162 protein-coding genes and 4 tRNA genes (2 of these 166 only partly in view) are annotated in these 230,686 nt (G+C 46.9%); 54 read left to right on the top strand and 112 right to left on the bottom strand.

The features are described from left to right. Positions 1–596, bottom strand: partial view of a PLP-dependent aminotransferase family protein gene (locus F3J22_RS21385; protein WP_167019967.1) — the beginning only. The gene continues 877 nt to the left of window position 1, outside the view; the window shows 596 of its 1,473 coding nt (coding positions 1–596); it begins with the start codon at positions 594–596; the stop codon falls past the left edge of the window. 92 nt (positions 597–688) lie between these two features. Between F3J22_RS21385 and F3J22_RS21380 the strand changes: the two genes are divergently transcribed. The 4 genes from F3J22_RS21380 (at position 689) to F3J22_RS21365 (ending at position 2,826) form a co-directional block, all read left to right on the top strand. Further along, positions 689–1,132, top strand: a complete 444-nt coding sequence (locus F3J22_RS21380; RefSeq protein WP_167019966.1) for a carboxymuconolactone decarboxylase family protein — start codon at positions 689–691, stop codon at positions 1,130–1,132. Positions 1,133–1,142: 10 nt separating this feature from the next. Beyond that, positions 1,143–1,592: a GNAT family N-acetyltransferase gene (locus F3J22_RS21375; protein ID WP_167019965.1), complete on the top strand. Its 450-nt coding sequence runs from the start codon at positions 1,143–1,145 to the stop codon at positions 1,590–1,592. A gap of 173 nt (positions 1,593–1,765) precedes the next feature. Next, entirely contained in the window at positions 1,766–2,515 is a 750-nt protein-coding gene (locus tag F3J22_RS21370) for a thioredoxin family protein (RefSeq protein WP_167019964.1), read from the top strand. Positions 2,516–2,526: 11 nt separating this feature from the next. Beyond that, entirely contained in the window at positions 2,527–2,826 is a 300-nt protein-coding gene (locus F3J22_RS21365) for a hypothetical protein (protein WP_167019963.1), read from the top strand. An 8-nt stretch (positions 2,827–2,834) separates the two neighbouring features. On the opposite strand, the gene F3J22_RS21360 is transcribed toward F3J22_RS21365, so the two are convergent. From F3J22_RS21360 to F3J22_RS21305, 12 genes are all read right to left on the bottom strand, one after another. After that, positions 2,835–4,823 (bottom strand): heparinase II/III family protein, encoded by a 1,989-nt coding sequence (locus F3J22_RS21360; protein ID WP_167019962.1) that lies wholly within the window; start codon positions 4,821–4,823, stop codon positions 2,835–2,837. Positions 4,824–4,938: 115 nt separating this feature from the next. Continuing rightward, positions 4,939–5,931, bottom strand: coding sequence for a DUF4466 family protein (locus tag F3J22_RS21355; protein ID WP_167019961.1), 993 nt, complete (start codon positions 5,929–5,931; stop codon positions 4,939–4,941). 11 nt (positions 5,932–5,942) lie between these two features. Further along, positions 5,943–6,353: a hypothetical protein gene (locus F3J22_RS21350; protein WP_167019960.1), complete on the bottom strand. Its 411-nt coding sequence runs from the start codon at positions 6,351–6,353 to the stop codon at positions 5,943–5,945. 24 nt (positions 6,354–6,377) lie between these two features. Next, the gene (locus tag F3J22_RS21345; protein WP_167019959.1) at positions 6,378–8,237 is read right to left on the bottom strand and encodes a RagB/SusD family nutrient uptake outer membrane protein; all 1,860 of its coding nucleotides are present in this window, start codon (positions 8,235–8,237) and stop codon (positions 6,378–6,380) included. Between the two features lie 11 nt (positions 8,238–8,248). Continuing rightward, positions 8,249–11,398 (bottom strand): TonB-dependent receptor, encoded by a 3,150-nt coding sequence (locus F3J22_RS21340; protein WP_167019958.1) that lies wholly within the window; start codon positions 11,396–11,398, stop codon positions 8,249–8,251. Positions 11,399–11,977: 579 nt separating this feature from the next. Further along, positions 11,978–13,105 (bottom strand): ABC transporter permease, encoded by a 1,128-nt coding sequence (locus F3J22_RS21335; protein WP_167019957.1) that lies wholly within the window; start codon positions 13,103–13,105, stop codon positions 11,978–11,980. After that, a complete protein-coding gene (locus F3J22_RS21330; protein WP_167019956.1) occupies positions 13,105–14,211 on the bottom strand; it encodes an ABC transporter permease in 1,107 nt (368 codons plus the stop codon). The genes F3J22_RS21335 and F3J22_RS21330 overlap by 1 nt, the downstream gene beginning before the upstream one ends. Before the next feature lie 6 nt (positions 14,212–14,217). After that, on the bottom strand, positions 14,218–14,961 hold the full coding sequence (locus tag F3J22_RS21325) for an ABC transporter ATP-binding protein (protein WP_167019955.1): 744 nt from the start codon (positions 14,959–14,961) through the stop codon (positions 14,218–14,220). 6 nt (positions 14,962–14,967) lie between these two features. Beyond that, a complete protein-coding gene (locus tag F3J22_RS21320; protein ID WP_167019954.1) occupies positions 14,968–15,888 on the bottom strand; it encodes an ABC transporter ATP-binding protein in 921 nt (306 codons plus the stop codon). A 12-nt stretch (positions 15,889–15,900) separates the two neighbouring features. Beyond that, positions 15,901–16,842: an HlyD family secretion protein gene (locus F3J22_RS21315; protein ID WP_167019953.1), complete on the bottom strand. Its 942-nt coding sequence runs from the start codon at positions 16,840–16,842 to the stop codon at positions 15,901–15,903. A gap of 10 nt (positions 16,843–16,852) precedes the next feature. Then, complete coding sequence (locus F3J22_RS21310) at positions 16,853–18,127, bottom strand: TolC family protein (protein WP_167019952.1); 1,275 nt, start codon at positions 18,125–18,127, stop codon at positions 16,853–16,855. Between the two features lie 35 nt (positions 18,128–18,162). Beyond that, positions 18,163–18,795, bottom strand: coding sequence for a TetR/AcrR family transcriptional regulator (locus F3J22_RS21305; RefSeq protein WP_167019951.1), 633 nt, complete (start codon positions 18,793–18,795; stop codon positions 18,163–18,165). Between the two features lie 120 nt (positions 18,796–18,915). On the opposite strand from F3J22_RS21305, the gene F3J22_RS21300 reads away from it, so the two are divergent. Beyond that, complete coding sequence (locus tag F3J22_RS21300; protein WP_167019950.1) at positions 18,916–20,373, top strand: DASS family sodium-coupled anion symporter; 1,458 nt, start codon at positions 18,916–18,918, stop codon at positions 20,371–20,373. Here the strand turns inward: F3J22_RS21300 and F3J22_RS21295 are convergent. From F3J22_RS21295 to F3J22_RS21280, 4 genes are all read right to left on the bottom strand, one after another. Continuing rightward, on the bottom strand, positions 20,351–20,896 hold the full coding sequence (locus F3J22_RS21295) for a GNAT family N-acetyltransferase (RefSeq protein ID WP_167019949.1): 546 nt from the start codon (positions 20,894–20,896) through the stop codon (positions 20,351–20,353). The genes F3J22_RS21300 and F3J22_RS21295 overlap by 23 nt on opposite strands. 74 nt (positions 20,897–20,970) lie before the next feature. Beyond that, complete coding sequence (locus tag F3J22_RS21290) at positions 20,971–22,695, bottom strand: RagB/SusD family nutrient uptake outer membrane protein (protein WP_167019948.1); 1,725 nt, start codon at positions 22,693–22,695, stop codon at positions 20,971–20,973. An 18-nt stretch (positions 22,696–22,713) separates the two neighbouring features. Continuing rightward, positions 22,714–25,737 (bottom strand): TonB-dependent receptor, encoded by a 3,024-nt coding sequence (locus F3J22_RS21285; protein WP_167019947.1) that lies wholly within the window; start codon positions 25,735–25,737, stop codon positions 22,714–22,716. A gap of 617 nt (positions 25,738–26,354) precedes the next feature. Further along, on the bottom strand, positions 26,355–26,837 hold the full coding sequence (locus F3J22_RS21280) for a VOC family protein (protein WP_167019946.1): 483 nt from the start codon (positions 26,835–26,837) through the stop codon (positions 26,355–26,357). A 145-nt stretch (positions 26,838–26,982) separates the two neighbouring features. On the opposite strand from F3J22_RS21280, the gene F3J22_RS21275 reads away from it, so the two are divergent. Next, a complete protein-coding gene (locus F3J22_RS21275; protein ID WP_167019945.1) occupies positions 26,983–27,567 on the top strand; it encodes a TlpA disulfide reductase family protein in 585 nt (194 codons plus the stop codon). Positions 27,568–27,617: 50 nt separating this feature from the next. Next, complete coding sequence (locus F3J22_RS21270; RefSeq protein ID WP_167019944.1) at positions 27,618–28,589, top strand: aldo/keto reductase; 972 nt, start codon at positions 27,618–27,620, stop codon at positions 28,587–28,589. A 102-nt stretch (positions 28,590–28,691) separates the two neighbouring features. Here the strand turns inward: F3J22_RS21270 and F3J22_RS21265 are convergent, their stop codons facing one another. Together F3J22_RS21265 and F3J22_RS21260 are read right to left on the bottom strand one after the other, a co-directional pair. Beyond that, positions 28,692–29,396: a hypothetical protein gene (locus F3J22_RS21265; protein ID WP_167019943.1), complete on the bottom strand. Its 705-nt coding sequence runs from the start codon at positions 29,394–29,396 to the stop codon at positions 28,692–28,694. Positions 29,397–29,582: 186 nt separating this feature from the next. Continuing rightward, positions 29,583–31,124, bottom strand: a complete 1,542-nt coding sequence (locus F3J22_RS21260) for a sulfatase-like hydrolase/transferase (protein ID WP_167019942.1) — start codon at positions 31,122–31,124, stop codon at positions 29,583–29,585. Positions 31,125–31,319: 195 nt separating this feature from the next. Here F3J22_RS21260 and F3J22_RS21255 point away from each other — a divergent pair, with 195 nt between their 5' ends. Further along, the gene (locus tag F3J22_RS21255) at positions 31,320–32,534 is read left to right on the top strand and encodes a gliding motility-associated C-terminal domain-containing protein (RefSeq protein WP_167019941.1); all 1,215 of its coding nucleotides are present in this window, start codon (positions 31,320–31,322) and stop codon (positions 32,532–32,534) included. A gap of 60 nt (positions 32,535–32,594) precedes the next feature. On the opposite strand, the gene F3J22_RS21250 is transcribed toward F3J22_RS21255, so the two are convergent. From F3J22_RS21250 to F3J22_RS21185, 14 genes are all read right to left on the bottom strand, one after another. Then, positions 32,595–33,038 (bottom strand): hypothetical protein, encoded by a 444-nt coding sequence (locus tag F3J22_RS21250; RefSeq protein ID WP_167019940.1) that lies wholly within the window; start codon positions 33,036–33,038, stop codon positions 32,595–32,597. Positions 33,039–33,227: 189 nt separating this feature from the next. Next, positions 33,228–38,210 carry a T9SS type A sorting domain-containing protein gene (locus tag F3J22_RS21245; protein ID WP_167019939.1) on the bottom strand — a complete coding sequence of 1,661 codons (4,983 nt, stop codon included), beginning with the start codon at positions 38,208–38,210 and terminating at the stop codon, positions 33,228–33,230. Positions 38,211–38,774: 564 nt separating this feature from the next. Then, positions 38,775–40,886 carry a hypothetical protein gene (locus F3J22_RS21240; protein WP_167019938.1) on the bottom strand — a complete coding sequence of 704 codons (2,112 nt, stop codon included), beginning with the start codon at positions 40,884–40,886 and terminating at the stop codon, positions 38,775–38,777. Positions 40,887–40,898: 12 nt separating this feature from the next. Further along, positions 40,899–45,356 carry a hypothetical protein gene (locus tag F3J22_RS21235; RefSeq protein ID WP_167019937.1) on the bottom strand — a complete coding sequence of 1,486 codons (4,458 nt, stop codon included), beginning with the start codon at positions 45,354–45,356 and terminating at the stop codon, positions 40,899–40,901. A gap of 24 nt (positions 45,357–45,380) precedes the next feature. Next, positions 45,381–45,920 (bottom strand): hypothetical protein, encoded by a 540-nt coding sequence (locus F3J22_RS21230; protein ID WP_167019936.1) that lies wholly within the window; start codon positions 45,918–45,920, stop codon positions 45,381–45,383. Further along, complete coding sequence (locus F3J22_RS21225; RefSeq protein ID WP_167019935.1) at positions 45,904–49,110, bottom strand: hypothetical protein; 3,207 nt, start codon at positions 49,108–49,110, stop codon at positions 45,904–45,906. The genes F3J22_RS21230 and F3J22_RS21225 overlap by 17 nt, the downstream gene beginning before the upstream one ends. Further along, entirely contained in the window at positions 49,107–51,416 is a 2,310-nt protein-coding gene (locus tag F3J22_RS21220; RefSeq protein ID WP_167019934.1) for a fibronectin type III domain-containing protein, read from the bottom strand. Before F3J22_RS21220 ends, F3J22_RS21225 begins: the two co-directional genes overlap by 4 nt. Positions 51,417–51,419: 3 nt before the next feature. After that, on the bottom strand, positions 51,420–53,162 hold the full coding sequence (locus F3J22_RS21215) for a hypothetical protein (protein ID WP_167019933.1): 1,743 nt from the start codon (positions 53,160–53,162) through the stop codon (positions 51,420–51,422). Positions 53,163–53,363: 201 nt separating this feature from the next. Continuing rightward, positions 53,364–53,819: an SRPBCC domain-containing protein gene (locus F3J22_RS21210; protein ID WP_167019932.1), complete on the bottom strand. Its 456-nt coding sequence runs from the start codon at positions 53,817–53,819 to the stop codon at positions 53,364–53,366. 172 nt (positions 53,820–53,991) lie between these two features. Next, entirely contained in the window at positions 53,992–55,158 is a 1,167-nt protein-coding gene (gene uxuA / locus F3J22_RS21205) for a mannonate dehydratase (protein WP_167019931.1), read from the bottom strand. A gap of 10 nt (positions 55,159–55,168) precedes the next feature. Next, complete coding sequence (locus F3J22_RS21200) at positions 55,169–57,502, bottom strand: glycoside hydrolase family 3 N-terminal domain-containing protein (RefSeq protein ID WP_167019930.1); 2,334 nt, start codon at positions 57,500–57,502, stop codon at positions 55,169–55,171. 6 nt (positions 57,503–57,508) lie between these two features. Beyond that, entirely contained in the window at positions 57,509–59,119 is a 1,611-nt protein-coding gene (locus F3J22_RS21195) for an endo-1,4-beta-xylanase (RefSeq protein ID WP_167019929.1), read from the bottom strand. Between the two features lie 30 nt (positions 59,120–59,149). Further along, positions 59,150–60,964 carry a RagB/SusD family nutrient uptake outer membrane protein gene (locus F3J22_RS21190; RefSeq protein ID WP_167019928.1) on the bottom strand — a complete coding sequence of 605 codons (1,815 nt, stop codon included), beginning with the start codon at positions 60,962–60,964 and terminating at the stop codon, positions 59,150–59,152. A gap of 19 nt (positions 60,965–60,983) precedes the next feature. Beyond that, complete coding sequence (locus tag F3J22_RS21185; protein WP_167019927.1) at positions 60,984–64,160, bottom strand: TonB-dependent receptor; 3,177 nt, start codon at positions 64,158–64,160, stop codon at positions 60,984–60,986. 84 nt (positions 64,161–64,244) lie between these two features. Here F3J22_RS21185 and F3J22_RS21180 point away from each other — a divergent pair, with 84 nt between their 5' ends. The 5 genes from F3J22_RS21180 to F3J22_RS21160 all read left to right on the top strand — a co-directional run bounded on the left by F3J22_RS21180 (position 64,245) and on the right by F3J22_RS21160 (position 70,529). Beyond that, positions 64,245–64,478: a hypothetical protein gene (locus F3J22_RS21180; protein ID WP_167019926.1), complete on the top strand. Its 234-nt coding sequence runs from the start codon at positions 64,245–64,247 to the stop codon at positions 64,476–64,478. A gap of 71 nt (positions 64,479–64,549) precedes the next feature. Further along, a complete protein-coding gene (locus F3J22_RS21175; protein WP_167019925.1) occupies positions 64,550–65,590 on the top strand; it encodes a LacI family DNA-binding transcriptional regulator in 1,041 nt (346 codons plus the stop codon). A 70-nt stretch (positions 65,591–65,660) separates the two neighbouring features. Next, a complete protein-coding gene (locus tag F3J22_RS21170; protein ID WP_167019924.1) occupies positions 65,661–67,805 on the top strand; it encodes an alpha-glucuronidase family glycosyl hydrolase in 2,145 nt (714 codons plus the stop codon). Between the two features lie 21 nt (positions 67,806–67,826). Then, positions 67,827–68,576 (top strand): SDR family NAD(P)-dependent oxidoreductase, encoded by a 750-nt coding sequence (locus F3J22_RS21165; protein ID WP_167019923.1) that lies wholly within the window; start codon positions 67,827–67,829, stop codon positions 68,574–68,576. A 12-nt stretch (positions 68,577–68,588) separates the two neighbouring features. Continuing rightward, positions 68,589–70,529 carry a sialate O-acetylesterase gene (locus F3J22_RS21160; protein WP_167019922.1) on the top strand — a complete coding sequence of 647 codons (1,941 nt, stop codon included), beginning with the start codon at positions 68,589–68,591 and terminating at the stop codon, positions 70,527–70,529. Positions 70,530–70,543: 14 nt separating this feature from the next. On the opposite strand, the gene F3J22_RS21155 is transcribed toward F3J22_RS21160, so the two are convergent. After that, positions 70,544–71,341, bottom strand: coding sequence for a bifunctional 2-polyprenyl-6-hydroxyphenol methylase/3-demethylubiquinol 3-O-methyltransferase UbiG (locus F3J22_RS21155; RefSeq protein WP_167019921.1), 798 nt, complete (start codon positions 71,339–71,341; stop codon positions 70,544–70,546). 596 nt (positions 71,342–71,937) lie between these two features. Here F3J22_RS21155 and F3J22_RS21150 point away from each other — a divergent pair. Next, complete coding sequence (locus F3J22_RS21150; RefSeq protein ID WP_167019920.1) at positions 71,938–72,693, top strand: DUF6348 family protein; 756 nt, start codon at positions 71,938–71,940, stop codon at positions 72,691–72,693. Positions 72,694–72,759: 66 nt separating this feature from the next. On the opposite strand, the gene F3J22_RS21145 is transcribed toward F3J22_RS21150, so the two are convergent. Together F3J22_RS21145 and F3J22_RS21140 are read right to left on the bottom strand one after the other, a co-directional pair. Continuing rightward, entirely contained in the window at positions 72,760–73,191 is a 432-nt protein-coding gene (locus tag F3J22_RS21145; RefSeq protein ID WP_167019919.1) for an Hsp20/alpha crystallin family protein, read from the bottom strand. A gap of 181 nt (positions 73,192–73,372) precedes the next feature. Then, positions 73,373–74,113, bottom strand: coding sequence for a protein phosphatase 2C domain-containing protein (locus tag F3J22_RS21140; protein WP_167019918.1), 741 nt, complete (start codon positions 74,111–74,113; stop codon positions 73,373–73,375). A 55-nt stretch (positions 74,114–74,168) separates the two neighbouring features. Here F3J22_RS21140 and F3J22_RS21135 point away from each other — a divergent pair, with 55 nt between their 5' ends. Continuing rightward, positions 74,169–74,747 (top strand): GrpB family protein, encoded by a 579-nt coding sequence (locus tag F3J22_RS21135; protein ID WP_167019917.1) that lies wholly within the window; start codon positions 74,169–74,171, stop codon positions 74,745–74,747. Between the two features lie 3 nt (positions 74,748–74,750). Here F3J22_RS21135 and F3J22_RS21130 read toward each other — a convergent pair whose 3' ends face one another. The 6 genes from F3J22_RS21130 to F3J22_RS21105 all read right to left on the bottom strand — a co-directional run bounded on the left by F3J22_RS21130 (position 74,751) and on the right by F3J22_RS21105 (position 78,390). After that, positions 74,751–75,338, bottom strand: a complete 588-nt coding sequence (locus tag F3J22_RS21130) for a hypothetical protein (protein WP_167019916.1) — start codon at positions 75,336–75,338, stop codon at positions 74,751–74,753. A gap of 91 nt (positions 75,339–75,429) precedes the next feature. Beyond that, positions 75,430–75,717: a putative quinol monooxygenase gene (locus F3J22_RS21125; protein WP_167019915.1), complete on the bottom strand. Its 288-nt coding sequence runs from the start codon at positions 75,715–75,717 to the stop codon at positions 75,430–75,432. 27 nt (positions 75,718–75,744) lie between these two features. Beyond that, positions 75,745–76,356 (bottom strand): NAD(P)H-dependent oxidoreductase, encoded by a 612-nt coding sequence (locus F3J22_RS21120; protein ID WP_167019914.1) that lies wholly within the window; start codon positions 76,354–76,356, stop codon positions 75,745–75,747. A gap of 86 nt (positions 76,357–76,442) precedes the next feature. Then, complete coding sequence (locus F3J22_RS21115) at positions 76,443–77,186, bottom strand: carboxypeptidase-like regulatory domain-containing protein (protein WP_167019913.1); 744 nt, start codon at positions 77,184–77,186, stop codon at positions 76,443–76,445. Positions 77,187–77,295: 109 nt separating this feature from the next. After that, the gene (locus tag F3J22_RS21110; protein WP_167019912.1) at positions 77,296–78,021 is read right to left on the bottom strand and encodes a hypothetical protein; all 726 of its coding nucleotides are present in this window, start codon (positions 78,019–78,021) and stop codon (positions 77,296–77,298) included. A gap of 63 nt (positions 78,022–78,084) precedes the next feature. Further along, positions 78,085–78,390 carry a DUF493 family protein gene (locus F3J22_RS21105; protein ID WP_167019911.1) on the bottom strand — a complete coding sequence of 102 codons (306 nt, stop codon included), beginning with the start codon at positions 78,388–78,390 and terminating at the stop codon, positions 78,085–78,087. A gap of 160 nt (positions 78,391–78,550) precedes the next feature. Here F3J22_RS21105 and ppk2 point away from each other — a divergent pair, with 160 nt between their 5' ends. After that, on the top strand, positions 78,551–79,297 hold the full coding sequence (gene ppk2, locus F3J22_RS21100) for a polyphosphate kinase 2 (RefSeq protein WP_167019910.1): 747 nt from the start codon (positions 78,551–78,553) through the stop codon (positions 79,295–79,297). 4 nt (positions 79,298–79,301) lie between these two features. On the opposite strand, the gene mgtA is transcribed toward ppk2, so the two are convergent. Then, positions 79,302–81,878 carry a magnesium-translocating P-type ATPase gene (gene mgtA, locus F3J22_RS21095; RefSeq protein WP_205195496.1) on the bottom strand — a complete coding sequence of 859 codons (2,577 nt, stop codon included), beginning with the start codon at positions 81,876–81,878 and terminating at the stop codon, positions 79,302–79,304. A gap of 176 nt (positions 81,879–82,054) precedes the next feature. After that, positions 82,055–83,158: an alkene reductase gene (locus F3J22_RS21090; RefSeq protein WP_167019909.1), complete on the bottom strand. Its 1,104-nt coding sequence runs from the start codon at positions 83,156–83,158 to the stop codon at positions 82,055–82,057. A gap of 26 nt (positions 83,159–83,184) precedes the next feature. On the opposite strand from F3J22_RS21090, the gene F3J22_RS21085 reads away from it, so the two are divergent. From F3J22_RS21085 to F3J22_RS21065, 5 genes are all read left to right on the top strand, one after another. Beyond that, positions 83,185–84,126 carry an AraC family transcriptional regulator gene (locus tag F3J22_RS21085; protein WP_167019908.1) on the top strand — a complete coding sequence of 314 codons (942 nt, stop codon included), beginning with the start codon at positions 83,185–83,187 and terminating at the stop codon, positions 84,124–84,126. A 368-nt stretch (positions 84,127–84,494) separates the two neighbouring features. Then, positions 84,495–85,031 (top strand): hypothetical protein, encoded by a 537-nt coding sequence (locus F3J22_RS21080; protein WP_167019907.1) that lies wholly within the window; start codon positions 84,495–84,497, stop codon positions 85,029–85,031. Between the two features lie 100 nt (positions 85,032–85,131). Continuing rightward, complete coding sequence (locus tag F3J22_RS21075) at positions 85,132–87,870, top strand: hypothetical protein (protein WP_167019906.1); 2,739 nt, start codon at positions 85,132–85,134, stop codon at positions 87,868–87,870. A gap of 196 nt (positions 87,871–88,066) precedes the next feature. Further along, positions 88,067–88,786, top strand: coding sequence for a Crp/Fnr family transcriptional regulator (locus F3J22_RS21070; protein ID WP_167019905.1), 720 nt, complete (start codon positions 88,067–88,069; stop codon positions 88,784–88,786). Between the two features lie 14 nt (positions 88,787–88,800). After that, positions 88,801–89,808, top strand: coding sequence for a hypothetical protein (locus tag F3J22_RS21065; protein WP_167019904.1), 1,008 nt, complete (start codon positions 88,801–88,803; stop codon positions 89,806–89,808). 129 nt (positions 89,809–89,937) lie between these two features. Here F3J22_RS21065 and F3J22_RS21060 read toward each other — a convergent pair whose 3' ends face one another. From F3J22_RS21060 to F3J22_RS21045, 4 genes are all read right to left on the bottom strand, one after another. Next, on the bottom strand, positions 89,938–92,358 hold the full coding sequence (locus F3J22_RS21060) for an ABC transporter permease (RefSeq protein ID WP_167019903.1): 2,421 nt from the start codon (positions 92,356–92,358) through the stop codon (positions 89,938–89,940). 154 nt (positions 92,359–92,512) lie between these two features. Continuing rightward, on the bottom strand, positions 92,513–93,238 hold the full coding sequence (locus tag F3J22_RS21055) for an AAA family ATPase (protein WP_167019902.1): 726 nt from the start codon (positions 93,236–93,238) through the stop codon (positions 92,513–92,515). Between the two features lie 2 nt (positions 93,239–93,240). Beyond that, positions 93,241–93,768: a GNAT family N-acetyltransferase gene (locus tag F3J22_RS21050; RefSeq protein ID WP_167019901.1), complete on the bottom strand. Its 528-nt coding sequence runs from the start codon at positions 93,766–93,768 to the stop codon at positions 93,241–93,243. Between the two features lie 65 nt (positions 93,769–93,833). Next, positions 93,834–94,742: a DUF72 domain-containing protein gene (locus tag F3J22_RS21045; protein ID WP_167019900.1), complete on the bottom strand. Its 909-nt coding sequence runs from the start codon at positions 94,740–94,742 to the stop codon at positions 93,834–93,836. Positions 94,743–94,875: 133 nt separating this feature from the next. Between F3J22_RS21045 and F3J22_RS21040 the strand changes: the two genes are divergently transcribed. Next, the gene (locus tag F3J22_RS21040; RefSeq protein WP_167019899.1) at positions 94,876–95,859 is read left to right on the top strand and encodes a glycoside hydrolase family 43 protein; all 984 of its coding nucleotides are present in this window, start codon (positions 94,876–94,878) and stop codon (positions 95,857–95,859) included. Positions 95,860–95,868: 9 nt separating this feature from the next. Here the strand turns inward: F3J22_RS21040 and F3J22_RS21035 are convergent, their stop codons facing one another. After that, complete coding sequence (locus F3J22_RS21035) at positions 95,869–96,201, bottom strand: hypothetical protein (protein WP_167019898.1); 333 nt, start codon at positions 96,199–96,201, stop codon at positions 95,869–95,871. Then, positions 96,188–96,721, bottom strand: a complete 534-nt coding sequence (locus F3J22_RS21030; protein WP_167019897.1) for a GNAT family N-acetyltransferase — start codon at positions 96,719–96,721, stop codon at positions 96,188–96,190. The genes F3J22_RS21035 and F3J22_RS21030 overlap by 14 nt, the downstream gene beginning before the upstream one ends. Positions 96,722–96,879: 158 nt before the next feature. Here F3J22_RS21030 and F3J22_RS21025 point away from each other — a divergent pair, with 158 nt between their 5' ends. The 3 genes from F3J22_RS21025 to F3J22_RS21015 all read left to right on the top strand — a co-directional run bounded on the left by F3J22_RS21025 (position 96,880) and on the right by F3J22_RS21015 (position 100,659). After that, entirely contained in the window at positions 96,880–98,178 is a 1,299-nt protein-coding gene (locus tag F3J22_RS21025; RefSeq protein WP_255492076.1) for a family 16 glycosylhydrolase, read from the top strand. A gap of 40 nt (positions 98,179–98,218) precedes the next feature. Then, complete coding sequence (locus F3J22_RS21020) at positions 98,219–98,893, top strand: Crp/Fnr family transcriptional regulator (protein WP_167019895.1); 675 nt, start codon at positions 98,219–98,221, stop codon at positions 98,891–98,893. Between the two features lie 71 nt (positions 98,894–98,964). Continuing rightward, positions 98,965–100,659, top strand: coding sequence for an alpha/beta hydrolase-fold protein (locus F3J22_RS21015; protein ID WP_167019894.1), 1,695 nt, complete (start codon positions 98,965–98,967; stop codon positions 100,657–100,659). 131 nt (positions 100,660–100,790) lie between these two features. On the opposite strand, the gene F3J22_RS21010 is transcribed toward F3J22_RS21015, so the two are convergent. The 12 genes from F3J22_RS21010 to F3J22_RS20955 form a co-directional block, all read right to left on the bottom strand. Further along, on the bottom strand, positions 100,791–101,819 hold the full coding sequence (locus tag F3J22_RS21010) for an exo-alpha-sialidase (RefSeq protein WP_167019893.1): 1,029 nt from the start codon (positions 101,817–101,819) through the stop codon (positions 100,791–100,793). 138 nt (positions 101,820–101,957) lie between these two features. Beyond that, positions 101,958–103,298 carry a YeiH family protein gene (locus tag F3J22_RS21005; RefSeq protein WP_167019892.1) on the bottom strand — a complete coding sequence of 447 codons (1,341 nt, stop codon included), beginning with the start codon at positions 103,296–103,298 and terminating at the stop codon, positions 101,958–101,960. Between the two features lie 40 nt (positions 103,299–103,338). Further along, positions 103,339–104,772 carry an NAD(P)/FAD-dependent oxidoreductase gene (locus F3J22_RS21000; RefSeq protein ID WP_167019891.1) on the bottom strand — a complete coding sequence of 478 codons (1,434 nt, stop codon included), beginning with the start codon at positions 104,770–104,772 and terminating at the stop codon, positions 103,339–103,341. Continuing rightward, a complete protein-coding gene (gene soxC, locus F3J22_RS20995) occupies positions 104,769–105,980 on the bottom strand; it encodes a sulfite dehydrogenase (protein WP_167019890.1) in 1,212 nt (403 codons plus the stop codon). Before soxC ends, F3J22_RS21000 begins: the two co-directional genes overlap by 4 nt. 16 nt (positions 105,981–105,996) lie before the next feature. Continuing rightward, the gene (locus F3J22_RS20990) at positions 105,997–106,530 is read right to left on the bottom strand and encodes a c-type cytochrome (RefSeq protein ID WP_167019889.1); all 534 of its coding nucleotides are present in this window, start codon (positions 106,528–106,530) and stop codon (positions 105,997–105,999) included. Positions 106,531–106,535: 5 nt separating this feature from the next. After that, a complete protein-coding gene (locus F3J22_RS20985; RefSeq protein ID WP_205195487.1) occupies positions 106,536–108,179 on the bottom strand; it encodes a hypothetical protein in 1,644 nt (547 codons plus the stop codon). Between the two features lie 18 nt (positions 108,180–108,197). Further along, entirely contained in the window at positions 108,198–109,544 is a 1,347-nt protein-coding gene (locus F3J22_RS20980) for a DoxX family protein (protein ID WP_167019888.1), read from the bottom strand. A gap of 19 nt (positions 109,545–109,563) precedes the next feature. Then, a complete protein-coding gene (locus tag F3J22_RS20975) occupies positions 109,564–110,916 on the bottom strand; it encodes a RagB/SusD family nutrient uptake outer membrane protein (RefSeq protein ID WP_167019887.1) in 1,353 nt (450 codons plus the stop codon). Between the two features lie 18 nt (positions 110,917–110,934). Beyond that, the gene (locus tag F3J22_RS20970; protein ID WP_240155138.1) at positions 110,935–114,054 is read right to left on the bottom strand and encodes a TonB-dependent receptor; all 3,120 of its coding nucleotides are present in this window, start codon (positions 114,052–114,054) and stop codon (positions 110,935–110,937) included. 499 nt (positions 114,055–114,553) lie between these two features. Then, the gene (locus tag F3J22_RS20965) at positions 114,554–115,522 is read right to left on the bottom strand and encodes a hypothetical protein (RefSeq protein ID WP_167019885.1); all 969 of its coding nucleotides are present in this window, start codon (positions 115,520–115,522) and stop codon (positions 114,554–114,556) included. Between the two features lie 92 nt (positions 115,523–115,614). Then, complete coding sequence (locus tag F3J22_RS20960) at positions 115,615–116,148, bottom strand: RNA polymerase sigma factor (RefSeq protein WP_167020763.1); 534 nt, start codon at positions 116,146–116,148, stop codon at positions 115,615–115,617. A 204-nt stretch (positions 116,149–116,352) separates the two neighbouring features. After that, positions 116,353–117,201, bottom strand: a complete 849-nt coding sequence (locus tag F3J22_RS20955) for a hypothetical protein (protein WP_167019884.1) — start codon at positions 117,199–117,201, stop codon at positions 116,353–116,355. A gap of 269 nt (positions 117,202–117,470) precedes the next feature. Here F3J22_RS20955 and F3J22_RS20950 point away from each other — a divergent pair, with 269 nt between their 5' ends. Next, positions 117,471–117,917 (top strand): lipocalin family protein, encoded by a 447-nt coding sequence (locus F3J22_RS20950; RefSeq protein ID WP_167019883.1) that lies wholly within the window; start codon positions 117,471–117,473, stop codon positions 117,915–117,917. 277 nt (positions 117,918–118,194) lie between these two features. Here F3J22_RS20950 and F3J22_RS20945 read toward each other — a convergent pair whose 3' ends face one another. After that, positions 118,195–120,696 (bottom strand): right-handed parallel beta-helix repeat-containing protein, encoded by a 2,502-nt coding sequence (locus tag F3J22_RS20945; RefSeq protein ID WP_167019882.1) that lies wholly within the window; start codon positions 120,694–120,696, stop codon positions 118,195–118,197. A gap of 470 nt (positions 120,697–121,166) precedes the next feature. Here F3J22_RS20945 and F3J22_RS20940 point away from each other — a divergent pair, with 470 nt between their 5' ends. The 3 genes from F3J22_RS20940 to F3J22_RS20930 all read left to right on the top strand — a co-directional run bounded on the left by F3J22_RS20940 (position 121,167) and on the right by F3J22_RS20930 (position 123,768). Next, positions 121,167–121,748, top strand: coding sequence for a hypothetical protein (locus F3J22_RS20940; RefSeq protein WP_167019881.1), 582 nt, complete (start codon positions 121,167–121,169; stop codon positions 121,746–121,748). 133 nt (positions 121,749–121,881) lie between these two features. Then, on the top strand, positions 121,882–122,667 hold the full coding sequence (locus tag F3J22_RS20935; protein ID WP_167019880.1) for a hypothetical protein: 786 nt from the start codon (positions 121,882–121,884) through the stop codon (positions 122,665–122,667). Between the two features lie 150 nt (positions 122,668–122,817). Continuing rightward, positions 122,818–123,768, top strand: coding sequence for an alpha/beta fold hydrolase (locus tag F3J22_RS20930; RefSeq protein ID WP_167019879.1), 951 nt, complete (start codon positions 122,818–122,820; stop codon positions 123,766–123,768). 22 nt (positions 123,769–123,790) lie between these two features. Here F3J22_RS20930 and F3J22_RS20925 read toward each other — a convergent pair whose 3' ends face one another. Beyond that, positions 123,791–125,371 (bottom strand): Na+/H+ antiporter, encoded by a 1,581-nt coding sequence (locus F3J22_RS20925; RefSeq protein WP_167019878.1) that lies wholly within the window; start codon positions 125,369–125,371, stop codon positions 123,791–123,793. A 369-nt stretch (positions 125,372–125,740) separates the two neighbouring features. Here F3J22_RS20925 and F3J22_RS20920 point away from each other — a divergent pair, with 369 nt between their 5' ends. Both F3J22_RS20920 and F3J22_RS20915 read left to right on the top strand, forming a co-directional pair. Further along, a complete protein-coding gene (locus F3J22_RS20920) occupies positions 125,741–126,490 on the top strand; it encodes a leucine-rich repeat domain-containing protein (RefSeq protein WP_167019877.1) in 750 nt (249 codons plus the stop codon). Positions 126,491–126,594: 104 nt separating this feature from the next. After that, entirely contained in the window at positions 126,595–126,927 is a 333-nt protein-coding gene (locus F3J22_RS20915) for a YegP family protein (protein WP_167019876.1), read from the top strand. 102 nt (positions 126,928–127,029) lie between these two features. On the opposite strand, the gene F3J22_RS20910 is transcribed toward F3J22_RS20915, so the two are convergent. The 5 genes from F3J22_RS20910 to F3J22_RS20890 form a co-directional block, all read right to left on the bottom strand. Further along, positions 127,030–128,727 (bottom strand): hypothetical protein, encoded by a 1,698-nt coding sequence (locus tag F3J22_RS20910; RefSeq protein WP_240155137.1) that lies wholly within the window; start codon positions 128,725–128,727, stop codon positions 127,030–127,032. A gap of 161 nt (positions 128,728–128,888) precedes the next feature. Beyond that, on the bottom strand, positions 128,889–132,164 hold the full coding sequence (locus tag F3J22_RS20905) for an efflux RND transporter permease subunit (RefSeq protein ID WP_167019875.1): 3,276 nt from the start codon (positions 132,162–132,164) through the stop codon (positions 128,889–128,891). After that, entirely contained in the window at positions 132,161–135,421 is a 3,261-nt protein-coding gene (locus tag F3J22_RS20900) for an efflux RND transporter permease subunit (protein ID WP_167019874.1), read from the bottom strand. Before F3J22_RS20900 ends, F3J22_RS20905 begins: the two co-directional genes overlap by 4 nt. Positions 135,422–135,448: 27 nt before the next feature. Then, positions 135,449–136,654, bottom strand: a complete 1,206-nt coding sequence (locus F3J22_RS20895; RefSeq protein ID WP_167019873.1) for an efflux RND transporter periplasmic adaptor subunit — start codon at positions 136,652–136,654, stop codon at positions 135,449–135,451. Positions 136,655–136,685: 31 nt separating this feature from the next. Beyond that, positions 136,686–138,074 carry a TolC family protein gene (locus F3J22_RS20890; RefSeq protein WP_167019872.1) on the bottom strand — a complete coding sequence of 463 codons (1,389 nt, stop codon included), beginning with the start codon at positions 138,072–138,074 and terminating at the stop codon, positions 136,686–136,688. Positions 138,075–138,575: 501 nt separating this feature from the next. Here F3J22_RS20890 and F3J22_RS20885 point away from each other — a divergent pair. Then, the gene (locus F3J22_RS20885; protein WP_167019871.1) at positions 138,576–144,578 is read left to right on the top strand and encodes an MBG domain-containing protein; all 6,003 of its coding nucleotides are present in this window, start codon (positions 138,576–138,578) and stop codon (positions 144,576–144,578) included. 121 nt (positions 144,579–144,699) lie between these two features. Here the strand turns inward: F3J22_RS20885 and F3J22_RS20880 are convergent, their stop codons facing one another. The 6 genes from F3J22_RS20880 to F3J22_RS20855 all read right to left on the bottom strand — a co-directional run bounded on the left by F3J22_RS20880 (position 144,700) and on the right by F3J22_RS20855 (position 148,884). After that, on the bottom strand, positions 144,700–145,416 hold the full coding sequence (locus tag F3J22_RS20880) for an anti-sigma factor (protein ID WP_167019870.1): 717 nt from the start codon (positions 145,414–145,416) through the stop codon (positions 144,700–144,702). A gap of 83 nt (positions 145,417–145,499) precedes the next feature. Further along, positions 145,500–146,009, bottom strand: coding sequence for a sigma-70 family RNA polymerase sigma factor (locus F3J22_RS20875; protein WP_240155136.1), 510 nt, complete (start codon positions 146,007–146,009; stop codon positions 145,500–145,502). A 163-nt stretch (positions 146,010–146,172) separates the two neighbouring features. Continuing rightward, positions 146,173–146,589: a hypothetical protein gene (locus F3J22_RS20870; RefSeq protein WP_205195485.1), complete on the bottom strand. Its 417-nt coding sequence runs from the start codon at positions 146,587–146,589 to the stop codon at positions 146,173–146,175. Between the two features lie 32 nt (positions 146,590–146,621). Next, positions 146,622–147,431 (bottom strand): ferritin-like domain-containing protein, encoded by an 810-nt coding sequence (locus F3J22_RS20865; protein WP_167019868.1) that lies wholly within the window; start codon positions 147,429–147,431, stop codon positions 146,622–146,624. Between the two features lie 44 nt (positions 147,432–147,475). Beyond that, complete coding sequence (locus tag F3J22_RS20860) at positions 147,476–148,168, bottom strand: ferritin-like domain-containing protein (protein ID WP_167019867.1); 693 nt, start codon at positions 148,166–148,168, stop codon at positions 147,476–147,478. Positions 148,169–148,368: 200 nt separating this feature from the next. Further along, complete coding sequence (locus F3J22_RS20855) at positions 148,369–148,884, bottom strand: hypothetical protein (protein ID WP_167019866.1); 516 nt, start codon at positions 148,882–148,884, stop codon at positions 148,369–148,371. 67 nt (positions 148,885–148,951) lie between these two features. On the opposite strand from F3J22_RS20855, the gene F3J22_RS20850 reads away from it, so the two are divergent. Next, complete coding sequence (locus F3J22_RS20850) at positions 148,952–149,428, top strand: hypothetical protein (RefSeq protein WP_167019865.1); 477 nt, start codon at positions 148,952–148,954, stop codon at positions 149,426–149,428. 72 nt (positions 149,429–149,500) lie between these two features. Here the strand turns inward: F3J22_RS20850 and F3J22_RS20845 are convergent, their stop codons facing one another. The 9 genes from F3J22_RS20845 to F3J22_RS20805 form a co-directional block, all read right to left on the bottom strand. After that, positions 149,501–153,109, bottom strand: coding sequence for a glycoside hydrolase family 2 TIM barrel-domain containing protein (locus F3J22_RS20845; RefSeq protein WP_167019864.1), 3,609 nt, complete (start codon positions 153,107–153,109; stop codon positions 149,501–149,503). A 14-nt stretch (positions 153,110–153,123) separates the two neighbouring features. Then, positions 153,124–154,230, bottom strand: a complete 1,107-nt coding sequence (locus F3J22_RS20840; RefSeq protein WP_167019863.1) for a glycoside hydrolase family 99-like domain-containing protein — start codon at positions 154,228–154,230, stop codon at positions 153,124–153,126. Between the two features lie 10 nt (positions 154,231–154,240). Further along, on the bottom strand, positions 154,241–156,022 hold the full coding sequence (locus F3J22_RS20835; protein WP_167019862.1) for a SusD/RagB family nutrient-binding outer membrane lipoprotein: 1,782 nt from the start codon (positions 156,020–156,022) through the stop codon (positions 154,241–154,243). A gap of 9 nt (positions 156,023–156,031) precedes the next feature. Continuing rightward, positions 156,032–159,280 carry a SusC/RagA family TonB-linked outer membrane protein gene (locus F3J22_RS20830; protein WP_167019861.1) on the bottom strand — a complete coding sequence of 1,083 codons (3,249 nt, stop codon included), beginning with the start codon at positions 159,278–159,280 and terminating at the stop codon, positions 156,032–156,034. A gap of 218 nt (positions 159,281–159,498) precedes the next feature. Continuing rightward, positions 159,499–162,024: a hypothetical protein gene (locus tag F3J22_RS20825; protein WP_167019860.1), complete on the bottom strand. Its 2,526-nt coding sequence runs from the start codon at positions 162,022–162,024 to the stop codon at positions 159,499–159,501. Positions 162,025–162,325: 301 nt separating this feature from the next. After that, positions 162,326–163,801, bottom strand: a complete 1,476-nt coding sequence (gene araA, locus F3J22_RS20820; protein WP_167019859.1) for an L-arabinose isomerase — start codon at positions 163,799–163,801, stop codon at positions 162,326–162,328. Positions 163,802–163,811: 10 nt separating this feature from the next. Next, a complete protein-coding gene (gene araD / locus F3J22_RS20815; protein ID WP_167019858.1) occupies positions 163,812–164,510 on the bottom strand; it encodes an L-ribulose-5-phosphate 4-epimerase AraD in 699 nt (232 codons plus the stop codon). Between the two features lie 5 nt (positions 164,511–164,515). Further along, positions 164,516–166,183: a ribulokinase gene (locus tag F3J22_RS20810; RefSeq protein WP_167019857.1), complete on the bottom strand. Its 1,668-nt coding sequence runs from the start codon at positions 166,181–166,183 to the stop codon at positions 164,516–164,518. A 126-nt stretch (positions 166,184–166,309) separates the two neighbouring features. Then, complete coding sequence (locus F3J22_RS20805; protein ID WP_167019856.1) at positions 166,310–167,839, bottom strand: alpha-N-arabinofuranosidase; 1,530 nt, start codon at positions 167,837–167,839, stop codon at positions 166,310–166,312. A 210-nt stretch (positions 167,840–168,049) separates the two neighbouring features. Between F3J22_RS20805 and F3J22_RS20800 the strand changes: the two genes are divergently transcribed. After that, positions 168,050–169,924, top strand: a complete 1,875-nt coding sequence (locus F3J22_RS20800) for a glycoside hydrolase family 127 protein (RefSeq protein WP_167019855.1) — start codon at positions 168,050–168,052, stop codon at positions 169,922–169,924. Positions 169,925–170,009: 85 nt separating this feature from the next. Here F3J22_RS20800 and hxlA read toward each other — a convergent pair whose 3' ends face one another. Together hxlA and hxlB are read right to left on the bottom strand one after the other, a co-directional pair. Next, a complete protein-coding gene (gene hxlA, locus F3J22_RS20795; protein ID WP_167019854.1) occupies positions 170,010–170,648 on the bottom strand; it encodes a 3-hexulose-6-phosphate synthase in 639 nt (212 codons plus the stop codon). A 27-nt stretch (positions 170,649–170,675) separates the two neighbouring features. Beyond that, entirely contained in the window at positions 170,676–171,245 is a 570-nt protein-coding gene (gene hxlB / locus F3J22_RS20790; protein WP_167019853.1) for a 6-phospho-3-hexuloisomerase, read from the bottom strand. A gap of 190 nt (positions 171,246–171,435) precedes the next feature. Here hxlB and F3J22_RS20785 point away from each other — a divergent pair, with 190 nt between their 5' ends. Next, entirely contained in the window at positions 171,436–172,296 is an 861-nt protein-coding gene (locus F3J22_RS20785; protein WP_167019852.1) for a helix-turn-helix domain-containing protein, read from the top strand. 90 nt (positions 172,297–172,386) lie between these two features. On the opposite strand, the gene F3J22_RS20780 is transcribed toward F3J22_RS20785, so the two are convergent. From F3J22_RS20780 to F3J22_RS20715, 14 genes are all read right to left on the bottom strand, one after another. After that, entirely contained in the window at positions 172,387–174,312 is a 1,926-nt protein-coding gene (locus F3J22_RS20780; protein WP_167019851.1) for a glycoside hydrolase family 97 protein, read from the bottom strand. A gap of 13 nt (positions 174,313–174,325) precedes the next feature. Next, positions 174,326–175,909, bottom strand: a complete 1,584-nt coding sequence (locus F3J22_RS20775) for a hypothetical protein (RefSeq protein ID WP_167019850.1) — start codon at positions 175,907–175,909, stop codon at positions 174,326–174,328. Positions 175,910–175,925: 16 nt separating this feature from the next. After that, entirely contained in the window at positions 175,926–177,200 is a 1,275-nt protein-coding gene (gene fucP / locus F3J22_RS20770; RefSeq protein ID WP_167019849.1) for an L-fucose:H+ symporter permease, read from the bottom strand. A gap of 102 nt (positions 177,201–177,302) precedes the next feature. Further along, complete coding sequence (locus F3J22_RS20765; RefSeq protein WP_167019848.1) at positions 177,303–179,285, bottom strand: alginate lyase family protein; 1,983 nt, start codon at positions 179,283–179,285, stop codon at positions 177,303–177,305. 12 nt (positions 179,286–179,297) lie between these two features. Further along, positions 179,298–181,124, bottom strand: coding sequence for a glycoside hydrolase family 97 protein (locus F3J22_RS20760; protein WP_167019847.1), 1,827 nt, complete (start codon positions 181,122–181,124; stop codon positions 179,298–179,300). Between the two features lie 97 nt (positions 181,125–181,221). Further along, positions 181,222–184,623, bottom strand: coding sequence for an alginate lyase family protein (locus F3J22_RS20755; protein WP_167019846.1), 3,402 nt, complete (start codon positions 184,621–184,623; stop codon positions 181,222–181,224). A gap of 36 nt (positions 184,624–184,659) precedes the next feature. Beyond that, complete coding sequence (locus F3J22_RS20750; RefSeq protein WP_167019845.1) at positions 184,660–186,048, bottom strand: glycosyl hydrolase family 28 protein; 1,389 nt, start codon at positions 186,046–186,048, stop codon at positions 184,660–184,662. Positions 186,049–186,184: 136 nt separating this feature from the next. Continuing rightward, the gene (locus F3J22_RS20745) at positions 186,185–187,186 is read right to left on the bottom strand and encodes an IPT/TIG domain-containing protein (protein WP_167019844.1); all 1,002 of its coding nucleotides are present in this window, start codon (positions 187,184–187,186) and stop codon (positions 186,185–186,187) included. 22 nt (positions 187,187–187,208) lie between these two features. Beyond that, complete coding sequence (locus tag F3J22_RS20740) at positions 187,209–188,981, bottom strand: RagB/SusD family nutrient uptake outer membrane protein (RefSeq protein ID WP_167019843.1); 1,773 nt, start codon at positions 188,979–188,981, stop codon at positions 187,209–187,211. 37 nt (positions 188,982–189,018) lie between these two features. After that, positions 189,019–192,183 (bottom strand): TonB-dependent receptor, encoded by a 3,165-nt coding sequence (locus F3J22_RS20735; protein WP_167019842.1) that lies wholly within the window; start codon positions 192,181–192,183, stop codon positions 189,019–189,021. Positions 192,184–192,449: 266 nt separating this feature from the next. Continuing rightward, entirely contained in the window at positions 192,450–196,547 is a 4,098-nt protein-coding gene (locus F3J22_RS20730; RefSeq protein WP_167019841.1) for a two-component regulator propeller domain-containing protein, read from the bottom strand. A gap of 212 nt (positions 196,548–196,759) precedes the next feature. Continuing rightward, the gene (locus F3J22_RS20725) at positions 196,760–198,742 is read right to left on the bottom strand and encodes an alpha-L-arabinofuranosidase C-terminal domain-containing protein (RefSeq protein WP_167019840.1); all 1,983 of its coding nucleotides are present in this window, start codon (positions 198,740–198,742) and stop codon (positions 196,760–196,762) included. A 144-nt stretch (positions 198,743–198,886) separates the two neighbouring features. Next, entirely contained in the window at positions 198,887–199,801 is a 915-nt protein-coding gene (locus F3J22_RS20720; protein WP_167019839.1) for an AraC family transcriptional regulator, read from the bottom strand. 63 nt (positions 199,802–199,864) lie between these two features. Next, entirely contained in the window at positions 199,865–200,869 is a 1,005-nt protein-coding gene (locus F3J22_RS20715; RefSeq protein ID WP_167019838.1) for an aldo/keto reductase, read from the bottom strand. A 246-nt stretch (positions 200,870–201,115) separates the two neighbouring features. Here F3J22_RS20715 and F3J22_RS20710 point away from each other — a divergent pair, with 246 nt between their 5' ends. The 12 genes from F3J22_RS20710 to F3J22_RS20655 all read left to right on the top strand — a co-directional run bounded on the left by F3J22_RS20710 (position 201,116) and on the right by F3J22_RS20655 (position 210,908). Continuing rightward, the gene (locus tag F3J22_RS20710; RefSeq protein WP_205195483.1) at positions 201,116–201,991 is read left to right on the top strand and encodes a pentapeptide repeat-containing protein; all 876 of its coding nucleotides are present in this window, start codon (positions 201,116–201,118) and stop codon (positions 201,989–201,991) included. Between the two features lie 10 nt (positions 201,992–202,001). Further along, positions 202,002–202,763 carry an ABC transporter ATP-binding protein gene (locus F3J22_RS20705; RefSeq protein ID WP_167019837.1) on the top strand — a complete coding sequence of 254 codons (762 nt, stop codon included), beginning with the start codon at positions 202,002–202,004 and terminating at the stop codon, positions 202,761–202,763. 5 nt (positions 202,764–202,768) lie between these two features. Further along, a complete protein-coding gene (locus F3J22_RS20700; protein ID WP_167019836.1) occupies positions 202,769–203,536 on the top strand; it encodes an ABC transporter permease in 768 nt (255 codons plus the stop codon). Positions 203,537–203,630: 94 nt separating this feature from the next. Continuing rightward, complete coding sequence (locus tag F3J22_RS20695) at positions 203,631–204,143, top strand: DUF4132 domain-containing protein (RefSeq protein ID WP_167020760.1); 513 nt, start codon at positions 203,631–203,633, stop codon at positions 204,141–204,143. 87 nt (positions 204,144–204,230) lie between these two features. Next, on the top strand, positions 204,231–204,596 hold the full coding sequence (locus F3J22_RS20690; protein WP_167019835.1) for a helix-turn-helix transcriptional regulator: 366 nt from the start codon (positions 204,231–204,233) through the stop codon (positions 204,594–204,596). 3 nt (positions 204,597–204,599) lie between these two features. Beyond that, positions 204,600–205,082 (top strand): SRPBCC domain-containing protein, encoded by a 483-nt coding sequence (locus F3J22_RS20685; RefSeq protein ID WP_167019834.1) that lies wholly within the window; start codon positions 204,600–204,602, stop codon positions 205,080–205,082. Positions 205,083–205,091: 9 nt separating this feature from the next. Further along, positions 205,092–205,937: an alpha/beta fold hydrolase gene (locus tag F3J22_RS20680; RefSeq protein WP_167019833.1), complete on the top strand. Its 846-nt coding sequence runs from the start codon at positions 205,092–205,094 to the stop codon at positions 205,935–205,937. 93 nt (positions 205,938–206,030) lie between these two features. Continuing rightward, positions 206,031–206,861 (top strand): SDR family NAD(P)-dependent oxidoreductase, encoded by an 831-nt coding sequence (locus tag F3J22_RS20675; RefSeq protein WP_167019832.1) that lies wholly within the window; start codon positions 206,031–206,033, stop codon positions 206,859–206,861. Between the two features lie 60 nt (positions 206,862–206,921). Beyond that, positions 206,922–207,839: an AraC family transcriptional regulator gene (locus tag F3J22_RS20670; RefSeq protein WP_167019831.1), complete on the top strand. Its 918-nt coding sequence runs from the start codon at positions 206,922–206,924 to the stop codon at positions 207,837–207,839. A 56-nt stretch (positions 207,840–207,895) separates the two neighbouring features. Then, positions 207,896–208,336 (top strand): group I intron-associated PD-(D/E)XK endonuclease, encoded by a 441-nt coding sequence (locus tag F3J22_RS20665; protein WP_167019830.1) that lies wholly within the window; start codon positions 207,896–207,898, stop codon positions 208,334–208,336. Between the two features lie 107 nt (positions 208,337–208,443). Next, positions 208,444–209,898, top strand: coding sequence for an SDR family NAD(P)-dependent oxidoreductase (locus F3J22_RS20660; RefSeq protein WP_167019829.1), 1,455 nt, complete (start codon positions 208,444–208,446; stop codon positions 209,896–209,898). Positions 209,899–209,930: 32 nt separating this feature from the next. Continuing rightward, positions 209,931–210,908: a ribonuclease inhibitor gene (locus F3J22_RS20655; RefSeq protein WP_167019828.1), complete on the top strand. Its 978-nt coding sequence runs from the start codon at positions 209,931–209,933 to the stop codon at positions 210,906–210,908. A 13-nt stretch (positions 210,909–210,921) separates the two neighbouring features. Here the strand turns inward: F3J22_RS20655 and F3J22_RS20650 are convergent. The 5 genes from F3J22_RS20650 to F3J22_RS20630 all read right to left on the bottom strand — a co-directional run bounded on the left by F3J22_RS20650 (position 210,922) and on the right by F3J22_RS20630 (position 212,306). Next, a tRNA-Gly gene (locus tag F3J22_RS20650) sits at positions 210,922–210,993 on the bottom strand. 93 nt (positions 210,994–211,086) lie between these two features. Then, a tRNA-Ala gene (locus tag F3J22_RS20645) sits at positions 211,087–211,158 on the bottom strand. Between the two features lie 104 nt (positions 211,159–211,262). Further along, a tRNA-Glu gene (locus F3J22_RS20640) sits at positions 211,263–211,334 on the bottom strand. A gap of 71 nt (positions 211,335–211,405) precedes the next feature. Continuing rightward, a tRNA-OTHER gene (locus tag F3J22_RS20635) sits at positions 211,406–211,476 on the bottom strand. 71 nt (positions 211,477–211,547) lie between these two features. Further along, positions 211,548–212,306, bottom strand: a complete 759-nt coding sequence (locus tag F3J22_RS20630; RefSeq protein WP_167019827.1) for a S1/P1 nuclease — start codon at positions 212,304–212,306, stop codon at positions 211,548–211,550. Positions 212,307–212,460: 154 nt separating this feature from the next. Between F3J22_RS20630 and F3J22_RS20625 the strand changes: the two genes are divergently transcribed. Next, positions 212,461–213,195: a bifunctional 2-polyprenyl-6-hydroxyphenol methylase/3-demethylubiquinol 3-O-methyltransferase UbiG gene (locus tag F3J22_RS20625; protein WP_167019826.1), complete on the top strand. Its 735-nt coding sequence runs from the start codon at positions 212,461–212,463 to the stop codon at positions 213,193–213,195. Positions 213,196–213,200: 5 nt separating this feature from the next. Here F3J22_RS20625 and F3J22_RS20620 read toward each other — a convergent pair whose 3' ends face one another. Beyond that, positions 213,201–214,076, bottom strand: a complete 876-nt coding sequence (locus F3J22_RS20620) for a LysR family transcriptional regulator (protein ID WP_167019825.1) — start codon at positions 214,074–214,076, stop codon at positions 213,201–213,203. An 87-nt stretch (positions 214,077–214,163) separates the two neighbouring features. Here F3J22_RS20620 and F3J22_RS20615 point away from each other — a divergent pair, with 87 nt between their 5' ends. After that, the gene (locus F3J22_RS20615) at positions 214,164–214,910 is read left to right on the top strand and encodes an MBL fold metallo-hydrolase (RefSeq protein ID WP_167019824.1); all 747 of its coding nucleotides are present in this window, start codon (positions 214,164–214,166) and stop codon (positions 214,908–214,910) included. A gap of 105 nt (positions 214,911–215,015) precedes the next feature. Here F3J22_RS20615 and F3J22_RS20610 read toward each other — a convergent pair whose 3' ends face one another. The 3 genes from F3J22_RS20610 to F3J22_RS20600 form a co-directional block, all read right to left on the bottom strand. Next, positions 215,016–215,558 (bottom strand): hypothetical protein, encoded by a 543-nt coding sequence (locus F3J22_RS20610; RefSeq protein WP_167019823.1) that lies wholly within the window; start codon positions 215,556–215,558, stop codon positions 215,016–215,018. Between the two features lie 112 nt (positions 215,559–215,670). Then, positions 215,671–215,901, bottom strand: coding sequence for a DUF4287 domain-containing protein (locus F3J22_RS20605; protein WP_167019822.1), 231 nt, complete (start codon positions 215,899–215,901; stop codon positions 215,671–215,673). 120 nt (positions 215,902–216,021) lie between these two features. After that, on the bottom strand, positions 216,022–219,072 hold the full coding sequence (locus F3J22_RS20600) for a DEAD/DEAH box helicase (protein WP_167019821.1): 3,051 nt from the start codon (positions 219,070–219,072) through the stop codon (positions 216,022–216,024). Between the two features lie 309 nt (positions 219,073–219,381). Here F3J22_RS20600 and F3J22_RS20595 point away from each other — a divergent pair, with 309 nt between their 5' ends. Beyond that, complete coding sequence (locus F3J22_RS20595; protein ID WP_167019820.1) at positions 219,382–222,513, top strand: AsmA-like C-terminal region-containing protein; 3,132 nt, start codon at positions 219,382–219,384, stop codon at positions 222,511–222,513. A 56-nt stretch (positions 222,514–222,569) separates the two neighbouring features. On the opposite strand, the gene F3J22_RS20590 is transcribed toward F3J22_RS20595, so the two are convergent. The 3 genes from F3J22_RS20590 to panB all read right to left on the bottom strand — a co-directional run bounded on the left by F3J22_RS20590 (position 222,570) and on the right by panB (position 226,023). Then, positions 222,570–224,741, bottom strand: a complete 2,172-nt coding sequence (locus tag F3J22_RS20590) for a TonB-dependent receptor domain-containing protein (RefSeq protein ID WP_167019819.1) — start codon at positions 224,739–224,741, stop codon at positions 222,570–222,572. Between the two features lie 76 nt (positions 224,742–224,817). After that, on the bottom strand, positions 224,818–225,141 hold the full coding sequence (locus F3J22_RS20585) for a hypothetical protein (RefSeq protein WP_167019818.1): 324 nt from the start codon (positions 225,139–225,141) through the stop codon (positions 224,818–224,820). 66 nt (positions 225,142–225,207) lie between these two features. After that, on the bottom strand, positions 225,208–226,023 hold the full coding sequence (gene panB, locus F3J22_RS20580) for a 3-methyl-2-oxobutanoate hydroxymethyltransferase (protein ID WP_167019817.1): 816 nt from the start codon (positions 226,021–226,023) through the stop codon (positions 225,208–225,210). 219 nt (positions 226,024–226,242) lie between these two features. On the opposite strand from panB, the gene F3J22_RS20575 reads away from it, so the two are divergent. The 4 genes from F3J22_RS20575 to F3J22_RS20560 form a co-directional block, all read left to right on the top strand. After that, positions 226,243–226,716, top strand: a complete 474-nt coding sequence (locus tag F3J22_RS20575) for a DUF4440 domain-containing protein (protein WP_167019816.1) — start codon at positions 226,243–226,245, stop codon at positions 226,714–226,716. 171 nt (positions 226,717–226,887) lie between these two features. Continuing rightward, entirely contained in the window at positions 226,888–227,037 is a 150-nt protein-coding gene (locus F3J22_RS20570) for a hypothetical protein (RefSeq protein ID WP_167019815.1), read from the top strand. Positions 227,038–227,248: 211 nt separating this feature from the next. Then, positions 227,249–230,371, top strand: a complete 3,123-nt coding sequence (locus F3J22_RS20565) for a SusC/RagA family TonB-linked outer membrane protein (protein ID WP_167019814.1) — start codon at positions 227,249–227,251, stop codon at positions 230,369–230,371. 24 nt (positions 230,372–230,395) lie between these two features. Continuing rightward, positions 230,396–230,686 carry the 5' end (the start) of a RagB/SusD family nutrient uptake outer membrane protein gene (locus F3J22_RS20560; protein ID WP_167019813.1) on the top strand. 1,419 nt of this gene lie beyond the right edge of the window, so 291 of the gene's 1,710 nt are visible here — the first part of the coding sequence; its start codon is at positions 230,396–230,398; its stop codon lies off the right edge, out of view.

Genomic DNA, 230,686 nt, shown 5'->3' with positions numbered 1-230,686 from the left:
TGGGCACCTCTGGTTACCATGATATTCGCTGTTTTGATGTTCAATCCCCGGCTGGCGGCCAGGTAATGCACCATTTCCTGCCGCAGGTTCAGGTTACCGAATGGAGGTGAAGTCACCATAATTTTCCGATGATAAGGTTGCCCGATGACCGACCTGCATTCCTTTATCCATTCATCCATTGGGGCCAGGCGGATGTCCGGAAACCCATCGTTAATAATGAGGCGCTTAGGACTTTTTTTTATAGAAGGGAGCGAGATGACCGGGATTTTTTTATAACCAAAACCAGGTTCTTCCCCGTATGCATCGTGCTGTGGCTGAAAGGTTCGTGGCTTGATTTCGGGGAGGTTTGTTGCCACCATCATTCCTTTTCTGGGAATGGCCATCAGCCAGTCCTGGCTCACCAGCTCTTCATAGGCAGCTACTATGGTTTTCCGGTGCAGTCCCAGCACATCCGCCATGATCCTGCTCCCCGGAAGATAAGTACCTGGCTGAAGATTTCCTTCCCTGATAAGGGCAATTATCCGGTTGGCTACCTGTAAATAGATGGCCTGCGGGGCATTTTTATCTAACAAAATCAATGTCTTGTAGGGGAGCATCTGGACTATTTAATAATTACAAAGTGGACTACAAAGATAGTCCAGATGGTTTATAATTTTGTGATCATCTCAACACAAAAAAACAACAGACCATGGAATCCAGATTTAATTTAACAGAGGTATTGCCAGAAGGGTACAAAGCTTTACGTGCATTGGAAGTATTTAATGCCACCAACAGCTCACTGACACATACGCAGCAGGAACTGATCAAGCTGCGAGCCTCACAGATCAACAAGTGCGCTTTTTGTCTGGCGATGCATGCCAGGGATGCCCGCAAATATGGAGAAACGGAGGAGCGTATTTACCTGTTGAATGCCTGGAGAGAGACCTCCATTTATACACCGGAAGAGCGTGCATTGCTGGCCATGACGGAAGAAGTAACGGATATCAGCCAGCACGGCCTTTCGACAGCCACCTATGATGAAGTAGTCAAGCACTTTGGTTTGGAAACTACGGCAGAGATATTACTCAATATTATTATGATCAACAGCTGGAATCGCCTGGCGATCTCCCTGCATTATCAGCCTGTCCTTTAAACGAAAAATGATGACACGTACTATCCATTACGCAGACACAGATGAAACTATACTTGCCTGCACAGACGCAATTGTAGCATTGCGTCCGCATTTGCAGGGAGTTGATTTTTTACCGCAGATAAAAGAGATGCAGGAAGAAGAAGGCTATATGCTGATCTATGTAACTGCAGACGAAAAACCCGATGAAGTAGCGGCCATTGCAGGTTTCAGGCGACTGAACAAACTATTGGGCGGTAAACACATCTATATCGATGACCTGTCTACGCTGCCAAAGCACCAGAAAAAAGGCTATGCCAGTGATTTACTGGAACATATCAGGGAGCTGGCAGAGAAGCAGGGACTGGGCAGTGTAAGGCTGACTTCCGGCCATACGCTGGCGCCTGCGCACCGGTTGTATATGAACCATGGCTTTTTTATCTCTGCGCATAGCTTTATGTTAAAGCTTACTGATAACTTTTAGTGTCTTATTTCTTCTTCCTATAACAGCCATGTCACCTTACAGGGATGTGGCTGATTTGTCGCAAACCACCCACAAAAGGCAAACTGTCGCATATACCCCTTTCTTTGACGTTTTCGCACAGCATAAAAGTTTGATTCCGATCAGATCTTTGTTAAAAGGAAAATCCATTTACTATGCAAACGACAAACAAAGTAGTATCAGCTGCAGAATGGGACCTCGCCCGCAAAGCGCTGTTGATGAAGGAAAAGGAGTTCACCCGCCAGCGCGACCAGCTTGCAGCAGCGCGCCAGGAAATGCCCTGGGTGCGGATCGATAAGCAATATACTTTTGAAGGCCCTGCAGGCAAAGAAACCCTTGCTGATCTTTTCGAAGGACGCAGTCAGTTAATTATTGTTCATTTTATGTTTGGGCCTGATTGGGAAGAAGGTTGTCCGGGCTGTTCCTTTAATGCAGACAGTATTGACGGAACGCTGCCACATCTCAACAATCATGATGTTTCGCTGGTAGTGGTTTCCAGGGCTCCATTGGAGAAGATCAGGAAATTTCAGCAACGTATGGGCTGGAAATTCAAATGGGTATCTTCCTATGGCAGTGATTTCAATTACGACTTCAATGTATCGTTTACCCCTGAACAGATTGCAGCCGGCGACACCTATTACAACTATCAGAAAGGAGTTGGCGCTGCAGATGAATTACCCGGCATGAGTTCCTTTTACAAGGACGACCAGGGCCATATCTATCATACCTATTCATCTTATGCAAGGGGCACGGAGATAATGGTTAATACGTATAATTATCTGGATATCGCACCATTGGGTAGAAATGAGCGTCACGACGGGCCTCATCCTATGAGCTGGATCCGACACCACGATAAATATGAGCCACAGCCTGCAAATACGGGCAAGAGCAGCTGTTGTCATTAAACCGTATTACCATGACTACCTCCTGTCCATGCAATCATGAAAAAAAAGAACGCCGGCGGCTATTCCGGCGTTTCTTTTCCTTTATCAGATGGGCCACTCCTGGCGTGGTACTGGCGCTTATACCCAAATGCCCGGTATGCCTCGCAGGTTATATTGCGGTGGCCACAGGCTTTGGCGTATCGATTACAACAGCGAAATACCTGCGTTGGGGGCTTATCCTGCTATGTTGTATATCCCTGATCTATTTCCTGGCAAAACGGCTGCCCGTCTTCCTATCTCCCCGGAAAAACAATACCGGGCCGCTCCCCTGACACAAAAATCAATCGTGGGATTCTTTAGGCGCATCTTTGTCTGCAACAGCTGCAACGGTTTTAGCACCCGGTGTTACTATGTACGTGTATTTTTCATTTGCCGCAGGGTGTACTGCTTTCAGGTTGATGCGATAGATATTATCGCCCCATTTCTGCCTGATTCCTTCATCTTCCATTTTTGTTAAAGTTACCTTTTCGATGGTTGCCGTCAGTTTATCTGCCGGAAAGGTCAGTTTATAATCCCTGCCTTCGCCATGAATGGTAATAACACCTGGTGCCGTTACCGCTGAAGGAAAGCAGGTCATCAGGTGCTGGGTAAGACTATCCCGTTTCTGAAGTTTCACCTCATCTTCCACGACTACCTTACTGCCACGTTTAAGTGTAACGCTGCGGTTCCAGCTGCTGATGCCCGCTTCCGGCGGATAAGCGGCTGCTATATTCTGCTTCATGATACCGGTGGCGGAGGTCAGGTTGCAGCTTACTGCCGATGCCTTGTATGCCGGGCCGGGGTTTTGCGTGTAGCCGTTAACGGTAGGAACGTTATGATAATCTGACCTGTTGAACCAGATATCATACCTGTTAGGTGAGAAAGTACGGGCAGTATAGGTTCCGCGGCCAACATCCACCAGTACCGGGAGTCCGTCGTAGTAAACAATGAAGTTACCGATATCGTTGTGGTTGTGGCTTTCGTCGTTGTTTCCACCTTTGGCAGCCACATAGAAACCCTGTGAGGAGCCGGCTTTATCGCGGGTAGCCATCACCTGTAGGTCGGGCCACCAAACGTTTTGCAGCAGCGGCAATCCTTTCTCTGCCTTTCTGAATTCATCCTGCATAAACAGGGAGAAGAGATTACGGTAATACATATACGTACCTCTCCAGATACTATGATTATCCCGGATATAGGCAGCACCAAAGCGCATCATATCCGGGTCGCCCACATCTTTACCGAATCGGTAAATCAGGGAGCCGCCCATGCCTGGCCTTGGGTCAGCATCTGCGAAGTCGAGGAAATAATCCTGGCTGATCTGCGCCTTATAGATAAACTGGGCCATATGCTTCACTTTTTCGTCTTTCAGCACATAGGCGAAAGCATTGTTGGTGGCCAGGTTGAGGAAGCAGATATTATCGTACAGGGAAGCTGCGGCACCACTCCAGTAGCCCGGACCTTCATCACAGCCGCCATCCTGCGGATATGGGTTAAGGAACTGGTCCAGCGTATGCAGAATTTTAGATACTGCAGCCGCACGCCTGGCCTCATCATGTTCTAACAATAAAGTAGCGCACAACCAGTTGGAAGATATCCATGGATTCCAGTTATTCGGGCGGCGGCCACTTCCGCTATCCCCCATCCAGCCATGGTATTTGGTCATCAATGGCACAAAAATGCGGCGGTTGGTTTCGTCGTATATGCGTTTACGTATTTGCGGAGAAACCTTGTCCAGTTTATCTCCCATAAAATAATCCACCCAGCCCAGCAGTTCCGCTGTTTCAGCGGAGAACAGCTCTACAAAAGGATTAGCAGCATCTGCGAGCCCGCTGATTTCTTTACTTTTAGGAAGATGGGCAGAGGCGCCCCAGAAAGTTTCTTCACAAACAGACCATATACCGTTGATGATATCATCTGTGAACCGGCCTTTATCTTCATACACTTCCGCCATCATGAGTGTGGCCAGTACCTCGCGTTTTTTATTGGCGATATCCTGGTAATCTCTCCTGTTACCTGTTCTGACGATCAGCAATGAAGTGGTGGCAGGGATACCCGGCCATTCGTAGTGCAGGTACCCTTCCGCAGCACGGATAGTGTTGGCAGCGAGGGCGGTATCGATGGTGGTCCATACCTGCCTGTTGCTTCTTTGCGGAAAGGGTTCCCACTTATCGCGGGGAATAATTTTAGCTGCCAGCTCAGTCGCTGAATAGTGGCCGCTTAGCAGGTTCTGTGAATGGGCTGCACTCGTGCCGATGCAGCAGCATAGGAATATCAGCAGTTTCTTTTTCATAACGTTGTGGTTAGTAGTTATGCAATGGTTGTCCGTGGGCAGAAATCTACCTGAAAAAAACAAAAAAAATAACGGGGACTATTTTCATAATCCCCGTTACATATAGGCTAAACAGTTATTTCATTGTATAGCGCTTGATACTGATGGTCATGCGCTTTTTGGCATCATCAACCACATTGCAGTAGATATATGCGCGGTATTTTCCATCGGCTGTTTCTACCCATGCTCCGCTACCATCCGTTTTGAGCTGGAAGATAGCGTTAGGAGCCGTGGTAAAGCTTTGCTGAACGAAGTCCACATCATCAATGAATACACCATACTGTGCTCTTGCCAGTTGCTGATCACGCAGGCCATATACTTTGATGATCTTAGTGGCATTGGTAACATTATTGGGAGGGAGGAAATCCTGGAGGTAATCCTTTGGAGCGCCAGGAGCGACCAGGCAATGGCCAATGACACCACCAGAGCGGAACATATAGATCAGATCGATCTTTGAAGGATCGCTAATCGCATCGCTTTTTCTGTAGACTTTCATATCCGCGATAGAGATATAGGTAGAATCCCCGTCGGTAACGCCAAGGTCCAGTTTCATATCCATTTTGGATACATTGAATGGTCCCATTTTAGCGGATACCGTTGCGCCATCGCTACTTTTGGCGCTGAAGGTAAAGGATACTGTTTTACCTCTTGCCTCTTCGGGCACTACGTAGTAGAAACGCAGGGTTACGGCATTGGTATCTTTGGTAAAAGTAGTGACTGTTGTCGTGTTGGTAGTTACAGATGGAGATGCTACCTGAATACCCACATCCTGCAGTGCGGTGACATCATAGTAGTAGGATTTGTTTTCCATCCAGGTACCGGTAGCACCGGCAATGGAAGCTTCCACTTGTGCAGAAACGAGTTTTCCCTTGGTTTGTGGCAATGCCATTGCATAGGCGAATTCTATCGTTCCGCCTACTATATTAGGACTGATCGTACGTTTGATTACTTCGTTCTGCAGTTCATTTTTTGCCGTAGGCACTTTATAGGAATCATCTTTGGAGCAGGAAGCAGCCATTAATGCGATACCCAGGAGCGCAGGCGTATATGATTTAAGTTTGAGTTTCATGCGCTAAAAATTTACTTTGATTGAACAGTAATAATCACGGTATAAGTTTTTCTCACTTTCCTGTTACCTGATACCACGGTGTATTTGCGTGGATTGGCGAGATCAGAGAAGTCGGTTACACCTGTGATTTTAGGATCGAGTTTACAATCCTGGGCCAGGGAGAACTGTGGCCAGAGATTTTTCAGATCGGTACCATAACGTACTGTTTGTTTAATAGTACCCGCAGCGGTATCGATCTCTGGTGCTATAGTTCTTACTGTCTGGAAGTCGGCGCCTAACAGTTCAAAGTTGGCAACGTAGCAATCGGTGCGGGTGGTGATCAGCAGTCCATCTTCATCCACCGGCTCATCTTTTTTGGAACAGCTGGCCATCATACCCATAATGAGCAGGAACAGACCACTGATGATAATATATTTCTTCATACTGATTTTTTTAGATTGATGTTATTATAACCAAGGTGTATTCTGCGTCAGATTAGGATTGCGATCTCTTTCACTTTGCGGGATTTTGAAGATATAGGATCTTGAGAAATCTCTGTCTGTTGCATTCTGGAAGTACATGGTACCCTGATTGATTTTACCCTGTGTATCTTTGGCGCCTACACCCGGGCCACCGATGCCACCCCATGTTTTTTCTACCTTTCTCCAGCGGCGAAGGTCAAATGCACGTTGTCCCTCCCCTACCAGTTCTACGATACGTTCCTGTTCTATCGCATCGAAGAAGCTGTTTTTATCGGCATATTTTGCACCGGCTAAAGGAGGCAGATTACCACGGTGACGGATTTTATTCACGAGGTTAACAGCATCCATTTGTGGGCCATTTACTTCGTTGGTAGCTTCTGCATACATCAGGTAAACATCTGCCAGTCGCATTACCGGCCAGTTAAAATCGCCCTCGCTGCGTCCCTGTCCCGGGTAATTGCGAATAAATTTACGGAACATGTATCCGGAATATGAATTACCCACATCCACACTATATGCAGTATAATTAATACCTCCGATATTAATAATGCCACTTACATTAAAAACAAAAGGTAACAGCCCTGTAGACTTGGATCCTGACTGCCCCATTATTTTTTCGTAATCCCACAGCATAGTAGATTTCATACGATAATCACGATTGGCGTAACTTTTTGGATTGAGGGCGGAGTTAGTGGCTGTTCTTGAAGTGCCACCCGGTGCCATAGGAATCAGCTTCGGACAGAAATCACCAGTAATGGTAGACTGGTAGCGATCTGCCAGTTCATACCTTGGTGTTATCCATGCCTGACTACTTTCAAAGCTACGTCCTGCGAATTCACGCACCAGTTCTTCACTTTGCATAGATCCAATACCACCGTGTGTAAATACCATGATCATTTCAGGATCGCCATTCGCAGTAGGCAGGAACAACTGGAAGTAGTTAGGCAGAATATCAGCACCACCAAGCGTATCAATATTGCCAGGATCACCACCTTTGTAAAGCGTCAGTCCAAAATCATTTATCACATGTCCAAAGTCATCTGCAGCACCTTTAAATGCAGCAGCGGCGGCGGCTCCATCCGGCTTAAACCCTTGCAACTCCGGCCAGCCGTTTTTATTCCAGGAGGCCCAGAATAATTGTAGTTTACCACGGAAGGCAAGTGCCGCTGGTTTAGCAGCCCGTCCTACCTGTGTAGCTTTAGCTGGCAGTTTATCATAAGCATAGGTAAAATCTGCCATGATAGAATCTTTCACCTGTGCGATCGGCATACGTGCCAGCGTTTGTACATCATCGTTAGAGGTAGCCACTTTGCTGAAGTAAGGTACATCCCCCCACATGGTGATCAGGCGGAAATAAGTCATACCACGCAACAAGCGTGCTTCTCCCACGATTTTTTCCAGGTTGGCTTTATTACCTACATTGCGGGCGATCATGTTATTTACATTTTCAATAACATAATTTGTTGAGTTTACCGCACCATACAAGCCTCTGAACATACTATCCAGTTTATCACCGAAACTCTGTGGCGCGAAGCCGCTACTGCTGGAAGGAACAAAGAATTTTGGAGAGGATGTAGATGAAGCCGGGCTAGTCGCTGAAACACCACGAACGCGCACATAATCACCCTGACCATCATAATAGTAATCTCTGTCGAAAACAATCCTGGTACTATTGTAAGCTCCCATCAATGCGTAGGTAGCATCATCTTCTGATTTCCAAAAAAAGCTGGAGCCTACATCAGTTGTTGGTTGCTGATCCAGCAGGTTTTTTGTACAGCTGCTGATCAGCATCATTATACCTGATGCGAGCAAAGCAGCTTTTATGATATTTGATAATTTCTTCATCGTTAAGTTTTTTAGAATCCTACATTCAGACCTACAGAATAAGATTTAATCAGCGGGTAAGCGGTGTTTCTATCGGCAGTTGACTCAGGGTCCAGGCCACGGTATCTTGTCCAGGTAGCCAGGTTTTCTGCAGAGCCATACACTCTTACGCTGTTAATTTTTGCCAGTTTCACGATGCGGGATGGAACGGTATACCCCAGTTGAATATTTTTCAGGCGGAGGTAAGACATGTTATCCAGCCAGAAGGTAGTTTCTTCGCGGTTGCCGCTACCACCGAGGCGAGGCCACAGACCATCGCGGTTATCGAGGCTCCATGGATTGTTCCAGTGATCAGCAGTTGCAGCGTATCTGGTAGCACCAAAGTTGACGTTGTTATAGTTGTTAATCCAATAGTCTTTTCTACCGGCAGCACCCTGGAACATAATTCCGAGGTCGATACCTTTCCAGCTAACACTGGCGGAGAGTGCGTAGTTGGTAGTAGGCCTGTCGCGCTGATAGTTACTTTGTGCTACCTTATCATTACCATCGATAATACCATCACCATTTACGTCTTTACGCAGGATATCACCCGGCGAGGCGCCTTGTGGTGTGTTATTATAGACATCCTGCCATGTTTGTGCGATGCCGTTATCCTGGTAGGTATAAACAAAGTGGTAAGGCATATCCAGGAAAGTATATCCACGACCCAGGTATTCATTCCATTTTTCCAGTCGGGTGTGGTTATAGGAAATATTACCATTAATAGTATAGGCGATACCGTGAGACAGTTTATCCTGCCAGTTCAGGTTCAGTTCCACACCGCGGTTGCGGAGGTTACCGATATTTTTACGTGGTGCAGTGTAAGCACCTGTGAGCAGGTAAGAAAGATCAGATGGACGGTTCATATTGGTCGTCAGACGATCATAGTAGTCCAGTTCTGCATTCAGTCTGCTGTTGAAGAAACCGAGATCCAGTCCGAGGTTAAACACAGAAGTTGTTTCCCATGTAAGATCCCTGTTCACCATTTTCTTATTTACAAAACCTTTGGCGATATCCTTATCCAGGTAGTAAGCTGCCATGGCCAATGTTTCCTGTTGTTCATATCTTCCTACCCCACTATTATTACCCAGTGTACCGTATGAAGCGCGGAATTTACCATTGCTCAGCCAATTGGAAGTATATCGTTTGATAAACTCTTCTTCCGCAAATCTCCAGCCCGCAGCTGCAGAAGGAAAGAATCCGAATTGGTGACCAGGAAGGAATTTCGAAGATCCGTCAGAACGGAAGTTCAATTCCAGCAGGTATTTATCATAAGCAGAATAGTTAATACGACCAATGTAAGAACGTAAGCCTTCTGCCGTTGAATTACCACCGTTAGATACCACACTGGTCAGTGCAGCATCCAGTTCATGGAGGTCAGTATAGATACGGTCGTTACGGCTGGCATTCAGCACGCGATCGAACCAGTATTCTTCACTATACACACCGAGGACGGTGAGATCATGGTTTTTATTGAAAGCCTTATGGTAGGTAAGACTACCGTTCAGCTGTGTTTTGTAACCATTGGTAGTATAGTTGGAAATACCCGAGTTAGGTGCGAAGTATACGCGGGCATTCGGAGATTGCGTCTGGAAATTCCATGATTGTGTAGGAATAGGTGCATTATAACGGAAGGTGTTATAATAAGCCAGGGAGTAGTCTATTCTACCAGTCAGGCCTTTCACCGGCGACCAGTCATAGTACATCGTCGCGTTGAGTTGCTGGCGTTGCTGATTGTTCTGGTTCTGCATATAGTTCATATATGGGTTGAATGCCTGACCATCTTCACCAAAAGCCATAGAACCACCGAACTTACCACTAACAGGATCGTATGGAGTGATACCCGCAATAGCATATTGCAGATCCAGGTTACCACCATCTCCGTCGGTGAAACCTTCCGACATACCATAGTTAAACTTAGACCATACACCAGCGAACTTCATCCCTACGTTCATGGTAGGACGCAGTTTATAATCGAAGTTGAAGCGTGCGTTATATCTTTTGTAGCTATTATTGATCTGCAAGCCTTTTTCATCCTGAACACCAACAGATACAAAGAAGTTGGAAACATCTGTACCACCCGAGGCAGAGAGGTTATAGTTCTGATTAGCGCCATTGCGCATGATCAGGCTCCACCAGTCTGTACTTGGATAGTTCAGCGGATCTACCATTGCCATGGCCATCCACTGATCAATGGTACCATCTTTGAAGTTGGTCTGACTACGCAATGTATTCACCATCTGGAGTCGCTGCGAGAGGGTGAGGGATTTTGCGTAATCGCTCATAAATTCGTACGACTTGGTAGGCTCAGTTACGCCATAGTAGCCGTTGAAGTTGAATTGTGTTTTTTTGTTCCCCTTACCTGATTTGGTAGTGATGAGGATAACGCCGTTGGCAGCGCGGGAGCCGTAAACCGAAGCCGAGGTAGCATCTTTCAATACAGAGATGCTTTCGATATCGTTCATATTTACCAGGTTGATATCTACATCCGGCATACCATCTACTACTACCAGTGGTTTTGCGTTGTTCACTGTACCGAGTCCGCGGATTACCAGGTCAGCACCGTTCTTACCCGCCATACCGCTGGATTGGGTAGCAGAGAGGCCTGGCACCAGGCCGGAGAGCGCAGAAGAAGCATTGGATACCGCACGGCCAGCCATTTTCTCATCTACTTTAATCGCGGAAACAGCACCCACCATATTTACCTTACGTTGGGTACCATAACCTACCACCACTACTTCACCGAGCGCTTTCTCGCTGGTAATCATCTGTTGATTAAGTGTTTTCTGGTTGGTATAGGGAACTTCTTTGGCGGTGAAACCCATAGAAGTAAACAGCAGTACCGGCGATGGCAGGTTGGCAGGAATGCGCAGGCTGTAAGCCCCTTTAACATCGGTTACAGTACCATGAGACGTACCTTTTACAGATACGGTAACACCTGGAACAGGTTGATTTTTGTCGTCAGTTACCACCCCGGTAATTACGCGTACCTGGGTTGGATCTTGCTGGAAGAAGGCTGCTGCGCTGCTCTTAGTCGCATGAACCGGCGAGGTATAGAGTAGCCCTGCTGCGGGTAAGAGAGTCAGCATCATCCAGTGTAAACTGCGTTTACCAGATGAAGAACGTGGTAAATAGTGAATCATTAGGTATTAATTTTTGAGCAATAAAAAGGCCTTACCGGGTTTGCCCGGTATGTAGCGGAATTTTTTACATGATCGAAATAAGCAATGGTGTGTACCAGGAGTCGTATAACGTGTATTAAACTGGCACCGCAAACGATTGCATAAAAGCTGGCAATTTTACTATGTCCCTAACCAGTAGCATTTCATACGTGGGAAGATTTTAGTTGTTTCGCAGAATGTTGATAATGGAATTTATTGTATCAGTATACTCTTTATTTAAACAGTACGCGATAAAAATACAAAAAGCAATCGATTGAAATAAATATTATTTTAACAAAAAAGCAATATTTGACTACATTTTTAACTGTTCTAAAAAAATCTATCAGGAATTGTTAAAATGATATAGGTCTGAAGATCCTTGCTGTACATATTGTTGGCTACTGCGATTAAATTTTGATTGTTATGCAAAAAACACGGCAAACGTTTCCGTAAAAATAATATCAACTTACCTAGTTGGTTTGGTAATGAGTTCAATTTAAGACAAAAAAAAGTACGCTGTATCACTACAACGTACCTATTTTTAAACATAATATGTTTGACTCAGGAAGTTTTACGGTAGTTCCAGACCGCCCAGCCATTCAGCACTATGGCGAAAATCACCAGGTACCCCAGTTGTAATTTTACATCTCCAAAGGTGCTGCCCTTCAAAATAATCATGCGTACCACGGTAACAAAATGTGTAACCGGTGTTAAGGAGGAGATCACCCTGGCCCAGGGCGGCATGCTCTCGGTAGCGGTAAACATACCACTCATCAGCATAAATATCATCATAAAGAAAAATGCCAGAAACATGGCCTGTACCTGATTTGAACTATAGGTAGATATCAGCAGACCAAACCCCAGCAACGCCACCAGGTAGACAGCCGCAAATAAATACAGTAACCATAACGACCCTACCGGTACAATACCATACATCAGCCTTGCCACTAATAACCCAATCGTAAAGATGATCATACCCACCACCCAGAACGGCACCAGCTTACCTGTGATGAATTCATATTTGCGGATAGGTGTCACATTAATTTGCTCAATAGTGCCGATCTCTTTTTCTTTTACAATATTTAAGGCGGACATAAACCCTCCTATCAGTGTAAGCAATAGTACAAAGATGGCTGGCACCATATAATACTTATATTCTTCATGCGGATTATACCAGGTGCTATAGGTCATGTTAATGACGGGAACATCTGCTGCACTCACCTGCTGCGCCTCCCTGATGAAATCCAGTTCCGTACTGTTACTGAAGTCATTGATAATACTATTCAGGTAAGCCCCTCCAATACCCGCCCTGGCACCATTGATCGCGTCAATTGATAACGCTACTTCCTCATGCCCTTCCCGTACGAGATCCCTTTCAAAATGCGCAGGAATCTCCACTACTACATCCGCACGATTCTCTTCTATATATTTTAATGCTGCCGGAAAAGAATTTTCTGCACCGACAATACGAAAATACCCGGAGGCCCCCAATTTGGATATCAGCCGCTGTACCATCGTACTATGGTCATTATCGACGATCACCAGCTTGATATCCTTCACTTCAAAATTGGCCGCCAGCGGCATGATGATCAGCTGAATGGTAGGCATAGCAAACATCATCACCAGGATCATCTTATCCCGGAAAATCTGCCTGAACTCTTTCTGTAATATAAAACTCAGCCTTTTCATTATTCCAACCTGGTTTTAAATTTAAGTAATGCAGCGGTCAGCAAAGCGGTGGTCATCCCCAATAAAACGAGTGTTTCTTTCCATACATAACTAAACCCAAGCCCTTTCAACATCACTGCTTTCACGATCAGGTAATACCATCTTGCTGGCACTATATTGGATATCAGCTGTAATGGCCAGGGCATATTTTCCAGCGGGTACATAAAACCTGTAAATAATAAAGTGGGCAACATCATACCCATCATCGATATCAACATGGCCCCCTGCTGTGAACTGGCAATATTGGAAATCAGTAACCCAACCGAGAGACAGGTAATAATAAATAGCGTACTCTCTGCGAATAAAAGCAGGATACTCCCTTTGATGGCAATACCAAGGAACCCGACACTCAACACCAATATGAAAATAAAATTCACCAGTGATAATACCAGGAAAGGAATTGCCTTTGCCAGTAGCACCATGATGGGGTGAAAAGGTGATACCAGCAAGACTTCCATCGTGCCCAGCTCTTTTTCCCGCACTACAGATACTGAAGTCAGGGTACTGCAAACGATCATAAATATCAGTGCGATTACACCGGGAATAAAGTTCAGCGAGCCATTACCTTCCGGGTTGTACAACATGCGTAACTGCGGTGTAATACCTACCGGTGTTGCATCTCCGGGCAGCAGGGTTAGCTGGTAATCTGCTATAAATGCGGTGAGATAATTAATAATTGTTTTTGCGGTATTGGGATCAGAGCCATCAGCGATGATCTGCACCGTTGCCTTGCCCGTATGCCGGAGATCTTCTCCGAATGAGGGCGGAAACAGCAGCACACATTTCACTTTACCCTTTTTAAACTCCTCATCAATGGCTTTATCTTCCAGGTGTTTCTCCTGTACAATAAAGTAGACAGATGATTTTATTTTGCTGATGATCTTTGCGGTATTGGGATCTTTGGACTGATCACTGATAATGATATCGGCATTTTTCACCTCGCTGGTCAGCGCATAACCAAACAGCAGGATCTGCGCCAGCGGCAGTCCAAACATGATCAGCAACGTACGCCGGTCGCGGAATACGTGGTAAAATTCTTTTCTGATGAATACAAGTAACTGCTTCATAATACGTCAGTCTGATGAACGTTTTGCACCTCTTGCCAGCTGATAAAAAACCTCTTCCATATTATCGGCATTGAACCGTGCTTTCAGCGCCTGCGGTGCATCGAGGGCTTCAATGCGGCCATCTACCATGATGGTGATGCGGTTACAATATTCTGCTTCATCCATATAGTGGGTGGTCACAAAAACGGTGATCCCATCTGCGGCGGCCTGATAGATCATGTCCCAGAACTGGCGCCTGGTAACGGGATCTACGCCTCCGGTCGGTTCATCGAGGAATACAATTCTTGGCCGGTGAAAGATGGCTACTGAAAAAGCCAGCTTCTGTTTCCAGCCCAGCGGCAGTCCTGCCACCAGCTTTTTTGCTTCCTTTTCCAATCCCAGGTGTCTGATCAGTTCATTGCTCCGTTCTTTGATCACGGGCCTTGTCAGGCCATATACGCCGCCATAGAATTCTATATTTTCCATAATGGTCAGGTTCTCATAGAGCGAGAATTTCTGACTCATATAACCGATGTTGCGCTTGATATTCTCCTGCTGCTTATATACATCAAAACCTGCTACGGCAGCTGTTCCGGAGGTGGGATAGGAAAGTCCGCACAGTATGCGCATGGCCGTCGTTTTACCGGCACCGTTAGCACCGAGGAAGCCGAATATCTCTCCTTTATTTACTTCAAAAGAGATTTTATTAACGGCGTAAAAGTCGCCGAAGCGCTTTGTCAGGTCTTTACATACGATTACCTTTTCCTCCATATACCTTTAATTATGATTACTTAACCGGATGAAGGTATCTTCAATACCCGGTGTAATTACTTTGATGTCGATACCCCCATGATGCTTTTCTGCCGCGTATTTCCGCAGATAGTCCAGGTCCCCTGGCTGGTCCTGCTTCATGGTCAGGTGCAGAAATTCACCGAAGGCGAAGCAGCTGTCTATCTTATCACTGGCACGCATATCCTGTAAGAGCTGAAAGATATTATCAGCTTTGGCGGCATATAATTTCACCGGATAGCTTTTAATAATGTTGTCCGGTGTATCTATCTGCAGGATACGGCCTTGCTGCATTAATGCAATGCGTTCACAAAGACTGGCTTCATCCATATAGGGTGTGGATACCAATATTGTAATGCCTTGTGCTTTAAGCCTGGCAAGGATATCCCAGAACTCCTTTCTCGATACCACATCCACACCGGTGGTAGGCTCATCGAGGAAAAGCACTACCGGCTTATGTATCAGTGCACAGCAGAGGGCCAGTTTCTGTTTCATACCACCGGAGAGTTTGCCTGCACGCCGGTCGTTAAAGGGTTTTATCTGATCATAGATATCTTTAATGATATCATAATTTTCTTTGATGGTGGTACCGAACAGGGTGGCAAAGAAGTTGAGGTTTTCTTTTACTGTCAGGTCCTGGTAGAGGGAGAACCTGCCCGGCATGTAACCTACGATGTTGCGAATGGCTTTATAGTCCTTTATTACGTCGTTGCCTTCTACGCTGGCATTACCTTTATCTGCCAGCAGCAGCGTGGTCAGTATGCGGAAAATAGATGTTTTGCCGGCGCCGTCAGGGCCGATCAGTCCGAATATTTCTCCTTTCTGTATTTCCAGCGAAACATTATCCACCGCCAGTATCTGGCCGGATTCATATGTTTTTGTGATGCTGTCCAAAATAACTGCACTCATACTCTTTCCGGTTTACTGTTGAGACCATAAGGCTTCGCCATACATGCCTATTTTCAGGAAGCCATCATTTTTGACGCGCACCTTGATGGCGTATACCAGGTTTGCCCTTTCGTTTTTCGTCTGAATAGTTTTAGGGGTAAACTCAGATTTATCAGATATCCAGCTGATGGTGCCGGTATAGTTTTTATAGGATTTCCTGCCCTGATCGATGCGAACGGTTACCTGTTGTCCTGTTTTGATCTGTGGCAGCTGTGTACCGTCTACGTATGCACGCAGATAGAGTGTGTCTGTGTTGGCGATCTTGTACAGCGGCTTTCCTATAGTGGCCAGTTCTCCCTGCAGGGCATACCTGGTAAGTACCATGCCGGTAATCGGGTTGATGATCTTACCTTTACGGATTTGTTCGGCATATTGTGCTGCCGACATTTCCAGCGGTGCTTTTTCACTGAGTACCGTTTTATTCTGGACACCGGTGGTATAGTCGTCCAGGTTCATTTGCTGCCTGGTGGCCGCAATTTGTTTGTGCATCTGGTCTACCTGGCTGTTGAGGTCATCGAGTTGCTTGCGGGTGGCAGCATCTTCCTTTACCAGGTTCTCCGTGCGTTTCTGTTCGCGTATCAGCTGTTCCAGCTGGGATTCCTGGACAGCCAGCTGTTTTCTCACCAGTTCATTTTTCTCTGCCGGAGAGCTGGTCTTTTGTTGCAGTGCAGCAATAGAGGCTTCTACCTGTGCCTTTTGCAGGGAAGGGATTTTTACGTCTATCTGTCCTACGCTGTCGCCTGCACGAAGTACAGTACCTTCCACCACGTTGAAGCTAAGCAGCTCGCCATTTTGCTGTGCAGATACGATTACTTCATCCGCTTCGAAATTCCCGGAGGCATCCTGCGATTGTTTTTTATCGCCGCAGGCGGTCATACTAATCAGTGCAATCGTGAAAACAATCAGTTGTTTCATGGAAATAATATTAGTTGCCAGAAGTATATTTATATTGATAACCTGCCTGCAGCAGCTGTAACTGGTGCAGGATCAGCGTTTGCCGGGCCTGATTCTCGGCATTCAGCTGGTTGATATAATCATGAACGGTGATGACACCATTCTCCAGCTGTGCTTTTGCAGACTGTTTTACAGAAGCCCGGAAGGTGATGGCTTCCTCATCTTCTGCGATCATCGCATGGTATTTCTTTAGCTCTTCCCTTTGCTGGATAAGAGAGAGGTTAGTATTATAGAGAAATGTTTCTTCTTCTACCGACACCGACTTGCGGTTATTTTCGATGATACGTTTGTTATTTTTCAGGCTGTACAGACTCCCCAGGTTCCAGCTCATGCGCAATCCCGTAAAGTACCACCAGCCGAACTCGTTGCTGAGGAAATTGAGCGTGGGCCTGCCATAGGCGCCCTGAAAGAAGGCGTTGAAGCGTGGCAGGTAGTCCGATTTCAGCTGTTGTTCCTGTACTTCCATTGTTTTGCGCCGGTATTCGTACCAGCTCAGTTCCGGGCGGTGAATATCTGATGCGACAGATTGTTCTTCCGGCATCGTCAGTTTGGTGCTATCGCCCAGATCTTTGCCGATAAATACACTTAGCATTTTCATATAGGCACTGCGGTTAGACCGGAACTGTATATCAGAAGAGCGGGCATTGCTCAGTTCTGCCTTCAGTTCATCTACATTGCTGCGGTAGGCGGCACCGTTGCGGTAAGCGGCTTCTACTTTGGCGATGGCACTGTTGAGGTCATTGGTACGGATATCGTTTTGTTTCAGCTGCTCATCCATCAGAAGGATGGAAAAGTAAAACTCGTTGATGCGTTCGCGTACCGCGTAGAGGCTAACTTCCAGGTTCTGCTGATCTGCAGCAGTATTGGCTTTGATCAGTTCTTTCTGGTAATGGCTGGCATTGGCATCGAAAATCGTTTGCTGCACTTCTCCTACCAGTTTATACTGATCTTTACTGAAAGTGGGAAAAGACACCCCGAGGTTAGCCGGGAGCAGGTCTGCCGCATTCACCACATCCGACTGATAAGTGGCTTGTCCGGAAAAATTCACGGTGGGCAGGTATACCTTGCCGGCGTTGGAGAGGGAATATTTTCCAGTGGCCTTAATCAGGTCGTAGCGCTTTATCAAGGGATAGTTCTCTCTTGCCATGCTGTAACACTGTTCTATCGTGAGTGCCTGTGACCAGGCAGCATACGATGGCAGCAACAGCAGGAACAACAGCCATTTTCTACAATGCTTCTGTACCATGTTTTCGCGGTATTGAAATATTATGTATGATATAGTTACATCATGGCTTTCAGCCAGATGGGTATCTTTTGTTTGCGGTCTTCCATCATTTGCCTGAACATTTTCATGTCTACGGTGCCCGATCGGAGGAGCATTGTCCTGGCGATGAAGGGTAGGGTGAGCATGCTCATCATGTTCATCACAAGATGGAGGGGTTCGATCGCGAGTTTATTTTTATTATATAGCTCCTGTAATTGTTTAAGAAAATAGGATTGCAGGAAGATATTATTATCGATAAGGGCTTTGGAGATTTCCGGGGAGCTGATGGCGTTATTGGCGATGCCTGTCATCACAAATAGCGGCAGGTCGGGATGCGCCAGCAGCATATCCATATACTTCGGGCATACGGCATCGATTTTCTCCATGGCAGATGTATGCGTGTCGTTGAGCAGGTCTTTCAGGCCTGACAGGAGCTGTTTGATGGCATCGAGCATGATCAGCTCGAAGAGCTTTTCCTTACTGCGGAAATAATAGTTTACCAGGGAAAAGTTGAGGTCAGCTTCGGCGGCAATGTCACGTACTGTCGTAGCGGCGTAGCCGTTACGTGTAAATACTACCCTTGCTGCGGCCATGATCTTTTCTTCCGCAGAGGCATCGAGGTCCTTCTTTTTACTGGTCGCTTTAGCCATCTCCCAAAATTATAAATCAAATGTAGATCAGTATTTCCAATTAAACAAATGTATTAAACACTTGTTCAAAATTGATTCATAACACATTCATCTACATAACTAAACATTTATATCTGCCAATTGTTAACCACCTATGACTACTACAACCTGAAGCAGCACATGCATTTTGAATCACCGCGTAACCTGGAAGATTTCATTAAAGAGAAATGGCCGCTGGGCCAGAAAGTAACCCTGTTTCTGCTGGTAGTCGTCACCGCTGCGGTTGTGCGTATCTGGCTTTTACCCCGCGACATGCCTGACACCGCGCTGAATGCGTCGGTACTGATCATGCTGGCAGTAGGTTTCTGGATTACAGACGCCATGCCTCCTTTCGCCGTGAGCATGTTTGTGATATGTTATTCGGTATATTTCCTGCACGACGCCAGCATCCGCAATGTAAACCCCGACTGGGAACGGTACGCAGGCACCTGGTCCAGTCCGGTGATATGGATGATGATGGGTGGTTTCTTTATTTCACTGGGCATACAACTTACTTCGCTGGATAAATCCATCGCCAATTTTGCACTGAAGATGTTTGGAAACAAGCCAACAAGGCTATTGCTGGGCATCATGCTACTCACCATGTTACTATCTATGCTGGGGGTATCCAATACCGCTACAGCCGCTATGATGGTGGCCATCTTCACGCCACTGGCCAAAAAGCTGGACAAAAAAGACCCCTTCACCAAAAGCATATTCCTGGGAATAGCCATAGCAGCTTCTTTTGGCGGCATGGGCACCATTATAGGCAGTCCCATCAATGCGATGGCCGTAGAAGCAGCCGCTAAAAAAGGTATTACGATTAGTTTCCTCTACTGGATGGAGATGGGCGCCCCGCTGGCGCTGGGCTTCACTTTCCTGGGCTGGATATTGTTACACTGGCGCTACAAACCGTTGGTAGCTGAAGTACCGGCACTATATGGCGGCAACGATAACCCCGACCATACCTACACCTATTCAGAGTTGCAGGACCGCTGGATCGTAGGCATTACTTTCGTGCTGACACTGATACTATGGCTCACCTCCTCGGTGACACATATCCCTGTTGCGGCCGTTTCGTTTATGCCCATGATGCTACTCACACTTACAGGCGTTATCCAGCAAAAGCATATCCGGCTGATATCCTGGGATACGCTTTTGCTGGTAGCCGGCGGACTCACACTGGGCATGGCGGCACAGGAAACAGGCCTGCTGGACTATGTAGCCACAAAAATAACCCTGCCTACAGATAAATTTATGGCAGTACTGGTATTTTCCTATCTGACAGTATTTATTTCCAATTTCATGAGCAGTACGGCAGCAGCGAGTATCCTGATACCACTGGCCAACAGCCTCATGCCTAACGATGTGGCGTTTGTATCTATCGCCATCGGGTTTTCCTGTAGTATCGGCATCTTACTTCCTATCTCCACTCCTCCCAATGCCATTGCCTTATCTTCCGGGTTCCTGAGCCAGAAAGACTTCCGGCTGCCGGGCCTGTGCCTGCTGTTCTTCGGGCCGCTGGCTATCTGTTATACTATTTACTGGTGGGTGTTGTAATCCTGTACAAAGTGTGTGGTGCAAAAGGGTGATCAGCAGCGAGTTTGGGGTGATCAAAAAAACCGGCATGCTGCATCCCGGCTTTTTGCATAATACGTTCCGACTTCTTATTGGAAATGGTTGTGAAAGCATAGACATCTTTCAGTCCCAATTCTTCAAAGGCATATTCAAAGCAACGTATAGCCGCTTCCGTAGCATAGCCATTGTTCCATACCGCAGGTGCCAGTCGCCAGCCTATTTCCACACATGGGGTAAACCATGCCTCAAACTGCGGATGATTAAAACCTACGAAACCTATGAACTGTCCGGTTTCCAGCAGATCCACCGCATACAATCCGTAGCCGTACTGATCAAAATGCTGCTGCATCCTGGCGATCATATTACGGGTCTCCTCTTCAGTCATCAGCATAGGAAAAAATTCCATCGCTACCGGATCAGCATTGATAGCAGCAAAAGGCAGTGTATCCTCCGGAAGCCATTGCCTGAAGCCTAATCGCGGTGAAGTAAAAAGGTACTGTTTCATAGCTGCAAAAATACGACTAAAAACAAAACCGGCGTCCCTACTGCAAAGGACGCCGGTTTTCATAGCATGGTTTATTACCATCCGGGGTTAGGCCCCAGTAACTTATTCATGTCACGTTCGCCCTGTGGTATTGGCCACAAGTAATCACGCGGATCTATAAAGTAGCGCTGCTCACGTTTAAAGCGCACCGTAGCACTGTTGGTATAGTCAGGGATATCGTTGAGGTCTGTTTCAGAACCAGCACCGCCAAATGACGGAACAGCTGCAGGCACATTGGATTTGGCAGCAGCACCATACACAAAGGTATTCATCGCTGTTTTGCCGGTTTTCCATCTGCGCATATCGAACAGGTGAATACCTTCATTTGCCAGTTCCACTACTTTTTCTCTTCTTACCAGCTGCTTCATCTTAGCCAGGTCTCCAGCTACCACCGCATCCACTACGGGCATGCCCGCACGCTGACGCACCTGGTTAACAGCCGCTATTACAGACGCATCCAACTGACCGCCTTCTACTTTAGCTTCTGCATAGGTCAGCAGAATTTCTGCATACCGCATATAGATAAACCCGGTTTTGCTGGTAAAGGCGTCCTGTGCATCATCGTAGGTATATTTAGCCCAGAGGTACCCAACGCCATTCAATACAGGGCCGTAGATATTGGTCATATCTGCATTGGAAGCAGAAGCCCAGGTACCGGTAGCGAAGTTATAGAACATAGTTTCAGCTTTACCTGCTGCGTTGTTATAGCAACTATACACGCACCTTCTGAGCGTACCACTGGCTGTCAGTGAAATAGTATCACCATTCATGGTAACGGTTTGTTTCAGGCGCGGGTCCCTGTTTTTAGAAGGGTTTGCCGGGTCATACAAAGGCGATTGATCGATACGTTTACCATCGGTACATTCAAATCTGTCTACCAGCGGCTGAATAGGGAAACGGCCTGATTGCGCACTGATAGCGCGGGAGCCCTGACCTATAGCTACGTAGCTCACCGGATTCACCGCATCATCGGGGAAAGGCAGGATATACATGATCTCTTTACCTGCGTTGGCCGCCTGCCCGGTTTTTTTGAACAGATTGGCAAATACAGGATTGAGGCTATATTGTGCACTCTTGATCACATCATTTGCGGCAGTAGCGGCTACATCATAACGCTGAAGCATCAACGCCAGTTTTGATTTCAGTCCCAGCGCCACTCCCCTGCTTACTCTTCCCTGGTCTGCAGGCTGCCATGGCAGTTTGGTTGCTGCGCTATCAAGATCTGTGAGCAGGAAATCACCAATTTTATTTTTATCAACACGTGCCTGGTTATAAAATTCTGAAGGCAATAACGGTTTTGTATAAAAAGGAACATCTCCATACAAACCTATCAGGTGATAATAAGCCCAGGCCCTTAATACACGGGCTTCTGCATCCATCCTGTTGTAGTTGTCCGGCAGCATATTACCTTTTGCCCTCACCATACCATCGAGGAGGTTATTGGCATAGGAAACGGTTTTATATATCAGCTGCCAGGTAGTACCAATGGTACCAGTAGTAGCATCATACGTACCCGCAGCTATGCCAGGTGCACGTTCCAGCCCAAGGTCGGTATACTGATCAAAAGAGATCTGAACAGGAATGCTATTACTCAGGTTCCAGTAGGTACTGGAATAAACACCGGTCAAACCAAGACTTACTTCTGCCTCGTTGGTGTAATAGCTACCTGATGACGGACTATCCAGCGGCTGTTTGTTCAAATCCTTTTTACAGGAGGAGAAGGCAGCTGCTGCCAGTAAAAATATACTAATGCGCTTCATCGCTGATTTTTTTAAAGTTTAAAATTTCAGGTTCAGCCCTGCTGTGAATGTTTTCATCACCGGATAGAATTCACCGTTGATATTATTGATCTCCGGATCGAAGCCCGGTGCATAGCCGGAATGCGTAAACAGGTTACTACCGCTTACGTACACACGTAATGATTGTATCTTCACGAACTTCACATGCTGACCGCTAAAGGTATAGCCCAGTGCAATATTTTTCACGCGGAGATATGCACCATTTTTCATCCAGAAGGTAGAAGTCGGGAAGCTTGGATTCTCCGTCAGTCGTGGATATGCAGCGTTCGGGTTTTCCGGTGTCCAGAAATCTTTCTGCCAGGAATACATGGTTCCGATGAAGTCGGCACTATAGAATGCCCATGCACCTGTACCACTCACATAGTTATCACGTTTGCCGACACCCTGCAGGAAAATATTCAGGTCGAAGTTTTTCCAGTAGCCGTTGAGGTTAAGGCTATATTCATAGTGTGGCATACTGTTGCCAAGCACCTTACGGTCGTAGGCATCAATTTTACCGTCTGGCTTGCCTTCAGGACCGCTGAAATCTTTGTAACGGATATCACCAGGCTTGGTAGTGCTCTGGAAGAAAGGTCCTTTTGTTACTTCGTCGGCATTCTGGTAGTAACCATCTGCCACATAACCATAGTAAGAACGTATAGGCGATCCCGGTGTAGTAATGAATGCACCATCAATAATATCAACACCACCAAGGTCTTTCACGTTATTACGTACATCACTCAGGTTAAAGCCAACATCATAGCGGAACTTGCCGATCTTATCCTTCCATCCCAATGCGAGCTCCCAGCCTTTGTTCTGCATGGATCCGATGTTGATGTACGGAGCCGCAAGACCTACATAATTTGGAATAGGACGTTTCAGCAACATTGCTGACACATCTTTGATATAATAGTCAAAAGACATGCTCAGTCTATCTTTCAGGAAGAGGAAGTCGGCACCGATATTTTTCTGGGTAGATTTTTCCCAGGAGATCATTGGATTGGCCGCATCTGTTTGTGCGACCCCTGAATTATTCTTACTATTGAAATAATAATTAACAGTGGTAGTATTGAGGGTGGCTACGAAAGGATAATATTCTTTCAGCGACTGATTACCCAGCGATCCGTAGGAAGCCCTGATCTTGGCGAAACTCACTACTTTATTCAGGCGTTCGAAGAACTTTTCCTGGCTGAGTATCCAGCCTGCAGAAACAGAAGGATAATACCCCCATTGGTTATTGAATTCCTGCGAGAAACGGGAAGAACCATCCGCCCTTCCGTTCAGCTCGAGGAGGTATTTATCTTTATAGGAATAGTTTAATCTGCCGTAGAAGCTTTCGAGGAAGTAAGCGCTGGCGCCGCCACTGTTATTCAGGTTTTTGGTACCAATGTTCATGTACGGATCATTGGATGGGAAGTCGGTTCTGGAAGCGCCGAGCGATGACACGCTGAAATCTTCCGCCTGGAAACCAGCCAGGAACTTGATCTCATGGCCACCATATTGTTTATGAAAGGTTCCCTGAATCGTATAATAGTTCAGTTTATTATTAGAATAAGCCTCGCTCAGGATGTTCTGACCGGGATAATAAGTATCCAGTACCAGTTGATTGTTGGCAACATCGGGGCGATATACTGCATAGTTCTGGATGAATTTCTTATTGTGTGCATTATAGGTATTATTGGAGAACCAGGCTTCAAATTCCAGTTCTTTGATCGGACGGTATACTAAAGTTGCCTTCAGGATATTGGAAGGTGTTTCGTTGAGATTGATACCACTTGCTTCTGCCTGACCAATAGGATTCCTTTTGGCGCTCTGGCCGGCATCTCCGTATTTACCATCTGCGAATTTACCGGCAGCATTTGCAGGCATACCCAGCATCTGTTTGATGATAAATTCCGGCGTAGAACCCGCAGGCTCGTTACGGGCAGATTTATTGTAGATATAATCACCACGCAGACTTACTTTATCAGAAAGTTTGATGTCTGCATTCATGCGTACATCATATTTTGTATAGTAGGTATTTGGGGTAAGCCCTTGTTGCTTCAGGTAGGTACCGGAGGCAAAGAATTTAATATTCTCGCTACCCAGACTGAGGTTCAGGTTATGGTTCTGCATCAGGCCATTGTTGGTGAGTACCATTTTCTCCCAGTCGGTATTGAAATAATTAAAGTTATCAGCAGGGTTTTGTTTGTATTTATTAATCAGCACTGTATCAAATGCAAATGAGTTTGGGTTGCCGGTAGTATTCTGGCGGGCGATGTTCGCATATTGCATATGCTCGATGGCGCTTACCTTTTGTGGCAGGTTGGTTGCTTCCTGTTTGGAAACGTATGCATTGTATTGCATAGCCAGTCCGTTGCCTTTACCTCTGCGGGTAGTAACGAGTACTACACCGTTGGTGGCGCGGCTACCATAGATAGCGGTAGATGCCGCATCCTTTAATACAGTAATACTTTCGATGGTATTGGGATCTACGGCATCCATGTTCATCTGCACACCGTCTACGAGGATGAGTGGATCAGAACCTGCATAGATAGAACCTTCTCCGCGGATCTTGATGGTGGCACCATCTGTACCGGGTTTACCGGATTGTTGTGTTACCATTACGCCTGGCGCGAGGCCCTGGAGGAGGTTGGAAGTTGAGGCTACCTGTCTTTTAGTTATATCTTCTGTTTTCAGAGAAGTGAGTGCGCCGGTGAGATTGGCTTTTTTCTGTGTGCCATAACCAACCACTACCAGGTCTTTCAAACCGATAGCCTGTGCAGTGAGTTGTATTTTAAATTCGGTAGAACGACCTACAGTTTGCTCGATGGGATTGTAGCCGATGATGGAGAGTATCAGTACATCCTGTGGTGTGGCGTTTAAGGAGAAGAGCCCTTTGGCATCCGACTGTACGGCGGTGTTTTTTCCTTTGACACGAACGGTAACACCCGGGAGAGGTTCGCCGCTGTCGTGGTCGGTGATTTTACCGGAGATGTTACCGGACTGGCCTTTCACCACAGTGGTGATTAGCAGTAGCAGCATAAGGCACGGGATAAGTAGCCGTTCTTTCATATGCGATCTTTTTTTGGTGATAGTTAGCATGTAGTTGTGTTGTTCAATAAGGTGAAATGACGATCTCCAGTACGGCCAGGTTGCTGGTCGTTTCGTTGGCCCGTCGGCGTTATCGTTGTTTTATGTCAGGAAGGTGATGCGCGGTACGTCCCTGATTTTTGGTTGATATTCGAATTACAGTAACGTGAATATATATATTTTTACTAAACTACAATATAGTTAATATATTTTTTTATTAAGTTTTTTAAAAGAGATGTATTTATAAGCATGGAATTCATCTTGTAAAACTAATCATAAGAAATTAATAAACAATATTTTACAAAAACACATCTTTATAAAAGGAGAGAGAAAATAATTTTTGCAAGAAAAGTGAAGAAAATAATTTTTTTTAAAAAGACGATTAAGAAATTAAGCAAAATAATCCACGCCCCGAAGGGGCGTAATAACCAGTCGACACCTTCGGTGTCGACTGCGGAAAAGCAAATGTTTATCATCCGAACCTGGTCACACAAACGAAAACGGCAGACAGCAATGGCTTACCACCATTACTGTCTGCCGTTTTATACAGGAATCAACAACGTCAACGGTTACCCGATCTTACCATCATAGGCATCCTGTAAATCTTTAATGATCAGCTTTTCCATTTTCATCATGACCTCATTTACACGTCCGGCACGCACAGGGTCTTTATCCTGCAACAGCTTTGTCAGCTGAGAAGGAACCACCTGCCATGTTAAATTGAATTTATCGGTCACCCAGCCGCAACTGAGCGGCTTACCGCCATCTGAAGTCATCTTCTCCCATATCTCATCAATTTCTTCCTGGGTCTGACAATCTATATACAAGGAAATAGCAGGCGTAAAGCTAAACATAGGGCCGCCATTCAATGCATAGAAAGTAATGCCTTCCAGCTCAAAAACAGCCGACCATACCGTGCCCTCCGGACCAGGACCATTAGGACCGTTTCTCACCATGCTAATGATTTTACCATTTTTAAATACGGAGAGATAAAAATTAACGGCTTCTTCTGCCTGGTTATTAAACCAAAGGAAAGGAACTATTTTCTGCATAACAATGAAATTTAGGTATCATAAATTTACGGGTATCATGCCAATTAATTACGGTGCCATACCGACAAACACTGAGGCAATCCCGACATCCTGCCGCTTATATATACCCTCCGGCAGCATTCTCCTAAATTGACGTACATTGTTAATGCATATGAAGCATAAATGGTTTAACCGCAGCAATATAATCAACGGTATCTTCTTAGTGTTCATCATTGTTATACTGGTGAGTCCGGATGCCAAATCCTACCTGACACGTGGCCTCATGGCCATCGGCTTGTTTCAGCCAGGTGTCAGTGATGCCGGCACCGGCAATGAAATGCCGCCGGATACCCGATTCGTGGATGAATCCGGCAACAGCGTCACCATAGGTGCTTTGAAAGGGAAAGTAATTTTCCTTAACATCTGGGCTACCTGGTGCCCTCCATGCCGCGCCGAAATGCCGGCACTCAACCAATTGCACCAGGACCTGAAAAATAATGCTGACATCGTTTTCCTCATTGTAGATGCAGACAGCAACCTGCCCAAAGCAGCGGCCTTCCAACAGAAAAACGGATATTCGTTGCCGTTATACAGTGCAGCCTCAGACATCGCTCCCAAAGTATATAGCGGCACCTTACCTACTACAGTTATCATCGACAAAAAAGGAAACATCAGAGAAAGGTATACAGGTGCAAAAGACTATTCCAACAAGGGTTTCAGGGAATTTCTCCTGAAGCTGGCAGCTGAATAAGTTTTGATGTATATTTATCGCTCTTATTAATCATCGGAAAATTATAACACATGGAATACAGAGTATTTGGCAGAACCGGCTGGAAGATCAGTGAAGTGGGATACGGTATGTGGGGCATGGCTGGCTGGACAGGCTCCGAAGAAGCAGAAGTCAACCGTGCACTCGACAAATCCATAGAACTGGGCTGTAACTTCTTTGATACCGCCTGGGGATACGGCGAAGGACTCAGCGAAGAAATCCTTAACAAAACCATCAAACGCCATCCGGGCAAACGTTTGTATGCAGCTACCAAAATACCTCCTAAAAACCGTAAATGGCCTTCCAAACCGGAATTCAATATACAGGACGTATTCCCCGCTGACTATATCGTGGAATACACGGAGAAAAGCCTGAAAAACCTGGGTGTAGACAGCATAGACCTGCAGCAGTTCCACGTATGGGAAGACAACTGGGCTGCACAGGACGAATGGAAAGAAGCCATCACCAAACTGACAAAAGAAGGTAAAGTAAAACACTGGGGCGTGAGCGTAAACCGCTGGGAACCGGATAACTGCCTCAACACCTTACGCACCGGCCTTATCGATTCCGTACAGGTAATCTATAATATTTTCGATCAGGCACCGGAAGACAACCTCCTCCCACTCTGCCGTGAGCTCAATATCGGCGTGATTGCACGCGTTCCTTTCGATGAAGGCACCCTCACCGGCACCTTTACCAATGAAACCACTTTCCCTGCCGGCGACTGGCGCGCGAGTTATTTCGTGCCGGAAAACCTGCATTCCAGTGTGGAACATGCAGATGCACTGAAACCATTGATCCCCGCAGGCATGACCATGCCAGAAATGGCGCTGCGCTTCATTCTCAGCAATCCTGATATCAGCACCACCATTCCGGGTATGCGTAAAATCAGAAACGTGGAAGCAAATATGGCCAGCAGCGATGGCAAAGGACTATCTCCTGCATTGCTCGCGGAGCTTAAAAAACACCGCTGGGACAGAACCCCGACAGGCTGGTCTCAATAAAAATATGCATATAAACAGAAAGTCCGTCTCTAAGAATAGAAACGGACTTTTTTTTGCTATACCCGTTTTCCAATCCAACGGTTACGCGCTTTAGTATCCACACTAAATATCTTTACACCAGGTCACGCAATGCCATATACGCTGATACGGCTTACCTTCCTGCTGTCCCTGTTCATTCTCTGTAAAAGTACCTTCCAGCAGGTATCTTCCCTGCCATGCGGGTGTAAACGTAAATGTTTCCCCTGCTGCCGGTTTTACTTTTTTCGTCCAGCCCTGTGGCGACTGAACAGTAAGTTCCGCGTTGGGCAGTTCTTTTTTAGTTTTATGCGATAAGGCCACCTGCTGTGCTACGTTTACTTTTGCCGGTTTTACTGCCGGTTCTGTCAATACAAAATCATGCTGACGCAGGTTATCCAAACCTTTGCTGCTATTAACTTTTACCACACCCTGTGCATAATAATGAATCTTACTTTCTCCGTAAATTTCTTTCACCGTATGATCGATGTACAACACATACGCACCATCCGTGGCAGGTGTGAAAGTGGCGCGGAAATGATCGCCGGCAGGGGTACATTCCAGCTGTTGTTTGCTGCCATCCGGCGCCATCAGGTATAAAGAGAAATCTCTCATATTACTGAACCAGTTGCCAACAGAATCGCGTTCATTATCGGCATATTCCCCAAAAAATATTTTTACTTCCTGGGCCTGCCCTTTCTTGCCGGTGGTCATGGTTTCAATCCAGAGTGCATGAGCAAATACCGTATGCATACAGCAGCATAGCAATGCTGAGAATAATAGTTTCTTCATTATCTACAGGGTTTGAGTTTACAGCTTAAAATGGCGCAGGTCAGCTCCAGACAACGATCGTCGGGAATATTTTTGTCCATTCATTGTTTATGCCGGCAAATGTAGGTTGCAACAATTCCTGCGGCCATGCGAACCGGGAAATTGATTTGCGCGATCAGGAAAAATATGCAGGTTGCCTGTAGTATCTCAGGAGGGGAACCATAGCCATTCGTTGTTGTCGCGGATGTGTATATCAGCGCCACTAGGCCATTTTGGCGAAATGGTATTCTTCACTTCCCAGGAATGTAATGCGGATTTCAATGCGGCTACCTTTTCAGGATATTTTGTAGCGAGATTGTTTTTTTCAGAGGGATCTTCTTCGAGATTGAAGAGGAAGATTTTATTATCTTTTTCGTTGAGATAGAGTTTCCAGCTGTTTTCACGGATGGCTTTCGTATAGCCGTTCCTCCAGTACAGTACCGGATGTGGGACGCCGGAAACTGTTCTGTTAATAAAAGGGATCAGGTTTACGCCGTCGTAGGGCCTGTCTGCCGGCAAGGGCGTACCTGTCACGGCTACGGTGGTGGCAAACATATCGAGGGCGCTGACAGGATTGGAGTAGACGCTGGCCGATTGCCATGCTGCCGGGAACTTCATAAAGCAGGGCACTACGAGTCCGCCTTCGAATTGTGTGCATTTTCCGCCCCGTAATGGTGCATTATCTGTAGCGCGTGTGTAGGCAGCGCCTCCATTGTCGCTGATGAAGAAAATAAGCGTATTATCAGCAATTCCGGCGGCTTTGAGTTTTGCTTCCACCTGGCCAACGGCATCATCCAGGGCGAGGATCATAGCGTAGTAAACACGTTTTACGGGATCAGGTTCCTGGCTGACTTTATTCATATATTCCACCGGCGCCTGAAACGGGTCATGTGGTGCATTAAATGCCAGCGCGAGGAAGAAAGGATTGTTTTTATTTTTGTCGATAAAGGCAGTAGCTTTTTCAGCGAGGGAGAAGGTCAGGTACCCGGTATCTTTGACGATGTTGCGGCCTTCCATGATGGCAGAAGAGCCATAGCGGGGCGCCCAGGCGGGGATATCCGAAAATGCCCATGGCAGCCGTATGCCCTTATACCTGTTTGTATCGATCGGATCTTCCACGTACCTTGTCAGTGCTCCCTGGAAGTAATAGCTATAGTCGAAGCCACGTTTATCAGGATAGAAGTTCTCTCCATACCCTTCGTTCCACTTACCTACCAACCCTGTGGCATACCCGTCTTTTTTTAATACATCCGCAATCGTTAGTTCATCTTTATTAAGGCCAGTCACATGATTTTTCAGGTTAGCCTTCATATGCACCCGTAATGTTTGCAGGCCGGGAAACTTTTTGCGATGAAAAAGGTAATTCATCGCCAGTTTTTTCCGGTATTCCGGAGAGATATGTTCATATGGCATATACTCTCCGCCAAATCTTTGCTGATAACGCCCGGTGATGATACCTTCCCTTGCAGGGCCGCAGATAGGCGCGGTGGCGTAGGCGCGGGTAAAACGTACCCCCTGCGCTGCCAGGCCGTCTATATGAGGGGTATGAATGTCTTTGTTGCCATACGACGACAGGTCGCTGTATCCCAGGTCATCAACGATGATCCATATTACGTTGGGCTTGGACTTAAAGGGAGGTGCAGGTGATGCTGTCAGTTTCGGGGCAACAACCAGACAACTCATGAATAAAAGCAGCGATCGGGATATCATATCAGGTTAATTTCCAATGAGCGGATGTTTTTTGCTGAGTATCGTTTATGCCTGGTGGTAGTATAAATATAAGAAAAATACTTCTACAAAGATATATATTAAAAAAAATATTGCTACAACTAAAAAAGCTGGTTATCTTTATAAAAATAATCCTGTGTAAGACTGACGTAAAACAGAGCAAGCGTCCTTTAACCTATGAATAAACTTTACCGACAAATCATTGCCGGAGTGCTGCTGATGGCCGGCATATTACCAGGTCAGGCAGTGAAGGCAGCAACCAGTATCCCTACCAGCATCATGATGGCAGCAGTACCGCCGTCCATCAACGATCAGACCTTTACTGTTCATGATGATACACCGGCAGGAAGCATTATCGGTCAGGTGGTGGCTACCGGCAATATCACCGACTGGATTATTATTGACGACAACAGCAACGGTGCCATCACACTCTCTAACAACGGTACTTTAACCGTGAAAGATGCCAATATGCTGAAGAGCAAGCATGGCACAACTATCAGGATATCCGTTTCCGTTAGTGACGGGGTTTTCACCAGCGACGTTGCAGATATTAAAGTAACGGTGGTAGCCAGCAGTATTAACCATGCGCCTACCCTGGACCCTATCGCCAATCAGATGGCCTGTAGCGGGACAGACTTACATACCATGCAATTAACGGGGATGTCGGCCGGTGACCCCGACCAGACCTATACCCTCGTAGCCGTTGCAGACCTGCCTGTTCTCGACCTCCTGCAGGTAACCACAGACGGCATCCTGACATGGAGACTGAAACCCGGACAAACACAGGGCTCATGCACTGTTACCGTTATCATTAAAGATGATGGCGGCACTGCAAACGGCGGACAGGACACCAAAACAGAGACATTCACCATCAGTATAAACAAAATACCTGACGTCAGGCTGGTGAGTGACAAAGGCAATATTATCTCTAAAGGCGACATTATCACGCTGACCGCCAGTGGTGGAGATACCTATAAATGGATAGATGGTGTTACAGAAGAGGTGACCACCGCCAGCATTACAGCCAAACCGACCAAACTCACCACCTACCAGGTAGTGGCCATCAGTAACCAGGGCTGTACAGATACCGCCAGCATTGAAATAAGAGTACTGGGCAACTTTGTAATTAATGCCAACAACGTACTTACGCCTAACGGCGATGGTCATAATGACTACTGGGTTATCAATGGCATCGAAGATTATCCTGAAAATGAACTCACCATTGTAGATCGTGGCGGCCGCATTGTGTATTCACAGAAAAACTATCACAATACCTGGGATGGAAAGGTGAATGGCCAGCAACTGGCAGAGGGTACCTATTACTATGTATTCCGTGTAAACAGTACTAAGGATGTAGCCAAAGGCTATATCACCATTATCAGGAATTATTAATATTCGTACTAACAGCGACACCTATACACAGCCGTGCAGACATTTGTTTGCGCGGCTTTTTTATGACTGTAACCTGGCCGCAATCAATGCGAGCGCCCGATGCATGTCGGCCTTCCATTCGTTGGCAACAAGGTCGCGGGAAGCTTTATTGGCCAACAGGGCACTACCGTAATCAAATACCAGCCTGAAGAAGGAAGCGCTGTCCAGCAATACGGCGCCGGCCTGTTCTTCCATAATCAGTACTTCCCCTGGTTTCATTTTACGTCCGGAAACAGCAGATACCTGGGCCAGCTCGTGCTGGTCCATATTTTCATGAAATCTGAAACTGGCCTTTGAGAACCCCCAGTTTTCTGATTGGCTGACCACAGTAAGGAATTCAGGAAACAGGTCATAGTCAATTGCGTACAGTGACGATACTATCGGGTCAAAAGCTGCTCCCATCTTTAAGTCAGTGGCATGCGGGTTATCAGTACCACTACTTCTTCTTAACACCCATTTTACCATGGTTAAACAAAAACTTTGGTCTTGTTAAACGAAATTATCATACCAAAGTTGCGCAGAAACCATAAAAATCAGGGCCACAATGCGATTATTTCGCGGTATCTTTTCTTGTGAGACCAAAAAACAACAGGGGCTGAACAAAACAGCGGTATACTGCCTTATTCAGCCCTTTAATAATGATTTGAAAAGCTATTAGAGCTTCATGATTTTTTTGACCTGGTATTCCTGACCTACCTGTACCCCCAGCAGGTAAATTCCCTGTGGCATATCTGTAATATTAAAAGGCACTTCATGGTTCATGGCTGCAGGTGATTGTTTCAGATCCATCTGCTGACCGGTATTAAAGTTGATCAGCTTAATAGTAACTGCGGTGGATTCAGACAAGGCCACCGACACCTTGAAATTGCCACTGGTAGGATTCGGAAAGAGTTGAATATCCTTTATCACCGGAGGTCGGTACCCCAATGCTGAATCTGTATTATTTCTGTCGGCCTCCGGCCAGATGGTAACCGCTTTTGTGATCATGTCCGCACATTGTCCCAGCTGGGTATATAGTCTGATATTATATATACCGACATGAGAAAATATCAGTTGCTGCACACTGCCATCCCCGCTACTTCCTACCTCTTTCGCTCCTTCCGGCATGGTCCACTGTAATGCCAATGGCTTAGGTTTAGAAACATCTACCAGGATGATAGTGTCTCCTACGGTACCGTAGGTGGCCATCAGGAAATCTGCCTGGAGCACGCTCAGCGAGGTGTGCAGTGCAAATTTATCTGTGGCCGTACAGCCGGCAGCGTTAGTAACCACCACGGTATAATTACCATCTTTACTTAGGGTTACCTTTTGTGTACCAGCCTTGAAGCCAGCGTCGGAAGTCCAGGCATAATCAGTACCTCCGTTGCCTGCATCCAGGGTCAGCTGTTGTCCCACACAGAGTGTGGTATCTTTCAGGCCTAAGTTCAGCACGATCGCCGCAGGTTGTGTTAGTCTGATATTATCATTCAGCTGGCAGCCGTTGGCATCTGTCATATTAATGAAATACACTCCTCCCTTCAGGTTGCTGATCTTAGGAGAAGGCGCAGTAGTGTTGCCGCTCCAGCTATAGTTATATGGCGGCGTTCCACCTTTCAATGTTACTTCAATACTGCCATCAGCCGAATAGCTGCAGACAGGATCGATGGCCACCCTGGTATAAGACAGCGGTTCCGGCTGGCTGATAACGGCATTATCAGCAAGTTTACAGCCATTGCCATCTTTTACTGTAAGCAGATAATTACCTTTTGTGAGATGATCGAAGCGATTTGTAGTTTGTGCGGGCAGTGCGTTCAGCGTATAGCTGTAAGCACCTTTACCACCGGAAACGTTTAAGGTGATCGCTCCTGTTGCCTCCCCGAAACATTTCACCGGGTCGGCACTCACGGTCATGGCCAGACGAACAGGTTCACTGATGGCAGTAGAGAGCGACAATGCGCAGCCTTGTTTATCTGTTACCTTTAGCTGGTAAGTGGCAGGTGCCAGGCCTGTAAACATGCCAACATTCTGCGCGGCACCGTTCAGTGCGTAGGTATACGGCTGCGTGCCACCGTTAGCAGTCAGGTTAATATATCCGTTAGCGTTACCGAAGCAATCCACATCTGCCTGACTGGAGATAGCAGCCTGCAGGATGGATGGCTGCCCTACTGTCTGATCCAGGGTAGACGTACAACCCTGTGCATCCGTTGCCACGAGGTGATAGTTGCCGGCAGTCAGGTTATCAAATATACCCGTTGTCTGGGTAGCCCCGCCATTGATAGCATATCGATAGCCGGAAGTTCCTCCGGCAGCATTCACCGTAATCATGCCATTGCTGAGGCCATTGCAGCTAACATCTCTGTTGCTGAGTAAGTCTAACTGCAATGCAGTTGGGCGGCCAACAGCAGCGGTGAGCTGTACCTGACAGGTATAAGGAATATCCCTTACCGTGACGGCATAGGTATTTCCACCCATCAGATTATTAAATACAGGTGAAGACTGATAACTGGTACCATCAATAGAATATTCGTAGGTGCCTGTACCACCGGTTATGTTAGACACCGTAATGCTTCCGTTGGCACTGCTATAGCAGGTTGCAGGCGATGCGTCAATGCTACCGCGCATACTCACAGGGCCATAAGGAGAGATACTACGGTTGATCACACATCCTTCTGCATCTTTTACATACACTATATAATCACCATTGATCAGGTTAGAAAATACCGTCGCAGTATTGAAGCTGGCATTATCCAGACTATAACTATATGGCGACAGCCCTCCGTTCACAGACGCTACAGTTATACTTCCCCTGTCGTCGCAGGTAGCAGGCGGGTTGCTGGTAAGTGTTGCCGTCAACGGGGCGTGCAGGTCTTTCACGGTAACCGTGAATGTACCGGTGCACTGATTTTCATCTTTGATGATCAGTGGATAGCTATTTGCCGCCAGGTTATTCCAGGTCGGGTTTGTTTGCCCACTACCACCGTTGAACTGATAGGAATAAGCGCCGGTTCCGCCGGTACCGGTAAGCGTAACAGCACCGGTATTATCTCCAGCACAGGCTATATCTTTCAGGTTAATGATATTGTAACCGATCGCCGCCGGCTGGCTAACCGTTACGGATATACTAAAAGTACAACCATGGGCATCTTTCACGCCAACCTGGTAATTACCGGCAGTCAGGCCAGTAAAGGTACCATTGGTTTGGTAGTCGGCCTGGTTGATAGTATAGCTGTAAGGTGGCGTTGCGCCTGCTGCTACTACAGAGAAGCTGCCATTACTGTATCCGTTGCAGGATACTGCCTGTTTGTTGATAAGCTGGAGGCTGAGCGCAGTAGGTTCCAGGACAGCAACGGTGGTTTGTGCGGTACAGCCATTATTGTCTTTCACCATCATTAGCCTGGTATCGGCAGTGGATGTAAAGGTAGCGGAAGACTGAAATACGCCATTATCCATAGCATATTGGTAAGGAGACACGCCCCCTCCGGCAGCGACAGTAATCTGTCCGTCATTTCCGCCATTGCAGGCAACAGGCAACGCCGTTGCCGAGATAGTGAGGGCGGTTGGTTGCGTTACCTTTATAGAAGTGCTTGCGGCGCAGTTATGGGCGTCTTTCAGATATAAGGTATAGTCAGCAGCGGAAAGACCAGAGAAGGACGTTGCCGGGCCATAGCTGATATCATCGATGCTATAGGTTAGTGGCACAGTGCCTCCTTGTCCTGAAACGCTGATAGTGCCAGTAGCCCCCCCATTACATAACACCGGTGTGGAAGAACCGCTGATACTTACCGCTGATGGCTGGCCGACCGTAATAAAAGCTGATTTCACTTCACAGGCATTATCATCTTTTGCCGTTACCTGGTAGGTACCTGCCGGGAGTCCGGTAAATTTACCGGTGTTATTAGCGACATCAGGTGCGCTGCTGATAAAATAGGTAATATTACCAGTACCGCCACTGGTGGCAACTTCCAGCTGTCCATCGGACAGGCCGAAACAGGAAGCATTCACGGGAGTGCCCACGGTCATGATTGTCAATGCAGCCGGTGAATTCACCATCGCATTAGGATTATTTCCCGTGCATCCATTTGCGTCTTTTACATAAACAGTGTACGAACCGGCAACCAATCCACCTATGGTGGTTGCTGTACTCCAGCTCAGGTTATCATTGCTGAAACTGTAAGGTGCAGTACCGTTTAGCCCCTGTAGATTATAGATCATACCAGTGGCAGTTCCAGCACACAGCACATCTTTTGTCTGGAAGTTAAGCCCGACATACTGTGCAGGCTCGTTAACAGTTGCCTGTTGTTGTGCAGACTGACATCCCAGCTGATCATCTACCCGAAGGGTGTAATTACCGGCAGGTAAGCTGAAGGTATTGGTGCTCTGCGTAGGTCCGCCAATGACAGTATATTTATAACCGCCATTACCACCTTGTGCAGTGAACACCAAAGCACCATTGCCGGATTTACACACCGCATTGGTTACTGCGGTGGTAAAGGAAACAGGGCTAGGAGAACCGACTGCTACATTGTGTATGGCTTCTACGCCGTCTGCATCTTTTACATATATATCATAATTACCGGCTGTCAGCAGTGTAAACTGATTATCGTTGGCACGGTAAACCCCGCTGGCGCCAAGTTTTATCTGGTACGGCATACTTCCACCGGAGATGGAAATATTAATTTTACCATCACTGCCCTGGTCGCAACGTGTATTCGTGACCGTATAAGTGAAGTCGAGCGGCGTTAATGATACCCGATAACCAGCGCTGATACAGCCTTTACTGTCTTGCACATACACTATATAATCTCCGGCCGCCAGGCCGCCAAAAATATTACTGACCTGCCAGTTCACTTTATCCAGACTATAGGTATAAGGGCCTGTGCCACCGGCAGCATCCACTGTAATACGGCCGATATCAGCTCCTGCTACAGGTGCCTTGATGGCCGCGCCAGTAACAACAACAGCGGCTTCGGTGGTGGTGGTAAATGATTTAAGACAATTGTTGGCATCTTTGACAAAATAGGTATAACTGGTAGCGGGATTTAATCCGGTGAGGATAGCATTTCCATTATAGTTCAGGTTATCCACTGAATAGGTATAACCAGGCGTTCCACCAGTTGCCTTAATCTGGAAAGCTGGTTTACCATTGTTACATAACATGGTAGTAGTGGCAGCAATGACAGGCGGCACTTCGTTTACGGTAGCTCCGGGGGCTTCGAAATTACACGCACCGGTTCCTGAGATTGCACTCATAGCTATGACATAATCATCAGGTATAACCTCCAGGTCCAGAGAGGTACCACTAAATCCTGGTACAGGATATTGCTTTCCTGTTTTCTTACCCACAATCGTCATATCAAATGGTACAGATCCATCATATGCAGTACCATCTGTGTATTTAAAATCTCTGAGATGCAGGGAGCCAACATCACCGAAACACTTAGGCTGTGTTGCAGTGACGGTAGGTGTTGGAGGAGTTGCCGCAAAAATCAATTGAACATCGTTTGTTTCTACGGTAAAGTTACTTCTGGTAAATGGACCTGGATCTCCTAAATCATAGTACGGTTTTGCATTTACCGTACCAACTGCATGTAAATGTAAGGGAGCGTAAATATTTATATTTTTTTTGAGCGCAAGGATATCTGCCGCTGTAATGGTCATTCCTGTACTTTTATTCGGCAGTGGATACATAGTACCGCCAACATTACCTATTTCCCAATCTACAGATATAATATTTGCACCCGTTACATATAAATCAACTGGCGTACTCTCACAGTATCTGCCTGTTCCTACTATATTAAAATATTCTGGCGAGACTGTAACATAAAACTGATGCTGAGCGCAACCATTCTCTAAATTGAAAAGAGTAAATGAACTGCCATCTTCATCTGGCGTCTCTATTGGACCTGACAGTGTCACTCCTGTCGGGAAGCTTGCTGAAATAAAAGTGGGATAGTTCAGATCATAAAAGAATTGGGAGTAATAGGATGCATCTCCATAGTTAGGACATTTTCCATTCTCAGAATAATTCAATGACCCTGATAACTGAATACCGAAATTGAAGATCGAACCAGAAAGGCAATTATTTTCCCCGTAGCCACTTAAGTCTGTTACAGGGGAGATCATGTAGTATTTGTTCGTCGTCTGTCCAAATGACCTACCACAGACTATTAAAAGCGTTATCAATAACAGGTAAATATATTTCATAGGCTATACTAACAAGGCTCAATAATTTACAATTACTTCCGAGGTGAATCCGCTTCTGCCATTCACGGTATCCATCATACGAAGTTTATATTTATAGATAGTATTCAAGAGTAACTCAGCGTCTGTAGTAGTCGTTTCCGTGCCTTCTACTGTTTTAATGAGTCGGAAAGTTCCGTCAGCGGTGGCTTTATAAATCCAGACTTTATTAACTCCTTTCAGCGCCTGCCAGCTAAGCTTTACCAGTTTATTTTCTCTGTCAACCGAGACTTTCAAAGCATCCTTCGCAGCAACGTTGCCCATATCAATTCTGGCAGCGTTGAGTAATTTGGATGCACCCTGTAACCCACTATCATCAATCGCAATAAGCTGATAGGTATATTTAACACCGGCTACTGAGCTGGTGTCTGTATAGTTAACAGTAGTATCACCCTTCGGGAGATATAGAACCGATTCCCATACGCTATCCTTTCTCCTCATCAGCTGATGGCATTCCACATCTGCACTGGTACTGAGTATCCAGGTTAATGCTATTCCCTCTGCAGAAGCGTTACTGGACACGAATAACGGCGGCACCGGCGGAATAATATCCGGTCTTTTCAATGTCAGCATTTCACTAAATGGAGAAGGATTATAGTGTTTATCCAGTGCTACTACTTTATAGTATACATTTTTTGTCAGTGTATTTATAGAGATGGTATCGCTGAAGAAGGCCGAATCAGCAGGGTTTCTGGTCACCTGTACAAACTCTTCCTGTGGCGCATTGGCTCTGAACACACGATAACCGTAAAGGTCTTTTTCTTTATTGGGTTCCCATGAAAGGGAAACTACGCCTGCTTTGTTAATAGTACCGGCAAGCGCTACAGGTGCTACAGGAGGGATACTATCTTCCTGCTGAATAAAATGCGGGAAGGAATATACATGCTGCCCATCTTTTGTGGTAGCTTTGATTCGGTAATAGTTAACATTCATTGGCTGCTGATCCGCGAAGATGCTGTCTTTTTCCAATAATGGCACTTTGTTCAATACCGTATATTTTTTATTGACAGCAGCAGATCTTTCGATATCATAGCGTACAATCTTCGCTTTACTTTGCGGCATACGCCATCTTATATATACCACGCCTTGCTGATCTTCAACATCAACAATGGTTGGATGCACAGTCAGCAAGTCGTGTATAGTCACCTGCACCGTATCAGAAACAGGACCAATTTCACCAAACGCAGAGATACCACGCACACGGTACGCATATACCTGATCTATGTGCAGGGCGGTATCCAGGCGATAGAAATAATTTACCTGATCTTTCGGGTTATCCTGTGTATTGATCAAAGGCTCTTTGCTGACACTGGTAAAGGTTTTACCATTATCATCGGATCGTTCCAGTATCCATGCATTATAAAACCGTTCGAAGTTGATTTTATTCCAGCTAATGAGCGCCGCTTTGTCCAGCGGGCCTGCCTTTAGTTCAGCCGGTTTAGGCAACGGCTGGTACTCATCCAACCCTGTGTATATATAGCCGGTATCTGATGGCAATCCGGCAGGTGTAACGGCCAGGAATATACGATAAAGGTATTTCTCATCCGGCTTTACATTTCTATCTACAAACCCCAGCCCCATTGCCTTTGCAACCTCATAACTCTGTTCCGCTGCATATAATCCAAAACTGAATCGGGTTTCCTGTTCCTCAGACTGGTGGTAGATAGTCATAGGATCTGCTTTTCCTTTCTTTTTATCTGTGGCCGTCACTTCAAACTTTTCTCCATATAAAGCCTGGGCAGCTATGCTGCCCGGCTTCTCATATCGTTGAACAATCGGTTCCCAGGCTGCCAAAGGCAAAGGTTTCAATGGCCGGCCAGTAAGTGTTACTATTTCTGGTTGCTTTAGCAACTGTTTATTTCTGGCTACGGTATAGCGCTTAATAATATACCCGTTTGCGTTAGCCGCACGCCACAGCACCGCATTTACCGGCGCCCAGCGCAGCATGATCGAATCCCCTGAAGGCCTTGCCATTGTAGCAATCAGCGGTGCATCTACTCCCCTTCTGGCCTGACCATAGGATTTTCCGGCTCCAGCCATCAGGGAAAATGTCAGCAACATACTGCCCAGCCATTTCATACTTTTCCTGTTCATGATTCTCTATCGTTAAAGTCCGTATGGGTTTTGAATAGTAATAATCCTGGTAGAGGTAATTACGTTGGTACCAGGAAGCACATACTTAATCTGTATTTTATAGTCGCCTTTTCTAAGCTGAGCATATGGCGTCAGCAGGAGCACATCCTTACCAGCAGGATATTCCCAGAGGCGACCATATATATCATTGGCCATTCTGTTTCTCAGTTCAGAATAATCCCTGTCTATCACATATGGCAGATTATATACAAATCCGGAAACACCGGTATATTGCGTCTGACCACCCGGCGTCAGATTCAGGCCCGTACTCACCTGCCTGATATAAACCGCCCTCACCGGAGGAATACCTAATGTTTCAGGCCTGCGCCAGGTGATAGTGAGTGGCGTTGCGCCCGTACCGCTTGGCTGTAACGGATATCCGTTATAAATCATCGGATAGATATTTTCTTTATACCAGACATTATCGTCCAGTAATGCCTCCATCTGTAATACATGACTATTTCCATCTGCATCTACCTCATTGTTATCAAACAGTTCATCACTGACATACTGATAACCTAACTCATAAACCCCGTTACTGATGACAGTTCTGTATGGTGTAGGACTTGGCATTTTATCCAGTTTCTCTGAGAAAGTATTGTATTTACTTGTCCTGAAATCCAGCTGGTAGAATGCTTTTTCGGAACCAACCACTAAACTGCGTGTAGCCGTTTTAGTTGTCACAGACATATTTCCGGCGTCACCACTACTGATATTTGTGGCATTGGACTGCACGTTTCTGGATATATCACTTTCATCTTCTGTAGGCACATTTACCAGGGCAAACGTATATGCAGTGTTATTATTCATTGCCTCGGGCAGGTTGAAGGCGATTTTTCCAGGTGAATAGGTAAATGGAAAATCGATATTGGCACTACCATCAAAAGGTATCAGTCGGGCGGTTTGCGTAAAGGAGCTATCTGGTCGGAACATAGGCGCCAGATCTTGTGTCAGCTGAATATAACCACTTCTTCCAGGCGCTTCATTACGGTAATAGTTCAACTGGTTCTTTATCGGATAAGTATACCTGATTTTGTTTTGCGGAATTTCATCCGGCAGGTTGCCTGTGGTAAAGTTATTGTTCAGTTCTTCTGCATACACTTTTCCATCCACCATGTATGGTATCCAGCTGCCATTTACATTTTCCTCAAAAGTCACTCTGGCCGTTAGTTTGTAAGCACTTCTCGGTTCGAGGCATGCATCAGTATTCAGGATAACCACGGTATTATCACCACTCCAATCAAAAGAACCTGCAATATTTTCTACGCCCTTGCGGAGATTCATATATTCCAGTCTTGTTCTGAACTGGTGAGATTTTCCGCCATCATCATCCAGACTGAAAACTTTACCTACCGGCATATTAAATACGATCTGCGGTGCAGTGAATATGCTCTGCTCATCATCTCCTTCTTTTGGTGTGGCATCGCCAATGATCTGAACGCCAGACTCAGCGAAGATGTTATTGTTTACAATTTTACATTCTTCACCCAGTGTCAGTTCAAAGCGGCAATTTCCACTGATTAAGCCTCCGAACAATTTAAACTGACCCCCTACGATACCGCGCATCCATGCAGGATTGGGCAGTTTCGCCTGTAATACTACTGCTGCGCCAACTTCTATGATATCAAAATTTCCTTTCTTAAAAGGTAGTTTTACCTTAATACCAATCTTACCCTGGAAATAGCCATAGATCTGTCCATTGGCGTACCAGCCATTGATGCCTATAGGTCCGGTTTTACCTTCGCAATGGAAACCATCTCCATAATCTTTCACCATTATATCAAATCCGATACCTGCACGCAGGCGGGCATAGAACATCCAGAATTGCTTATCACCGGTATCGAAGTCCAGTCCGGCGCCGAAGGCGAAACCGGCCCCATCTCCCAAAGCATTAAGATCACGCATATAATCCAGGTCCTTACCACCGAGAATTTCCGATACAATAGGCGGCGGTGGCGGACTTCCCGGCAAACCCGTACCCACCATAAAGTAAGCATGCGCTTTTGCCAGTCCAAGGATATTTACGCCGATAGGATTATCCGGCGTACCTGCCAGCAAATGCCAGCCATCCGGACCTACATAAAACTCACCTTCTCCGGCCAGGTTGTTTTGTCCAATACCAGTAAGTGCACCATATACATTTACATATACTTTCAGGTTAGCGAGCAGGCTGCTGTTCTCAAAATCAACATCGACGAGGAGTCCGGCAGAAATCAATCCTTCCGGTTTGAAGTTATTAGGATCGTAACCACAGTCGCCGGCGGGGCCGTCAGCGCTTTTATTTACAGGCATCATGTTCTGGTATTGCTTCAACAGCGCCTCTGTTCCTTCCGGCAACTTCAGTGCCATCACATTCACCTGCCCGCGGAAGGTAATTCGTTTCAATCCTCCTCCACGGTTAAACGCTATTTCCAGCGCCACCATACCGTTGATGGTTTTATCCTTCAACGCAATGAATTTAAGCGATGCTTTTATACCCAGACCTGCGGTTGCATCCGGCTTATAGATAACCCCGGTATGTGTATTACCTAGGCGATAGGCAGTAGTATCCTGTCCTTTTGCCAATACAGAAACGCCATAGAACAGCGCGCCGCCGAACCCTTTTATCTTAACAGCCGGCGGGAATATCGGCACAGCCACAGGTAGATCCACCATAATATCTGCATACCAGTATCGATCACCTTTAACATTACCAAACAGCGCAACAGAGCTGAGTTTTACTTCCGCCTTGCAGATCTGGATAGATGCGTTGATATCACCACGGAAGCCGTTGCCGTAGACAGGTTCATCTGTAAAGAACTCGAGGCCCCCTTTCAGTTTAAATAGTCCCTGGTTAATGTCGATGGCTACCTTACTGACTTTCAGTTCGGAGAAAATGTGGTGAATGCGACCATCCTCATCCTTATCGACTCTTCCCATCAACGCCATGGTAGCATCAGCAGAGAAACCATTTTCACCTTTACCGCTCACGTTAATGCCTACCTCAAAAGAGAGACCTCTTTTGTCGCCATCTTTTACGAGTTTGATATTATTAATAGAGAGACCGTAACCTGCAATGGAAGGGAATGTCAGATCCGAAGCAAAGGAAAATGTACCGGAATGGAAGTAGGGCGCTTCTGTGGACACCGTCAGCTGTTCAAAGCTGATGTCCGGTACATTAAATTTCTGTGCCAGCGAGGCAACAGCCGGATACTTTCCACCATCAATGGTGAGGACACCGTTGAGGGTTGCTTTCGCCTGGAAGTTGCCATCTTTTACGGCCACTTCGAGTGAAGAACTTTTCAACAGATGCGCCGTTCCGATCAGCACAGGCAGATCTACCGTATCGGTAGGTTTAACCGTAAGGAGGTAATCATCACCGGGATGAAATACGGCGCTATAATCAAAGCGGGTTGTATCGCCGGTAATAGGCACGTTTACCCCACCGCCGAATTCACCACCTTTCACCTGGTTGGCAACGAAGTGCAGACCGAATGTTTCCAGAGAGAAAGACCATCCACCCATATCACCGTCTTTCATCGGGATCAGGTTAGTAGCGGTGATATCACCGGAAAAGCCTTTATCATCTATGAGGGCATTACGAACTGCAATGACAGGAGACTTTTTGGTAGAGCGCTTACGTATTTCAGGCGGCAGCTTTACTTCAAACCTGCGCAGGAAGAAGCCTCGCCAGAGTTCTTTATCATCGCTGGTATATTCAGCCGGGAATACCATATCCGGACTATTATGCGCGTCACTGAGGTCAATAATAGCATCCTGGATGGTGAAGGTCACACCTTTTGCGCCCCTTACCTGGAAGGGCTGTATATTAACCGCCGCAAGAATATCATTCAGATCGGTGGCAGTTGCTTCGAAAGTAGCCTTTACACGCTGGCTGTCGAGCACTTTTCCCTTATCATCTACCGGTACTAATTTTTTGGAGAGGTTGACGGAGGCACCTAATCCGAGTCTTTTAAAACCATTACAGTCAAACTCCACGAATGTTTTACCATGCAGGAAGGTGAACTCCGTATTATTACCGAAGAGGTCCAGAGGCTGATCGTTGACGAGTTCCAGCCGCGCTGTACCTACCAGTCCACCTTCTCTCGACACCGGAATACCACGACCGGCAAACATCAGCTCTCTGGTAGTTCCTGGCAGCGGCACCACGATATACGCAGTGATTTCTGCATGGTCCGGCAGGAACCGGATACTATCGATGATGACAGGCGGCGTACCATTGCCGGATTGACCAATGCCGACAGGCAGTTTGAAGTCGACGCCTTCATTTTTTAGCTGGTCGTACAGACCGGTATTACTTAATAGGTTGCCCGCACGGCGTGTCTGGATGATTTGGTTGGCTCTCTGAATCTGCTTCTCCAGGGCGGTTTGTGCGAAGCCCGTGAAACAACAAAAGCACCAAAGTATGGTTAGGTATAGGTATCGGGTCATAGGATAAGTCAAATCAAAAAAATGCTATTTTATTGTTGGACAAACCTGCCCATCAATAATTTCCACTTTAACAACTGTAAAACGTTCTTTATAAGTTTCGAGCATTTTTATTATTAGTGAAAGATATTTATGCACGAATTCTAAGGGTAAAAGGCTAATAAAATAACGAAACTCGCTAGTGCTTATTTCAGTATTATTATACCGCGCAAGTGTTTCACCTAACAAATAAAACATTGCCCAATCTGGGAGTTCCATTTTAACAACTGTTTCGAGTTGTTTTAATGAAAACAATATCCCATTCAATGGCAAATAACGCTCTTCGGCTGAACGGTTCAAGCTAGAATCTTCAGTGCCCATCTTTACATGTAAAAACATTGTTTCGTCCCATTGAGATTTCCATTCATCTTTAATGGGGTTATTTATCCAATTAGGCGAAATTAGTCTCTTCGTTCCTTCCTTGCGCTCCAATGCATACCCCAACACAAACATTCCTGTCAGGAGATTTTTATTTAATTCAAATAGGTATTTGGTGTTCTCAATGTATTTATTAGAATCGAATTCCATTTCTAAAATCATTAATGTCAATAATCTTTATTTTCCCATCAGGATAGATTAAGGCTACCTTATCGGCAATTCTAACTCCTGAAAAATCTACTGTTTCTAACGCAAGACTAACTCCCTGATTTACATACTCAACCTTCATATATGGGTTTTCTTTCATACTAAATGCCATATGGTCAGCATTTTGAGCTTTAGTTCCCAAGGTGTAATCATGTACATTCTTTATGATAGCTTCAACGTCATCTGCTTCCAATGCCTTAAAATCAAAAATACCGATTCCTTTCACATTAGCATCCGGTGTCTTAATACCAGTTGCTTGCTTTTCATTCAACAATTCGACATTATAACCTTGTGCTGCAAAATCCCTAGCCATATTGTAATCCCCCTGCACCTTATTATGTCTTGTATGAGCAATTACATAGTTTCCAGACTCCTCGTAAAACATTTCTTTACCGTCCAAATCTGTTTTGTTCCATAGATCGCCATAACTATCAAATTCCTTTCTTCCAATAAACACTTCATCCTTCCATTTAGTCCACTTATCTACATAACTATCAACTGCCTTCCAAACATCATCTGATGATCTTCCAAAGCGACCTGCGAATTTAATTTTATCCGCCTCGGTCATATCGGCGACCTTCTTCTCAATATTGACCAATTTTAACTTCTTTATACGGGATAAAGCCTCTAAATGTTCAATATTCGACGATCTATATACGTTCTCCCATACATCGATCAGGGTAAGATCATTATTTAATGCTAAAACGGCCTCATCACTTGCGCCACCAAAATCGTTTAGGAAGAGAGCTTTCTTATTTTCGCTCAGTTTACTGAACCGTTCAATCAGTCTGGCCTTATTAAGATGTTCAACTGCACGAAGATATCCAATCTCTTTTGACCTAAATATATTAGCCCAGATATTAAATAGCTCCGGATCGTTGTTAAATGCGGTCAAAACATTTTTATCAGCGTTTAGAAAATCCTGCGCAAAAATTTTCTGAAAAGTTTCATCTGCATTTTTCAGCTGATTGCCCAGTTTTGTGAATCCACCTTTTTCTATCTGTACCAGCAGTTGTTCCCATTCCGACCCCAACTGTGCTACGCCCGAAGCTCCTGCATCCAATAATTTCAGAACATCTTTACCCTTTAAATCCGTCATTATCTGTCGAACCAATTCTACCTGGGCCTCTGTTAGATTTGCTTCTGCTATTATTTGATTGGCCGTTTTGTATGCACCACCCAACGCCACATTCATCTCATATGACAATCTTCCCGCGCCATACGCAAGATTTATTGCCTTTAAGACCCTGATATAATTGGGGTGATGTCGTGCAAAATCAGGGTCACGGTCCAGATAGTCTTCAGCTCTTATGTTCATCACGGACACACCCATATCGACCATTGCCAACGCAGCTGTCATACCGTTAGCACCCTGAAAAAAGGCAGCCAATTCTCCCACCCCAAGCGCAAACATTCCAGTATTCAGAATCAATGACGCAGATTTCGCAATCTGTTTGTTATGGTGTTCGTTAAACAGGAAATAGCAGAAGATAGCAGGTAAAGTAGCGTAGCTATTCTTTTCGAAGTGTAACTTACTGCCCAAATTACAATCAGATTCGAAACGAATTAATATGTATTCATAAGGATCCGCAGTCAGGCTTGCTAAGGTCACAGTCTTTTCCTCAAAAGCATCCTGTCTCAATATGAAGGTTGTTCCTTCTACATTAAATGAGAGGCTACCATTATCGTTAAGTGTTTCATTCTGGGTTTTGGAAAAGAAATCATAATCAAACGGGATAAAACGGTTTTTCAACACCATTTGCTGATGATCAGATTCAGGCCTTGGATATACATCCAAAATCATATTGACCACGTAAGACACAAACAACCCAAAAGCATCTCCATCCATCTCCTTCACCAGGTGCTCCAGCAATTTGTTCTTTTTCAATTCATCCAGTACACGCTTTTTATCTGCAGTTGTTGTAACAGTTTTAAGAATTGCCAGCATAAATTCCTCCCCGCCATAGCCATCTCTGTCATCCACCCAGAGGTTATGCATGGAAAGTAAAAAACCTTTTACCCCTACAATATTCAATACACGTATGCGGGTATCAATATCCAGTGCCTTAAACCATCCTTCTCTGCTTTTTGAGAGAACGAACTGTAACAATATTCGGTTCTTATCATTGGCTGAACCTAGTTTTTCTTTCCAGACCCTGAATGCTCCCTGATATGCTAAAAGTGAGTTGTAATACTCCTGAAAAGCATCTTCTGAAACGATTGCCCCTGTTGCATGCTTAATATCCTCCTGGTACTGGTTATATACATCAACTCCCATTTCATTAATGAGGTTCCCTATTTTAGCCAGCAGGTCTGCGCTTACACCTTTATAACCTTCGTACGTCTCATAATAAATCAGACCAGGGCCGCTTTTCGGCTTTGCTTTTGAAAAAGCGTTCATACTGGCCGTCATCAATCTCACAAAAGAGGTAGCCCTCTCTTTTTTATCGTTTGTCCAGGAAGCACTCTTAATCAACTCCTTAAACCTGCCAATAACTTCATTATCAATACCGATATTGAATGGAACAAAAGTTTCATAATAGTCTCCTTTATCAACGCCCATCTTGACCGTTATGAACCTTGTCCAGCAAACAAACATGGCATTATTCAGCTTATTTCCCAGCTCGGATTTCAGTTTCTCAATAAAGGCTTTTTCTTTTTCTAATGCCACCCAACGTGGATAATACTTCTCTTTGTCAATATTTAAATTAGTTTCATCAAATATATCTTTGGTGGTTATTCCATCATAAATATTGCCACCATCTACGAGCGCCAGATTATTAATAATCAACAGATACGGAGAAATGGACGTATTAGTCTTTGCCGTCAACAATTTTCCGTTCAGCTCTTTTTCATCGTTGGTCGATATATAGCTTTCATTACCAAAATCAGTATCCTGGAAAAGGAATTTATTAGGATCAACCGCCAGCAATTTGCTGGCATCAACACTAATAATATACCTATTTAGATAAGATTGATTATGCGCATCATTGTAGGCATTCTCTTCTACGATGGCATTAACATAGGCAGCAATCTTACCTACCATTTCTTTCTCCAGATCAAAAGCCGGAGCAACCGCTAAACATACATTGGCTGCGAATATCAGCCCAATTAACAGAATTATCTTTCTCATTTTGCTGCTGCTGAAAGTATCTTTAGTTTCGAAATAATCAAATCTATTACTCCATCTGCCACACCAGGCACCATATCCTCATCGCTCACATTTTTGGCCTTCTGCGTTTTATAATAGTCTGTGAACGTCTGTTTATCTACCTTGATGCCCAGTAAAACTTTTTGCTTCAGGTCTTCATTATCCTGGTCCTTCTCTAACAATTGTAAAACAATACCTTTATTCAATTGGGTAATTAAATCTCTGTATTGCAGCACAAGTTTCAGTGTTTCATCTTTTTCATCAATATCCAGGGAACCTTCATCAAATATCACTACCTCATCCGGTACCGCAGTTTTGCCACTGCCGGCCCCTGCGTCAGGAATATTTTTTACATTCTGTAATACAGCCTGCAGGATATTTTCATTTAGTGCATCCTGCTGCTGAGATGCTTTATTAGCTTCATCTCTCCAGGTCTGTATCTTCTCATCCGTATATTCTTTTCTTAACTTCTTAATGGCCTGTTTATAGAGATTAAATAACTCCGCCAGTATCTTCTTCAGCTCTTCCAGTGCAGTTTTCAGCTGATCTTTTGCTTTCTTCAGGTCACTCACTACTTTCTGCAAGGCAGTTTGACGCTGCTCAGGTGTCATATCAGGTAATGCATCCTGAAATGCTTTCAACTCCTCCAGCTTTGCCCGAATGTCATCAAAAGCATCAAGCACACTCTGATCCAGCCCATTCCAGCCTTTCATACGATCTATCACAGCTATTTCCTCTGCTGCATCAATAGAAAGCAGGTTCTCCACGGTTGGATTCGCAAGAATTGCATCCAGGCGATCTACATAATTACCTATCTCATCCTGCAGTTTCTTAGACACGGCCTCATAACTATCTCTCGCCAGTTCTACTGTACCACTGTACATCCGCTTATCCGTATTAACACCGATGTTTTTAAATGTTACCCGCACCACTACATATCCCATCAATGGGATTTCTACATGCCCATTACCTGAGAAGCCACTGGCTTCCAGTCCGGCACTATCCACTTCTATTTTGAAGTCACCTGCAACAAAAACATCTCCTTTATTTAACTCTTCAATATTTTTTGTATTGGTAATCTTTGATGCTGCTGATGATTTCCCGCATACAAAGTCGCCTTTGGTCATCGTTTCATTAGGCATAGTGAAACTATCTACCGGAGAGTAATCTCCATAACCCCAGATGCACTGGGCTTTCAGCTGATATTCATATTTCTTGCCTGGTTTCAATCCTGAAAGCGTTATCTGTGGCAGGTAACAAACATCTTCATACCATTGGGATGGCGTCTCCCCTCCTTCTCTATACCTGACGGTATATTGCTGCTGTGTGGTATTAGCCGCCCAGGTGAGCTTCAGCTCATTCTTTCCGGCAAAGAATGCTACTATCTGTGATGGTACGCCGCACTTCTCTCCATAGGTAAATCTTACTACTTCACTATATCCATCATTCACAAACATATCCCTGCCGGTTACTTCCATGGCCTGTACCTGCACGGCATAGTTGTTTCCTGGCGTCAGCGCCGGCTCTCCGGGGCCATAAACCAACATGGTCTGGTCTACAATATTTTCGTATATAGGTCGCAGTGAGCGCATGGCATCATTGGGATCTCTGTTTGCCGGCACCAGTTCTACCAGCCTGAATTTATATACCATATTAAACGCCGCATTGATAGAGGCAGTAGAGCGCGGCATCCACTGAAACACTACATTCTGCGGGTCCATAGCGTCTACTTTGGTATCGCGCATCGGCAGATTGATAATCGGCGGATAACTCAGGAAACTGGATATGATGGCGGCACCAGGGTTAGACACTACGGTATTCCGGACATAGTCCAGCACTTCTACGGTGAACTTATAAATCCCTTCCGGCAGTTTAGCGCCGTCTTTGGTGAAGGCGCTGTTATCAAGTCCCTGTATCAGCAGGTTCTGCGGATTCAGATAGGTGGCCAGATCCGGGCCACTGATGGTGATCATCTCTCCACCATTAATATAGATAGGTGCTACATAAAATCCTGTCTTACTCATCAGGGTAATACCTGGTCCTTCTATCTTAATCCTTAGCCTTACTTTATAATTAGATTCTGTCAGATCTTTTAACAGCAGATGTACCTGCATACGCTGGATATCCGGTGCTGCATAGTCGCTCAGATAAAGACTATAAGGCGGATTCAGCTGCAGGTTTACCATAACCGGGTAAGTAGCCTGCTGCCCTTTCGCTGTAAATACAGCGAACAAACCTATCAGGAACAGTAAAAAATGACGCGAACGGCCGCAAATACTAGCTGGCATGCTTTAAAAATTATAATTATACCCCAGTGTGGTAGTGAGTTCAGAAATACTTTTTGAATTTGCTGTACTGGTGCCGCCCGACCTGTTCAAGCCGGTAATGCCCAGGTTCAGGTTATGTACCTTTTTAATGGCATATGACCCTGAAAGCCTTGCTGTCAGCACTTTTATACTGGACTGTCCATTATTGAAACTACCGTTCCACGACATAGTACCAGAAGTACGAAGTTTCTTTTCCAACAATAGTTTATTAACACCCAGTGTAGGCCCTAACGTTATACTCTCCCTGTTCATGGCTGTATTACGGTTGGCATTGAAGCCAAAGGTAAAAGAGAGGTTGCGCGGTGTCAGCTGCAAACTATAGGCACTGTTAAGGTTATAGAAAACCGCGCCGGTATTCTGTTTCACCCCACCCTGTTTATCCATGCTCTGCATATAGGATAAGTTGCACATCAGCATAGATGACTTCTCTTTCGTACGTGACAGCGCATAGTTCATACTCATACCGGCATTGCGCGAAATCTGCGTATAGTTTAATGTATCCAGGTTTTGATAGGGAGATACCTGGTTGATATAATCGAAGTCAGATTTGATATTTACGTAAGACTGAAAGTTGGAATAGCTGAAGTTGATATTCATCTTTTTGGTAGCTATCCAGGAAACATTGGCCGCTCCCACGAAACGGCTCATGGTACTCATTTTATCATGATTCAGGTTATCATGCTGCAAGCCCGCATTTACGCTGGCAGTCACTTTATCCTTAAATGCTTTAAACTGCACGTTGCCCGTCATATTCTGAAAGTCATTGGCAAAGTAATAGGCGCCTAATGTTTTGTATTCCGGTGCTACCCATTCATAGGCGATACCAAAGGAATATTTCTTCCCGGCATAGGTCAGGCCTGATTTCCAGGCTGTATATACAGCAGTTGAAGCATTGGTTTCAAGCATGCCCAGGGTGGGTAGCTTAATCTTTCCGGCGCTATCCGTTTCGGCCCTGGTATCTCTGGTTAATGCGCTCCAGGCTATTTCTGCGTTTACGATCAACCTGCCAAACAACTGCTTGCTGCCTGCTACTCCCATCACGAGGTTGTCCTGTGGGGTGAGTGTGGGGGTACTTTTAACGGTTGGAATAGAATTAATGTCATCCTTGGCCTTAAACATGATCAGCTCAATATTATCCTTACCTTCTCCGTAAGCGGCTTTGAAGCCATAACCCATACGCTTATACGCAGGAATAATATCTGTTCTGGTGGTATCTTCCTGCACGGCCTGTTGCAGGCGGCCATACATGGCGCTAAACTTAAAGCGCCCTTTCGGCGCAAGGTCTACACCAACGCCGTTAAACAGATGCCCGGCCATTGTATAACTGGAAAAGTTCATACTGGAATATCCCAGATGCCCCGTAATCCATTTATACGTTGGCGTTAGTCCATACTGGTTGAAAGGTTGCGAAAATGCGACCCTGCTTTGATTTGTATACGAAAATGAAAATGGAATAGCCCATCCGTAGATATCGAAATTGATATTTCCGTTGAGGAAGAAATTATACGGCTCTCTCCTGCCTTCCGGCAATCCGGAAGAGAAGTAGGCAACCTGCTCCAATCCGATTCCTCCGTTGACTTTCACCGGGTTCTCTTTTCCAACTGCATCCAGGCGCTGAGCATGGCCAGTCGTGGGTTTTATAACCAATAGCCCTACAGTAAATACTAATAGTCTATAGGTACAGGCATAGGATAACTTCACACGCAAAACTAATAGGTTCTTTTATAGGTATAGTCAGTTTTTCATACAGATTTTGGCTACAAACTTTGCATAAATATATTATTTATAATTTAATATTAAATAATTATCAATAACATGATAACCATACTAACAATGCCTTAGTAAAAAAGGCGTACCAAAAAGCAAAATGCATTTTGGTACGCCTTTAATAATATTTACAAGAAAATTCTAATCCTTCTTCATATAGTCAAATGCGCCTTTACGCAGGTGCACGCTATATTCCAGCCATGCTTTCAGGCAGGCAAGAAAATTGGCCCAGCCTTCGGTATTGCTGCGCATCCACTTCAAACCGGCTTCGGTATTGGGCATGGTGCCTTCTGTGATTTTTACGACGGTGGAGTTGTCGGGACGTTTTTCCAGGCGCATATCCACTTTCAGCTGATATCCCGGCGAACCTTCCCATTGAAATATGATTTCTTCAGGTTCTTTCAGGTCGAGTACTTTGATGGTAAATGTATCAGGGAATTCAGGGAACTTCCAGGTAATGTCTTTCCCGGCTTCCATTTTTGCAGAACCTTCTGCAATGAAATAGTTGGACATCTGCGCCGGATCAACGATCGCATTATACACTTCGTGGATGGGTTTGGCTATCTGAATGCCAGCTTTTGCTTCCAGTTCATTCATAAGATAATCATTTAGGTAGATGAATATGTTTCCGTCCTCTCAAGTTACCTAAAAGATACCAACAAAAAAAGGGCGCTGTCGGACAACAGCGCCCCCTGCTCAATTCAATATTTGCACGAGGGTAAGTGAATTACCCCAACGTGAATTGCTCAGCCTTTTAGTTCTAAACGTGTTAAATACTTTTACTGATACCCAATTCCAGTCCGCGCAACTCTGCAAGCCCCTTCAAACGCCCTATCGCGGAGTATCCGGGATAGGTGGTTTTTGCCTGGTCATCGAGCAGCTGGTGGCCATGGTCTGGCCGCATGGGAATGCTTCTATCCTCATGCTGCATCAGCTGCAAAAGCGACCTCACCACGGCAGCCATATCGGTATTGCCTTCCAGATGCCAGGATTCATGGAAATTGCCACCGCTATCCGACTGTGTATTGCGGAGATGAATAAAATGTATCCTGTCGCCATAACGTGTAATCATTCCCGTTAGGTCGTTGTCCGGCCTTACACCTAAAGACCCGGTACAGAAGCACAGCCCGTTTGCCAGGGCCGGCACTGCTGCCAGCACCCGCACGATGTCGGACTCTGTACTCATAATCCTTGGCAGTCCCAGCACCGGAAAAGGCGGATCATCAGGATGAATAGCCATCACTAGTCCGCCGGCGGTTGCCACCGGAATAATTGCTTTTAGAAAATAGATGAGATGCTCCCGTAGCCTGTCTGCATCTATACCTTTATAGGTATCCAATGCGTCGAGTACAGCTGTTCGTGTAAATCGGCCGCTGGTACCCGGCAGGCCCAACATGCAATTATCGAACAGGCGGTTGCGCTGTTGTTCATCCAGCCCATCCAGTAAATCCATCGCCGCCTTCACCTCTTCCCTCGTGTAATCTTTATCTGCCATGGGCCGCTGCAACAGGAAGATATCATAAGCGATAAATGCCAGTTTCTCAAAACGCAGGGCAATAGCGCCATCCGGCAGCCGCCAGGAAATGTCTGTTCTTACCCAATCCAGCACCGGCATGAAGTTATAGGTAATCACCTTAATACCACATGCTGCCAGGTTGCGCAAACTCTCTTTATAATTTTCTATATGCTGCAGGTAATTCCCGCTCTGTCGTTTGATATCCTCGCTTACCGGTAAACTCTCTACTACCGTCCAGCTAAGACCTGCAGCATGGATCAGCTCTTTTCGTGTATCTATTTCCGTTATAGTCCATATTTCGCCGGGGGCAATCTGGTGCAGGGCGGTGACAACACCTGTACAACCGGCCTGCCGGATGTAATCCAGGCTCACCGGGTCCTGCGGTCCAAACCAACGCATGGTTTTCTCCATTAATCTCATCTGCAAAAATCTATTGAACAGTAAGTACTACATCATCAGTTTTATCGGAAGATGTTCCCACCATACAGGTAAAGGTGCCTGGTTCTACTATCCATTTCATGTCTTTATTGTAGAACGACAACGCCTCTGCATCAATGGTGAAGCTCACTTCCTTCGATTCGCCAGGGTTCAGCCAGATCTTATGGAAGCCTTTCAATTCCTTTACCGGCCTGGTAACAGAAGAATAGTCATCCCTGATATAGAGCTGTACTGTTTCTGCACCACTTACTTTACCGGTATTTTTTACCACCACCCTGATATTTACTTTTTCACCTGCTTTGATTGCCGCTTTAGACAATACCGGTTTGCTGTATTCAAACGTCGTATAGCTGAGACCGTGGCCGAATGCAAACAGCGGGCTCACGTCAAAGCCAAGATTGTAGCCTCTTCTGGCCGATGGCTTATAGTTGTAGTAAGCAGGAATATGCCCGGCTGTCCGTGGAAATGAAATTGGCAGTTTACCACTTGGATTAACTTTTCCGAACAGCGCATCTACCATTGCATATCCGCCTTCCTGGCCCAGGTACCAGCACTGCATTACAGCAGGCACCTCCCCAACGAGCGCGCCGATACTCAGCGGAGGACCACTGTTCACCATGGCACATACCGGTTTTCCTGTAGCCACCACGGCCCTGATCAGCTCATTCTGCCCGTTTAATAATTCCAGTGTAGGAAGATCTCCCAGGTGATTACTACCCCATCCTTCTCTACTCATGCTTTCGTTGCCACCTACAAACAGCACCACAACATCCGCCTGCTTTGCCACTTCTACGGCTTCTGCTATCTTCTCTCTGGCTTTGGCTTTATCTGCCAGCTCGATTGTATCAGCGCCCCAGTCATTGATATTGGTCAGGGTAGCTCCTTCTGCATACAGGATTTTCATATCATTACCATAACGCTCTTTAAGGGCAGCTAACGGCGACGTACATACGCGTGGTTTACCGGAATATCCACCCAGCAGACATTTATCAGCATTAGGGCCAATGAAGGCAATGGTTTTGATTTTGCTTTTATCCAGCGGCAAAAACTGATGATCATTCTTCAGCAGCACCATACTCTCGGTGGCCGCTTTATAGGCTACGGCACGTTTCGCAGGACTGCCTACCAATGTATCCGCTACCGCAGGGTCTACATAAGGATCATCAAACAAGCCTACCCTGAATTTATTGATCAGGATACGCATAACGGCACCATCGAGGGTAGCCATGCTCACCTTACCATTTTTTACCTGTGCCGCAAGATGCTTAAATCCGTCAGGGTCTGGTGTTTCGAGGTCGACACCCGCATTGAGCGACAGTACGCCTGCTTCATCCAGGGAAGGTGTAATCTTGTGCAATGTCTGTACATCGCGGACTGCATAGTAGTCAGAAACCACCACGCCTTTAAAGCCCCATTCCTTGCGCAGGATATCTTTCAGCAGGAAGCTGTTGATATGTGCCGGCAGTCCGAATACTTCATTGTAGCAGGCCATTACGTTCATGGCGCCTGCTTCCTGTACGGCCAACTTGAAAGGTTTGAAGAACACCTCTCTGGCTGTTCTTTCATCTATGTTACTGGGTGATACATTCAGGCCACCTTCACTTTGTCCGTGTATACCAAAGTGTTTAAGGGTGGCGGCTACTTTATCTTTGGCAAGATAAATACCGTCGCCCTGATAGGCTTTTATTTCCGCTACCGCCAGTCTGGAGATCAGGTAAGGGTCTTCCCCTAAGGTCTCTTCTGTACGGCCCCAGCGGGGGTCGCGGGTGATATCCACCACGGGGGCCAGCACTTGCTGTCCGCCACGGGCACGCACTTCCGCAGCAACGCTGCTGTATACTTCTCCCAGCAGCTGCTCATTCCAGGTACTGGCCAGTGCCATAGGCACCGGGAAGTTGGTGGCGTCCTGTGTTTCCTGTCCATGTAAAGATTCTTCATGGATCATAACAGGAATGCCTAAACGTGTTTTATCAATAAAGTAATGCTGAATTTTGTTGTACAGTACAGCCTGGTCTTTAGGATAACGCCCACCACTGTTAGGGCCGCCTTTTTCGTTGAGGCGTGCCAGTTCACCCATTCCATTTTTCAGTACTGCTGCGGCTTTGGCTTCGTCGAAGTCGTCCCCGCTTTCATTCAGTATAGTTGTTTTCTGTGACCACAGACACTGTGTCTGCATTACCTTCTCTTCCAATGTCATGCGCTGGAGCAGGTCTTTGGCCCGCTGCTCCGGCGACAGCTGCTTATTTTTATAGGCAGGCAGCTGCGCGAACGCAGCTGCTGAAAAAGAGCTCAGTAAAGTGATTAAAATAACGCGATTCCTGTACATCTTTTTTTATTTACCTTTTAATCCCTGCAATACAGCACTGTACGCAGGTTTCTTGTTATAATTATTATCGTATATCAGCGGATATTCGGCGCCATTATTATAGAGCCAGCTGTTTTTATCGTTGATACCCCAGATAGTAATACCCGCACGTTGTGCTGCCGGTATATATTTCATATAGCTCTCTACCGCATATTTGTAAACTACTGCCTGATAAGCCAGCAGCTGTGGTGTAGGACCACCGGCAGCACTACCTGCCACGGCTTTCACATCCAGCTCGGATATACGAATTTTAAGCCCGCTGGCGCCCAGCTTCTGCATCATATTATCAATACCTCCCAGGTTGGAAGTACGGGATACGTGCATCTGTGTACCAATACCATCGACTTTACAACCTCTCGCTTTCAGCTCTTTTACGAAAGCCAGCAGGGAATCCAGCTTGGCATTGTTGGATTCGAGGTTATAATCATTGATGAAAAGGTCTGCGGCAGGATCTGCTGCCTCTGCGTATTTAAAGGCTTTATAGGCTGCATCGCGGCCCAGGTAGTTAGACCATACCAGCACGTCTTTCGCGTCCGTACTGGTGTTGACGTTAGTACGTATCGCCACCGGATTATCTGCAAATGGCTCGTTGACCACATCCCAGGCATGTACCCTGGATTTATAATGCGTCACCATGGAAGTAATGAAGGTTTTAAGGGCCGTATCCAGTTTCACGGCAATCTGCGACTGGTCTGGCTGTGCGATGGCTTCCTTAATGCTGGCGTCATCGATATAATAGGTATTGGCCGCCTGCCCCATATCAAACAAAAAGGTATTGGTAGCTGTAGCGGCAGTAAAATTAAAGCTGACCTGCTGCCAGCTGGTACCAATGGTCTGATCTCCCTGGTACTGTGAAGAACCAGCAGCAGGAGCGCTTCCCAGGGACAAACGTATAGAACCACCTGCTGATGAGGCCTTCACCCAATAAGATATGATGTAGCTCTTACCAGGTGTGGTAGCAAATGTGCTGCTGGATACCTGCACACGCCACTGACTCCCAGGATAGGCAGTAGGGTTTACTACTTTCATGGCGCCGGTACCGCTGTGTACTTCACTCGCTACAGTAGTGGCAGTGATAGTGGCGGAGCCACTTGGATTACCAGAGTTAAATACAGACCAGCCGGTGAGCCCCGACTCAAAACCACCGTTGGTAGAGAGTTCTGCGGCCGCAGGTATAACGATACCGGCAAAGCTTTTCAGGTAAGTAGCATTCTGGTTCTGGTGCCAGCAGAGTGTATGCCCCCAGATGGTGATGTTACCCAGCTGACTCACCATCGCATCAGGTGTGGTAAAATCGATGGTTCCATTATCTTTTACGACAGCACCATGCTTCATTTCATAGCCGAAGGTAACAGAGCTGAAATCCCTTTTTGTAATGGCCAGAAATTGCGCATCCTGCATAGGGCCATTATTGACAGCAGTTCCGATAGGGAATGTAGCAGCATCTTTCAGCACGCCAGTGGTGTCGCCAAAGTTGCCGGTAGACAGGATACCTGTGTCTACATTTTTTTTGCAGCCGCCCAGGCACGCAGTGGCAGCGAGCAGCAGTATAGGAAAATATTTAGGTATGCCAGGCATATAATAATATTTAGCGTTGGTTTAGGAAGATTAATAACCAGGATTCTGATATTGCGCCTTGTTGTTATCAGCCACGGCATCGAGCTGGCCTTTAGGGATAGGACGCAATACGTGGAAGTCTTTGATATTGCCGGCATCAGGATTGAACTTCTTCACTCTTTCCACCAGTTTACCACGCACCGCCAGATCAGGCCAGCGCATACTTTCACCACAAAGCTCTCTTGTTCTTTCATCCAGGATAAAGTCCAGTGTGATGTTTGCCACATCATTTACCTTGATGGCATTGTAACGGTTATTGATATCTGTAGTTGTCAATCCCGGGCGATATGCTGCACGGAGTTTTAATACATTGATCAGCGTTACTGCATCTGCGGCATGATTGTCCTGCAGTGCTGCCTCAGCGGCCAGCAGGTATACTTCCGACAGTTTGCTCACCACAAAAGGACGTCCGCCCTCATCATTGGCGGCCAGTTTATTAGGATCTTCATACTTGCTTAAACTTGGATAGAAGTTAGCGGTTACCGCAGGATCGATAGAACCACCGATCATATAAAACTCTCTTGGTGCAATCACGCGGTAAGGTTTGAGTCGTGGCCCTAATGGTAGTACACCATTCAGTGAGTCGGCTATCCGGTTGGTTTTGGCAAGGATAAACGCGGTATCGGTATTGGCAGTAAAGCCACCACCTGTCTGAGAAGCCACGTACACGGTACGGAAGGTGCCATCATAGCGGCTGTCGTTATCCTTATCCGCAAAGGCAGTATTGTACAGCCATGGGGTTGGACAGAAACGACGTATAGGCCTGCCATACTGCGTGGTACGTGTACCTACCGGCTGCGTGGAAGAAGAAGCCAGTGGCGCTTTTACAGAGGTATAATCTCCTACAAAATCATTATTGGCATCTATTCCCTTGGAACCACCAATACCAGTAGGGTTACCTACTTCATTGGCGATGTTGTTTCCCGGAATACGCTCTACGGAATACAAAATCTCGCTGTTATAATCATTGCCTGGCTTATGTACGTCCGCATAATTCTGTTGTAACGCCACGCCATATTTAGATTGATTATTGATCACTTCCATGGCGGCAGTATATGCTTTACTGAAGTCAGTAGCTTCTTTGGCGCCGGAATAACCTTTATGGATATACGCTTTTGCCAGCATATGAAAAGCGGCAGCCTTGCAGAGGCGGAATTCACCGGCAGGGCGCTTGTCTGGCAGGTTCTGGGATGCAAATGTCAGGTCATCAATAATTACTTTATAATCTTTCACGAGTATATCGCTAACGGGCAAACGATTGAATCCCTGGAAGGCTGTCTGGTTAAACTTCAGATCTCCGCTACCTAAATCTACGGGTACTGCACCAAACTGCTCTACCAGCAGCATATAATACAAGGCGCGCAGGAAGCGGGCTTCTCCGAGTACGGTTGCTCTGTCTACGTCAGACAAAGCTACTGTCGGCGCAAATTCCACTACCGCATTGGCGAGGTTGATATTGGAGTAGTTACGGTTCCATGGTGTCTGAATGGCACCATTGGCGAAGTCAAGCGAATAGTTACCCAGGGTAAGGTAATCACCTGTACCGCCGGAGCCGTTGCGCGGTTCTGATGCGTAGGTAAATTCATCTGTACCATCTACGGCAATACCTACAGCACCTTCCGGGCCGTAATCGTAACGCATACCCGAATACAGTGAGTACACGGCATTCTTAATACCCGCAGGGGTTTTGAAATAGTCGACAGAAAAGACAGTATATGGATGTTCTTCCAGTTTTTTATTGCAGGAGGAAGTAGATAGCAGGATACCACCGGCAACAAGACTGATAATTTTATGTAATGATTTCATACGATGCAAGTTTTACCGGTTAGAAAGAAACGTTGGCGCCGAAGGTGTAAGTTCTTGACGGAGGTGTGGAAACGCCGATAGTGATCGCGCCGTTGCCATTGGTATTGCTGCGGAGGTTACCCGGGTTACCAACACCCTGGCTGCCTGTACCTGTACCTTCCGGATCTATGCCTGTCTGTTTGAAATAAGGAGAAAACAGGGTGGCCACGTTGTCGACGGTGAAGTATAAACGAAGTTTCTGTGCTTTGAGGCGCTGGAGCATGGCATTGCTGAAGCTATATCCCAGGTTGATGCTACGGAGTTTCAGAAAGGTTGCATCGTAATAGCCGAGGGTGGTCCAGGCAGTACTGATATTGCTGATCTGCGTCTGCGGCTCAGGGAACCAGTTACTGGGATTGGTAGGTGTCCAGTAGTCTACTTTGATACCACTTCTTTTACCGTCCATTACTGTCAGGTAAGAGGCATTGGATTGATGTACCTGGCTCACCAGCAGGCCGCCAAAGCGGGCATACATGGTGAAGCTGAGGTCTACCCCCTTATAGGAGAAGCGGTTGGTCATACCGCCCTGGAGCCTGGCATCCATATCACCGATTACATAGCGGTCGTATAATTCGCTGATAACGCCATCTGGCTTGCCGCCAGGGCCGCCGTGGTCTTCCAGTTTGATCTGTCCGGGAGTAGCACCATATTTGGCTGCTTCTGCTGCCTCACTGGTTTGCCAGATGCCGAGTTTTTTATAGTCATAGATGGCAGACATCGGGTATCCCACGAAGAGCTGGTTAGCGATGTCCTGTGTTACGCCATTGCTGAGTTTCAGCACTTTGTTCCTGTTGAAATAGAGGTTCAGGTCTGTAGTCCAGGTGAAGCCGCTTCTGGAACGTACGTTCACGGAGGAGAGTGACAGCTCCATACCTTTATTTTCCATCTCTCCTACGTTGCTGGTATAGTTGCCGGCCACACCTGAAGTGGGTGGCAGCGATACGCCGTACAGGATATTATTGGTTTTGGCATAGTAATATTCGAGTGAACCGGAAAGTCTGTTGTCCAGCAAGCCGAAGTCTACACCAAAGTTCCTGGTTTGTGTATATTCCCACTCCAGGTTTGGATTAGGAAGAGAAACCACCTGGTAACCTGTAACCACTGTTGGTCCGAAGTTGTAACGGATGGTATTTCCTGGTGCGGTGAGATAGTTATTGTTGGTAACAAGGCCTAGTGATGAATACGGAGATACTGCCTGGTTGGATGTCTGTCCCCAGCCGGCTCTCAGCTTCAGGCTGGATATCCATCCGATGGACTGCATAAACGATTCTTTACTGATATTCCATCCGGCAGAAATAGCGGGATAGCTATGCCATTTGTTGCCTGCGGCCAGCCTGGAAGATCCGTCCATACGGGCGGTAAGTGTCAGCATATATCTTTCATCAAAGGCATAGTTGATTCTTGCCATGTAAGAGAGCAGTGCCCAGGAGCTTTCGTCTCCTGCCACCACAGGCGCCGGTGTAGCGTTAGACTGTGCCAGGTTGTAGAACTGAACAAAATCTTCCGTAATAGAATCTTTTCTTACAGAGGTATAGTGCGAATGATTTTCCTGGATACTGTATAAGCCGGTGAAGTTGATATGATGTTTCTGAGCGAATGTTTTATCATATAGTAAGAGGTGTTCCAGCGTATAGCCCCATGCTGCGTCGTTGTAGACATAAGCAGTATTTCCTTTGCCACCACGGAAGAAGCTCGGTCTGCCGGCAGCTGGATTATCTGCGCTCTGGAACTGGTCGTTTTCGGAGGTACGGTAGTTAACACCCAGGTTCACGCGGTATTTCAGCCCATCTATGATTTCATATTCACCATAGATGCTGTTGTTGGTGGTTAGCCGACGTTGTCTGTCTACCCAGTTATTATCATTATTTTTTAATAAGAGCGGGCTATAGGTAGGTGTATTGTTATCATCGATGTTACCGTTAGGTAATGGCCTTACTTTACCCAGACTATCATAAGGCGCTTCCAGCGGGCTCATAGCCAGTATCGGGAACATGGTACCGCTGGCAACAAACTGGGCGCCGTTGGTGATGCCGATCTGGTTGAGTGTAGAGATACCCACCTTAACGCGTTTGCCTATACGGGAATCGATGGTAGCACGGATGCTGTAGCGGCTGAAATCCTGGCCTGGCAGCACCGCAGTCTCTTTATAATAGCCACCACCCAGCGAGAAAGTATTACCATTATTTCCGCCGGATACGGTGAGGTTATGATCTGTTCTGTAGCCATTATTATACATCAGGTCCTGCCAGTCGGTACTTTTACCTTTGGCGATATAGTCCTTTTCTTCGGGCATATACCCCTGGCCCCATGGAGAGATATTACGCATGGCCTGGTATTCGGTGGCGTTGAACACCGGGTATTTATTGGCTACTGTAGCAATGCCATGGTAGCCATTATAGGAGATCCTGGTGTCACCGTTTTTACCACGTTTGGTCGTTACCATCACGATACCGTTGGCGCCACGGGAACCGTAGATAGCAGTAGCAGAGGCGTCTTTGAGGATGTCGATGGTGGCGATATCATCCGGGTTCAGGTCATTGAGTGAGCCTTCGAAGGGGATTCCATCTACTACGAAGAGCGGATCGTTTTGTCCGGATATAGACCTGGTACCGCGAATACGGATCACCGCACCGGAGCCCGGTGTGGTACCAGCGCGTTGTATTTCCAGGCCGGCAGCCTTACCCTGGAGGGCCTGCTGCAGGTTGGCGGAAGGTACTTCCCGCAGCGTTGCTTCGCTTACGCTGACCGTGGAGCCGGTCACATCTTTACGTTTCTGGGTACCATAACCTACTACCACTACTTCGCTGACATCGCGCGCTACAGGTTTCAGCTGGATATTCAGCTGTTGCTGGCCGCCTACGGCGATTTCTCTTTCAGCGAAGCCAATGCTGGTAATGACCAGTATGGAAGTAGACTTTACGGTGATCACAAATTTACCTTCGGTGGTAGTTACAGTACCGATGCTGGTACCTTTGATCTGGATGGAGGCGCCTGGCACGGGCTGATTGTGGTCGTCGGTGATAAGACCCGACAGCTGGCGGTCCTGTGCCTGTGCGTGAATGGTGGAAAGTGTAGCGCATAACAACATCATGAATGTTGTAAAGATCTGAATGCGCCACCAATGGCCTTTATGGCATAGTGGTTTGTGCTGGACCATTTTTGAAGATTTTGATTGATAAATTGAAATCGGTTGTATTCAACCGTTTACGGACGCAAGAAACTAATACAAGTAAGGGTAAAGATGGAATACTATCGGCTGAAATGCAATACAGTTAAAGCATTACATAACAGTGGCGACAGCAATCCAGGCACAGGCGGCCTCCCGGGAGGCGTGGAAAATGCCAGAATGTTTAGCAGACAGCAGTTGGCAGCAGTTTTCATAACTAATAAGTTCGTGGAACCATTTAATGGTAATACAATCGTGGAATCGCTACTCGGTCATTTTCACGGAACGAATATAGTGTTCTTTTTTTAAAAAATACAACCGATTGTATTTTTTTGTAAGATTTTTTCTACCTTTATTTGTATCGGGAAACCCGTTCATCTATGTCTGAAGAGAAAGAAATAACGATATACGATATTGCCAAACATCTGAATATATCCGCCACCACTGTTAGTCGCGGATTAAAAGATCATCCCACCATCAATATCAAAACCCGCAAAAAAATTGCGGAAGCGGCCAGGCAACTGGGATACCGCAGCAATACCTTTGCCAGCAGCCTGCGTAGCAAACGCACCCAAACGCTGGGCGTTATTGTACCACGACTCAACAGTAATTTCATGTCGTCCGTACTGGCAGGCATGGAAAACGCCGCCAGCCGCGAAGGATATAACCTGATCATCGCGCAGTCGCTCGAGAAGGCAGACAAGGAAATGGAGAACGCACATACCATGTTCAACAAACGTGTGGATGGCCTCATGGTTTCTCTGGCCTATGGCTCCGAAAGCCTCCAGCATTTCGACGACTTCTTTCAGAAGAAAATCCCCGTGATCTTCTTCGATCGCGTGTCTGCCCACCCGGAAAGCACCTCCATTGTAATAGACAACTACGCTGCTGCCTACCAGGTAACACAACACCTCATAGAACAGGGCTGCAGACGTATCCTGCACCTGGGTGGCAACCTGCTGCTCAGCGTATACTCGGAAAGATTAAGGGGCTACAAACAGGCACTCCTCGATCATAAAATCGGCTTCGATGATAAACTGGTCATGACCGGTAACCTCACCGAAGATTTCGGTACCGCCGCAGCAGCACATTTATTAAAGCTAAAGCCCAAAGAGCGCCCTGATGCCGTGTTCAGTGCCAACGATACCGCCGCCGTCTATTGTATGATCGCCGTAAAGGCAGCAGGCATCAGCATCCCGCACGATATCGCCTTCGCCGGCTTCAACAACGACCCTATCAGTAAGGTAATAGAGCCCAATCTCACCACTGTCAACTATCCCGGCTATAACATGGGACAGGCAGCAGTAACGAGCCTGGCCAATCACCTCAACGGCGAAACCAGCATCATCAATACCAATACCATCGTGCTGCGATCCGAACTGATCATCCGGGACTCCTCCCAAAAAAATAATTCCATTTAATTGGAATTTTTTTGCAACTTTTACGCAACCGATTGTATTTTTTCTTGCAATTTTTTATCCACGTTATGTCATGAAAAAAGTACTACTTATATTATTCATATTCCTCTGCGGATACCAGGTACAGGCAGAAGACGGCTACAACGCCTGGTTGCGGTACACTCCTATCTCCCAGCCAGCCTTACTTTCCGCCTATCGTACACAGATAGCCAGCTGCTACATCCCTGGCCACTCTCCCACGGATACCGCTATACGAAACGAATTACAGCAAGCCCTCCACAGCATGTTGCAACAATCGGTTTCATTCACGGCCGCCATACAGCCACGGGCGCTGGTATGCGCACGCATCAACCTGCTGCCGGCAGCATTGCAGCAACAGCTGGGCAACCTGCTGACAAATACAGACAGCAGCGGGTATCTCCTTAAAACTATCTCCTACGCAGGAAAAAATCTCACTGTAATAACAGCGAAAACAGATATAGGCGTACTATATGGCACCTTTGCCCTCCTGCGCAAAATGCAGGAACAGCAACCCATCAGCAACCTGGATGAACACAGCAGCCCGAAACTGAAGCTACGCCTGCTCAACCACTGGGATAACCTTACCCGCTATGTAGAACGTGGCTACGCCGGCATTTCCATCTGGAACTGGCATACGCTGCCTACGTATATAGATCCCCGTTATACCGACTACGCACGACTCAACGCTTCGATCGGCATCAACGGTACGGTACTCAATAATGTCAACGCCAGCGCCACCATACTTACCCGCCCATGGCTGCTCAAAGTAGCCGCCATCGCCAAAGTACTGCGCCCGTACGGTATCAGGGTATACCTCAGTGCACGGTTCAGCGCACCTATTGAAATAGGCAACCTCCACACCGCCGACCCGCTAAACGACTCCGTACGCACCTGGTGGCAGGAAAAAGCCAAAGAAATTTATAGCATCATCCCCGACTTCGGCGGATTTCTTGTAAAAGCCAACAGCGAAGGACAACCAGGCCCGCAATCCTACGGCCGCTCACACGCCGACGGCGCCAACCTCCTCGCCGATGCACTCGCCCCCTATGGCGGTATCGTCATGTGGAGGGCTTTTGTGTACAACCCGGAAGCGACCGACAGGTTTAAACAGGCCTATGAGGAGTTTACCCCGTTGGACGGGAAGTTCCATTCCAACGTACTCGTGCAGGTAAAAAACGGACCGATCGACTTTCAGCCAAGGGAGCCTATCTCTCCCCTGCTGGCAGCCATGCCTAAAACACCGCTGCTCCTGGAATTCCAGCTCACACAGGAATACCTCGGACAAGGCACACATCTCGTATATGAGGCGCCGTTATTTAAAGAAGTACTGGAAACAGATACCTACGCCAACGGTAAAAACAGCACTGTCGCCAGTATCGTAGATGGAGACCTGAATCAGCATACACTCACCGGCATCACCGGTGTGGCCAACATCGGCAATGAACGCAACTGGACCAACCACCCGTTCGGACAAGCCAACTGGTACGCCCTCGGACGCCTCGCCTGGAACCCGCAGCTGTCTTCCGATACCATCGCGAAAGAATGGATACGCCAGACCTTCGGCTGCAATCCAAAGGTGATCAACACCATCGACACCATGATGCTGGCTTCCAGGGAAACGATGGTCCAATACATGACACCATTAGGACTCCATCATATCATGGGCAACGGCCACCACTACGGCCCGGCACCGTGGAGTAACCACGCGCCACGCCCCGACTGGGACCCGGTCTACTATCACAAAGCGGACAACTTCGGTATAGGCTTCGACCGTACGGCTACCGGCTCCAACGCCCTCGCTCAATACCAGCCGGGATTGCGTCAGCAGTATGCCGACAGTTCCTCCTGCGATCCCCGCTTCCTGCTGTGGTTCCACCACGTGAGCTGGCAGCATAAGATGCCTTCCGGCCGAACACTCTGGAATGAGCTTTGCTACCAGTACAACGCAGGGGTAAACGGCGTAACACAAATGCAGCAACAATGGAAAAATATAGCACCGTTTATCGATCCGGAAAGATACCAGCAGGTAACCATGCTCCTCGGCATACAACACCAGGATGCCATCTGGTGGCGGGATGCATGTCTTTCCTATTTCTCATCCATCGCTAAACTGCCTATACCGGCACCATATCCTATGCCGGCGCATCCACTGGAATATTATCAACAACTACGATTCCCGTATGCTCCGGGAAACTGAAACTATTAAAATCTGGACTACATGTACGATAACAACAAGCGCGTGGCAATTGTAACCGGAGGCGGCTCCGGTATTGGACTGGCGATCGCGCAGAAATTTGTTGACAACGGGATCGAAACGATTGTCATCGGCCGGAATGAAAAGAAATTGTCGGATGCAAAACAACTACTCGGCGAACGATGCCACCCGATTAACCACGATGTAAGCGACCTCGCCAGCCTGCCATCACTGGTAGACAATATTATCAGGGATTTCGGGCAGATAGATATCCTGGTTAATAATGCAGGCATCAACATGAAAAAAGATTTTACGGAAACCACAGACGAAGATTTCCAGCAAGTCATCAATACCAATCTGACAGCGGTTTTCTCGCTCTCCAGGGCGGTGGTAAAACATATGATCCCACAGGGGAAAGGCAGTATTATCAATATCAGCTCCATGGCTGCACAATACGGCATGCCCCGTGTAATCAGCTACAGCGCCAGCAAAGCAGCGATCGACGGCATCACAAGGGCAATGGCGGTAGAACTATCGCCAAAGGGTATACGAATTAATGCCATCGCTCCAGGGTTCATCGCCACCGCCATGACGGCAGTAGCGCTGGACTCCGACCCTGAACGTAAGAATAAAGCCCTGGGACGTACGCCCATGGGACACCTTGGACAACCATCCGACATTGGCGACGCAGCGCTCTTTCTCTGCTCCGATGCGGCAAAATATATTACCGGCGTAATACTCCCCGTAGACGGAGGCAATTCCATTGGATTTTAAATTTACCACGTTATGAAAACGATCTCCCTGTTCCTCCTCTCCTGTTGCCTGCTCTGTTTCCGCAGCGTAGCGGAAGTAAAGCTGCCAAGGCTTATCTCCGACAACATGGTGCTGCAACGAAATGTCCGCTTACAAATCTGGGGCTGGGCTGCTCCCGGAGAAAAGGTACAGGTGGACTTCGTACAACATCATTACAACACTGTTACCGGTAAAGATGGGAAATGGAAAGTAATGCTGCCACCGATGAATGCAGGCGGCCCTTTCAATATGACCATTACCGGTAACAATGCTATTACCATCAGCAACATCCTGATCGGCGATGTATGGCTCTGCTCCGGACAATCCAACATGGAACTTTCCATGGAGCGTCTGAAAGACAAATACCCCGCTATCATCAAAACTGCCAGCAACCCGGAAATCCGGCAGTTTAACGTAAGTACTACCATCACCTGGGAAGGGCCGCAGGAAGACTATAAAACCGGCAACTGGGCTGCTGTAACGCCGCAAAGCATCTACGGTTTCTCTGCCGTAGGCTACTTCTTCGCAGAACAGCTGTACCAACGCTACCACATTCCTATCGGTATCATCAAATGCGCTACCGGCGGCAGCACTGCCGAAGCCTGGCTGGATGAGCACACCCTGCAACAGTTTCCTGACCTGCTGGCAACGGCAAAACAGTTCCAGCAAAAGAATTATGTGGATAGTCTGAAAGCCCGTGATATTTATGTAAACGATGTCTGGTATACACACCTGTGGCAGTCGGACGCCGGCCTCCAGGGCCCGGTGAAATGGTATGATACCACATCCGACTACAGCACCTGGAAAACCTTTAAAGTGCCTGCCCTCTGGAAAGAACAAGGCATCACCGACAGTCAGGGTGCCGTATGGTTCCAGAAAGAAGTGGTACTCAGCAAGGATTTTGCCTCCCAGCCGGCACAACTCTGGCTGGGCAATATGATAGACCGCGATTCGGTATTTGTCAACGGCCGCTTCGCCGGCACTACCGGCTATCAGTACCCGCCCCGCAAATACCCTATCCCTGCAGGTATGCTGAAGGAAGGCAAAAACAGTATAGTCGTTCGCGTTATTAATTACAGCGGTGCTGGGGGATTTTATAAAGACAAAAGGTACCAGCTGTTCAACAGCAGGGATACCATAGACCTCCGTGGCGACTGGCGTTACAATATAGGTTGTACATCTGCCGCCATTCCGCCTACTGTGTCGTACTGGCTGCCACCGCTGGGACTCAACAACGGTATGATTGCGCCGCTGAAAAACCTTTCGCTGAAAGGCGTTATCTGGTACCAGGGTGAAGCCAATACCGGCAACCCTGCCGCCTATACGAAAATATTCCCCGCCCTGATCAACAGCTGGCGTGATAACTGGAAAAACCAGTCGCCGGACAAGGTGCTGCCTTTCTTTTTTGTGCAGCTGGCCAGCTACATGGAAACCCGTGAGCAGCCGGCAGAAAGCAACTGGGCAGCCCTCCGCGCCGTACAGGCACAGACGCAGGCGCTTCCGGCAACAGGCATGGCCGTTACTATTGATATCGGCGAATGGAACGATATACATCCGCTCAACAAAGCAGATGTAGGCAAACGGCTGGCCCTATGCGCCATGCATACTGCGTACGGAGAGAAGGACGTCATCTGCCAGGGGCCTGTATTACAGCAGGCAATACGAAAAGGAAATCAGCTGGTACTTACTTTCAACCATACCGATCAGGGGTTAAAATTTGATGCGACACGTCCCGGACAGTTTGCCATTGCGGGAGCAGATAATCATTATGTATGGGCGAAGGCTACGCTGAAAGGCAACCAGGTAATTGTCTGGAATGATGCCATTACAACGCCAACGACTGTACGCTATGCCTGGGCCGACACGCCTGCTGCCACTACATTGAGCAATGGCGCAGGTTTACCGGCATCACCGTTTCAGTACCAGGTAAAATAGTATAGCCTTGTACGTTATTTGGTACATTTCAGGGAGAACAGCATCGGGATCTTGTCTTCCAGGCCTTTGATCTGGAATTCGCCCGGTGTTACTTCCACTGTATTCGCAAAACAATTATAGGGAGAGCTGGCATGTTCATTGAAAAAATCCAGTGTCAGGCCGGCTCTCTTCAATGCATTCAATACCTCGCTGGTAGGGTGGTTCCAGCCATAGGCCGTATCGTGCAGATCTGCCTGCCTGTCTGCATAGGTGCCGTTCGTCGTTTCCACAATCGGTGCATGGTTAAAATAAGAATACTGGATTTTCGTAAACTGGTCATCAAACATCCAGACAATGGGATGGAAATCGACCATGTAAAAGAAGCCGCCCGGCTTTAGTTTTGTGGCAATGGCATTTGCCCATATGTCCAGGTCCGGCAGCCAGCCGATGGTGCCATAGGAAGTATACACGATGTCAAACACTCCCGGAATTACCTGTACGGTGTCGTATACATTGGCACATACAAATGTTGCTGGTACCTGCAATTCCGCTGCCAGCGCTGTTGCTGTATCAATGGCCTTGTCCGACAGATCCAGTCCGGTTACCACAGCTCCCTGCTTTGCCCAGGAGATCGTATCCATTCCAAAATGACATTGCAGGTGCAACAGCTGCTTGCCGGCCACTTCGCCCACTTCCGTCAGCTCTACCTGGTTCAGGGAAGATTTGCCCGCTTTAAATCCTGCTACTGCGTAAAATTCCGAACGGAGATGTACCTCCGTTTTATTATTCCACAATTGTTTATTTACACTAAACCATTTGCTGTAATGATCCATCTTCACGGGTTGTTTGGGTTAAAAATATCTGCTGCTACAAGATTACATTAAATCAGCTGTCCTACCCTTCTTGTCATCTAAATTTTGCGGTGCCTGTTAAATATTATTTATCAGACTCATCCATATTAATCTGCATGAAAATTACAAAATATTGTTTTTTAATATTTTACAGATAATTATATTTAATTAGTTATAATTTAATATATATGTTTAAAATATATCTTATTCCAGATTGCCTATATATCTTTGTCCCGGATTTCAAGACAAGTCTGAGAGCTATTACCAGGTGGTAAACCTATGTTCGACTCATCAATTATTCACAGAAACGGCCGGCAGGATTTTAGTGCCGGTAAACCATGCTGACAACAAAGGAATTTTCGACCTGATAGAAAACCGCTATTTTATTTATTCCGTGCATAGATAGATCGTGAACGCGATGGCTGGTATCATTACCCGCAGGGGAAATTTATGCAGATAAACATCGACTCTAAACGCTGTCCTTTATAGTTTAAACCAGAAATACGCTGCCGGTAGGCAGCGTTTTCTGCATATATACGTAATTGTATTACCTTCCCTCCATATATAATCCAAATGTTATGGGATTTTTTGATTTTTTAAAGAAGAAAGACGCAGCGCCTGAACAAGAACCAACACCCGCGCCTGCGCACGATGTCACACCGGAAGAGTACCTGTTCAACAGCTTTAAGGAACAGTTGTTATCCCAGCATTATCATGTGCAGGCATTTTCCAATAATGGCCGCCATGCGTTGTTTATCGATAACCAGCTGTTACTCGAACCAACTATTATTCCTACGCCGGGCATGCACCCGCTGTTGGTACAGGTTAATTTCCAGGCCAGGCACGAAGCTTTCCAGGATATCATTTCTGAAATGGTGGCTGGCATCGGCGATACCATGGCCGCCCGCCTGGATTCCGCTATCAGCAACTATATGAGCACCACGCTCCCGCCTATCATGGACTCGCTGACAGATTCACATTATCCGGAACTTGACTTCCAGGACGCCAACGATATCCTCTGGCATCCCAAACCTGGTAATATCGGCTTCCAAGGCAGCTGGGAGGATACCGATATGCCGGACGACAACGTTATGATGCAACTCCTGACACCCGCCCTAAGCGCCATTATCCCTGACCAGCAGTTTAACTGGATCAAGATTTATTATGGTATACAGGGATCTGAAATAACGGGAAGCGATTGTCTGCTCAATAATGAACCATGGCCGGAAGGTGATGCCATCCTGAAAGATTTTGTACTGCAATGGGCCACCCCTGACCATTTCAAAGGTATTAAACATTTTATCATGCTGCGCCGTTGCGACGGTACACACTAAACTAAAATAAACAGGGACTTCACCTGATGCGAAGTCCCTGTATCATTTTTCCTGCGAGATCAATGATTAGCTAATAGCAATTTGCTTGGAGGCTTTCACCTGCTCCTTGCTTTTAGGAATCGACAGTTTAAGCACGCCATCGGTATAACTGGCCGTGATACTGTCATCCTTCGTATTTTCAGGTAAACGGAATGAACGGGTGAAACTACTGTAGCTGTATTCTCTGCGACTGTAGTGCTTCTTATCGTCCTTATCTTCCGATTCGTGCCTGGCTTCCGCACTAATCGTTATCACATCATTATCTACGTTTACTTTAAAGTCTTCCTTCTTAAAGCCCGGTGCAATCACGTCTACTGCATAATTTTTTTCATCTTCGCTGATATTGACTGCTGGCAGGTTCCGACCTCCACGCTCCGATGGAATAAAACTTTCCCAGCTAAAGAAATCACGCCATGGATCATAACTGACTGCGCGATTTTTTTTCTCTAGTGCGTTCATAAAATAACCATTTTTGAGTTAACGGATAATATACAAGTGCTGGCCTGAAATATAGCCCTGTAACAGGTTTAACAACCAATTTTTAAAAATGGTTAAAATCACGCTGTTAAATTAATGTAACCACGATCCATCATCTAAAAACGTTATAACTGATAATCTTTATTCATCTTTTTTATTATCCTTAAAAACCAATACCATTCAGCATTACACGCACAATAGCGATATCATCCCCGGGTAACAACCCCCATTCCCTTTCTATCTCTATTACCTTGCCATTCAGCATATGCGCAGAGCCTGCCCCGGATGTATCGTGCAACAGATAATGCAGGGCATCCCCGGTTTCTTCATATAATCTGTTGTCGTATTTACTAAATGAATACACTCCATCTGTACTGATGGCAAAATCACGTATACCCGTCAACGTTAGCTGCTGTTTTTGTGCGGCAAACCATGTATCAAATGTTTTATGCAGATGATAACCGAGATAATCAGGCTTGTTATCCTGGTCATATTCATATACCTGGCCGTCTGCGGCAATCACGCCGTCTCCTATGCAAATGAAGGCGGCTGTGGCTTTGGGGATATCCAGTACAGCGAGTAGTATGGTCGCCATCAGTTCATCCGGCTGTAATTGAAGCAGGGATTGTGTTTGCTGCAACCTGCTGAATAATTGCGACACGATTTCTTTCAGCAATTCCTGGACGCTGCTGTTTCCTGCCAGCGCTGAAACGGGTCCGCCTGCCGCTATTGCGCGCAAATGCTTCGTGATAATGGTGGCTATCATATGGCTGTCGGTGCCCATGGAGCAACCGTCTGTTACAGCAAAAAGATAATGGGAAGTTCCTATGGGTGCGGTTATCAGGGCGTCTTCACAAAAGTTGGTGTGGTACTGACCGATTTTCTGGGTATGGAAGATTTTCATATTTGCTGCAAGATACCAGCTTTGGCCGATATTTCAGATACGCTACCTTTGCAGGATGCAACAAAAAATCACCGTAGTACCCTATCAGCCGGAGTGGCCCCTGCAGTTTGCAGCATTGGCGGCGGTTTATCGCCAGGCCCTGGGCCCCCATATCCTGGCCGTGGAGCATGTAGGCAGTACAGCTGTACCCGGACTCCCGGCAAAACCCATACTGGATATTGATCTTGTCATCGAAACGGAAGCGCAGCTCCCTTTTGTAAACGCCGCACTGGAAAAGTTGGGCTATCAGTTCCGTGGCGACCTTGGCATCAAAAACAGGTATGCGTACGGCCGCAGCAGTGACAACATCCCGCACACGCCCGAAGGCCGCCAATGGCCGGCACATCACCTATACTGCTGTATTAAAGGTGCCGCCAGCTTACAGAACCACCTGCTGCTGCGTGACACACTGCGTAATAACCAGGAACTGAAAGAAGAATATGCCCGCATCAAAGAACGTTTAGCCGCCACCGTTAATGACGACATAGACGCCTACGTAGAAGGCAAAAGTGATTTCATCGCGAAAGTACTGCTGCAAGGCGGTTTCCACGACGATGACATCAGCGATATCAGGGAACAGAACAGGAAGAAATAAGTACTATTTCTTTCTGTTGATACGAGCCTGAATTGTAGTGATCAGGTTAACGCTTTCGGCTAAACGCTGTGTTTTGGCGCTGCCATCAATGGCAATATCTTTCTGGGTAACTTCATATCCCGCCAGAAAGGCCTCCAGATTGGATAAATACTGAGGCTGGTCACTGGTCAGTATATTATAGATCTTATCGTTCAGCTTATCCCCTTCTGCACGCAGGTCCTGGTTGGTGAGATCGGTGACATCACGCATACGCCCCATCACATAGGTCATTTTCTTGCGCAATCCTTCCAGGGCCACCGGATCGGCCTTGCCTGTCTGTTTCACATTATTTCTGAAAAGACTGTCGGAGAGTTTTTTCCGGTCATTCAGGTACTCAGTCAGTTCCTGTTTGAGGTAACCGAAATTGTCGTAGAGGTCACGGCTCTTATCGGCAGTATAGTATTTATCGAGGCCGCTGTCCAGGTGTTTCACCCAGTTCAGTATATCCACGGTAATATCGGTTACCGGGGCTTTTCCCATCTGGGCAAAGGTTACGGAAGATGTAGCAATGATCAGGAACAGGCAGCAGCAAATGCGTTTAATAAGGTCCATGGGCACATCGATATTTCTACGATATTACGAAAAAAACTTTTCGCTCTGACGAACGAAAAGTTTTTGATTGCAACAACCGGTAACTACTGCACTACAGCAGCTTTGTCAATAAAATTTCCGGTGTGGCGGCCAGTTTATCTGCGGCCATCGCCCCAAATGCCTTGATATAGGGCTGTTCATTGTGTAACGCCAGTCCTGCCTCATCCTGCCAGATCTCATAAAAGACAAACAGGTTTTCGTCTGTAATGCCCTGGTGCAGATCATACTGCAGACAAGCTGCTTCCTTCCTGGTGGATACAACCATTTCCTGTAACTGTGCCAGTACTTCTTCCCGGAATTCGGGCTTACTCTTAATTATTGCGGTAAGATATATTTTCATTTGTCTGAATTTCAGATAGAATAATATTTATGCGGTAGCTACTGCTTCCGTAGCAAATACTGCCTGGAGGTGCGCCTTGTACAGCTTCATATCTCTGGGTACATCTGCGTTTTTCTCTACATCATGGAAGTGAAAGGTTTCCAGCGGACTCAAACCTAAAAATGCATTCATCCGATGGAACCCGAACAACACACCATCATCTACACTACGTTCCTGGAAAAATTCTCCTGGTAAGGTAAAAGCTGCTGCGGGTGCATTCCAGCTGCTGGTAAACATATATTGGCGGCCTTTTAAGGTACCACCGGTTCCGTAATTGATATCAGGATTGCGCGAAGAACGTCCGTCGCTGGTATATAACCCTTTGTCATGGCCCGCTGTGAATACTACGTCAATGTATTTTTTAAGGTCGTGCGGCAGCGAAAACCACCATACCGGGAAATGGTAGATGATCACATCTGCCCACAAATATTTCTTTACTTCTTCATCCGGGTCATAGGCTGATGATACATCTGTCAGTTGCACTTCATAACCAGGCTGATCCTGGAAAAAGGCGGCGGTTTCACGGGAAACCGTATGGTTAAACTGACCGCCTGAATGCCCGAAAGACTGACCACCATTGATTATAAATATCTTTTTCATGTGTTTCCTTTTGTTTTGCTTCACAAAAGTAGTCCAGCTTCTTCTATCAGAAAAAGAATATAAATAATAGGTATCTATCAGAATAATTATTGCTTCCTGGCAGGCTGATCGAAATGGTTCTTATTCCACCAATCGGCGTAGTAGTCTCCCATTTCCTTTATATACCGCAGGTAATCGTATTCATTTTCGAAGCTCATCAGCATTAGGTAGGTAGGCCTGTATTCGCGCATAAATCCGTCCAGGGCGGGGTCCTGCATACCGGTAATACGTCCTACCAGCGACTTGGTCCAGCGGTAGTCCACATACTTTTCCTGCTCATCGCGCAGGAGAAGCTTACGGAAGTTCTGTGCACGCTTGATTTTACCGATGCTAAAGAGCGCATCCAGGTTGACGCCGGCCCCTCCGTTGCCACTGGTGAGCCATTCCGGAGAAAAATCGAAGTATTTCCGGTACTCGCGCCGGTTTTCGATGGAATCGAACTTATATGTCTTAGGTCTGGTAATGATCTCAAAGGTGGGCAACGTCTGTATATCGACGTGCAGCTTGGCATCAAAAGCTCTGTAGGGGTTAATCTCATTGACGGCAAACTTCTGGGTCGCCTTCCCCTGGTAGGAGAAATACAGGGAATCTGTCACCGGCAGCTTAATGGTATAATGCCCATTGGAATCGGTGACTGCTCCCACGCCGGAATTAGTTGTTCTCACACTAACACCGGAAAGCCCTATCCTGGCGGTACGTTCGTAAACGGTGCCGCTGATCTGCACCTGTTGGGCCTTGGCCACCAGGCAGAAAAAAACGAAAAGTATTGCTATCGACGCCGTTCGTACCAACTTATTGTTTCAATTTTTGCTCAATCTAAGACAGCGCTCAAATATTGGCAAGTATTGTCCTAAATATTAACAAATCATTGTATTTGAAGCATGTAATATAGGCAGATGATTATAATTCGCTGATACCCGGTAAATCATCTGCATAAAAATTATCCAACACCCATATCTTCCTGCTCCTGAGGGGGTACCAACGGGTTGCCGGTTTATTCTTTGCCTCTTCAAACATATTGCCCCCACTCGTATAGCTCCGCTTTCCGGTAGAAAAGTTGACACTGTTCTCCAGCATCTCACCACTGGCACGACTATACGATTCTGTATCCAGGCCTATCAGCTCGAAATGCTGGTGCTGATAACGAAAAACATAAGTCGCATTGCTGCTTTCATAACTGCCACAACTCAGCCAGTAGTTGAAATGAACCGTCAGCAGGCCGTTGCGGATCAGGGTATCAGGCGCCTCCCCGAGGGGGTCATCCAGACAAGGGGATTCTGCATCATTGGCAGCAGGAATGAACCGCTTATTAACCACCGACAGCTGATAAGTGCCTCCCGGCTGCTGAAAGAGAATAACCAGCCACCGCGGGTTCAGGTTCAGGGTATCTGCCCCCAGGTCCGGGTTTTTATGATAATTCCGTTTATCCGTATCCGTGATAATCATTGCGATATCAGGCAGGTTGTCTTTATTCAGATCGCCGGCCGATTGCACTACAATCTTCCAGCCGGCCGGAACAAAATCAGCAGGAACCTTTCCTGTTGCAGGAATGACCTGGGCTTGCACCGTTACTGAAAAGACCAGTCCTGTCAGCCAGCCTAATATTCGGGGGATAGTGGTTTTCATGATGCCATTATTTATCAGTAGCTGCCGTATTTCTGCCTGCGGCAGGATATCCGGCCATACCACCTATAACATAATCACCGACTCAATTTTCGACACTTCTTTATAGTATTCAATGATTTCTTCCTCGTTCTGCACATGCGCATTTACTGTAAAAGATTTATATTTTCCACCGGAAGAATCAGTAGTAGTAATCGTATTTTTCTTATGCGCGAAAACCGCCTTCAGCGCTGCTTCCTTATCCTCTTCTGCCTTTACGATAAACTTAAAAACATAAGTCGTCGGAAACGTTAACGACTGCTGTAACAAACTGCGTAAATTCTGATACGGATCTTCGTTCAAATTAGCATTCAAATTCTCGTCTATAGTCATATAAGTATTTTTATCTCTGTTTAATTATCTCACTGCAAAATAACTAATTTCTCGCTAACATAGGCACAGTGCACTGTAGCGGCTGTATCTCACACATGGCTGCGGTTGATATATTTCAGTATACTTCTTGCTGTACTATTGAAAGCAAAATCAGTCTTTTATGAAGCAAGAAAAAAAGCTCCTCAAACTCTATATAGAACTTGTTAAACTTCAGAAGGAAATTATTGCATCTCAGCTAAAACTACTGGTGATACTGGAAGGCAGGGACGCTGCCGGAAAAGATGGCACCATCAAAGCAATCACATTACACCTCAGTCCGCGGGAAACCAAAGTGGTAGCCCTCAGCAAGCCATCAGACAGAGAATGCCGGGAATGGTATTACCAGCGTTATACCTCCCATCTTCCTGCATCCGGGGAATTTGTACTCTTCAACCGCAGCTGGTACAACCGCGCCGGTGTTGAAAAAGTCATGGGGTTCTGCACCGACAAAGAATACATTTCATTTTTCACTGAAGTGGAATTATTTGAGAAGATGCTGACAGATGCCGGTGTAATCATCTTCAAATATTACCTGGATATCAGCAAAAAAGAACAACGGAAAAGAATGGAAGACCGGAAAGAAAACCCGCTGAAACAATGGAAAGTGAGTCCGATAGATGAAGTGGCGCTAAAACGCTGGCATGCTTATTCCAAGGCCCGCGACCGTATGTTGCTGCAAACAAATTTCAGGCATTCGCCCTGGTATGTTGTAAATGCGGATGATAAAGAAGCAGCGCATATCGCGCTCATCAGCCATCTGCTTAAACAATTATCCTATACGGGAAAAAATAAAAAACTATTATCGGAAGATGATGACCTGGTATATGCAGCCACCGCTGACGCCGTACAGCAGCGGCTGTTCCGGTAATATGCTATTGCATGCTATACTTGCGCTGCAGCCAGTTTTTAACCAGTTGCGTCAGCATTACATAAGCCAGCAGGATCATGGTCAACCAGCCCCAGAAACTCCCCGGCACTGGTACAAACCCCAGCGTTCCGGCTAGTGGCGACACCGTCAGCCAGGTACCTGCTATGACAATGATGACGGAAGTCAGCATCAGCGGCCAGCTTGCCATACTTTGCAGAAAAGGAATTTTATTGGTACGGATTACATGGATGATCAGCGTTTGTGAAAACAATGACTCAATGAACCATCCAGTATGAAAGAGCGCTGGATTATGCCCCGCATCATAAAAATGCCAGAGGATATAGAAAGTAACATAATCGAAAACAGAGCTGACAGGCCCGATGACAAGTATATACCTACGTATATCTTCTACCGTCCATTTGCGCGGTTTCACCAACCATTCCGGATCTACGTTATCAGTAGGAATGGCCGTTTGGGAGAAGTCGTACAACAGGTTATTGGTAAGCACCTGGATCGGCAACATAGGCAGGAAAGGCAGGAAGGCACTGGCTCCCACTACCGTGAACATATTCCCGAAGTTGGAGCTGGCAGCCATTCTGATATATTTGATGATATTGCCGAATACCCGGCGACCTTCTGCCACGCCCTGTTCCAGTACTTCCAGGCTATTTTCCAGCAGAATGATATCAGAAGATTCTTTGGCGATATCCACTGCACTGTTTACCGAAATGCCTACATCTGCTGCTTTCAGGGCTGGCGCATCGTTGATACCATCACCCATAAAACCGGTAACATGTCCATGGTGCTGAAAAGCCTTGATGATACGCTGTTTGTGCACCGGAATCAGTCTGGCAAAGAAATGGTAATCCATGACAGCGGCGGCCAGTTCTTCATCATTCATCTTTTCAATCTGCGGGCCCAACAGAAATCTGTCTGCCTGCAAACCTACTTTTCTGCAGATGCAGGCGGTAATGGTTTCATTATCTCCCGTTAAAATCCTTACATCTACGCTCAGGGAGGTAAGTTTTGTCAATGCCGCACCTGCAGAAGATTTTGGAGGGTCCAGGAAAGACAGAAAACCTACCAGTACCATGTCCGTTTCATCCTCCACCTTATATATAGCCTTTTTCCCGGGCATAGTTTTATAGGCCAGTGCCACCACCCTGAATCCCTGTGCATTCAGGTCGTTGACCAGTTGCAGGCCGTGCTGCCTGCGTTCATCTGTCAGGGGAAGTACTTTCCCATTCACTTCTTCTGCGTTGCAAAGGGGCGCCAGTCCTTCTACGGCGCCTTTACAGATCAGGATATGTGAACCCGTTTGGTCCTGCACAATCACAGACATACGTTTCCGGACGAAGTCGAAAGGGATTTCATCAATTTTCGTATACCGGGAGCAGATTTTATTCAGCGTTGCCTGTGAGTCGTGATCGAGGATAGCTTCGTCCATCATGTTTTTCAGGCCGGTATGGTAAAAGCTGTTGAGATAGGCATATTCCAGCACTTTGCTGCTGGCGTCGCCATCGGGATCGAGGTATTGTTCCAGCACGATCCTACCCTCGGTTAATGTGCCTGTTTTATCCGTGCAGAGGATATCCATGGCGCCGAAATTCTGGATGGCGTTCAGTCTTTTTACGATCACCTTTTTGCGGGACATGACCAGTGCACCTTTGGAGAGGTTGACGGTCACGATCATGGGCAGCATTTCGGGGGTGAGCCCTACGGCTACTGCCAGTGCAAACAGGAATGCTTCCAGCCAGTTATGGCGGCTGAACCCGTTGATCAGAAATACCGCCGGCACCATGACGAGTATAAACTTTATCATCAGCCAGGTGAAGGCGTTGATGCCTTTATCGAAGCTGGTAGACACCTGTTGTCCGGTGATATGAGCTGCCAGTGAGCCAAAGCTGGTACGGTCGCCGGTGTTGATGACCATGGCCGTAGCGGTACCACTTTCCACGTTGGACCCCAGGAAGCAGAGGTTAGGGTTATCAGTGGGGGTTTCGTTGGTGGCCTGCACGTCTGCTACCGCTTTCTCCACCGGCATGGATTCGCCGGTAAGGGCGGCCTGGTTGAGGAAGAGGTCTTTTGCGGAGAGCAGGCGTACGTCTGCGGGCACCATATCGCCGGCGCTGAGGCGTATTTCGTCTCCGGGCACCAGGAATTTGAGGGGTATCTCCATATCTTTTCCGTCCCGGCATACCGTGGCATGGGTGCTTACCATGGCTTTGAGCTTTTCAGCTGCCTTATCTGCCCGCATTTCCTGTACATAGCGCAATACGATACCCAGGATAACCATAAAAAATATGACAATAGCAGAGCGGAGATCACCGGTAAGCAGGGAAATAATACCCAGTATCATTAGTAAGATGACCAATGGGTTTTTGAGATTTCGCCAGAGGCGAAGCAACGGGGATACTGGTTTTTCTTTGGCTACCTCATTAAAACCGTATTGATCGAGGCGTTGTTCGGCTTCTTCGCTGGATAAGCCCCCTTCTTTGTAACCTGCACTTTTTTTCATCTCATCAAGGGAAAGCTCCGGAGCGATGCCAGTATGCTTGCTTTCAGGATGCGGTGTTTGCATGCAGAGAAGTTACGGATTTTTTGCTGGATGCCCAAGCTGGTTCCCGCAGCGTAGGGTTGCTTTTTTTTACTTTTAGTTTTGAATGCCTTCGGCATTCAAAACTAAAAGTAATAGGGCTCCCCGCCGGAGGCGGGGAGCCCTATTACTTTTTGGACCACCTGGCTTAGAAAAGATGATCAAACCTGCAAAGCAACAGGAGCAAATACCGGATAGTCAATTAACCCCTTTGTACCACCGTGGTAAAAGGTATCACCATCTGGTACTGCCAGTGGCAGCTGGAGGCGGATACGTTCCGGCAGGTCCGGGTTGGCGATGAACGGGCGCCCGAAAGCGATCAGGTCTCCCAGGTCCTTTTCCAGGGCAGCATTGCCCGTAGCGGGGGTATAGCCGCCGGCGAGGATCATCAGGTGTTTAAAACGTACCCTGAATTTCCGGATAAAATCTTCGGGAATAGATCGCTCACCGTTTACCGGCTGATCTGAGAAATGTACATATAAGATACCCAGCCGGTTCAGTTCATCTGCCAGGCGCAGGTGTGTTGCTTCTTCTTCCGGGTAGGCGTTCATATCATAAAGTCGGGCAAAAGGGGAAAGCCGGATGCCTGTATGTTCCCTGCCGATGGCTTTTGCCACCTCTGTGACTACTTCCAGCAGCAACCCCGACCTCCTGACAATATCTCCGCCGTACTCATCGGAACGCGTGTTGGAATTGGGATTCAGGAACTGGTCTAGCAGGAAGCCATGGGCGCCGTGGATTTCCACCCCATCAAAACCTGCAGCCATTGCCATTTTTGCGGCAGTGACAAACTGCTGTACCCGTACTTTCACCGCAGCGGTAGTTAGTTCAACTGGTTCCGGGTAAGGTACCTGGAAGCCTGCCGGGATAGAAAGTTCGCCTTTGGCAGCTATCGGTGATGGAGCTACCGGAGCCGCCTTGCCCGGATTATTCTCCGGATGCCCTATCCTGCCGGTATGTACCAGCTGCAGGAATATTTTGCCGCCGCCGGCATGCACCGCGCGGGCCACTGCAGCCCAGGCAGTATATTGTTCCTCGTTATAAAATCCAGGGATCTGCATATACCCTACCCCTTCCGGTGCTACCGCCACATTTTCAGCAATGATCAGCCCAGCCCCGCTGCGTTGCACATAGTAATCCTGCACATATGGTTCAGGGATATTATTAATGGTACGCCTGCGGCTCATAGGCGCCATTACTATTCTGTTCTTCAAATCCAGGTTATTGTCCGTATAAGGAGCCAGCAATCTTTCGTTGTTATTCATGTGCTTATCTTTTATACCTCAAAATTATGATGCAGCCATCCGGCAGACCAGTGATAAAAGAAGGTTTGTTTTGTACATTTACAGGTATTATGAATACCGCCTTACATAGTCCGTTTGAAGTAAATATTACAGACCTGGCGCATTGGAGCGACCGGCCGCTGGTGCAGCATTTCTTTGAAATCGTGCAGGTAATGGAAGGTGCAGGCACCAGGGAACTCAACAGAAATAAGATCCCATATGCCCAGGGACATATCTTTTTATATACCCCACTCGATTGCCGTGGGTTCAACAGCGCTGAACCTACCAGGATATGTTCCATTCGTTTTTCGGAGGTATTTCTGGGTCAGCACCGTACCGCAGCAGAGAAGGAAAGGATTTTTCAGTGGCTGAAACAACTGGAGCATATCTTTTATTATCACAATCGCTTTGAAGCAATACAGATTACCCATAAAGGTGATTGCGGCATGATAAAATCCCTGATCGGGAACCTGCTGGAAGAATATAGCCGGCAGGATGCCTGGTATGAAGAGAATGTGCAGCACCTGGTTACATTGATCCTTAATATTATTACCCGGAATATTACCGCTACCGCAGAACAGCTGCTGCCGCAGGCTACGGCCACGCGGGAGCCACTAATCAGCAGGATGCTGCAACATATACGTCAGCATATACAGGAACCGGAGCAATTGCGTATTGATCATCTGGCGGGTGTATTTAACCTGTCGGCCAATTATGTGAGTGAATATTTCCGGAAGTTTACCGGCGAAAGCGTGCAACAATATATTACACAGTACAAGCTAAAGATGGTGGCCCAGCGCTTAACATACAGTAAACTTACGTTGGGACAGATAGCAGATGAATTAGGATTTACAGATGAGAGTCACCTTAGCCGGCAGTTCAGAAAATATCAGGGTGTGAGTCCTGCTGCTTTCAGAAAGGCCACTGCTAAGTATCCTACAGCTAACTAACCACATGGTATACACGAAAAATCCCTTGTTATTTTTTAAAATAACAAGGGATTTTTTGTTGTTCGGACTCCATACGTGTATATACTTTTTACAACAAGTACTTATACGTATACCCACCCGTTATTACACCCTATTTATAACAAACAGAAGGGGTGTTTTCCACGTACAAACCATTAAAAATGGCCACCATGGCCAATCTACCTATACTCCATTATATCTCCCGGAAAAAATTTTAACAAAATTTTCAAATGGTGATCATCGTCACCATACAGGAAATTCATTAGGTCTAATATTGTGATGTAAACCGCGTGAAATTGCAACATTCAATTTCGGCTTAGTTTTTTACCACTGATTTAAAACCCAAAAAAATGAAAAAATTGCTCTTATCGGCTGCTTTAGCCATGGCTTCCATGGGCGTTTTTGCCCAGGCACACGATCAATCAGCTGTGCACTGCGAATTACTCCTCGCAAACGTGATCGAAATTAACCCTCCGGTTGAAATTATGGGTGCTGCCTTCCTCTCTGGCCACGACTATAACACCGGCGAAGAACTGCGTGACATTCACGGACACACTACCGCTGATTTCACTGTTAGCTCTAACAAAAACTTCAACGTAACCGTAAATGCGGGTTCTCCTAACTTTTCCTATTTAGGCCCAGCTACCAGCGGTAACGTAATGCCTTGCGGTACTCTGAAATACAACCTGGCATTCAACGGTACTGGTGGTACTGATGCAACTCCTTTCTTCTGGAATTCACTGACTACCGCTCCTGCTCCATTGATCAACAACGGTCACTCTGGTGCATTCAGACCATTTGGCCTGAAATTCAGATCAGAACCAGGATGGGACTATGCTGGTGGTCTGTACAGAATTAACGTTCTTGTGACAGCAACACAGTTATAATTCAGTATTCCTTTTTACAGATAAGCCTTTTCTGTTGGAAAGGCTTATCTGTGCTTTCTGTATTCAATTGTATTCGTGTTACCCCTCAGTTGATATTTGTATGAAATATCATCTAACCCATCTGGCTCGCGTTGTGATGTTGCTCGGCTACATTTCTATCTGTGCTCCGCTGATTGCACAGGATAAACTCCCCTTTGCTGTAACCCTGAAAGATTCTTTATTTGCCGGCAAATCCGACCAGTTCATATATAATAATATCCGCCTCAAAGACCTCGGTGGCAGCAGTTCGGACTACAGCATCCGCATTACCCCTCCCGAAGGCTGGCGCTTACTGGCCCCTGGCCGGGAGCTTAACAAACATATAGATTCAGCAGGATTTACGGTGCTGACCATTGTATTAATGAAACAGCAAACCTCTCCTGCCTTATGGCTCCCCGTAACTGTCAGCATTACCGGTCATAACAGATTCAAACAGTATATTTATTATGTAAAGGCGGACCCCATCAGCGACTTCAGTGTTACACCACTGACCAGTTTAGTGCAATTACAGGGCACTGAGCGGATCATTACCATCAGTACGAAAATCCGTAATAACGGTACGGTGGATGGCAAGTATGTTACCAGTTACAAAAACAATGAACTGGACGTCAGACAAGCCATTCCTTTCCGCCTGAAACCGGGCATGGATACCGTTATAACGCATACCATCCTGCTAACCGATCCTCAATGGAACCGGCTCACTTCCCAACGCATAGATGTTACCGTGGCCGATACTACCGGTACCAGCTATATGGACCTCGTGGAAGTAAGAAAAGTACAGCATGAGCTCAAAGACCATCCCAGCAAGTACAATACCTTCCCACTTATTATTGATGGCGGTTACACCAACTGGGGCAATCAGAGTACCTATTACGCGGGTGTGCGGGGAGATATGACCTTTGACAAGAGTAAGCTGATGTTCTATTACAGGACAAAGCAATATGGAATGGGCAATAACCTGGAGCGGAATGTTTTTGGCGTAGACTATAACACCAGGCGCTGGGATTTGTATGCAGGACACATGGGCGATTACAAGTATTTTTATGTCTATGGTACCGGAGGCCGGGTCAGTTTCAAACCTGATTCAGGTGTGGTGCTGAGTGTAAGCGGGTCGCTCCATAATAACATCCCCGGATACACGAATGATAACGCCACCGCCAGTGCACAGTACCTGGCAGGTAAGGTGGCCATCCTGAGTGCCATATCGGCAAACCACGATACCGGCTATAATCTCAACAGTTTCGTTTTTGCGAATGAAGCGCAGGTAATCCGTAAAAGTAACCTGAAGTTGTTACTCAATGCGGGCGTGGGACAGGATTATGTTTTAAAAGGCCCGGGAGAAAGAGATTTGGGATATTCAGGTGGGTATAGCATCCAGTATAATGGACCTGTCATTAGCCTGTACAGTCAGATGCAATACAATTCCGATGATTATCCCGGCATAAACAGAGGACTACGGATACAGTCCCACACTTTCACCGTAAAGGCAGGAAAGGGCAATGTGGGCGCATTTTACCAGTACAACAGGAACCCGGTAACGACACTGCATGATACTATTTACAACACCGATCTGCTGACGTACAACTATGAAAAATACGGCCTGGTATATAATCTGGGATTGAACAACGGTAATTTTTCCATCAGTGGCGGCGGACTTCAACAAACAGGACTGGGAGGAAATACCCTGCCGGAGTATATTTTCGGAGAGATCATTTACCAGCAGCGGTTTGGTCAGGATGGCGGGATTTACCTCAGCAGTGAAAGTGGCTATAACCCCTCTTACGGCAACCCATCCAAAGCTATCTTCCTGACTACTTCTATCCTTACGGCCAGTTACCGCTGGGCGGGCATCAAGGGATATTATCAGCAGCAACCCCAGTTCGATCGGACAAATACCAAAGAATTTCTTGACTATCAGCAAACCATTTTAGCTGGTCCTTTCGTAAATCTGATAGTATTAAAACGAATCAAAGCAAATTTATTCTACAATATCTCAAAATCACTATATGACAATTCTATATATAACCTCGTAGGCGGAATGCTTTCTTACAATAACCGGAACAATGGTGTAAGCGTTACCCTTAATGCTACCATTCCATTGGAAAACACACCCAGTCTGGCTCCTAACGGCGTAAATACAAAATATATCAATGTAATCCTCAGTAAAAAATTCAATGTACCCATCTTCACCACCCAAAAGTATTATACGTTAAACCTTTTACCGTTCTTCGATGTTAACGGTAATGGCGTAAAAGATCCTGGCGAACGTTTAATCCCCAATCTGGAAATAGTCATCAACAGTATTCCGTTTATATCCGATGCAAATGGTCTGATTGCCTACAAACATATAGATCCGGGCACCTACAAGCTCGATTTCAGTCAAACCAAAACTATCAAGGGTATTATTCCTGCAACAGGGCTTTATCAGACGATCCCGGTTAGTAAAGACATAACAATTGCATTGCCCTTTAAGAAAAGCAGTGTGATATCAGGTGTATTATCGATTAAAACAGATGCAATCAATAATACCAAGGTACACCCTGAAAATATGAAGATCATTGCAACGAGTGCTGACGGTGTTACATTCACTACATTAACAGACATGAAAGGGAACTACTTCCTGAATGTTCCGGCAGGGAAGTATACCGTATCCCTGAATCCGGATGCTTTTACGGATAAAGTCAAACCAAAAGTCATGTCATATCAAACCGATCTGACGAAGAACATGGAGAGTAAGATAGATTTTGAAATTATAGACAAGAGTAGAGAAATAAAATTTTTTACACCAAACCCCAAATAGAAACCGAATAAAACCTGATGAATGAGAACGTAGACCAGACTATTCACTTTTATCTAAACTGAAACTGAAGAAAACTAAGTTGCTGATACTAACCCCAGAACCGACATACTACATTCCTAAAAAATTCAGACCATATCCCGACAGCTATTGAATTGCCTTTTCAGCAATTGTATCCACTTGTGTTTAACTATTTCAAATGATGAAAAAGGTAATGATTACTGAAGACATGGATTCAGAAAATCCCCCTATTAATCCGTTATCAACAATTGATGAGTTTATAAAAATGCAGCTGGAAGATGGAAATCTGCTGCATGCAAAGAAAAAACGGATTATATACAATGAAGGGAAATCTGCATCAGCCATATTCTACATTCTGCATGGTAAGGTAAAAACCAGCAAATGGAATGAGGATGGCAAAGAGCTGATCACCGGATTATATAAAGAAGGTGATTTTTTTGGATTTCACGCCCTGATGCAGGGCGGCCGCTATCGCGAAACTGCTGAAGTTATCGAAGAAGCAGATCTGGTTGCCATTTCCAGAGATGATCTGAGTATGCTTTGTCAGCACAACACCACATTTTTACTGGACATCATTCAGATACTCACCAGTAATATTGCAGACAAACAAGAACAAATGCTCAGAATGGCATACAGTTCCCTCCGTAAAAAAGTAGGCGAAGCCTTACTGCTTACCTATCAGAAGTACAATCCTTCCAAGGCTATTGAATTCAGCCTGAACATCAGTCGTTGTAACCTGGCAGCACTCGCAGGAGTAGCCAAAGAATCACTGATACGTACGCTGAGCGACCTTCGTGATGAACGCATCATCAATATTCAGGATGGTAAAATAATTATTCTTGATCACCACAAACTGGAACGTATTATTTATAGTGATGATATCCGTTCTCAGGAATAAACTTGTAACCCCACATGAAAAAAATAATGTTGCTCTTACTGGCAGTTTATACGACGGCTGCCTATGCACAAGCCCCCACACAGCAGGCCCCGGCTGTTCTGCCCAAACCTGCTGTTCCGGCAACATCACCGGTTCCGGCAACATCACCGGTTCCGGCAACGCCACCGGTTCCAGGTACGCCGCCAGCCGGAAATACACCTGTCAAACCCGGTTCCCCGGGCGCAACGCCACCTGCAGCTCCCATAGCCGCAAAGCCACTGGGCGACAGTACCCAGTCTACTCCCGGATTACTGATCAGACCTGCCACCATCGACTTTAAGTTGAGTAATGGTCAGTCGTCTGTAGGAAAGATACTGATCACCAATACACTTCCTATCAAGAAGCAGTTTACTGTTTATATCAATGATTTTGTACGGGATTCTACCGGTACGCATATTTATACCATGCCGGGAAGCCAGCCACATAGCTGTGCCCAATGGATTAAGCTGGACAAAACATTTTTTGAAGCAGAACCTGGCCAGGTAGCGGAACTGGACTTTCATGTACAGGCGCCCGAAGTTGGGGATGCCGACAAAGAGATGAAATGGGCCATGATATTCCTGGAAACAACCCAGGAACAGGTGGTGGAGAGTCCGGATGGCGTTAAAACCACCATCAACGGCAGAATGCGGGTAGGTGTGCATATCTACCAGACCCCACCTAACGTAACTGAAAAAGATGTACAGATAATAGGATTCCGGTTACCAGTACCGGCAGATACCCTGCGTACCTGTCAGATCGTATGTGAAAATACCGGTAAAACGCAGTTAGAGATCAGTAGCTATATAGAACTCGCCAATACCGCCACCAATGAAAAGACAAAAGTAGACTACCCGTTATTCCCGATGTTTCCGGGTCAGAAGCGTGTCGTTTATTTCCGGATACCTAATAAGCTGCCACAAGGTAAATATTCGCTGATAGGTGTGATCGATGCCGGTGGAGAAGTGCCGATTGCGGCAGTACAGGAGAATATTGATTTATAGCAAGCAGCATACAAACCTGGATACTGTTGCCGACCAGTTAAAACGGTATTATGCAGATGGGATGCAATATCTCATCTGCATAATTTTTTCAACAGCACCAGGAAGCATGCGGTGGCGGAAGAATGACTATCAGGACTTCAAACTTTTAACCGGGTTGGTCAGTGCGGCCCTGATGGCCTGATAACTCACCGTACAAAGTGCGATTAAAACAGAGAGTACGGCCGTACCAGCAAATACCTGCCATCCTATAGCCGTACGATATGCAAAATCCTGCAGCCAGTGATGCATCGCCCACCATCCCAGCGGGAAGGCGATCAGCAAAGCAATCATGACCAGTTTCAGGAAATCTTTAGACAAGAGGTGTACGATATTGGTAACAGTAGCTCCCAAAGCTTTGCGGATACCTATTTCGCGGGTCCGTTGCTCTGCAGCATAGGCAGCCAGGCCAAATAATCCCAGGCAGGCAACAAATACCGCAAGAATGGAGAATGTCAGGGAGATCACTCCCATCCTGGTCTCCGCCTGATAGATCTTATTGAAATCATCATCCATAAAACTATAGGAAAAAGGCTGCCCCGGTAAGAAGGCCTGCCATTTCTTTTCTACCATAGATAAGAGCTTTGGCATATCGTTGCTGTGTACACGCAATGCAATGCTTCCCCGTTGTTCCCCCAGGAAAAGCGCTACCGGCGTTACCTGTTCGCGGAGAGAATTGAAATTGAAATCCTTTACTACACCTACAACATGATAGCCAGCCAGGTCGGTGTACTGCATTCCGTCCAGTCCGTATATACGGGTATTAACCGGGTCTTTGAGCCCCAGGAGTTTTGCGGCGGCCTCATTGATGATTACGCCGGAAGAATCGGAACCATATGCGGACGAAAAATTACGACCCATTTTCATCTGCATGCCCAGGACAGGAATATATTGATCATCTACAAACCAGTTCTGCATAGAAACGGCTGTTTTCGGGTCTTTAGTCGGACTCAGAAAAAGTGGACTATCATTTCTGTAGGTACCGGTTGGCAGATAACCCGTGGTGGTAGCACCGGAAACGCCTTCCAATCCGGTAAGTTCCTGGCGGAGGGCCCTTATCTGGTTACCCAGGGCATTTGTATTATGGATCACCAGCACCTGATCGCGGTTAAACCCTAATTGTTTGTTGCGGATATAATTTAGTTGTCCGTAGATTACAATAGTACCTATGATCAGGAAGATGGAGATAGCGAATTGGCCTATTACGAGTGCATTTCTGAAAGAACTTTTCTTAAAACCGGCTGCCAGTGTACCTTTCAAAACCGCTACCGGGCGAAATCCTGATAAGAAGAAAGCAGGATAACTACCTGCGAGTATGCCCACAAAAAGTACCAGCAATAATAACAGCAACCCAATCTGCGGCGTAGCCAGCAATCCGATATTCATTTCCTTTCCTGCCAGCTGGTTAAAGAACGGCATGGCCAACGCCGCCACACACAAGGCCAGTAGCATAGCAATGGCACTGATCAGCATCGATTCAGTAATGAATTGCGCCACCAACTGCGTACGTTGTGAGCCCATTACCTTCCTCACTCCTACTTCCTTGGCCCTGTTGGCACTTTTGGCAGTAGAGAGATTCATGAAGTTAATGCAGGCAATCAGCAGGATAAACAAGGCAATAGCCCCGAAGATATAAACATATTGAATAGAGCCGTTGGCGTTCAGCTCAAAGCTCTTATTACTGTACAGATGGATGCTGGTTAATGGCATCAATTCATAGTTGAGGTAGTTGCCATTTTTCTTTAGCTCTTCCAGGGAGGTATTCAGGACCGTATTTATCTGCGGGCCGGCATGTTTATCGGCCAGGGCCTGGACTTTACCAATGAATACTTTCGGATCTGCGCCATCATGCAGGCGTACATAGGTAGCAAAGTTATTACTGAGCCAGTTATCTTCTTTCCCTTCAGCAATACCGGCAAGGGACACATAGAAATCGAATGTCAGCTGAGACTGGGTGGGTAATTGTTTTAATACACCGGTAATGCGATAAGGGATAGAGTCGTTGATGATAAGCGTTTTGCCGACAACATCCGTAGCATTGAAATATTTTCGTGCAGTCTTTTCCGTTAGGACCACTGTTCTGGGTTCGGTGAGCGCAGTAGCACTATCACCTTCCAGCAATGGCATCGAAAAGACGTTAAACATGTTATTATCTGCATAAATAACGTGGTCTTCCTGGATATTCTGCAAACCTTTTTTTACCAGGAACCCATCATAGGAGCGAAACCGGGTGGCTTCCTCTACTTCAGGGATATCAGTTTTTATGGTGGCCGCCATAGGCGCCGGAGCGGTTGCAACAATAAAATGTGAACCACCGAAATTGATGTTACCGTCTATACGGTAAATATTATCAGCGTGTTTATTATAGCGGTCGTAGCTCAGTTCATCCAATACATATACGATGATGAGCAGGCTTGTTGCCAGGCCGATAGCCAGACCGAAAATATTGATTGCTGAGAATTCCTTGTTCTTCCATAGGTTCCGTATTGCAACCCTGAAGTAGTTCCTAAACATAGCGATTCGTTTACCGGGTTATAAAGATAACTTTAGTAACCAAATTGAACACCAACAATAATACATATTGAATATCAACACAATACATATTCAATCTGTAAAAATAATGTTCAGATACGGACAAATGCTGTTCGGATATGAAAGTAGTGGCGGATTAATTGGCGGTAGCCAGGCGTTGTTTATGTTCCAGTTCAGCGATAATCCGGGCTTTCATTTCGGTGTTGATATAATCTTTGGCTTCGGCGTAAGAGATATCGAATTTGCGTTCGATATGGCGGAGATGTTCCGGGAAGCGGGCCAGTGCTTTATCGTAGTAGTCGTTGAGTTTATCGGCAGCAGGGAGTTCGTATTGCAGTTTCAGCTGGAACCGGCGCAGCAATGCAGGATCGATGAGGTCGTAGAAGTTGGTGGCGCAGATGAGGAGGCAGTAGTTCGGGAAATAGTCTATCAGCTGGATGAGGGTATTCACGAGGCGGCGCATTTCGCCGGAATCCTTATCGTCGTTGGCCCTCGCCTTTCCAATCTGGTCAAACTCATCGAGGAAGAGGACTGCCTTTTCCTTGATAGCCTTGTCGAAAACCAGCTTGAGATTGGTCGCAGTTTCACCTAAGCGGGAAGAGATGAGGGTACTGAGATTGAGTATAACGATATTTTTGTTGAGCGTATGGGCAATCGCTTTGGCGGTGGTGGTTTTACCACAGCCGGAGTGGCCGTGCAGGAGGATTTTATTATCTACCGGCAGGTCGTATGCAGTCAGTTCCTCCACGTATTGGTGTTCTTTCACCACCTGTTTAAGGATTGCTTTATTTTTATCGCTGAAGAAAACATCGTCGAGGGTAATTTTCTCCGGATCAACAATTATCAGATTATGTATACTCATCACTAATGCCAGTTACTTTTATTTAATGCATACACCAGTCGTACTTTCGGTGCTTCCCCTGCGATGGTGACAATTTCCTTTCCGGCAGGAATGGCGCCCAGTTTGGCTATGGCCTGTTGCGACCGGAAATTTTCTTCTCCCACATGGAAGTTTACCTGTTCTACATACTGGAAGATATGGTTCAACATTAATTTTTTGACGATGTTGTTGAAGCCGGTACCCCAATATTTAACAGCGAAAAACGTATAGCCGATCAGGATAGTATCACCTTCGCCCTCTGCTTTGTAGAACCTGGTGCTGCCGGCAATTTCGCCGGTCTTTTTATCGATGATGCTATAGGCGCCTTTGCTGGCGATGGCCGCATTAAAAAAGCGCCGGAATACTTCTTTTTTCCAGCGGTCCTGCTCAGGGTGTTGTTCCCAGATGCGGGGATCGGCAGCGACGGCATATAGCGCATCAAAATCAGCTGTAGTAAGCGGTTGTAGTTTCACTACCTCATTTTCCAATATGGCCTGGATAACATCCTTCATATTTCAGCTGATTTGTCGCCGCAAAGGTACGAAGTATTCTGATAGGGACTTTTATGGGCAGCGGATTAAAACAGGGAAAGTTGTGATTCCTGTGCCTCACGGGGTTCTAAACCGAAGAGACTGCGTACTTCCTTGTAGAAAGCGGCTTCATATTCACCTTCATGTACATGGAGGAAAAACCAGGTTTCTTCCAGTCCGGCAGCCTTCCATTCTTCGAGTTTAGGGAGCCATTCTTCGAGTCTTCTGATATCATTGATATGATCACCTTTAGTAACGAAGCGCAGGAAGAGCTGGGGAGTTGTAAGGCCCATGTGCAGTACATCACGGCGGCCGGGCGTATCGGTCATAACCACGCCGATAGCCATTTCCCTTAATGTATTGAAGAACTCTTTCCGTTCGAAGCGGTTGGAAAACCATTCATGGTGGCGGAGTTCCACAAAGAAGTCTATTTCTTCCGGCAGTTGTTCCAGGTATTTGTAGAGATTGAGTTTGCGGGCAGGAGAGAAATGTTCACTGAGTTGCAGGAATACAGGGCCCAGCTGCTTTCCGAAGGCTTTTATACCATCCAGGAAAGCTTTTGTTTCTTCCGTTGCATTGAGCAGGGTACTATCATGGCTGATAGACTGCGGGAATTTCGGACAGAAGATAAACTCATTGTTCTTTACTTTTTCCAGCCATTTGCGTACTTCAGCAGGAGAATAAATTTTATAATGCGTGGCATTGAGTTCTACGCAGTCGTACAGCTCACTGTAGGTAGTGAGCATACTGGTATCCTTGATATTATTGGGATAGAGGGTACCGACGAATTCTTTGCGTGTCCATCCGGAGGAGCCTATATGCAGTGTATGATTTTTTGCTGCGGTGCGTAAAACCTTACTGGTAATCGGGTCGTCTGGTGGAAGGGTAATATCCATTGCATCATAACTTTTCCATGCTGCGCCGAAGTCCATATCGAAGAAAGTTTTAGGCTGCAAATTTAGAGATAATTTGATTTCCTGCAAAGGTGCGGCGATTCACAAAGTATCCAGCGGACCAGATATACTTTTGTGACAAATGCACAAAAAAGCAGCTTGCTAAATCGATTTTTTTCTACTAAATTGATCCTTTATGAAGAAACTGATCCTATGCTTCGCAGCAGCCTGTAGTACCTGGATGGTATCTGCACAGGTAAAAACTAACGTAAAACATTCCGGCAATCCTATCTTTCCGGGCTGGTATGCTGATCCTGAAGGGGTGGTGTTCAATAAGCAATACTGGGTTTATCCTACTTTTTCGGCACCATACGAGCAGCAGGTATTTTTTGATGCCTTCTCCTCCCCTGACCTGGTACACTGGACGAAACATCCTCATATCATGGATACCACAGGAGTAAAATGGGCAAAAAAAGCCATCTGGGCACCAGCCATCGTGGAGAAAGACCGGAAATACTACCTATTCTTTGGCGCCAACGACATCCAGAGCGACCAGGAAACCGGTGGCATCGGCGTAGCAGTAGCCAGTAAACCGGAAGGCCCCTATAAAGACCTGTTAGGTAAGCCACTGGTCGGTAAATTCTACAACAAAGCCCAGCCTATTGATCAATATGTATTTCAGGACGCAGACAAGCAATACTACCTGATCTACGGCGGGTGGCGTCATTGCAATATCGCGAAGCTGAAAGGTGACTTTACAGGATTTATTCCATTTCCGGATGGACAGACATTCCATGAAATAACGCCCGATCATTATGTAGAAGGCCCTTGTATGTTCCTGAAAGATGGCAAATATTACTTCATGTGGTCGGAAGGTGGCTGGACAGGCCCCGATTACAGCGTAGCCTATGCCATTGGCGACAGTCCGGCCGGCCCGTTCAAACGCATCGGCAAGATTTTGCAGCCCGATCCTGCCATCGCCAACGGCGCAGGTCATCATTCGGTCATCCATCTTGCCAAAGAAAATAAATGGTATATCATCTACCACAGAAGACCACTGACAGAAACGGCAGGTAATTCAAGAGAAACCTGTATCGAGGAATTACATTTTGATGAAAACGGCAGGATACTGCCCGTAAAACTCACTAAAGAAGGCGTTCCTGCACACAGGATACAATAACATAGCTTGTCAGGATTCAGCGCCGTAACCGGGCTGGATCCTGCTATTTAACAACCTGGTCTTCTCTTCCATCTTCCTGACTATTTCTTCCCTGACGATCAGTATAGACTGCCCCTTAAACGATTCGGCATAATGTGTTTTTGCATCAAAATACTCCTCCACCAGTATAAGAAATGGATCTTCCGCCATGACGGAAGTAATAAAATCATCCACCAGTGGTAGCTGAGCGGCATCCAGGTAACATTCGGGTCCACGCACCAGAAATCCTTCATTAATGTCATCGTTGTCCAGCGCCTGGCGCAGGGCTGGCAGGTATAGTATCCAAAATTCAGTGCTGGTCATGTAATTGGGCATAATATTCTTTCTTCATCGAATAATAATCAATTGTTCCGGCAGGAGTTCCTTTTTGTAACCCATTCTTTTCAAGTACCCTGCCAGAGGCGGTATTTTCCTGATCACAGGTAGCGAAGACCTGGTCCAGCTGCAATTCTGTGAAGCCGTACTGCAACATGGCCGTGATGGCCTCCGTAGCAATGCCTTTGCCCCAGAAAGGCTCTCCTATCCAATAAGCCAGCTGGGCCGCCGGGCGGGTCATATCCAGGTGAAAGCTGATCTCTCCGATCATCTCCCCGGATTCTTTTAAAACAACAGCAAAAATGTACCTGGACTTTGCTTTGAAGCCCTGCAGGATGTAACTCAGCCGGAATACGGCATCGGGCTCCTGGTATGGGTATGGAATGTTCAGAATATAGCGTGAAACATTACGGTTACCGGCATACTTCACCAAAGACGGAATATCATCCGGGTCCAGCTTACGAAGGATTAACCTGGTCGTGTACAGTATCGGAAATGGATGCATCATATATCAGTTAACGTGGTCCATAAAAATAAACAAAATCATAGTCTGGCAACTGCAGCTACTCATTTTCCATTATGAAAATCCATCATTAAAATGTATTTTGTATGACATAATACAATTCATATCCCTCGGAAATAGTGCCGCCCTTATTTGACGGCGCAATGCCATTATTAACCAGATCTAATTCAAGCAACATGAACATTACCCGATTTAAAAGTGGACCGATTGCCGCAGTGGCAGCCCTTTCCATATTATTATCCTGCTCCAAGAATTTTACCAGTCCGCAGCAAAGCAGTAGCAGCAATCTCACCACTACAGCCGTTACCCCTGCAGTAGCGGCCACTTCCAGCTATCAGCTCATATGGTCAGATGAGTTTAATACAGACGGCGGCTTCGACACCAGTAAATGGTCGTTTTGTGAAAGGGGCACACCTGCCTGGACGAAGTACCTTACAGAAAACCCGGCCTATGCCTACGTTGGGAGCGGCAACCTCAAACTGCGAATGGACAACAGCGTTATTACAGGAGATTCTATCGCGTACCATTCAGGAGGTGTGAAGACTTCAGGGAAGTTCAATTTCCTGTACGGCAAGGTGGAGGTACGCGCCAAATTCAACCAGGGTCAGGGTTCCTGGCCAGCCATCTGGATGATGCCTGATAATCCTGTTGCCTATGGCGGCTGGCCCAACAGCGGGGAGATAGATATCATGGAGCATGTAAACTTCGGCAGCGTGGTATATCAGACCGTCCACAATGCAACGGTAACGTCGTCCAGTGGCGGCAGTTCTGCTTCCCATGCGGCGTCCTATAATGCCAGTGATTATAATATCTATACGCTTGTCTGGTCGCCAGCGAGCCTGCAATTTTACGTGAATAACGTGCTACAGTATACGTACAGCAAACCAGCCGGCGCCACCTATCTTAACTGGCCTTATGATCAGCCTTTTTATATCATCCTGAACCAGTCTGGCGGTGCCGGCTGGCCGGGCGCCATTACTGATTCCAATCTTCCCTTTACCATGGATGTAGACTATGTCAGAGTGTATAAAAATTCCTTGCTGACAAACGGAGGTTTTGAAACTGGGGCGCTTTCACCCTGGACTACCTGGGGCACTGTTTCACAACTGGTGAGTACAGATGCGAGAACAGGCAGCTATGCCATACGGGAACAGGGCACCGGAGAAACCTCCATCGAGCAAAGCATTACCGGGCTGGAAGCCAATACCACCTATCGTTTTGGCGGATTCGGAAAAGTGGACACAGCAGGCCAGTCGGTGCTGCTGGGCGTTAAAAACTATGGTGGCTCTGCGGTAGATGCCAATATCACCAGCACCACCTATCAGCATAATGCTGTCCTGTTTACAACGGGGGCATCCAATACTTCCGCAACATTGTACTACTACAAACCACTGAGTGGTACTGTGTTTGGAGATGATTTCTATTTGGAGAAGATGCAATAATCAACGCGCATTGTTTCCGGGGGGAAATCCTGCATCATCCATGCAGATACTTAAAATTAGGTTACATTCGTTTGCCGGCGATCATGCCAGGCATATCATAACAGTCATTGTGAAAACCACCGATCATCAACATATAATTTCGGCCTTTTTTGCAGCATTGCGGACCTACCAAGAATTATCTCCCGGAACCCTTGCTGCAATGGAGAAAATGGTACGTATAAAAGAAATACCTGCCGGCACTTTATACCTCGCAGCCGGGGCCCAGCCTGTATTTGTATCCTTTATTTACCAGGGACTATTTTCCTATTACCATCCATTTGAAAACGGAGATATTGTTATTAAGCGTTTTTTCCCGGAGAACAGTTTTGTAGCGGCAACAGCGGCATTGATAGCCGGGCAGCAAAGCCAGTTTGCGATACAGGCCCTGGAGGATAGTATTGTGGTAGAATTCAGTTTTAAAGAATTTAAACACCTGATGCTGCAACATCCGGACCTGGCATTTTTCTGGATAAATTACCTGGAGCGTAACTGGGTAGTAGAGAAAGAATTCAATGAAGTCAACTATAAGGTGTTGCCGGCAAAAATCCGTTACCAGTCTTTCCTGGAGGCCTCCCCTCAGCTGGCTTCGCGGTTGCAGCTACAGCATATTGCCGCCTTTCTGGGCGTCACGCCCACACAGCTGAGCCGTATCCGTGCCAGCGAAAAGAAAAAATAGCCCTGCACTCAACATATGTAAAGTGACGGCTGCCTGATCCTGCGGAGCTTTGTCCTATAAATAATCAGGACATGAAAAAGTTGAAAGGAATAATGCTGGTCACAGCGGGAGCCGCCAGTTATGGCGTTCTGGCTACCTATGTCAAGATAGCCGGTCAGCAGGGATTCAGTACTGCGGCCATTACCTTTGCCCAGTATTTCACAGGATGCATTGTATTATTCATACTTGACCTGTTCAGAAAGCGTTCCCCCGTTGCCGTTAACAATATTAAAGAGAACCTGCGATTACTGGGAGCAGGCACCTTCCTTGGACTCACCAGCACCTTCTATTATCTTGCCGTGCAATACCTTCCGGTATCTGTTACCATTGTATTGCTGATGCAAACGATCTGGATGGGTATACTGGTAGATTGCATACGTAACCGTAGTGTGCCTACCATCCAACAGGTGGCAGCTATCGTTATAGTGCTGGCAGGCACTTTTCTGGCTACGGGCATTATGGGCAGCAGCATCAGCTGGAACGGGAAAGGCGCCATTTATGGGTTGTTGTCGGCCGTTTGCTATACCGGCGCCATGTATGCCGCCAATCATGTAGCCACTGGTTACCCGTTGTTTTACCGGTCAAAGATGCTCGTAGCGGGCGGATTGATCGCCATCCTGCTATTCTGGAACAGGCAGCTGGTACAGGATTTTGAGTGGGCCGTTATTCCCCGCTGGGGCCTGTTCCTTGGTTTATTCGGCACTATATTGCCGCCGGTGCTTTTCAGCAAAGGGTTTCCAATAGTAGGTATGGGCCTGGGCAGTGTGCTGGCAGCCATAGAGATACCAGTATCAGCCGGGCTGGCACATGTTGTATTGCAGGAAGCCATTACCACACTGCAGATAGTAGGTTGCATACTGATCATTGCCGGTATCGTGTTGCAGAACTTCCGTTTCAGCAAGCGATTAAAACAGATAGCCGTTCCCGTCATATTGCTATTTACAGTAACATCAGCAAAAGCAGCGATGGTAGATACGTTGAAAGTTTACTCCCCTTCCATGAAGAAAGGGATTACTACACTGGTGGTACGCCCGGATGCAACAGCAACGCAACCGCTGCCATCGGTGTATGTATTGCATGGCTATAGCGGTAATCCCACCCGGACACTCACTTTGGACATTCCTTCCCTACCTGCACTTGCCGATCTTTACCAGCTGGTATTTGTATTACCTGATGGCGGTTTCGACAAATGGTACCTTAACAGTCCGCTGATGGCTGATGTACAATATGAAACATTTTTAAGTAAAGAGCTCCCGGCGTATATAGATAGCAGTTACCATACCCGTACCGACAGATTTGGCCGCGCCATTATGGGCTGGAGTATGGGAGGATATGGCGCCTTACACACCGGTATGCATTACAGTCATATGTTTGGTGCGATCGGTAGTATTTGCGGGGCTGTGGAGATCGTTCCTTTTATCAAAGATTTTGGCATCAATAAATTAATCGGAAATGACTCCGCCAGCTGGAAACAGTACGATGTTTTACAAAACGCCCGACAGCTGGCATTTTCACAACAGGAAATTATACTGACCTGTGGTACAGACGATCCATTTCTACCCTATAACAGGGAACTGAATGCTACCTTAAACAAGCTACACATTGCACATACTTATGTAGAATCGCCAGGGGCGCATGATTTCAGGTACTGGTCGGATGCTGCGCAGTATGAGGTGTTATTTCTGCATAATTATTTTGAGAGATATAAGTATGTGTTGAGGAGATAAATTTCAGTATAGCGATAGATGAAGTTGTTTTTCAGGTGATACCTTCGGTATCACTTGTGGGGGTCGCCCGCCGTCTCTGCTCAGTAGAGACGGCGGGCTATTACCCAATTACAATATTTTGGTAACTAGCCTTACTGCTGCTTCAGCACTACGTGCTTTACGTTTTTACGATCGTATGTGTACGTTATATGAATCAGGCCGTCGTTGGTCTGAATAATGGCGGGATAGCTGAACTCTTCCGTGGTACCGTCTTCCAGTGTTACCACATCCTTCCATTGTGTACCATCTACGGAGCAGGCTACACGTAGTTTTGCACGGCCGTTGAACCAGTCTTTCCCCGGTACGTCCGGATTGTAGACGATCAGCTGCAAACCGTTTCGCAGCGTAACAGCATCGGTGCCGGAGTTAGGATTCAGGAGCATGGTTTTCGTTAGCGGCGACCAGGTATTACCATCATCTGCAGACCAGGACTGCACTACATTTCCCTGTTTACTTCTGCATAAAACCTGTAAGCGATTGTTTTTATAGGTGAGTACAGAAGGCTGGATGACATCCAGTCTGGATCCCGTATCGATCGGAATTAATGTCCATTTACGGAATGATTCATCGGTTTTTTCGATGAATGCTTTCCAATGACCGCCGGCCTCTTCAATGCTGCCAGGGCAAAGGACAGTGCCGTTTTTCAGTAAGACAGCCTTGTTCTTTATTGGCCCCAATATATTTTCGGGCAGTCGTTCTGCGGCGCTCCAGCTTTGTCCATTATCGGCAGAGCGTTGCATCATGCCCCACCATTCACGGGGATTAGGGCCCACCTTGTAAAACAGTACCAGCTCATTCTTACGCGTTTTATACAGGACAGGGTTCCAGCAGGGATAACGTAAAGTATCGTGCTGGATACCATTGGCCACAGCCAGCGGTATTACTTTCCCGGCAGCGTTGATTTCTCCCGCCCAGATGTCCACGTCGTTTGCACCTTCGTGGCTGCCACCAAAGCAGGCCACGAGCAGTTTATGATTATTTGTTTCAATCAGCGTTGAGGCGTGACAGTTATTAAACGGAGGAGGATCGTACAGCAGTGCTGCACTAACCTTGGTAAAAGATTGAGCGGTGGCCGTACCTAAGCTGCATGACAACAGCAACAACAACAAATTTCGGATCATCTGCAAAAATTAAAATCTACATAAAATACATCTCCCAAAAATATAAATAAAGGCCAGACCATAAAAGCGAAGTTCTATAATGAAAACTGCCCGGAAACGACTACGTTCCGGGCAGTTAAAAAAGTATAGCCGTTGGGTTTATTTGATATCAGGAACAGCAAAAAGATATCCGCCGAACAGGATCCAGGCCCAGATGAGGGTCCAGATAACATTGAATATCTGGGCGCCGATGAAAGCCAGCGCAGGACGACCACCTTCCACCTGTACCAGGTCTTTAAAGCGGGCTTCCAGTCCGATAGAAACGAAAGCCATGGCAAACCAGATGGTTTGTAATGCCTTCAGAATATCTTTTACTTCTCCGATGGTGGATGCCGGCACTACAAATGAAAACAGCAGTGAAGTAGCCAGGAAGCCCAGTACGAATTTGGGGAATCTCTCCCAAACGATACCAAAGCCCGGTGTACCAGCGGTACCAGCTACTTCTGCGCCTTCTTTGGATGGGCGATAGCTCCACCAGATAGCGATAAAAAATGCTGCCACCCCAATCAGTACATTCTGTGAAAACTTAATGATCACACCTGCTTTTACAGCACCTGGCCCTACAATCTGGGCAGCTGCAGCCACCGAAGCGGTTGTATCAAGTGTACCGCCTAACCAGGCACCACCAACGATTTCAGGAATATGAAACACCTTGATCAGCCATGGTTGTAATACCAGCATGGGAATAGCTACTATCAGCACCAATGTGGTTACGTAAGACAACTTCTTTTTATCGCCCTGTATAGCGCCACTGGCCACGATGGCCGCTGCTACGCCACAGATGGAAACCGCAGAAGCCAGGATAACGCCGAATTCATCATCCACCTTGAGTTTACGACTCAGCCACAGTGCAAAGAACCATACGGCAGCTACTACCAGTATTGCCTGAATGATGCCAGGGAGGCCTGCCTTGATGATATCTGTAAACAGGATACTGCTACCGAGGATAACCAGTCCTGTTTTGATAAAAAATTCAGAGCGGGCAGCCTTTTTGATCCAGGTGGGTGTTGCATTGGAGTTGCCGAGGATCAGGCCCAGTACCAGCGCGAAGATCACATATTCGAGGCCGTAGTAGGACAATGTTTTATTTCCGGAGATAATGAGCGAAGTAACGGCCAGCAGATAGATCACACCGAATCCGGGGAGGTACAAACGCATATCATCTCCCATAGATTTCACAGCGATAGCTGACAGCAAAAAGAAGCCGCCGCCTATCAGCAGTATCAGCAGCAGATTGGCAGGACTCAGTACTTTAGCTATCAGTTCTTCTCCGGAACTCCAGCTATAAACGGGTACCTGAATTTTAAAGTCCGGCAAAGAAAGGGCAAAGGCCAGTATCAATGCTACGATAAATCCGCCGGTGATGACGGCCCACCAGTCTTCGGTTAGTTTTTCCAATAAGGGCTTTGGTTGTGGAATTGCGAGTTCTTGTTGGCTCATGGATAATCACTTATTTAATTTTTAAAAGACACTGATTTGTTCAGGCGATGCGGAGATCTTTCAGTACCTGGCGGGCAGCGTTGAAGCCGCACATGCCATGTACGCCACCACCTGGCGGCGTAGAAGCAGAGCAGATATAAATGCCTGCTGCTGCAGTACGATAAGGTGTCAGGCTCGTCACCGGCCTGGTAAACAGCTGCCGGATGTCGATTGCCCCTCCGTTGATGTCGCCACCAATATAATTCTGGTTGTAGCTTTGCATAGCCGCAGGGCCCATGGTATGGCGTGCGACAATTCTTTTTTTGAATCCCGGTGCAAAACGTTCTACCTGATTTTCTATGAGCTCTGTCATATCCGCCGTGGAACCATTCGGAACATGACAGTAACCCCAAACTGTATGGTACCCTTCAGGGGCGCGGGTATCATCGAACACACTCTGTTGCGCCAGCAGTACAAAAGGTTTTTCAGCGGTTTTTCCCTGCCAGCACAATGCTTCGGCAGCGGCCACTTCTTCAAAGGTATTTCCGAGATGCACGGTACCAGCCTTTCTGCATTTTTCATTTTCAAACGGCACGGGGCCTTCCAGTGCCCAGTCTACTTTAAATACGCCGGGGCCATAACGGTAACGCCTCAACTGAGCGGCATACCTGGCCGGGAAACGTATTCCCGCAATACTGAGTAACTGTTTCGGGCTTGTATCAAAAAGTACGACACGTGAAGCAGGCAGGTTGTCTATATTATTCACTGTTACGCCTGTTTCAATCTCTCCGCCTAAGCTAATAAAATATGCTGATAATGCATTACTTATTTGATGAGAGCCATTTTTTACCAGCGGCCATCCGGCGATATGTCCGGCAGCACCGAGTACCAAAGCGATGGCCGCACTGCTCATTGAGGTCAGTGGCAGCATGGAATGGGCTGCCAGTCCTGCCCAGAGGCCACGGGCTTCACGGGTCCTGAAACGCTTTGCTATACTGGCGGCAGACTGCATCGCCGACAACCCGAACCTGGCCATTTTCATCGGATGCCGCGGGAAGCCAAGCGGAGAAAGGATCTCATCGGCAAGCAATGACCAGTCGTGGACCAGTGGCTGCACCAGTTTTTGATAAGCGGTAGCGTCTATGCCGAGTCCGTGCGCTGTTTCCTCCAGACCGTGTAGCAATACGGCGGCGCTACCATCATCAAAAGGATGTGCCGCTGCTACTTCCGGGTAAATTAGCTCCAGGCCAAAATCCTTCAGGGGTAAGGATTTGAAGAATGGCGACATCACCGCCATCGGGTGGATCGCCGAACATACATCGTGGTGAAAGCCCGGCAGGGTGAGTTCCTGCGTTCTGGTGCCCCCACCAACCGTGTCTTTTGCTTCCAGCACCAATACCTTCAGGCCGTGCTGCTGCAGGGTAATAGCGGCTGCGAGTCCGTTAGGCCCCGCTCCTACTACTATTGCATCATATGTAAACGCTGCTTTACTCATTTGAATTTTTCTGGTTTAAACAAGACTTTGCCATCGCGCTGGATGAGCCAGGAAGTGACCGGATTTACGTGATAGCCGCCCATGTCCCTGCCGCGTGCAGCCACCAGCTCGCGCAGAAAAGGCTGTACATAGCCGGTGTTGTCCACAGCGCGACTCATAATTTCGGTATTTTGTCCGTCCCATTTCCAGCCATAACGAAACAAGGTATGCGCCTTGTCAAGCACGGGTTCCTGCAGGGTGGCCGGCTGCCAGTGCCTGCCGGCATCGGTACTTATTTCCACCCGCTCAATTTTTCCGCGGCCGCTCCATGCGATGCCACGAATTTCTATCCAGCCTCTTTCTACCTGCTGCGGAAAGGCAGGATAGGTGATGATGGAACGGGCATCCATATCGAAGCTGAACTGCCTTATTTTCCCGCCTTTGATCGTTTCTGTGTATTTGGATGTTTCCTCCCGCGTCATGAAAGGCTTATCGGTCAGCTCTATACGGCGTATCCATTTCACGTTGGTATTTCCTTCCCAGCCGGGAAGAAAAAGCCGTGCCGGGTAGCCTTGCTCGGGCCTGATTGCTTCTCCGTTCTGTCCGTAGGCGATCATGGCGTCGCTCCAGCCTTTGCTTACAGGGATGCTGCGTGTCATGACGGCGGCATCGGAGCCTTCGGCCAGGAACCAGGTTGCCTTTGGGTGCACGCCTACTTCTCTGAAGAGTGTACTGAGCATGACGCCTGTCCACTCACTCTGACTGGTGAGGCCGCATATTTCCTGCGGTGTCATCGTTTCCTTTCCTGTTCTGAAGTTACCACTACATTCTATAAAAGCAATGCGTGACAATGCCGGAAACCGCTTCAGGTCGCGGAGGGTGAATACCATGGGCCTTTCCACCATACCATGAATGAGTAGTTCGTACTTATCTGGATGGATGGCAGGTACACCGTTGTGGCTCCGTTCGAAATGAAGGTCCGACGGGGTGATGATACCGTAAAAATCCTGTAGCGGCGCCCTTGCAGAGATATCGGACGCTTTCTTCTGTAGCTGTTCGTAAGGAGACCTGGTGCCTACCTTACCAACCGGAGCGCCAGGCGTTTTTGTAGGGTCGGCGGTAGCCGGGTCATTGGCCTGCCGGGCTGCTGCACCGGGAATAATGGCCCCCAGCGCGGTAACGGCGGCAGCTCTTAATAGTGTTCTTCTTGGTAATTTATCTTTCTCCATCGCTGATCAACCGATTTTAACGTACTTCATGTCCACCCCTTCGATCATCGTCTACAAACATTTTCTTAGCCGGCATGACGATGGCCGGCAGCGTATGTGCGTTGACGATAGTGGTACTGTCAATAATTTTATTGCTATAAAGCAGGAATGCTGTCAGGTGATAAACTTCTTCATTGGTCAATGAACCAGGCGCATTGAAAGGCATGGCGCGGCGGATATAATCGAACAAGGTGGTCGCATATGGCCAGTAATTACCGATGGCCTTTACATGGGCTGTATCTCCGAATGGCGCCACCAACCTATTTTCTGGCACCTCTGTACCTGTAGGACCATGGCATGGTGCACATCTTGCAATAAATATTATTCTGCCGGCGGATACCTTTCCTGCGCCTGGCGGGAGTCCTTTTCCGTCTGTGGCGATGGAAATATTCTGCGAATCAATTTCATGTTGTGTGGCAGAGCGCCCGAACCCATAGTGCGCAGGCTTTTCCGAAGCACTATGGCAGGCAGCGATGAATATGGCAGCAGAAAAAATAATTCGTTTATACATACACGTTAATATTTTCCGGCCATAAGCCCGGGAGTTGTCAGGGCATAATGCCTGTCTGCCCGCTCCAGCACTACATAGATATCATTCTTATCTTCATCTTTACCGGAGAGAATAATTTTATTACCGTCGGCTGTCTGGTAGCTCACCACAAAACGTTTTCTTTTTTCTTTTTTAGGTGTGGCGGCGTAATCTCTTGCCCGGCGGGCAGTGAGTGCACGGGGATCTATTTTCAGGGATTCGTCGCCAATGTTTTTGCGTGCTGCTGCAGGTATCCAGTTATCATGCTGACTGTTATCCGCAATGGTATCCCTGGCAGGCAGGCCAGTACCGAGATTGAAGTCGGTACCGCCATCTCCCCCAACACCAGCGGTTTTATTTCTTCTATCCGGGATATCCTTGTATTTATCTTCCAGGTAGAGGGTATGATTTATTTCATCTGCATAATAGTGAAAGGCCCTTTGTCCGCCAGCCACACCTGTGATTTCGAAGGTCCTGTTTACATCCCGCTGCGGATCACCGCCGCCATTGCTGAGGTCCAGCTTATGCGGTTTATTGACCCTGAACGTAAAGGTAGACCAGTCTTCAAAAGTAGCTTCCTGCCAGCGAATGGTATCCAGTGGATTGTAAGGCAGCAGTGTACCGTTGATACGGAATTCTGTCACATTATAATTACCACGTAATTCCTTCACACCCGCCACAGCAGGCTGTTTATAGGGATCGTACAGGAAGTTTATCAATTGCAGATAAAACAGTACGAACAGAAACAGGAAGATGGTAAAGGATTTCAGCGATATCCTGCCGATGTTTGCCGCACGGGAGAGGGTTGGGTAAAAGTGTACAGGGCTGGTAAATCTCTCCTGAATTAATAAACGCACAATATTGGGTACATCTGCTATCAGGAGAAATGCTGCCAGCAGCACAAAGTAGCTGCTGTATACATGAACGCCGCCATCATAGGCAAAATTCACGTATACGATATCGCCAAGGGCTGCAAATAACAGTATCGCGCCCAGGGTGGTCGTCTTCCTGAAAAACAATAATGTACCTGCGGTAACTTCTACCACACCCGCAAATACCTGGTACCATGGTACAATACCGATGGAGAGCCAGTATATTTTCTGTGCGGTAAAATCTCCGAAATTGGTATTCAGCAGTCCGAGTGATGGATATGGCATTTGCACCGGCAGCAGCTTTGTAAAGCCAAACCCGATGATGCCAATGCCTGCCCTATACCGAACGACTACACGCAGCCAGTAGTACAAGGTCGTATATTCCTGGCGCGGAGATTTTCGTATATACGCGACGAGTGTCCATAGCAAGCCTCCCGCTGTGGCTACCAGCGCAGTGATGATCCAATTGGCATATCCCAGCAGTGAAGAACCGAAAATGGTATTTCCGAAGAAGTTGATACCTGAACCAAACCTTGCGATATCATACAGGTCGCGGTAGTTGAGATGCAGCCAGTTCAACGCTATCAGTTGTGTATACCATTCCGGTGTATTGGGGATGGAGATAGCGATGAAGAAGATAAAGGCAATCCTGAAAAGCAGGCGCTGATAAGCCTTCCATGGTGCCTGCGGCTGCAACGGAGGCAGCTTGCCTGCGGCAGTTTCCGGTGACGGTGTCAATGTTGTTGCAGAATGAGCCATAAGGCAATTATTTAGCAGTTAGAGTTTTAATTTCTTTGTACGGCCGCTGGCAGCTTCTTTGAGCAGGTATTGCTTAGGCAGCTTATCCAATACCACCCACAGGGAATCGCCGGCAGCCGTGCGTCCGGCAAGGCGCAGCTGGTCCGCTCCTGTTCTTACCAGCTGCAATGCAATACTATCAGCAGGGTAATGTGGGTTCTTATTGGTTAGTAATAAACGATCCTGCAGGGTGTCAGCCCTATAGCTGTAATAGCGTCTGGCATTGGTACCCTCCGCTTCGTAATTACGTGCTTCGTCTCCTTTAGGCACAAGGTGCCGGTTATTTTCATCTATTGTTACCGGCTGATTTGTGCGGATGCTGAGTGTATTCCATTCTTCAAAAACCACGTCCTTCCAACGGATGGAGTCATTCGGAGCATACGGAAGCGTATCTTTATTGATCACAAAAGTGCTGACATTATAAATCCCTGCAAGACCTTGCAGGCCTTTCCCCGCAGGGAACTGATACGGATCATTCTTCGCGCCATTGCTGGTTTTCACGCCATACACCACAATGAACAGCAGTATAAAAAGCGACTTCAATCCAAGCCTTACATTCCGCCAGTTGCCGGTAAATGTAGGTTTGAAAGGGCCTGCCGCTGTTGGCAATTGTAATATCAGCAAGCGGAATACGCGTAGGGCATCATAGCTGAAAATCAACATGGCCAGGGTAATGAGGTACAGACTATATACCGTGTCTCCACCTTCATACGCGATATTGGACATGAATACATTGCCGCCGAAAATCAGGAAGAGAAATGCCGCAATGCCGGCAGTTCTTCTATTTAACAGTAACAGCGCCAGCAGCATTTCTACCAGTCCCAGAAAGGATTCATACCCGGGAACAATACCCAGACTCAGTGAAAACAGCTTCCAGCGGTTAAAATCACCATAAGCTGTATTTAAATTACTGATAGATGGGTATGGCGACTGCAACGGGAAAAATTTGATAAAGCCGTATGCCAGCACGGCTAAAGCCAGGCGGTAGCGCGCGAATACACGTAGCCAGTACCACAGCCTGTTATAATTATCCGTTTGATTATTATCCGTGTAAGTCCATACAGCGGCGGCAACCAGGGCTATCAGCAGGAGAATACCCCAGTCTGCAAAAGTAGCCTGGCCGGCGCCAATATGCGTGGCATAGTGTGCAAGATTGAAAATGTCCTGGTACTGGATGTTTGACCAGTCCAGGTGAAATAAGGTGTTATAAAAGGCAGTGTCGAGTGGAAAGATCTGCAATAAAAAATATACAAATACCACTCTGAACAACAATTTCTCAAAATGTTTCCAGCTGCGGGTTTCAGCTGATGAAGAATAAGCATTCATACGATTGTATTTATGATGATCATTGCGGATTCTGCGTGAGTTTGCCGTTAGACAAAACGATTTCCTGGGCCGGGATTGGGAAGAGATATTGTTTAGGATCTGTTACCCCAAGCACGGCTGCTGCCCTGTTGGTGCGTACGAGGTCGAACCACCGGTGAGGTTCCAGGGCGAATTCAATTCTTCTTTCATTTTCGATAGCCAGGAGTATATCAGCCTGTGTGGTGGCTGTTGTTGGCGGCAGTCCGGCTCTGTCGCGGACAGCGTTCAGCGGTACTACTGCTTCCAGCAATTTATTTTGATTAGCTAACGCTTCCGCATATACGAGATAAATCTCTGCGATTCGGATGATGTACGCCGGATCAGTGGCCGGGCTTCTGTAATAGAGGTTGCCGTACCAGAGTCCTGCTGAAGTTTTAGCTACCAACACGTTCCTGTTTCCGCCGATGGCAGCATTATTTACCAGTGCCACGAAAGCATCGTTAGGCGCCCATTGGCGGGTACCGCCATTTGCAGGGGGCTGCCAGTAGTTACGATGGCCATTGGAATAGGTAGCGCTGTACGACAATTCAAACACTGATTCTTTGGTAGCAATAGCACTTGCAGGAGAAAAGAAAGAAGAGAATGGCTTCAGCAGCTGGTAGAAATTCTTATCTGCCAGTACTTTGGCAGCATAGGCGGCAGCATTATCCCACTGACCACGATAGAGGTAATAACGGGATTTCAGCGCCCATACCGTTTCCAGGTTAACCCTTACAGGATTGGCAACACCAGGCAATTGCAACAATTGTTCCGCCGCGTTGAGGTCGGTGAGCACCTGGTCGTATACGGCAGACTGTGTGCTCTGTGCTATATTGGTTTTATCAGTAACTGCCAGTGTAGGCGTTAACGTTATTTGTACATTTCCCCATGTTCTGGCCAGGTCGAAAAAGCAGAGCGCGCGGATAAACAGCGCTTCGCCTATGAGCTGGTTTCTGTCGGCAGTAGCGAAAGTAGCATCCGTTACCGTAGGGACTTTGGTAATCACATGGTTGGCGCTATTGATCGTGGCATAAATAGCAGACCATACACTGGCCAGGTTGCCATTATCAGCAGAAATCTGGTGCGTAATAAACTGCTGTATTATAGACTGGGAGCCTGTCCATTGCACATTATCACCCGGCAGGTAACCGAAAGTCTGGAACAGGCTGCCATAGTAACCATCAGCAGCCAGTTTACGATAGGTGCCCCGCAAAGCTGTCTGGGCGGAGGTTTTATCTACTATCGTCAATTCATCAGACACTGCATCCTTTGGTGTTACATCCAGGAATTTATTGCAGGCAACCATCCACATAGCAGCAGACAGGATGATGGTATATATAAGAAAACGTTTCATGGTCATTTGCGATTGAAATTAAAGCGTGAGATTAACACCAGCCTGTACACTGCGTGGTTGTGGCGGCGTGCCCAGATCCAGGCCCTGTACCGTTTGAATAGACGTTACGTTTGCTTCCGGGTCTGGTCCGGTGTATTTGGTCAGCAGCCACAGGTTACTACCGATCACGTATACACGCAGCTGATGAATACGCAGGTGCTGGCTGACAGACTTAGGCACTGTATAACTGAGCGTCACCGTTTTGAGGCGCAGGAAAGAGCCATCCTCGAGGAAGCGGCTGTTCTGGTCGACCGTATAGTTGAGGCCATAGGCAGTGAGTCGGGGTACATCGGTAACATCGCCAGGTTTCTGCCAGCGGTTTAGCTGATCAGCAAAGAGCACACGGTTGGCATCGCGGGTACCACCACCTTCCCCGAAGAATTTATTCAGGTTATAAACATTGTTACCATATTGATAAGAGAACAGCACACTGAGGTCAAAACCTTTATAGGAGAAGGTATTGCTGATACCGCCGAAGAATTTAGGCATCGCATTGCCCATTACCTTTCTGGCAGACACCGGCAATTTACCATTCTGGGCACCTTCAAATATCACGTCGCCCGTTTTACTATCTACCCCTAATTGTTTATAGAGCCAGAAGGAATACATCGGGGCACCCTGCTGCATGATAATCCAATCGCGGTTATACTGGTAGATAGGCGTCGGCAGTTTTTCAATCCTGTTGGTATTTCCGGAGATACTGAAATTGGTATTCCAGGTAAAATCTTTATTGGTGATATTTACCGAATTGATACCCAGTTCATACCCTTTATTACTGATTTCGCCGGCATTGCTATTGAAGGAGCTGAAGCCGGTGCTGCCTTGTACTGGCAGGCGTAGCAGTACATTGGAAGTATATTTATAGTAAACGTCGGCAGTGAGGCTGATACGGCCGTCGAAGAGGCCAAGATCGAGACCGGCATTGGCCTGGCTGGTCCTTTCCCATTGGAGGTGCTGATTGGAAAGCTGTTGCGGCGCAGTTCCCGGCTGATCGCCGGTACTACCATCCGGGTACCCCCATCCACCGCTCCAGAGGCCTTGAGAGGCGAAGTTATCGATACCGGCCTGGTTGCCGGTAACACCGTAGGAAGCCCTGATTTTAAGGTCGCTGATGCGGTTATCATCTTTCAGGAATTTTTCTTCTTTGATACGCCAGGAAGCGCCTACAGCCGGGAAGTAGCCCCAGCGGCTATCCTGTCCGAATTTAGAAGAGCCATCCGCGCGGATGCTGGCTTCCAGGTAATATTTACCAGCATAGTTGTAGTCGATGCGGGAGAAGAATGACGCAAGGTTTACTTTCGTCCAGGTTTGTCCGGAAGTACGTATAGCCGCCGACGATATATCCTTATAGGAATTACTTGCGAAGCCGGTGCCTTGTGCGGACGTGACCGCGATAGTATTACTCTGGATGGTATTCCCTATGAGCACGCCCAGGAAATGGCCGGTAGCCACCTGTTTACGGTAGGATAATGTCTGTTCGTTTATCCATGCCGTATTGGAAGTGATGGCAGAGGTAGCGAGCCCGTTGGTGGGTGCAGCTCCCAGCTGGGTCAGATTATTCCAGTATTCCGATTCGTTATAGTTGTTATAGTCGAGACTGAAGGTAGTACGAAACTTCAGGTCGGGCAGAATGTTGGCATCTGCATAAATATTACCTATATAACGCAGGCTGGTTGTATTAACATCATAGTTATTGATAAGCACCTGCACGTTATCGAAGCCCGCCCAGCGGGCAGGTGTACCATCAGCATTCACTTCCGGCAGATAGGTAGGCGTATGCAACGCAGCCTGGAGGAGGCCTCCCTGCGGCCCATCACCGGAGCGGCCCTGGTTGCGGTAACTGCGGGAGAAGCTATTGCTGGTACCTACCGTGATACGATCGTTGAGACGCTGGTCCAGGTTGAGTTTGAAGCTCACCCTATCGAACCACATTGGTTGCAGGATAGAACCCTGGCGGGAATAGCCGCCACCCATATAGTATTTTGTTTCTTTATTGCCACCGGAGAGCGATAGGTTATAGTTTTGCAGACTGGCATTATGAAAAACCTCGCCCAGGCGGTCGTAGGTTTGTTGTTCAGACGGGAGGCCACGTGGGGCGGGACTTGCATTCGGGTTATCCGTTTTTGCGCGGAAAGGCAGGTAGCTGTACTTCGCAATACCCGCAGCATCCCCGGCAGCTTTGGCATCCGCGAGTGAGTTAGTATAAAACTCGTTGATGAGGGTGGCGTGCTGGGGCCCCGTGGTGAGATCCCAGAGCTTCGGCGCCCAGGCAGTGCCACCGGAAACATCTACATTGAGTTTTGGTTTTGAATTGAAACTACCATGTTTTGTCGTGATGATGATAACACCATTTGCGCCGCGGGAGCCGTAAATCGCTGTGGCGCTGGCATCTTTCAGCACTTCAATATTTTCGATATCAGCAGGATTGAGATCCGCCAGTACAGAGGTACTGCGACCACCAGTATTCACTGATTGCAGGCTGGTATTATTGATAAATACACCATCTACAATATAAAGCGGATTATTATCCGCGTTGATAGAAGTAGTACCGCGTACCCTTACAAAAACGGCGTCGCCGGGAACACCGGTATTGGAGTTGATTTGCACGCCGGCCGCGCGTCCCTGCAACTGCGCATCGAAGCTGGCTACCGGAACGCTGGTTACCTCCGCTCCCTTCACCGAAGAGATAGCGCTGGTAAGATCGCGCCGTTTCTGCGTGCCGTAGCCTACCACCACTACGTCATTGAGTTGCTGGGTAAGTTCGGAAAGCGGGATATTGCCTGCATTGGCTTTGTCTACATAAATTTCCTTCAGCTGGTACCCGATGACGGAGATAATATATACCACGGGAACTTTCTGTCCTGTCCGGAAGAAGAAGTCGCCCTGCTGGTTGGTCTGCACTTCGTGCGTTGTACCTTTGATATGTACGGTAGCGCCTTCGAGCGGTTGGGAAGTTTTTGCATCAATTACTTTTCCTGACAGGGAAATGTTGTGCTGGATGATGTCTTCCTGTTTTTTGTTAGTTGGATTTTGTGGCTGCTGACCTATGGAGATATAGGGCAATAGCAGTCCTAAACTGCATGCAATAGCAATTTTCATTATCTTTACTTTGGTATTAAAAAATAAGGCCGGTGCAGGTATGATCATACCGCACTGTAAAATGTCCCACAGCCTTTTTTGCCAGCCGGAACTGCGCCAACAGTTCCGGCTTTTTTATTTTATGATCAGATCAGATTCAACATCGGAAAATTGTCGGCTGACAAATATGTTGCATGTTGGAATAATTGTTTATCATGGTAAATTCTGGTTGTTCGCATAAAAGGGTTCAGCATGGAGGATGAAAAAGACGTAGACCTACCCTGTCGCGAGAAAGCCTGCCGGTACAATAATACAATAAATTTCACAAAGTCTACTGTTTTAGTGGACTAATTAATAAAAAACAGTTACAGGGAAATATATAACGTTGAAGGCTATGGGTTAATACTCAGGCAGAAAGCGTCATTGATATGCGTGTGGTTAAGAATAAATTAATATATGGGGAGACGTTATTGTTTTGCCGGAATCGTTTATCAATTACCGTTAGATGATAACATTATGCTTACTGATTCCCTTTGGTAGAGTCTTTACTGACAGAAATTTTATAGTCATCAGCCGTAATACCTTTTACGCCGCGGGGTTTGGGCGGAGCGGGCTTTACGGGTGCTGGTGTATTATTGGGTATTGCAGGCGGTACTGCTTTTGCGGGTACGCTGTCTGGCACAAATAGTGGCAGCACGCGTTGGGGGCCTGATTCATATTCAGGGGCAGGTACGGTATCACTAACTGCAGGAGTATCAACTGAAGGAATTGGTACTGGTGGAGTCTGTGGAGTTAGCGGCATGATTTGCATAGTATCTGTTTGCCGCAAGGTATCAGGTGCCGGCGTTGGTACAGGAATAGCTATTTGTAATGTTGTATCTATAGTTATTTTTTGGTTAGATGATTGATTGGGTTTTAGATTAAAGAACCACACGGTAGCGGTAATGGCAACGATTCCTCCCAATCCGTACCAGCTCCAGGATTTGGGGAATGTTGTTGCAGGATGGTTGCCGGGAGTAGCGTTCGTTGCATTGTCCGGTGCGGTTTCAGGTTGCTGGTCTGGTCCTTCATCTGGATGATCAGGAGTAGCATCAGGATGATGATCCGTAGCAGTATCGGCATTGTGGTTGTGGCCTGCGTCAGGATGATGATTTGCATTTGTACCTGTATGGTCAGGTGCAGCATCAGGATGATGATCAGGCGCGGTATCGGCATTATGGTTATGACCTCCGTCAGGATGGTGATCTGCATTTGTACCTGTATGGTCTGGTGCAGCATCGGAATGATGATCCGGTGCAGCATCGGTATTGTGGCTGTGGCCTGCGTCGGGATGATGATCAGGGGTACTATCGGGATGGTGATCTGGGATACCCACCATAGCATCTAATTGGGCGCCAATACTAGCCCAGATGCTGTCCTCCAGATGAGGGACAGGCACTTGATCCAGTTTGGTGGCCAATAATTTTTCGTATGGTGTGGTACTATTCACTATGTATTAATCGGTGTTAGTTATTACTTAAATATTTGTTGCTTCATCCAGGTATAAAATCCTTGTTGTTTATTGTCGTTGTGGTGTTACTACTATGTTTTTACCGCGGTCAGTTTTTGCTGTAGTAACTTTCTTGCCTCACTCAGGTGCCATTTACTTGTTCCTTCGCTGATATTCAACCGGGCAGCTATTTCTTTATGCGTGTACCCGTCGACGGCATATAGCACGAATACAGCATGTGTGGCGGGTGGCAGTTGCCGGACTAATGCCAGTATAGCTGCGGCATTGGATTTCTCTATTACTTCATTATTGATGGCGGGTTCTTCGACGGTTTCCAGTTCAAGGCTGACGAATTTACTACGTTGTTTGATATGATCCAGGGCTTCATTGATGACGATACGTTTCAACCATCCGTGTACGTTACCTTTTGTTTCGTCAAAAGTATGGATACTACGGAACATTTTAACAAAGGCATGGGCCAGGATATCGGCGGCTTCGTGCTCGTCGACGGCGTAGCGCATGGCGATTGCCATGGCAAAGCCGTACAACTGACGATACAGTTGTTCCTGTGCCTTCCTTTTACCTGTGCGGCATTCAACAATAATATTGTATAAATCCTGTTCCAGTACCTGAGTATGGTTAATTACGTATTATTATTCTTTTATAGTCCTGCTTAATATTTATTGATCCATTCGCGTCCATCACATAACCTAGCATATTATATCATATCATAGATGGGTAGATATCTGTTGGCTGCTAACCGGGTGCCGGGTTTTATATGGCACCCATGCAACCCTCTACAGGAAGGGTGTTCGTCATTTACCGACAGATTACCATTTGGCGTCTTTTACCCTTCTGGCGAATATAGCGGTTCCGATGGCGCTTATATTCAATCTTTCGCTGGCGTCCAGCTCCTTATAGAACCAGATATTTCTGTCAATCAGGTCAACGACAGCAACAACACCGTCTTTTGTACTGAGTTCGTATCCTGCAAAAAGTTTGAAGGGCAGTTTACCTTCTTTTCCATTGGAGAGTTCTGTCTTTTTTATACTAAGTGGCTTAAGGTAAATGGTATCACTGCCATCCGTTGCGATGCCGCTGTCTTCCTGGCCGGCGAATGCAAAGGGATTATTATCGTGCAGGGCCTGCCTGTCGTAAACATTGGACAGCAGTAATTCCCAGTGGTTAATACCATTCCCGTTTTCTGGTGTGATCATGGCAGAAAACACATAAGAGTGGTATTGAAGTATTTCGAAGCCGCTCAGGAAATCTCTTGGTTTGACGCTTTCATATTCTACTTTACGGTTTAATTCTTTTTCGTGGGCATAGATATTCAAGGTGGTTTGTCCATCTGAGATACTATAGCTGAATTTGGCCTTTTCCTGCTGCATGGTTTCTGACAACTGGCCCCCGACCTGGTTGAGGAAAAGGTTCTCCAGGAAAAAATTCCGTGTTCTTCCGGGTGCCGGGGAACTAAGATGTATTCCTCTTTTAATTTTCGACGTGCTGATACCGGATACCTGCATTTTATTCCCTCTGGCCCCATTGACATGTTCCATGGTCGCCTGTTCCTTAAAGGTAGTGGGGATCGATAGTTTCATAGAAGTTCCACAACCCGTCACTCCGGCGGCTCCCATCATTAATCCTGCTACAGTGGCATTCTTTATTAACCTTAACATTTAGTTGTTCCCTTTAAATAGCACTTTAAATTCCTGACCGGTATAAATAATAAGCAAAACTTTCATTTTTTCCCCTTCCCGGAGGTAAATATAGTTATCGCTGCTAACAATCCATACACCGGCATAGGCTGTCTACATACCAATACCCCTATTTTTTCGCAAAGGTTGGGTAAATGACAAAAAATATTTTTTTTCTTTTTCCCCCAACCATCTGCCCGCTGACAGGGGTACTATTTTCAAACACAAGTTTTATCCAACAAACGAAAAGTATGAAAACAGCTACTATCAAATGGGCATTTGTGGCCCTTGCCTTCGGAACCATGTTCGCCTGTAAGAAAGAAAAAAGTGAATCCTCCACGCCTTCCTGTGAGGTAAGTATGAGCGGCCTGTCTGGCAGCTACCGCCTTACCGGACTGGAATATAAATCACCTACCAGTACTACCCCTGTGGATTTCCTCGCTGCCATGGACGACTGTGAAAAGGATGATATGCTGACGCTCAACAGCAATGGTACCTATAAATATGATGATATGGGTACTGTATGCAGCCCCTCAGGCAGTGAACAGGGCACCTGGACAGTTAGTGGCAAAACACTTACCAGCGACGGGATTCTTTCCGGCACTGTCGCCAGTTATGATTGTAAAACGCTGGTATATTATGTAGAGAATGCGCTGACCAAAGGCGACAGAATGACCTATACACTGGTAAAAAAATAGCACAATAAAATTATAGGTTCAATAATAATTGCAGTGTAACTCTTGCAATCAATTACAAAAAGGCTGACCAGTTCCCTGGTCAGCCCATATTGAATTCTCCAGCTATCTTTTACTTAACTACATCCTGGTCAGAACAGGTGAAAGTCTGGTCTTCTGTACAACAGGTGAAGGCGTATCTTCCCATATGACCAGTACTTTACTCATAAATTAATAACTAACTACATTCCGGGCGGAATAGCGGAAGCCGTTTTGTCCCTTACAACCAGCTCTTAATCTGTTATTGCCTGATCAGCTGCACACTTTGTGGTTGCTTATTAATAATCAGCCTTACCATATAGCTACCAGCAGGTAGAGCGGCAGCTGGTAATGCCACCTGATATACGCCGGCAGGAAGGGTCTTGTTCTGTACCAGCTTCAGTAATATACCTGTATTGCTATACAGCCCAATCCATACCATACCCGCCTTAGGGTTGTTGTATTTTAACGTGGCATCGCCCAAAGCTGGATTAGGATAGATCGTTGCATCCGCGGCGTTGATTGCATGGGACAGATTATTTTCATTACTATAACCGCTGGCAATGGATACAGCAGCACTATTCACCGCTGCCAGGGAAGCACTACAGGAACCCGCAGCAGGTGAAGCACCTACCACCTGTAACCAGTCAATAACTGCAAACTCTTTAGCTTCTGTAGTTTCCAGGCGAATGGTGTTATTTCCTGCAGCCAGACTCACACTGACCAATCCGGTCGTATTCCAGTCTGTCCAGCTACTGGTAACGGGGAACTGGACATTGCTCACCACAATGTTGCCATTAACCAGCACCCGGGCGGTAGTAGAAACACTGCTGCCACCATTGGAATAGCGCCACTGCAACGTATAGGAGCCCGCAGCAGGCACATTGACAGCGTAGTTTACACCCTTGGAAGCTGAGTTGGACAGATTAATATAGTATCCGCCATAAGCGCCGCTATAAGTATTCTGTCTGCTTCCATCAGCGCTGCAATAGCCACCGGTAGCCGTAGCTGCATCATCTATTAACAAAGTACTTCCTGTACCAGTACTGCTAAAACCAGCGGTAACACTCAGGTTACTATTCATGGTAACAGTAGTAGCAATAGATGAACCACTTGCATTGCCACTCCAGCCAGCGAAACTATAGCCAGTGGCCGGAACGGCAGTCAGCGTAACTACCGTACCGGCGGCATAGGACGTTGCATTGGGACTTCTGGTGATACTTCCGCCAGCAGCGGGAGAAGCGCTTGTCGTTAAGGTATAACCGGAAGTGCCAGTAGCGGAAAAATTGGCAACCAGCGATTTGTTAGCATCCATAGTAATATTTACAGCAGCAGTAGTTGCGGTACTGCTACCACTCCAGCCACTGAAGGTATACCCCGAGGCAGGGCTTGCAGTCACAGTTACCAGCGTTCCGGGGGCATAGCTGCCACCAGCCGGAGAAGCGCTCACTGTTCCGGCACCTGCAGGAGTAATGCTGGTGGCGAGTGTGTAGGTGGTAGTGCTGGTACCGCTATATTCCCTCGCTCCCAGATCCGGGGCTGCACCGTTATAGGTGATACCTGTAGTAGCGATACCGGCATCGATCATATCGCTACCTGCTGCCAATGCCAGGAAATTGCCCAGCTGCGGCGTGCCATCTGCACTCCGTGTAATATTAGGGGTTAGTGTAACAAAATCAGCACTGCTGATAACGAGGCTTCCACTGTTAGTGCTGACATTATTCTTCCACCATACATTTGTACTTCCAACCTCTGTACCATTGCTTTTATCGCTGGAACCGGCACTCAGGGATATATTATTCCTGAAAGTAGCGGTACTGCCGGTACGAAAATTGAAATTTGACTCCGCATTGTTGTAACTGGTATTATTGGTTACTTCGATATTGCCGGGGTTATCGTTATCTGTAAAGCCATGGTGGCCATTTCCAAAGGCGATACACCTGCGTACGATATGATTCACGGCAATGCCGGAACCTCCCAGTTTGAAACCGTTCTTATCGCCACTGCCAGAAGTAGCGCCGGAAGAAAGCACGCCATTGTTGTAAGAAATACAGTTTTCCAGTGTAACAGGACCGATTGGACCGGTATCTGTTTTCGCATAGAAATCCCAGCCATCATCGATATTATTATGAGAAATACAGTTCCTGAAAACATTCCCCGTGCCACAGGTAAGTTTGGCTGCAAAACCATCGGCATTTTCATTGCCAGGATCCTGGTTATCGAATGCTTCACAGTTCAGTACCTGGTTGTCTGATGGCCAGGTAGCCAGTGTAGCATTGCTGGTTTTGTAGCGACTGAGCTGCAATCCCGAGTCCCTGTTTTTTGTGAAGATGCAATTAGAGATAATGTTGCTGTTTCCGGATAACAACATACCATTATCTCCCGCCCCTTTAAAGGTAATTCCGCTGATGGTCCAGTAGTCGCCATCAAGTACCATACCCCTGTTGGCATCTGCGGTAGTCTGTCCGCTGAAATCCAGCACCGGAACTTCCGCGTTGTAGGCTACAATACTTTTCCTGGCAGCACTGCTGCCGTTGTTATTATCCGCAATAACAACGGTGGTACTGTAACTATAGGTACCGCCGCGCATATAAATGGTACCGCCGCCAGCTACTGTGGCGATGGCATTTTCGAGGGTGGTAGGTGCGCCAATAACAGTGCCCGGGTTACTGGCACTGCCTGAAGGAGAAACGTACAGTACCTGTTGGCTTTTTGCCAGGTTAACAACGAGGAGGCAAAAAACTGTGAGTAAACAATTTTTCATAACGTAAGATTTTCACAGAAATTATAAAACTTATCATGGCCTACCCCGCTTCTGGCAGAATATATTTACGTAATCGTAGCCGGGAACGATTGCGTAAATCTTTTTAATAAAACAGCCTGAAATATAGCAGCAGTAAACCATTCAGGACTCCGGCCTATCTCTGCAAATAAGACGGCTATAAACACAGATACTCCTGACGGGTATCTCTCCTCACAACTCATCTTACTACTATTATTATTTTTTGTCTGACACATGTACTTCTACATAAATAACTACGTATATACGTCTACGTTATTACACATTTTTCTTCGTATGGCTACCTGAAACGACTCCTATTAAAGGAATGTTAATTTCGCGTTTACCAGGCGCGGCATTAGCATAGTTTAACGATAGATAACACTTTCGTGATAGCATACTACGGTATCTTTGGATTGCAAAACGCCTTACTGTTAACATCAAAAAAATATGCTATGAAAAAGGTTGTCATGCTGTCAGCGGTTGCGTTGATGGCAGCACTCGCTGCGAGCGCCCAAACAGATGTAGCATTCAGCAATAATACCCCTGCGAATGCATTGGCCGCTAATTCTAACAATTCCTATAGACATGAAAAGCGACTGGAAAGAGAAGAACGTCGGGAGTTGAGAGGGCCAAAGATCAACTATCTTTCTAAAGAAGCCTTCAATATAGACTTCGATAATGTAACAAACGTGGCATGGAGTAAATACAACAGCATGGACGAAGTATCATTCGAACAAAATGGCGTTGCCAAAGAAGCCTATTACGACAGTGACGGTCAGCTGATAGGTACCACACAAGTGAAATCCTTTGCAGATATTCCCGAAAAAGCACAGCGCTGGATATTGAAGAAGTACCCTGATTATAGTATTGGCACGGTCATCTTCTTCGATGACAATGAATATAACGATACTGATATGCTGCTGTATGGTGTTCTGTTTGAGGATGAAGACAATTATTTCATAGAAATGTCCAAAGGTAATGAGACCATGATACTCCGCGTGAATGAAACCGGTGATGTAAACTTCTTTGAATAATAAATATCAAAAGGTCTGTTTAATAAACAGACCTTTTGACCCAGCCTACTCCGCCCGTCACAAAAAGACCTTTCAAGATAAAAAATAGCTTTTCGATTGGATTTTGTATATTTTGCCCCGGTAATATAATTATATGAAAGGTTTTACATTATTGTTCCTGTTATTTGTACCATTTGCAGCATTCGCTCAAAACACGGTAAATAACTACAAATACGTGATCGTACCTGAGAAATTCAGTTTCCAGAAAGATGAAAATCAATATGGCCTTAACTCCACCACCCAGATGGTACTGGGAGGGAAAGGGTTTAGTGCTGTACTCGACAACAAAGAAATGCCTACTGAACTGGCGGGCAACCGTTGCAGTGCCCTTACCGCCGATGTAATTCAGCGCAAGGCCTTGTTTGTAACCAATCTGACGTTTATTCTGAAGGATTGCCAGGGCAACATTCTCTTTAAAAGTAAAGAAGGCAAAAGCCGCGAGAAAGACTACGCAGCCTCTTACAATGAGGCGCTGAGGGATGCTTTATCCTCTATCGATACGCTGCATTATGAGTATAATGGCACCACCTATACGGCGCCACAGCCTTCTGTAGCCGTTCAGTCCAGACCTGCCGCACCGGTAGTTGCCCCAGCCCCAGCCCAGGCAGCAGCGATGCAGCCTGCACCTGCAACCGCTGAAATGACCAACAAAGAAACCAATGGCAAAACTTTATATGCCCAGGCAACTGCAAATGGTTATCAGCTGGTTGACACATCGCCTAAAATTGTGCTGACATTATACAAGTCTACCGCAGCTGAATACTTCATCGCAGATAGCGGCACCGACAAAGGTATTGTGCTCAAACACAATGGCGACTGGTATTTCGAGTACTACAAAGATGGAAAGCTCATCACAGAGAAACTGAATGTAAAATTCTGATAAAGCATTTTAAGTACTGTATATCAAATACGGCTGAACAAGCAATACGACGTCCTGCGTGCTGTATTGATGTTCAGCCGTATTTTTTTCCTATCCCCTGGCATTGACCGGCAAAATATTGTAAATTCCTTCAAAACCATTGTACTAACCATGCGAAACCTATTCTTACTGATTGGCTGTTGCTTATTATTTAACACTGCACGTTCCCAACAGGTAAATTACTATGATACACTCCGGATTAATGGCATCAAACAGGTAATAGCTGTTAATGGCCTGCGGGATGGCCCTGTACTGTTATTTCTGCACGGAGGCCCCGGGGAATCACGTATACCACAATCTGATAAAGTATCTAGCCTGCTAAGAGCGCAATTTTGCGTGATCATGTGGGACCAGCGCGAAACTGGCCTTACCAGAAAACTAAACGCCTCTCCTGTTCCGGTTTCCATCCAACTCGTCAATGAAGACACCTATGAGCTGGCTAAATTATTAAGGAAGAAATTTCACCAGGATAAGATATACGTGATGGGAGAATCCTGGGGTACCCTTCCCGGTTTTGAGCTGGCAAAGAACCATCCTGAAATGGTGAAGGCATTATTACAGGTTTGTCCGGTCGTAGACCAGATGACCAGTGAACGTATAGCGATTGATACCCTGAAAAAGCATGCTATCGCCACAAACAACAAACAGGAGCTGAAAGAATTGAACAGTGTGGTAATACCTTTCCGTCATGCTGCGGACTTGTATTACTCACGGAAATGGATGAACGAATACTGGGGCATGCCGTTTAAAGATAAGGATACTGCCATGATAAAAACTTACCTGGAAAAGTGGTGCGATACCTGGCTGAAACCCTGGAACGACGCTACCGGGCAAAGTCTTCTGGCTACCACGTCCCAACTCAGGTGCCCTGTATATTTCTTTCTTGGCAGAAAAGACCTGCAAACAAATGCCTATCTTTCTGAACTATACTTCAACCAGTTGAAATCACCTGAAAAGCGTATTTTCTGGTTCGAAAATGCCGGCCATCTTTTAATGCTTACAGATGCGGAGGCCATTCAGCAAACGATATTACAGCAGATATTACCTGCTTTGAAGAAATAAAAAAACGGCAAATGCCGTTTTTTTATTTCAATTTCATCTTCTCTTCCTCCAGGTCTATCCTATGCAGATATTCCCTGACAATCTCCTCATCAATCCTCTCCTCACTATTATTTTTACGCAGGAGCAACTGCCGTTGTCTTTCCAGTATCTGACTGTATATATCCTTAATTTCCGGTGAGAGGTTCAGCGTTTCTGCAGAAATCAGCTGGGTGGTATACCTGTTGGTGAGCTGTCGTAACAGGAAGCTCTCCTTCATTTCCTGCGGATGATGGGTAGAAAGGAATTCCAGCGATTCCCGGGCCATCTCATCGCGGATCATTTTTTCTGTCTCCTCTTTAGGTAAATGATCAGGCCAGTCGGGGAGTTTTACTTTCCTGATAAGTATAGGCAGTGTCAGTCCCTGTAACACGAGGGTCACCAGTATCACGATGAAGGTAATGTACAGTATCAGGTTTCTATGCGGAAAAGGTACGTCGGTGTTGCCTATCATTACCGGCACCGACAGCGCTGCTGCCAGGGAAACAACCCCACGCATACCTGTCCAGCCAAGCAACACAGGCGCCTTGCCTACAGGGTTTCTGTCGGCCACTGTGATAAACCTCATCGCAATACGGGTTACAATAACAGCTCCCCAGGCTGCCAGCATTCTTCCGGCAATCAGTACAAATGTGATCAGCAGGCCATAACCGGTAGCTTCATAGAAACTGATTCCTTCGGAACGGAGTCCTGAGGTGATCTCCGGCAGATCTAACCCGATGATAATAAATACGATACCATTTAGCAGGAATACCACGCTTTGCCAGACGTTCTCTCCCCTGAGCCGGGAGGAGCCACTTAAAAATTCATGCCGGTGATAAGAAAGGAATAATCCGCCACTCACCACAGCCAGTACGCCGGAAGCGTGGGCAGCTTCCGCTATAATGTACATGGCATAAGGAGTAACCAGGCTAAGAATAATATCCATATTTACATCTGTAGGCAACCATTTCTGGGCCTTCAGGAAAAAGTAGCCAGTCAGGATACCGATCACCACACCTCCCAATACCATCCACAGGAAGCTCAATGCTGCATTGTACCATACAAACTGGCCGGTGGCCACCGCAATCATGGCGAAGCGAAAGATGATCAGGGAAGAGGCGTCGTTCAGTAAGCTTTCACCTTCCAGGATAGACGACATCCTTTTAGGCACTTTTACAAACTTCAGGATAGCGCTGGCGCTAACGGCATCCGGAGGCGAAACGATGCCTCCCAGCAGGAAACCTAAAGCCAAAGAACAACCAGGAATAAAGGCATTGGCTACCAGGGCTACAGAAATGGCAGTCAGGAATACCACCACAAAGGCAAAACTCCCGATAATCCTTCTCCAATGCCAGAGTTCCTTCCAGGAATTGGCCCAGGCCGATTCGTACAGCAAGGGCGGAAGAAAAATAATAAAGATCAGCTCAGGGTCTATCTTCAGTACGGGAATACCCGGAATAAAGCTGATGAATAGTCCGGCCAGCACCAATAATACAGGATAAGCCACCTTTATCCGGTTGGCCAGCATGATTAACAGTACAATGAGCACTATCAGGACTAAATAAAACGGAAAATGATCCAGCATATCAGATTTTAGTTATTAAAAAAAGGCTTTCATATATGCTCAATACACATGAATGGCATGGGTTTTCTTTGGTGATTACCCGTCCAGACGCAATGGGGCAAAGAACTTTAAGTTATTTAAGCTACCGCATCTGCGGATTTGAGAACATGAAATTATTTTCAATATGTGAAAAATCCAAATCGCTGATAGTAATGCATGTGTAGATTTTTCAGGTAGATATCTTCCAACCTGCCGCTCTAAACAAAAAAACAGCTGGTTAACACGGATGCTTTATGTGCCTGAAACCAACCCTGAAATGGGCAGGATGCTGCATTACTTAGAATTACAGGGGAATCTCCTATCTTACACAGATGATTAATGCTATTACCTATGAATATCTCTAAATTCCGGATGCCCAGACAGAATAAGCAAGGGGCCGCCTGGCAGAAGCTATGTGACTATATAGACAAAGTAGCCGCAGAAAATGGAACGGAATTTTCGCCTGCCGACTATCTGGGACGGGAACTATTTGCAGAAATACAGACATTACCCGCTACCATTGCCAAGTTGAAAACCGTTGAGAAAATACGCTTGTCTGGTAGCAATATCAAGCTAATTCCACCTGAAATTGGTCAGATGACAGCATTAAAAAGTTTTGTACCGTATCCTTCGGAGGAGTTGAAATGGCTGCCGTATGAACTTACGCATTGCAAAGCGCTTAACTACACCCACATTAGTATAAGAGCCCAGTATGGTAACTTCAAGACCCGAAAACCATTCCCATCATTAAGGGATAATCCTTTGCGATACGATAATGAGCATGTCTGTTGCAGTGTTTGCAGGAAAGAGATGACATGGGAAGAAACAGACCAGTTTTGGATCAACCTGCAAGTAGGATCACATGTAATGCCATTACTGGCTAATTTATGCGGCGAATCCTGCAAAGCGCAACTACCTGCAGGTGCCAGGGGATATGTGCCTATTCTACATAAAGGTGGACCTGAATTAAAGCAGCGCGGTTTGGGCAACCCATTCGACGGCCCCAAGGCCATTACCAAAGCAATGATGGATAAATGGCTGGATGAATATGACCGTGGTTTGCAACTTTTAAATGAAAAGATAGCTAAGGAGAAAGTATAATATTCTTTTATAAACGAAAACCATGTGCCTGCTTCGTTAAGCTACCATCCATAAGCATATGAATTTAATTCAGTAACTTCAGGATACATCAAAATCATGCTTATATGGGAAAATTTGTTATCTCCAAAAGTTCCGATGGTGAGTTTCGTTTTAAACTCAACGCGGCTAATGGTGAAACGATCCTTGTCAGTGAAGGATATACCACCAAGGCAAATTGTGAGAACGGGATTGCCTCTGTCAGGACCAACTCACAGATAGATGCACACTATGATAAAAAAGTAGCGACAAATGGCAAAGAGTATTTTAACCTGAAAGCCTCCAACGGGCAGGTTATCGGTACCAGCCAGATGTACTCCTCCGCGGCTGCCAGGGATAACGGCATCTCATCTGTGAAAACGAATGCCCCGGATTCCCCTGTAGATGATGAAACAGCATAGATTTTTCAGGTAGATGATTTTCTGCTTGTTGATAAAAATTAAAAGGTCTCTCTGCCATCCAGAGAGACCTTTTTTTATTTGCCTGCCTTGATTAAAATATCGTCAGAAATTAAATTCCCTCGGCTGTATATTCATCCTGACACCAAATGAGAAAAAGAATGTATTGTTTTTAGGTAGATCCTGCACATTATACGTCCGGTAGGTGGCACTACCATCCAGGAAGAGATTTTCAAACAGTTCCCACGACACCGCAAAAGACGCCATGGTGCTGTTTACCGGAATACCGGTACCAATAAAGAAACCGTAATCTCTGGGCCTGCTATCATAACTACGGAAGATATTACTACCCATATTGACGCCAGCTGAATCAAGCCCCTGTAAGTGGTACATCAGCTTTCCGGTAAGGTACAACTTAGGAACAGGCTGGTATTTGGCGATACCGATATATTCTCTGAAATTAGCGCCCAGCGGGTGTGCCAGCGGCTGATTATAATGAGTCAGGTTCGTAACACTGTCATAATTGGTATACGTATACGGACGTACGAAGTTGGCTTCTGCCTGTAAATCCAGGTTCCTGATATTCAGCGCGTCGATATATTTCACACCAATCTGTAGTCCCTGCTTGTTGGCATAGTTACCCCGACTATAATGAAAGACCTCTTTCGTCACAAATTCATTGATGAGCAGCTGGCTGTATATCTGCAGAGATTTTGCCACATTGGCTTTAAATTCAAACCCTACATTGGCTTTTCCTACGGCGCCCTGTTGCTGCTCTACCGCTCTGTAAAAAATCACCGGGTTAAGATAGGCTAACTGAAAACCATTCTTTCCATCTTCCATCACATTCTCATAGAAGCCCAGATTCAGCCATCGGCATACCTGTAGCGAAAGATGGTGCATCATCATATAATTCTGCGGGCGGATCACGCGCTGGCCTCCCTGGTCATATGGCAGGAAGGGAGCAACCGTCTGCGAAATAATATTTTCATAGTCGAATTTCCAGATACGTGTACTAATCCGCAGGTATAAAAGATCATTACTGAAATCGCTCAGGAACAGGCTTCTGAATCCATTGCCGATAAATAGCTTGTCATAGGCAAATTGAAAATTAAAATATTTGGTAGCAGAGAACGAAATCCCTCCTCTGGCATCAAAGTAGTCGTACCCGTTAGTATGATAATATTTAAAGAAGCCGGCTCCGGGCACTGCGTTATGGTCTGCCACAAATTCCCTTACATACAGCGGATCACGCTCCTGGTTATCCGTCAGTGTAGTATAGAACCCGATTTTGTTGGCAATAGTACCGCGAAGTGTTATCCCGCGTGTATTTACAAAGATACTGCCTGTACCATCGTTTGCATGACCATATTGGAGGTTGAGTACCGGGTTAACAACCAGTTTAAAATCGGGAACATTCACGGCATATAACGATCCCGGATTTTTATAGAAAACACCAAATATTGGTTTCTTAATGGTTCTGCCGTCATAATCCGGCGCCCAGTCCCAGTTATCGGTGAGTAAACTCCGGATATTGTACCTGTCTACTTTGGTAAGATGATAGGGCAGCGCGCCTGCTTTATCCAGGGAATCTATCCGCAAAACACTTTCTGTTACCTTCTTTCGGCTATAGGGCTTCACATCAGTGAACCCCAGCAGGGAGTCGTTCTGTGTCCGGATATCCAACCGGTCGAGCAGCTGGTATTGTTTATTACCCAGATTGATGTAATCTGTTTGCCCATAGGCTGTAAGTTGTAACGTGATAAAAAAAAGCAGTACGAGTATCCGTTGTAGGTTTTGCATAGTTTTTTTTCCATTATCAATTGAAAATCAAAAGTAACCTATAGGTATGTACGTAAAAATTAGAATGGAATTAAAATTAAACAGGAAAATGCCGGAAAGACATACACATGGTGGTCAAATGACCTGATAATAATAACATAAAGCGCTGATCTATGACAACCTTATTGATTTTGGGGCCCTTGCGCATCTGCATTCTTTTCTTCGCGTTCCTGTGCGATATCATATTCCAACTCGGGGTCTATGCTCATGGATTCCACTTTTTTCTCTTTCTCCAGCAGTAACTGATGGTTGGCTGCAAGCCATGCCAGCTTCTTCTTACCATAACTAATTCTTGTAAACAACACATACAACACAGGTACGATAAAGATAGAAATACAGGAAGAAGCGACCATACCGCCCTGCACTACTACACCGATGGTTTTACGTGATTGCGCCCCCGCACCGGAAGCCAGCACCATTGGCATCACCCCAAGGATAAAGGCCAGCGAAGTCATGATGATCGGGCGTAGGCGCAGCTTCACCGCTTCCAGGGTAGATTTGATCAGGTTCTCGCCACGGTCTACCCGGACCTTTGCAAACTCTACGATCAGGATGGCATTTTTGGCAGACAAGCCTATCAATGTAATCAGCCCTATCTGCGCATATACGTTATTCGAAAGGGAAGGCATGGTGGTTAATGCGAAGATGGCTCCAAACGCACTTACCGGCACGGCCAGCATCACCGACAGCGGTACAGACCAGCTCTCGTACAATGCTGCCAGGAAGAGGAAAACGAAGATGATAGAGAACAGGAAGATATAGATCGTTAGTGAACCTGCCTGAATCTCCTGGTAGCTGAGTCCGGAGAACTCATAGGTATATCCTCTTGGTAAAACCTTTGCGGCCACGTCTTTGAGCGTCTGCAAACCTTGTCCGGTGCTGTAACCCAGTGGCGTAGCACCATCTACCTCCGCAGAACGGAAGATATTGAAGTGTGTGATCAGCGGAGCAGTGGAAATCGGTACATAACTCACCAGTGTACTCAATGGCAGCATTTCTCCTACTGAATTACGTACGTAATATTTATTGAGGTCGCTGATCAGTGCGCGCGTGGTGGTATCTGACTGTACAATTGCCCTGTAGGTACGGTTGTATAAGGTAAAGTTGCCTACCAGGCGACTCCCCATAAAGCCCTGAATAGTACTGAAAACATCGGCTACATTGACACCCAGCTTCTGGCACTTTTCTCTGTCGAGGTTCAGTTCAAAGGCCGGCGTATGGGCAGAATAGTTACAATACGCGGTAGCGGTGGCAGGTTCTTTGCGCAAGGCAGCCACATATTTATTCATAACTGTTTCGAAGGCATGAATATCATCGTTGGTACTACCCTGCTGTACCTGTATACTAAAGCCGGAAGCCGTTCCCAGGCCACGGATGGCCGGTGAGGCATTCACGGTGACACTTGCATTTTTGATACCGGAAGCGGCTATACGTTTCTTAATAACATCCATGATGCCCGGAATCTGCAAATCGGGCGTGGTACGCTTGTCCCATGGCTGCAGCATACAGAAAATGCTGGCGCCATTGGAAGTAGCACCACCACTCAGCACGTTCATACCGGAAATAGCATTGTAATGCAATACACCAGGAGTTTCAGCCACTATTTTCATGGCCTTTTCCAGCACGGCTTCTGTCTGCGCCGTGGAAGAACCTTCCGGCAGCTGAATACCAATCATCACCCTTCCCCCGTCTTCGGAAGGAATAAAGCCACCAGGCTTGTTTTTGAAGAGGAATATAGTCCCTAAGCAGATGATCAGTAAGGTAAGCACCACCAGGCCGGTATATTTTATGCTCATCTTCACACCGTTGGCATATTTTACGGTGATCCTGTCGAACCACTCATCGAAGCGGCGGAACATTTTGCGCATCCAGCTTTCCTTTTTCTCTTCCGGAGTAGGACGCAATAACAGTGTACATAGTGCAGGTGTAAGTGACAACGCGATGAACGCGGAAAATACGACAGAGATAGCGATCGTGATGGCAAACTGCTGGTAGAGTTTTCCGGTAATACCAGGAATAAAGCCTACCGGCACAAATACTGAAGCCAGGATCAGCGCAATAGCGACCACCGGCGCCGAAATCTCTTTCATCGCGCGATAGGTAGCCTCTTTGGGCGACATCTTCTCCCGGTCTATAAAATGCTGGACGGCTTCTACCACAATAATCGCATCATCTACCACAATACCAATGGCCAGCACAAACCCAAACAGTGTAAGGGTATTGATCGTAAAGCCCAATGGTATAAATAAGATAAAGGTGCTGATGATGGATACCGGTATAGCTATAATGGGAATGATGGCTGAACGCCAGTTCTGCAGGAACAGGAATACTACCAGTACAACAAGTCCCAGTGCTTCAAAAAGAGTTTTCACCACCTCAGCAATAGATACCTGGATGATGGTAACGTTTTCGAAAGGCACCATATAATCGACATCAGGCGGAAAGGATTTCTTCAGCTCTTTCAGTGCCGCATATACGTTTTCAGCTGTTTGCAGCGCATTGCTGGTTGGCGACTGGTACACCATCACGGTAGTAGCACGATTGCCGTCGGCAAACCCTTTGTTGCCATAACTAAACTGTCCCAGCTGTACCCGGGCGATGTCTTTCAGGTATACCAGCTCTCCCGTAGCAGGAATTGTTTTGACAATTACCTTTTCATACTGCTCCGGCTTACTGAGCATACTGTTTACAAGGATTGTATACTCGTTCGTTTGTTTATTATACTGTGGCGGTGCGCCAACAGCGCCGGCAGCAATATAAACGTTCTGTTTCTGTAACGCTGTGATCACATCAGAGGGCATCAGACTGTAGGAGGCCATTTTCTTTGGATCCATCCAGATGCGCATACTGAAAGGGTTACCGCGCGACTGTACATCCCCTACACCCGGCACACGCAGCAGCGCATCTACGATGTAGGTACTGGTATAGTTATCGAGGAAAGAAATATCGTGTGTGCCATGGGGTGAGTAAATGGCCAGGTTCATGAGCTGGTCCGGGTTACGTGCACGCACGGTTACACCAAGCTGACTCACTACAGATGGTAATATGGGAGAGGCCAGCCCTACCCTGTTCTGTACGTTGAGCGTGGCAATGTTTACGTTGGTACCAACATTAAAGGTTACGCTGATATTTGCGGAGCCCGACTGTGTATTGGTGCTCTGCATATACATCATGCCCGGCACCCCGTTTACCTGTTCTTCTATAGGTACTGTAACTGTTTGCTCTACTGTCTGTGCATCAGCACCGGTATAATTGGCGCTGATACTTACTCCCGGCGGGGTGATCTTCGGAAACTGATCTAACGGCAGGTTGTACATACAAATAAGACCCGACATTGTGAGTACGATAGATATCACAATGGCCGTTACTGGTCTCTTTATAAATGTACTCGAAATCATTCGCTGTCAGGTTTATTAAAATCTCTGGAACGTTGTATTTCAAATTCCAGTTCCGGGTCTATATCCTGTTGTTCTATTTTTCTTGCTTTCTCCATCAGGCTCTCGTGATGGGCTTTTAACCATTCCAGTTTCTTCTTACCATAAGATAACCTGGTGATCACCACAAATAATACCGGCACCACAAATATTGCAATGGTAGATGCTGCGATCATACCTCCCAACACCGTGAAACCAATGGTACGGCGGGATACAGCACCTGCGCCGGTGGCCAGCACCAGCGGGAGTACTCCCAATATGAAGGCCATGGAAGTCATGATGATCGGGCGGAGACGAAGTCCTACGGCTTCCAGCGTGGATGCTACCAGGTCTTCTCCCCTGTCTACACGCACTTTTGCAAACTCCACGATCAGGATAGCGTTTTTCGCCGCGAGACCAATCAAGGTGATCATACCAATCTGTGCATATACGTTGTTGGTCAGACTGGGCACCAGCCATAGCGTAAAGATGGCACCAAATACCCCGATAGGTACGGCCAGTAATACGGAGAACGGTACCGACCAGCTTTCGTACAGGGCCGACAGGAACAGGAACACGAAGGTGATGGAGAATATAAAGATATAGATCGTGGTAGATCCTGCCTTGATTTCCTCGTAACTAAGCCCGGAGAATTCGTAGGTATAACCATCCGGCAATACCTTATCTGCCACCTGTTTCAGCGCTGCAATCGTTTCAGTAGTGCTGTATCCCTGTCCGGATACCCCATCAATTTCCGCAGAGCGGAAGATATTGAAGTGAGATATCAGCGGAGAAGTTTCAACGGTTTTATAGCTGACCAGTGTGCTGAGTGGGAGCATTTGTCCGGCTGAGTTCCTGACATAGTATTTATTCATGTCGGAGATCAGGTTGCGGTAGGCGGTATCGGCCTGTACCACTACGTGGAAGGTGCGGTTGTACACCGTGAAATCATTGATATACATACTTCCCATAAATGCCTGTATGGTGGTAAATACATCGCCGATATCTGCGCCCAGCTTCTCACATTTCTCACGGTCTACCGTAACGCTGAAGCCTGGCGTATGTGCATTATAGAAGCTATAGGCGCCGGAAATGGCCGGGTTTTTATTGGCTTCTGCAACGAATTTATTGACAACATTTTCGAATGCATGCAGATCATCATTGGTACTTCTTTGTTCTATCTGCATACTGAAGCCAACGGTGGCACCTACGCCAGGCAGTGGAGAAGGCTGCACTACTTCCACGTTGGCATCCCTTATACCGGCGTCGGCGATACGCTTTCTCAGTTCCGTAATAATGCCAGGCACCCGTTCACTTTCTTTCTTTCGTTCATCCCATGGCGTTAGCTGAAGATAAATTGTACCCGCATTGGAATTGGAGGCATTATTAATAACGTTTAATCCGGATAATGCCGCATAGTGGCCTACTCCGGGTGTTTCTGTCACCACCTTCATGAGTTTATTCATGACCTCCACAGAGCGGGACGTAGAAGCAGCAGGTGGCAACTGGTAAGTAACATACAGGTTGCCATCATCTTCCGAAGGAATAAATCCTGAGGATTTATGCTGGAATAAAACATAGGCAGCTGCGCAGATGACCAGCAATAAAACAATTATCAGGGCAGAACGCTTAATACTTTTATCGACTCCTTTTACATACCTTTTGGTAATCCGTTCGAACCAGGCATTAAAGTGTTCAAATATTTTACTGATACCTTTTTTCTTTTTATCCGGATCGGAAGGTTTCAGCAGCAACGTACATAATGCAGGTGTAAGCGACAACGCCACAAATGCGGAGATGATAACGGAAATGGCGATGGTGATGGCGAACTGCTGATACAGTCGGCCTACTATACCAGGGATAAACCCTACCGGTACGAATACTGCGGCCAGTATCAGCGCGATGGCTATTACCGGAGCAGAGATATCCTTCATGGCGTGGTAGGTAGCCTCTTTCGGCGACATTCCTTTTTCGTCCATATAGTGCTGAACAGCTTCCACCACAATAATGGCATCATCCACCACGATACCGATGGCCAGCACAAAGCCGAACATGGTAAGGGTATTGATCGTAAAGCCCAGCGGTATGAAGAAACAGAAAGTACCAAAGATAGATACCGGGATTGCCAGTACCGGTATTAAGGTAGAGCGGAAGTTTTGCAGAAATACAAAAACCACTATTGCAACGAGGCCCAGCGTCATCAGGAGGGTCACCACCACATCTGTCATGGAAACCTTTACCACTGTCACGGCTTCGAAAGGTACGGCATAGGCCACGTCAGATGGAAAGAATTTTTTAAGTTGTTCCAGCTGTTTATAGATGCCTGCTGCTGTTTCCAGGGCATTGCTTCCGGGCGCCTGGTAAATACGCAGATAAGAGGCCCGGTGTCCGTCGACAAAAGAGTTACTGGAAAAACTGAATTTTCCCAGCTCTACTCTTGCCACGTCTTTGAGGTACACCAGGGCACCAGTTGCAGGGATGGTTTTAACGATAATATTTTCAAACTCCTGTACTTTGCTTAAACGGCCATTCACGAGAATTCCCAGTTCAAAAGTCTGGTACCGGGCTTGCGGCGGTACGCCTGCGGAGCCTGCGGCTACCTGCACATTCTGTGCATTCAGTGCGTTGATGATATCCTGCGGCGTAATACTATAGGATGCCATTTTTTCAGGGTTCATCCAGATACGCATACTGAAATTATCAGCGAAGCTATTGATAGTACCTACACCGGGCACACGTAGTAAGGCATCCTGAATAAATATATTGGTATAGTTATCCAGGAAGGTAATATCGTGTGTACCTTGTGGTGAGTATAGGGCCACCATCATCAGCATGCTGGGGTTTACCGCACGAACGGTAATACCTAGTCTGGTAGCGGCACTTGGCACCAGCGGTGTAGCGATGCTTACACGGTTCTGTACATCCAGCGTAGCAATATTGATATCCGTGCCGATATTATAGGTAACGGTGGCCAGCATGTTGCCGTTATTGGAGCTGTTACTCTGCATATACTCCATCCCCGGCGTTCCATTTACCTGCTCTTCAATCGGAGTGGCCACTGTTTGTTCTACGGTCTGTGCATCTGCACCTATATACTGTGCATTTACCTGTACAACAGGAGGTGTAATATCCGGATATTGATCTATCGGCAGGTTTAGGATACAGACACTCCCTGTCAGTACCAATAATATTGATACGACAATAGCTGTTACCGGTCGTTTAATGAAAGTATTTGCAATCATGCGGTGCCTGCTTCGTTATCCTGATATTTATTTCTTTTTAGTAGTATCTGCGCCTGGCTTTTTATTTCCAAGTGAAATAAGGGAGCCATCGTGTATGGACTGGATACCATCCACGACTATACGATCTCCATCGCTGATACCAGACAACACAATGACGGTGGAATCTATTGTCTGGCCAAGCTTCACTTTCTTCTGGATGGCATGCAGGCGTGGCGTTTTACTGGCTTGCTGGTCATCTGTGGCCGGTTTGGCTGCTGCAGGTGATTTGGATGTCATGGCAGTATCTTTAGCCACATAGAGAAAATATTCCCCCATTTGTTCTACCACTGCCTTTCCGGGTACGACCATCTGCGGACTGGTATCCGTATTGCGTATACGCACTACACAGCTCATGCCTACCTTCAGCAGGTGTTGCGGATTGGGGAATACCAGCCTGACCAGGATAGTACCAGTTTGTGCATCTACGGCGCGGTCAATTACAGCAATTTTCCCCTGGTAAGGATAGAGGGAATTGTCCGGTAATTTCAGGGTGAACAGTGAGTCGGGCATGGATTTACTATCGAGTTTATATTTTTCGAAAGCGATTACCCGTTTTTCATTTACCAGGAAATCCACTGCCATAGGGTCATTGGTGGAGATGGTATTGAGGATGGTTTGTCCGCCGGTGACTACTGTGCCAAGTCTGACCTGGCTTATTCCTATCGTTCCATCAAAGGGTGCGTATATATTAGAAAAGCTCAGGTTTGTTTTAGCTGATTTTACAGCATCCTGGGCGGCTTTTGTCTGGCTTTTAGCGGTTTCCAGGGCAATAACGGCATGGTCGTATAGCTGAGTAGCCACCGCTTTATATTTATTCAGGTAAACATAGCGGTCGGCATCCTGTTGTTGCTGCACCTGATTGGCTTCGGCTACTTTCAGATTAGCTACTGCCTGATCATAGGCTGCCTGGTATATGCTTTTATCAATTTCATAGAGCAGCTGACCTTTTTTCACATCACTACCATCTTTTGCATTGATAGCAGTAACATAACCGTTTACAACAGAAGGTATGATATTCACCTGGCTGAGGGCCTGTGCGGTAGATGGATACAGATCATAGTAGGTGACTGCTTTACTGCTTACCGTGTATAAATTTACAGGTATAGGCGGATTGGATGCAGGTGGTTTCTGCTGGCAGGACATAAATCCTGTCACTCCTAGTATTGCAATGGCGTATCTTGTTACGCTATTCATAGAGTCCATTTTACTGTTTGCAGAAAAATTATCAGTACTTCACATCTCCCAGGGCACGCTGCCAGTCGATTTTGCTGGAAATAGTCTGGAATAATGCGGTGAGGTATGTAAGTTCTGATGTTCGCAGATTAGTTTCAGCAGTGATGACGTTCAGATAAGGCACCAGCCCCTGTTTGTATTGCAGGTCAACAACAAAATACACGCGCTTTGCCAGGTCAACGTTATCTTTCATTTGTTGCATATTATAATAGTTGCCCTTATAGTTTGCCAATGCAGTAGCATATTCCGTATATATATTCGATTTCAGGTTTACTTCACTCCAGTTCAGCACTTGTTCATTCAACCTGGAGAGTTTCGCATTTTTTGTTCTGTAGAACCCTGCAAATACAGGCATGCTGAGTGTCAACCCTACGATAGAATTAGGATATGCAACATTATATAATTTAGCAAAGGAATTATTCTGGAAGGAAGCATTGTAATTAAAAAAGCCGGAGAGTGTGGGGAAGATATAGGTTTTTGAAAAATACCTGGTTTGTTCCTTCTGCATATCCTGCATTACTCTTAATTGCTTCAGTTCTATTCGCTTATCATATTGTAATTCTTCCGACAGGTCGATGGTAAGTTCCTGCTGAATCTGGGCACTATCATATGCTACATTAAATTGTTGTTTTGAGGGAAAGCCCATCAACTGTTTTAATGTTGCGTATAGCGGGAATACACTTTCGTTGGCTTGTATCAGTTGCACCATGGATGTATTGAGTGTAATCTTCGCCTGCTCATAATCTGTTTCATCTACTATTCCACCAACATATTGATGATAAGAGGTGCGCATGCTTTCTCCCAGGCGTGCGGTATCTTCTTTCAATACTCCTATCTGCTCCAGGGTAAGTAACAGGCTGTAGTATGATTTACTTACGTTTACCACCAGATCAATCTTGGTACTGTCTAATGTCTGCTCCGCCTTTTTAAGGCTCAGTGGGGCTATCCTTGACGCATATATGAGACTGGGTTGGAAAATGGCCTGGGTAACGCCTATTCCTGGTGTGGAAGTATTAACCAGGCTTGTTTGCACAGGCGTTTGCACACCGTTGATATTAGATAAGGTGGTTGGTCGTTGTAAGTAATGATTAAGATTGGCCGTAACACCCACCTGAGGGTACCATCCCGACTGATTAATCTGATTAGTCGTTTTGGCGATGCTGGTACCGATGACGGCCTGCTGTAATGCCGGCTGGTGCTGCAATGCATAATCGATGCACTGCTGGAGTGACAAGGAGGGAATACTATCATCTACCTGCTGGCTAAAAGCCGCACGGGGAATAGTAACGCATAATAGGAGAAGAAAGGTGCCATAAATATAGTGCTTACCAAATACTTCCCTGCTTTTTGTCTTCACTAATGGATACATGTCGTTTATCATCCTGGCGAATTAGTTTGACAATGGACTTATGACTTTAGTTTAATTACGACGAAGAAATTTTTTAGGAAAGGTCTGAATTTTTCATTCAGCTGGAATGCTAAATATATAATAATTAGTGTGTTAACCCGATAACAACTCACCGAATTTAATTAAAAAATAAATAGCCGCAAGAAATAAATTCTGCCGGAAATTATTCTTGTGTCTGCTAAATAAATATCGGATATATATCTGATTTTTCCTGCTTCTTATTTATTAATAATAACTATATAGGCAGATGATTATGTTGCATTTGGCGATAACTTAATTATCTCCCTATAATAATATACATATATCAATCATCTATCTTGTTAAAAATATTTTATATATTTGTCGTTAATCTTTAACCCTACCCGACGAAAGACCTGTCAATGTTATCTGTCGAGCCCCTATACACTGGTGAATGCAATCATCAGCAGATAGGGACGATGCATAGTTATCTGTTTTAACAACCGGTCTAAGTAAATGAAACGTCACCTTTTACGCCTACTAGTATTTTTCTTTTTTTGTTATCAACCACTTGTTTTTGCCGGGCCGGATACTAACGGGCGGCTATACGTAAAAAAGGGTTCTACAGGAACCGGCAGCAGCTGGGCAGATGCTTATGGAGAACTGTCGGATGCGCTGAAATATGCAATAAACAATCCAGGAACGGTGAACCAGATCTGGGTAGCGGGAGGTAAATATATCCCCTTATATACAGCCAATAATTCCACCAACGACAGGGCAAGGTCATTCGTTATTCCTGCGAATACGGCTGTTTACGGCAACTTCGCCGGCACAGAAATAGCGCTGGCAGACAGGGACATCACCAATACTGCCAATACCAGTACCTTATCAGGAGATCTGGGTGTGATCAGTGGCAGCCAGACAAACGCACTACATGTGGTCATTGCCGGAGGCAACCTGAACAACATCATACTGGATGGATTTACCATTTCTGACGGAATAGCAAACGATGGCACTTCCAACATTAATGTGAATGGCGTCGGCTTCCTTTCCAATTATGGTGGAGGGATATTTATTTCTGCTTCGGCTGCGAATACCACCCCTGTTATTTTAAAAAACCTGATCGTTACCAAAAACAGTTCTACCATGTTTGGAGGGGGTATTGTCTCCTTTCCGTATGTTAACCTGGTAATGGACAATGTGCAGATAAGTAATAATAAATCCTCCAGTGCAGGCGGAATAGCAATTGCCTTTTCGGCTAATAATATTATAACTAATACGGTCATGTCCAATAATACGGCCGATCACGGAGGAGCTATGTATGTGCAAAATTCGAATGTAACACTAAAATATGCAGACTTCAAGGACAATAAATGCCTGGGGTATGGTGGGGCCATATTCATGCAGATAGATGGTAATTTAACCGGAGACCACCTGAAAATACAGGGAAATACAGGTATAATAGGTGGTGGCATCTACTCCTCTACCGGATCTGTAAATATCACAGATGCATTACTGTCGGGGAATTTTGCCAGCAACAGTGGGGGTGCGGCACAATCACTTAACAGCACAAACACCTTTATCAACACCACCATCGCAGGCAATTCCTCCCCTGCCGCAGGCTCCTTATACATCGATGGAGGCAGCACCAATATTTATAATACGGTCATCAGTGGAAACAGCAGTCAGATGGTTGCCAACAACACGATACCAAATGTATCAAATGTGCTGATAGAAGGCACTCCAACATTAACAGGAACCAATATATTATCAGGCTCACTGAATCCACAATTTGTAAGCCCGGTGGCGCCATCATTCAGTGCAACCACGCAGGGGAATTACCAACTTTCAGGTGCAAGTCCATTAATAGATAAAGGAAACAACGCTAGTTACAATGGCTTGTCGGCCACCAGCAGAGACCTTGCAGGAAATCTCCGTGTAACCAACTTCGGTAGTGGCGGTATCATTGACATTGGTGCGTATGAAAGCAATTACAAACCTCAAACGGTAACAGCCTCCAATATCACCAAAACATACGGCGATGTGCCATTTGAGCCAGGAGCAACTGCCAGTTCCGGGCTTCCGGTCAGCTATACTTCTGCGGACGATGCTATAGCAAAAGCTTACCAGGATGCTGCCGACGGAAACAAATGGAAAATCAGTATCAAAAAAGCAGGTACTGTAACCATCACCGCATACCAAGGCGGCGATGACGTTTATGCTTCCGCCAGCACCACATTTACCCTTACCATTAATAAAGCCCCACTCACCATCACCGCGGTGGATGTCAGCAAAACTTACGACGGGATTGCATATGATGGCGTTAAGAACACTGTGACCTATAAGGATTTCGTGTACGGTGAAGATAAAAACGTATTACAGGGTACACTCTCCTACACTGGCACTGCCGATCAGGCAGTGAATGCAGGCACCTATGACATCATCCCCGGCGGACTCACAGCTGATAATTATGATATTGAATTTAAAAAAGGTACCCTCACCATCAATAAAGCACCACTCACTATCACCGCGAATGATGACAGTAAAATCTATGATGGCCTCGCCTACGCCGGTGGCAATGGCGTGACCTATACCGGCTTCGTTAACAATGAAGACGAACATGTGCTGAGTGGCACGCTCGCCTATACCGGCACCTCGCAGAACGCCATTAGCGTTGGCAACAGCTATGTGATCACTCCCGGCGGATTGACAGCTGACAACTATGCTATTTCCTATACAGATGGGAAACTGGAGATCACCAAAGCATCTCTGACCATTACTGCCAATGACGACAGTAAAATCTACGATGGCCTCGCCTACGCCGGTGGCAATGGCGTGACCTACGCAGGCTTCGTAAACAGTGAAGACGAAAATGTATTGAGTGGTACGCTCGCCTATACCGGCACCTCACAGAACGCCATCAATGTCGGCAACAGCTATGTGATCACAGTCGGTGGATTGACAGCTGACAACTATACTATTTCCTATACAGAGGGGAAACTGGATATCACCAAAGCTCCGCTGACCATCACTGCCAATGACGACAGTAAAATCTACGATGGCCTCGCCTACGCCGGTGGCAAAGGCCTGACCTATACCGGCTTCGTTAACAATGAAGACGAACATGTGCTGAGTGGCACGCTCGCCTATACCGGCACCTCGCAGAACGCCATTAGCGTTGGCAGCAGCTATGTGATCACGCCCGGCGGATTGACAGCTGACAACTATGCTATTTCCTATACAGATGGGAAACTGGAGATCACCAAAGCGTCCCTGACCATCACTGCCAATGACGACAGTAAAATCTACGATGGCCTCGCCTACTCAGGTGGCAAAGGCGTGACCTACGCAGGCTTCGTAAACAGTGAAGACGAAAATGTACTGAGTGGTACGCTCACCTATACCGGCACCTCACAGAACGCTATTAACGTTGGCAACAGCTATGTGATCACTCCAGGCGGATTGACAGCTGACAACTATGCTATTTCCTATACAGACGGGAAACTGGAGGTCACCAAAGCGGCCCTGACTATCACTGCCAATGACGATAGTAAAATCTATGATGGTCTCCCTTACACTGGAGGTAAAGGCGTGACCTACGCCGGCTTCGTAAACAATGAAGACGAAACCGTACTGGCAGGTGCACTCACCTACACAGGCACCTCGCAGAGCGCCATCAATGCAGGGAATGGATATACGATTATGCCAACTGGCTATACATCTGACAATTATGATATCAATTATAAAAAGGGGAACCTGGATATTACCAAAGCTGCCTTAACCGTCACTGCCGGTAACGAAAGTAAAGTCTATGATGGCCAGCCATTCTCCGGCGGCAATGTAACCTATAGCGGCTTTGTAAACAACGAAACTGCATCCGTTCTGACAGGTATTTTAAGTTATAGCGGCAGTTCACAGGGCGCTATCAACGCTGGCAATAGCTATGTGATTACTCCAGGCGGTCTCAGCTCAGGCAACTATACAATTGACTTTGCAGACGGCACGTTGGCCATCACCAAGGCTCCGCTGACCATTACAGCGGCAGATGCCAGTAAAACCTACGACGGGCAGGTATATTCCGGTGGCTATAACGTTACCTACACCGGGTTTGTACCTGGTGATACCAGGACAGTATTGGGTGGCAGCCTCGTTTATACAGGTACTTCCCAAACAGCTATCAATACCGGCAACGCCTATACGATCATTCCGGGTGGCTTAACATCTGACAATTATGATATCGGTTTTGTTAATGGTACCCTCACGATCAACCCTGCAGTCCTGATAGTTACCGCCAACGATGACAGCAGAACCTATAACGGCCTCCCATACACGGGCGGCAACGATGTCAACTATAATGGCTTTGTACCTGGCGAAAGTAAAAACGTACTGAATGGTACATTGAGCTACACTGGCACCTCACAGGGTGCTATTAATGCAGGAACGGGTTATATTATTACTCCTGGCGGCTTAACTGCCAGCAACTATACTATCCAATTCCAGAATGGCACGCTAACCATCGGCAAAGCACCACTGACCATCACGGCCAATGATGACAGCAAAACCTACGATGGCCTCGCCTACTCCGGTGGCAAAGACGTTACCTACAGCGGCTTTGTAAATAATGAAACTAAAAACCTGCTAGGCGGCACACTCACCTATACCGGTACTTCACAAGGCGCCATCAATGCCGGTAACGGATATACGATTATGCCAACTGGCTATACATCTGACAACTATAACATTACTTATACCGCAGGCACACTGAATATAGGCAAGGCGGCACTCACCGTTACGGCAGACAATCAACAAAAGGTTTATGACGGCCTGGAATACACCGGCGGAACAGTGACCTATAGCGGATTTGTGAACGGGGAAAACAACAGCGTACTTGGTGGTGTATTAGTATTTACAGGCAGCTCCCAACATGCTATCAATGCAGGAACCGGCTATGTAATCAGCCCGGCAGGGTATACTTCCGGCAACTACGACATCAGTTATGCAGCTGGCAGTCTGACCATCAGCAAGGCTCCGCTGATAATAACAGCGAATGATGCCACCAAAGTGTATGATGGTAACGCTTACACGGGCGGCAACGGCATCACCTGCAATGGCCTTGTGAACGGAGAAGCCGCTACCGTGCTGGGAGGTAACCTGACCTATAGCGGCACTTCCCAGATGGCCATTAATACAGGGAATGGATATAGTATTCTCCCTGGTGGCCTGACCTCCGGAAACTATGACATCAGCTTCAGTGCCGGCAACCTGACTATTACACCGGCAATCCTTACCATCACCGCAAATGACGCCGTGAAGTGTCTGAACGATGCCAACCCTTCACTGAGTGTGACTTACACAGGCTTTGTACATGGCGAAACGGCGCAGGTATTGGCTGCACAGCCGGTGGTAACTACCACGGCACAGCAAAGCTCCACGCCAGGAAATTATCCGGTAATTGCCAGTGGCGCTAACGCCAGCAACTATACGATTACCTATATCAACGGTACTTTGCTGGTAAAGGCCCAACCAGTTGTCACTATTTCAGCCTCTGCCCAAACCCTTTGCGGACCTAATGCTACCTCTACGCTGATAGCTTCCGGCAATTATGCTATGGAATGGTCGCTGGATAATAAAGTATTAGCTGGAAACGGCAGCACCTTCAATGCCACAGAAACAGGCACCTATACCGCTACTGCTACTGATGCAAATGGCTGCTCTGCTCCTGCCACCAATGATATTACCCTGACCCGACTGTTTGCACCTGCACCGGACTTCAGCTATGATAAATACTGTATTAACCTGCCGGTCAATTTCACCAATAAATCACAGGTGGCGCAGAGTGGCGCAGTAAGCTATACCTGGTCTGTAGATGACGGCCAGCAAAGCAGTGATCTTCATCCGCAATTCAGTTTTGCCAATGCCGGCATTTACAATATAACGTTGACGGCTATACCGGATATGTGTCCTGAGTTGGCCACCAGCATTTACAAGAGTATTAAAACCGTGGCACCTCCAAAGCCGGTGCGTCTGCCCAACATCCGTACTTCCGCAGGCTTACCTACCCAATTAAGGGCAAGAACCACCAATGGAAGTGAATATTTATGGGCGCCTGCAACGGGACTAGACAATCCGACCAGTCCGCAGCCTGTTACCACTTTGCAGCATAGCCAGTTATACCAGATATCCATGACGATGGAATCCGGTTGTCAGACGACAGACACATTGGTAGTACTTGCGGTACCCTATACAGATATCCTGGTGGCAAATGCATTTTCGCCCAACAACGACGGAAGGAATGACATTCTGCACATCTCGTTACGCGGCATGCAGCAGCTGAAATATTTCCGGATCTTTAACCGCAACGGCCAGCAGATTTTTGAATCGCGCAGTGAGTCCACTGGCTGGGATGGCCGGCTAAACGGGGTTATACAGCCACTGGGAACATATGTATGGATAGCCGAAGCAATTGATACCGAAGGTAAGACCGTCCAGAAAACAGGTACGGTAGTACTATTGCAATAAGGAATGATACTTGTAAAAAAGGCGGTATCTGTTATGCAGATATCGCCTTTTCATTTTAGCATACAATGCTGACCACATACGGATTTACGGTATCAGGAAAGAGAATTATCCCACCCATATTTTATATCGGAACTTTTCCCATTACATATAACTGATCGGTGGAAGGTGTGATGTTTCCGCCGGTATGTTCCAGAGTAATGGCGAATGCTTGTGCTTTGCCGATGTCTTTCATTTTGCAGAGGCCGTGGCAATTATCCAACAGGCCTGCATCCACTGGATTTCCTTCTGTTATGGCCCATAGCTGGTATTGTTTTCCTGCAGGTGCGTCTGGTAATTTTTCCTGAAAGAGATATACTTTGTGGCTGGTGGTATCCCAGTAAATGGTTACCTGGTGGTCTTCTTTTCCTGGTACTCCTGAAAGGATTATTTTTTTTATTGCCCGTGCAGAAACGATACCCATATCCTGCCGGATGGTATTGATATTGTTTTCTGCCTGTTGTTTGCCGGCCCGGAGTTCCTGCGTTTTACCGAGCAATGAGTAGTATTCACGGGTAACGCCTTCATATTTACGGAACAACAGTATATTGCATATGCCACTGATGCCTAACAGTAGTAACAATGCAGCGGCTATGCGCATAAATTTCCGGCTGTTGGCCGACTTCGGAGACGTGATGGTGGTCTGTTGAAGAGGCGATGTATTTTTTATTGCATGTAAAAAATCATCTCTGACGGTTGAAGGTGCGGGGGTATGGGACCAGGTACCAGCAGATTCCAGTGCACGTTCAAATTCAGTTACGGCGGCGGCCAGTTCAGGGTATTGTTGTATCAGACCCTTCATTTCAGCAGTTTCATGCGGGTCAGACAATCCCAAAACATAGCTTTCAACAGCTCCACTTTGTATGTATGCCTGTATATCCAATGTTATGTAGCGATAAATTTTCGTAATTGAATCAGGGCGGCCCTCAGTCTTGTTTTAACAGTTCCTAGCGGTAGTTGCAGCATTTGGGCAATTTCTTCCTGGGTGTATCCTTGAAAATAAGAAAGTTCTATTAAAACGCTGTGTTCCTGCCTCAGGCCTTTTATTGCCTTACGGAGACCAATATCTTCAAAAGCTGTTTTATTATTATCTGGCATGGCCATATGACTATCGGACAATTCAACGTTTAGTTTCGTTTTTAACCAGTTTTTACTTCTGACCATATCTATCGATGTGCTTCTGGCTATCTGGAACATCCAGGTAAATAAAGTTCCTTTTCCGGGATCATATTTATCGATTAACCGCCATATTTTCAGAAAGACTTCCTGAAGGGTGTCAGCGGCTATTTCGCGGTCGGGGATGATATCAAGAATAACGCCATATAAGGCACGGGAATACTTATCGAACAGGTACTCATATGCCGGTTCGATACGCTGTTGTAGTAACGCGACCAATTCGTGTTCATTGTATGTAACCGGGCCCTTCAACGGAAGATAAAAATGGTGAGCTTAATTTAATTACCAGGTTGAGCACCGGCTACCTCTCCAGTGAGGTAAAACACGGAGAGGTAGTTAGCGGTGCTATTTATCTGAGTACTGAATCAAAGACATTGTTTATTTATTCGTTCACCCACAGCATCCATTTGCTGTCGAACTTATACCATTTACCATCTGACCCTTCCCATTTCCACTCAGGCACTTCCGACCAGGTTTTACCATCTGCGCTCCATACCAGTTTTTTATGGCTTATTTTGAGCCATTTGCCAGATTTATCTGCCCAGTCCTGGTCTTTCACCTGTTCCCATGTTTTGCCATCGGTGCTCCACCACAGCATAGCCTTGTTATCCAGTTTATACCAGTAGGTTTGTCCGTCTTTCATTCCAGGCCAGGTACCTGTTGACGATTGTTTCCATTCTGTGACGCCAGGTGTGACAACAGCAGCTTGTGCCTTATTAACTACCAGTTGATTCAATACCATAAAACCTAATGCCATCATAAAGCATCCTGTCATGGCTTTCCTTATTACATTTTTCATAAATGCCTGATTAAAAATGATGATGAAATTGTTTATACGATAAAAGGTTTAACGATGGCCAGCACCTGTGAAGCTGTCAATGGTTCATCAAAGCTTTCAGTGGCTGCATTTATATTTACGAAGTTGGTAATGTTTACGCCTCCCTGAATGGTATTTTCTTCTCCGTTATAGGAACTTTGAACGGCTGGACCTATGCCGCCGGTGTCATTTCCGGTAATCCATGGTTTTTCATTGGCGCCTCTTGCCGCCCGCATCTGACGGATATGTGAGGCGTGGCGGGCTTCTACAGAATGGATCTGTAAGGCGGCAGTTAATACTACGCTATTGCTCATCAGTTCCACGGCCCTTCCTTTATAGGCTCTTACACCAGTATCTTCAAATGCCTGGGCTACTGCCAGAAAGGTATCGTAGTTGGTAAATACATTAGGAAACGTCCCTCCTGCGGTAAAATCAAAATTGGGCTTTGTTACCGGTGTTGCATTCATGGATTTGATCACGGATGTCAGAAACGCCACGTGCTCATTCTCATGGTCGCGTATAGTATTGATGGCAGCTACCGCCGGCGTACCGGCAGGCACCACTCCGGAAGCGGCTCCGGTTGTATAGAAAGTAGATTCCAGGTATTCCAGCGTCAATGCATAATTCAGAATATCCACTATGCTGCTGGTTGTTTGTCCGTATGCTTTTTTTAACAGGCCCCCCAATGCCAGTGGCAATGCTGCCAATGCAAGTTTGCCACCTAAGCCGGCAAATCTGGACATGGCCGATCTTCTGGTGTCTAATCTTTCCGGCAGTTCAGGATCTTCATGCGACATTTCTTCAATGATATCCAGTATTTTCATAACTAATTTTTTTAATCAGGGTGAGGAATTCTGCTACTGAAATATTACTTTTTAGGAAGATTGCCTGCCCATAATACTGATTTAAGAAAGGGCGCTGCCGTTGACAATACCGTTGTTGGATCTTTCACCATATCCAGTCCGTTCATATCTACCACGGTATTGTCAGCAAATGAACCATTACTGATAAGGTCCCTGATATAGGCCGCGTGCCGGGCTTCCACAGATACAATTTTTCCTGCCAGCAATAAATACTGACCATTGGCAATTAATTGTCCGGCACCGTTATAGGCCGAAACGCCCAGGTCTTCAAATGCTTTTGCTGTGGCCAGCACGCTGTCGCGCTTAGTAAAATCTACCGCTGAAAAATTCACCTGTAATCCGGGAATGGCCGAAGCGCCTAAGGCTGCTTTAAAGAATTCCCGGTGAGCTATCTCGTGGTCCCGTATATCCGTCAGCAGTGACAATTCCGTAGAACTGATACCGCCATAAGGGGTTAACACTACCTGGGTATAAAAGGCCGCCTCCAGTTGCTCCAATGCATATGCATAATTGAGGATACCAATATCTCCGTTACCCAGATCAATACTGCCGGCCGGCTGGGTATTATTATTGTCATCATCTTTTTTACAGGACGATATTATCATCGCCGCAGTACAAGCCATACCAGCCTGCATCAGAAACTTTCTTCTGGGTATGCCACCCGTAGCTGGTTCAGCCAAATGCTGTTTGTTTGCCATAACAAGGTTATTAGTTAAACAATTAACTTCAGTCTGGAACTGGCTGCTATTTTACCGGTAAATAAGAGGCCGGGATAAGTACGGGGAGTTTTAATAAATAGTTTTAGTGAAGAAAATATTTTAAGCAATTACCGGAATAAAATAAAAAAGCAATCTCAAATGAGATTGCCCGGATATCTAGCTGGAAAAATCGTAACTACCTACCATATTTCATAAACAGTAAGCTCATCACTTCTTTTCCTTTTTCTCAATAAGTAAAACTTCTTCCCTTGCCGTAATGCCTCCGGCAATTTTTCCTTAACAGGGTATACGATCGAGTCGGCCGTTACCTGCAATACGTTTCCCTTCAGTATCCAGCCACTGCTCTTAAGCAACTGCGCATCTGCACGCAGCATGGCAGGTGTATAGCTTTCACGGCCTTCCGAATGAAAGACATCCACATGGGATATGTTACCCAGGCGGTCGCAATACTGTTTTGATTTCTTCAAATATTTTATTCCGTTGAGATAAAAAAAGCAGTTATCTTCTTCATCTGGGGTTGGCGAACAGAAGACATAACCCTCTGGAACTGCGCTGGCAGTGAGGATAGTCCGAAGTATATACTTTTCTTTCTTTGCATTTCCGGCATTTGTAAATCCTGTTAAAACCAGCACCAGACCTGTTAACAGCACCCCGAATACAATTGGCTTTCTCAGGCACTTTTTTTCATTGTCCATCTTTATAATTATCTTACAGGCTAAAGATATTGCAATATCTAATATTGTTTGTAAAAACAACCTATATATGAACCTTACTGAACGCCTTGCAGAACATGTTCAAGGCATTTTTTCCGGCGGCAACTGGACTGCTGTTTCTATTCAGCAAACGCTGTCTGACCTTAGCTTTGAAGAAGCTACCCGACAGTTGCCACAATTCAATTCTATTGCGCTCCTTACCTTTCACATAGGTTATTATATCAAGGAACTCCGCATGATGATCGATGGTGCACCGTTGGAAGCACAGGACAAATTAAGCTGGGAGATGCAGCCCATGCATGCAGCCTGGCAATGGGATATGTTGAGAAACGACACCGTTCACCAGGGAGAATTACTGGCAAAATATGTAAAAGAAATGCCGGAAACCCGCCTGTGGGAGTACCTGGGCGAAAAACAATACGGCGATTTCTATCACAATATCCATGGGATTATTGAGCACACTCATTATCACCTGGGGCAGATCGTGATCATCAAAAAAATGATCCGGCAGAAAGTCAGCAAATAAAAAAAGCTGCCTCTACAGGTAGAGACAGCCGTGTGCCAGTATTGAGAACAACCCGGCCTCCACTATTTACCATTATCTATCGTTACCGGAAATCAGGTTATACAATAGCATCCCCGCTACTGGATCAGTATCTGCTTTTTCCAACGACATGGTAGTAAGGTATAATGTGCCACTGTTGCGAACCCTCGCGATAGTGGCACCCTGGTTTTTCGCCATCTGCTGCGCACGTTCCTGCATCTCTCCCTGTATATACCCGTGTACACGGATATGTTTCGCCAATACTTCCACCTGCGGATTACGGACTACGGACAGCGCCCCGTTGCATACTGCCGGCAGTTCCCGTTTATTATTATTGAAATAGCGCAGGTCCATCAGGCTGATATGCGCAAAGACCGCCGATTCCGGGATATCCATTGTTACGATATCTCCTTCCGGCACATTAACAGTACCCGAAATATATTCCGGAAATAAATCCTTCGCTGCCGCAGCATCGGTAACGATTACCCTTGCACCTGCCTGTAGCAGGCCTTTCAGCCGGGCAACCTCCGCAGTGTTTATATTACCACCCAGCTTTAAACCACTAAAAACATATACTCCTGCTTTCGTTGCCAACGCCGCAGCAACAGTAGTTGCAGGCGTATATTTAACGTTTATCCGTTCCAGTGATGCATGGAGTTTACCACTACCGTCATACAGGCAAACCTTTGCAGTACCTGTAGTCAGGGGTTGTAAATCTGCCAGCAGTACCTTGTACTCATTTGCTGAAATCGTTTTATTATTTTCCGACAACGCCAGCAGCAGTTTACCATATACCTGCGACTGCGGCAATTGAACAGGGATGGTAATGTCGGGCGTTACCCATACCCTGCCGTAGTAAGGCACATCAGGTAACTCCTGCGTTCCGGTGGCTAGTGTACCACCCAGACTATCCACCAGTTTCCAGGTCAGTAGCGGGTGTTGCAATAAGGTGCCTTCATGCCGGTCGTTTACAACACAAATGCGCGCCGGCAATTTAGCGCCGGCATAGAAATGCCGTCCCCAGAGCTCTGCACTCACCAGTACCGGCTGTAAAGCGCGCTGCAAGGCAAAGTAGGCCGGATAGGGCGCAATCGTTTCCGCATCATAGACATTCTTAAACCAGCTTAACAAAGCAAAATGTAATATCCCTGCCGCCTCAGGATTCGTTCTGCGATAGGCCTCCGCCTGTTCACCGGTTATAAATGCCTGGGCTTCCATAAAGTAGGCAGGATCGCTGAATTCATAGGCCAGATCCCCCACCAGCTCCTGCGGTGTTTGATGCACCTGCGTATAAAACCTTACCGGATGCCCGGTTTCGTTATTGGAATATCCGGACGACATCTCCTGGCTTATCAGTGGCCTGCCCGGGTTTTTGTTCTTTCCCTGGAACTCACCGTTAAACTGTTTGAATATCGTATAGTCGTACCAGTTAATATAGGCATGGATATCATCAATATCTCCATCATCAATATCTTTAAAGAAATCTATCCCGAACTTCTTCGTATTGCGTCTATAGTTAGAATCAAAGCTGATCGGCCTTGTGCCATCTGTTTTACGCATACGTTTTACCACATCGGAGATGATCTTCATTTTCAGGCGGGTTCTGGCGCTATCGGTATCATTACCATAGAACTTCATCTCGTTATTGACCGTCCAGAACAACACTGAAGGATGATTTCTGTATTTTTTCAGCAGATCGATGTATTCATCTGCCCACATTTCAATCAGTTTATTATCCGGCATGGAGTTATTGATCATCAGCCATGGCCAGCCTCCTTCGAAGCTGATACCTATACCCTTGCGGTCTGCAGCCGTTATCCAGGTTTCGTTATAGGGAGATGTATGTGTTCGGGTGACCTCCATATTACCCGCTTTCATGATATCATAAAATCGCGCTGCGAGTGCCACATCGTTTGGCGCCAGTGCAAAAGGGGTATGATTACCACCGCGCAACCAATACTGGCGGCCGTTTAGGTAAAAGAACCCATTTTTTGATTCGAAAGTTCTGAAGCCTGAAGTAATCACCAGGCTATCCGCCACTCCCCCGTTTTGCGATAACAGGAAAGTAAAATCATAGAGGTTGGGGGTCTGCGGGCTCCATAGCAACGGCTTGAGCTGTCCAATGTCGTAATGCAGGAGTTTCGTTTCACCGGCCTTCAGCTGAACATCCTTTAGCGGCGAGCCTTTGTACAGGTCGCCGATGCGACTGCTGATGGTAAAGATTTGTGGCGATTTAGTGTGATTGGTAACGGTAACATCAAATGTGGCGCCGTCCAGCCTGGGCTGTATGAACACATCCTTCAGCGATAGCGGCGAGGTAATCACCATTTTCACCGGTTGCCAGATACCTGCCGGATCTTCGTTATAGAAGCCATGGGCAAGGTCTTTCAACATTTTATTAGTCACTTCCACACTCACCGCTACATCTACTATTTTGCCGGCATCTGCAATATCCTTTATGTAATCGCGTGTAACCTTTACCGTTACCAGGTTTTTGCCAGCCTTAAACAATCCTTTGCCATCTACGGTAAAGTCACCGAACATACCTGTATGTTTACCTGCCAGGTGCCCGTTGATATAGACTTCCGCCACTTTTGACACCGCATCAAAATGTAAGGCCACGTCCTTCTGTTCTATGCCTTTCGGCAACGTTATCCATTGCCGGTACCAGGCGGCATTCGTTTTTTTATAATCAAAGGTATACGACTCACAACGGTCTGTTTCCCGCTGAAAATAAGCATCAGAAGCACCTTTTGAATGCTTCCCGAACATTTCTCCGTGTAGCCATATACGTATGGGGTTCCAGAAATCAGGTACCTTCATTACATGCCAGTTGTCATCTGAATTTTTCGGAGAGATAGCCTGTCGCTCGTCGCTGAGTTCATATTGTGGCATAAACAGCCATTGACCATTTAGGCTGATTTCCGTACGTGGTGCGCTGATATCAGTTATGCTGACAGGTTTCCATGCGGCCCTTTCCTGACGGCGCTTTTCGGCTTTGGCCGCCTGTGGTACGGGCACCGGAAGGAATTCGTAAACGGGTATATTGTTTAGTGCCGTTGGGCCCAGAGGAGTTATTTCCAGGTCGTCATATGAAACAGGCACCCATCCGCCACCGAGCGTCACGGGCCCTGCCGGGGCCAGGCGACTGTTTTCATCTTTAACATCTATTCGTGGCAGCTTTTCATCGTTCAGGAAAACCCGGATTCGTTGCTGTACCACTTCCACGGTAATGGTATACCAGGTACCGGCAACAGGGTGGAACTCCAGTGGCCGTAGTGCCAGGAATTCATCCGTACCCATATACCCCAACCTGCTCAGGTACAGGTTATCCTGGTTGCCGCCACGCAGCGCCAGGATATAACGATCATTCCTGGTAGCAGCCCTGAAGCCTGCCCAGATCTGTACATCCCTGCCTTTATCGGGCACGCATGCACGAAAACTAAAACGATAATCAGTGAGGCTGCTATCGCCAAAAGAAGCATAGGCATTTTCCGTTTGTAACACACCATTAGTAACGACGGCACGCCCACGCCCTGTAACCCAGGGCGTGGCGGCGTCAGTGTCGAAAGAGGCTGTTAAAACACGTTGCTGACCGAATCCTGTTCCTGTTAATAACGACAGCGCTATCAACGAAACCCATCTGTTTAATTTCCTCTTCATTATTTTCTGCTTGATTATTTCTTAAACTCTTTACGTGTAATATTCAGATAACGCTCTCCATAGCTGACAGCGGGTTCCAGCTGAGAGTCCTCCGTCCAGTTATTCCAGCTGTCGATCATAATCAGCCTTGTTTTGGTACTGGCATTCATCTTGGCCACATTGCAAAGTTTGGTAAACATAGCGCCGCTATCTGTACGCGGGTACTCAGGATTGGTACTGGTAGGCTGATTGATCAACCAGCTATATGCCGGCGTAATATTCGGAATATAGTCTGCCGCATAATTATCCGCGAAATACTGTTTGGAATATTTCCAGTTCTGGTCCATGGTCTGCGGCAGCAGGTACCAGCGGTCCCAGTTGTTGATCTGTGAGCTGTAAGACTGATGTATAATAGCATCCACACAATGATCAAAACGGATCTGGTAGCGGGCAGGCGGCGTCCATCGATCCTGCTGGCCTACGATATAGGGTGTTACGCCCCAGCTGTTCATCAGGGTGCGTAAACTGTCGTAGATAGCTTTGTTGTTATCTGAGAAAAGCGTTTGTGCGTTGAGGATATACAGTATGGGTTTGCTATCTGTTTGCTGGTAGCTGGCCTCTTTCAGGAAAGGGACGAGGCGATGAAAATCATCGAAGAACTGCCCCAGCCGCGCTTTATCCTTCTCCATCGGGTTAGTGGCAGCAATACCATAAGTACCTGAATTGAAATTATAGGCGATGGCAAATTTCATCTTGCCACTGGTATTACTGTTGATAAAACCGCGGACCAGCGTGGTATCAGATTTAAAGTTATTAGCATCCTTATTTGCTGAACGAACAGAAAATACGAAGTAGTCGATGCCCCCTTTTACGGCGTAGTCGATATGCTGCGACATAATCCCTGCTGGCAATACACCATTCGGTGCACCGTATTTACCTACCACCGGCACTTCTTTTATATTTCCATTCCAGCCACCAAAGGAAGTATAGAAAGCGCCTACCACATAATTATCCGTTACCGGTATTTCCTTAATTTCATAGTTAAGGATGTTATCCTCCACGGAGGGGCCAGTAAGGTTCTTCTTACAAGCAGTAACACTGGTCAGCAGCAAGGCCGACAGTACTATATGTATATATTTCATGTTTGATTTTTTAAGGATGATAGGTCTGTACCAATGTATATTTAAAACCTCCGGTGGCAGCGGCTTTTTTCAGCTCTTCGATGGTAGTGCCATACCATTTCTGGATAAAGCTGATATCGTAACCGGCGTTTACCTGGTCCCATTGCGGTACGGTGTAAGGTTTTGCAAACCGCAGTTGCTGGTAGATATCATAATCATCTCCCCTGGTAGTACCTAATGCCAGTAAAGCACCTTTATAACCAACCTGGTTAAGGTTGATGACAGACATCGGATATGAGGCCCTTCCCGGCACATCTGCGAAAGTCGGATTGGCAGCATAGGAAGCGTTACCACCCGGATTGGTATGTGGTGGCAGGTTGAAGACCCTCGTCTGACGCTCCAGCGTCCAGCAATCGAAACCACCGTCAGGGAAGTAGTTCAGCCAGCGCTGTATCCAGATTTTCGTATTGCCATCGGCGGAGATATCAGTATTGACCAGGCTCAGATAATTGTTAAAACCTTTACCTGCAGTTCCCCATTTAATACCAGGCGTATTTTTATAGGCATCACGTAGTGTGGAACTGATATTCCAGAAGGCGAAGTTGGCATCGATACCGGCGTAATAGTACTGATCTGCCGACTGACCACCGCCATAGCCACTTTGCACTGCTTCGGCTTTCAGGAAAAGTGTTTCTGCATAAGACAACATCACAAATGGTCTGCCTACCTGGTAGATAACTGGATTGGCGTTGGAATAGGCATTGATATTATTGCTACCCACCACATCCGGAAGCCCGGCGAGGGACGTCCAGCCAGCCAGTTTGGTGGCCGATTTAGGCAGTCCCAGGTAAGGAATCGGATAGGTCACAATACGCAGTGAATCATCTGAAATGCTGGTCAGTGTATCGGTCAGCAACATACGCTGCGCCAGTGGTACGGAGTCGTAATATACCATCATGCGCGGATCATTATACGAGCGGAAGAAGGTCATCAGAAACTCGCTCAGCTTAGGCGCCTGATTGGAAGCACCCGGCGCATATGGGTAATACTGGTTAGACTTAATATACTTGATATAATAGGGATTCTCATTGCCATTCACATTTTCGAAAGCCATCTTTGCAGACTCCCCTTCGGTACTGATCAGCATTGATTCGTTGGTCATCAGTTCGCGTATAGCCGAACCCGCGAGGTCGGGCAGGTTACGCTGGATACGCAGGCCTATCTTTAACCGCATGGTGTTTGCAAACTTCACCCACGATTGCAGGTTACCATTGTACAGCGGGTCATATGTCAGCTTGTCGCCATTCACATTAATTTTAGCAGCAGCTTCTTTGAGTGTATTCATCACAAAGGTGTACACTGTATCTTCACTATCAAACTTAATAGAAGAGAGATAAGCGGGATCATTGGCCTGGTATAACGGTACCGGGCCGAAGTTTCCGGCCATAATGGAATAAGTATATGCCTGCAGGATACGGGCCACCTGCACCCTGTTGTTATAGGCGGAGTCCTTGCCATAGTTGCTGATGACCTGCTTGAGGTTTCCCAGTACGCCCTGGTACATGGTTTGCCACAAGCCCTGATCAGTAACATCGTACCTGTTGGCCTGCTGACAAAGCAGGTGGCCAAGGTCCCAGTATTTAGTGGTGTTATAATTAGCCATCTGTGCATTCAGGTTCTTAACAGCCGCCAGGATAGAAGCTTCCGGCGCTACGGCAGAGAACTGTGTCGGGTCTGTATTCAGACTATTGAAGTTTTTCGTACAGCCGAAACCGATAGTCATCAGCAGCAGGAAAATATATAATGGTTTCATACGTGTTTTTTAAAAAGTAACTTTCAAATCAAATCCATAGGTTGAATACGGGAAGGAGCCACCAGACTCGATCCCCTGTGCATTTCCGGTGGTATTGGCGGCTTCCGGGTCAATACCTCTAGGTGTATGTTTGAGGATGGTCCAGAGGTTACGTCCAACGAAGGCAAGGCGCATCGTTTTAATAGGTGTAGCACTGATATACCTAACCGGCAGTGTATAACCGAAGATCAGCTCACTGAGTTTGATGTTGGAAGCATTGAAGGTAATGGCGGGTGTATTGTTCAGCACCATGTCACTCTCATAGGCAGTAGGGTTCATCCAGATATCACTTTTCTTACCTGGAATCATTCTGCCGTTAGCATCCAGCACCACAACACCCTTGCTGTCTGTCAGCGGGAAATAAGCATTCGGATAGCGTGGTCCTTTTGCGCGGAGGTTGTCAGCATAAGGCGTTGTGCCTTTGCTGTTGGCCTGGCCGTTGCCCATTCTTTCCTGGTCATTTTCTCCCAGGATAACGTTACTAAACAGCCATTCATCCCTGCCGTATAAGCTGGCAATGGTAGTACCTGCAAAGTTGGCGCGGCCATAAGAAGCGGAATAAAGCACACCACCCATTTTCACCGTAAACAGGAAAGACAGATCGAAAGCACCGTATTTCACCTGTGAGCCCAGGGACCCGATCCAATCCGGATGGAAGTTGCCCAGCACCACGTTAGGATCCGCGATGGTACGGCCATTCGTGGTATTCACGATCAACGTATCACGTACTTTGTATGGTGCACTACCGGTGAGTACACCGTATTGTTGCCCGACGATTGCATTTACTGTAGCACCCAGGTTACTTCCCAGCGCCAGCACATTAATTCCTGGTACCAGCGACAATACTTTGTTGCGGTTCATGGACCAGTTAGCCAGCACATTCCATTTAAATTTATTGTTTTGAACAGCGGCCACGTTCATGCTTACTTCTACCCCCCTGTTTCTCATCTCTCCTGCATTCAGGATACGGGTAGAGAAACCGGTTTCGGTAGGTATTTGCGGGCGAAGGATCTGGTTGGTGGTATTAGACTGGTAAACACTTGCCGTGAGTTGAAGTCTGCTGCGGAAAAACGCCAGTTCCACGCCTGCTTCCCTGGACAATGTTTTCTCCGGTTTCAGCTGCCCGTTATTTAACTGGTTGCTGGTACCATAGTTCAGGTAAGGACTACCAAGAAAAAGGCCCCCATAATTATAGGTGGTGAGCAGCGATTGTGGCGGCGCGGAGTTACCTACTTCCGCTACCGAAGCACGGAGTTTACCGTAATTCAGGATACTATTTTCCGGCAGGAAGTTGGAAAAAATAAAGCTGGCATTAACAGATGGATAGAAGAAATTATTGTTGACAGATGGTAAGGTAGATGACCAGTCGTTGCGTCCGGTGATGTTGACGAAGAGGAAATCGCGCCAGGCCACGGTTGCATCCGCGAATACCGATTGTGTCTGGGAGCGCACCAAAGATTCCGTCGCCGCCGGGAAAGCAGTGCTGTTCTGGATGCTGGGCATGTCGTGCACCAGCAGGGATGCGATACTTGCGCCGCGGTACTGGTTACTGAAATTTACATACTCCGCGCCCACGTTAGCAGTGATGTTAAGCGATTTATTCACTCTATTGTTGTACATCAGCATACCCTGGTAATCCCACATGAGGTTCTGCTGATTGCTGTTGCCATAAAAGCCGTTAGGGGTGCGGAGTCCGCCCAGTTCCTTGTACTGATAGTAGCTGGTGGTTTTCATATCCGTGGATGCCTGCATACGGAAATTGAGTTTGGAGGTCAGGCGTGCCGTTGCTGTAATTCCTGTCAGCCAGCGGTGCGACTGGTCACGGTTTTCATTTTCGTACAGCATCCACAGCGGGTTTTCGACGCTACCTACGGAGCCCAGTGAGAAAGAGTTGCCATAGGCATCTTTCCAGGGTTCCAGGGCATTCACATCTACGCTGCGTGGCAGGTATACATAGGCCGCCATCGGGCTGGAAGCATCCAGGTTACGATAGGTGCGGTTTTTAGTATCCTGGTAGGTATACATCACACGGGCATCTACATTTAATACCTTACCATACTTACGGCTGGCATTAAGGGATACGTTATGTTTCTTGATAATGTTCTGATTTTTAAGCACATCATCACTACCAGTGAAAGTATAGGATAACCTCACCGATGATACCGCATCAGCTTTGGCGATAGAAATATTGGAAGCATTGGTAACGCTGGGTTTATAGAAAGAAGTGATATTATCCGGATGTGGACTGTATCCGCCGGCGACAGGCTTGCCGGAGAAGTCGTCATAAGGTTGTCCGAGCATGGGCATTCCCCAGGTAGATCCATAGAGTCCCATTTTCACGGCGCCGGTACCAGGCACAATGCTGGTACCATTTCCGACGATGAAGCCGTTGGAACCTTCTCCATAAACGTTCTGGTAGGCGGGAAACTGCGCAATGCTGTTCACCTGGGTATTCTGGTTAATAGAGATACCGAGATTGCTGTCATTGATTTTACCTTTTTTGGTAACAACCAGGATGGCGCCATTGGCTGCTCTGGAGCCATATAATGCGGCAGCGTTGGGGCCTTGCAGCACCTGAATGGATTCGATATCATCCGGATTGAGGTCGGCAGCGCCGTTACCAAAGTCGAGGTTATCACGGCCATCGCCCATATCGTTGTTGATGGGCACACCGTCTACCACCCAAAGTGGCTGGTTGTTCTGGGTGAGTGAGTTCTCGCCGCGGATAATCACTCTGCTGGAAGAGCCGGGTTGTCCGTTGCTGGTCACCTGGAGGCCTGCCACTTTACCGGCAAGCCCGTTAACGATGTTAAGGTCACGTGCTTCCGTCAGGTTGTTGGGATCAACGCCCTGGGTGGCGTACCCGATGGCTTTCGCCTCTCTTTTGATGCCAAGTGCGCCGGTGACTACCACATTTTTCAGGTTGACAGCGGAGATCACCAGGTTAAACTGTACGGAAGTACGACCTGCCAGCATCGTTTCCTGTGTCTCGTAGCCGGTCATGCTGGCGCGTAAAATCGTTTTCTGGGGATCGCCGACATAGATTGCAAAGGTGCCATCTTCGGCGGTGGCGACGCCATTCGTGGAATTTTTCACCATGATGCTTACGCCAGGAAGGGGATTGTTCTTTTCGTCTGTGGCCTTCCCCTTGATAAGGGTACGCTGGGCCATTACTGCAGTACAACAGCATAGCAGAACGATTGACAGTAAAAATTTCATAATTGGTTGATAATTAAACATGAAAACTCAGGTAACGTGAAATTAATTTCAGCTGGCAGCCTGCCAGGATAAATAGCTGGTAATAACAACCCTGGGTTGTTACACAACGTGGTGACTGAAATAATTACTGCAAAACAAGGAGGCGGGCGATAACAAACGCATTAACAGGGGCATTAACAGCCCCGTTAACAGCGATATTTTTTTAAAAAAAGGGGAAATCAGGAGATAATATCCTGGAAAGAAACCGGGAACTTCTCGCCGTACATATGGGCGTAGTCTTTACAGAACTTTTCAAATGCGGCCCTGGCGAGGGAAGGTCTTCCCTGTTTAATTAATGCGGCACATTTGGCCTGTAGTGCGCCCTCATGCAGCGGATCAAGGATTAATATAGCATTAGCCGTTTCAATAATTAATTCAGGCGTAGCCGTTATTAATAGCTGCTGCAGCTGTAATTGTAATACGTCCAGTGCTTTGGTGGAAATGGCCGACTTCAGGTCTTCCAGCCAGAAATAGTCTGTGCGGAACAGGAAAGTACCTTCCTGCACGATATTAATTAATGCTAACAGCTCGGGTTGCTGCAACTGCGGCAGGTTAATAAGTGTAGTAAATACGTGCAGGTCAATCTCCACACTACTTTCCTCATAATTTAATTTCCAGCGGTTCTCCTCCTTTACGACCGACAGCAATCCTATCTTCTCGAAAATAGTCTTCAGCTTCACCATATTAACAGACCTGTTATTACGGGCATCGCGGTCCGGCTTATCTGCCCAGAGGATTTCATAAAGTTTTTCCGTAGATACGCCCTTCCCCGACCAGATGGTATGGATAGCAATCAACAGGAACATCTCTTTTAACAATGGCGAAAAAAGGTGTGTGAGCACATTCCCGTCTTTATCTACCACATGGAATTCACCGAATAACCTAAAAGTGGCCTTGGGTTCCTTTTTAACGGCTGGTACCAGCGGTATACGTTCTACCACTGACGTTATTTGCGGGATTCCAGGGGATTCCACCACTGGTTGGGCTTGTTCAGGTGTTTCCGTTTTTTTCGTTTTTCTTTTTTTATGTAGAAAGATGTAGACCAGTATACCATCACCAGCCATTATCCCTAATACAATCAGCCATAAGGGCCAGCCTTCGGCAGATGATTTTCCGAAACTGGTTGCCATAGCGGTCAGTTTCTCTGGCGGAAATGCCAGGGAATAAATCTTCACTTCTGTGCTCTTGTCTTTATCTACGATCTGCGTAACAGCCAGCAGCTGATGGGTACGTGCACAGTAGAAGAGATCTGCCGAAGAGCGGTTGTCCAGGAAGGCATATGGGATGGTATCTGCCAGCGCAGTGAAACCAGGCACAGTCAGACTCCCTTTCATCAGCTGCAGCCTCGACTGAAAGCGGTCGTTGGGAAAGGCCAGTGCATAAAAGCTGCTATCAGCAGGACTGATCACCATCGACGACCCGAAAACGACCGGCTCTTCCGGTTCGTGAAAATTGTATACTCTTTTCAGTGTGCCATACTTTACGTCAAAACGGAGCAGCTCATAAAAATACTGCGGCGTAAGCATCTGTTCGCCGTTGTCGCTGCCATAACCACCAAGGATATACGCTGTATCGCCGCCGGGTGTAGTGCCGGCAGCCGCCAGATAGCGGGGTTTGAGGTCGGAGCCGGGAATAACGATGTTTTCCCATTTGCCATTGGTAAACGAAAAGCGCTGTATCTCCTTTTTATAAGTCAGCTGTCCATAGCCACCGATTACATACAGACTATTATCCACATAACGGGTAAACTTCGCTGTCTGCCAGTATCTGGTGAGTCCGGCCGAATCGAAAGGCGCCGACCATTGGTTCTTTCCGGGCTGCCAGGCGGCCAGCTCATGCTGATCAACATGAACGCTGTAGAGGGTTTTATCCAGCGGATTAAACGCTGCCTGGTAGCCAGGCGACAAATACACCGGTGTTGCCAGCGCTTCTTTATTAACGGAATGATCTCTTACCAGGAAACGATAAATGGAATCCCGCCCTACGACATATAATTCTTCTGCAGCAGGATCAAAGGTATAGCTGCCGTTTCCGTTGACATGCATCGCCTGGAGCAATTTCCAGTGCTGGTGTAACGGTATCGCCCATACGGGATTGACAACAGTAGCAGTAGCATTGGCAATGCTATCAGTAGCCACGGTACCGGAAAGCTCGTTTAGTGGCCAGTAATACTGTAATTGACCGTGCTGGCGCACAGCAATATTTCTCAGGGTCATCGGTGGCACATCATTGGTTTTGAAATGCACCAGATGGCAGGCGCCGAAAACAACACTGAAGCATTGGTCAGCAAGTTGCATGACCGCAGTGCCGCAAGGCCGGCCATTAATATATAAGGTAAGCGAGTGACGATTAAATTCCAGCGTACAGGTATTCCATTTGTGAAACCGGGTAGCACCATCCAGCGAGAATGCCAGCGAAGTATAGGTATTACCGCTCACAACGGCCACCTGCTGGTGCTCATCATTATAAATCAGGTCGATGTTCTGGCCGTGTTGATTGACCAGGCGTACCAGGTACCCATAATATACCTGCCTGTCTGGAAAGAAATTAAAGTCGAAGGAAAGGCTGGCTTTATCTTCCAGGCAGATAGGCGTTCCGCTGGTCAGGACAAGGCTGGTCCTTTTCTCCTGTACCTGATCGTATGAATTGAATACCAGACCTGTAGCCTGGAGCGTTGCAGGAAATAAAAAAGCTATAATTATCAAGATCCTGTTTATAGAAAGGACCTTCCGGAAGACTAATCTCATGGTGGAACACTAATGCTGACATACACTGATTCCTGACGATATTTTTAGTATATCCTGACAAGAATCTCGCGGGTTTTGGTTGTTATTACACCCGGAAGATAAGGTCTTTTAAGAAATTCAACGAGGGATTATTTTGGTGAAAAGAAAAGTTGAATGGTTCTTCAAAAGCAGAAAAAGCCGGAACTGTAAAATTGCGAACAAAGAAAAGGCGCTCTTCAAATTGCTGAAGAGCGCCTTCCCGGTAATATCAGTTGCAGCATCAATACGCTGCATCATTCCATCTCAGTTCATTCTGGAAGGAGCGTATTGATGTATTTTTATCGATCAGGGCCAGTTCAATGCCTGCGATATTGGCGAAATCCTGCATATGCGTGGATGTCAGGTTCTGGCTATAGCAGGTATGATGAGCGCCACCAGCCAGGATCCAGGCGGTGCATGCCTTTTTCATATCCGGGTAAGGCTTCCACAATACACGTGCTACCGGCAGTTTAGGCAGGTCATGTAATGGCGCCACTGCCTCCACTTCATTCACCAGCAGGCGGAAACGATTGCCCATATCCACGATGGAGGCGTTGATAGCTGCACCGGCGCCGGTATTGAATACCAGACGTACCGGATCTGCCTTTCCGCCGATACCCAGCGGATGCTTTTCACAGGTAGGCTTTCCGGCAGCGATAGACTCGCAGATTTCCAGCATATGTGCGCCCAAAACCATTGGATTTGCTGGGTCAAAATGATAGGTATAGTCTTCCATGAAAGAGTTGCCACCAGCCAATCCGCTACCCATTACTTTCATGGCACGTACCAGCGCTGCGGTTTTCCAGTCGCCCTCACCGGCAAAGCCGTATCCGGCCTTCATCAGGCGTTGTACTGCTATACCCGGCAGTTGTATCATGCCGTGCAGATCTTCGAAGGTATCTGAAAACCCTTTGTAGTTGCCGGCTTCCAGGAATGTCTGCAGGCCAAGTTCTATACGCGCTGCATCTTTCAGGGCAGGATCTTTCAGGAGATCCGCACTAATCGTATAGGCGTCTGCGTAAGCAGCGGTCAGCTGGTTGACAGCAGCATCAGAAATACTGTTGATCACCGATACCAGGTCGCCGATGCCGTGTGTATTAAAGGAAAACCCGAATACAGATTCTGCCTCTACCTTATCTCCGTCTGTAACGGCTACATAGCGCATATTGTCGCCAAAACGCACGAAACGTGCGCCCTGCCAGTCGTGCCAGCCTGCCGCTACCCTCGCCCATCCGGCCAGCTCTGCTCTTACTTCGGTATCTTTCCAATGGCCGGTAATTACTTTCCTGTTCATACGCATACGGCTCATCATAAACCCTAATTCACGGTCGCCATGGGCGCTCTGGTTCAGGTTCATGAAATCCATATCAATATCATTCCATGGAATATCCCTGTTGTATTGCGTATGGAGGTGGCATACCGGCTTTTTCAATGCCTTCAGGCCACGAATCCACATCTTGGCGGGAGAAAAGGTATGCATCCAGAGCATAACGCCGATACAATTCGCTGCAGCATTCGCTTCCATGCATACGGCATATATTTCCTCCGGCGTGGTTACCACCGGCTTGTACACTACCGATACGGGCACCTGGCTATCATCATGCAATGCAGCGGCAATTTCCTTACTATGGGCAGCTACTTGCTTGAGCGCCTCTTCACCATACAAATGCTGGCTCCCGGTAATCAACCAGACCTCTAATTTTTTCAGATCAATCATAGCGTTTTGTTTATTGTCCATAGTAAGAACCAGGACCATGTTTACGTTCGTAATGTTTTTTGATTAAACTATCTTTCAGCTTAGGCGCATCTGCATTGATCACCTCTGTGAGATAGGCCATCCTGGCTATTTCTTCCAGTACGGCACTGTTATATACTGCTTTGGCTGGCGTTGCGCCCCAGGTGAAAGGTGCATGGTTCCCCACCAGGATCATCTGGATTTCTTCGTACGACAAATTCCTTTCTTCCAATGCTTTCATGATCTGAAAACCAGTCTGGTATTCATAATTACCTGCAATCAGCTCGTCGGCCATTGGGGCAGCACAAGGGATGTCAATGGTATTATGATCCGCATGGGTGGTACCATAAATGGGAATATCGCGCTGACTCTGGGCCCAGGCCGTAGCATAGGTAGAATGCGTATGCACGATACCGGAGATATGCTCCCAGTGTTTGTACAATACCGCGTGGGTCAGCGTATCAGACGACGGGCGCAGTTGTCCATCGACAACTTTACCGTCGAAATCCACGATAACCATATTATCCGGACTCAGCTCCGCATAAGGCACCCCACTGGGTTTGATGGCAAAAACGCCGGCCGACCTGTCGGCAGCGCTTACATTTCCAAAAGTGAATTTCACCAGTTCCAACGCTGGCAACTGCATATTAGCTTCATAAGCTGCCTGCCGGATAGCTTGATATTGTTGCATATAAATCAGTTATCAATGTTCATGGATGCTGTAAAGGCACCTAATGCCTTGTACTTTTCATACCTTGCGGCGTATATCCCTGCCCGTTTGGCATCAGGCGTATAGGTAGTCTCGAAACCCTGTCCCATAGCCAACATAGCATCTTCCACCCTTGGATATAATCCTGCTGCCGTAGCCGCAAACATGGCGGCACCAAGGGCACAGGTTTGTTCGGACTGATGTATACGTATAGGCATGTGCATGATATCGGCCATCATTTGCATGATAAAGGGAGATTTCTTCGCTACGCCGCCAATGCCTATCAAACCTTTGACAGGTATACCTTCGCGCTCAAACCGCTCTACAATAGCTTTGGCGCCGAAGCAGGTAGATTCTGCCACTGCCCTGAACATCCGCGGCGCATCGGTAGCCAGGTTCAAGCCGGTAACAGTGCCTTTGAGCGACTGATCTGCATCCGGCGTCCGGCGTCCGTTGAGCCAGTCTACCGCCCATTCGCTGCCTGCCTCCGGCTCAATGGCCGCGGCCTGTTTGGATAACTCAGTGATCATTCTTGCGCTGGCGTCCTGGATATGTTTGGTAAGTTCGGGATGGGTATTATGGTTCAGGAGGTTTTGTAATGGCCATGATAAGACATTACCAAACCAGGCGTAGGCATCGCCGAAGGCCGACTGTCCTGCTTCCATACCCATCATTCCCGGAATAACCGAACCGGGCACCTGTCCGCAGATACCTTTCACCAGTGTATCATTTACCGCTGATAATGGCGCTACCAGCATATCGCAGGTAGAAGTTCCCATTACCTTGCTGAGGTGATAGGGTTCTATTTGTCCGCCTACGGCGCCCATGTGTGCATCGAAGGCACCGATACCAATCACGACGGAGGTATCCAGGCCCAGACGGGTGGCCCATTCAGGAGAGAGCGTACCAGCGGCTTCGCTGGAAGTGTAGGTGGTAGTAAAGAGCCGTTGCGTGAAACCTTTTAGCATAGGGTCTATTGCAGCAAAAAAGCTGTCTGGCGGGAGCCCGCCGAATTCCGCTGCATACAGGGCTTTATGTCCTGCTGCACAGATGCCCCGTTTAAGATCCTTTGCGTGTTTCCCACCGGATAAGAGAAACGGTATCCAGTCGCAGTGTTCCACCCAGGAGTATGTGGCATTTCTAACGGCTTCGTCTACACGCCAGGTACGTAGGAGCTTTGCCCAGAACCATTCGGAAGAATAGATACCACCAACAAACCGAAGGTAGTTTTCCGGGAAGCGTGTAGCCGTTGCATTTATTTCAGCTGCCTCTTTAATGGCAGTATGGTCTTTCCATAGCACGAACATCGCGTTGGGGTTGTCTTTGAAGGCGGGCAGCAGTGCCAGCGGCGTACCCGTTTCATCTACCGCTACCGGTGTGCTGCCGGTGGTGTCTACAGAAATGGCGCGGACGTTCTTTGCCACTTCTGCCCCTGCCTGTTGGAGACAGGCTTTCACGGAGGCTTCCAGTCCTTCGATGTAGTCCAGTGGATGCTGTCTGAACTGGCTTAGCGCCGGGTTGCAATACAGGCCGTCTTTCCAGCGTGGATAGTGGAATACGGATGTTGCTACTTCGCGGCCGTTCTGTGCATCTACTATGATAGAACGTACGGAGTCGGTGCCATAATCGATGCCAATAACGTAGGATGTTTTCATCGCTTATCTGTTCTGGTGCAGCAGGTTGATGATGCCACACATTTTAATTGTTAAAATGACAATTATTAATTTATGCGTAAAAAATCGTCTCTATGCTATAGAGACGATTTTTTATGTGTGTGGTAATTATTTCAGTTCCAGCACAACAACGGAGCATGGAGGCAGCTTCACGGTCAGGGTTTTATCCTTGATGGCCGCGCCGCTGAAAGCCTGAGGCTTCACCAGGTCGGGTTGGGTAAAACTGTTGTGGTCCTGCATTTTGGACGACAGGATACGACCACTAACGGATTTATAGGCATCCTGTGTGCTGACAGTTATTTCCTGTGCTTTTTTCGGATCGATGTTTACCAGGGAGATATGTGTAAGTCCGGCTTTGTCTTTAGAGGCAGAAGCGGTTACTGCCGGCAGTTTGCCTTTGCCGGAGGTATAGTCATTACTCTGAATCTCCAGCGGGATCTGTGTAGCATCCTGGTGTACGTTGTACATTTCCATCACATGGTAAGTTGGGGTCAGGATGATCTGGTCGCCTTTGGTGAGGATCACCGCCTGGAGTACGTTGATGGCTTGTGCAAGGTTGGCCATACGTACCCTGTCTGCATGGTTATTGAAAATATTCAGTGTTACACCGGCGATCATGGCGTCTCTCATGGTGTTTTGCTGGAAGAGGAAACCAGGATTGGTACCAGGTTGCACATCGTACCATCCGCCCCACTCATCTACTACCAATGCTACTTTTTTCTCGCGGTCATATTTATCCATGATGGCGCTGTGTTTACGGATAAGGGTATCCATAAAGCAGGCAGAAGTCATGGTCTGGAAATACTGTTCTTCTGTGAAGTTTACGGCGTCGCCTTTATGGTTCCATTCGATCACCGAATAGTGGTGCAGTGCCAGTCCGTTGACCATATTTGTGGGAATGTTCTTCATCAGCACTTCTGTCCAGTTGTAGTCAGAAGAGTTGGCACCGGAGGCTATTTTAAACAGCGGGCCACTCATAAAGGTGGCGTATTTACGGTAGATGTCTGAGTAGTATTCCGGTTTCATGTTACCACCGCAACCCCAGGCTTCATTGCCCACACCCCAGAACTTAACCTTCCATGGGTCTTTGCGGCCATTTGCCTGGCGGAGGTCGGACATAGGGCTCTTTCCGGGGAAGTTGACATACTGTACCCAGTCTGCCAGCTCCTGAACAGTGCCGCTGCCTACGTTCCCTGCCAGGTAAGGCTCTGCTCCCAGTTCTTCGCAGAGGTTCAGGAAATCGTGGGTACCAAAGCTATTATCTTCTGTAACGCCACCCCACCAGGTGTTTACCAGGGTTGGGCGTTTGTCTTTGGGGCCTACCCCATCTTTCCAGTGGTAGGTATCTGCAAAGCAGCCACCAGGCCAGCGGAGGTTGGGCACTTTAAGTTTACGCAGTGCCGCTATGATGTCATTCCGTACACCGTTAGTATTGGGAATATGGGAAGTGTCGCCCACATAGAAACCGCCATAAATACAGTTTCCAAGATGTTCGGCAAAGTGGCCATAGATATTACGGTTGATAGTTGGCGCGGCTGCATCCGTACGCAGCGTCACTTTATTCTGCGCCTGCACACCGGTAGCGGCCATTAGCAGGCCCAGTACGCCCGTGCGGAGATAATTGAAAGGCTGTTTCATAACGAGGAATTAAGATTTAGGTTTTACGCTGATCCAAAAAAACAAAATAATTGTCATATTTACAATTAAAAATAATAAAAATAAAAACCACTCATCAAAAACTTATCTTTCTCAGATAATCATCTTTATAAACAATACCATAGCGAAAATATTAATTGTCATAATAACAATTAATTATTTAACTTAGGGAAGATTTTAATTCTCCACGTTATGAAAATAAACTACCTGACATGGGGCCTATGTCTGCTTACCCTGACCGGCAGTGCGCAAGCACCCCTGCGCACCTTTTCACTGCAGGAAGTGACACTGAGTCCCGGACTATTCAAAAATGCCCAGCTGACAGACCAGCACTATATTGAGGCACTGGAACCGGACAAGCTGCTGGCCCCCTACCTGCGTGAAGCGGGCCTTCCCCCTAAAGCCAAACCCTACGACAACTGGGAAAGTACAGGCCTCGACGGACATATCGGCGGACATTACGTTTCCGCACTGTCACTGCTGTATGCCAGCACCGGCGACCCGCTGGCACTGAAGCGTCTCCACTACATGCTGGATGAGCTCAAAAAGGTGCAGGATGCTAACGGCAACGGGTATATCGGCGGTATCCCCGGAAGCTCCCAGCTCTGGAAAGCAATAAAAGCCGGCCATGTGCAGGCTATCAGGGAAAGATGGGTACCCTTTTATAATATACATAAAATATATGCAGGCCTGCGGGATGCCTACCTTGTAGCCGGGCAATCCAAAGCCCTACCTATGCTTGTAAAGTTCAGCGACTGGGTGGTGGATATCTGCAACAGCCTGACCGACGCCCAGATGGAAACCATGCTGCAAACAGAACATGGCGGCATGAACGAAGTACTGGCAGATGTCTACCAGATCACCGGCGACAAAAAATACCTGGCTGCCGCCAGGAAATTCTCCCAGAAAGCTATCCTGCTCCCGCTTGAAAACCAGCAGGACCAGCTCACCGGCCTGCATGCCAACACCCAGATTCCTAAAGTAATTGGTTTCAAACGTATTGCAGACACCGACCACGACAGCCTGTACAACAATGCAGCGCGGTTCTTCTGGCAAACGGTTGTTACCAACCGCAGTATGGCCATTGGCGGCAACAGCGTCGGCGAACATTTCAACCCGACAAACGATTTCACCAAAATGATGACAGATGTTGCCGGCCCGGAAACCTGCAACACCTATAATATGCTTAAACTCACCAAAGCCCTGTACCTTACAGATGGACTGCAAGCCTACATGGACTTCTACGAGAAAGCACTCTACAATCATATCCTCGCTTCCCAGTTGCCAGGTACCGGAGGCTTTGTGTACCACACCCCTATGCGTCCGGGCCACTACAGGGTGTACTCACAGCCAGCGACCGCCATGTGGTGCTGCGTAGGCACCGGTATGGAAAACCACGTAAAGTATAATGAAATGATCTATGCACAGCAAGGCAACGACCTGTATGTAAATCTCTTCATACCTTCAACCCTCCACAGCAAAAGCAACTGGCAGATCACCCAGCAAACCGGATTCCCGGAAACAGACAGCACCAGTATCTTCATCACCAAAGCAGACAAAGGAGATATCTATGTACGTTATCCGGAATGGGTACAATCAGGATTACTAACTATCAAACTAAATAATAAATCTTACCCGGTACAAAAAACAAATACGGGCTATGTAAAAATCAGCAATAACTGGAAAAAAGGTGACCGTATCACCGTTACCTTGCCCATGCACACAGCGTTACAGCAGTTGCCGGACAAAAGTAATTACTATGCCATCCTCTACGGGCCGCTGGTACTGGCGGCACAAACAGGCAACCAGGATATGACCGGACTAATGGCGGATACCGGCAGATTTGCACATGTGCCTATGGGCAAAGAATACCCGGTGGCAGCTATGCCTGTATTGCTCAGCAAAGATCAGCTGACAGAAAAAATACAACAGCACCAAACTAAGTCCCTCACTTTTTCCATGAAAGGACTTGTATCGCCTGCGCAATACGACAGCCTGGTATTGGTACCATTCTATAAATTACATGCAGTAAGGTACCAGTTGTACTGGAAGATAAAGGAGGATTAACAACTTAAACGAATATCAAAAAGGCTGTGTCGACTCAGTAGACACAGCCTTTTTGATGAATAGTTGTTCTGAAACCCGTGATAGTTTAGTTCTTAGCTGCGTCGATCGCTGCACGCAGTGCCTGGGCTGCCGCTGCCTGATCTGCTGCACCGTAGATAGCTGCACCTGCAACCACCACTTGTGCGCCTGCTTTCACCACAGCTGCAATGTTGCTGATATTAACGCCACCGGCAACAGATACAGGCACACCTACCTTTTCTGTTTCGTTGATCAGCACCTGAATAGAATAACCTGGTGTCCATTGTTCATCAAGACCAGCATGGAGTTCCACGAATTCCGCCCCCAGTTCAATCACCTCACGTGCACGTTGTACGCGGTCAGGGTATCCGATCGTATCTACTACCACGCCTTTGCCATGCGCTTTAGCAGCCTTCACTGCACCAGCGATAGTGGCATTACCAGCGGCTCCCATCACCGTTACCAGGTCGGCGCCTGCCTTAAATGCCAGGTCAGCTTCCAGTTCGCCGGCATCTGCTGTTTTCAGGTCAGCAAATACGATTTTGTCGGGATGTGCATCCTTCATCGCACGGATAACGCTAACGCCCATATTTTTAATGAGTGGGGTTCCCAGCTCGATAATATCTACATAAGGCGCCACTTTTGCCGCCAATGCCAGTGCATCTTCTGTTGTGAGCAAATCTATTGCTACCTGTAATTTTGCCATTGTTATATTTTTATAAGTTAGTAACTGTTATTCCATATTCGCATGACGCTTCCAGAGCGTCGGAGCATCTTGTCCGCCGAGCTGCCACATCACCTGGAAGGTGGCATCCATTACCAGCAGGAGTGCCTGTTCAAAGAGACTGCCGGCATACTGTGCGGAATAGAGGCCATGCTGGTCCTGTTTAGCTGCGGCCGGAAGCAGCAGGTGATAATCGGCCATTTTTACCAGAGGGTTATCTGTTTGGGTGGAGATGGCAAATATGCTGGCGCCTGCGGCCCTGGCCTTTGTAGCTGCATTGACGATACTGGCTGTAGTACCTGACCCGGAGGCTGCCAGTAGCAGGTCGCCCGCCGCTATAGCCGGCGTGGTTGTTTCGCCTGCCACATAAACATTGAGACCGAGGTGCATCAGCCGCATGGCGGCGGCTTTCATCGACAGTCCTGAACGACCGGCCGCCATGATAAAAATGCGTCCTGCCGACTGGAGCACTGTAACAAGTTGCGCCAGCTGGTCCTCGTTCAGGCGGGAAGCTAACTGCATATTCTCTGCCAGGATCATCTGAAGCTGAGCGGCGGTATTCTCTTTTACTGAAAGCATATCGTATCGGATAATTCGTTGCAAAAGTAGAAGGGCCGCAGGTTTGCATCGTTACACTATCCGCCTGTTATGGTGGACTATCAGGAAACCCTGCTACGGTGGGGCGTTTCAGAAAAGCCGATTTCCATATTGTCCACCATAATTGCCGTTTCATCCCAGCCAGCCACCTGATAATCTGTATCTTTGCGGTATGAAAAAGGAGTCAAATGCTTCCCGGTTGTCAGGAGCGCTAATATATATCAGGAACCTGCGTGATTGCCCGCCGAGCTACCTCGACGACCCTGAGCGGAAAGAATTTTATGAAATAGTGTGGCTACAGAACGAAGCACCTTTACATGCATTGAAGAGCAATGACCAGGCGTTGCAGCGCAACTGGATTTACCTGATCCCACCCTACCGCGTACATCAGCTCAACAAAGCCGGTAAAAATGGGGCGCTGATTTCTTTCAAGCGGGAAATACTGGAAGATGCCGACAAAGAATTCCTGTTAGATATATTTAAAATATTTAATGTACAGGGAGAATTTTCCTGTTTAGCGGCAGATAATGATGCTGCCGCCAACCTCCAGCAGATTTTCCATCTGTTGATGGAGGAATACCAGCGCCCGGGGAATCTTATCATCGTAAAAGCCATGTTAAAGGTTTTTCTCCTCAAGCTGATACAGATCAAGGAACATACTTTTACCAGCCATGACATTCATGAAAAGCGGGTCTATGAATTTCTGATGTTGCTGGAAAGCAATTACCTGCAGGAAAGGCAGGCGGAATTTTATGCCGCTAACCTGGGCATCAGTCCTAAACGTCTTAACCAGATACTAAAGGAGAAACTGGACAAAACCGCTATGCAGCTTATCCACGACAGGCTTATATTAGAATCCAAAAGACTGATCATACATAGTGAGAACACCATTAAGGAAATTGCATATGATCTTGGATTCTCTGACCGTCCTTATTTCAGCAGGTTCTTTAAAAAGCAGACGGGGCAGTCGCCGGAAGCATTTCAGCAACATGTGAGAAGTCATGTCGGAACAAAACAAAATACGTTGGTTTAAGCATTTAATATGCAAGCAAAACCCCTGCTCTCCTTCAGCGAACAGGGGTTTATTATTTGCTTTTTTAAGATGCCTGTGGCATTTTATAAATTACTCAATAACCATTACCAAGCCGCCGTTGGGTTTCAATTCCGCGGGCAGTATGCCATTTGCCGGAATATTCACGGTAGCCTGTTTCAGCAGGTCCACCTCATCATCTGTCATTAAATTACCCTGCCTGTTCTTCAGGAAAGATAAATCGATACGCAGCTGCTTTGCTTTATTTTCGCCGTTCATCGCGGCGATATACCACTTACTTCCACTGCGGCGGGCCAGCACAACCAGTTTGCCGGGAAAACCATCAATGAAGCGCGTTTCATCCCAGGTATCCGGTAAGTTACGCAGGTATTCCTTCGCAAAGGCAGGAACATGGCTCATCCCATCGGGAGATTCCGCCATATGCTGTACACCCGACAGGAAAGTCACGGTAGTAGCCAGCTCAAATGCACTGGTTGTTTTACGGACAACATTGGTATTTAATTTATAAAGATTCATTGGCGTGAAGTCCATAGGATCAAAGGCATTTCTTGTGAAAGGCAGCATGGTAGCATGATTGGCTTGCGCATTTGCATTGCGTTGATCAAATGTTACAAACTCCATTCCCATGATTGCTTCCTGAGTAACCAGATTGGGAAAAGTACGGGAAAGGCCGCGTGGCAATGTGGCGCCATGGAAATTAACCATCAGCTGATACGCTGCTGCGTCACGCAGGATATCCTCATAGTATTTCATTACTGACTGTCCATCACCACCCATAAAATCAATTTTCACCCCTTTGATGCCCATAGACTGCAGTATTGCAAACTCTTTCTTACGAGCTTCACTGGTAAGAAGTTTGTTCCGTGGCGTGTATTTTACGGTGTTCCAATCGCCGGCAGAATTATACCAGAGAATCAATCCAACGTTTTTACCTTTTGCATAATCCGCCAGCTCCTTAATTTTATCATAGCCGATATTTCTATCCCAGTTAACATCTATCAGACAATACTGCCAATGCATATCCGATGCAAAATCGATATACTTATGCTGTTCATCATATACGATAAAATCATCTTTACTGTTTATCCAGCTCCAGCTGGCTTTACCCGGATGGATATACGAAGTATTACCGATTGGATCAGCATCTGCCAGATCCGTTCCCAGCGTAGATTCTACAATTGTTTTCAAACTCCCCACCGTTATGATCCTCCAGGGAGAAAAGCCATTCATAGGTTGTTGCGGATATAATCCCCCATCCAGTACCACCTCACGGGAATCCGGGAATGCAACCTTATATGTACTTCTTCCACTATCGCAATCCAGATGTGTACCACACCAGGCGGCGCCTACAGCCGCTTCAGTAATCAGCAGCCAGTTGTTGTTTACCTTAAACAATGCCGGATATACGAACCCTGCTCCCAGTGAGGCAGGCGTTCCTACAGGCACATCCTGTGCGTAATGCTCTTCATAGGAAGGATTGGTATGCTCCCATCCCGATTTAGCCACTGCCAATGGTTGCAAAAAAGCCCTGGCGCTATCTGGTAATTTAAAGGAAGTATATTCAGCACGTACCAGTTTTATCTCCGGGCTACCCAAAAACTGGTACCGGAAGGCCACGCCATCATTAGATACCTGGAAAACCACTGCCAGCTTGTTGCCGGACCTATCTTCAAAAGTATAGACCGCTTTATTGGCGTCATAAACGTTGGTAGCTTTTTTTCCGCTGACAAGACTATACTGATCATGCACGGCGGTAACAGGGGAAGTAGCTACCAGCTTCAGTCCATAAGATAAATCAAGATCATACAACATCAACCCTAAGGCAGATGGCGCCAGTACCACTGTTTTATTAAGCGCAACAGCATATTTCGGAACACCTCCTTTATCAACAGTTACCGTTACTGCCAGTTTTCCGTCAGGACTGGTCAGCTGTTGGGCAAATAATGGACATCTGCCTGAAAAAATAAATAAAGACGCTAACAAAACGACTTGTTTCATGACTCGTGGAATTTTAATCTGCATTAATGTTGAATGACTGCTCTACCGGCATAGCAGTCCGATATTTTCCGTTGATGCCGTACTGCCAGGCTACTACAGTCACTTTCACCGGAAACCTGGCACGGGGCGGTATTGTGGTAAAAACGATCTTATTATCCTGTATATAGGCCGGGCCTTCTTTTACATAATAGAAAACTTTTAGTCCGGATGTGGCGCTGGCCGACAGCCGCCATTCTTTTATACCTTTTACCTGGTCAGGCAGCGGTTCAAAATGAATTTCCTGCGACTGGCCGCTGGTTTGAGGCAGCGGAATTTTAATGTTTAATTGTTGAACCACACTTTTATAGTTTTTATCGCCACTGTTTTCAGCGATTAACCAGATATCATTGCTTCGCTTATTATTATTCATGCCCATGCGATAAAAGTCTACCCTGAAAGTGGTGTCATTGATTTTCTTAACGGGGCCGCATATACGATTTAACCGAAGCGGTGTAATAGCATGTGCTGATGTGGCAGACAACCGCGTTGTATCAGTAAAGCATGCATTGACATTAAAAGTCACCCCATCTGCCTGCAGCTGTACACCGGCTGTAAATACGGCATGCGACCGATCAGGCTTCAACATGCTGCCATGCTGACGGAAGCCGATATATTGCGGTTGCTTCCCTCTTGCCAGCTGATAATAATGTTCCGTTGCTGCGGCAAAAGATTTATCAAAGACCCACGAAGCATTCTTCCTGTTGCCGCTATATGCATTATAGGGAGCTGCCAGTGACAATGGTAAACTATCCTTATGCCATCGGTCCATGAGCCAGCCTTCCGCTGGCGATACCGGCCGGAGGCCATCCGGGCGGTTTCTGAAAGCTACCGCCTTCCTGATGAACAGTGCAATATAATCTACCAGGTTATCTGATACGTCAAAATGCCCATGTCCGGCATCTGCAAATAAAGTAATGGTACTGGCAGGATGGGCCAGAATATAATTAAACGCCGGTGTAATGCGATCTTCCCACCACTCATATTCTCCCATGATAAAGAGGGCTGGAATACCGTCTATATTACGATTTTGCCAATCCGGGTTTGGCTTGCCACTACCGGTAAGCGGTGTTAGCGGCGCATCGCCATGCAGGGAAATGAGGGCAAGTGTCCGCGATGGCGCCCATGCTGCGAAGTTCCAGGGAAAACTGGCCTGCGCAGAGTGCCCCACAGGAATAACAGGAACTGTTCTTAATTCATCATATCCTGATACAGAGGCCAGCTGGTCCATCATATATTGAAAGTCAGCGGGAGCATCTCCCTTAAAATCAAATACCTGTGCTATCAGCGGCGTAACCCAAACTTCCCCAATACCTAATTCAGCGAGTGTGGCACGCAGTTTCGGGTGTTCGAGCAAAGGTTCTTCCGTCATATTATGCTGCCCAAAAATAATCCCATTCAGTTTGGTACAATGCTCCGGTATCCATAGAAATGCCTGCGGATGGGCGTTGGTTTCACCTGAAGTCTGGCTGCTTACACTTACACGCCACTGCCATACCTGTGCAACAGCAAATGATGGCAGACAGCAAAACCCTATTAAAAAGAGGTATAGTAGTCTCATGGAATCCTTATAACGATTATGGCGCCACCTCTTCCGCTACCGCTGCCGGCTGCGGTTTGCGGTTAACCTTATAAAATTTAAATCCAAACAGGAAGATGACCAGGTAGCAGATAATCGGTAAATAATAAGCGCCTGCTACATTATGGTTTGCAATCCTACCCATCAGAAATGGAAAAAATGCGCCACCCACAACGCCCATGGAGATAAAGGAAGATGCCTGCTGCGTATGTTTTCCAAGGTCTTTCAGGCCCAGACTAAAGATTGTCGGGAACATGATACTGAAGAAGAAATTGATCATAAACAGCGCCACATAGGAAACCGTACCCCAGGCCTGCGCTACGATCAGGCACATCATGATACTGCCAAAGGCAAAGGATGCCAGCAGTTTATTAGGCGCGATATACCGCATCAGCCAGGTGCCGATAAAGCGGCCGGCAGCCATGCAAGCCATAAACAGCACCATAAAGTTAGCCGCCTTTTCATCCGAGTAGCCCATCACATCATGACCATAATTAATGAAGAAGCCCCAGGTGCCGGCCTGTGCAGCCACATTGAAAAACTGTGCCGCCGCTGCCCAAACAAAATGCCTGTTGCTGAAAAGCGATGTTCGTTTAGTCGTGGACGTATTATCTGCTGATACTTCCTCCTCGTGATGTATCCCTAACTTAGGAACACGCACCATGGCGAATATCACAGCAATCAGCGCAATAAAAATACCGATGGCGGTATAGAGATTTTTTACAGAAGTAAGGTCATTCTCTGCCTGGCCGGCATTGCGGAACAGGAAATAGCCACCGACAGCAGGGCCTATCATGGTGCCCACCGCATTGAATGACTGCGCGAAATTGATACGCGCATCGCTGGTACGCTGGTCGCCCAGCATGGCTACAAAAGGATGTGCCACTGTTTCCAGCGTTGCCATACCACAACCTAATATAAAAAGTGCCAGCCGGAACAAAGCAAAGGAGCTATTATCCGCCGCTGGAATAAACAGGAGCATCCCCGAGGAAAACAAGGCCAGTCCAAGTAAAACGCCACTCTTATAACCAAACCGCTTCATAAACATTCCGGCCGGGATACTCATAATAAAGTAAGCACCAAACACGGATAGCTGAATTAATCCTGAATCGGATTTTGAGAGGTGCAGCACATTCTGGAAATGTTTGTTCAATATATCACTCATCGACATCGCAATCCCCCAGAACATGAACAGGGACGTAACGAAAATAAAAGTAACGATGAATTTATGCGCTGTAAAAGCGGGCTTACCTTGTGTACGTGGAATTTCCATATTTGTAAAATTGACAATTATTATGCTATGGAGAGATAAAATATGAAACTTTATAATAAAATACTATCCTCTGTATAAAAATACCGGATTAATATTTTGCTATTAAGGGCAAACCCTTACGATAGTAGTATTCGCGATATTGGAAGCTACTACAATCCCCAGCAGCATAGGTTTGCCGGCCATCCATTCTGCCGAAGCCAGCTGCTCCCAGGTTTTACCATCATAGGAACCTGAACCCGTGATTTGGCCGAGCCGGTATTTAATTTTCAGCCAGTAAGAGCCTGTCAGCCGGCCATAGGTAACAGCCGGCGCCTGCAAAGGCAGTGTTGCTGCCGGCGCCATGCCTTTCTGTCTCATTTGTACGCTCCAACGGGGCGCTTCAATTTCCTTTGTTTTAGCCGGATATAATACCCAGGCGGCATAGGGACTGCCTGGCTGCAAGTCCTGGCGAAGCATCAGGCCTACGGCGGTAAACTGCGAACCCGGTTGCGGACAAACCTGTATCACCATTTCTCCAGCTCCTGTGATGTTTTTGTAAGTATAATTGAAACCATTGGCGATGCTATCATTGAATACACCAGCGGCTTCTATCCTGAACATGGCCCCGTCGGACAGGGCTTTGCCGGGTTGTTTCACTGCGCCAATATCGCAGTTATGCCAGCCGGTGGGCAGTCCGCCGCCAACCATCGACGCCGGCAGGGAGACGGCTGATTCCATTCCTTTGCTGCGGCCACTTACCGTGTAGTAATACAGTGTACCGGGTTTTGCAGTACTGTCTGTGAAAGTGTTGCCATGCGCAATACCCATCGACTGCCAGGGGCCTTGCTGCCGTAATCCGCGCCGTACGGTATATTCGTTTATGCCTGCCAGTGGTACCCAGGAAAGCTGAGTAATAGCTTTCGCAGTAGTAAGGATAAGCCCTGCAGGCCTTGACCTGCCTATTTCCTGCGATAGTTGCTGCTTTTCAGAGATACTGTAGAACAGGGTGCCATAGCCGGGATGATCGGCGCCAGGCATGCCGGGACCTTCGGGCCGCAGCTTTGCAGCCGCTTCACTGACGTAGGGAGCAGCCATCCCTGCACGGTGTACATAATGATTATAGACCTGTTCATATACCGCACGCAGGTTGCCGCGAGCCTGTTCAGAAGGGCGCATATGCGCATATTTCCCGGTACGGTCCAGCATCGGCGTATAGGCAATATCGTTATAACCGAGATTATATTTTGCGGTGTACTCAAACCCTTTCAGCAGGCGGTTATCCGCATAGCCGTAGAGATCCAGTCCCTGATGCCAGGCCATTTCACAGCATTCTGCCAGCATACCCAGTCCCAGCTGCGTATGCGCCTGATCGCGGCCGGTTTCCTGCACCTGGCCTGCTTCGTTAACGATATAATTCGTGAGACTACCATTCCCCCATCCGTTTACGTAATAACGTACCGCCTTTTCGAAGATCTCACTATTATTACAAAAGATGCCGATGGCCATCACAGTTTTCAGGGCGGCATCATCCCAGTTACCATTGGCAAAAGGCGCAAATTCCGCCACCACGGGGTAGACCACTTTCAGAAAGTGTTGTTCTGCTTTGCTGATGGCTGACTTCGGCCATGCAGGATAAGTATAACGCAATATTTCTGCGGCATTAATCATTTTGAAAGGACCAAGTCCGGCCATTAATACGGCATCGCGGCCGGTAATCGCCTGCAATGAGTCGGCCCAGCTGTCTATAATTTGCACCGCTTTCTCTGCATAGTGCTGATCGCCGGTGATGGCCCACATCAGCGCATGCTGATAAGCCGCGTTGGCATCGCTGTCGTAAGTGGATTGTCCTACCGTTGGATTCCGGCCCACCATAGTCATGGGCCCTTGCTGCGTATAGCTATCAGCAGAGAAAGGGCTGCTTTTAAACACTTCAAATCCTTCGTATATGGGAGAGCGTTTGGTTATAACGGCTGCTTCCATTCGTTCCAGGTCTGCCATACTGTGTAACAGGCCTGGATGTATGAATGGCGCCGTTTGGCCACTGGCACGGCATATGGCCGCCAAAAATAAAATCGTGATGTATAAACCCCGCTGAATATGCTTCATTTCTTTCATTTTTTATCGCTGCTGACGGAAGATTACCGCCAATCCACCTTTTGCTGAAAGCTTTACGGGCAGCTTGTCCTGACTGGTCAGGGTCAATATTTTCTTTGTAATGGAATTATTGTCGCCATCTTCATATACCGTAACTTCATATTGTTGTCCCGGCGTTAGAAAGGAAAGGTCCAGTGTTGTTTGCCAGTCCTCCAAGCCTGCGGCGCAGCCAAGGTACCAGCTATCCCCGTTTTTTCTGGCAATAGCGATACCCTCACCGATGTTACCTGCGAGGTAATGCGATTCCGACCAGGTAGTAGGTATCGCATCATAAAATGCTATCTCTTCATCGTTCGTATAGTCGTTAGGTTGACCATACCAGAAAATCGCCTGCAAGGGACTGAAGTAAACAACGCTCAGTGCCAGTTGCTGGGCTTTTGAGACCTTAATATTTTTTGAAAAGCTGTTTTTTGAATTAGGGAAGCAGAAAGTGAAATCTGCCGGCCCTGCCAGAAAGCGGGTGAAAGGCAGGGTCGTATTATGAAAGGCATCCGGGCTGTTTTCATCTCCCCTGATACCTTCCTGCGTTAATAGTGCGGGGTAAGTGCGACTCAATCCGGTGGGCTTGTAATTATCGTGAATATCCAGTATAAAGCCGTATTGCTGTACTTTATCGATCGCCTGTGTCAGCCAGGTGAGACCGGATTGGGTGAGGCCATCAACGAAACCGAACTTAATACCTGCCACGCCCCATTTTTTAAACAAAGGCAAAATAGTATCCAGCCTGGCTTTCAGGCCTACATAATTTACATAAAGAATTACCCCGATATTATTTTTCTTGCCATAGGCAATTACCTTTGGCATATCAATGGCGGGAATCACCTGGCAGGGATCTGAAGTAGAACGGAATTCTGCGCCATACCAGCCTGCATCAAACATGATATACTGGAAATGATGTTTCACTGCAAAATCGATACAATCCAGGCCACTTTGTGTGTTTAGCTGTGCACGGATCAACTTGCCGGGCCGTATCCAGGCGTAATCTCCCGGCGCTGCCGCCGGAGAAAGTGCATAGCTGATATAACGGCAATGTGCCAACGCAACGGCATTGCTTCCAATACTGATCGTGCGCCAGGGCGTTATACAGCTTTGCCGGAAAGCAACGGCGGTATCATGCGGGAATTTCGTCAGCAAAGTATTACCATCCTTTCCCCGCGCCAGTTCTGCCTTGGTATAGGTGAAGTTGGCGGCCTCCCCTATCTGAAAATAAAGGCCCTTTGATACCAGTGTTACCGGTAAGTCGGTAGTAGTTTTGAAAGTATCAACAATGGTAGGAACAAAAACGGATTCTGAATTATATTGATAAATCAGCGGTGATGCCGGAAAAGTAAAGCCGGTATTCTCTTTCAGCTGATGCATTACTGTATCTGCAGCACTCACCTGGTAGCGAAAGGCAATGCTGCTATCCAGCACCTTCACCTCTATTGTAACCGTCTGATGTTTGTTCGTGGCATATTGCAGTTGTGCCTGCTGGTATTGAATATCCAGCGAAGAGCGGTCTAATAACGGTGTAGCATATTTTTCATGGTGCAAAACAGGCCGTTCATAGCGTAGCAGTTTTTCCGGCCGGAAGGTGGTATTATCAATGACAATATCCATGTCGGACCAGGCCGTCACCGGCTGCCGGTTGAAAGAAACCCTGTAACTGAGCTTACCGCTGCTATTGCGAAGCTCCAGTGTTGTTGATTTCCCGGGAGATAGAATCGTATATGCCTGCGCGTTAACGGATATACGTAGCATTGATAATGCAACAATGATCAGTAATACATAAGAATGGAACCGAAGACTCATTTTCAATATTTAAATATTTGATAGATGGCAAAGGCTTGCTCCGAGGGGCTCCACGAAGCAAGCCGCAATGCCGGCATTTAACTTTATGGTACTGGTATCATCTGCTTATAATAACGGGTAAGGAGATATTATTATCTATCCTGAGCCAGTAAACTCCTGCTGCCCCACCGGAGGGAATTGATATATTTACCGGACCAGATAAGGCTTTCACCGATTTCACAGCAATCAAAGCTCCCTGTCCGTTATATAATTCCAATAATATGGCCTTACCTGTTGAAAAAACATGCTTGCTGAGATCTACATAAAAATGGTCCTTTGCAGGATTCGGGTAGATAGTGATATTTCCATTGTCCGCTCTTGTTATTTTAGAAAGGCCTGCGCTATCTATAGGCGACACGCCTTTAAGATATACAGTAATTTTCGGATTTTCATGCATACCTGCTAAATGCAATGCAGCAGAATCGACTGACTGCAGCGAGTCTGGCGCCGGTACCAGTCTGAATGGGAAACTGAAAGGGAAGGGATCATTGGCGCTGCCTGCAACACCAGCTATTTTTGTTGCATTGATATACCAATAACCGTTGCCCCCCTTCTCTGTCCGTTGGACGGCATAGTTTTTTCCATCGCTGTAAATGTTGTAGGTATTCCATACCGGGTCGTAGACATTGGTCCCGAATTGTGCATTTTCATTAATATAATTCTGGTAGGCGGAAGGAGGCGACAGTGAAATTATTTTGTACCTGCCATTGGTTTGTTTAGTGATCTGCCAGCGTTGATTGGCAGCGGTAGTATCTGCTGTATAAAAGGTGGGCGAATTACTGGCATCGGCCGTCCATTGCAGGTTACCTGATGATGGCCGGATCATATATATACCATCTGCCAGCACATTTGTTAATACATCCATCGATCTTCTGTACCTATCAATTTCTGCCTGCAAAATATTTACATAGCTGACTGCCTGTGTAGACGTTTGAATGGCGGCATAGGCTGCCTGCACCATATTCAGGGAATCCTGCAACCTGCTTTTTGCCGCTACGGGATATTTTCCCGGTTCACTGCTGGTAGTGGTAGCAGTGGCATCCAGTAATAGTTGTGCTGCCTGTATGGTAGCGTCCAGGATACCGTGGAGGTCTGGTTTCAGCTCAAAGCCAAAAGATGCGGGGATGTTACTGTTGGTGCTTCCGGTCTGGGCACTGATGGTTTGTCCGGTCTGGTACCAGAAGCCATTACCTGCCTTCTCGGCGCGCTGCACCGCATAATAAGTACCATTGAAAAAAATATGATAGGTATTCCAGGTAGCATCGTAGGCATTTTTGCCAAACTGCGCATTTTCATTGATGTAGTTCTGGTATCCTGGCGGCGGCGTGCCCAGTGTAATAATTTTATAGCGTCCGTTTGTCTGTTTCGTGATACTGAATACCTGTAGATATACACTATCCGACAACGCATCTATTTTAGGTGTGTTCGACTGGTTGCTGGTAAACACGGAATCACGCAGCGGGATTTTAATGTAGTAGAGGCCATCGGCCAGATTATCCATATCATAATACACTGCGCTTTTATATCGCAGTATAGCACTGTCCAGCAGGTTGATATAGCTTACCACCTGCGGGTCGGTGGCGGTCGTACTATCGTAGACGTTATAGACATACTGGATACTGTCGCTCAGTAATACTTTGGCAGCAGGCGGATAATTCCCTGCAATCACCTGTGTACTGGCGGTTGTAGAATCCCGTAGGGTTTCGGCTTCTTGCAGCTTCTGTTGCAGTTCCTGCTTTACTTTTCGCAAGGCAATGATAAAAGTGACACTATCACTTTGGCCGCAGGGGCCTGTATATACCAACGTCCGTTGCTGATCTGCCTGTACATTGGACACCAGCAACTCACGGGTGGTATCACCTGTGCTCCAGCGGAAGGTACCTGCGCCAGCCATACCACCGCCCATGCCCTGTGGGCCCAGTTTAACGGTAGCACCCCTATCTACCTGCACCTGCGCTGTACTCAGCCAGGTACCGTTTACCTGGATATAGGGTACGATAAAAGCGCGTCCGCAATCACCATCTACCGACAAAGCAAATAACTGTGTTTTTTTAGTACCACAGGCATTGGTAAAGGTAGCCCTGTAAATACAGCTTTTCTGAATACTATCCAGCACAAGATCCTGCGTGGTAGCGCCGTTAGACCATACCCAGCTGCCGCCTGATGACACCACCGGATGCAGGGTTATGGAGCTGCCCGGCTTTATCTGTAGTGTAGACGACGTATAGGTTTGACCGTTATACATAATATTTGCTGTAATCATGGTAGGCGGACAGGTAACAGGCGTGGTATCCAAGGCGCTGGTGAGCGTACCATAGCCCAGATGATCGAAGCCGCCGCTGGTGGTACCATAATCACCACCGCCACCTTCCGGGCGGGTAATAGTAAGGAATTGTTCCGAATAAGGCACGGAAACGCCCATACGATTTTTATAATGGTTCACTACCCTTTCCCAGATGGGCCTGATGCCACCACGGCCATTTTCACCAATCACCGTCTGGTTCACGTTATCGCAGTTGTTATAGGGAATGTTAGGCACATCATTGCCCAGGTTGTACTTTGCCACATATTCCATCCCTGCCAGCAACCGGTTATTATCGTAGCTGAAGAGGTCTTCCCCCTGGTTCCAGGCCACCTCACAGATATCTGCTGCCAGGCCCACGCCCAGCAGCGAATGACCCTGATCGCGGTTGCTTTCCTGCCACTGGCCCAGCAATGGCGTATGCAGGTAGTACACGACATTTTTCAGCGCTTCTGTGTAGTTGGCAGATTTCAGGTAATACAAGGCCTCATTAAACATATAAACATCATCACATAAAATAGCGATGGCCATTACACTGGAAACATTTGTCAGCCCCCAGTTGGCCCAGTAGTGGCTGGCACAGGTACCATTGCGCCGGTACAGAAAGTCGGAGGAGTACGAATAGAAAACCTCCCGCATAAACGTTTTAAATTTAGTAAAATCTGTTGCCGACCAACCCGGATAATCCCGGACCAGTTCTGCTGCATTGGCAAAGGCGAAACCCTGAAAACCTGCCGCCAGCGCTCCATCCGTAGAACCACCGATGGAGGTGCAAACAGCAGCCCAGGCGTTCAGTATCTGTACCGCCTTGGCTGCATACTGGTCCTCGCCGGAAATCTTCCAGCGCAGTGCGCACTGATAGGCAGCAGCGGCATCATTCATGGCGCTGGTATAGGTTTGCGGCACGGAGCCTCCCCTGTTCAGCGCAGCACTGGGATTGGGGGAATAACCAAGCTGTGCATGACTGTTGGCCAGTAACTTATCCCAGCCCGACTTCCAGGGCTGTGCACCTGCCTGCACCTTTTGCTTCATCCGCTGGAAATCAGCTGCTGTATGCAAAATGCCGGGATGCACAAACGTCTGCGCATATATCGTTGGCCATGCCAGCAACAGTAAAAAAAATAAACAGATCCTAAAAGGAGTAAACAATGTTTTCATCGTGGAATTTTTAGGTATGAGTAATAGAAAGTCTATTTATTCTTTCTTTGTGAAAACAAGCCCACGCACAAACTCTCCTACAAATATTCTTGCCATATCTGCCGTCTTGTACCATGCAGGCTTTCCGGCCATATTATCTGCCATCACCACACCATTGATACGCAGATTTTCAAATACAATATTTTTAATCATACGATCTTCACTATAGCCGGTGATAACAGACAGCTCCGCATCATTACCATTATAGGCGATATTTTTAAAGAAGATATTTTCTATACCTCTGCCCGGGGCTGTGCAGTATTTCTGGTTAAAAGGAATCTGGAGGTGGATCAGTTGTCCGCAGCGGATATGCTCTACGCGGATATCTTCAAAATAAACGTCTTTCACCAGGTTATTATCGCCGGCATTGATCGCCAGGCAGCCCTGGTAATCGATTTGTTTTTCCTGGTGCTCCAGTATGTCGATATTGGTATAATGCAGGTTTTGAATAGTATCCGGATGATTGGTATTGCCGTGAAGGCCAATATGTATCGGGTGCGCCACATCTGCCCACAGCACTGAATTACGCATGGTAATATTCCTGCAGCCACCGGTAAACCCTTTACGGGTGGCGTAAACGGTAGTACAGTCATCAGAATTTCTGCAGAACACCTGCTCGAACAATACATTATTACTGGCAAAAACATTCATCCCATCTCCCCAGCCATAATAGCTAAAACTCTTCACGTTTCTTACTGTTACAGAGTCGGAGCCGCCAACCGGACATTGGGTCAGGCTGATTCCTTCCACCAATACATTCTTTGCATGTGCAACACGTACACCTTCTTTCACGGAGAAATCAATGATACCGCGGCCAGTAATGGTTACATCTCTCGCATGATCTACCACCAGCCTGCCTTTCAGCACGGCGCCACCTGCCAGGAACACCGTTTTCCCTGATGGAATATTTAAACTGCCCCCTGCTATTTCATGAATGCCGGGGCCGAAATAGATCACCTCTTTTTTTGTTGAATCCGGGATAGATAATAAAACAGGATTGGCAAACAGGTGAAGATTATGGTATTTATCGCCATTTATTTCAACAGAAAGGTTCATCGGCTGCTTCAGCCGGAAGTATACCGTATTACCTTTTATCGTACAGGCGATGCCGTTAGCCAGCGGCCTTACCACCGCTTCTTTCACCTGTTGTTTGTTGGAGGTGACGGCCACCTCTACCTCACCAGAGAAGTCGAAAGTAGCCATGGACGCATTTTCTACGTGATGATCCGTACCACGTACCTGATCTATCTTTACATTATATTCATATAAATCCTGCCAGGCCCCACCAGGCGTTCTTACCTGTACTTTAAAATCACTGTTGTGAATTGCATTGCCTTCCTTTGCTCCCGGGAACGGATACACGATCAGTTGCGGAGGCAGGGCCATGCAAAGTTTACTTAGCGACAAACAGGCAATCAAAAAAACGAGTTTAAACAAAATCCTATCGTAATACATCTTAATAATTTGAAAAATGCTGGTAAAATATCTTAAAGGCCGTTGGTGAAACCTGGGCAGTAATCTATTAATGTGAGCCGTAGAACTCGATCTCCGCGATATTACAGTACCCGGCAGCGGAGTAATAATATACATAGCGGTAGCGTGCGGTGCTGCTGATAGCCGCTTCTGTATATACACCTGTTGCCGGTGCCGTCGTAATGGTATACAGTGTGACGAAGTCTGAAAGTGAGGGATCGTTGGCACCGCGGATTTCACCACCCACCATGCGCGCAGCGTTGCCGCTTCTGGGCACATAGCGCACCGATTTCAGGATAACGGAAGCGCCAGCGCCCATGTCGTAGCCTACATACCCCGTTGCAGTGGCAGCATCTACATAGGTGGCGATGTTGCCATCTACCGCTGCACTGATCATCGTAGCAGGATTGTTAGACCAGGATCCCGAATGACCGATCAATGTACCGGAGAGTTTTACTACACCTACCAACAGGAAGGCGCCGGTTAAATTCTGTCCGTCTACTTTTAGTGTAACCGTTCCCGATGGTGCCTGCGGAACAGTGAAATGAACCTGATCTGCCGCCACGGATACCACCTGTGCTGCTACATTACCTACATATACCTGCACCAGTGATTTATCTGTACCGAAGTTCAGGCCGGTGAGCACGATGTCATCGCCCACCTGCGCACTGGTGGTACTCATGCCGGTTAGCTTTGCGGAGGGTTTATAGGTAAATACCTGCTGGGTAGAATCACTTTTACCAAAGATGACTACGGCTATCTTGCCTGTAGCGCCCTTCTGCGGCGCCTGCACAACGATCTTGTTGCTGGTCACGCTGCGAACGGTATCTGCCAGGACGCCATCGAAATAGACTTTAACGGCGCCGGTCACCTCTCCAAAATCACTACCGGCAATGGTTACATCATTCAACGCATATCCCTGCTTAGGCGAAAAATCACTCACCACAGGAGCAGGATAACTGAATTGCCTGAACTGTGCATCTTTTTCACAGGAGATAAAAACACTCAACCATCCTGCAAGCATAATTTTTACTACTATATTTTTTTTCATAATGATCTGCTTAATTGATTTTTTAATAGCCTGGATTCTGCAGCAGGTTTTTATTGAGGATGATCTGACTGGTAGGAACCGGATACAGGTAATGTTTCTTTGCCACGGAATTATTCTGAGAGCTGGATACCACCACACATTTCAGGTTACCGGCAGGGGTAGCAACGCTCTCTTCCCCAAATACATAGGACGAAGGCTTATACGACGTAGTAGCGTTTCCGTTAGCATCTTTAAACGGTGTTACATAACTGCCATCGCCTACCACTCTGCCCAGGCGGGATGGATTCAGTGCAGCCTCCAGTATTCCCCAGCGTTTGAGGTCATCAAATCTTTTGCCTTCACGGTACAGTTCTACCGCCCGCTCTCTTCTGATTTCCTCTTTCATATCGAGTCCGTTCGCTGCTACCAGGCTATTACTCAAATGCGCCACACCGCCACGATCGCGAAGAATATTAACAGAGGCGTCCAGCTGCGCATCAGAGATAGCGCCATTCAGTTCCACCAATGCCTCTGCGTAGGTCAGGTATACTTCTGCCAGTCGGATCACCGGCCAGTTGGCAGATTCGGTGCGGTCTATACGGCGGGTACCATAGCCATATACCGCGTATTTACTGTTGCCATAGCCGCTGGCGCCCAAACTACCGTAATCAAGCGTTACTGCTGCCGGCGCTGTAGGCGCGCCGTATAAATAGGTCAGCAGCCGTAAATCCCTGTTCTGGAATTCGGAAGTGGTGGTATGGTAGCCCTGGAACAGTGGCGACTTTGCAGGCGGCAGTCCATCGGTACATACGGCCATGTCTACAAATTTGCGGCTAGGGTACAGCTGCCAGGATGTCCAGGAGATATTGATCCCGGATTGCCGCAGCGTATAGTCGTATACGGTATACAGTATAAATTCATTGTTGCTTTGTTTGTTATATGCACCGGGGTTGCTGCCTTCATCTTCCAGGTTGAACAGGTACCAGGAGCTGGAATTCGTCATCTTTGCATCTGCATTTTTATTCCAGATGGCATAACCGCCATTATTCATGATCTGCTGGCATAACGACACCGCATCGCTGAGGTATTTAGCTCCATTGGCAGCATCATAGCCCGCAGTACCCGCTCCCACAGCCGTTCCATCGCCGTCGGCAGACTGACCCACATACTTCTCCCAGGTAGCTTCATACAATTCCACCTGTGCTTTTACCGCCATAGCGGCCCATTTACTTACCCTTCCCTTATCCGCAGCACCGATATTCTGTTCTGTAGGCAGGCCGGCGATGGCCTGATCCAGGTCGGACAATATCTGGGCTACTATCTGGTAACGGCTCGCACGTTTGTCAAATAACTCAGGAGAGTCAACACCTAACACCTTTGTAACTAAAGGCACTCCGCCAAAGGTTTTCAGCAGATTGAAATAAGCGAAGGCCCTGAAGAAATATGCTTCGGAAACATACTGGCTGATATCACCTGCACCCTTATACGCCGCCGCTTTGTCCAGCAGGGTATTGCAGGTGCGGATACCACTGTAATTCCAGCTGGTGCTACCCACTGCAATAGTCCCCATGCCTAAGTCATTGCCGGTGCCGTTTCCATTGGCGGAGAGATCAGAACCATTGTCCATGGAGCCGAAGCTCCATCCCGGCAGCTGTCCGTAAAAGCCGGTGGCATAGTCTTTAAAATCCTTGGGGGTTTTAAAGTATACCGCATCGGTAAATTGTGCATTCGGCTTGAGGTCTACAAAGTTTTTCTGGCAGGAAAAAGTACTTAGTACCATTCCACCTATGATGATATGTTTTATGATCGTTTTCATGAATTACTATTTTGTCACTTGCCAATAATGAAAATTGCTACAGTCCTATGTTCAGGCCGAAAGACCAGGTCCTTCCAAATGGATAACCGCTGTTGATACTCGCTTCCCCCATTTCAGGGTCGAAGCCATCTTTGATGGATGTCCATTCCCAGAGGTCATTACCGGAGAAGTATACACGTACTTTGTTGAGCTTTGCCTTGTCTGTAAGCGTATGTGGCAGCGTATAGCCTACTATCAGTGATTTCAGGCGTATGTAGCGGTTATTTTGCAGCATGAAATCATTATTGACATAGTTCCAGTTGGCGCGGGTCGGATTGACAGTGAGTCTTGGATAAATGGCATCCGTATGCTCTGTTGTCCAGGTTTTACCGAGGAAGGTAGGGTTCTGATTCGTCCACAGGGCGGTAAACGGATAGGCCATATAGCCGCTGCGCATAATGTTTTGTTTGAGCTGTCCCTGGAAGGTGGCAAAGACATCAATGCCTTTATAGGAGGCACCCATATTCAGTCCGAAGGTATAATGTGGCGTACCATCACCAGCGTATACCAGTGAGCTTTTTTCATTGCCGATGTCTGTGATATTTTTTGTACCGGAAACATCTACCCTTTTTGTATCGCCGGGGCGTAAGGCCACGGCCTGGTTGTTTGCCGGCAGATTGGCCAGCAGTGAGCTTTTACCATAGGCAGCATAATAGGCATCTACATCTGCCTGGTCTTTGAAGTAGCCATCTGTTTTAAATACAAACCAGGACTGGTAAGGGTACCCATTCACGATATCGTTGCGGCCGGCGCCATAGCTGTTTTTCCCTTCGACTCCAGACACCAGTGTATTTGTATTACTGATGTTGAAACTGACGTTATAGTTAAAATCTTTTTTACCATCTTTCCAGCTCAGGATCAGCTCCCATCCTTTTGTTCTGAAGCGGCCACTGTTGGTTTTAGGCGCCGTACCGCCCAATACGGACGGATAGGTCACATCTACCAGCATACCGATATTCTCTTTCACGAAATAGTCGAAATTGGAGCTTAACCTGTTAGCCAGGAAGTTGAGGTCGACCCCGATATTCTGCTGTTTTACTTTTTCCCAGGTACGGTTATAGCTGATAAGTCCGTTGTTATTCAGGCTGGTGGCCTGTTGCTGCGATACCGGCGAACCTAAAACCGCCGTCCCGATATTGATGGTCGACAAATAATCAAATGCACCCAGTCCGGAAGCCTCGTTACCAGTGGTTCCGTACGTTGCCCTGACCTTACCGAAGCTCAGGATATCGTGGAATTTTTCCATGAAAGATTCGTTGGTAAATACCCATCCCACCTGTGCTGTTCCGAAGTTTTTAAACTTATATCCTGTGGCAAACCTGGAGTTACCGTCCCTTCTTCCTACCAGTTCTACCAGGTATTTCTCTGCATAGTTATAATTAAACCTGCCCAGGTAAGAATAGCGCCCGTTAAGGCTTTTAGAACCCGCATTTGTTTGTGTGGTGGTAGATGCCAGCCCTATATCATAAACACCCATATCGGAGAAGCCTACACGCTGTGCAGACACCCACTGTGTATTGTTTTTCTCTGCGTTGATACCCACCATGGCTGCTATATTATGATTGCGGTGCAGGGTTTTGTTATAACGCAGGAGTCCTGAGTAATACTGATACAATCCTTGCCAGGCGTAGGTATAGTAAATATTGTTGGTACCGCTTGTATTCAGGCCGATACCTTTGGGTTCGTTGTACCAGTTGTAGAGTTGCACGGGCAGCACATATCTTTCCTGGATGAACCTTTCATTCTGGAGGGATGTCAGTCCTTCCAGTGATAAGTCTTTTGTTAGCTGGTAGGTGGCTTTTACGTCCACCCTGCCGGTGAGGGAGTTCTTATCACTTCTTCCGCCGGCGGCTGTCATGGCGGCGGCATTTCTGTTGGCCCCGCCATCGACGCCATTGAAGGTGGCAAACCAGTTGCCGTAGGGGTTTTTCGCAGGGAAGAAAGGCATATCATAGGCATACAACGTATTGTCCAAGCCTACAGAAGGCTCACTGGTTTTAGCGTCTATCAGACTGATATTCGTTTCTAACTTCAGGTTTTCTGTCAGCTTATAATCATAGTTGAAGCGGGCATTGTACTGCTTCTGGCCATCATAGGCTGTAGCGAGGTTACCCTGGTTATCTGCATATCCGAAAGACAGGCGATAGGAAGATTTATCCGTGCTGTTGGACATGCTCAGGTTATGCTGATAGGAATAACGCGGGGCAAACATTTCCTTGATCCTGTTGGCACTATAGATATAGAAATCGATGCCATATAACTGATAGGCGCCTTCTACGCCCTGTTGCATTTTCTTCAGGTTATCTTCTCCCCACACCCACCAGTTAGGCGTTTTCTCTTCTTTATTAGCCTCAATCCACATGGTGGCATACTCCTTCAAATCCGGAGAGTAGCCGGTGATACCATTGGTAATAAAACGCATGTTGCCGTTATAGTCTACCTTCAGTTTACCTTTACCACGTTTGGTGGTTACCAGTATAACGCCATTGGCTGCACGGGAACCATAAATAGCTGCTGATGCGTCTTTCAGCACAGAGATACTTTCTATATCGTCGCTGTTGAGGTTTTGAAAGGAATAATAATTCAGTACCGGCACCCCATCCACTACGATCAGCGGATCACTGCCATTGACGGAGGAGGCACCGCGTATACGCAGCGCAATACCTTCATTGCCGGGGCGTGGCGAGCTCCTGGTGACCACCAGGCCGGGCGTCTGGCCTTGTAAAGCCAGCGCAACATTCGTAACAGCCCGACTCTCAAAGGTCTTCGCCGTCACCTGTTCAACGGCGCCGGTGAGCGTGGCTTTTTTCTGCTGTGCATAGCCCACCACTACTACTTCATCCATATTGCCCAATGGCTTGAGTTTCACGCTAATGAAATTTGCAGCAATCGCCAAAGTCTGCTTCTGAAAGTTCAGGTAACTGACAGTCAGCTCAGTGGCAGCAACAGGTACCGTCAGGGAGAACATCCCGTCTTTATCTGCGGTGGTACCCAGGTTGGTACCTTTGACAATAATAGTGGCGCCGATCAATGGCTCGCCGGATGCCTCACTGACTACCTTTCCGGAGATTGTTTTAGTTTGTGCCGATAGAAAGTTGGAGAATAGAATAAATAATAACGTGCCCAGTAATCGGGGGCATTTCGATGGTACGAATTTTTTCATATCCGTTTTTTTAGTGGATTTGAACGTGGATAATTATATGCTGTCAGTAATCCCACCAGTCGGGAAACACCGTTTGTTCTGCTGCCACCTCATCGGGTGCAGCGCATTTTGGTTGTAATGCAGGGACAATTCATGCTTTTCATGTAACGTAGAATGATTTAGTTGGAAAGTTGGTAGCAGCATGGAGTTCCCCCTTGCTTACCTGCAAAGAAAGCGTGGTTTCCCCCCTTATATAAGGGGGGTAATCGCATAAAAAGGGGGGTGTTTTAGGATTTTTTCCCGGGTTTTTCCAGTTTGAATTTTGGGCTAAATACTTTCCGGTATTTCCTGATATATTCGGAGGGGTTCATCCCGAATACCTTATTAAATTGTTCCCGGAAATATTTCACATCATTGATACCTACCTGGAATCCTATTTCATTTACATTAAGACTGGTATTGATCATCAGCTCCGCCGCCTTTCGCAGCCTGACAAAGCGTACAAAGCCCCGCAGCGACTCACCCGATACTTCCCTTATCTTTTTATAAACAGAAGAATGACTCATACCTATTTCCCTTGCCAGCACCTTGATATTGAATGCATCATTATCCAGGTTTTCCTCTACAATGGCGATACATCTTTCTACAAACTGCTGGTACTGGCCAGGGATCTTTAATTCATTTTTACGGAGGGTCACTTCATTGAGGAAGTAATTACGAAGATTATCAATTGTTTGCAGCACGGTTTGCACGGTGGCCATCAGGTAGTCCTTTTCAAATGGCTTGGTGATATAATGATCACCGCCGATGGACGCACTTTCCAGCTTACTGTCTTCCGCAGCACTGCCGGTCAGCAATATCACCGGGATATGGTTCAGGGCCGGACTTTTCTTGATCGCTTTACATAACTCTATACCCGACATCAACTGCATCTTAATATCACTGATTACGATATCAGGTACCAATGCAGTCACCTTTTCCAATCCCTCTTTCCCGTCTCCTGCCTCCACTATATGAAAGGCCGCCTTAAACATGCCGGAAATGTACTGCCGTATCTGCGGGTCGTCATCTACAATGAGCATAGTACGTTTAAGGCTGATGATAGCGCCGGGGTCCTGCTCTGTACCTGCTTCCTTCTCTTCCAATTCGGCGGTCATCTCTTGTGTGTACTTATTTTTTTCAGGATAGTCGTTTCCGTTAGTACCGCTATTTTTCTGCACGATAGTACCCGGAAAAGTGATCCTGAAAACGGTGCCTCCTCCTTGCCTGCTTTCCACATCTACTTTGCCATGGTGCATTTCCGTGAATTGCTTCACCAGGTACAACCCAATACCAAAGCCTGGCTGCTGGCCTTCTCCTTCTGCCCGGAAAAACTTATCAAATATTTTATGGCCCGTGCCCGCAGGGATACCACAGCCACTGTCTTCTATGAAAATAGTAAGGGTGTCTTCCCGGTGTTGCAGCTTCAACATGACTTTTCCGCCGGGAGGTGTATACTTCATGGCATTGGACACTAAGTTAAAAAGCACGACCTCCAGTTTCTCCCTATCTCCATAAACCCACAATTCCCCGGTGTTAGCCGAAAAATTAAAGGTGATATTACTTAATTGGGCCAGCTGCTCAAAGGACTGAAATACATCATGACAAAGCTCCGTAAAGTTGAACGGCGCCGGTTTGAAATGGTCTGTATCACTGTCGGCCTTTCGGAACAGCAGCAACTGATCGAGGAGGCGTAGCAGCCTGCGGGCATTTTTATAGACGAGGTTCAACTCCTGCCGGTGGTGTTCCACCACTTCTTCCTTTGCCATCATATCCTTTATGGGGTTGATGATCAGCGTCAGCGGCGTACGAAATTCATGTGATACATTGGTAAAAAATGATATCTTCTTTTCGTTCAACTCTCTTTCCTTTTCCGTTTGCATGTTGGCAAAAGCCACCTGGTATTTCAGTTTACGTTGTCTGTTAGTATATACCAGGTAGATGTACACCACACCCAGGAATAGTAGCAGGTAGACCAGAAACGCCCACCAGGACGTGTACCAGGGCGGTAATACGATCACCTCTATACTGATTTCATTGTCTATCCATTGTCCTTCGGGGTTGGTGCTTTTCACCCGGAACGTATAATGGCCACTGCTCAGATGTGTGTAGGTCGCAATCCTGTTATTGCCAGCCTGGTTCCAGGATTTGTCCCAGCCCTGCATATAATAGGCATACGAAATTTTGTTGGCCGTAGAGAAATCGAGCGCGGTAAAATCAAAGGAGAAAATAGCATTTCTATAGGGTACTTCCAGCCGGTGAACTTCGTCGCCTATACGATCTTTGATATAATCGGGTCGTTGTCCCATAGGCTGGTTGTCTATTCGTATATCCGTAAACAGTAGTTTGGGTTGCTGACCGGAAGGCACAATATCTGCCGGATGGAAAATGTTCATGCCCCTGATACCACCAAACATCAGTTCACCGGAACGTAGCGCCAGTGCGGCATTATAGTTGAACTGATCTCCTGTCAGTCCATCTCCCTGGTAAAAATTGGTAAATGTCTGCTGTTGGATATTGAAGCGCGACAAGCCATAGAAGGTGCTGATCCAGAGGTTTCCCTCCTTATCTTCCAGGATATTCAGGACGGCATTATTACAGAGGCCTTCGTTGGTGGTATAGCGCCGGAGGATCTTTCCTGTACCGGGATCAAAGCGTAACAGGCCACCACCTTCGGTACCTACCCAGAAATTACCGCCTGCATCTTCATGGATGGCGCGCACAGGATTGCCCAGCGTGTATACCTGATGGTGTTTATTTTGTGTATCTATTTTAATCAGACTACGTAGATTTCCAGCCCAGATATTACCGGCGCGGTCTTCCTGCATGGTGAAGAGGTCCGGCAATGTCGCATCAAACAGCTGGAACTTATCCTGTCTGCTGTCGTACCTGTACAAGGCGCCACTGTTGATGGCGCCCTTTCCGAAAGTACCGGCCCAGATGCCGTTGTTTCTATCTTTATAAAGGAGGTACACTGTTTTACTTTCGGTACGGCATACCGGGTTTATCAGGTTGTAATGCCGGAAGGCATTGGTTTTACTATCATATCTATTGATACCGCCCCAGAAGGTAGAAATCCAGATCTGCTGGTTTTCATCGCAGCGGATATTGGTAACAAAGTTATCACTGAGAGCTGTAGCATTGCCGGTTTGATGTACATAATTGGTAAACTCACTGGTAGCTCTGTTCCAGCGGCTTACCCCACCACCGTCAGTGCCTATCCAGATGTCGCCGCCAGGTGTTTCACAGAAAGCATATATGAAATTGCTGACCAGTCCGTTCGGATGATGGGTGTCCTGTAACACAGACTGGAAGCGGTCTTTCTTCGGATCGATGATATTAATCCCTCCCCTGAGTGTGCCTATCCATTTGCGGCCGTCGAGGTCTTCAAAGATGGTGATGGCCGAGCTACTGGTAAGCGAATAATTATTGGTACCACAGGGAATCTGCGCGGTTACCGCCCCATCTGTAGTGCGGATAACCGTGATCCCGCCACCGTTGGTGGCCACCCACAACTGTTGGGATTTATCGAGATATAATCCTGCAACCTTATTATAGGCCAGTTTACCATTTTCTTCTGTAAATGAGTCCTGGTACAGGTTTGCTGCGATATTATATTTCCATAATCCGTTGGGTGTACCTATCCAGAGGTAGTCCTTGTCGGCCTTGATACAATCTGCTGTGGCAACGGTGCTATTGATCAACTTTACCTGCCCTGCGTTCTTATCCAGCATACACAAGCCTCTACCCTGCACCAGCAGCCAGGTATCGCCATTATCCGCAATGCTGATACCCGGCACGTCATAGGCATTTATGCGCCGGCTCCCATCGGAGAACGGTACCTGCCGGGCGGTGTAGCTGCCTGCCGGACAAATCAGCAGCCCAAGGTTTTCGGTGGCGATCAGCATATTGCCACCGGCATCCCGCTTAATATCCCTGACAACAGCAGAAATCCTGGCTGTTTTGCCCGAACCTTGCAGCTGGTAATATACGCTGCTGAACTTACCGGTAACATTATCCAGGACATTCAATCCCTGGCGGGTACCCACCCATAGCTTATGCTGAACATCTTCATTGATAGTCAGTACCCAGTTGTTGACCAGGGAGCTGCTGTCGTTGAAATTATTGCGGAATACCTTAAACACGTTGCCGTCGTAGCGGTTCAGTCCATCGTAGGTGCCGAACCACATAAAGCCTTTATGGTCCTGGAAGATGCAGCGGACGGCATTATTGGACAGACCTTTTTCCATGCCCAGGTAGGTAATGATATGACTGGTATTGCTGGCAGCAGCAACTGGCAGAAAGGCGGCAATCAACAGTAAGCAGTAGGTCAGGAATTTTTTCATACCCGTGGATTGAAAGCATAAAAGATCAGCAGTACCTGATTTGGTTGATATAAAGTATTGACAGACAATGGGCATTACGAATTCGCCCCCCTTGTTATCATCAGCAATCTACATTAACCTGGCTTACCACAACAGGGGGGTATTCTGCTGATAAGGGGGGTATATTGGTATTTTTATTGTCAGGTAGACAATTATTTCCGGGGGAGACCAGCTTACCTGGTCCCGAATTTCAATATGGAAAATGAGTTAGGCCGCAGTTCAATGGAAATACGCTTATTATTTATATCCACTACGCTGTTTACAGGCATCACCGGTTGTTGCGAGAAGGTATTTACTGCATCTGGCTCATTACCTGACAAGGTGGTAACAGCAACTTTCCCGGCCAGTTTACGTTTAGTATTTACCGTTATATTCCTGGTAACTGGCTTCGCGCCGGCGTTGACCACTTTTACAATAATTTCCCGGGTATGCGCATCATACACTGCGCTGGCGTAGATGCTATCCTGGCCGGCCACCGCTATGTTCTCCGATAAGAGCGACAGCGTTTGCGTTCCTTTGTTTAGTGCATACATTTTCTGTACCTGGTAGCTGGGCGTTCCCACCACCTGCAGGTGATTGACCCATATCAGGTCTGGTGCCCACTGCCATTGTTCCGCATTTGCGAACAGTGGTGCATAGGAAGCCATTTCCACCACGTCTGCATTTCTTTCCAGCCCTGTCAGGAATGCCGCTTCTGCAATGGCGGCACGGGCGGTATTACGGCTGGCCCCCACAAAAGAGGAAGGCTCATGTGCGGCATATTCTCCTGCAAATACTTTGGAGCCTGTTCTCGGGTAGTTGTCATAACGGCTGGCATTGGCCAGGAACCATTCAGGGCTGCGGTAATAATGTTCATCAATGAAGTCGGCATTCATTTTACGCAGGGTATCATTGAGGAAATTGAAACGTGCGCCATCAGGGTCGGTACCGGAACTGAATACCAGCTTTATTTCCGGGTGGGCGGCTTTCAGCTGGCGGGCAAATTCCCTTGCTCTTTCAATATACTGAGGACCCCAGTTTTCATTGCCAACGCCGATCATGGTAAGGTGAAATGGTTCGGGATGGCCCATATCTGCGCGGACCTTCCCCCATCTGCTGTTGGCGGGGCCATTGGCAAATTCCACCAGGTCGATGGCATCCTGGATATAAGGTTGCAGTTCTTCCATGGGCACCAGTTCGGCGGTATTGAACTGACAGGCCATGCCGCAGTTGAGGATGGGCAGCGGCGCGGCACCTATGTCTTCTGCCAGCTGGAAATATTCGAAGAAGCCCAGGCCGAAGCTCTGGAAATAATCAGGCGTCAGGCGATGACTGAATTCTGTGTTCCAGCGGTTGATGATCAGTTCGCGGTTTTCGATGAGGCCAACGGTTTTCTTCCACTGGAAGCGGTTGGCCAGGTCTTTTCCTTCCACGATGCATCCGCCGGGGAAGCGCAGGAAACCGGGCTTCATATCCGCCAATAGCTGCACCATATCCGCTCTGAGTCCTTTGGGCCTGTTTTTCCAGGTGTTGGCAGGAAACAGGGAGATCATATCCAGATCCAGCGTGCCATTGCCTTCCAGCCAGATAGTGAGTCGGGCGGCAGGTGTTTCTTCCGCCGGCAGCAGCTCCATGTTGGTTGTTTGCCAGTTGCCGTTACCTGGCGACATTGCCGTTGCCGCGCTGGCGATCAACTTTCCATCGGGCGTTACCAGTTCCGCATGGAGGGTGATTCCTGCGTTGGCGGTACGGTACCTGGCCGAAAAATGACAGGTAATATTTTTGCGGACACCCATGCCTTTAAAACCTTCGTTGGTGAGCCCCAGCTCACCTTTGCGGCGGTTGCCGACATGTACCCTGAGGAAGTTTGGATTTGATTTATTGTAATCTGTGCTGTGCAGCACCAGGATATCTCCTTCTACCGGCTTTCCTTCTACTTTCCAGCCCATCAAAGGCTGGTTGAATTCGAAAGACCGGTTCTTTACCAGCTCTGCATAGATGCCCCCATCTGCGCCCATATTGATGTCTTCAAAAAATATCCCATACATGGTAGGTTGTATATCCGCTCCCGGTTTATCTGCAAAAACAGTAAAGGTAGTGGTCTGGCTGAAAGCCGGCAGACAAATAAACAACAGGCAGCAGGTTTGGAGCAGGCGCCTTATTATGATGGAACGCATAGGCCGGAATCTTTATCTGGTGATCATCTTCCTAAACCCTACCAGCAAAATGCAGGATGGAAAAAAGGCAGATCATCTTCATAATATGGAATAATAAAATTTACAGGCCTAATGTAAAAATATTATTTGTCATTTTAACAATTATTAATTAAACGTCTGCCGATATTGCAATGGAGAGAGACTGGTTTTGCTCTTAAACAGTTTATTGAAAGACTGCGGATGTTCAAACCCAATCTGGTAGGCGATTTCTGCTACACTCTGATTGGTAGCGGTCAGCAGCTCCTTCGCTCTTTCTATGATCACCTGCTGTATATGTTGCTGCGTATTCATACCAGTATGATAGCGCAGCATGTCGCCGAGGTAACTGGCACTCACATTCAGCTGCGCTGCCAGGTACTGAACAGTAGGCAGTCCTGATTTCACCACCTCGCCGCTGGTAAAATAATTATGCAATACTGCCTCCAGTTTAGCCACCAGCGTATTGTTGGCACTTTTCCTTGTAATAAACTGGCGGTTATAAAAACGGTTACTGTAACTAAGTAACAAGTCTATATGCGACAATACGACGTCGTGCGTATGTACGTCGGTGTTAGCCCCGATTTCATTTTGCAGGTTCAGGAAGATGCCCTCCACCAGTTGTTCCTCCCGCTCAGATAACAGCAAGGCTTCATTGGCAGCATAGCTAAAGAAGCCATAGTCGTGTATTTTAGTCATCAGGTTAGTGCCATGCAAAAAATCCGGGTGAATGATTAATGTAAAACCATCGGGTCGTTTCATACCTACATCTTCGATGTTAATCACCTGGGAGGGTGCATAGAACGTCATCACGCCTTCATCGAAATCATAGTATTGCTGCCCGTATTTTACCTTTCCGTCAAAATTTTTTTTCAGGTTGATAGAATAGATACCGTAGCGCAGACTATGTGGGTGCAGGGCAGACGGCTGTTTGAAGTCGGCATAATTAATCACGCTCACCAGCGGGTGCATGGGCTTATCCAGTCCATAAAAGGAATGGTATTCGGAGATAGAACGCAACTCCACGCGGGACAGATCTTTCATAGCATAAAATTACTGCATGGCGGCCATTATCCGGGGGATCTGGCCGCTGGCAAATGTATATCATTACAGGTTTACCTGTTGCATACCGCTTTCGTTCATTCTAGCCCCGGTTTCAGCAGTGATGGGGATGATGCTTTCCAGTAGTGCCAGCTCTTCGCTGTTCAGCCGGATATTGACAGCCGCGATATTCTGCTCCAGGTATTTCACCCGCTTGGTACCGGGGATGGGCACATGACCTTTGGCCATTACCCATGCGAGGGCCAGCTGCGAGGTGGTCACCTGTTTCTCTGCCGCCATCGCTTCGATCTGGCGCAGGAGTGCTATATTTTTATAGAACTGTTCGCCCTGGAAGCGCGGAATATGCCGCCTGAAATCAGTTTCAGGGATATCTTCCGGCTTTTTGAAATCGCCGCTGATAAAGCCACGTCCCAGGGGAGAATAGGCCACCAGGCCAATGCCCAGCTCTTCCAGGGTATCCAGGATGCCCAGGCGCTCTATTTCCCTTTCAAACAGGGAATATTCACTTTGCACGGCGGTGAGCGGATGCACCGCATGCGCCTTGCGGATGGTAGCAGATGCTACCTCTGAAAGGCCGATATATCTCACCTTGCCTTCCTTAACCAGTTCTCCCATGGCGGCTACCGTTTCTTCAACAGGCGTATTGGTATCGAGCCGGTGCAAATAATACAGGTCGATATAATCGGTATCCAGGTTCTTCAACGACCTTTCCGCGGCTAGTTTTACATATGCTTTCTTTCCGTTGACAGCGCCTGTCAGTTGTTCCTGGTCATTGACCTCAAAGCCAAATTTGGTGGCGATAATCCATTTATCCCGGCCACCCTGGATGGCTTTGGCAATCAGTCTTTCGTTTTTTAAAGGCCCGTAAAGGTCCGCAGTATCCAGGAAGTTGCCTCCCAGCTCCAGGGAGCGGTGGAGGGTACGGATGGCTTCCTTTTCATCCGGCTTACCATAAATATCCATCTCTCCCATTCCGGTCATCCCCATACAACCTAATCCTATAGCGGGAACTACTAAACCCTGGCTCCCTAGTTTCACCTGTTTCAGCATGTTATTACTTTTTTGATGGTACAAAGATCGGAGGTGGTCATCGGAGAACTGTAGCCCAATCGCGTGAAGGTGTAGCTAAATCGGGGCAGTTGAAATGTGTTGAAAATCAGCACATACAACTAGCGGTTGTCAGAAAACTGCCAGAAGTAGCGGATTTACAACCAGGAGTTGCGGGCATTTTGCCGGTTATCGATTCCAGGCGGGATATCTTTGTATTGTCGTTTACAAACCCAAAAAAACAGCATTATGGAAGCCAAAAAGATAGGTAATAGAATTTCCACTGCCAGAAAGAAAATGAACCTCTCCCAGGCACAGCTCGCCGAACGGCTGTTTATCAGTCCGCAGGCCGTTGGCAAATGGGAACGCGGCGAATCAGTGCCGGACGCTATCACACTCAGCCAGCTGGCAAAGCAACTGGGCGTTGACCTGAATTATTTTTCGGAACAATTCGCTACCAGCAGTACTACAACTGTTGAAGCACCAGCTGTGCAAAACACTACTGAAAATACGCCCCTGAACTGGGACATGTCGCGGGGCAACTGGGTAGATGCTGACTTTTCAGGTCTAAAAGACCTGCATGAAAAATTCAGTTCTTCCAATATGAAAAACTGCAAATTTGAAGGCTCAGATTTGTCAGGACTGCTACTCAGCGGTAATACCATAGATGGCTGCGACTTTTCCGGCTCCAACATCTCCAACAGCCAGATCGGGAAGTCCTACTTTATGCAGAATCGCTTTAACAACTGCGACCTTTCAGCAGCTAAATTTCTAGGATGCCATATTAAGCATTGCAACTTCTCCGGCGCCAATTTAACCGGGACCGTTTTTAATATCAGCTCCATACAGCAAAATGATATAACCGACGCTCAATTAACGCGGACATCCTTCTTAAGCAGCGACCTCACCGACCTGGTAATCAACAGTACGGTACAGGATTGTTATTTTGAGAACAGCCATTTCTCCAGGGTAACCTTTCAGGATGCCACGCTGCTTAACACTTTCTTTAAATGTAGAACGTTGAAGCCTATACGATTTGTTAACTGCCGTGCAGACAAGATGACCTATGAATTTCTAAAGAATGGAAAGGCGGATGTCAGCGGTATCACCTTGATAACAGCATAATCATACATATATGTCACAAAATCATATAGCCATTTCCGTAAGTGGTCTGATAAAATCATATAAAGACGTCCCGGTATTGACCGGAGTAGACTTCCAGGTACAATCCGGTAACATATTCGCGTTATTGGGACCTAACGGTGCCGGCAAAACGACGATTATAAAAATTCTCAGCACCTTATTGCAGCCGGATAGCGGCACCGCCATGGTCAATGGTTTCGATGTAGTAACGCAGCCGGATCAGGTACGACAGTCTATTAGTCTTACTGGTCAGTTTGCCGCCATCGACGAGATTTTAACCGGCCGGGAAAACCTGGTGATGATAGCACGGCTACGCCATTTACCGCAACCGCAGCAGATTGCGAGTGATTTATTGCAGCGGTTCGGATTAACGGATGCAGCCAACAGAAAGGCAGCCAATTATTCCGGTGGCATGCGCAGGCGACTGGATATTGCCATGAGTCTGATCGGTAATCCGCCGCTTATTTTCCTTGATGAGCCAACCACCGGCCTTGACCCTGAAGCCAGGATTGTGGTATGGGATATCATAAAAGGGCTTGCCACTGCCGGCACCACTGTATTCCTGACAACGCAGTACCTGGAAGAAGCAGAGCAGCTGGCAGATATGATTGCGATACTGCATGGTGGCAGCATCATTGCAACAGGTACCCTGGAGGCCCTGAAAAAGTTGTTCCCCCCTGTCAAAATTCAATATATCGAGCAACAACCTACCCTTGAAGAAATATTTCTTTCGCTTGTCAGTACAAAAAAATAAATCAAATGGAAACTGTAAAAACCTATTTTTTCACGGATATGCGTGTCATGCTGGGTCGTTCCATGCGACATGTATTTCGCAGTCTGGATACGGTTATCACCGTTACGCTGATGCCCGTAGCACTGATGCTGCTGTTTGTTTATGTACTGGGTGGCGCTATTAACGCGGGCACTGATAAGTACGTCAATTATTTATTACCTGGTATCCTGTTAATCGCCATTGCTAACAGTGCAGGCTATACGTCGTACCGGTTATTCAACGATGTTCAGCGTGGGATATTTGAGCGCTTTCATACTATGCCGGTTGCCCGTTCTGCCGCACTCTGGGGGCATGTATTAACTTCGGTAATATCCAATATACTGTCGCTGGTGGTGATCGTGCTGGTGGCGCTGGTGATGGGATTCCGTTCTTCAGCAGGGATACTCGCGTGGTTGGCCATAGCCGGCATTCTTACGTTGTTTATACTGATGCTTACCTGGATAGCGGCCATTCCTGGCTTATCAGCAAAAACGATGGATGGCGCTATTGCCATCGCTTATCCCATTCATTTTTTACCATTGATCAGCTCCGCCTTTGTACCAGTAAAAACAATGCCTGCACCTGTGAGGGCCTTTGCAGAACATCAACCGGTAACGCCCATCGTAGAAACGATCCGTGCCTTGCTGTACCAGCAGCCTGTGGGTCAGCAGATATGGGTGGCCCTCGCCTGGTGTATCGGTATCATGCTGGTAGCTTATGTTATAGCCATGCGTATTTACAGACAGCGTACGTGAAAAAGAAATGACGGATATCAGGCGCTTAGGTAAACATATTGTATATTTATTTTTTATGTAGATAAACAACAGTATTTGTTCATCTACATAAAAAATAAATATAAGTGTAGCACTAACCCGAACCTATGCATTTACCGGCCATCTTACCAGGGCAGGAAAAAAAATCCACCATCAGCTTAAAGATGAGATCCACAGAATAGAAAATTATACCGCGCATCTGCGTGAAGAACCCCGCGACAGCTGGACAACAAACTACCTGAAAGCTAACGACTGCGACGTCTCCAGGTTATCGTACCGGGAATGGTACCCGGCTTATATCGTACATCCGTTGACGGGAGTCATCGGTAAACAACAGATATGGCTTTTTTCCAACGAAACGATTGCAGTGGCGGCCATCTGGACACCCGAAGGGTTTACCAGCGCATTGGGCACAGTATTACACTGGATAGACGAGCATACGCAGGTCACCTTATGGCGCCCTGCAGATGCCTACCCCGGGGAACTCGCAGCCTGGCAAAATATACTGACACGACAAAACATTCAGCAGCCCGTACCGCAGGCATTCAGGGAAAATGACTTTCCTGTACCCTATTACATATTCTGGTAAACACCTCCCCCTTTGTTCCCTCAGTTTAAAATAAATTTGCGCAAGCAAATACTTGCACATATATTTGCAAGCAAATGATTGCATATTATGGAAGCAAGAAGGGATGTGTTTCAGGCCATAGCAGACCCCACCAGAAGGGCTATAATAGATATGATCGCACAGCAGCCGGTAAATGTAAATACCATCGCCGAACAGTTTCATGTAACCCGGCAGGCTATCTCGCTGCACCTGAAAATATTGTCGGAATGCGGACTGCTCAACATACAACATCAGGGAAGAGAACGCCTGTGCGAGGTACGGCTGGACAAGCTCAACGAAGTATACGAATGGACGGCACAATACCATCAACTATGGACAGGCAGAATGAAATCGCTGAAAAACTTCCTGGAGCAGGAAGAGCAGCAAGCCCCTGCTCCTCAAAAAACGAAACCTATCAGAAAAGCAAAAAAATAACACATGGAAAAGACTACCTCAGTGGAAGAAGTACTGATCGAAGAAACCTTCAACGCCAGTATAGAAAGGGTTTTCAGCGCATGGACAGATCCTGAAAAACTCATGCAGTGGTATGCACCTGAAGGCTGCACTATCACGTTCAAAAAGCTGGACATCAGGAAAGGCGGCAGTTTCCACAGCTGTATCACCCATCCTGTACATGGCGCATGTTGGGCCATCGGTGAATACCTCGACATACAACCCAATAAAAAAATAGTATTTACACTCCTCAACGCCGATGAAAACGGCGAGCCTGTCAACCCCGCAGATATTGGCATGGACGCAGACTGGCCACGGCAAACACTGGTCACGGTTACCTTTAGCGAAGAAAATGGTCAGACAAAACTCGTGCTCCGCCAGACGGTTGCGCAGCAGCTCGCGAAAAAAACAGGCGCCTATCCAAGCTGGCTGCAGATGCTACAACATATGCGTGCAATAGTCGAATAAATCATCTATATGAAAAAAATTATCACCACACTCATAGCTGCATTACAACTGGTGACAGTATTTGCAGAGAACCCTGATTCCATCGCATACAAACACGGTTATGCGGAAGTGAACGGCATAAAGATGTATTACGAAATATATGGTGCAGGCAAACCACTGGTATTAATCCATGGCGGCGGCTCCACCATTCAAACCTCTTTCGGAAGGGTGATACCTTTACTGGCACAACACCACCAGGTAATAGCCATGGAACTACAGGCCCATGGCCGTACCAGCGACCGTAACGCAGACCTTACCTTCACGCAGGATGCGGATGATGTAGCCACCCTGTTACAGCAATTACATATCAGCAAAGCCGACTTCCTGGGCTTCAGCAATGGCGCCACCACTACCGTACAAATTGCTATTCGTCATCCGGAAATCGTTGACAGGATGATACTCGGTTCGCCGCTATGCAAGCGCGACGGCGTGCCCGAACAATTCTGGGGCTTTATGCAGCAGGCCTCCTTATCCAACATGCCAGCGGAACTGAAGGAAGCCTATCTGCAGGTGGCCCCTTATCCCAACAACCTGCAGGTAATGCACGACAGGGACGTTAAAAGAATGCTTGACTTCAAAGACATCCCCGACGATCAGCTGAAAGCCATTCACGCCCCTGCTTTGATTATCATCGGCGATAAAGATGTGATCACACCGGAGCATGCCATCGCCATGAGCCGGCTACTTCAACATGCTTCGCTGGCCATCATTCCCGGCGTGCATGGCGAATACCTGGAAGAAGTTACCACCCTCAAAAGCGGCTCCCATGAAGCAGTGTACGTGGTGCCTATGATGGAAGGCTTCCTGGGAAAATAAGATTCCTCAATCTGGCTACAAAGCCTCGCGGTTAGACTACAAATACCTCCCCATACTACCTGACCTTTGCTTTAGAAAATAAAACAATGGTTTATGAATAATAAGATCTGGTTTATCACGGGTACATCAAGAGGTTTTGGCAGGATCTGGGCCACCGCTGCACTGGAGCGCGGCGACAAAGTAGTAGCCACTGCAAGAAAGCCCGAAAGTATTGCCGACCTCAAAGAAAAATATGGTGAAAATGTGCTTACACTGGCACTGGACGTCACCGACCCCGCACAGGTGAATGCTGCTGTAGCAAAAGCCCATGCTCATTTTGGCAGACTCGACATCATCCTCAACAATGCGGGCTATTCACTGGTGGGCACAATAGAAGAAGGCACTGCGGAAGAACTCCGGGCACTATATGAAACAAATATTCTCGGGCCGGTAGCAGTGATTAAAGCGGCCTTACCACTGTTGCGGCAGCAAGGTGGCGGACATATACTGGGTGTATCCAGCAACCTTGGGCATATAGCCTTGCCCGTTATTGGCTACTACAGCTCTTCCAAATGGGCGTTTGAAGCCATACATGAAGCCCTCGCAGCTGAAGTGGCGGCCTTTGGTATCAAGGTAACCATCATTGAGCCAGGAGCCTACGCTACAGAATTCGGCAGCCAGGAGTCGCTGAAGTTTGCCAAAGGAATGGACATCTACACAGACTTTAAAAACAATTTCTTCCAGCACCTGCAGACCATGGAAAGAGGTAACCCCCTCGCCACGCCACAGGCACTCTTCCAGATCGTAGATACGCCTAACCCGCCGCTACGGTTCAATCTTGGCAGTCATAACCTCCCACAGCTGCGCGAAGCCTACGCCTCCAGGATAGCTACCTGGGAAGCCTGGGACACTGTTTCTGCATCAGCACAGGGCGATAACCGCTAATATTCTTAAATAAAAAAGATAGCCGATCTTTGCATCGGTTATCTTTCTATTTATACAGCTATGAAAAAAGTGGAAAACAAACCGGTCAGATTCGATTCACTAACCGCCGTACACCGGCAGCTGGGCCTGCCGGCACCCAAACACCCGCTGATAAGCCTGATCAATGGCTCGCAGCCGGGTATTACCGGCAAAATGCCCAACGGCCCTCATATTCTCAATTACTACAAAATATCTTACAAACCACCGTTCAGCGGTAAAATAAAATACGGGCAAAGTTATTACGACTTCGATGAAGGAGGCTTATTATTCGCATCACCCGGACAAGTGATCGGCGGAAGTGAAGATTCCGCCTGCACCAATGCCGGCACGCTGATACTGCTTATTCATCCCGATTTCCTGCTACATCATCAGCTGGCAAAGAAGATAAGGCAATACGGCTACTTTTCCTATACCGCCAATGAGGCACTGCATATGTCTGAAGAAGAGAAAAATATTATCCTCTCTATCTTCCAGATGATTGAAAGAGAATTGAACAGCAGAATAGATGATTTCAGCCAGGATGTAATGCTATCACAATTGGAATTGCTGTTTAGCTATGCAGACCGTTTCTACAAACGCCAGTTCATCACCAGGAAAATTGTCAGCAATGATCTTTTGCAACAACTGGAAACCGTCATAGATCAATATTTAGATGATGAAGGTAGCGAAGGACTACCTACCGTTCAATACCTTGCTTCACAGCTACACCTCTCCCCCGGCTATTTAAGCGACATGCTCCGCTCCCTTATAGGGCAAAATGCACAGCAATATATTCATGATAAACTCATTGCAAAATCCAGGGAATTATTGTCTACCACCAATATGTCTGTATCAGCGATAGCATTTCAGCTCGGCTTCGAACATTCCCAGTCGTTCAGTAAGTTTTTTAAAATCAAAACGAAAGTTTCGCCCATGCAGTTCAGGCAATCTTTTAACTAATGCTTCCAAAAAAACATGAAATTTAAGTAAATTGAGCCTACTTAAAATTTGTTTTAATGGCTTTAGAAAAAACACAAACAGGCTTAGCAAGTGAATTTTATGTTGCTGCTGAGTTAACCAGGCTTGGATATGATGTTACCATCACCTTTGGCAATACAAAAGCAGTTGATCTATTGGTCCATAAAAATGATAATGTTTTTGCTGTTCAGGTGAAAGGAATTCAACGAACAAAATCAATATGCTGGAACCTGGACAAAACAAAATTCAAAGGGAAGAACCTTATAATGGTTTTAGTCAATCTTCATGCAGATACCCCGGATGCTAAGCCTGAATTTTTTGTCCTAAACCACCAGGAAACAATAGAACTATTTAAAAATACGCCAAAGGAAGGTGAAAAGAGATGCTACTTAGACTATGCCTTCCTTAAAAACAAAAACATTTATCAAAACAGGTGGCAATTATTTGATGTAGAAGATAACGCCACTTTTGCAGAATAACTGCGGCACCGGCAATCTTTTAACTAACCCTTCCAAAATAACAAACGCTCATCATTATTTTATAATATAATATCCCTATTTTTAGTTTTCAAAACTACCTTGCCGAGATGGAGCGTGATTTTACACCACAGGAGTGGGATACCTGTATTAAAGTACTGCAAGCATTATCCAGAGACCCTGACCAGTCTATGGATACCCTTGTGCTGAAAGGGCTGGTAACGAAGCTCTACAAACGTGCCCAGCGGGAAAAAAAACTGGCAACAGCTGAAAGTATCATCAACAACATAGTGATACCGGATTCTTTGTCGCTGCAGAAGCTACGGAATATTTCCCTCAAACAGGACCAGCTGAAGCAATACGATAAGAAAGTGAATTTCCTGCAAACGGGAATGGTCAGAAAATATCAGCAACCTGCTACCGACACGATGGATACCAAAGCTGAACTACCAGCATTACTAACGTTCCATAAGTGCTATACCTGCAAAGCAGACTATAAGGAAATGCATTTCTTTTATCATATGCTTTGTCCTGCCTGCGCTACATTGAATTACGCCAAAAGAACACAGCGCTGCGATTTAACCGGCCGCGTGGCCGTTGTTACCGGAGGCCGTATTAAAATCGGCTACCTGACGGCGCTTCAGCTACTACGCGATGGTGCGCGCGTATGGGTAACCACCCGCTTTGCCAGGGATTGTGCAAGCAGGTTTCACCAGGAGCCCGACTTTTCTGAATGGAGCCACCGGCTGAAAATCGTTTCACTGGACCTGCGTAATCTTCACCAGGTAAAAACCTTCATAGAGCAGTTGTATTCATCGGAACAATACCTGGATATTATTATTCATAACGCCGCACAGACGGTCAAGCGTCCTGCTGCTTTTTATCAGCACCTGTTTGAGCTGGAAGAAGCGCCACTGGCAGCTTTACCGGCAGCAGTGCAGTCCTGCGTGATGTCGGCAGGCCCTTTTCATTTCCCTGCTGATAGTGGCGAAATGCAACTACTACCCGCAGAAATAAATAAATATTTCCCCGAAGGCAGGTACGATAAAGACCGGCAGCAGATAGACCTGAGAACCAGCAACAGCTGGACCCTGCGCCTGGATGAGATTACACCGGTAGAGATGCTGGAAACCCAGCTGGTAAATGTTACTGCGCCGTTCATGATGAACAGCAGACTGAAAACCTTGATGCAGCAGTCACCCTTTGAGCGGAAATTTATCATCAACGTTTCTGCGATGGAAGGGCAGTTTAACCGTGGCAACAAAACCTGTTACCATGCACATACGAATATGGCCAAGGCTGCGCTCAACATGATGACCAGGACAGCCGCACAGGACTACGCACAGGACGGCATCTACATGAATAGTGTAGATACCGGCTGGATAACACAGGAAAATCCTCATCCTATCAAAGAATGGCTATACGAAGAACAAGGGTTCGTTCCTCCGCTGGATGAAACAGATGGCATGGCACGTATATACGACCCCGTAGTAAGCGGACTTACCAAACCGGAGATCCCGTTGTTTGGCCATTTCCTGAAAGATTATTTCCCTTATGCCTGGTAATTGAAATTAAACTAATCATGTAATATTTTTTTATGCAGATGAATAACGTTGTATGTCCCGTAGATAAAGTGATCCCCGGGTTTTCCTTTCAACGGGAAGACCTTGATCCTATCTTACAATTTCTGGCAGAGAACCAGCCATTGCCAGCGGCCGACAAGGCTTTTCCTGTTGGCACCATCACCAGCGACGGCCGCCTCGATATGTGTAAGCAAAAACTTGGCGTTGAAGGTATGCAGCTGGTGGCACAGGCGCTGCACCGTAACACACAGGTGAAGCATTTATTACTTGGCACGAATGCCTTCGGAAATCCGGGCGCAGCGGCTATTGCAGCACTGGTTGCAGCAAACAACACCGTTGAAACCGTCTATCTCGGCTGTAATTATATGGACCACCAGGGAGCAGCAGCCATCTGCGAAGCACTGGCTGAAAACACCGCAGTAAGAGGATTATGGTTCAAGCGAAATCCGATCGGGCCACAGAGTATCCCTGCTATCATTCAGCTATTAAAACAAAATACCCGCATTCGTACGCTGGACCTGGTAAATACCCTTGCCGGAGAAGCGTTCCGCACCCTGTTGCATTACCTGAAAGAAAATAATTCCGTAGAAAGATTATACCTGAGCGGTAATTACCTGACTGCTGATATGATGACCGCTGTCAGCGATATGCTGGAAGAAAATAAGTCGGTGAAAGCACTGTTCCTGAGTGTAAATAATATCGGCGATGCGGGCGTAGCACATCTGTTACGCGGCCTGCAACGAAACACAACCCTGGAACAACTGAGTCTTTCCAGTTGTGGCATTGAAGCAGCAGGTATGGAACAGCTACATTCCGTTGTTATGCGCCAGCCTTCCTTAAAATATATAGACCTGGGCCATGCCCCTTCTGCAAAGGCTTTGGGCGCAAAAGCAAATCAACCGGTAAAAGATTCTGTGATGAAAGATTATCCGGCTATGCCTGTAGATTTTATTCATCCGGATACGAAAGCGATTAAAAGCGTATATCGCTAGTGAAGAAAGTGTAACAAACTGATGAGGTTCGAACTCATGCTTCGACCTTGGCAAAGTCGCGCTCTTCCAACTGAACTACAGTTTGTTACAAGTGCAAACATATAAATTTTATTCTTTATTTGAAAATTAAAATCTTAGCTGGAAAAGAAAAAAGAAAGGGATGGAAAGAGAAGAAGTAACAAACCGATGAGACTCGAACTCATTCCCCCTGCTTGCATGGCAGATGCTCTTCCTGATGAGCCACGGTCTGTTACGGGCGCAAACATATGATTTTTATTTTTAAAATGAAAAATAAAATCCGGCAGCAAAAAAATAAGATGGTTGTAAAGGAAAATAAGTGCAGATGGAGAAGTGACAGGCCGATGAGCTTCGAACTCATTCCTTCTCCGTGAAAGGGAGACGCTCTTCCAGATAAGCCACAGCCTGCTATAGGATCACAAACATATGCATTTAATTTTTAAAACGAAAATTAATTAGCGGCTGGAGAAGAAAGTGTAACAGGCCGATGAGCCTCGAACTCATTTCCTCCGCGTTGGTGCAGGCGCTCTTCCTGATGAGCTACGGCCCGTTACGGGATGCAATATAAATGAAAAGCCCTGTGCATGCACAGGGCTTTTCATTTATATTTTTTAATACAGCTTATTTAAACGCTTCATTCAACACGGCTGCGAGGCGAATACCTGCCTGTTGAATTCTTTCATTGATTACCGGGATATGCTGCTCATAATATTCCTTACCGATGCTACGGCCATTCATGGCGTCCACCTGTGCATACAGCTGGCTGCTTACCTGGTAGCTTTCCCAGATCCATTGCATAGCCGGATCACGCTGCCACTGCTTGATTTTACGCTTACCTACATCATCCAGTTTTTCTGCCATCTGCTGGTAAGTGAGGCCCTGGGTGCTGATCAGGCGACTATCCCACAGGCTGTGAAGATTAGTACCTTTCCCTTCATAATTCAGCTGGATGGTGTTACCACCTTTATCTTCCTTTCTGCTGATATGCATTGGCTGATGTAAATCTCCCACGAGGTGCACAATAAATTTCAGTGCAACAATTTTCTTCTCGCGTGGAGTAGCCGGATCGGCGAGTTCTTTTTCCAGTTGTGTTAATGCGCTGAACACGTTCTGGTCTGGCGTTGCGAGCACCTGCGTCTCAAAAGCCTTGCGGTCAAGGCCCAGTGGCAGGTTCAGAAAATGCCAGGGAGCAGTCTCCTTGTATTCATCCTGGTTGCGTACTTCATCGGCCCAGGATGCCACATCTGCCAGTGACTGATCACCTAAAAGGTCTTTGACTGCCAGGCTGGCCTTTGGAGACAGGTGGTTCTGTGCAATTTTACCGATGGTTTGATGTCCGACATTTCCCCAGGAGGATAATAACAGTGTAAGTATAGCCATGAGGCTAAGTAAAGTTGGCCTATTCATGTTGCCAAATTACTAATCATATTGGAGCTGTATATTAACTTAATGTTGCTCTTCTGTTTTATGTCAGTTTCTAACATCTGTACAAAAATTTGATTTGCCTACATTCGCTTTAATTAATCTTTTCCCGATGAAAGAGAATAAATACGATGATCCACAGTTTTTTGGCGCATACAGTAATATGAACCGCTCACAGAAAGGCCTGGAGGGCGCAGGCGAATGGCATGCACTCAAAGCGATGCTCCCCTCCTTCACCGGAAAAACGGTACTTGACCTGGGATGTGGGTTCGGATGGCACGACCGCTATGCCATAGAACAGGGCGCCACTGCGGTTACCGGCGTAGATATCTCTGAAAAAATGCTGGCAAGGGCAAGGGAAATAAACGGTTTGCCAGGCATTTCGTATATCCGGCAACCAATAGAGGATATACATTTCCCCGACGGAAGCTTTGATATGGTGATAAGCTCACTGGCCTTCCATTATATAGCAGCCTTTGATGCGCTCTGTGAAAAAGTAGCACATTGCCTGCGGCCAGGCGGCAACTTCGTATTCTCTGTAGAGCATCCTGTATTTACTGCCGCCGGCAAGCAGGACTGGTACTATGCTGCTGACGGAAGCATCCTCCACTGGCCGGTAGATCATTATTTCAGCGAGGGCGAAAGACAAACTGTTTTTCTGGGCACACAGGTAACGAAATATCACCGCACACTGACCACCTACCTGCAAACGCTGATCAGCAAAGGGTTTACTATCCAACAGGTAGTGGAACCACAGCCAGATGAAGCCATGCTAAAGGCTTTTGAAGGAATGGAAAACGAATTGCGCAGACCAATGATGCTGCTGATAAGTGCCGTATTGCAATAATCCTGTTACGACTTAAACTGCTGACGTAGCAATGCAGACAGCTGCCTTAACGGTTCGTTGGCCTCCTTATGCATACAGGCATACCAGCGGCGTTTTCGCAATGGCGATTCCAGCGGCACTACCGCCAGCTGCTCACACAGATAGGGTGCTACTGCCCATCTGGCCATAACGGTAATGCCTATATTGGCTTTTACCATTTCAATGATCGCCTCTGTCAATGGCACCGGTATGATACGCTTAGGTGGCGTGAGTTTCAGAAAACTCTCCAGCGCAGAACCGGTATTACTGCCAAAGGTGTAGACCATCACCGCTTCATCTTTGATATGTGTTTCCTTTATTTTTTTCGCATGGGCAAGCGGATGTTCATTGCTCATCACTACCACCAGTTCATCATCAAATAAATGATCGTAGCGGTAGTTGCTATTGGTAACAGACCTGCTGACAATGGCCAGGTCCAGCTCCCCTGCTTCCATCGCGGCCATCGGCTTTTGCGTGGCCTGTACCACTATCTGTAACGTCACATCCGGATATAGCTGACGGAATGTTCTGAAAACCCCTGGCAGCCAGTGATAGCTGGTATAGCATTCCGTACTTACCCGGATCGTTTGTTTACGCCCCTCCTTCAGCTGCAGTAATTCCGATTTCAGGTTGTCCATCATAGGAAGCATAGACTCTGCATGTTCCAGCACTTTCCTGCCCGCTTCCGTCAGGATCATTTTTTTTCCGGAACGGTGAAACAACGGTAAGCCTAACATCGTTTCCAGGTCGCGGACCTGGTGACTTAATGCAGACTGTGTCAGGTGCAGCTTTTGGGAGGCCTTCGTCACAGAACCTTCAGTGATGATGCTGCGTACGATCTGGAGATGCTGAAAAGTAATCATTAGAAATTCTCATTATTATATCAAATATAATTCACTTTTCTCATACTTCAAGCCGGCGTACTTTTGACTTATCAAAAACAACTAACTATGAAAGTTCAACGTTTAGGATGGGCCGGTGCAAAAATTACAACTGCTGGTCTTACGATATTAATAGATGCAATAGAAGATTACAGTGGCGGGAAATTTTTCATCATAGACACTATTGATGCGCAATACCGCTTCAGCGACGAAGTGAAAGCCGACTATATAATGATAACACATCTTCACAGAGACCACTACGACAAAGAAGTGATCCTGAAAGTACTGAAGCCTGGCGGTAAGGTAATTGCTTCCAGCATGATCGCAGATGTACTGGCTGCGGATGGGGTTCCCAATATTTTACCACTGGAACTGAATGAATCTTTCACCGATGGTGACGTGAGCATTACGCCGGTATTTGCCATGGATGGCATTGGCGACAAACAGGTATCCTGGGTAGTGGCTGATGGTAAGCACCGCATCTTACATGGCGGCGACACCATCTGGCATAATCAGTTCTGGGCTATCGGCAGGCAATACCAAAGTTTCGATGCGGTACTGCTTCCTGTAAATGGCACCACGATGTATTTCACGAATCCTTTCAGTCCGGTACCAGGCACATTAACGCCCTTGCAGGCAGTAACGGCAGCGCATATACTACATGCAGGTACATTGATACCGATTCATTATGGCTTTAACAAACCCGGGGTTTATGAAGAGTTCCCGGATGTGGTAGGTAACCTGAAAGCCGCTGCCACAGAACAAAACGTGAACATCTGCTTCCTGCAGCCGGGTGAGGAAATAGCGTGGAACTAAACTAACTGATAAACCGGCCGGCAAAATAAGCTTTGAACGGGCGTTCATACGGGCATGATTTTGCAGGTGCAAGGCAGGTGATGCCGGCCGGAAATCTACAGCAGGTTAGTCTTCAAACCTGAATGATTTTGCCACCCTGTCAAACACAGCTCTATAATCATCTGCATATTCGACTTTAGTGCCACCGGTAATCAAATATACAATACCGTGATAGGGGTACATATAACATACCAGCCTGGTTCTATGACCTTCTATATCCATGTCATAGCTAAACCATTCACCCTTCAGGGCCTTTCCTTCAAAGGTACCTTCGTCTACAAGTACTACACCGGGCACGGATTCCAATAGCATTTTTTTCATCTTCCGGCTATACTTTTCCCAGGGCATCGGAATACCGTGGGAGATCACATTGATGACGACACCAGCGTCTGCCTCCTTTACAGGAGGTTTTAAAAAATAATAATCAATACCATAGGCTGTTTGCCGAAAGGTGTTCCAGCCAGCGGGTATATACAGTTTATAATCAGTACGGCCAATATTATACTCATCTGTGGTTGTTACAGTATCGTCGGCGGCCTGCCGGTAATGTTTTTTAGCGTCACAAGCGCTCAAGGCCAGCACGAGGAACAGTACAGCTAATGTTTTCATAGGAGATCAGGGATTTCAGAGATAAAGATAAAAATTACTTGCAAGAATAATAATATACGAAAGGCGCCTCCATTCATCAGCGCCTTTCGAAATATCTATAAACGGGATCATACTATTTACTTCCTTCTTCCTTTATCCCTTTCAGCAAAGCATAAACTGCCATGGCGTGGCCATGCCCAAGCTCAAATTCTTCTTTGAGCCAGTTAGTAACCTGCGTTGCCTTTACTTCAGGTTTCAATACGCCTTTAGTAGTGAACCCTTTTTTCTCAGCCATGTTTTTAAAGTCTGTAGCCGTTTTTCCGGTTTTCTTTTCAATATTGTCAAGATAGGCTTGAAATGACATAATACTTCTTTTTAAATGTGAATACAGGTTATACGTTTCCGTTATAGGATGATACATCAAAGCTACAATTCTACCGCTGAAATCTTAATGCCTGATTGCGACAAATAAAGGGTGTTTATCTCACGTGTGCGGCAGCATTGCTGCCATTGTATTAAAATAGGGATATTTTTCCCAGCTCTCTTTGTCACCGATTACATATATCCGCTTTTGCGCCCTTGTCAGCGCTACGTTTAGTAAATTAGGCTTTCGAGATGCCCACTTTCTGGCTTCAGCTTTATTGGGATCGCTGCCCAATACCAGGAAAACTATTTCAGCTTCCCTTCCCTGAAAAGTATGAATGGTTCCTATTTGAATGGCTGGTTGATGGCGGAACACCTGCCTGCACCTATCCGCCACTGTCACAAAAGGCGAAATGACATAAACAGGTTGCTGCTGATCATATTCAGTTCTTTGCAGTTGCTTTATTTTCTCCTCCAGGAGTGAAATCTCCTCTTCAATTACATGGCCGCTATTGCCAGCCCCGCCCTTTACATGAAACCAGGAGGAAGGACCGATAAAGCGGGCTTCTTTTTTATCAGTGCTCACCTTAACCATCTGTCCGTTATAGGCAATCTGATTGGCAATACGAAACATAGGGTCATCGCAGCGCCGGTGCGTCCGTAACGGGAAACCTGTCCAGACGGCTGCTTTCTCACCTGTACGGATATACGTTCCGGGACGGGATATTCTGTCTGCAAGGACCTGGGCGGAGCTGCATAATGGGCTCCAGGTATCATCCAAATTATACTGCTGCTTAATCTTTGCTACCAGGCTTTCCGGAATGGTCACCACAGGTTCTACCTGAAGCGGATCACCAACGATGGCTGCTCTTCGGGAACGCCACAGGATACCGGTTGCAGATTGTGGTGTAGCCTGTCCTGCTTCATCCAGCAACAACCAGCCCAGCCCATCTTTTCCAATAGAAGAAAAAAGCCTGCTCACGGAAGCCAGCGTGGTAGACACTACCGGCACACAGAAAAAGAAAGTATCCCATAGGTTCCGGGCCACCGCCTCTTTCATGATACCACGCCCTCCCAGTAATTCAAAAAATACTTTCAGGTTGTTCCTGAATTTCTTCGCATTGGCAAGAATCGCGTATTTATGCAACTCCATACTTTTGATGAAAATATCACTACGCAGCTTATTAATGCGAGGAGATGCATATGGTGTTCTTAAATGAATATCCTCCATAGTCGCATGGTAGAAGTTATCATCTACCAGGTTGGCCGCAGCAAAACCATATTGCTCACATAGCTGCTCCCTTTGCTGCTGATATTTTTTAATAATGGTGACCTGCGCTTTAAGCTGTGCATCATTATCTCGTTGCAGCCTGGCATTCTCTTCTATGGCTGATTGCAGGGCATTTCGTTTCTTTTCAAGACTACGTTGATTATTGACAATTGCTTCCTGTTCATCTACATATTTATCTCTACCAGATTTCCATAGTTTGTATGTTGCTGTTGCAAATAGTTTTTTCCACCAGAAAAAAGAAGGTTTTCGCTGATCACATAATGTTATCAGTTGCTGAATAGCTGCCAGCTCTTTTGCCAGCACCTCATATTGGGAAATAATAGTGTTTAGGTCGGTTTCCAGTGATTGCTTTTTACTTTTGAATGCTGCCTGCTTTTCGCGGTACATTTGACTATCCGCCACTGCCTGCATATGGGACTGCAAGCTATCATGAAAAGCGCCTGCCTGCTGTTGAAAGTCATCAAAAGCAGCTAGCAATGACTTTAACTCGCTGCGGCATTGGGCATATCGTTGCTGGTACTGCGGCGTAAGGTCTTCTTCCTTATATACGGCCCATAATATATCTTCAAACCCTGGCTGGTCTTTTGTTTTCTTCCAGAAATCCTGTCTGAACTGGTACCTGTTTTCACTATTGCCTAATGCGGCGCTCAGTATCCCCCATGCATCGGCATCAACTAGCCGGCCGCCCAGTTCAGCAAAATAGTCTGCTGTAGGGAATTCGGTTGTATCAATAGCTGTGGCAGCTGGCAGGGCTTTGGTGATATTTTCAATCGCATTATTATTGTTGCTGGCAACGACGATACTCGTTCCTGCTACTATTTCCGGCCGGATCGTATAGGTATGCCAGTCGTAGCCATCTTCACGGCTGATTCTATTATAGGCACCAAACAAATCTGACGCTTCAAAGGAAAGCATTTTCATGGCCCTGGATACCAGAATATCAGCTACCACATCTTTCAGCAAGGTTGTTTTACCCGTGCCCGGAGGCCCGTTTACGCCTTGTATACCGCTGGTATTTTTAAGTGCCGTTATGCTGTTGACTGCACCTGACTGGGCAGTGTATAATCCATACTTAACCGGTGATGGCCACCGGCCGGGCGACATCCGCTTTGGATGCACCCAATCCACCAGGTGCATTTTCTCTTGCAGCAGATCCTGCCGCGCGCTTGTATCAATCGTTTCCTGCAGGTATTGCTGCAAGGAAGTATTCAATAAAGCCGGATCCCCTATCAGCAGGTTGAGATCATCGAGATAAAAGCTGTTCAGGAAGTTGGTTTCAGGAGGCGAATCCTTATGGATTTCCTTCGACAGCACCATTATCCGGATCGGTTCCGTTAACCAGTCGCACAACTCACTGAGATATTTTATTTCTTTCAGCAGTGTTTTCCTGTCAACGGATGGCCCTTTTCGTTTTCCTTGCACCCCTTCTTCCGGGGCTTCAGGTGCCGGTGGCAGTTCATATCTACGCTCAAAGTCCTCTGTGGCCATTTTCACCCGGAACGGTATTGTTGAAAGACCACCCTCTTCTTTAAGTCCCTGGAGGCCGAAGATATAAGAGGCCGGAACATAACTGTTTTCATCCGGGCAGCCATACTCATTCAGCACCAGAGCCGACAAACAGGTGTGACCACTGGCAGGCTTCTTATAGTCTGCATCAGCATCCGTTACATTAAGCCTGGTTTTTATACAATCAATCACCTGCCCCTTGGGGATATAGCCGAATAAAAGGGTATGCTGCCAGGTATAGCCGGCACGGGCAGGCCTGTTTTCCTGCCATGGCAGGAGCTCATCTTCTGAAAGAAATTTAAAACCCTTTTTAACATCAGGCAAATTAAAAATTTCAATATCACGCCAGAACTTCAGGATATGTTGCTGCTCCAATAGGGTTGATTTAAATAATAAATAATATAGGCAGATAGCACTTTACAGTTAACTTTTTCCTGCATTTATACGACAGGATTTAAACGCAGATTGTCTGTAAAGATAATGAATTCAGCATTTTCCAGGTGGTCAGGCATGATGCGGCCACCTCCAATAACAATACGATAACCATCCTAACCTTCCCTCACCGCAACAGTCGCACCGAAAAAAGAATTACCTTCGCCGGGTAACCATAATAAAATACCTGGCGTTTGAAACACCCTGCTACAGGGCTTATGCCGGTACCGATTTAATATATACATGATTGTTATGCATAATGCCTTCATTAAAAAAGCTGCATTAAAAACATTAAAAATAACCTCCATATCTTTAGCTGGTATTATTGCGTTATTGTTTCTGCTCCCCATCCTGTTTCCTGGCGCGGTGGCCAGCAAAATCAAGAACTGGACCAATAACAGTATTACAGGAGATCTGAATTTTTCAAAGGCCAGGTTATCGTTCTTCCAGCATTTTCCTTCGCTTACGCTTACGCTGTATGATTTCAGTCTGAAAGGGGGTGCGCCTTTCCAGCAGGACACGCTGGTAGCAGCCAATGAAGTAGCATTAGGCGTTAATCTTAAAAGTATTTTTTCAGATGCCATCACCATCGATGAAATCTACCTGACCAACGGTAAAATCCATATCATGGTGGATTCGGCGGGGCATCCCAACTATAACGTATACAAGTCTGCCCCTGCCTCCACGTCCAGTAAGCCAGACAGTGGCAGTGCTTCCATGAAAATAGAGCGCATTCAGATAGAACATTGTCACCTGATTTACGATGATCAGTCGCTACCGATGTACGTACAGGCAAAGGAAGTAAACTATCTCGGTAAGGGCGATCTCAGCAAAGCCATCTTTGATCTCTATTCAAAAATCGATATCGGATCATTGGACTTCTCTTATAATAATACTTCCTATATTTTTTCCAAGAAGCTTAACGGGGAACTGATTACAAAGATTAATACCAATTCCCTTGATTTTGTTTTTGAGAGAAATGATCTGAAGATCAATGAGCTGCCGGTAGCATTGAAAGGCGCTTTTGCCTTCATGAAAAACGGCTACAAGATGGACTTCCGTCTGAATTCCAGGGAATCAAGCCTGCATGCAATTTTTGGTGCATTACCACCGGAATACCTGACCTGGATGCAACATACCAATATTGAAGGCACCGCAGACCTCAACGCAAGCCTGATTGGTGAGTACGTCGCCGAAACCAATACCATGCCCGATCTTACCTTCAACATGCAGGTACGCGACGGCAGCATCAGCAATCCGAAAGCACCAGCTCCTGTTAAAAATCTCTTCCTCAATTTCCAATCGAGGCTGGCACAGCTGAATACAGATAGTTTATATGTTAATGTAGACTCTATCTTCTTTAACATAGATAAAGACTATTTCAGCTCTGTGATAAAAGTAAAAGGGCTGAAAACGCCAGACATCCATGTTAAACTGAATACCGACATTGATCTTGAAAAATGGAGCAAGGCGATGGGCTGGAAATCTTTCGACCTGAAAGGCCGGTTGCAGGCACACCTGCTGGCAGATGGCCTGTATGCCACCCGCATCATAGACCGTGGCTCCAAACAGCGTCCGGATACCATTATCAGCAGCATTCCTGCCTTCAACCTCGACGCCAGCTACAGGGATGGTTACTTCAAATTCGCTTCCCTTCCCGAAGGACTAAAAAACATCAGCTTCAAAGTAGCGGCCAGCTGCCCGGATAACAACTACGCACATACACATTTCAATATTGAAGATATCAATGCTGATCTGTTAAGCAATTATATCAAAGGCTATTTCCGGTTTACCAATGCCCAGGCACCTGTCATCGATGCACAACTGGCATCTGTACTGCAATTGCATGACCTGAAGCAATTCTATCCGATGGATAGCCTGGACGTCACCGGCGCCTTACACCTCGACATCAACACCAAAGGCAGCTATGTACCTGCAAAGCGGCTGTTTCCCGTTACCACCGCCAAACTTACCATGGATGACGGCACCGTGCAAACGAAATACTATCCGCACCCCATCAGAAAAATTAATATAGACGCCACCGTTACCAATACTACCGGTACCATGCGTTCCATGAAGGTAGACCTGAAGCCCGTTGCCTTTGAGTTTGAAGACCAGCCATTCGTGCTGAAAGCGGACCTCAGCAACTTCGACGACATCCGCTACAACATTACCTCCAACGGCACCATCAACCTCGGTGCACTGTATAAAGTCTTTGCCATTCAAGGTTACGACCTGGAAGGCTTCATTAAAACCAACCTGGCCCTTAGCGGCACCCAGGCCGATGCCACCGCCGGCAGATACAATAAACTGAATAACCGGGGCACCATGGTGGTCAGGGATATCAACCTGAAAACAGACCTCTTCCCATTGCCTTTCCTTATCAGCAGCGGGATTTTCCGTTTCGACCAGGACAAGATGTGGTTCGATACCTTCGTGGCTAATTATGGTAAATCCAAACTTACCATGAATGGTTACCTCAGTAACGTGATCGGCTATATGACCGCAAAAAATCAGACACTACATGGTAATTTTGACTTTAAAAGCAATTATATACTGGCAGATGAGCTGATGACCAACGCCGCCGCTACCCCAGCCGGGCCTGCAAAAGCTGCTCCTGCTGCTTCCGGCGTGATCATGCTTCCTACCAATCTGGCGCTTACCCTCAACGCCGCAGCAGGTAAAATCCAGTTCAAAGGCATGAACATAGATAGCTTCCACGGACAGCTGGTACTGGACAGTGGCAAGGTAGCGCTCAACAAAACCGGGTTTGTCATCATCGGTGCACCGGTGGAAATGGATGCCACCTACACCTGCATACAGCCACAACGCGCAGCTTTCGATTATCATATCACCGCAAAGGAATTTGATATCAGAAGAGCTTACAACGAGATAAAAATATTTCATGACATCGCCAGTTCTGCCGGTAGCGCCAGTGGTATCGTAGGACTGGATTACCAGCTCAGTGGTAAGCTGGATGGCAATATGAACCCCATCTATCCTTCCCTGAAGGGCGGCGGCGTGTTGTCGCTGAAGAAAATAAAACTCAAAGGCTTTAAAATGCTGAATGCCGTAAGTCAGTCTACCGGTAAATCTGAAGTGAAAGACCCGGATCTTTCCAAAGTAGAAATCAAAACTACCATCAACAATAATATCATTACCGTAGAGCGGACGAAACTGCGTATAGCAGGTTTCCGCCCACGGTTCGAAGGACAGGTAAGCATGGATGGGAGAATAAACATGAAAGGCAGACTGGGACTGCCGCCACTGGGCATCCTGGGAATTCCGTTCAATGTAACCGGCACACAAAGCAAGCCGGTTGTGAAGCTGAAGCGGGGCAGCGATAAAGATCAGCTGGAAGAAACAGAAGATACTGAAGAATAAACAGAAAAGGGAAATGCGGACCGCATTTCCCTTTTCTTTACTGGTATAAATTGTATTTACAATTTTAATTTCAATCCTCCATTGACGACAAAGCCATCCAGCGGCGCATAGATATCCCTGAAAACCGGATGGGTGACAGTACCCGTATAAATGCTGTCAAAGCGGGTTTGACGGGTATCCAGGCAGTTCTCGAAGTTCACGAACAGGGAAAATTTCTCCCATAACCTTTCGGCCATGAAACCACAAATCCAATAAGATTTCCCGGTGGTACCATCCGTCAGCTGTTGCTTGCTGTAATAATATGCTTCCAGTCCCAGTTTCCAGCGTTCTTCTTTTTCGTACATCAGCACATTATTGAGGCGGTGACGCGGTGTGAGCGGGTTTTCCCGGGTAATGCCATGCTCGTTCAGGCGGGCATCAGTATAGGTATAACCGATATAGAGCTTGAAGTCACCGTAGCCCAATCTGACATTTGTTTCCCAACCTTTTGTATCCATAAAGCCAGTAGCATTTTCAAGTCTGTAAAGATTATCAGACAAAGAATGTAATAGTAGCGGATGGTTGATATGGGTATAAAAAAAGAGCTGGTTAACGCTAAAACTCAATTTATCATCAAAAAAACCTGTTTTGTAATTCAAGTCAAAGTTAGCACCATAAGACCTTTCCGGCCGATTGAATTTCGTGCTGACAGGCAAAACAGATTGATAATTGATCCGCTCTGTTTCTTCCGTAAATATCGTTGGTGTTTTATAGCCTAACCCACCGGATATACGCGATGTAAACGCCGGCGTTAGTTTGAACATGGCGGCGATGCGCGGCAGTAGCAGCAGTCCGTAATCTATGACATAATCACTTCGCAGGCCTGTTTCCAGTTGCAGCCATTCATTTGCCTTCCAGGTATTCTGAATAAAGGCACCCAGCGTACGCTGATCGTAGTTGCGTTTCGGAAAAGTGTCTGTAGGATGCTCTCTGAAGTTATCTGTATATACGTTCAGACCGGCTACCCAGCCGGTGCGTTCACGTTGGTGGCTATACGCCATTTCAGTATAGGACGACAACTGCTGACCGTCGAACACATATCCGGGGATGGCTATGGTCCGGCTGAAGCTGCTGACGGCATTTTTGACCGTGAGACTACTCCCCTCGCTGAATGTATGATCGAACGACAACTGTGTCGAAAACCGCTTACTGTTATTCTTTTCAAAATAGCTGTGGGTGCTGTCGCCATGGCCTTTGACATACAATATATCTCCGCCGGTTCTGCCTTCGGTGGTATAGTTTACACCCAGACTGAGCTTTGTTTTGGGATTAAAATAGAGAAAGAGTTTCGGGTTGACCACATAACGTTCAAACTTAGGTATAGCCGTAAAACCTGTATTGGACGGATCATAGGCAGCGTTGCTGTTACGCGAGGCGAAAACCGTCAGACCAGCTTTTCCGAATCGTTGCCCGTAGAAGCCGCTCAGGTCCAGTCCACCGGCGGAAGTGCCATTCATCAGGAAGCGTACATCTCTTTCTGTAGTGGGCGTTTTGGAAATCAGGTTCACTAGTCCGGCTATGGCGCCACCACCATACAACGTAGAGGATGCGCCTTTAATTACTTCTACCTGTTTGAGGTCGAGCGGAGGTGTCTGGAGTAGTCCGAGCCCGCCGGAATACCCTGCATAAAGCGGTAACCCGTCTTTGAGGATTTGTGTATATCTGCCATCAAGGCCTTGTATGCGGATACTGGCGTTGGCGGAGGTGGCAGATACCTGCTGTGTTTGGATACCAGTACTTTCATTAAGCATCATGCGGATATCACCCGGTTTCATATTTCCTTTTTCTTCCAGTTCTTCCCCCGCGATGAATTCGACACGGGTAGGAATATCCCGAAAGCTACGGGTGCTGCGGGTAGAGGAGATGACCACTTCGTCTATTTCTTCCCCGGCATGCTCCAGGTAGATGATGATCGTATCTGCGGATAATGGAAAGGAAAAAGTATCCTGCCGGGATTGGTAGCCCAGGTAGGTGAAGGTAAGGACATGGCGGCCATTGGATATATCCGTAATAGTTACCTGTCCGTTATGATCTGCTGTGCTGCCATATTTGGTGCCGTTCAGTTTTGCCGTGGCTCCGGGCAGGGGCATTTTATTGTCTGCGTCTTTGATAATGGCCGTGAACTTATGCTGCGCCAGGCAAGGCTGCGCAAAGCCCAGTAGTAATACTATGCTAAGGTACTTAAACATGTTGCTGTTGATGATAATTCAATAAATAGCGGTACACCATGCTGACAGCATGGTATAGTTAGAGAATGGGGAACTATCAGGAAAGCTGGGGAGGTTGCCAGACAGCGGCAGCGAATTCAGGAAGTAATGGAAACGTATAGTCGTTGTAGATATAGCCGGCAAGTGGAATAGCGGAGGGTTCCGCTATCGTGATTTCCGGAACAATACCACCGTGGCAGGTATTACATGAAAAAAACGGACTGCAGGGAAGTTCCGGTTTATGATGGTTATCATTTCTGGCTGGTTGCTGATGGTCTGCGATTCCGGTGCTATACGCCTGGCAGCAGTCGTCGTCTCCGCTGCATGGCACTGCGGAAAGCATTACGATATATATGGAGCATAAAAACAGCAGCCATTTCATGGCGCAAATATAGTTCGATTCCTTTTATATGCAACCTGCAATATGGAAACCTGGTTAAGCCATGCTCTAATATTGCTCATGGCTTGCAGGGTAGGAATTGTCTTTCACATCGGAAATATATTGTTGCACAGCGCCGGTCATCACCTCGAAAAGATTGGCATATTCACGCAGGAATTTTGGCTTAAAGCCTTTATTCATGCCCATCATATCCTGTACTACCAGTACTTGTCCATCACAGTATTTTCCTGCACCTATACTGATGGTTGGTATATGCAGACTTTCAGATATTTTCTTTCCCAGTGCAGCGGGTATTTTTTCCAGCAGTACGGAAAAGCAGCCGGCTTCCTGGAGAAGTGTAGCATCTTCCAGCAGTTTGTTTGCCTCCGCTTCGCTTTTTCCTTGCAGGCCGTAGCCTCCGAGCTGATTGATCGACTGTGGTGTAAGCCCGAGGTGGCCCATAACAGGTATTCCGGCACTAAGAATAGCCTTCACAGAGTCGATGATTTCTGCACCACCTTCTACTTTTATTCCCTGAGCGCCACTTTCTTTCATTACGCGGATGGCTGCACTGAGTGCATCCCTGGGATTTCCCTGATAGGTACCAAAGGGCAGGTCTACCAGTATGAATGCCTGCTTCGCACCCCTTACCACACATTGCGCATGGTAGATCATATGTTCTAATGTTATCGGCAGCGTAGATTCATAGCCCGCCATCACATTGGCTGCAGAATCTCCCACCAGCAGTATATCAACGCCGGCCTGATCAAGGATGGTAGCCATCGTGTAGTCATAGGTCGTGAGCATGGCAATTTTTTCGCCTTTGACCTTCATGGCCTGTAATGTCTGAATATTGGTTCGCTTGATGTCTTTATGTTGCGACATAAAATATTTTTTATTTATGACAAACAGCAATCAGCACTGGTAATATGAGCGCTTCAGTAGGTGAAACCATTTCCATTTTACCATTCAACTGAAAATATACTTATTATTAGGAAATAACGAACATATTCCCGGAAAAAACAGTGAAGTCCCATCGATAATATTTGTAACTTCTATTCATCATTTGTCTGCTGCAGTTTTATCATTTAAAAATTTACTGGTATGAAGACGCTCCTGCTTTCACTCTTTTTCATTCTTTCCACCACTATTGTTTATTCACAGACCAGTACAGACACGATCGCCTTGCGTCAGTCGCTGGAGAAGGCCACTGCAGCCATCCGGGAAGCTTTTGAAAAAGGGGATGCAGCCATGATCGGGCGATTGCATAGTCCGGATGTAATAAAATATTTCGGTGGCAATAATGTAATAACCGGGAGGGCTGCCGTAGAAAAAGGTGCGGCAGACTGGTTCCGGAATGCTGCTGTTTCTTTTATTGAAAACACCGTAGAAAACACCACCTTTGCCGGGAACATCGCCATACAAACCGTTATCTTCTCTATTAAGACAACACCTAAAAACGGTGGTACGCCAACTATCGCCAGAGGCCGGTCTATGGTCATCTACATACAGGACAAAAACAGTCCTACCGGCTGGCTTACCTTACGTGAGATTGCACAGGAAGCCCCTGCCAGATAATACAACTTGTTATCTCTCTCCTGCGACACAATTGTAGTCGCTAACCATCGCTATCTGCATATAAATTAATCTTTTACTGATAGTATTTTATCAGTCGATAAAATTTGCTTCAGTCGATATTATATATACTGTAACTTCCTGTTACTGTCCTGAAAAACATGCAGGCCGATCATGCAACCAAAAAATTATTATCCGGCCAATGCTGCTGTAACACAGGGCACGCATTATCAACTATTGCTGTACATGCTCAACCAAACAAGCACGTTATTGAAAAGTATACTGGATAAATATTACCCGATGAACAGAGAGAAAACCATGTGATAGCCTGATGAATAAACTATCAGTTATCGATTTGCAGGGTCGTTTTTTTTCAATAAAAATGCAATCGTTTGCACAAAAAAACCGCACCAATATCTAATCACGTTAAAAACCACATTATGGAAAAAACTACAGACTGGTACACGGCAGCCACGTGTTGCTACAGACTAACATCGCTTTATCCCCTGACTCCTAACTTCCTAAACATCACTTTATGAGCCGAATAAAGAAAATAATGCTCGGGATCATGGTGATCCTCTGCACCCTGATTATTCCAACTTACGCACAAAACAATGGCGGAATCGTTACTGGTAAAGTCTCCGACCAGAGTGGCGCTCCCCTTCCCGGCGCCACCATCGAGGCTACGGCCAATGGCAAACGTGTTGGTATTGCCGTATCCGACAGCGTGGGTAAATTCGTATTCAGAAACCTGCCGGCAGCCACCTTCACCTTCAATGTGAGCATGATAGGCTTTGATGCAAAATCATTCAATGGATATAAAATCGCTGCCACCAATAATCCGGTGCTATCGTTTGCACTATCTTCTACCGTAAGTGAACTCAGCAGCGTAGTAGTAATCGGTTATGGTACCCGTAAAAGACAGGACGTCACCGGCGCAGTAGCTAAAGCAGACCTCCAGGTACAGAAACAATCACCTAACTCGAACGTGATGTCATCACTGAGAGGTACGGTGCCAGGCCTCACCGTAGGACAGACCACCCGCGCGGGCTCCGACCCTACCCTCATGGTACGTGGCCGTAACTCTATCTCCGGCACTACCTCTCCGCTGATAGTAGTAGATGGATTGATATACAGGGGATCGCTTACCTCCATTAACCCTTCCGATATCGCCAGCATCGACCTGCTGAAAGATGCCAGCGCCGCCGCAGTTTACGGCTCCCAGGCATCGAACGGCGTGGTGCTCATCACCACCAAAAGTGGTGCAGGTATGGACAAGCTCACCGTAGACTACACCGGCTCCTACTCCATACAAGACATGACCAAAAAGGATATGCGACCTGCCACCGGCGCACAATACGTGCAGAAACTCGGCGACTGGTACCTCTCTGAAAGTCGTGACCCTAACGACCCTACGAAAATGAATCCTAACTGGGACCCCACTACGAAAATGCCTGCCCTGGAAGCAGACAACTACAAAAACGGCTACGAAGCCAACTGGTGGAAACTCATGACCAACAGTCGCCCGAGAATCCAGAACCATAACATCAGCCTCAGCGGACGTTCCAAAAAAATCCGCTTCTATATGGGCTACGGTTACTTCGACCAGAAAAACCTGATCATGAATGATAACTATATCAGAAACAGTATCAGGATCAATGTAGAAGCCAAACCGGCAGACTGGATTTCCGTAGGTGCCCAGACAGGACTCACCATAAACGATTATAGCGGCGTTTCTCCGACCTTTTCAGACATCATGCAGCTGAAACCCTATACGCTGCCATACGACCCTAAAACGGGCCAGATGCTGGAGTTTTACGCACAAACCACCACCCCTACCGCACTGGAGGTACTCAGAAGGTCCAAAGACTTCGACCGTAACCTGAACCTCCTCGGTAACTTCTACGCCAGCGTCGATATCCCCTACATCAAAGGGCTGAACTATCGTATCAACTTCGGGAACAATTATATCTACACCAACAGGTTTAACTATAATGCCCCGTCTGTAGAAGCCACCGCCTACAAAACCTATCAGACAGACTATTTCCTGACCATCGATAACATCCTCACCTACAAAAGAGATTTCGGCAAACATGGTGTAGACCTTACCTTACTCTACGGTGCAGAGAAAAATATGCATGATGGCACCAGCACCTCCGCAGGTGGTATCACCAACGGGGCGCTGGGTTACAACCGCCTGGACGTGGGAGACCCTGCACGCCTGACCGTATCCAATGATATGAACATTTTGCCATGGCAGGAACAGGCGCTCTACCAGATGGCGCGTCTTTCCTATACCTTCGACAAAAAATATATCCTGACAGGTACGGTAAGAAGAGATGGCTTCTCCGGATTTTCTGCACAGAACAAATGGGCTACCTTCCCGTCGCTCGCTTTCGCATGGCGCATGAAGGAAGAACAGTTTCTTAAATCCGCCGATTGGATCAACGACCTGAAATTAAGGGTATCCTATGGTTCTACCGGTAACAGAACCGTTGGCAGGTACCAGACACTAGCCCAGATGAACGTTGGATTAGCCAGCGGTTACCTCTACGGCAGCTCCGGCGGCGCACAACTCGGCTCTTACCTTAGCCAGCTGCCTAACTCCGCGCTGCGCTGGGAAACCACCAAATCCTTTAACACAGGCGTAGACTTCACCCTGTTAGATAATCGCCTCTTCGGTTCACTGGACGTATACTTCTCTAACTCCGTTAACCTGCTGAACTCCAGGGCTACGCCTACCATCACCGGCTTCAACAGCTTCCTGATCAATATCGGTAAAATCAAAAACAGCGGACAGGAATTAAATATCACGGGCGTACCTGTTACCAATAAAAATTTCCGTTGGGAAGTAACGGCCAACTTCTTCCGTAACAGGAATAAAGTAGTAGATATCGATGGTACCGGCAAAGACCTGATCAATGGCGCAGACCCCATCCTGAGCTATTTTATCGGCCAGCCTTACGGCGTTGTATACGACTACAAAATTACCGGCATGTACCAGACCGCCGACCAGATCCCTGCGAGCCTTGCTGCGCAAGGGTTCAAAGCCGGTCAGTATAAAATCGATGACAGAAACGGCGATGGCGTCATCACACCAGATGATAAACAAATACTGGGCAAACTGGATCCTTCGTATAGTCTGGGTATCTCCAACAACTTCCAGTACAAGGCTTTCCAGCTGAAATTCTTTATCAATACTATCCAGGGAGGCAAAAACGGGTACCTTGGCGCGCCGGGTATCATGTTGCTGAACCCTGACAATATCAGAAACAACAATGGTTTTGTGTACGACTACTGGACTCCTAACAATCCGAATGCCCGATACAGAAGCATTGCAGCCTATGTGGCCACACTGGGTGAAAACTTTGGCCCTTATATGTCCAGGAGCTTTATACGCCTGCAGGATGTAACGTTGACGTATACACTGCCAGCAGGATTGCTGAGTCGCCTGAAAGTTATCAAAGCCGCCAGCGTATACCTGAACGGACAAAACCTGCTGACCATCACGAAATGGGACGGATGGGACCCGGAATCCAACCCTCCTGCGAGTCAGCGTTCCTCGCTGGGATTAAGGATACCCGGCGGTCTGGGCCTCGACCAGAACGGTTACCCGGTGATGAAGAACTACTCACTGGGCGTTAACGTGACCTTTTAATGTTTCACCCGAAAACTCATTAACATGAAAAAAAGATTCCTCTTATATATTATTGGCATCGGTGCAGTATTATCTTCCTGCAGCAAAAGCTTCCTGGACGAAGATCCTTTATCTATCTATACACCGGACAACTCGCTCCAGACATCTACACAATACCAGCAGGCTACCAATAACCTGTACAATGGTGTAAGAAATATCTTTATGGGCAATATCAACCTGGACACATATTTCGGGCTGTATTACGCGACAGATTTTGCCTATAATGCCACCGACTATGATCCTGCTGCCAAACTGAATGCCTATAAAGCGACCATG

The organism is Chitinophaga sp. Cy-1792 (genome assembly GCF_011752935.1).
Classification (GTDB): domain Bacteria; phylum Bacteroidota; class Bacteroidia; order Chitinophagales; family Chitinophagaceae; genus Chitinophaga.
This window is presented reverse-complemented; position numbering and strand designations above follow the sequence as displayed.

Bases quoted from the DNA above. Each gene is read 5' to 3' on its own strand.
- F3J22_RS21265 (WP_167019943.1), bottom strand. From the start codon at position 29,396: ATGAAGAAACTATTATTCTCAGCATTGCTATGCTGCTGTATGCATACG.
- F3J22_RS21010 (WP_167019893.1), bottom strand. From the start codon at position 101,819: ATGATCCGAAATTTGTTGTTGTTGCTGTTGTCATGCAGCTTAGGTACG.
- F3J22_RS21150 (WP_167019920.1), top strand. From the start codon at position 71,938: ATGGGATTTTTTGATTTTTTAAAGAAGAAAGACGCAGCGCCTGAACAA.
- F3J22_RS20575 (WP_167019816.1), top strand. From the start codon at position 226,243: ATGAAGACGCTCCTGCTTTCACTCTTTTTCATTCTTTCCACCACTATT.
- hxlB (WP_167019853.1), bottom strand. From the start codon at position 171,245: ATGCTTTCAGTAAAAGAGAATACCGCCGCTCAGCTTCAGATGATCCTG.
- F3J22_RS21235 (WP_167019937.1), bottom strand. From the start codon at position 45,356: ATGACCCGATACCTATACCTAACCATACTTTGGTGCTTTTGTTGTTTC.
- F3J22_RS21320 (WP_167019954.1), bottom strand. From the start codon at position 15,888: ATGAGTGCAGTTATTTTGGACAGCATCACAAAAACATATGAATCCGGC.
- F3J22_RS21200 (WP_167019930.1), bottom strand. From the start codon at position 57,502: ATGTACAGGAATCGCGTTATTTTAATCACTTTACTGAGCTCTTTTTCA.
- F3J22_RS20760 (WP_167019847.1), bottom strand. From the start codon at position 181,124: ATGAGTCTTCGGTTCCATTCTTATGTATTACTGATCATTGTTGCATTA.
- F3J22_RS20630 (WP_167019827.1), bottom strand. From the start codon at position 212,306: ATGGCTATACTTACACTGTTATTATCCTCCTGGGGAAATGTCGGACAT.
- F3J22_RS20890 (WP_167019872.1), bottom strand. From the start codon at position 138,074: ATGATAAACGACATGTATCCATTAGTGAAGACAAAAAGCAGGGAAGTA.
- F3J22_RS21135 (WP_167019917.1), top strand. From the start codon at position 74,169: ATGCAACAAAAAATCACCGTAGTACCCTATCAGCCGGAGTGGCCCCTG.
- F3J22_RS21280 (WP_167019946.1), bottom strand. From the start codon at position 26,837: ATGCAGAAAATAGTTCCTTTCCTTTGGTTTAATAACCAGGCAGAAGAA.
- F3J22_RS20905 (WP_167019875.1), bottom strand. From the start codon at position 132,164: ATGATTTCGAGTACATTTATAAAGAGACCAGTAACGGCCATTGTGATA.
- F3J22_RS20885 (WP_167019871.1), top strand. From the start codon at position 138,576: ATGAAACGTCACCTTTTACGCCTACTAGTATTTTTCTTTTTTTGTTAT.
- F3J22_RS20725 (WP_167019840.1), bottom strand. From the start codon at position 198,742: ATGCGTTCCATCATAATAAGGCGCCTGCTCCAAACCTGCTGCCTGTTG.
- F3J22_RS20855 (WP_167019866.1), bottom strand. From the start codon at position 148,884: ATGGACAATGAAAAAAAGTGCCTGAGAAAGCCAATTGTATTCGGGGTG.
- F3J22_RS20745 (WP_167019844.1), bottom strand. From the start codon at position 187,186: ATGAAAAAAAATATAGTAGTAAAAATTATGCTTGCAGGATGGTTGAGT.
- F3J22_RS21160 (WP_167019922.1), top strand. From the start codon at position 68,589: ATGAAAACGATCTCCCTGTTCCTCCTCTCCTGTTGCCTGCTCTGTTTC.
- F3J22_RS21360 (WP_167019962.1), bottom strand. From the start codon at position 4,823: ATGAAAAAGAAACTGCTGATATTCCTATGCTGCTGCATCGGCACGAGT.
- F3J22_RS20945 (WP_167019882.1), bottom strand. From the start codon at position 120,696: ATGAAAAATTGTTTACTCACAGTTTTTTGCCTCCTCGTTGTTAACCTG.
- F3J22_RS21230 (WP_167019936.1), bottom strand. From the start codon at position 45,920: ATGGAATTCGATTCTAATAAATACATTGAGAACACCAAATACCTATTT.
- hxlA (WP_167019854.1), bottom strand. From the start codon at position 170,648: ATGGCAAAATTACAGGTAGCAATAGATTTGCTCACAACAGAAGATGCA.
- F3J22_RS21185 (WP_167019927.1), bottom strand. From the start codon at position 64,160: ATGGTCCAGCACAAACCACTATGCCATAAAGGCCATTGGTGGCGCATT.
- mgtA (WP_205195496.1), bottom strand. From the start codon at position 81,878: ATGCAAACACCGCATCCTGAAAGCAAGCATACTGGCATCGCTCCGGAG.
- F3J22_RS20620 (WP_167019825.1), bottom strand. From the start codon at position 214,076: ATGATTACTTTTCAGCATCTCCAGATCGTACGCAGCATCATCACTGAA.
- F3J22_RS21260 (WP_167019942.1), bottom strand. From the start codon at position 31,124: ATGATATCCCGATCGCTGCTTTTATTCATGAGTTGTCTGGTTGTTGCC.
- F3J22_RS20845 (WP_167019864.1), bottom strand. From the start codon at position 153,109: ATGAAGAGGAAATTAAACAGATGGGTTTCGTTGATAGCGCTGTCGTTA.
- F3J22_RS21305 (WP_167019951.1), bottom strand. From the start codon at position 18,795: ATGGCTAAAGCGACCAGTAAAAAGAAGGACCTCGATGCCTCTGCGGAA.
- F3J22_RS21070 (WP_167019905.1), top strand. From the start codon at position 88,067: ATGATGAAAAAGGTAATGATTACTGAAGACATGGATTCAGAAAATCCC.
- F3J22_RS20910 (WP_240155137.1), bottom strand. From the start codon at position 128,727: ATGCAAAACCTACAACGGATACTCGTACTGCTTTTTTTTATCACGTTA.
- F3J22_RS21370 (WP_167019964.1), top strand. From the start codon at position 1,766: ATGCAAACGACAAACAAAGTAGTATCAGCTGCAGAATGGGACCTCGCC.
- F3J22_RS20670 (WP_167019831.1), top strand. From the start codon at position 206,922: ATGAAAAAAGTGGAAAACAAACCGGTCAGATTCGATTCACTAACCGCC.
- F3J22_RS20975 (WP_167019887.1), bottom strand. From the start codon at position 110,916: ATGAAACGTTTTCTTATATATACCATCATCCTGTCTGCTGCTATGTGG.
- F3J22_RS21365 (WP_167019963.1), top strand. From the start codon at position 2,527: ATGACTACCTCCTGTCCATGCAATCATGAAAAAAAAGAACGCCGGCGG.
- F3J22_RS20715 (WP_167019838.1), bottom strand. From the start codon at position 200,869: ATGCTGAAACAGGTGAAACTAGGGAGCCAGGGTTTAGTAGTTCCCGCT.
- F3J22_RS21295 (WP_167019949.1), bottom strand. From the start codon at position 20,896: ATGAAACAGTACCTTTTTACTTCACCGCGATTAGGCTTCAGGCAATGG.
- F3J22_RS20990 (WP_167019889.1), bottom strand. From the start codon at position 106,530: ATGTATAAACGAATTATTTTTTCTGCTGCCATATTCATCGCTGCCTGC.
- F3J22_RS21030 (WP_167019897.1), bottom strand. From the start codon at position 96,721: ATGATGCATCCATTTCCGATACTGTACACGACCAGGTTAATCCTTCGT.
- F3J22_RS21315 (WP_167019953.1), bottom strand. From the start codon at position 16,842: ATGAAACAACTGATTGTTTTCACGATTGCACTGATTAGTATGACCGCC.
- F3J22_RS20915 (WP_167019876.1), top strand. From the start codon at position 126,595: ATGGGAAAATTTGTTATCTCCAAAAGTTCCGATGGTGAGTTTCGTTTT.
- F3J22_RS21035 (WP_167019898.1), bottom strand. From the start codon at position 96,201: ATGACCAGCACTGAATTTTGGATACTATACCTGCCAGCCCTGCGCCAG.
- F3J22_RS21310 (WP_167019952.1), bottom strand. From the start codon at position 18,127: ATGGTACAGAAGCATTGTAGAAAATGGCTGTTGTTCCTGCTGTTGCTG.
- F3J22_RS20585 (WP_167019818.1), bottom strand. From the start codon at position 225,141: ATGAAATGGCTGCTGTTTTTATGCTCCATATATATCGTAATGCTTTCC.
- F3J22_RS21000 (WP_167019891.1), bottom strand. From the start codon at position 104,772: ATGAGTAAAGCAGCGTTTACATATGATGCAATAGTAGTAGGAGCGGGG.
- F3J22_RS21210 (WP_167019932.1), bottom strand. From the start codon at position 53,819: ATGAATGAACTGGAAGCAAAAGCTGGCATTCAGATAGCCAAACCCATC.
- F3J22_RS20750 (WP_167019845.1), bottom strand. From the start codon at position 186,048: ATGGCCCTGCCTCCGCAACTGATCGTGTATCCGTTCCCGGGAGCAAAG.
- fucP (WP_167019849.1), bottom strand. From the start codon at position 177,200: ATGGAAATTCCACGTACACAAGGTAAGCCCGCTTTTACAGCGCATAAA.
- F3J22_RS21025 (WP_255492076.1), top strand. From the start codon at position 96,880: ATGCCATTATTAACCAGATCTAATTCAAGCAACATGAACATTACCCGA.
- F3J22_RS20655 (WP_167019828.1), top strand. From the start codon at position 209,931: ATGCAGATGAATAACGTTGTATGTCCCGTAGATAAAGTGATCCCCGGG.
- F3J22_RS20610 (WP_167019823.1), bottom strand. From the start codon at position 215,558: ATGAAAACATTAGCTGTACTGTTCCTCGTGCTGGCCTTGAGCGCTTGT.
- F3J22_RS21140 (WP_167019918.1), bottom strand. From the start codon at position 74,113: ATGAAAATCTTCCATACCCAGAAAATCGGTCAGTACCACACCAACTTT.
- araD (WP_167019858.1), bottom strand. From the start codon at position 164,510: ATGCAACAATATCAAGCTATCCGGCAGGCAGCTTATGAAGCTAATATG.
- F3J22_RS20735 (WP_167019842.1), bottom strand. From the start codon at position 192,183: ATGAAAAAATTCGTACCATCGAAATGCCCCCGATTACTGGGCACGTTA.
- ppk2 (WP_167019910.1), top strand. From the start codon at position 78,551: ATGAAGCAAGAAAAAAAGCTCCTCAAACTCTATATAGAACTTGTTAAA.
- F3J22_RS20730 (WP_167019841.1), bottom strand. From the start codon at position 196,547: ATGAAAAAATTCCTGACCTACTGCTTACTGTTGATTGCCGCCTTTCTG.
- F3J22_RS21015 (WP_167019894.1), top strand. From the start codon at position 98,965: ATGAAAAAGTTGAAAGGAATAATGCTGGTCACAGCGGGAGCCGCCAGT.
- F3J22_RS20785 (WP_167019852.1), top strand. From the start codon at position 171,436: ATGAAAAAGGAGTCAAATGCTTCCCGGTTGTCAGGAGCGCTAATATAT.
- F3J22_RS21180 (WP_167019926.1), top strand. From the start codon at position 64,245: ATGGAATACTATCGGCTGAAATGCAATACAGTTAAAGCATTACATAAC.
- F3J22_RS21325 (WP_167019955.1), bottom strand. From the start codon at position 14,961: ATGGAGGAAAAGGTAATCGTATGTAAAGACCTGACAAAGCGCTTCGGC.
- F3J22_RS20660 (WP_167019829.1), top strand. From the start codon at position 208,444: ATGGAGCGTGATTTTACACCACAGGAGTGGGATACCTGTATTAAAGTA.
- F3J22_RS20955 (WP_167019884.1), bottom strand. From the start codon at position 117,201: ATGTTAAGGTTAATAAAGAATGCCACTGTAGCAGGATTAATGATGGGA.
- F3J22_RS21020 (WP_167019895.1), top strand. From the start codon at position 98,219: ATGCAGATACTTAAAATTAGGTTACATTCGTTTGCCGGCGATCATGCC.
- F3J22_RS20895 (WP_167019873.1), bottom strand. From the start codon at position 136,654: ATGAATAGCGTAACAAGATACGCCATTGCAATACTAGGAGTGACAGGA.
- F3J22_RS20950 (WP_167019883.1), top strand. From the start codon at position 117,471: ATGAAAACAGCTACTATCAAATGGGCATTTGTGGCCCTTGCCTTCGGA.
- F3J22_RS21085 (WP_167019908.1), top strand. From the start codon at position 83,185: ATGATGCAGCCATCCGGCAGACCAGTGATAAAAGAAGGTTTGTTTTGT.
- F3J22_RS20930 (WP_167019879.1), top strand. From the start codon at position 122,818: ATGCGAAACCTATTCTTACTGATTGGCTGTTGCTTATTATTTAACACT.
- F3J22_RS20860 (WP_167019867.1), bottom strand. From the start codon at position 148,168: ATGGCAAACAAACAGCATTTGGCTGAACCAGCTACGGGTGGCATACCC.
- F3J22_RS21175 (WP_167019925.1), top strand. From the start codon at position 64,550: ATGTCTGAAGAGAAAGAAATAACGATATACGATATTGCCAAACATCTG.
- F3J22_RS20665 (WP_167019830.1), top strand. From the start codon at position 207,896: ATGGCTTTAGAAAAAACACAAACAGGCTTAGCAAGTGAATTTTATGTT.
- F3J22_RS21090 (WP_167019909.1), bottom strand. From the start codon at position 83,158: ATGAATAACAACGAAAGATTGCTGGCTCCTTATACGGACAATAACCTG.
- F3J22_RS20810 (WP_167019857.1), bottom strand. From the start codon at position 166,183: ATGAAAACATCCTACGTTATTGGCATCGATTATGGCACCGACTCCGTA.
- F3J22_RS21340 (WP_167019958.1), bottom strand. From the start codon at position 11,398: ATGATTCACTATTTACCACGTTCTTCATCTGGTAAACGCAGTTTACAC.
- F3J22_RS21170 (WP_167019924.1), top strand. From the start codon at position 65,661: ATGAAAAAAGTACTACTTATATTATTCATATTCCTCTGCGGATACCAG.
- F3J22_RS20985 (WP_205195487.1), bottom strand. From the start codon at position 108,179: ATGGCTCATTCTGCAACAACATTGACACCGTCACCGGAAACTGCCGCA.
- F3J22_RS20925 (WP_167019878.1), bottom strand. From the start codon at position 125,371: ATGCTGGATCATTTTCCGTTTTATTTAGTCCTGATAGTGCTCATTGTA.
- F3J22_RS21270 (WP_167019944.1), top strand. From the start codon at position 27,618: ATGGAATACAGAGTATTTGGCAGAACCGGCTGGAAGATCAGTGAAGTG.
- F3J22_RS20590 (WP_167019819.1), bottom strand. From the start codon at position 224,741: ATGTTTAAGTACCTTAGCATAGTATTACTACTGGGCTTTGCGCAGCCT.
- F3J22_RS20675 (WP_167019832.1), top strand. From the start codon at position 206,031: ATGAATAATAAGATCTGGTTTATCACGGGTACATCAAGAGGTTTTGGC.
- F3J22_RS20605 (WP_167019822.1), bottom strand. From the start codon at position 215,901: ATGTCATTTCAAGCCTATCTTGACAATATTGAAAAGAAAACCGGAAAA.
- F3J22_RS21080 (WP_167019907.1), top strand. From the start codon at position 84,495: ATGAAAAAATTGCTCTTATCGGCTGCTTTAGCCATGGCTTCCATGGGC.
- F3J22_RS21105 (WP_167019911.1), bottom strand. From the start codon at position 78,390: ATGACTATAGACGAGAATTTGAATGCTAATTTGAACGAAGATCCGTAT.
- F3J22_RS20700 (WP_167019836.1), top strand. From the start codon at position 202,769: ATGGAAACTGTAAAAACCTATTTTTTCACGGATATGCGTGTCATGCTG.
- F3J22_RS21380 (WP_167019966.1), top strand. From the start codon at position 689: ATGGAATCCAGATTTAATTTAACAGAGGTATTGCCAGAAGGGTACAAA.
- F3J22_RS20705 (WP_167019837.1), top strand. From the start codon at position 202,002: ATGTCACAAAATCATATAGCCATTTCCGTAAGTGGTCTGATAAAATCA.
- F3J22_RS21165 (WP_167019923.1), top strand. From the start codon at position 67,827: ATGTACGATAACAACAAGCGCGTGGCAATTGTAACCGGAGGCGGCTCC.
- F3J22_RS21240 (WP_167019938.1), bottom strand. From the start codon at position 40,886: ATGAACAGGAAAAGTATGAAATGGCTGGGCAGTATGTTGCTGACATTT.
- F3J22_RS21145 (WP_167019919.1), bottom strand. From the start codon at position 73,191: ATGAACGCACTAGAGAAAAAAAATCGCGCAGTCAGTTATGATCCATGG.
- F3J22_RS20865 (WP_167019868.1), bottom strand. From the start codon at position 147,431: ATGAAAATACTGGATATCATTGAAGAAATGTCGCATGAAGATCCTGAA.
- F3J22_RS21125 (WP_167019915.1), bottom strand. From the start codon at position 75,717: ATGAAAATATATCTTACCGCAATAATTAAGAGTAAGCCCGAATTCCGG.
- F3J22_RS21255 (WP_167019941.1), top strand. From the start codon at position 31,320: ATGAATAAACTTTACCGACAAATCATTGCCGGAGTGCTGCTGATGGCC.
- F3J22_RS20710 (WP_205195483.1), top strand. From the start codon at position 201,116: ATGGAAGCCAAAAAGATAGGTAATAGAATTTCCACTGCCAGAAAGAAA.
- F3J22_RS20780 (WP_167019851.1), bottom strand. From the start codon at position 174,312: ATGAAACAAGTCGTTTTGTTAGCGTCTTTATTTATTTTTTCAGGCAGA.
- F3J22_RS20680 (WP_167019833.1), top strand. From the start codon at position 205,092: ATGAAAAAAATTATCACCACACTCATAGCTGCATTACAACTGGTGACA.
- F3J22_RS20775 (WP_167019850.1), bottom strand. From the start codon at position 175,909: ATGAGACTACTATACCTCTTTTTAATAGGGTTTTGCTGTCTGCCATCA.
- F3J22_RS21335 (WP_167019957.1), bottom strand. From the start codon at position 13,105: ATGAAAAGGCTGAGTTTTATATTACAGAAAGAGTTCAGGCAGATTTTC.
- F3J22_RS21130 (WP_167019916.1), bottom strand. From the start codon at position 75,338: ATGGACCTTATTAAACGCATTTGCTGCTGCCTGTTCCTGATCATTGCT.
- F3J22_RS21075 (WP_167019906.1), top strand. From the start codon at position 85,132: ATGAAATATCATCTAACCCATCTGGCTCGCGTTGTGATGTTGCTCGGC.
- F3J22_RS21190 (WP_167019928.1), bottom strand. From the start codon at position 60,964: ATGAAATCATTACATAAAATTATCAGTCTTGTTGCCGGTGGTATCCTG.
- F3J22_RS20615 (WP_167019824.1), top strand. From the start codon at position 214,164: ATGAAAGTTCAACGTTTAGGATGGGCCGGTGCAAAAATTACAACTGCT.
- F3J22_RS20870 (WP_205195485.1), bottom strand. From the start codon at position 146,589: ATGAAAAATGTAATAAGGAAAGCCATGACAGGATGCTTTATGATGGCA.
- F3J22_RS20835 (WP_167019862.1), bottom strand. From the start codon at position 156,022: ATGAAACCATTATATATTTTCCTGCTGCTGATGACTATCGGTTTCGGC.
- F3J22_RS21345 (WP_167019959.1), bottom strand. From the start codon at position 8,237: ATGAAGAAATTATCAAATATCATAAAAGCTGCTTTGCTCGCATCAGGT.
- F3J22_RS20740 (WP_167019843.1), bottom strand. From the start codon at position 188,981: ATGAAAACGATCATAAAACATATCATCATAGGTGGAATGGTACTAAGT.
- F3J22_RS20625 (WP_167019826.1), top strand. From the start codon at position 212,461: ATGAAAGAGAATAAATACGATGATCCACAGTTTTTTGGCGCATACAGT.
- F3J22_RS20830 (WP_167019861.1), bottom strand. From the start codon at position 159,280: ATGAAATTTTTACTGTCAATCGTTCTGCTATGCTGTTGTACTGCAGTA.
- F3J22_RS21245 (WP_167019939.1), bottom strand. From the start codon at position 38,210: ATGACCATTACAGCGGCAGATATCCTTGCGCTCAAAAAAAATATAAAT.
- F3J22_RS20970 (WP_240155138.1), bottom strand. From the start codon at position 114,054: ATGAAAATTGCTATTGCATGCAGTTTAGGACTGCTATTGCCCTATATC.
- F3J22_RS21110 (WP_167019912.1), bottom strand. From the start codon at position 78,021: ATGAAAACCACTATCCCCCGAATATTAGGCTGGCTGACAGGACTGGTC.
- araA (WP_167019859.1), bottom strand. From the start codon at position 163,801: ATGATTGATCTGAAAAAATTAGAGGTCTGGTTGATTACCGGGAGCCAG.
- F3J22_RS20980 (WP_167019888.1), bottom strand. From the start codon at position 109,544: ATGAATGCTTATTCTTCATCAGCTGAAACCCGCAGCTGGAAACATTTT.
- F3J22_RS21040 (WP_167019899.1), top strand. From the start codon at position 94,876: ATGAAGAAACTGATCCTATGCTTCGCAGCAGCCTGTAGTACCTGGATG.
- F3J22_RS20805 (WP_167019856.1), bottom strand. From the start codon at position 167,839: ATGAAACAGCCTTTCAATTATCTCCGCACGGGCGTACTGGGCCTGCTA.
- F3J22_RS21055 (WP_167019902.1), bottom strand. From the start codon at position 93,238: ATGAGTATACATAATCTGATAATTGTTGATCCGGAGAAAATTACCCTC.
- F3J22_RS20850 (WP_167019865.1), top strand. From the start codon at position 148,952: ATGAACCTTACTGAACGCCTTGCAGAACATGTTCAAGGCATTTTTTCC.
- F3J22_RS20570 (WP_167019815.1), top strand. From the start codon at position 226,888: ATGCAACCAAAAAATTATTATCCGGCCAATGCTGCTGTAACACAGGGC.
- F3J22_RS20900 (WP_167019874.1), bottom strand. From the start codon at position 135,421: ATGATTGCAAATACTTTCATTAAACGACCGGTAACAGCTATTGTCGTA.
- F3J22_RS20720 (WP_167019839.1), bottom strand. From the start codon at position 199,801: ATGAAAGATCTGTCCCGCGTGGAGTTGCGTTCTATCTCCGAATACCAT.
- F3J22_RS21275 (WP_167019945.1), top strand. From the start codon at position 26,983: ATGCATATGAAGCATAAATGGTTTAACCGCAGCAATATAATCAACGGT.
- F3J22_RS21155 (WP_167019921.1), bottom strand. From the start codon at position 71,341: ATGGATCATTACAGCAAATGGTTTAGTGTAAATAAACAATTGTGGAAT.
- F3J22_RS20935 (WP_167019880.1), top strand. From the start codon at position 121,882: ATGAAAGGTTTTACATTATTGTTCCTGTTATTTGTACCATTTGCAGCA.
- F3J22_RS21285 (WP_167019947.1), bottom strand. From the start codon at position 25,737: ATGCTGCTACTGCTAATCACCACTGTGGTGAAAGGCCAGTCCGGTAAC.
- F3J22_RS21350 (WP_167019960.1), bottom strand. From the start codon at position 6,353: ATGAAGAAATATATTATCATCAGTGGTCTGTTCCTGCTCATTATGGGT.
- F3J22_RS20840 (WP_167019863.1), bottom strand. From the start codon at position 154,230: ATGAAATATATACATATAGTACTGTCGGCCTTGCTGCTGACCAGTGTT.
- F3J22_RS20880 (WP_167019870.1), bottom strand. From the start codon at position 145,416: ATGAAGGGTCTGATACAACAATACCCTGAACTGGCCGCCGCCGTAACT.
- F3J22_RS21050 (WP_167019901.1), bottom strand. From the start codon at position 93,768: ATGAAGGATGTTATCCAGGCCATATTGGAAAATGAGGTAGTGAAACTA.
- soxC (WP_167019890.1), bottom strand. From the start codon at position 105,980: ATGGAGAAAGATAAATTACCAAGAAGAACACTATTAAGAGCTGCCGCC.
- F3J22_RS20755 (WP_167019846.1), bottom strand. From the start codon at position 184,623: ATGAAAACATTGTTTACTCCTTTTAGGATCTGTTTATTTTTTTTACTG.
- F3J22_RS20690 (WP_167019835.1), top strand. From the start codon at position 204,231: ATGGAAGCAAGAAGGGATGTGTTTCAGGCCATAGCAGACCCCACCAGA.
- F3J22_RS21290 (WP_167019948.1), bottom strand. From the start codon at position 22,695: ATGAAGCGCATTAGTATATTTTTACTGGCAGCAGCTGCCTTCTCCTCC.
- F3J22_RS21250 (WP_167019940.1), bottom strand. From the start codon at position 33,038: ATGGTAAAATGGGTGTTAAGAAGAAGTAGTGGTACTGATAACCCGCAT.
- uxuA (WP_167019931.1), bottom strand. From the start codon at position 55,158: ATGAGATTAATGGAGAAAACCATGCGTTGGTTTGGACCGCAGGACCCG.
- F3J22_RS20800 (WP_167019855.1), top strand. From the start codon at position 168,050: ATGAAAATAAACTACCTGACATGGGGCCTATGTCTGCTTACCCTGACC.
- panB (WP_167019817.1), bottom strand. From the start codon at position 226,023: ATGTCGCAACATAAAGACATCAAGCGAACCAATATTCAGACATTACAG.
- F3J22_RS21375 (WP_167019965.1), top strand. From the start codon at position 1,143: ATGACACGTACTATCCATTACGCAGACACAGATGAAACTATACTTGCC.
- F3J22_RS21120 (WP_167019914.1), bottom strand. From the start codon at position 76,356: ATGAAAAAGATATTTATAATCAATGGTGGTCAGTCTTTCGGGCATTCA.
- F3J22_RS20920 (WP_167019877.1), top strand. From the start codon at position 125,741: ATGAATATCTCTAAATTCCGGATGCCCAGACAGAATAAGCAAGGGGCC.
- F3J22_RS21225 (WP_167019935.1), bottom strand. From the start codon at position 49,110: ATGAGAAAGATAATTCTGTTAATTGGGCTGATATTCGCAGCCAATGTA.
- F3J22_RS20940 (WP_167019881.1), top strand. From the start codon at position 121,167: ATGAAAAAGGTTGTCATGCTGTCAGCGGTTGCGTTGATGGCAGCACTC.
- F3J22_RS21355 (WP_167019961.1), bottom strand. From the start codon at position 5,931: ATGAAACTCAAACTTAAATCATATACGCCTGCGCTCCTGGGTATCGCA.
- F3J22_RS21195 (WP_167019929.1), bottom strand. From the start codon at position 59,119: ATGCCTGGCATACCTAAATATTTTCCTATACTGCTGCTCGCTGCCACT.
- F3J22_RS20685 (WP_167019834.1), top strand. From the start codon at position 204,600: ATGGAAAAGACTACCTCAGTGGAAGAAGTACTGATCGAAGAAACCTTC.
- F3J22_RS21220 (WP_167019934.1), bottom strand. From the start codon at position 51,416: ATGCCAGCTAGTATTTGCGGCCGTTCGCGTCATTTTTTACTGTTCCTG.
- F3J22_RS21060 (WP_167019903.1), bottom strand. From the start codon at position 92,358: ATGTTTAGGAACTACTTCAGGGTTGCAATACGGAACCTATGGAAGAAC.
- F3J22_RS20565 (WP_167019814.1), top strand. From the start codon at position 227,249: ATGAGCCGAATAAAGAAAATAATGCTCGGGATCATGGTGATCCTCTGC.
- F3J22_RS21065 (WP_167019904.1), top strand. From the start codon at position 88,801: ATGAAAAAAATAATGTTGCTCTTACTGGCAGTTTATACGACGGCTGCC.
- F3J22_RS21330 (WP_167019956.1), bottom strand. From the start codon at position 14,211: ATGAAGCAGTTACTTGTATTCATCAGAAAAGAATTTTACCACGTATTC.
- F3J22_RS21005 (WP_167019892.1), bottom strand. From the start codon at position 103,298: ATGAGCCAACAAGAACTCGCAATTCCACAACCAAAGCCCTTATTGGAA.
- F3J22_RS20765 (WP_167019848.1), bottom strand. From the start codon at position 179,285: ATGAAGCATATTCAGCGGGGTTTATACATCACGATTTTATTTTTGGCG.
- F3J22_RS20595 (WP_167019820.1), top strand. From the start codon at position 219,382: ATGCATAATGCCTTCATTAAAAAAGCTGCATTAAAAACATTAAAAATA.